This window comes from Fulvivirga sp. AWR4_260, from assembly GCF_056158185.1.
The window spans coordinates 2,883,574-3,114,259 of sequence record NZ_JBSWSU010000015.1; the positions used below are offsets into that span (position 1 = coordinate 2,883,574).

The 230,686-nt window shown below is 36.1% G+C and carries 188 protein-coding genes and 4 tRNA genes (2 of these 192 running past the window's edge); 93 read left to right on the forward strand and 99 right to left on the reverse strand.

Annotated elements, in window-relative coordinates:
- From ACXACQ_RS18475 to ACXACQ_RS18515, 9 genes are all read left to right on the forward strand, one after another.
- On the forward strand, positions 1 to 409 hold the 3' portion of the coding sequence (locus tag ACXACQ_RS18475; protein ID WP_474977466.1) for an HD domain-containing protein. It extends 200 nt beyond the left edge of the window; 409 of the gene's 609 nt are visible here — the last part of the coding sequence; its start codon lies off the left edge, out of view; its stop codon occupies positions 407 to 409.
- 17 nt (positions 410 to 426) lie between these two features.
- Positions 427 to 930, forward strand: coding sequence for a hypothetical protein (locus ACXACQ_RS18480; RefSeq protein ID WP_474977467.1), 504 nt, complete (start codon positions 427 to 429; stop codon positions 928 to 930).
- A gap of 19 nt (positions 931 to 949) precedes the next feature.
- Positions 950 to 1,924 (forward strand): 1-aminocyclopropane-1-carboxylate deaminase/D-cysteine desulfhydrase, encoded by a 975-nt coding sequence (locus ACXACQ_RS18485; protein ID WP_474977468.1) that lies wholly within the window; start codon positions 950 to 952, stop codon positions 1,922 to 1,924.
- 536 nt (positions 1,925 to 2,460) lie between these two features.
- A complete protein-coding gene (locus ACXACQ_RS18490) occupies positions 2,461 to 3,699 on the forward strand; it encodes a carbohydrate-binding protein (protein ID WP_474977469.1) in 1,239 nt (412 codons plus the stop codon).
- A gap of 637 nt (positions 3,700 to 4,336) precedes the next feature.
- Complete coding sequence (locus tag ACXACQ_RS18495) at positions 4,337 to 4,759, forward strand: hypothetical protein (RefSeq protein ID WP_474977470.1); 423 nt, start codon at positions 4,337 to 4,339, stop codon at positions 4,757 to 4,759.
- Positions 4,760 to 4,778: 19 nt separating this feature from the next.
- Positions 4,779 to 5,480, forward strand: a complete 702-nt coding sequence (locus ACXACQ_RS18500; protein WP_474977471.1) for a hypothetical protein — start codon at positions 4,779 to 4,781, stop codon at positions 5,478 to 5,480.
- A gap of 601 nt (positions 5,481 to 6,081) precedes the next feature.
- Positions 6,082 to 6,849 (forward strand): sporulation delaying protein family toxin, encoded by a 768-nt coding sequence (locus tag ACXACQ_RS18505; protein WP_474977472.1) that lies wholly within the window; start codon positions 6,082 to 6,084, stop codon positions 6,847 to 6,849.
- 7 nt (positions 6,850 to 6,856) lie between these two features.
- Positions 6,857 to 7,402 carry an SdpA family antimicrobial peptide system protein gene (locus ACXACQ_RS18510; protein ID WP_474977473.1) on the forward strand — a complete coding sequence of 182 codons (546 nt, stop codon included), beginning with the start codon at positions 6,857 to 6,859 and terminating at the stop codon, positions 7,400 to 7,402.
- Positions 7,393 to 8,301, forward strand: coding sequence for a sporulation-delaying protein SdpB family protein (locus ACXACQ_RS18515; RefSeq protein ID WP_474977474.1), 909 nt, complete (start codon positions 7,393 to 7,395; stop codon positions 8,299 to 8,301). Before ACXACQ_RS18510 ends, ACXACQ_RS18515 begins: the two co-directional genes overlap by 10 nt.
- A 54-nt stretch (positions 8,302 to 8,355) precedes the next feature.
- On the opposite strand, the gene ACXACQ_RS18520 is transcribed toward ACXACQ_RS18515, so the two are convergent.
- The 3 genes from ACXACQ_RS18520 to ACXACQ_RS18530 all read right to left on the reverse strand — a co-directional run bounded on the left by ACXACQ_RS18520 (position 8,356) and on the right by ACXACQ_RS18530 (position 14,003).
- Positions 8,356 to 8,886, reverse strand: a complete 531-nt coding sequence (locus tag ACXACQ_RS18520) for a hypothetical protein (protein WP_474977475.1) — start codon at positions 8,884 to 8,886, stop codon at positions 8,356 to 8,358.
- A gap of 537 nt (positions 8,887 to 9,423) precedes the next feature.
- Positions 9,424 to 13,017, reverse strand: coding sequence for a CheR family methyltransferase (locus ACXACQ_RS18525; RefSeq protein WP_474977476.1), 3,594 nt, complete (start codon positions 13,015 to 13,017; stop codon positions 9,424 to 9,426).
- A complete protein-coding gene (locus ACXACQ_RS18530; RefSeq protein ID WP_474977477.1) occupies positions 13,014 to 14,003 on the reverse strand; it encodes a chemotaxis protein CheB in 990 nt (329 codons plus the stop codon). Before ACXACQ_RS18530 ends, ACXACQ_RS18525 begins: the two co-directional genes overlap by 4 nt.
- Before the next feature lie 89 nt (positions 14,004 to 14,092).
- Between ACXACQ_RS18530 and ACXACQ_RS18535 the strand changes: the two genes are divergently transcribed.
- Both ACXACQ_RS18535 and ACXACQ_RS18540 read left to right on the forward strand, forming a co-directional pair.
- Positions 14,093 to 14,464: a response regulator gene (locus tag ACXACQ_RS18535; protein ID WP_474977478.1), complete on the forward strand. Its 372-nt coding sequence runs from the start codon at positions 14,093 to 14,095 to the stop codon at positions 14,462 to 14,464.
- A gap of 137 nt (positions 14,465 to 14,601) precedes the next feature.
- Positions 14,602 to 15,102 carry a YciE/YciF ferroxidase family protein gene (locus ACXACQ_RS18540; RefSeq protein WP_474977479.1) on the forward strand — a complete coding sequence of 167 codons (501 nt, stop codon included), beginning with the start codon at positions 14,602 to 14,604 and terminating at the stop codon, positions 15,100 to 15,102.
- 95 nt (positions 15,103 to 15,197) lie between these two features.
- On the opposite strand, the gene ACXACQ_RS18545 is transcribed toward ACXACQ_RS18540, so the two are convergent.
- The 4 genes from ACXACQ_RS18545 to ACXACQ_RS18560 are packed head-to-tail and all read right to left on the reverse strand — an operon-like array spanning position 15,198 to position 18,342.
- A complete protein-coding gene (locus tag ACXACQ_RS18545) occupies positions 15,198 to 16,178 on the reverse strand; it encodes an MlaD family protein (RefSeq protein ID WP_474977480.1) in 981 nt (326 codons plus the stop codon).
- A gap of 14 nt (positions 16,179 to 16,192) precedes the next feature.
- Positions 16,193 to 16,939 carry an ABC transporter ATP-binding protein gene (locus ACXACQ_RS18550; RefSeq protein ID WP_474977481.1) on the reverse strand — a complete coding sequence of 249 codons (747 nt, stop codon included), beginning with the start codon at positions 16,937 to 16,939 and terminating at the stop codon, positions 16,193 to 16,195.
- Positions 16,939 to 17,715: an MlaE family ABC transporter permease gene (locus tag ACXACQ_RS18555; RefSeq protein ID WP_474977482.1), complete on the reverse strand. Its 777-nt coding sequence runs from the start codon at positions 17,713 to 17,715 to the stop codon at positions 16,939 to 16,941. Before ACXACQ_RS18555 ends, ACXACQ_RS18550 begins: the two co-directional genes overlap by 1 nt.
- Positions 17,716 to 17,730: 15 nt before the next feature.
- Positions 17,731 to 18,342 carry a superoxide dismutase family protein gene (locus ACXACQ_RS18560; RefSeq protein WP_474977483.1) on the reverse strand — a complete coding sequence of 204 codons (612 nt, stop codon included), beginning with the start codon at positions 18,340 to 18,342 and terminating at the stop codon, positions 17,731 to 17,733.
- Between the two features lie 351 nt (positions 18,343 to 18,693).
- Here ACXACQ_RS18560 and ACXACQ_RS18565 point away from each other — a divergent pair, with 351 nt between their 5' ends.
- Together ACXACQ_RS18565 and ACXACQ_RS18570 are read left to right on the forward strand one after the other, a co-directional pair.
- Complete coding sequence (locus ACXACQ_RS18565; protein ID WP_474977484.1) at positions 18,694 to 19,032, forward strand: hypothetical protein; 339 nt, start codon at positions 18,694 to 18,696, stop codon at positions 19,030 to 19,032.
- Entirely contained in the window at positions 18,992 to 19,756 is a 765-nt protein-coding gene (locus tag ACXACQ_RS18570) for a tetratricopeptide repeat protein (RefSeq protein WP_474977485.1), read from the forward strand. The genes ACXACQ_RS18565 and ACXACQ_RS18570 overlap by 41 nt, the downstream gene beginning before the upstream one ends.
- A gap of 28 nt (positions 19,757 to 19,784) precedes the next feature.
- Here ACXACQ_RS18570 and ACXACQ_RS18575 read toward each other — a convergent pair whose 3' ends face one another.
- Entirely contained in the window at positions 19,785 to 19,994 is a 210-nt protein-coding gene (locus tag ACXACQ_RS18575) for a YtxH domain-containing protein (protein WP_474977486.1), read from the reverse strand.
- A gap of 231 nt (positions 19,995 to 20,225) precedes the next feature.
- Here ACXACQ_RS18575 and ACXACQ_RS18580 point away from each other — a divergent pair, with 231 nt between their 5' ends.
- The gene (locus tag ACXACQ_RS18580; RefSeq protein WP_474977487.1) at positions 20,226 to 20,678 is read left to right on the forward strand and encodes a sll1863 family stress response protein; all 453 of its coding nucleotides are present in this window, start codon (positions 20,226 to 20,228) and stop codon (positions 20,676 to 20,678) included.
- A gap of 202 nt (positions 20,679 to 20,880) precedes the next feature.
- Here ACXACQ_RS18580 and ACXACQ_RS18585 read toward each other — a convergent pair whose 3' ends face one another.
- The 3 genes from ACXACQ_RS18585 to ACXACQ_RS18595 form a co-directional block, all read right to left on the reverse strand.
- Positions 20,881 to 21,327, reverse strand: a complete 447-nt coding sequence (locus ACXACQ_RS18585) for a hypothetical protein (RefSeq protein WP_474977488.1) — start codon at positions 21,325 to 21,327, stop codon at positions 20,881 to 20,883.
- A gap of 15 nt (positions 21,328 to 21,342) precedes the next feature.
- Positions 21,343 to 22,107: a peroxide stress protein YaaA gene (gene yaaA, locus ACXACQ_RS18590; protein WP_474977489.1), complete on the reverse strand. Its 765-nt coding sequence runs from the start codon at positions 22,105 to 22,107 to the stop codon at positions 21,343 to 21,345.
- Between the two features lie 74 nt (positions 22,108 to 22,181).
- Positions 22,182 to 23,387 (reverse strand): BaiN/RdsA family NAD(P)/FAD-dependent oxidoreductase, encoded by a 1,206-nt coding sequence (locus ACXACQ_RS18595; RefSeq protein WP_474977490.1) that lies wholly within the window; start codon positions 23,385 to 23,387, stop codon positions 22,182 to 22,184.
- 167 nt (positions 23,388 to 23,554) lie between these two features.
- Here ACXACQ_RS18595 and ACXACQ_RS18600 point away from each other — a divergent pair, with 167 nt between their 5' ends.
- Entirely contained in the window at positions 23,555 to 25,096 is a 1,542-nt protein-coding gene (locus ACXACQ_RS18600) for a GH3 family acyl-acid amido synthetase (RefSeq protein WP_474977491.1), read from the forward strand.
- 28 nt (positions 25,097 to 25,124) lie between these two features.
- Here ACXACQ_RS18600 and ACXACQ_RS18605 read toward each other — a convergent pair whose 3' ends face one another.
- The gene (locus ACXACQ_RS18605) at positions 25,125 to 26,717 is read right to left on the reverse strand and encodes a hypothetical protein (RefSeq protein ID WP_474977493.1); all 1,593 of its coding nucleotides are present in this window, start codon (positions 26,715 to 26,717) and stop codon (positions 25,125 to 25,127) included.
- A 408-nt stretch (positions 26,718 to 27,125) separates the two neighbouring features.
- Between ACXACQ_RS18605 and ACXACQ_RS18610 the strand changes: the two genes are divergently transcribed.
- A complete protein-coding gene (locus tag ACXACQ_RS18610) occupies positions 27,126 to 27,467 on the forward strand; it encodes a PH domain-containing protein (RefSeq protein WP_474977494.1) in 342 nt (113 codons plus the stop codon).
- Positions 27,468 to 28,130: 663 nt separating this feature from the next.
- A complete protein-coding gene (locus ACXACQ_RS18615; protein WP_474977495.1) occupies positions 28,131 to 29,378 on the forward strand; it encodes an alginate export family protein in 1,248 nt (415 codons plus the stop codon).
- Between the two features lie 36 nt (positions 29,379 to 29,414).
- On the opposite strand, the gene ACXACQ_RS18620 is transcribed toward ACXACQ_RS18615, so the two are convergent.
- Entirely contained in the window at positions 29,415 to 29,897 is a 483-nt protein-coding gene (locus tag ACXACQ_RS18620; RefSeq protein ID WP_474977496.1) for a hypothetical protein, read from the reverse strand.
- Between the two features lie 257 nt (positions 29,898 to 30,154).
- Between ACXACQ_RS18620 and ACXACQ_RS18625 the strand changes: the two genes are divergently transcribed.
- A tRNA-Asp gene (locus tag ACXACQ_RS18625) sits at positions 30,155 to 30,228 on the forward strand.
- Between the two features lie 600 nt (positions 30,229 to 30,828).
- A complete protein-coding gene (locus ACXACQ_RS18630; protein ID WP_474977497.1) occupies positions 30,829 to 34,539 on the forward strand; it encodes a family 16 glycosylhydrolase in 3,711 nt (1,236 codons plus the stop codon).
- A gap of 185 nt (positions 34,540 to 34,724) precedes the next feature.
- Here the strand turns inward: ACXACQ_RS18630 and ACXACQ_RS18635 are convergent, their stop codons facing one another.
- Together ACXACQ_RS18635 and ACXACQ_RS18640 are read right to left on the reverse strand one after the other, a co-directional pair.
- Positions 34,725 to 37,622: a T9SS type A sorting domain-containing protein gene (locus tag ACXACQ_RS18635; protein WP_474977498.1), complete on the reverse strand. Its 2,898-nt coding sequence runs from the start codon at positions 37,620 to 37,622 to the stop codon at positions 34,725 to 34,727.
- A 178-nt stretch (positions 37,623 to 37,800) separates the two neighbouring features.
- A complete protein-coding gene (locus ACXACQ_RS18640) occupies positions 37,801 to 41,091 on the reverse strand; it encodes a fibronectin type III domain-containing protein (protein WP_474977499.1) in 3,291 nt (1,096 codons plus the stop codon).
- A gap of 253 nt (positions 41,092 to 41,344) precedes the next feature.
- On the opposite strand from ACXACQ_RS18640, the gene ACXACQ_RS18645 reads away from it, so the two are divergent.
- Complete coding sequence (locus ACXACQ_RS18645; protein ID WP_474977500.1) at positions 41,345 to 41,926, forward strand: hypothetical protein; 582 nt, start codon at positions 41,345 to 41,347, stop codon at positions 41,924 to 41,926.
- Between the two features lie 35 nt (positions 41,927 to 41,961).
- On the opposite strand, the gene ACXACQ_RS18650 is transcribed toward ACXACQ_RS18645, so the two are convergent.
- Positions 41,962 to 42,303: a hypothetical protein gene (locus ACXACQ_RS18650; protein WP_474977501.1), complete on the reverse strand. Its 342-nt coding sequence runs from the start codon at positions 42,301 to 42,303 to the stop codon at positions 41,962 to 41,964.
- 283 nt (positions 42,304 to 42,586) lie between these two features.
- On the opposite strand from ACXACQ_RS18650, the gene ACXACQ_RS18655 reads away from it, so the two are divergent.
- Together ACXACQ_RS18655 and ACXACQ_RS18660 are read left to right on the forward strand one after the other, a co-directional pair.
- A complete protein-coding gene (locus ACXACQ_RS18655; RefSeq protein ID WP_474977502.1) occupies positions 42,587 to 43,348 on the forward strand; it encodes a hypothetical protein in 762 nt (253 codons plus the stop codon).
- A 717-nt stretch (positions 43,349 to 44,065) separates the two neighbouring features.
- Positions 44,066 to 46,069: a DUF3352 domain-containing protein gene (locus ACXACQ_RS18660; RefSeq protein ID WP_474977503.1), complete on the forward strand. Its 2,004-nt coding sequence runs from the start codon at positions 44,066 to 44,068 to the stop codon at positions 46,067 to 46,069.
- 32 nt (positions 46,070 to 46,101) lie between these two features.
- On the opposite strand, the gene ACXACQ_RS18665 is transcribed toward ACXACQ_RS18660, so the two are convergent.
- Both ACXACQ_RS18665 and ACXACQ_RS18670 read right to left on the reverse strand, forming a co-directional pair.
- Positions 46,102 to 47,187 carry an adenylate/guanylate cyclase domain-containing protein gene (locus ACXACQ_RS18665; protein WP_474977504.1) on the reverse strand — a complete coding sequence of 362 codons (1,086 nt, stop codon included), beginning with the start codon at positions 47,185 to 47,187 and terminating at the stop codon, positions 46,102 to 46,104.
- A 76-nt stretch (positions 47,188 to 47,263) separates the two neighbouring features.
- The gene (locus tag ACXACQ_RS18670; RefSeq protein WP_474977505.1) at positions 47,264 to 48,193 is read right to left on the reverse strand and encodes a cation diffusion facilitator family transporter; all 930 of its coding nucleotides are present in this window, start codon (positions 48,191 to 48,193) and stop codon (positions 47,264 to 47,266) included.
- A gap of 143 nt (positions 48,194 to 48,336) precedes the next feature.
- On the opposite strand from ACXACQ_RS18670, the gene ACXACQ_RS18675 reads away from it, so the two are divergent.
- Positions 48,337 to 48,591: a hypothetical protein gene (locus ACXACQ_RS18675; protein WP_474977506.1), complete on the forward strand. Its 255-nt coding sequence runs from the start codon at positions 48,337 to 48,339 to the stop codon at positions 48,589 to 48,591.
- A gap of 3 nt (positions 48,592 to 48,594) precedes the next feature.
- On the opposite strand, the gene ACXACQ_RS18680 is transcribed toward ACXACQ_RS18675, so the two are convergent.
- A complete protein-coding gene (locus ACXACQ_RS18680; RefSeq protein ID WP_474977507.1) occupies positions 48,595 to 49,236 on the reverse strand; it encodes a TetR/AcrR family transcriptional regulator in 642 nt (213 codons plus the stop codon).
- A gap of 118 nt (positions 49,237 to 49,354) precedes the next feature.
- On the opposite strand from ACXACQ_RS18680, the gene ggt reads away from it, so the two are divergent.
- Positions 49,355 to 51,064 (forward strand): gamma-glutamyltransferase, encoded by a 1,710-nt coding sequence (gene ggt, locus ACXACQ_RS18685; protein ID WP_474977508.1) that lies wholly within the window; start codon positions 49,355 to 49,357, stop codon positions 51,062 to 51,064.
- A 64-nt stretch (positions 51,065 to 51,128) separates the two neighbouring features.
- On the opposite strand, the gene ACXACQ_RS18690 is transcribed toward ggt, so the two are convergent.
- The 3 genes from ACXACQ_RS18690 to ACXACQ_RS18700 are packed head-to-tail and all read right to left on the reverse strand — an operon-like array spanning position 51,129 to position 54,226.
- Entirely contained in the window at positions 51,129 to 52,715 is a 1,587-nt protein-coding gene (locus ACXACQ_RS18690; RefSeq protein WP_474977509.1) for an OmpA family protein, read from the reverse strand.
- A 46-nt stretch (positions 52,716 to 52,761) separates the two neighbouring features.
- Positions 52,762 to 53,586: a universal stress protein gene (locus ACXACQ_RS18695; RefSeq protein WP_474977510.1), complete on the reverse strand. Its 825-nt coding sequence runs from the start codon at positions 53,584 to 53,586 to the stop codon at positions 52,762 to 52,764.
- Positions 53,587 to 53,617: 31 nt separating this feature from the next.
- Positions 53,618 to 54,226, reverse strand: coding sequence for a DNA-3-methyladenine glycosylase (locus tag ACXACQ_RS18700; protein ID WP_474977511.1), 609 nt, complete (start codon positions 54,224 to 54,226; stop codon positions 53,618 to 53,620).
- A gap of 65 nt (positions 54,227 to 54,291) precedes the next feature.
- On the opposite strand from ACXACQ_RS18700, the gene ACXACQ_RS18705 reads away from it, so the two are divergent.
- Positions 54,292 to 55,152 (forward strand): DUF2911 domain-containing protein, encoded by an 861-nt coding sequence (locus tag ACXACQ_RS18705; RefSeq protein ID WP_474977512.1) that lies wholly within the window; start codon positions 54,292 to 54,294, stop codon positions 55,150 to 55,152.
- 20 nt (positions 55,153 to 55,172) lie between these two features.
- Here ACXACQ_RS18705 and ACXACQ_RS18710 read toward each other — a convergent pair whose 3' ends face one another.
- The 8 genes from ACXACQ_RS18710 to ACXACQ_RS18745 all read right to left on the reverse strand — a co-directional run bounded on the left by ACXACQ_RS18710 (position 55,173) and on the right by ACXACQ_RS18745 (position 66,614).
- Positions 55,173 to 56,876, reverse strand: a complete 1,704-nt coding sequence (locus ACXACQ_RS18710; protein WP_474977513.1) for a sodium:solute symporter family protein — start codon at positions 56,874 to 56,876, stop codon at positions 55,173 to 55,175.
- 132 nt (positions 56,877 to 57,008) lie between these two features.
- Complete coding sequence (locus tag ACXACQ_RS18715) at positions 57,009 to 59,498, reverse strand: PIG-L family deacetylase (protein ID WP_474977514.1); 2,490 nt, start codon at positions 59,496 to 59,498, stop codon at positions 57,009 to 57,011.
- Between the two features lie 154 nt (positions 59,499 to 59,652).
- Positions 59,653 to 60,600 (reverse strand): thioredoxin-disulfide reductase, encoded by a 948-nt coding sequence (gene trxB / locus ACXACQ_RS18720; RefSeq protein WP_474977515.1) that lies wholly within the window; start codon positions 60,598 to 60,600, stop codon positions 59,653 to 59,655.
- 155 nt (positions 60,601 to 60,755) lie between these two features.
- On the reverse strand, positions 60,756 to 61,619 hold the full coding sequence (locus ACXACQ_RS18725; RefSeq protein WP_474977516.1) for a sigma-70 family RNA polymerase sigma factor: 864 nt from the start codon (positions 61,617 to 61,619) through the stop codon (positions 60,756 to 60,758).
- Between the two features lie 91 nt (positions 61,620 to 61,710).
- Positions 61,711 to 63,846, reverse strand: a complete 2,136-nt coding sequence (pnp, locus tag ACXACQ_RS18730) for a polyribonucleotide nucleotidyltransferase (RefSeq protein WP_474977517.1) — start codon at positions 63,844 to 63,846, stop codon at positions 61,711 to 61,713.
- A 108-nt stretch (positions 63,847 to 63,954) separates the two neighbouring features.
- Positions 63,955 to 64,230, reverse strand: a complete 276-nt coding sequence (gene rpsO / locus ACXACQ_RS18735; RefSeq protein ID WP_474977518.1) for a 30S ribosomal protein S15 — start codon at positions 64,228 to 64,230, stop codon at positions 63,955 to 63,957.
- 91 nt (positions 64,231 to 64,321) lie between these two features.
- A complete protein-coding gene (locus ACXACQ_RS18740; protein ID WP_474977519.1) occupies positions 64,322 to 66,166 on the reverse strand; it encodes an LptF/LptG family permease in 1,845 nt (614 codons plus the stop codon).
- 55 nt (positions 66,167 to 66,221) lie between these two features.
- Complete coding sequence (locus ACXACQ_RS18745) at positions 66,222 to 66,614, reverse strand: START-like domain-containing protein (protein ID WP_474977520.1); 393 nt, start codon at positions 66,612 to 66,614, stop codon at positions 66,222 to 66,224.
- Between the two features lie 168 nt (positions 66,615 to 66,782).
- Here ACXACQ_RS18745 and ACXACQ_RS18750 point away from each other — a divergent pair.
- Positions 66,783 to 66,856, forward strand: a tRNA-Met gene (locus ACXACQ_RS18750).
- 235 nt (positions 66,857 to 67,091) lie between these two features.
- Here the strand turns inward: ACXACQ_RS18750 and ACXACQ_RS18755 are convergent.
- The 4 genes from ACXACQ_RS18755 to ACXACQ_RS18770 form a co-directional block, all read right to left on the reverse strand.
- Positions 67,092 to 71,234, reverse strand: a complete 4,143-nt coding sequence (locus ACXACQ_RS18755) for a hybrid sensor histidine kinase/response regulator transcription factor (protein WP_474977521.1) — start codon at positions 71,232 to 71,234, stop codon at positions 67,092 to 67,094.
- Between the two features lie 207 nt (positions 71,235 to 71,441).
- Complete coding sequence (locus tag ACXACQ_RS18760; protein ID WP_474977522.1) at positions 71,442 to 74,561, reverse strand: PAS domain S-box protein; 3,120 nt, start codon at positions 74,559 to 74,561, stop codon at positions 71,442 to 71,444.
- 10 nt (positions 74,562 to 74,571) lie between these two features.
- A complete protein-coding gene (locus ACXACQ_RS18765) occupies positions 74,572 to 75,363 on the reverse strand; it encodes a transporter (RefSeq protein ID WP_474977523.1) in 792 nt (263 codons plus the stop codon).
- Between the two features lie 568 nt (positions 75,364 to 75,931).
- A complete protein-coding gene (locus tag ACXACQ_RS18770) occupies positions 75,932 to 77,269 on the reverse strand; it encodes a hypothetical protein (protein WP_474977524.1) in 1,338 nt (445 codons plus the stop codon).
- A 273-nt stretch (positions 77,270 to 77,542) separates the two neighbouring features.
- Between ACXACQ_RS18770 and pgi the strand changes: the two genes are divergently transcribed.
- The 3 genes from pgi (at position 77,543) to serA (ending at position 81,985) form a co-directional block, all read left to right on the forward strand.
- Positions 77,543 to 79,189: a glucose-6-phosphate isomerase gene (gene pgi / locus ACXACQ_RS18775; protein WP_474977525.1), complete on the forward strand. Its 1,647-nt coding sequence runs from the start codon at positions 77,543 to 77,545 to the stop codon at positions 79,187 to 79,189.
- Between the two features lie 189 nt (positions 79,190 to 79,378).
- On the forward strand, positions 79,379 to 79,897 hold the full coding sequence (locus tag ACXACQ_RS18780; RefSeq protein ID WP_474977526.1) for a pyridoxamine 5'-phosphate oxidase family protein: 519 nt from the start codon (positions 79,379 to 79,381) through the stop codon (positions 79,895 to 79,897).
- 192 nt (positions 79,898 to 80,089) lie between these two features.
- On the forward strand, positions 80,090 to 81,985 hold the full coding sequence (gene serA / locus ACXACQ_RS18785) for a phosphoglycerate dehydrogenase (RefSeq protein WP_474977527.1): 1,896 nt from the start codon (positions 80,090 to 80,092) through the stop codon (positions 81,983 to 81,985).
- 41 nt (positions 81,986 to 82,026) lie between these two features.
- Here serA and truA read toward each other — a convergent pair whose 3' ends face one another.
- Together truA and ACXACQ_RS18795 are read right to left on the reverse strand one after the other, a co-directional pair.
- Positions 82,027 to 82,818 (reverse strand): tRNA pseudouridine(38-40) synthase TruA, encoded by a 792-nt coding sequence (truA, locus tag ACXACQ_RS18790; RefSeq protein WP_474977528.1) that lies wholly within the window; start codon positions 82,816 to 82,818, stop codon positions 82,027 to 82,029.
- A gap of 40 nt (positions 82,819 to 82,858) precedes the next feature.
- The gene (locus ACXACQ_RS18795; RefSeq protein ID WP_474977529.1) at positions 82,859 to 84,412 is read right to left on the reverse strand and encodes an SDR family NAD(P)-dependent oxidoreductase; all 1,554 of its coding nucleotides are present in this window, start codon (positions 84,410 to 84,412) and stop codon (positions 82,859 to 82,861) included.
- Between the two features lie 177 nt (positions 84,413 to 84,589).
- Between ACXACQ_RS18795 and ACXACQ_RS18800 the strand changes: the two genes are divergently transcribed.
- From ACXACQ_RS18800 to ACXACQ_RS18810, 3 genes are all read left to right on the forward strand, one after another.
- Positions 84,590 to 85,108 carry a GNAT family N-acetyltransferase gene (locus tag ACXACQ_RS18800; RefSeq protein ID WP_474977530.1) on the forward strand — a complete coding sequence of 173 codons (519 nt, stop codon included), beginning with the start codon at positions 84,590 to 84,592 and terminating at the stop codon, positions 85,106 to 85,108.
- Between the two features lie 264 nt (positions 85,109 to 85,372).
- Positions 85,373 to 86,257 carry a DUF808 domain-containing protein gene (locus ACXACQ_RS18805; RefSeq protein WP_474977531.1) on the forward strand — a complete coding sequence of 295 codons (885 nt, stop codon included), beginning with the start codon at positions 85,373 to 85,375 and terminating at the stop codon, positions 86,255 to 86,257.
- A gap of 268 nt (positions 86,258 to 86,525) precedes the next feature.
- Positions 86,526 to 87,146: a deoxynucleoside kinase gene (locus ACXACQ_RS18810; RefSeq protein WP_474977532.1), complete on the forward strand. Its 621-nt coding sequence runs from the start codon at positions 86,526 to 86,528 to the stop codon at positions 87,144 to 87,146.
- A gap of 594 nt (positions 87,147 to 87,740) precedes the next feature.
- On the opposite strand, the gene ACXACQ_RS18815 is transcribed toward ACXACQ_RS18810, so the two are convergent.
- The 3 genes from ACXACQ_RS18815 to ACXACQ_RS18825 form a co-directional block, all read right to left on the reverse strand.
- Complete coding sequence (locus ACXACQ_RS18815; RefSeq protein ID WP_474977533.1) at positions 87,741 to 90,551, reverse strand: ELWxxDGT repeat protein; 2,811 nt, start codon at positions 90,549 to 90,551, stop codon at positions 87,741 to 87,743.
- A 129-nt stretch (positions 90,552 to 90,680) separates the two neighbouring features.
- Positions 90,681 to 90,860, reverse strand: coding sequence for a T9SS type A sorting domain-containing protein (locus ACXACQ_RS18820; RefSeq protein WP_474977534.1), 180 nt, complete (start codon positions 90,858 to 90,860; stop codon positions 90,681 to 90,683).
- A 120-nt stretch (positions 90,861 to 90,980) separates the two neighbouring features.
- Positions 90,981 to 91,184, reverse strand: coding sequence for a hypothetical protein (locus ACXACQ_RS18825; RefSeq protein ID WP_474977535.1), 204 nt, complete (start codon positions 91,182 to 91,184; stop codon positions 90,981 to 90,983).
- Between the two features lie 127 nt (positions 91,185 to 91,311).
- Between ACXACQ_RS18825 and dinB the strand changes: the two genes are divergently transcribed.
- Complete coding sequence (gene dinB, locus ACXACQ_RS18830; RefSeq protein WP_474977536.1) at positions 91,312 to 92,379, forward strand: DNA polymerase IV; 1,068 nt, start codon at positions 91,312 to 91,314, stop codon at positions 92,377 to 92,379.
- On the opposite strand, the gene ACXACQ_RS18835 is transcribed toward dinB, so the two are convergent.
- On the reverse strand, positions 92,376 to 92,804 hold the full coding sequence (locus ACXACQ_RS18835; RefSeq protein ID WP_474977537.1) for a DUF4442 domain-containing protein: 429 nt from the start codon (positions 92,802 to 92,804) through the stop codon (positions 92,376 to 92,378). The two genes, dinB and ACXACQ_RS18835, sit on opposite strands and share 4 nt — an antisense overlap.
- Positions 92,805 to 92,897: 93 nt before the next feature.
- Here ACXACQ_RS18835 and ACXACQ_RS18840 point away from each other — a divergent pair, with 93 nt between their 5' ends.
- The 5 genes from ACXACQ_RS18840 to ACXACQ_RS18860 all read left to right on the forward strand — a co-directional run bounded on the left by ACXACQ_RS18840 (position 92,898) and on the right by ACXACQ_RS18860 (position 97,138).
- Positions 92,898 to 93,335, forward strand: coding sequence for a peptidylprolyl isomerase (locus ACXACQ_RS18840; protein ID WP_474977538.1), 438 nt, complete (start codon positions 92,898 to 92,900; stop codon positions 93,333 to 93,335).
- Positions 93,325 to 93,816, forward strand: a complete 492-nt coding sequence (locus tag ACXACQ_RS18845) for a hypothetical protein (RefSeq protein ID WP_474977539.1) — start codon at positions 93,325 to 93,327, stop codon at positions 93,814 to 93,816. Before ACXACQ_RS18840 ends, ACXACQ_RS18845 begins: the two co-directional genes overlap by 11 nt.
- Positions 93,817 to 93,947: 131 nt before the next feature.
- Positions 93,948 to 96,080, forward strand: a complete 2,133-nt coding sequence (locus tag ACXACQ_RS18850; RefSeq protein ID WP_474977540.1) for a T9SS type A sorting domain-containing protein — start codon at positions 93,948 to 93,950, stop codon at positions 96,078 to 96,080.
- 133 nt (positions 96,081 to 96,213) lie between these two features.
- Complete coding sequence (locus ACXACQ_RS18855; protein ID WP_474977541.1) at positions 96,214 to 96,429, forward strand: hypothetical protein; 216 nt, start codon at positions 96,214 to 96,216, stop codon at positions 96,427 to 96,429.
- Between the two features lie 19 nt (positions 96,430 to 96,448).
- Positions 96,449 to 97,138 (forward strand): hypothetical protein, encoded by a 690-nt coding sequence (locus ACXACQ_RS18860; protein WP_474977542.1) that lies wholly within the window; start codon positions 96,449 to 96,451, stop codon positions 97,136 to 97,138.
- Positions 97,139 to 97,197: 59 nt separating this feature from the next.
- Here the strand turns inward: ACXACQ_RS18860 and ACXACQ_RS18865 are convergent.
- The 4 genes from ACXACQ_RS18865 to ACXACQ_RS18880 all read right to left on the reverse strand — a co-directional run bounded on the left by ACXACQ_RS18865 (position 97,198) and on the right by ACXACQ_RS18880 (position 100,246).
- Positions 97,198 to 97,271, reverse strand: a tRNA-Thr gene (locus ACXACQ_RS18865).
- Between the two features lie 160 nt (positions 97,272 to 97,431).
- Positions 97,432 to 97,505 (reverse strand) — tRNA-Thr (locus tag ACXACQ_RS18870).
- A gap of 115 nt (positions 97,506 to 97,620) precedes the next feature.
- Positions 97,621 to 99,648, reverse strand: coding sequence for a DUF349 domain-containing protein (locus ACXACQ_RS18875; protein ID WP_474977543.1), 2,028 nt, complete (start codon positions 99,646 to 99,648; stop codon positions 97,621 to 97,623).
- A 46-nt stretch (positions 99,649 to 99,694) separates the two neighbouring features.
- Positions 99,695 to 100,246 (reverse strand): YqgE/AlgH family protein, encoded by a 552-nt coding sequence (locus tag ACXACQ_RS18880; RefSeq protein WP_474977544.1) that lies wholly within the window; start codon positions 100,244 to 100,246, stop codon positions 99,695 to 99,697.
- 441 nt (positions 100,247 to 100,687) lie between these two features.
- Between ACXACQ_RS18880 and pdxH the strand changes: the two genes are divergently transcribed.
- Positions 100,688 to 101,332: a pyridoxamine 5'-phosphate oxidase gene (gene pdxH, locus ACXACQ_RS18885; RefSeq protein WP_474977545.1), complete on the forward strand. Its 645-nt coding sequence runs from the start codon at positions 100,688 to 100,690 to the stop codon at positions 101,330 to 101,332.
- 61 nt (positions 101,333 to 101,393) lie between these two features.
- Here the strand turns inward: pdxH and ACXACQ_RS18890 are convergent, their stop codons facing one another.
- From ACXACQ_RS18890 to ACXACQ_RS18900, 3 genes are read right to left on the reverse strand one after another with little or no spacing between them, the layout of a single operon-like run.
- Positions 101,394 to 102,083, reverse strand: a complete 690-nt coding sequence (locus ACXACQ_RS18890; protein WP_474977546.1) for a response regulator transcription factor — start codon at positions 102,081 to 102,083, stop codon at positions 101,394 to 101,396.
- Positions 102,084 to 102,086: 3 nt separating this feature from the next.
- Positions 102,087 to 103,073, reverse strand: coding sequence for a glycosyltransferase family protein (locus tag ACXACQ_RS18895; protein WP_474977547.1), 987 nt, complete (start codon positions 103,071 to 103,073; stop codon positions 102,087 to 102,089).
- Entirely contained in the window at positions 103,073 to 103,930 is an 858-nt protein-coding gene (locus ACXACQ_RS18900; protein ID WP_474977548.1) for a UDP-2,3-diacylglucosamine diphosphatase, read from the reverse strand. Before ACXACQ_RS18900 ends, ACXACQ_RS18895 begins: the two co-directional genes overlap by 1 nt.
- A 205-nt stretch (positions 103,931 to 104,135) precedes the next feature.
- Here ACXACQ_RS18900 and ACXACQ_RS18905 point away from each other — a divergent pair, with 205 nt between their 5' ends.
- From ACXACQ_RS18905 to dapA, 8 genes are all read left to right on the forward strand, one after another.
- Positions 104,136 to 105,215, forward strand: a complete 1,080-nt coding sequence (locus ACXACQ_RS18905; RefSeq protein ID WP_474977549.1) for an aminotransferase class V-fold PLP-dependent enzyme — start codon at positions 104,136 to 104,138, stop codon at positions 105,213 to 105,215.
- A 72-nt stretch (positions 105,216 to 105,287) separates the two neighbouring features.
- Positions 105,288 to 106,211, forward strand: coding sequence for a universal stress protein (locus ACXACQ_RS18910; protein ID WP_474977550.1), 924 nt, complete (start codon positions 105,288 to 105,290; stop codon positions 106,209 to 106,211).
- A 137-nt stretch (positions 106,212 to 106,348) separates the two neighbouring features.
- Positions 106,349 to 107,602, forward strand: a complete 1,254-nt coding sequence (gene xseA / locus ACXACQ_RS18915) for an exodeoxyribonuclease VII large subunit (protein ID WP_474977551.1) — start codon at positions 106,349 to 106,351, stop codon at positions 107,600 to 107,602.
- Positions 107,583 to 107,780 (forward strand): exodeoxyribonuclease VII small subunit, encoded by a 198-nt coding sequence (gene xseB, locus ACXACQ_RS18920; protein WP_474977552.1) that lies wholly within the window; start codon positions 107,583 to 107,585, stop codon positions 107,778 to 107,780. Before xseA ends, xseB begins: the two co-directional genes overlap by 20 nt.
- Before the next feature lie 83 nt (positions 107,781 to 107,863).
- Positions 107,864 to 109,744: a M1 family metallopeptidase gene (locus tag ACXACQ_RS18925; protein WP_474977553.1), complete on the forward strand. Its 1,881-nt coding sequence runs from the start codon at positions 107,864 to 107,866 to the stop codon at positions 109,742 to 109,744.
- Positions 109,745 to 109,851: 107 nt separating this feature from the next.
- Positions 109,852 to 111,861, forward strand: a complete 2,010-nt coding sequence (ligA, locus tag ACXACQ_RS18930; RefSeq protein ID WP_474977554.1) for an NAD-dependent DNA ligase LigA — start codon at positions 109,852 to 109,854, stop codon at positions 111,859 to 111,861.
- Between the two features lie 2 nt (positions 111,862 to 111,863).
- Positions 111,864 to 112,379 carry a DUF6913 domain-containing protein gene (locus ACXACQ_RS18935; protein ID WP_474977555.1) on the forward strand — a complete coding sequence of 172 codons (516 nt, stop codon included), beginning with the start codon at positions 111,864 to 111,866 and terminating at the stop codon, positions 112,377 to 112,379.
- 5 nt (positions 112,380 to 112,384) lie between these two features.
- A complete protein-coding gene (gene dapA / locus ACXACQ_RS18940; RefSeq protein WP_474977556.1) occupies positions 112,385 to 113,272 on the forward strand; it encodes a 4-hydroxy-tetrahydrodipicolinate synthase in 888 nt (295 codons plus the stop codon).
- 70 nt (positions 113,273 to 113,342) lie between these two features.
- On the opposite strand, the gene ACXACQ_RS18945 is transcribed toward dapA, so the two are convergent.
- On the reverse strand, positions 113,343 to 114,326 hold the full coding sequence (locus ACXACQ_RS18945) for a type I phosphomannose isomerase catalytic subunit (RefSeq protein ID WP_474977557.1): 984 nt from the start codon (positions 114,324 to 114,326) through the stop codon (positions 113,343 to 113,345).
- A gap of 10 nt (positions 114,327 to 114,336) precedes the next feature.
- On the reverse strand, positions 114,337 to 115,716 hold the full coding sequence (locus ACXACQ_RS18950) for a sugar MFS transporter (protein ID WP_474977558.1): 1,380 nt from the start codon (positions 115,714 to 115,716) through the stop codon (positions 114,337 to 114,339).
- Between the two features lie 350 nt (positions 115,717 to 116,066).
- Between ACXACQ_RS18950 and ACXACQ_RS18955 the strand changes: the two genes are divergently transcribed.
- The 11 genes from ACXACQ_RS18955 to ACXACQ_RS19005 all read left to right on the forward strand — a co-directional run bounded on the left by ACXACQ_RS18955 (position 116,067) and on the right by ACXACQ_RS19005 (position 127,409).
- The gene (locus ACXACQ_RS18955; RefSeq protein ID WP_474977559.1) at positions 116,067 to 117,212 is read left to right on the forward strand and encodes a pectin acetylesterase-family hydrolase; all 1,146 of its coding nucleotides are present in this window, start codon (positions 116,067 to 116,069) and stop codon (positions 117,210 to 117,212) included.
- Between the two features lie 218 nt (positions 117,213 to 117,430).
- On the forward strand, positions 117,431 to 117,826 hold the full coding sequence (locus ACXACQ_RS18960; RefSeq protein ID WP_474977560.1) for a YbjN domain-containing protein: 396 nt from the start codon (positions 117,431 to 117,433) through the stop codon (positions 117,824 to 117,826).
- A gap of 27 nt (positions 117,827 to 117,853) precedes the next feature.
- Positions 117,854 to 118,552: a PspA/IM30 family protein gene (locus ACXACQ_RS18965; protein WP_474977561.1), complete on the forward strand. Its 699-nt coding sequence runs from the start codon at positions 117,854 to 117,856 to the stop codon at positions 118,550 to 118,552.
- A gap of 22 nt (positions 118,553 to 118,574) precedes the next feature.
- Positions 118,575 to 119,135 (forward strand): DUF4178 domain-containing protein, encoded by a 561-nt coding sequence (locus ACXACQ_RS18970; RefSeq protein WP_474977562.1) that lies wholly within the window; start codon positions 118,575 to 118,577, stop codon positions 119,133 to 119,135.
- A gap of 42 nt (positions 119,136 to 119,177) precedes the next feature.
- On the forward strand, positions 119,178 to 120,020 hold the full coding sequence (locus ACXACQ_RS18975) for a hypothetical protein (protein ID WP_474977563.1): 843 nt from the start codon (positions 119,178 to 119,180) through the stop codon (positions 120,018 to 120,020).
- A gap of 30 nt (positions 120,021 to 120,050) precedes the next feature.
- On the forward strand, positions 120,051 to 120,923 hold the full coding sequence (locus ACXACQ_RS18980) for a DUF350 domain-containing protein (RefSeq protein ID WP_474977564.1): 873 nt from the start codon (positions 120,051 to 120,053) through the stop codon (positions 120,921 to 120,923).
- 110 nt (positions 120,924 to 121,033) lie between these two features.
- Complete coding sequence (locus ACXACQ_RS18985; RefSeq protein WP_474977565.1) at positions 121,034 to 122,578, forward strand: polyamine aminopropyltransferase; 1,545 nt, start codon at positions 121,034 to 121,036, stop codon at positions 122,576 to 122,578.
- 7 nt (positions 122,579 to 122,585) lie between these two features.
- Entirely contained in the window at positions 122,586 to 122,972 is a 387-nt protein-coding gene (locus tag ACXACQ_RS18990) for an S-adenosylmethionine decarboxylase family protein (RefSeq protein ID WP_474977566.1), read from the forward strand.
- The gene (locus ACXACQ_RS18995) at positions 122,969 to 123,991 is read left to right on the forward strand and encodes a potassium channel family protein (RefSeq protein ID WP_474977567.1); all 1,023 of its coding nucleotides are present in this window, start codon (positions 122,969 to 122,971) and stop codon (positions 123,989 to 123,991) included. Before ACXACQ_RS18990 ends, ACXACQ_RS18995 begins: the two co-directional genes overlap by 4 nt.
- 382 nt (positions 123,992 to 124,373) lie before the next feature.
- Positions 124,374 to 125,570, forward strand: coding sequence for an MFS transporter (locus tag ACXACQ_RS19000; RefSeq protein ID WP_474977568.1), 1,197 nt, complete (start codon positions 124,374 to 124,376; stop codon positions 125,568 to 125,570).
- A gap of 42 nt (positions 125,571 to 125,612) precedes the next feature.
- Entirely contained in the window at positions 125,613 to 127,409 is a 1,797-nt protein-coding gene (locus tag ACXACQ_RS19005; RefSeq protein ID WP_474977569.1) for a glycoside hydrolase family 13 protein, read from the forward strand.
- A 31-nt stretch (positions 127,410 to 127,440) separates the two neighbouring features.
- On the opposite strand, the gene ACXACQ_RS19010 is transcribed toward ACXACQ_RS19005, so the two are convergent.
- Both ACXACQ_RS19010 and ACXACQ_RS19015 read right to left on the reverse strand, forming a co-directional pair.
- The gene (locus tag ACXACQ_RS19010) at positions 127,441 to 127,938 is read right to left on the reverse strand and encodes a hypothetical protein (protein WP_474977570.1); all 498 of its coding nucleotides are present in this window, start codon (positions 127,936 to 127,938) and stop codon (positions 127,441 to 127,443) included.
- Positions 127,939 to 128,004: 66 nt separating this feature from the next.
- Positions 128,005 to 128,154 (reverse strand): hypothetical protein, encoded by a 150-nt coding sequence (locus tag ACXACQ_RS19015; protein ID WP_474977571.1) that lies wholly within the window; start codon positions 128,152 to 128,154, stop codon positions 128,005 to 128,007.
- Positions 128,155 to 128,275: 121 nt separating this feature from the next.
- Here ACXACQ_RS19015 and ACXACQ_RS19020 point away from each other — a divergent pair, with 121 nt between their 5' ends.
- The 5 genes from ACXACQ_RS19020 to ACXACQ_RS19040 are packed head-to-tail and all read left to right on the forward strand — an operon-like array spanning position 128,276 to position 133,564.
- Positions 128,276 to 128,515, forward strand: coding sequence for a hypothetical protein (locus tag ACXACQ_RS19020; RefSeq protein WP_474977572.1), 240 nt, complete (start codon positions 128,276 to 128,278; stop codon positions 128,513 to 128,515).
- Positions 128,512 to 129,237, forward strand: a complete 726-nt coding sequence (locus ACXACQ_RS19025) for a DUF3891 family protein (protein WP_474977573.1) — start codon at positions 128,512 to 128,514, stop codon at positions 129,235 to 129,237. Before ACXACQ_RS19020 ends, ACXACQ_RS19025 begins: the two co-directional genes overlap by 4 nt.
- A 5-nt stretch (positions 129,238 to 129,242) precedes the next feature.
- Entirely contained in the window at positions 129,243 to 130,232 is a 990-nt protein-coding gene (gene sbnA, locus ACXACQ_RS19030; protein WP_474977574.1) for a 2,3-diaminopropionate biosynthesis protein SbnA, read from the forward strand.
- A 7-nt stretch (positions 130,233 to 130,239) separates the two neighbouring features.
- Positions 130,240 to 132,141: an FAD/NAD(P)-binding protein gene (locus tag ACXACQ_RS19035; protein WP_474977575.1), complete on the forward strand. Its 1,902-nt coding sequence runs from the start codon at positions 130,240 to 130,242 to the stop codon at positions 132,139 to 132,141.
- A gap of 4 nt (positions 132,142 to 132,145) precedes the next feature.
- Complete coding sequence (locus ACXACQ_RS19040; RefSeq protein ID WP_474977576.1) at positions 132,146 to 133,564, forward strand: type III PLP-dependent enzyme domain-containing protein; 1,419 nt, start codon at positions 132,146 to 132,148, stop codon at positions 133,562 to 133,564.
- Here ACXACQ_RS19040 and ACXACQ_RS19045 read toward each other — a convergent pair.
- The 3 genes from ACXACQ_RS19045 to ACXACQ_RS19055 all read right to left on the reverse strand — a co-directional run bounded on the left by ACXACQ_RS19045 (position 133,561) and on the right by ACXACQ_RS19055 (position 135,798).
- Entirely contained in the window at positions 133,561 to 134,019 is a 459-nt protein-coding gene (locus ACXACQ_RS19045; protein WP_474977577.1) for a hypothetical protein, read from the reverse strand. The genes ACXACQ_RS19040 and ACXACQ_RS19045 overlap by 4 nt on opposite strands.
- A gap of 243 nt (positions 134,020 to 134,262) precedes the next feature.
- Entirely contained in the window at positions 134,263 to 134,439 is a 177-nt protein-coding gene (locus tag ACXACQ_RS19050; protein ID WP_474977578.1) for a histone H1, read from the reverse strand.
- A 111-nt stretch (positions 134,440 to 134,550) separates the two neighbouring features.
- Positions 134,551 to 135,798, reverse strand: a complete 1,248-nt coding sequence (locus tag ACXACQ_RS19055) for an aminotransferase class I/II-fold pyridoxal phosphate-dependent enzyme (protein ID WP_474977579.1) — start codon at positions 135,796 to 135,798, stop codon at positions 134,551 to 134,553.
- 163 nt (positions 135,799 to 135,961) lie between these two features.
- Between ACXACQ_RS19055 and accC the strand changes: the two genes are divergently transcribed.
- The 4 genes from accC to ACXACQ_RS19075 are packed head-to-tail and all read left to right on the forward strand — an operon-like array spanning position 135,962 to position 140,245.
- Entirely contained in the window at positions 135,962 to 137,458 is a 1,497-nt protein-coding gene (accC, locus tag ACXACQ_RS19060) for an acetyl-CoA carboxylase biotin carboxylase subunit (RefSeq protein ID WP_474977580.1), read from the forward strand.
- A 9-nt stretch (positions 137,459 to 137,467) separates the two neighbouring features.
- Positions 137,468 to 138,769, forward strand: coding sequence for a DUF1015 domain-containing protein (locus ACXACQ_RS19065; RefSeq protein WP_474977581.1), 1,302 nt, complete (start codon positions 137,468 to 137,470; stop codon positions 138,767 to 138,769).
- Positions 138,732 to 139,313: a Maf family nucleotide pyrophosphatase gene (locus ACXACQ_RS19070; protein WP_474977582.1), complete on the forward strand. Its 582-nt coding sequence runs from the start codon at positions 138,732 to 138,734 to the stop codon at positions 139,311 to 139,313. Before ACXACQ_RS19065 ends, ACXACQ_RS19070 begins: the two co-directional genes overlap by 38 nt.
- Positions 139,310 to 140,245, forward strand: coding sequence for a CPBP family intramembrane glutamic endopeptidase (locus tag ACXACQ_RS19075; RefSeq protein WP_474977583.1), 936 nt, complete (start codon positions 139,310 to 139,312; stop codon positions 140,243 to 140,245). The genes ACXACQ_RS19070 and ACXACQ_RS19075 overlap by 4 nt, the downstream gene beginning before the upstream one ends.
- 22 nt (positions 140,246 to 140,267) lie before the next feature.
- Here the strand turns inward: ACXACQ_RS19075 and ACXACQ_RS19080 are convergent, their stop codons facing one another.
- From ACXACQ_RS19080 to sdaAB, 5 genes are all read right to left on the reverse strand, one after another.
- Entirely contained in the window at positions 140,268 to 141,101 is an 834-nt protein-coding gene (locus ACXACQ_RS19080) for a glycosyltransferase family 2 protein (RefSeq protein ID WP_474977584.1), read from the reverse strand.
- Positions 141,098 to 141,877, reverse strand: a complete 780-nt coding sequence (locus ACXACQ_RS19085; protein ID WP_474977585.1) for a glycosyltransferase family 2 protein — start codon at positions 141,875 to 141,877, stop codon at positions 141,098 to 141,100. The genes ACXACQ_RS19080 and ACXACQ_RS19085 overlap by 4 nt, the downstream gene beginning before the upstream one ends.
- Before the next feature lie 153 nt (positions 141,878 to 142,030).
- A complete protein-coding gene (locus tag ACXACQ_RS19090) occupies positions 142,031 to 143,371 on the reverse strand; it encodes an efflux RND transporter periplasmic adaptor subunit (protein WP_474977586.1) in 1,341 nt (446 codons plus the stop codon).
- Positions 143,372 to 143,375: 4 nt separating this feature from the next.
- On the reverse strand, positions 143,376 to 144,743 hold the full coding sequence (locus tag ACXACQ_RS19095; RefSeq protein ID WP_474977587.1) for a TolC family protein: 1,368 nt from the start codon (positions 144,741 to 144,743) through the stop codon (positions 143,376 to 143,378).
- Positions 144,744 to 144,753: 10 nt separating this feature from the next.
- On the reverse strand, positions 144,754 to 145,431 hold the full coding sequence (gene sdaAB / locus ACXACQ_RS19100; RefSeq protein WP_474977588.1) for an L-serine ammonia-lyase, iron-sulfur-dependent subunit beta: 678 nt from the start codon (positions 145,429 to 145,431) through the stop codon (positions 144,754 to 144,756).
- Between the two features lie 165 nt (positions 145,432 to 145,596).
- On the opposite strand from sdaAB, the gene ACXACQ_RS19105 reads away from it, so the two are divergent.
- Positions 145,597 to 146,442: an aminotransferase class IV gene (locus tag ACXACQ_RS19105; protein WP_474977589.1), complete on the forward strand. Its 846-nt coding sequence runs from the start codon at positions 145,597 to 145,599 to the stop codon at positions 146,440 to 146,442.
- Here ACXACQ_RS19105 and thyA read toward each other — a convergent pair.
- Entirely contained in the window at positions 146,439 to 147,233 is a 795-nt protein-coding gene (gene thyA, locus ACXACQ_RS19110) for a thymidylate synthase (RefSeq protein WP_474977590.1), read from the reverse strand. The genes ACXACQ_RS19105 and thyA overlap by 4 nt on opposite strands.
- A 237-nt stretch (positions 147,234 to 147,470) precedes the next feature.
- Here thyA and ACXACQ_RS19115 point away from each other — a divergent pair, with 237 nt between their 5' ends.
- The 3 genes from ACXACQ_RS19115 to ACXACQ_RS19125 all read left to right on the forward strand — a co-directional run bounded on the left by ACXACQ_RS19115 (position 147,471) and on the right by ACXACQ_RS19125 (position 150,703).
- Positions 147,471 to 147,674, forward strand: coding sequence for a hypothetical protein (locus tag ACXACQ_RS19115; protein WP_474977591.1), 204 nt, complete (start codon positions 147,471 to 147,473; stop codon positions 147,672 to 147,674).
- Positions 147,675 to 147,735: 61 nt separating this feature from the next.
- Complete coding sequence (locus ACXACQ_RS19120) at positions 147,736 to 150,003, forward strand: efflux RND transporter permease subunit (RefSeq protein ID WP_474977592.1); 2,268 nt, start codon at positions 147,736 to 147,738, stop codon at positions 150,001 to 150,003.
- A gap of 10 nt (positions 150,004 to 150,013) precedes the next feature.
- Complete coding sequence (locus ACXACQ_RS19125) at positions 150,014 to 150,703, forward strand: peptidoglycan DD-metalloendopeptidase family protein (RefSeq protein WP_474977593.1); 690 nt, start codon at positions 150,014 to 150,016, stop codon at positions 150,701 to 150,703.
- 9 nt (positions 150,704 to 150,712) lie between these two features.
- Here ACXACQ_RS19125 and ACXACQ_RS19130 read toward each other — a convergent pair whose 3' ends face one another.
- Complete coding sequence (locus ACXACQ_RS19130; protein ID WP_474977594.1) at positions 150,713 to 151,570, reverse strand: universal stress protein; 858 nt, start codon at positions 151,568 to 151,570, stop codon at positions 150,713 to 150,715.
- A gap of 44 nt (positions 151,571 to 151,614) precedes the next feature.
- Positions 151,615 to 152,145 (reverse strand): Dps family protein, encoded by a 531-nt coding sequence (locus tag ACXACQ_RS19135; RefSeq protein WP_474977595.1) that lies wholly within the window; start codon positions 152,143 to 152,145, stop codon positions 151,615 to 151,617.
- Positions 152,146 to 152,390: 245 nt separating this feature from the next.
- On the opposite strand from ACXACQ_RS19135, the gene ACXACQ_RS19140 reads away from it, so the two are divergent.
- Positions 152,391 to 153,254, forward strand: a complete 864-nt coding sequence (locus ACXACQ_RS19140) for a formate/nitrite transporter family protein (RefSeq protein ID WP_474977596.1) — start codon at positions 152,391 to 152,393, stop codon at positions 153,252 to 153,254.
- On the opposite strand, the gene ACXACQ_RS19145 is transcribed toward ACXACQ_RS19140, so the two are convergent.
- The 6 genes from ACXACQ_RS19145 to ACXACQ_RS19170 all read right to left on the reverse strand — a co-directional run bounded on the left by ACXACQ_RS19145 (position 153,247) and on the right by ACXACQ_RS19170 (position 159,158).
- The gene (locus ACXACQ_RS19145) at positions 153,247 to 154,317 is read right to left on the reverse strand and encodes an alanine racemase (protein WP_474977597.1); all 1,071 of its coding nucleotides are present in this window, start codon (positions 154,315 to 154,317) and stop codon (positions 153,247 to 153,249) included. The two genes, ACXACQ_RS19140 and ACXACQ_RS19145, sit on opposite strands and share 8 nt — an antisense overlap.
- Positions 154,318 to 154,319: 2 nt before the next feature.
- Complete coding sequence (alr, locus tag ACXACQ_RS19150; protein ID WP_474977598.1) at positions 154,320 to 155,480, reverse strand: alanine racemase; 1,161 nt, start codon at positions 155,478 to 155,480, stop codon at positions 154,320 to 154,322.
- The gene (locus ACXACQ_RS19155; RefSeq protein WP_474977599.1) at positions 155,473 to 156,624 is read right to left on the reverse strand and encodes an amidohydrolase; all 1,152 of its coding nucleotides are present in this window, start codon (positions 156,622 to 156,624) and stop codon (positions 155,473 to 155,475) included. The genes alr and ACXACQ_RS19155 overlap by 8 nt, the downstream gene beginning before the upstream one ends.
- A 20-nt stretch (positions 156,625 to 156,644) precedes the next feature.
- The gene (locus ACXACQ_RS19160) at positions 156,645 to 157,088 is read right to left on the reverse strand and encodes a GNAT family N-acetyltransferase (protein ID WP_474978489.1); all 444 of its coding nucleotides are present in this window, start codon (positions 157,086 to 157,088) and stop codon (positions 156,645 to 156,647) included.
- Positions 157,089 to 157,129: 41 nt separating this feature from the next.
- A complete protein-coding gene (locus ACXACQ_RS19165) occupies positions 157,130 to 158,578 on the reverse strand; it encodes a sodium:solute symporter family protein (RefSeq protein WP_474977600.1) in 1,449 nt (482 codons plus the stop codon).
- 100 nt (positions 158,579 to 158,678) lie between these two features.
- Entirely contained in the window at positions 158,679 to 159,158 is a 480-nt protein-coding gene (locus tag ACXACQ_RS19170; RefSeq protein ID WP_474977601.1) for a MarR family winged helix-turn-helix transcriptional regulator, read from the reverse strand.
- Positions 159,159 to 159,235: 77 nt separating this feature from the next.
- Here ACXACQ_RS19170 and ACXACQ_RS19175 point away from each other — a divergent pair, with 77 nt between their 5' ends.
- Together ACXACQ_RS19175 and ACXACQ_RS19180 are read left to right on the forward strand one after the other, a co-directional pair.
- Entirely contained in the window at positions 159,236 to 159,892 is a 657-nt protein-coding gene (locus ACXACQ_RS19175) for a DUF4159 domain-containing protein (RefSeq protein WP_474977602.1), read from the forward strand.
- Between the two features lie 228 nt (positions 159,893 to 160,120).
- The gene (locus ACXACQ_RS19180) at positions 160,121 to 160,927 is read left to right on the forward strand and encodes a M57 family metalloprotease (RefSeq protein WP_474977603.1); all 807 of its coding nucleotides are present in this window, start codon (positions 160,121 to 160,123) and stop codon (positions 160,925 to 160,927) included.
- Between the two features lie 58 nt (positions 160,928 to 160,985).
- Here ACXACQ_RS19180 and ACXACQ_RS19185 read toward each other — a convergent pair whose 3' ends face one another.
- Positions 160,986 to 162,215, reverse strand: a complete 1,230-nt coding sequence (locus tag ACXACQ_RS19185) for a hypothetical protein (protein WP_474977604.1) — start codon at positions 162,213 to 162,215, stop codon at positions 160,986 to 160,988.
- 197 nt (positions 162,216 to 162,412) lie between these two features.
- Between ACXACQ_RS19185 and ACXACQ_RS19190 the strand changes: the two genes are divergently transcribed.
- Positions 162,413 to 163,564: a hypothetical protein gene (locus ACXACQ_RS19190; protein ID WP_474977605.1), complete on the forward strand. Its 1,152-nt coding sequence runs from the start codon at positions 162,413 to 162,415 to the stop codon at positions 163,562 to 163,564.
- Positions 163,565 to 163,569: 5 nt separating this feature from the next.
- On the opposite strand, the gene ACXACQ_RS19195 is transcribed toward ACXACQ_RS19190, so the two are convergent.
- Positions 163,570 to 164,775: a DEAD/DEAH box helicase gene (locus tag ACXACQ_RS19195; protein ID WP_474977606.1), complete on the reverse strand. Its 1,206-nt coding sequence runs from the start codon at positions 164,773 to 164,775 to the stop codon at positions 163,570 to 163,572.
- A 149-nt stretch (positions 164,776 to 164,924) separates the two neighbouring features.
- Here ACXACQ_RS19195 and ACXACQ_RS19200 point away from each other — a divergent pair, with 149 nt between their 5' ends.
- Entirely contained in the window at positions 164,925 to 165,578 is a 654-nt protein-coding gene (locus ACXACQ_RS19200; protein WP_474977607.1) for an HAD family hydrolase, read from the forward strand.
- A gap of 51 nt (positions 165,579 to 165,629) precedes the next feature.
- Here the strand turns inward: ACXACQ_RS19200 and ACXACQ_RS19205 are convergent, their stop codons facing one another.
- Both ACXACQ_RS19205 and ACXACQ_RS19210 read right to left on the reverse strand, forming a co-directional pair.
- Positions 165,630 to 167,555 carry a GAF domain-containing protein gene (locus ACXACQ_RS19205; protein WP_474977608.1) on the reverse strand — a complete coding sequence of 642 codons (1,926 nt, stop codon included), beginning with the start codon at positions 167,553 to 167,555 and terminating at the stop codon, positions 165,630 to 165,632.
- 44 nt (positions 167,556 to 167,599) lie between these two features.
- On the reverse strand, positions 167,600 to 168,097 hold the full coding sequence (locus ACXACQ_RS19210) for a YfiR family protein (RefSeq protein WP_474977609.1): 498 nt from the start codon (positions 168,095 to 168,097) through the stop codon (positions 167,600 to 167,602).
- A gap of 322 nt (positions 168,098 to 168,419) precedes the next feature.
- On the opposite strand from ACXACQ_RS19210, the gene msrB reads away from it, so the two are divergent.
- Positions 168,420 to 168,821, forward strand: coding sequence for a peptide-methionine (R)-S-oxide reductase MsrB (msrB, locus tag ACXACQ_RS19215; protein ID WP_474977610.1), 402 nt, complete (start codon positions 168,420 to 168,422; stop codon positions 168,819 to 168,821).
- Positions 168,822 to 168,842: 21 nt separating this feature from the next.
- Here the strand turns inward: msrB and ACXACQ_RS19220 are convergent, their stop codons facing one another.
- A complete protein-coding gene (locus ACXACQ_RS19220) occupies positions 168,843 to 169,916 on the reverse strand; it encodes a polysaccharide deacetylase family protein (protein ID WP_474977611.1) in 1,074 nt (357 codons plus the stop codon).
- Positions 169,913 to 170,779 (reverse strand): glucosaminidase domain-containing protein, encoded by an 867-nt coding sequence (locus tag ACXACQ_RS19225; protein ID WP_474977612.1) that lies wholly within the window; start codon positions 170,777 to 170,779, stop codon positions 169,913 to 169,915. Before ACXACQ_RS19225 ends, ACXACQ_RS19220 begins: the two co-directional genes overlap by 4 nt.
- An 86-nt stretch (positions 170,780 to 170,865) precedes the next feature.
- Here ACXACQ_RS19225 and lhgO point away from each other — a divergent pair, with 86 nt between their 5' ends.
- The 3 genes from lhgO to ACXACQ_RS19240 all read left to right on the forward strand — a co-directional run bounded on the left by lhgO (position 170,866) and on the right by ACXACQ_RS19240 (position 173,722).
- Complete coding sequence (gene lhgO, locus ACXACQ_RS19230; RefSeq protein WP_474977613.1) at positions 170,866 to 172,065, forward strand: L-2-hydroxyglutarate oxidase; 1,200 nt, start codon at positions 170,866 to 170,868, stop codon at positions 172,063 to 172,065.
- 67 nt (positions 172,066 to 172,132) lie between these two features.
- Positions 172,133 to 173,248 carry a molybdopterin-synthase adenylyltransferase MoeB gene (gene moeB, locus ACXACQ_RS19235; protein WP_474977614.1) on the forward strand — a complete coding sequence of 372 codons (1,116 nt, stop codon included), beginning with the start codon at positions 172,133 to 172,135 and terminating at the stop codon, positions 173,246 to 173,248.
- Positions 173,249 to 173,299: 51 nt separating this feature from the next.
- Positions 173,300 to 173,722, forward strand: a complete 423-nt coding sequence (locus ACXACQ_RS19240) for a PepSY-like domain-containing protein (protein WP_474977615.1) — start codon at positions 173,300 to 173,302, stop codon at positions 173,720 to 173,722.
- 29 nt (positions 173,723 to 173,751) lie between these two features.
- On the opposite strand, the gene ACXACQ_RS19245 is transcribed toward ACXACQ_RS19240, so the two are convergent.
- A complete protein-coding gene (locus ACXACQ_RS19245; protein WP_474977616.1) occupies positions 173,752 to 175,134 on the reverse strand; it encodes a serine hydrolase domain-containing protein in 1,383 nt (460 codons plus the stop codon).
- Positions 175,135 to 175,236: 102 nt separating this feature from the next.
- On the opposite strand from ACXACQ_RS19245, the gene ACXACQ_RS19250 reads away from it, so the two are divergent.
- Positions 175,237 to 175,434: a YwbE family protein gene (locus ACXACQ_RS19250; protein WP_474977617.1), complete on the forward strand. Its 198-nt coding sequence runs from the start codon at positions 175,237 to 175,239 to the stop codon at positions 175,432 to 175,434.
- Between the two features lie 3 nt (positions 175,435 to 175,437).
- Positions 175,438 to 175,830, forward strand: coding sequence for a hypothetical protein (locus ACXACQ_RS19255; protein WP_474977618.1), 393 nt, complete (start codon positions 175,438 to 175,440; stop codon positions 175,828 to 175,830).
- Here ACXACQ_RS19255 and ACXACQ_RS19260 read toward each other — a convergent pair.
- Positions 175,817 to 176,791, reverse strand: a complete 975-nt coding sequence (locus ACXACQ_RS19260; RefSeq protein ID WP_474977619.1) for a YheT family hydrolase — start codon at positions 176,789 to 176,791, stop codon at positions 175,817 to 175,819. The genes ACXACQ_RS19255 and ACXACQ_RS19260 overlap by 14 nt on opposite strands.
- 121 nt (positions 176,792 to 176,912) lie before the next feature.
- Here ACXACQ_RS19260 and ACXACQ_RS19265 point away from each other — a divergent pair, with 121 nt between their 5' ends.
- Complete coding sequence (locus ACXACQ_RS19265) at positions 176,913 to 179,339, forward strand: TonB-dependent receptor (RefSeq protein WP_474977620.1); 2,427 nt, start codon at positions 176,913 to 176,915, stop codon at positions 179,337 to 179,339.
- A gap of 52 nt (positions 179,340 to 179,391) precedes the next feature.
- On the opposite strand, the gene rplT is transcribed toward ACXACQ_RS19265, so the two are convergent.
- The 12 genes from rplT to ACXACQ_RS19325 all read right to left on the reverse strand — a co-directional run bounded on the left by rplT (position 179,392) and on the right by ACXACQ_RS19325 (position 193,391).
- Positions 179,392 to 179,736 (reverse strand): 50S ribosomal protein L20, encoded by a 345-nt coding sequence (rplT, locus tag ACXACQ_RS19270; RefSeq protein ID WP_474977621.1) that lies wholly within the window; start codon positions 179,734 to 179,736, stop codon positions 179,392 to 179,394.
- 88 nt (positions 179,737 to 179,824) lie between these two features.
- Positions 179,825 to 180,019, reverse strand: a complete 195-nt coding sequence (rpmI, locus tag ACXACQ_RS19275) for a 50S ribosomal protein L35 (RefSeq protein ID WP_474977622.1) — start codon at positions 180,017 to 180,019, stop codon at positions 179,825 to 179,827.
- Positions 180,020 to 180,048: 29 nt separating this feature from the next.
- Positions 180,049 to 180,609 (reverse strand): translation initiation factor IF-3, encoded by a 561-nt coding sequence (gene infC, locus ACXACQ_RS19280; protein ID WP_474978490.1) that lies wholly within the window; start codon positions 180,607 to 180,609, stop codon positions 180,049 to 180,051.
- A gap of 158 nt (positions 180,610 to 180,767) precedes the next feature.
- A complete protein-coding gene (gene thrS / locus ACXACQ_RS19285) occupies positions 180,768 to 182,699 on the reverse strand; it encodes a threonine--tRNA ligase (RefSeq protein ID WP_474977623.1) in 1,932 nt (643 codons plus the stop codon).
- A gap of 16 nt (positions 182,700 to 182,715) precedes the next feature.
- Positions 182,716 to 183,816 carry a tetratricopeptide repeat protein gene (locus ACXACQ_RS19290; protein WP_474977624.1) on the reverse strand — a complete coding sequence of 367 codons (1,101 nt, stop codon included), beginning with the start codon at positions 183,814 to 183,816 and terminating at the stop codon, positions 182,716 to 182,718.
- A 32-nt stretch (positions 183,817 to 183,848) separates the two neighbouring features.
- A complete protein-coding gene (locus ACXACQ_RS19295; RefSeq protein ID WP_474977625.1) occupies positions 183,849 to 186,356 on the reverse strand; it encodes a DUF5686 and carboxypeptidase-like regulatory domain-containing protein in 2,508 nt (835 codons plus the stop codon).
- A 30-nt stretch (positions 186,357 to 186,386) separates the two neighbouring features.
- Positions 186,387 to 187,031 (reverse strand): SanA/YdcF family protein, encoded by a 645-nt coding sequence (locus tag ACXACQ_RS19300; protein ID WP_474977626.1) that lies wholly within the window; start codon positions 187,029 to 187,031, stop codon positions 186,387 to 186,389.
- A 180-nt stretch (positions 187,032 to 187,211) separates the two neighbouring features.
- Positions 187,212 to 189,818: a DNA gyrase/topoisomerase IV subunit A gene (locus ACXACQ_RS19305; RefSeq protein WP_474977627.1), complete on the reverse strand. Its 2,607-nt coding sequence runs from the start codon at positions 189,816 to 189,818 to the stop codon at positions 187,212 to 187,214.
- Positions 189,819 to 189,868: 50 nt separating this feature from the next.
- Positions 189,869 to 190,201, reverse strand: coding sequence for a hypothetical protein (locus ACXACQ_RS19310; RefSeq protein ID WP_474977628.1), 333 nt, complete (start codon positions 190,199 to 190,201; stop codon positions 189,869 to 189,871).
- Positions 190,194 to 190,820 carry a SatD family protein gene (locus ACXACQ_RS19315; protein WP_474977629.1) on the reverse strand — a complete coding sequence of 209 codons (627 nt, stop codon included), beginning with the start codon at positions 190,818 to 190,820 and terminating at the stop codon, positions 190,194 to 190,196. The genes ACXACQ_RS19310 and ACXACQ_RS19315 overlap by 8 nt, the downstream gene beginning before the upstream one ends.
- Positions 190,821 to 190,905: 85 nt before the next feature.
- The gene (locus ACXACQ_RS19320) at positions 190,906 to 192,777 is read right to left on the reverse strand and encodes a DNA topoisomerase IV subunit B (RefSeq protein ID WP_474977630.1); all 1,872 of its coding nucleotides are present in this window, start codon (positions 192,775 to 192,777) and stop codon (positions 190,906 to 190,908) included.
- A 167-nt stretch (positions 192,778 to 192,944) separates the two neighbouring features.
- Positions 192,945 to 193,391, reverse strand: coding sequence for a hypothetical protein (locus ACXACQ_RS19325; protein ID WP_474977631.1), 447 nt, complete (start codon positions 193,389 to 193,391; stop codon positions 192,945 to 192,947).
- A 117-nt stretch (positions 193,392 to 193,508) separates the two neighbouring features.
- Here ACXACQ_RS19325 and ACXACQ_RS19330 point away from each other — a divergent pair, with 117 nt between their 5' ends.
- Positions 193,509 to 193,940: a hypothetical protein gene (locus ACXACQ_RS19330; RefSeq protein WP_474977632.1), complete on the forward strand. Its 432-nt coding sequence runs from the start codon at positions 193,509 to 193,511 to the stop codon at positions 193,938 to 193,940.
- A 116-nt stretch (positions 193,941 to 194,056) separates the two neighbouring features.
- A complete protein-coding gene (locus ACXACQ_RS19335) occupies positions 194,057 to 194,485 on the forward strand; it encodes an arsenate reductase family protein (protein WP_474977633.1) in 429 nt (142 codons plus the stop codon).
- A 95-nt stretch (positions 194,486 to 194,580) separates the two neighbouring features.
- On the opposite strand, the gene ACXACQ_RS19340 is transcribed toward ACXACQ_RS19335, so the two are convergent.
- Together ACXACQ_RS19340 and mscL are read right to left on the reverse strand one after the other, a co-directional pair.
- Positions 194,581 to 195,414, reverse strand: coding sequence for a CvfB family protein (locus ACXACQ_RS19340; RefSeq protein WP_474977634.1), 834 nt, complete (start codon positions 195,412 to 195,414; stop codon positions 194,581 to 194,583).
- Between the two features lie 48 nt (positions 195,415 to 195,462).
- The gene (mscL, locus tag ACXACQ_RS19345; RefSeq protein ID WP_474977635.1) at positions 195,463 to 195,885 is read right to left on the reverse strand and encodes a large-conductance mechanosensitive channel protein MscL; all 423 of its coding nucleotides are present in this window, start codon (positions 195,883 to 195,885) and stop codon (positions 195,463 to 195,465) included.
- A gap of 117 nt (positions 195,886 to 196,002) precedes the next feature.
- On the opposite strand from mscL, the gene ACXACQ_RS19350 reads away from it, so the two are divergent.
- Positions 196,003 to 196,893, forward strand: a complete 891-nt coding sequence (locus ACXACQ_RS19350) for a 3-hydroxybutyryl-CoA dehydrogenase (RefSeq protein WP_474977636.1) — start codon at positions 196,003 to 196,005, stop codon at positions 196,891 to 196,893.
- A gap of 25 nt (positions 196,894 to 196,918) precedes the next feature.
- Here the strand turns inward: ACXACQ_RS19350 and ACXACQ_RS19355 are convergent, their stop codons facing one another.
- The 5 genes from ACXACQ_RS19355 to ACXACQ_RS19375 form a co-directional block, all read right to left on the reverse strand.
- Complete coding sequence (locus tag ACXACQ_RS19355) at positions 196,919 to 203,671, reverse strand: S8 family serine peptidase (protein ID WP_474977637.1); 6,753 nt, start codon at positions 203,669 to 203,671, stop codon at positions 196,919 to 196,921.
- 449 nt (positions 203,672 to 204,120) lie between these two features.
- Positions 204,121 to 211,866 carry an Ig-like domain-containing protein gene (locus ACXACQ_RS19360; protein WP_474977638.1) on the reverse strand — a complete coding sequence of 2,582 codons (7,746 nt, stop codon included), beginning with the start codon at positions 211,864 to 211,866 and terminating at the stop codon, positions 204,121 to 204,123.
- Positions 211,867 to 212,393: 527 nt separating this feature from the next.
- A complete protein-coding gene (locus ACXACQ_RS19365; protein ID WP_474977639.1) occupies positions 212,394 to 212,990 on the reverse strand; it encodes a tetratricopeptide repeat protein in 597 nt (198 codons plus the stop codon).
- 185 nt (positions 212,991 to 213,175) lie between these two features.
- Positions 213,176 to 213,994 (reverse strand): DUF3108 domain-containing protein, encoded by an 819-nt coding sequence (locus ACXACQ_RS19370; RefSeq protein ID WP_474977640.1) that lies wholly within the window; start codon positions 213,992 to 213,994, stop codon positions 213,176 to 213,178.
- Between the two features lie 56 nt (positions 213,995 to 214,050).
- Positions 214,051 to 214,863: a 2,3,4,5-tetrahydropyridine-2,6-dicarboxylate N-succinyltransferase gene (locus ACXACQ_RS19375; RefSeq protein WP_474977641.1), complete on the reverse strand. Its 813-nt coding sequence runs from the start codon at positions 214,861 to 214,863 to the stop codon at positions 214,051 to 214,053.
- Positions 214,864 to 214,899: 36 nt separating this feature from the next.
- Here ACXACQ_RS19375 and ACXACQ_RS19380 point away from each other — a divergent pair, with 36 nt between their 5' ends.
- From ACXACQ_RS19380 to ACXACQ_RS19390, 3 genes are all read left to right on the forward strand, one after another.
- Positions 214,900 to 216,027 carry a glycosyltransferase gene (locus tag ACXACQ_RS19380; RefSeq protein WP_474977642.1) on the forward strand — a complete coding sequence of 376 codons (1,128 nt, stop codon included), beginning with the start codon at positions 214,900 to 214,902 and terminating at the stop codon, positions 216,025 to 216,027.
- Between the two features lie 378 nt (positions 216,028 to 216,405).
- A complete protein-coding gene (locus tag ACXACQ_RS19385; protein ID WP_474978491.1) occupies positions 216,406 to 217,062 on the forward strand; it encodes a metal-dependent transcriptional regulator in 657 nt (218 codons plus the stop codon).
- A 25-nt stretch (positions 217,063 to 217,087) separates the two neighbouring features.
- Positions 217,088 to 218,959 (forward strand): Nramp family divalent metal transporter, encoded by a 1,872-nt coding sequence (locus ACXACQ_RS19390; RefSeq protein ID WP_474977643.1) that lies wholly within the window; start codon positions 217,088 to 217,090, stop codon positions 218,957 to 218,959.
- A gap of 51 nt (positions 218,960 to 219,010) precedes the next feature.
- Here ACXACQ_RS19390 and ACXACQ_RS19395 read toward each other — a convergent pair whose 3' ends face one another.
- The 3 genes from ACXACQ_RS19395 to ACXACQ_RS19405 all read right to left on the reverse strand — a co-directional run bounded on the left by ACXACQ_RS19395 (position 219,011) and on the right by ACXACQ_RS19405 (position 225,305).
- Positions 219,011 to 220,102 carry a T9SS type A sorting domain-containing protein gene (locus ACXACQ_RS19395; protein ID WP_474977644.1) on the reverse strand — a complete coding sequence of 364 codons (1,092 nt, stop codon included), beginning with the start codon at positions 220,100 to 220,102 and terminating at the stop codon, positions 219,011 to 219,013.
- 97 nt (positions 220,103 to 220,199) lie between these two features.
- Positions 220,200 to 223,031: a T9SS type A sorting domain-containing protein gene (locus ACXACQ_RS19400; protein ID WP_474977645.1), complete on the reverse strand. Its 2,832-nt coding sequence runs from the start codon at positions 223,029 to 223,031 to the stop codon at positions 220,200 to 220,202.
- A gap of 504 nt (positions 223,032 to 223,535) precedes the next feature.
- On the reverse strand, positions 223,536 to 225,305 hold the full coding sequence (locus ACXACQ_RS19405; protein ID WP_474977646.1) for an OmpA family protein: 1,770 nt from the start codon (positions 225,303 to 225,305) through the stop codon (positions 223,536 to 223,538).
- Positions 225,306 to 225,792: 487 nt separating this feature from the next.
- Here ACXACQ_RS19405 and mnmE point away from each other — a divergent pair, with 487 nt between their 5' ends.
- The 4 genes from mnmE (at position 225,793) to ACXACQ_RS19425 (ending at position 230,272) form a co-directional block, all read left to right on the forward strand.
- The gene (gene mnmE, locus ACXACQ_RS19410; RefSeq protein WP_474977647.1) at positions 225,793 to 227,172 is read left to right on the forward strand and encodes a tRNA uridine-5-carboxymethylaminomethyl(34) synthesis GTPase MnmE; all 1,380 of its coding nucleotides are present in this window, start codon (positions 225,793 to 225,795) and stop codon (positions 227,170 to 227,172) included.
- Between the two features lie 36 nt (positions 227,173 to 227,208).
- A complete protein-coding gene (locus ACXACQ_RS19415; protein ID WP_474977648.1) occupies positions 227,209 to 228,006 on the forward strand; it encodes a helix-turn-helix domain-containing protein in 798 nt (265 codons plus the stop codon).
- A gap of 85 nt (positions 228,007 to 228,091) precedes the next feature.
- Positions 228,092 to 229,621 (forward strand): FAD-dependent monooxygenase, encoded by a 1,530-nt coding sequence (locus ACXACQ_RS19420; RefSeq protein WP_474977649.1) that lies wholly within the window; start codon positions 228,092 to 228,094, stop codon positions 229,619 to 229,621.
- Positions 229,622 to 229,693: 72 nt separating this feature from the next.
- A complete protein-coding gene (locus tag ACXACQ_RS19425; protein ID WP_474977650.1) occupies positions 229,694 to 230,272 on the forward strand; it encodes a YdeI/OmpD-associated family protein in 579 nt (192 codons plus the stop codon).
- A gap of 78 nt (positions 230,273 to 230,350) precedes the next feature.
- Here ACXACQ_RS19425 and ACXACQ_RS19430 read toward each other — a convergent pair whose 3' ends face one another.
- Positions 230,351 to 230,686 carry the 3' end of a xanthine dehydrogenase family protein molybdopterin-binding subunit gene (locus ACXACQ_RS19430; protein ID WP_474977651.1) on the reverse strand. Its footprint extends 1,914 nt past the window's final position, so the window shows 336 of its 2,250 coding nt (coding positions 1,915–2,250); the start codon falls outside the window, past its right edge — the gene reads right to left on this strand; its stop codon occupies positions 230,351 to 230,353.

A 230,686-nucleotide genomic window follows, 5' to 3' on the forward strand; every position in this document is an offset into this window, starting at 1 on the left:
TAGAGTTATTTCTATGCTGCTAGTGCACGACATTGGCGAAATAGACACTGGAGATACCATGTTTTTTGTAGAAGGCGGCTGGAAAGAACGGAAAGCAGATGAACTTAAAGCCGTAGAACGCATTTTTAGTTACTTGCCAAAAGAGACTGCAACCAAATTTGTGGCCCTGTGGGAGGAATTTGAAAATGGCGAAACGGAAGATTCAAAGTTTGCCAACGCCATTGATCGAGTAATGCCTGCACTACTCAATATTAATAACAATGGCCAAAGCTGGAATGAAAATGGCATTTCATACGCCACAGTAGTTCGTAAAATACAACCTCCTATAGAAAAAGGATTTCCTCAACTTTGGGAATATATGGAAGCTAAACTAGCAGAAGCAAAAGAAAAAGGATTATTTCCTGCATAATTTTATTCGTACATAATATGCTTAAAAATTCGTATTTAGCAGTTTTTATTATTGCCACAACGATCAGCAGTTGCACTATACTTATTAACAGATATAGCAAAGCCTATGATATAGTAATTGCCCGTGAGCTTCATTTTTATAAGTATTTAAAAACCAATACAAATACTACTAAAGAAGTGTGGCTAGATGAAGATGGCACACACAAAGAAATACTTAGAAATGGTAAGAACAAAATAGAATACCCTGATGGCAGTATTAAAATTATTCAGGTAAGTATGAGCAGTAATAACATCACCAAGCTTGAAACCTACGACACCCTAAAAGATGAGCGCCTGATACTACATAAAGAGTTTTCAATGTCAAAAAATGAATATACTATAACAGCAACAGATTTTGCCAATGAGCAACAAGCGCTTTATGTAGAGAGTTTTACTCCCGGAAAAATGCGCAGCAAGTATTATAACAAGCTAAAAGACAATGCAGGCAACGAGGTTGAAGAGTGGGGCGAACATAGTTATTAATTAAGAGGCCATAAAAATCATGATTAACAAAAAATTTCCTTTGGCTTTTTTGCCTACTCCTATCCACAAGCTACACAACCTTTCACTACTTTACCCTGAGTACAACATCTATATCAAACGAGATGATCAGACTGGGTTAGCAAGCGGAGGCAATAAGACCAGAAAACTAGAATATATTATTCAAAAGGCTATAGATAGCGGTGCTGATACTATAATTACTGGTGGCGCTCAGCAATCAAACCACTGCAGGCAAACTGCGGCTGCTTGTGCCGTGGCCAATTTAGATTGCCATCTTATGCTGGGGGGCTACGAACCAGAAGCTTATCAGGGCAATTTATTACTATCTAAAATGTGCGGAGCTACAATCCATTTTACAGGTGAACACCGCAAAGGAGAAGACATTCCAACTTTGTTCAATACTCTTAAAACTGATGGCAAAATCCCTTACATAGTACCTTATGGTGGCTCTGATGAAACAGGCGCATTAGGATACTTCAATGCCATATCTGAGTTAAAAGACCAATTAGAACAAATGAATATGGTACCCGACTATATCTTTTTTGCATCTTCATCAGGAGGAACACAGGCTGGCCTATTATTAGGGTTAAAACATTACAACCTCACATCAAAACTAATGCCTATAAGTATTGATAAGGAAGAATTAGATGGCAAAACTCTTGAAGACCACATTCTTCAACTGGTTCGTAACGCCTCTAAGGCTCTCCAGCTTCCTTACAAATTTGACAAGGAAGACATTGAGCTAATACATGATTTTGACCACGAAGGTTATGGCACTATTACTGATAATGAAAGAGAAGGTTTAAATGTGCTTGCTACAACTGAAGGAATTATGTTAGATCCAGTATATACAGGAAGAGCTTTCGGAGCAATGCTCAATTATGTGAAGAATAAAAAATTACCCCAAGGTAGCAATATATTGTTTTGGCACACGGGCGGCCTTCCTTCCAACTTCTACTATCATAAAAAATTATAATTTTAGAAAAAAATTCCTTTACCAACTCAGTAAAGGTTCAATCCTTTTAATCTACCTATTCCTACCCTTAATAATGTTCTATACCTAGATATTAACATCTAGCAGTGTAATCGAATGCACAACCGTTATTTTTACACTTAAATTTGTCAACATTTATTACTTGACAAGTACTTCATCATTATTTATTTTCATCCTTAATAAAACCTAAAACCCTTAAAAACCAACTTATTCCACTAAACCCAATTCCCAACAAATGAACTTCAGCTGCCCCAATTTTATGTCACTTCCTGTAGTATCATGTGTCATAATTTACGGATTATAGCCCTCACAGAAGCTAAGCACTACAATTGCAAGTAAACAAAATCTTTACTGAGCCAAAATGGCCAATATAATAGCTGGTGCTCTAGCCTCTTTATCATTATCGCCAGTGCCATTTAGTAGTACTTGGCATAAAACTGCATTGTAAAGTGCACATCAATACCAACAGAAAGAATCCAATAAACAACTATTATATATTAATTTTTAACCCAACTAAAATGAAAGTAAATTTAAAATCAATGAAGTACCTAAGCGGACCCCTTGCCGCATTAGGTATGTTATCAGCCCTATCTGGTTGCGAACCCGATAGTGTAATGCCAGAAGCAAATCTCGAAGGCTCTGGCACCACAAGTGCGAGGGCGCTCTACAACACTCACATTGTTAACTGGGACAATAGAGCTCATGACACCTACAGCTACAACGAAGCCTTGAGTGATTTTGGTAATTTGAGAGGTAACTGGGTAGAGAGCCGATGCTTTAACTCCAATGGCAGATGCAGAATTACCCTACTAAAAAATGCTTTATCGGGCGCAGGAGGTAACATTGTAAATATTGATGTACCTGATGGAGACGCCTACGAAATGGAATACGATGTGATGTTTCATAGTCAGTTTGACTGGAGCCGTGGTGGCAAAGTGGGCTTTGGCTTTCACATAGGAGATGGTAACACAGGTGGTGACCCTGCCTGGGATGGCAATGGAGGAACTCTTCGCATGATGTGGTATAACGATAATGGGTCTGTTTACCTCAAGCCTTATGTATACTTTAAAGACCAGACGTGGGAATATGGAGATGACTTTGGCAAGAAATTTTACATTCAAAAAGCTACGTGGTATCACGTTTACATGCATGTAGAAAGCAACACTGGATCCAATACTGATGGACTAGTAGAAATGAAAATAAACGGTCAAACGGTAGTAAGTATGCCCATAAGATGGACTACCAACGATGCCAAAAGGCTGGTGAGAGAAATAACCTTTCATACTTTTAGAGGTGGTAGCCAAGATTACTGGAAGTCGCCCGAAGATGGATATATCTATTTCGACAACCTGAGTTGGACTAAACTTGAAAAAGGTGGTAATGGCAACAATTCACTTCCGCACATTGAAGCTGAAAGTTATTTTGACATGGAAGGCATACAATCCGAAGACTGTAATGAAGGCGGTCAAAACATAGGCTATATAGAAAGCAATGATTGGATGGCTTACGATGTAAATGTGCCAAAGGATGGGAACTACACTATCAATTATAGAGTAGCGAGTACCTCCTCTGATGGCAGCCTGCAATTAGAAACTTATGGAGGAGGTACCGTGTACGGCACGGTAAACATACCTAACACTGGAGGCTGGCAAAACTGGACTACAATATCACAAACAGTTTGGTTACCCGCAGGACAACATAAGCTTGCTATTAAAGCTGTCAATGGCGGCTGGAATCTTAACTGGTGGGGAAACTAACCAACTACAAATTAACTCATAATAAAGCGGAGATACTCTAATTACTTTAACCATAACTAAAACGATACAGCTTTTAGTTATGGTTAATTTTAGTCTGTTTTCTTACATGAAAATAGCACAATATTCGATCTAAATAATTTAAAAGCTGAGAAATAAATTCTCTTTTTAATACAATTTACACACTAACCTTCATCTAGTTAAATACTGAACTAACACTCATTAGCAGTACTTATATAAGGAGAATTAAGTCTGATTTATTAAATAACCTATATCTTAAAAAAAGTAAATTTTCAGCTTACTAGAAATCAGAGAGTTGTACATAAGGAGGGTAATATATTACTTCAAACAGCAATTTTTCGACTCATTTCCGTGTAAGAAACGCTTAAAATTTACAAATTTTCACATCTTCCTGTAAATCAATTATTTACAAACATAAATAAGATTTGATATTACCTTTTGTCAAAAAAAATCAATTTTCTCATATTATTTCTTTAAAAAAAATTGTTCTCAATTGTTAGAAACCGTTATATTGGATATTATTTTTCTTATCATATCGCAAAGAATAAGATCAGTAATAATGCAATTGAGTTATGTCATCAATCACTATTTTTTAATATTTAATTTAATTTTTTTAGACATGAGTTTATTACAAGACATCGCGAAAAAACATCAAGTTTCTGATTCTCAATTAAAACACTTCACCATTCATGCTACGGATGGCAATCTTGATTATGTGCTAATGCACTATGATGGATTTGTGAGTAGCGATGAATTTATAAAAACATCTAAAGACAGCATGCCTCTATTAAATAGATGTAAGTCTAAGACTGTAATTGTAGATATTGAAACGCTAAAAGTAATGAATAAGGAATCACAAAATTTTGTGAAAGATCAGTGGTTCCCTACTGCTATGAAAAGTGGTATAAGACGCATCGGTTTTGTGAAGCCAAAAGATATTTTTGGTATGGCTTCAATGACCAGTGCTAACAACGGTGTAGAGCAAGTAGAAATGCAATATTTCGATACGCTTGATGAAGCCGTTGTATGGGCCAAGCAATAAACACAACTTAATTTTTTATATGGAAGCTAACGTTACAACTAAAAACATCCAGCAAACATTTAAGGACTGGGAAAAAACATTGAGTGCACATGCTCTATTTTCTTCTATCCAGGAAAAAGGCGCTTTTTTCTTTGTTCCTAAAATGGAATTTTTTGTTGGGTCTTTTAAAGACATCTTACTTTTACTTTCTGAGAAATTTAAAGGTTATGATGACTTAGGTGATGAGATAGCACATCACGCAGAAGAAGATGGCAATCACTGGCAATGGTATTTCAAAGATATTAGCACATTGGCTAATGCTTCTGAAATTAGTGGCACAATTGGCAGAGATGCATTGTGGGGTAATGCAGGAGAAGTAACTCGTATGACTTCTCATAAATTTATTCACATGGCGCAAACTGCTAAGAACCCTTTAGAGGCCATGCTTATTATTGAAGTGCTAGAGTTCGCTTACAAAATCTTCATTGAAGGCTATCAAAAACAGTTAGAAGCAACTTCCATATTCGATAATTTGATCTATTTTGGCCAGCACCACATAGAGGAAGAGTTAAGCCATAGCCATGAAATGTGGGCTGAACTTACTGAAGAGAAATTTGCTGATGTAATTAAAGAATATACAGAAAAGTATAATGTTACTGACGCTCAATGGCAAGAATTGGACAAAAAAAATGATCTTGCTCTAAGCATGTTTAACGACATGTGGTCAGAATGGGCTAAATAAGATAATAAAAGCCTCTGGATTTCAGAGGCTTTTATTATATATACTTTTCTTTATAAGTTCATTTATACTTACATGATCATTACATCTCTCCCCTCCCCCTCAAGCGCCCCTCATTACTATTAGCTATTAGTCAATACTTTACCTCTATTTTATAGTTACATATTCCTTGTCAATTTTAAGACTTATAGTCAAATCGAAACTAAATAAATTATCACCATAGAAGTGAATAAATAAATTGAAATCAATTTATATTTATATTATTAATAATTTTTAAACAAATTAAAGCAATCCCAAGGTTTTAATTACATAAGTTTATCAGTAGCTTCCTACCATTTTGAGCAAACCTGATTTATCTATTTCATCCATTTACTCTTACAATCAGCTATTTATAAATCACTAGCCAAAATTAGTTGAACCTTTAATTATAAATCTTGCCCCAGATTTATACACAGGTGCAGATAGCACTTGCTTCTAATTCTCAATACAAACCGATATCACTAACTTATTTATAACATTCATCGGCCCACTACTTGGTTTAATGAATGTTGTAGCTACTCTTCATGTAGTGCTCATTTCTAATCACACATTTAAAAACACGATTATGAAAGAACTATTAAAAAAAACATTAACCTACTTCTCTCTCACTCTGCTATCTATATTGCTACTCACTTCTTGTAACAATACAGACGGTGATGTATCAACCTCAAAAAGCTATTCAGGACAAGAGATTTTTGAAGGCATTTTCTTTTGGCACGGCAACTTCGCTAACCACATAGAAGTATTAAAACCTGGCGTAGAGCAGCTCAACCTAGGCATGACACCTGAAGCCGAAGTTGAGTTAAGCAACTTCAGAAAAGCCATTATTAATCAGGTAAAAACTATAGATCCTAACTACTTCTCTACCTTAAAAAAGCAGTTGCAATCTGACAACCTATATGAAGTAGAACTTGCGCTAGTAAACGCTCAAAAGATGTTTGATGAAGCAGGTAGGCATACTATCTACTCAGAGCAGTTTAAGCTACTGAGCGAGATAAAGAAGAAAAATGTTAACACTAATGATGAAAGGTTTCAAAACCTAGACCTAACAAAGGCAGAAGATGCAGAAACCTTTGCTCAAATTTTTAAAGAAGACTATAATATAGATTTAGAAAGGGCATACACCCCTGCCGGAAGGGGTCAATGCTTTGCTGTTGCTGTCGTAGCCGTGATCGCTGGGAACATTGCTTTGGTGGTGAATGTAGCTGGTGCATGGAATGCGGCAGTAGCAGCAAATTTTACTTACACTTCTAATTATTCTATTCCTAGGTTTTCTACCACTGATGCGGTATCAAAAGCATTGGTTTCAGAGTTAGCAGAAGCCATTAATTAATCTCATTATGCCTATAAGAAGATTGTTAAGTGTAATATTAATCTGGGGCTTTTGGGTGTCTTTTATTATAGTAATATTAAGGTCTAATAACGCCCCAGACTATCACCTGTCATATGGCACGCGCAAAATAGTGTCTTCCATATTACCTCAGGGTTGGGGATTTTTCACAAGAGACCCCAAAGAAGGAATAACAGAGGCATACAGTTACAATAAGCACCATTTAAAATTGATAACTGTAAGAAATGCTTCAGCAGAAAATTTAGTTGGTTTTTCACGAAATGCCAGATTTGCAGGCATAGACTTAGCCCAGTTACTGAACCAGTCAACTAAAGATATTTGGCATAGTGGCAAAGGCAATTTTAGAGACTTTATCCCTCCAGAGAGCGACACATTATACTTAGAAGAGCCAAATAATACATTTCCTACTGGCGAATATGTACTGTATAGATATGAACCCATCCCTTTCGCTTGGGCCAGCCAGCATCAGGAAGGCTTCAGACCTTTTGCTGTAGCTCATATCATGGTTGTAAATAAAATTTCAATATGCCTCTAATTGAAACAAAAAATATTCACACTAATGTTTATGGCTTAGCCAGATCACTATTGGCTTTAAGCCTACTATTAACCCTGCTATTTACTGATCCCAACAGAAATTTCCCTCAAGAAGTCTATCAAAACAACTATTCTCCTCTTCCATGGAATTTCTTTTTACTAATCGGACACCAACACTTACAAGCGGCCATAGCTATAGCATCTACCCTACTGATACTGATTATAATTGGATATCTCCCACAAATTACTTGTTGGCTGCATGCTTGGCTGGCTATCAGCTACTTTGATATGGCGTTAGTAATTGAAGGTGGTGATCAAATCGCTCAAATTATAGCTATTTTCATAATTCCCATCGCTATCACCGATAAAAGGATAAACCATTGGCATTACACTGATAACTTTAAGGTTAACACTCCATTTTTTTTGCAATATTTTGGCCAAACATGCTATGCAATAATAAAACTACAAGTGGCTGTACTTTACTTTTTTGCCTGTGTAGATAAATTTGGAGTAGCAGAATGGAGGAATGGATCTGCATTTTATTATTGGTTCAATCACAATCCTTTTGGTGCTAATGACACAATCAATTACTTATTGCACTATCTGGTTGAAAATCAATATACCGGCTCCATCATTACGTGGAGTGTTTTAATATTAGAAGCTTCACTTTTTGCAGCTATTTTTATGCAGCAGAAAAACAAAAAAGTGTTATTGATAATTGCCTTGGCTTTTCATTTTTCAATTTTACTAATTCATGGATTAGGAGCATTCTTCTTCGCCATGTCTGCCGCATTAATACTGTATCTATACCCTTATAACAGAAGCATCAAACTCAAACCAAGCTTTATAAAACACTTGAACTTTAAAATAATGAAAAGTAAACTACAACTACTAAGGTAAAAATTTCACTTCCATAATTCCTGAAGGGGCTCTCAATTAGCTTTGAGAGTTCTTTCATTTTAAAATAAAACTTTTTAATGGGGTTAAGTAATCCTTTTGAATAAAGAATATGGACGATTCTGTTCTGTATTCTCCTACAAACTTCACTACACCAGAATTAAATGCTGTATCTAGCACCCTCAAACCAAATGATGAATCTATAAGTGTGTATTTTCTTAAAATAAGCTGTATCAGAGCAATGCCCTCTGTATGAGCGTAACTGTAAGCTGCCTCTGTAAAAGGGGTGGCGGAAAAGCACATAATCTTTTGAGAATACTGAGGAGGAGATTGACACCTGGCACCTTGAAGATAGTCCCTTGTAATAATATCACTGCTATCATTTAAACACAGAACTCTAACAGCCTTTGACTCATCTTCAATATCTAATTCAGAATCAATTGTAAGACAATATCCACTATCACCCTGATCCATTTTAACTTCAGTGTTAATTAAGCTCTCTGATATTTCATTCAAATACCCTAAAACCAATTTTTCAAACACCTCGGCTTTTATAATCGTATTGTTTTGCAAGTTTTCTAGCGCCATAGATTAATGAAAAAATATCCTCTATATAGTTTAGCAACAACTTTACTCCAGTAAAGTTTCGATACTACTAGCACATAGAGAATCAACAATAAGTTCCCATTTTATGCAGTATAATTTAAAGATTTAGTATAACTACTTAGTTGAGACCTCAGCATATACAGGGACATCGTTTCCGTATATTGGAACACTAACTACAAAATATGGAAAATATAGATGCGGCTCTAATTTATAGTGACACAGAAAAAAACAAATCAAATCACTGAAAATCAAACATTTAACATATGAAAGAGCAACCACTAGAATAGGTTTATGCGCTTATTAATTTATGGCAACAGATTTGGTTATAATAAAGCAAGAGTTTTGTTTGTAAGTTAGATAGTTTGGAAGAATGATTGGCGTGGTGGTGAAGTTGATATAGTGATGCAAAGGTGTAAAACTCATGAATAAGATTAAAAGTAGTAACAACTTTGCTTTTGGGTGTAAAATTGTTACTCTCTTAAAAAGGAGCTCAAACACCACGCCATTATTCTTTATTGTTTAAGAGTCCTCTCTTATCCTCAATTTAAATCCTATTGTTGTCCCTTTGTCTCTATCGCTGGTAATAAATACCTCCCCTTCGTGTCTCTCTATGATCTCTTTACTTATATATAAGCCTAAGCCTATACCCCCAGAGTGATTCTTTTCATCTACCTGATAAAAACGGTCGAAAACTTTGTGCATTCTACCCTTATCTATTCCTATTCCTTGATCAACTACTTTTAAAAACACCCAACCATCTTCTGAATAAGTTTGTACGGTAATTTCTTTATCAACCGGAGAAAATTTAACAGCATTAGTTAGAAAGTTAAGAATCACTTGCTCAAGACGCATTTCGTCAGCATAAACCAGCTCCCCTGTAGTACCTTCTAATTTTATAGAATGATCCGATACGGGCTGAAACCCTTCCAATGTATTTACCACAAGGTCATCAAAAGGTAATGGCTTCAGGTCTATTCTTATTTTTCCCGCCTCTAGCCTGCTCACATCCAAAAGATCAGCTATTAAATGATTTAATTTTCTCAAAGACTTAGACGCCTTGCCTATATAAAGCTCTATGCTACTTTTGGCTCCATCTTCTTTCAGCGCCTCTTCCACCAGCTGCACATAAGCATTAATAGAGGTAAGTGGTGTTTTCAGCTCATGGCTGGCCACATTTAAAAATTCGTCCTTTTTCTTTTCTACCAATTTTTGGTCATGAATATCAAGTGCGGCTCCAATCATTCCTAAGAAATTACCTTCTGCATCAAAACGAGGAACACCTTTATCTAACACCCAGCGATAAGCGCCTTCCGTCTCATTCCATAAGCAATATTCTACAGTAAAGCCTCTTTTGTTTTTAATAGCATGCCGCAGAGTACTAGTGTAATCACCTCTATGTTCTTCAAATATTAGATCGGTCCACTGCAAACCTTTAAGTTCATTCATGGTTTTGCCAGTAAACTCTCGCCACTCTTTATTAAAAAAGTTAAACTTATCATCTTTATCATAGATCCAAATAAGAGCCGGCACTAAGTCAGCCACTATCTTAAACCTTTCATTAGATTCCTGCAGCTTGTCGTTTAACTCCTTCAGCTCAGTAATATCCTGAGTCACATACATAATCTTATCTAAGCTACCTGAAAAACTTAAAGGAATGGTATGAATTAAAAAATCGTACCCCCTGAAGGAAAAAGTACCGTGCTGCTGCTTTTGGGTAGCAAATGTTTTGCGAAAGATATCGTTCATAATTTCCCCATTGGCTGCATCAGGGTTTAGTTCACTTAGCTTGGTTCCTAATAATGAATCTCTCACCAAGTTAAATTTATCTAAGCCTTTACCACTCAAAAACTCTACAGTGAGGTCTTTGTTTATAATCCCCATTGTACCATTCGGCAGGTTATCAGTTATGCTCTCATACAACAGTTTTTTCTCCTCTAACCTTTCTTTTGCATCTAGCAATTGCTTTTCCTTCACTACCAGTGCATCATTTACATCTCTAAGTTCATTATTAGCAGTATGCAACTCTTCGTTGGCCGATTGAAGCTCTTCATTAGAGGTCTCCAACTCTTCATTGGAGCTCTTCAACTCTTCATTGGCAGACTGTAGTTCTTCGTTTAATGATTGAAGCTCTTCATTAGAAGTCTCTAATTCCTCAGTAAAAGTCTGTAAATGCTCACGAGCAGCCGCTAATTCTTGCTCCAGCTCTTGTATTTTAATATTTGAATAACCGTCAGTAGATATCCTATCGTCTAAATACTTGTACACACCTTCTTGGTCTATACTCTCGAATATTACCATAAAATATTCCAGAATAGTGCCGCTATACATCATAGGAAGCACTCGTAAGCGCACATAATGCACCCTATCAAATAATGTAAACCTGATCACATTTCCCGATATTGGCTGGCCACTTTTTTTAGCCCTGGTAATTAGCGCTCTTAAATCAAGTACTATTTCCCTATTGGCCATTTTGTATAAGTTGGTACTCATAGCACCCTCACCTATCTCTAAGTATAACCTTACACTACCATGTATCTCTTTAATTTCAGCATTCTCATTAATGACTACCCATGGGTGTGGAAAATGCAAAAACAAAGTATACTTAGCAATGCTCGACAGTGTTGCATTATTAGGATCATTGATACTAGTTTTACTCCCAACTCTACCTTCATTTTTAGGTTTTGTGAATTTTAACGAGTACAATGGATTATCTACAGACCTTTTAAAAACTTTATGCTTAGCATCTACCTTATGAAATAAATCATGTGTTACGCTTACACTTTCTGATTTACCCAAAAACAGCAATCCTCCTGACTTTAGAGAATAATGAAATATATTTAGGGTTTCTTTTTGCAGGTCATTGTTAAAATAAATCAACAGGTTACGACATACTACCAAGTTAAGCTTTACAAAAGGTGGGTCTATGGTGATATCATGCCTTGAAAATAAAACATTCTTTCTGATAAATTTTTTCACTTCATAATTTCCATCAATCTGATCAAAGTATTTATCAATCATGGAATCTGGCAAATTATGGAGCCTATCTTCACTATACACCCCTCTACGGGCAAATTCTAACGCTTTTTCGTCCAGGTCTGTAGCGAATATTTGCAAATTCCTTTTATCTAAACTATCTCCCAATAGCTCATGAATAAGTATAGCTATAGAATAAGGCTCTTCGCCTGTGGCACATCCAACAGACCACACCCTTATAGACTCTCCATATGCCAATGAAGAGAAGTACGCTTTTAGATTAGCCGAGAGCGTATCAAAAGCCTCTGCGTCTCTAAAAAACTCTGTAACACCAATTAGTACTGTGGAAAAGAGAGTATCTATCTCACTTTCATTATGCTGAATATACTTTACATATTCTCCCAAATCTTTTAACTCCAAGGCTTCTATACGCTTATCTATTCTGCGCATAATTGTTGAAGATTTATATTGAGAAAAGTCGGTTCCGGTTTTTTTAGCTAATAGGTCAAAAATAAAGCCTATTTCCTGCATGTTCTCCAAATCTGAAGTAATGTGTTTATGATTATTTATATAATTATCAATTTCTTTTAATATCTCTCCAGGGTAAAGAATTTTATGATAATATCCATTATCAATTACTACCTCTGGGAGATGAGGATACTTAGCTGAGTCAGGATGTTGCACCACACAAAGTAGATCCTTATCATATAGCGCTTTAGCTCCTGCTACACCATCTTTCATCATTCCTGAAAGAATAACCCCTGCTATGTAATATGCTTTTGACTTAGAAAGAGATGTGAAGAAATCATCAATAGAAGGCACACTCAAATGTTCTTTGGGCAACCCTGCAAGCTTGATACTCTCCCCCACCAAGCTTATCAACTTATTGGGTGGTGTTACATAAACAACACCCGCCTTTGGCTCTTGCCCATTTTCAGCTTCTATAACCTGCCAGGCACATCTTTGATTCAAAATACTTACTAAATTACTAGGGTATTCAAGACTTAAATGCTGAGCAATTATAATACAAAAATACTTTTTATTTAAATTATCTATATATGATAAACATTCACTAATGGCATTTAGCCCACCAGCCGAGGCTCCAATGCCTACGACACACAGTTTCTCCTTCTTACTCATTCGCTAAGCTTAAGTATGCTTTTTAATTTTTGGATATGTTTTGCGGTATCATTTACCTTTTCAGAATAGTTCTCGAACATCTTCTCATGTCCTCTTGCTTTATAGTCATTACATATTTTAGATTGCAACAACAGTTTCTCCTCTAATGTACGAAGTGCCACCCACAATGCTTCCTCCATGGCCAAATCTTGTGACTCAGCCAACGCCTGATCTGTAAAACCATGCCCTACGTGACACCTATATCTACTCACCTTATCGCCTTGCATTTTCCATAAAGGGCCTCCACAATCGGGACAGCTTAATGTTGTGCCCTCGCCTATTTTATTGTCAATTAACTTGGCATGACTTCCGATGCGTTTTGTAATATTTAACTCGCGCATTACTGAAGGAGATAGTCTCTTTAGTGGAGGCAATGGATTTTTAACCAATTTAATGAGTTGTGCACTTATTTCGTTTAAAGCCAAGCAATAATCTGGTTTTACCAATTCTTTAGCCAAATTAGGCATATCAGGAAACTCAGCAGTTTCAGGGTCTTGCACAATAGTGTATGCTCCGCTATTTTTCAATGCAACCATACCAGAGGTACCATCATTGAGCCTGCCCGTAAGTAAAACACCAATAGTTTTATTGCCTTGATTTACGGCACTGCTTCTAAATAAAGGATCAATGGCTGGACGAAACCTGTTTTCCTTAGGCCCTTTATTCAGAAATAATGTATTTTCTTCAACCAATAGGTGGTAATCGGGCTGTGGCACATAAAGCACCCCCTGCTCTATTTCCATTCCATGTGCAGCTATCTCCACCCTTAAATTCAGCTGCTTGTTCAAATATTCAGAATACCACACCGTGGGCGCTTCTGGCGCAGTATGAAGCACAGCTATAAAAGCCGCATTGATATCAGCAGGAATATCTCTCAATATTTCAATCAATGCACTGTGTCCACCTGCTGAGGCACCTATAACTATCACTCTGGTTAATTCATCCATATATATGTTGTCATACTTAATAGATGATATTCAATTATCATTCCTAGCATTATTATTGAATTACATTGTTAAAAACTCGATAAACAACTATGAACAAAAAAATTCTTGTGTGCGATAATGATCCTGACATTTCAGAGCTAATAACGCTTATTCTAACTACCAGAGGCTATAATGTATTTACGTCTGAGAACTGTGATAACCTACCTGAAAAGATAGAGAAATACGACCCAGACTTAATTATTATGGATTTATGGATTCCTGAAATAGGAGGCGAAAAAGCTACACAATTGTTGAAAAAGTCCTCGGAGCATAATCACATTCCTGTATTAATAGTAAGTGCTAATAACGAAATAGCGGCCATTGCTAAAAGAAGTGGCGCTGAAGACTATCTACCTAAACCGTTTGCCATCAATACGCTTGTAGATAAAATAAACTCACAACTTCATAGCAATGTAGCTTAATATTTAAGTATAACAGCGCTCATCTACTATGGAAGATGAACGCATAACCTATTGGTGTTCTGAAAGATATTTTGTATATTCTAAAACTACACAAGGTTATACCTGATGATCATATATAATTATTAAACGCTACAACTATGATTAAAAATAATAAAATGCAATCGCTGGAAAATCTATTTGAATATCAACTAAGGGATTTATACAGCGCTGAAATACAATTAACTGAAGCACTGCCCGAAATGGCTGAAAAGGCTTCTAGCAGAACGCTCAGGAATGCCTTTTTAGAATTACTAGATGAAACTAAGAAGCACACCGTACGCTTACGTGAAATCTGCAAAGAGTTGAACATTAAGCCCACTGGCGAAACATGCCATACCGTAGAAGGATTAATTAATGATATTAAAACCATGATTCATAATGATGCTTCACCTGAAGTATTGGATGCAGCGCTGCTTTCTGATACCCATAGAATTACCCATTATGAAATAGCGTCTTATGGTACTGTTTATTCCTTTGCCGAAAAGTTAGGCTACTCGCATATAAAAGGTAAAGTAGCCGTGTCGCTAAAAGAAGAAAAAAAGAAAGACCAAGTATTATTAGAATTAGCCTACACCATTAACTCCAAAGTAAATGTTTAACACACCTAGTTATAAAAAATAGACTGCCCTTTTTACTTTCAAGCAGTCTATTTTTAATTTACTCGAGTTAATAATATTCGATTAAGTCTTTAAAATCAATTATTCTGTTTCTCGCCTTTCTTATTCTTATCTTTTTTTGTAAATAGATTTAACAGCCAACTATTATTAATAGTAGTCATAACTTCGTCTAAATCTTCCGTTCCCTCTCGCACATTTATTATCGTTTCTTCAATATTTTTTGCTACAGTGCTATCGTTCAATAGCTTATCAATAGCCCCTTTGCTTTCGTTTAATCTAGTCATAAATTGATCTAGTTCACGACTGGCTTTGGCCAAATTTCCTCCCGCATAACTTACAGAATCAAAAGCATTGTCCATCTGGTTACTCCAAGTAGAGTCATTGAGAGCTTTTGCTATTATTCCATTTCCTTTGTTGATTTTATAAGCAGCCTGCTGAATTTGGCTTGTAATACCTTCAGCATTAGCCGTACTCTGTTCTAAGGAAGCCACCATTAGCTCCACTTTACTGGCCAAGGTAGTATCAGTTACTACTTTACCCAGCAGACCTTCAGAATTTTTAATCTGATCACTTATAAACACCAGATTATCAGTGAGTTTTTTAGCATTATCAGAAGTTTCCTTGAAGGAAGATATTACATCATCCATACTTACGGGATTCTTTGATTTCAACATATCTCCTTTATCAATTGCATCTTCTGAAGGTGAGCCTGAAGAAATAGTCACGATCTTATTTCCCATCAACCCATCAGAAACGATACTAGCAATGGCATCTTTTTTAATGAACTGACTAGCATCTTTGTTAATAAGCAAAATAGCCTTAACAGTACTGTCACTTTCTATATCTATACTTTTAACCGTACCCACTTTTATACCTGAAAACTGCACATTATTTCCAGCTTGCAAGCCACTTACATTTTTAAATGTAGCAGCCACGGTTATTTTACGACCAAACAGCTGCTGCTGACTGCCGATGTAATATACTATTCCAATAAAAAACACTAAGCCCATTATTATAAATATGCCTAGCTTAATATCTTTATTTCTTTTGTCTTTCATATTTATAGGCTTTATTAATTGAAAAATGCTTTGAGCCAGTTGTCATCTGTACTTTCCAGCTCATCGAAAGTACCTTCATACTGAAAAGTCCCCTCTTTAATAACCTTCATTCTGTTAGCGGTAATTCTAGCGCAGGTCATATCATGAGTGATTATTATTGAAGACATCTCATACTTGTCCTGCATTTCTAATATTAAATGACTTATCTCTTTAGAAGTGGAAGGGTCAAGCCCCGTAGTTGGCTCATCATAAAGCATAATCTCAGGCCTAAGTATTAAAGTTCTGGCCAGTGCAATACGCTTTTTCATACCACCAGATAATTCTGCAGGCATTTTATACCGAGAATCTTCTAGCCCTACATTTTCCAATGATTCCACAATTCTGTCTTCAATCTCCTCAGACGATAGCTGTTCTGGTATACGCTCTAAGGGAAATCTTAAATTTTCATCAACCGTCATGGCATCATACAATGCACCTCCCTGAAATAAAAAGCCAACTTTACGCCTGTATTCATTCAATTCGTCATCACTGCTAAGCGCAAGCACGTCCTTACCAAGCACGTTAACCTCACCTTCATCGGGTGTTATGAGTTTAACTATACACTTAATCATTACTGATTTGCCAACGCCACTTTTTCCAAGTATTACAAGATTTTCTCCCTTTAAAACATCCAAGTCCACCCCTTTGAGTATTTCCTTTTCTCCAAAGGATTTCTTCACTCCTTTCAGTGTAATTACATTTTGTTGCTTATTCCCTACCATTATAAAAAGAGTTGTGTGATTTGGACCGCCACTAAATCGATAATGAAAATGAACATTGAAGAAACCACCACAGCACTATTGGCCGCATTACCCACACCAGTAGTTCCCTTAGAGGCATTAAAGCCCTCATGGCAACCAACTATGCCTATGGCAAAACCAAAAAAGAAAGTTTTAATGGTGGCAGGAGCAATATCACTAAAAACCAAAGCCCCCAAAGACTGATGAAAGAATAATGTTGGACTTACGTCTCCTTCAAGATTTACGCCAATATACGACCCTACTAACGATACTGCATCGGCATAATACACCAATATAGGTACCATAAAAGTAGCCGCAACAACTCTACTTACCACCAAGTAATTATAAGCATTAGCTCCAGACACTGTCATGGCATCTATTTGCTCTGTCACTTTCATAGAACCCAGTTCTGCCCCTATACCCGAGCCTACTTTACCTGCACAAATCAAAGCCGTTAAAACAGGACCAATTTCACGAATGATAGAAATAGAAACCATAGCCGGAAGCCAGCTTTCTGCACCAAACTGCTCTAAGGTTGGTTTAGTTTGCAAGGTCATGACCATGCCGATAATAAAGCCAGTAATACCAACTAAAAACAACGACTGATAGCCCAATTTATACGCCTGATTCAACATTTCTCGCCACTCAAATCGTCCTTTAAAAACTTGCCGAAAAAAGCGCGTTATAAAACGGCCTATTCCGGCAACATTGGTAAAGAAATGCTTGAACGAATCAGGTAAAGATTCTATCAATTTCATTGACAATATTTTAGCTTATGATTTAAGTTTTATCACACCACACCCCACTCTGTTGCCTGCGTTACCCGATGGCTGAGAGGTAAAATCATCTGCGCCATCATGAATAATGATAGCATGCCCTACTACATTAGAATCTTCATCTCCTCCTACTGACCAATCATCAGCAGTTACAGTATAGGTACCTGTACCGTCTTTATCCACTTCCATATTACCAATATCACCTTTATGGAAGGTGCCTGTACCTCTCTTTCCGTGCTCTACACCTGTAGGATTCCAATGCCCACCTGCTGACTTACCGTCTGCTGCGCTACAATCTCCCTTTTCATGAATGTGCACAGCATGCTTGCCTGGTGTAGCATTTTGCACCTTAATTTCAAACATTACTTTACCATCTTCTGTCTGTGTAAATGTACCCGACCCGGTAAGGCTACTGCCTGACTTAGCAGCAATATCGAATGTGGCCACCTTTTCCATTACCTCAGCATCTGCCATAGTTATCTGCTCTGAAGTATTGCTTTCCACATCTTCGCTCTGCATATCTTCTTTATTATCTTTATGACCAGAGTTACAAGCAAAAGTGGTCGTCATTACACCGGCTATTAATAAGTAGCTTCTTAATTTTCTCATAGTTATTTTGTTTGTGTTGATTACAATCAATAAACTACAAGGACAATGTCGTGCCAATTCTAACTAACGCTCCCATTGCATTAAATAAGCCTTATGATAAAAAAATGATTGATACAAATGCCCAAAACGTGGTAAATATTTCGATTTTGGGCAATAAAATTCACACTCACTGCTTGGGCAATAGAAATAGAAAGTAGCGTATTTTCTACGCATTCCAAACTGCCAATTTTAAAAGAGAGGAACAATATTATTGTAAGACACTCATAATATTAGTCGGGATTTTACAGTTAAGCTATAAAGCATTTCTTTTTTTGAGGAAAAACAGACTAATTTGCAATCAACAATATTTTATTGAGACGTATTTTCTACATATCATGGTTAATCATATGCCTGTTAATAAGTTGTAACAGTTCAAAGTACTATACTGTAAAACATATTAAACCGGTAAACCGACATAGCTTTTTTAACCGCAAAAAAGACAAAAAGAAAAAGCGAGTCAAATACGTAAAGGTTAAAATTTTAAAGGAATCCACTACAGTAAAACCTGCTAAGAATAAACCTCCCAAAAAGAAAAAGGAGAAAGAGAAAGATAAAGATAAAAGCAAGGAAGAAAACGTAGAAAATTTAAATAATAGCGAAAGCACTCCTTATGAGTCAGACAGCACAGCAACACAACAAGAAGGGTATTGAGTTATGTGAAGCTTCTAACTACACGGAAGCTGTTAATGAATTTAGCAAAGCGCTAGCTATAGACTCACAACATACCGAAGCTTTATACAATAGAGCTAAAGCATATTTCAGGTCTAAGCAATTTCCCAAAGCATTAGAAGATTTTGACACCTTAATAGATCGCTTCCCAACTCAAGCGTTTTATTATAGCGAAAGAGCAGTGGCTCTTCACCTATCTGGTGATAGTGAACTTGCCATGAAAGATTTAGACAAAGCAGTAGAACTAGAGCCCAATAAACCTTTTAGATATAGCAGCCGAGCCTTTATAAGAGATAAAATGGGCGATACTAAAGGTGCTATTGCTGATTATGAGAAAACCATAGAACTGGACCCCGATGATGCTATAGCCTACAATAACAAGGGCATTGCTGAAGAGAAATTAGGACATCTAGAAAAATCTAAAAAAAGCTTTGCTGAAGCAGACAAGAGAGATCCCGCAAAAGTAAACTCTTCAAAAGTAGCACAGACCACCTCTCCTAAAATTAAGGAAGAGAAAATACCTGAGCCACAGCCTCAAGTGGAAATTAAACAGGCAGTAAAAGAAAAAACGCAAGAGCCAGCCCCCACTCAACAAGAGAAGGTAACATTAAAAGGCTATTTTAAAACGTTAAAAGGACTACTCACTGACAAGAACGAAAGAAAAGAATTTACTCAGTTCTTAAAAAACATAAATAAGAAAAAATAAGAAAGGCCCTGATCAGGGCCTTTTTTTATTAAAGATTTTCTGCCACTTTTTCAACCTTCTGCTTCGCCTTCTCTTTGGCTTTTTCTGTAGCATTAAATATTTCATCCAATCTTTTATCTACCGAATCTTCTATTAATTTAATTGTGTCAGATCCCTTACGAGGTGCCAACAATAGCCCTGCGAGTACGCCTGCTCCTACTCCCAAAAGAGTACCTAATATTACTTTTCCATTTTCCATAATTAAAGAGTTTATTCTTACTTAAGATACAAAATTGTACCACAATTTCCTTGACATTAATCATGATAATTAGCTGATAAAAGTTCATATAAAGTAGATATTCAGTCTCAGTTGGTGGGTCAAATATTCCACAAATTAAATCTTACACCATCAAATAAATGCCAAATAGCCACATTTTGCTATGGCACATCTTTTTCATAATCATTTTTAAACAATGAAAAAGATCAAACTATGAAAACTTCGAATTTTCTTAAAATAATGACTGCTGGCGCAATATCATTTTCAGTAATGACAGCATGCACGCCTAGCAATAATAATGGTGAGCAAGGAGACAAAATGGAGATATCCAAAACGGAATTCCAAAAAGAAAGAGATGAGCTCAAAGCTGACATTCAAGATGAAATGAACCGATTAGATCAACGTATTGATAGATTCCAAGCTAGAAAGAAAGACCAAGCTGATGAATTGAGCGATGAAGCAGAGAAAAAATACGACCAGTTAGTCGACAACCTAAAGGAAAAGAAAAAAGAGCTTAAAAAAGAGATGGATGATATTGATGACTCCACTCAAGATAATTGGGACAACACTAAAGATGATATTGAAGATGGATTTGAAAATGTAAAAGCTTCAATCCAAAAAGCTGCCGATGATGTAGAAGATTTTTTTGAAGGCAACAACGGCTAATAGAAAAACTTAATTCATAACCACTAATTCATTAAGACATATGTTCAGATTATTTTTACCCGCCCCGTTTATTTTAGCCCTCACTTGGACTATACTACACATTGTGGTTGGTTTAGGTACCTGGACTTATGTCTTTCTTATTAGTAGCTTATGCATTTTATTGTATAAAATACATAAGTATAACAAAACTCCATATTATTAATTAACTGGCAGATTCAGCCATTTTCTTATCAAAATACCTTCTGTATTGCCATTTTCGAGGAGAAAACACTATAAATATGAGCGGATAAACGATCAAATCCAGAAACAAAGAATTGGTTTTATAAAATATATCCTCAATAATATAAGTCCCTTCAGGTTGAGTGCAAACAATATGCTTGTGCCTCCATTTTTTTAAGCCAAAAGGCAATTGCACACCTCTATCAACAAAATAGCTGTAATCTCCATTTTCATGATAATCAACTATTTTACTGATCCATTCTGTTTTAGGAAACTTAAATGAAAGGTGAACAATACTGCCCTTTTTGGAACCTCCGTATTTTTCTACTACAGCATTTTTGGGAAGTAAATATTCAAAAAGCTCCCGATCAAACGTTCGGAACACCTCAATAACGGCCCCTTGCACCTTAGTTTTTATTATAATTCTCATAGGCCGCAGTTAATATTATCCTCTTTTAAACGCTAATTTATTTGCTGTCGATTCTTTATCATCAAATTCATACCCATCATAATCAAAGGCTTTTAAAGTTTCTATATCCTTAATGCTATTTTTGATCATATAACGAGCCATCATACCTCTTGCTTTTTTAGCAAAGAAAGAGATCACTTTATATTTTCCAGACTTAAAGTCTTTAAATTCCACATCTACGATTGTACCTTTCAAAGCTTTTTTATCTACCGCCTTAAAATACTCTTGCGATGCCAAGTTCACAAGCACATCATCACCCTGAGCTTGCAAATCCTTATTCAAAGCATTTACAATATCTGTTTTCCAATACTCATAAAGATTTTTGCATCCATCTACAGGTAACGATGTGCCCATCTCTAACCTATAAGGCTGTATTAAGTCCATAGGTCTAAGCAGACCATACAATCCACTTAAGATCCTAAAGTGCTTTTGGCTAAATTCAAGATCCTCCTCTGAGAAATCTTCAATTTCCAAACCCTGATATACATCTCCTTTAAAGGCAAAAGCCGCAGGTTTAGCATGTGCAGGATCTTTCTTTTTAGTAAAGTTATGATACCTTTCTACGTTAAGCTCAGCCAAATTCTGACTTATACTCATCAAGTCTTGAATCTGCGCCTCGCTCTTTTTCTTTAATTCATCTATAATAACCAATGCTTCTTTTTGAAATCGAGGCAAAGTAGTATCTACTTTAACTTCTGTTTCAAAATCGAGGCTTTTGGCAGGAGAAACTATTGCTATCATTATATTAAATCCGTGTTAAAACGACAAAATTAAGGCACAACCATTAGTTATACAATCTTCAACAACATAAGCACTTACTGCAACTTACCAGCTATAAAACCTGTAGTCCAAGCTGCCTGAAAATTGAAACCTCCTGTTACTCCATCGATATCCAACACTTCACCTGCGAAATATAACCCGGGCACTTTTTTACTTGCCATAGTTTTTATATCCACATCTAAGAGGCTTACGCCACCACAAGTAACAAACTCATCTTTAAAAGTAGTCTTACCTTCTACTTGATAAACATCGTTAATAAGAAGGTTGCACAGTTTATTAATGCCTTTGTTACCCAATTCTCCCCAAGTGATATCTGTTCTTAATTCTATCTTGTTTATTAAAAATTCCCACAAACGGCTAGGTATATCAAAAACACCACCGTTCATTACTTTACGTTTGGAATGCAAATTCTGTTGCTTTTTTATCAGATTTAGAACTTCTTGCTCTTTATTGGCCACCCAATTAACCTGAATTTTAAAGTTATACCGATTAATGCTCAAGTCTCTGGCACCAAAAGCTGATAGTTTGAGCACTGCTGGCCCACTCATTCCCCAATGTGTGATCAGCAGTGGCCCTGAAGCACTTAACTTAGAACCTTGCACTTTTACTTCTACATTAGGCACTGATAAGCCCATATATTGTTTAGCCTTTTCATGTGGCATATTAAAGGTAAACAAAGAAGGAACAGGCGTACTTATTTCATGTCCAAGATCAGAAAGCCACTTAAATCCTGACATTTTAGGGCTGCCCCCTGTTGTCACTATGACTTTATCTACCACTAAATCGGGCTGTTTGGTAATGCACAACTTAAACTGCGCTCCATCCCTTTCTATAGCATTTACTTCCTTGTTCTTTTGGATGATTACATTCAGCACTTTACACTGTTGTAGAAAACAGTCAATAATGGTTTGAGAATCATCAGTAACTGGAAACACACGATTATCTGCTTCTGTTTTTAACTCCACTCCTCTTTGCTCAAACCACTCAAAAGTATCCTTAGGCTGAAATTGACCAAAAGCCTTTTTTAAGGCCTTCTCTCCTCTAGGATAAAACTTAGCTAGCTGCGATGCCACAAAACACGCATGCGTAACATTGCACCTTCCTCCACCCGACACTTTAACCTTAGCAAGCAGCTTAGAAGTCTTTTCTAAAATGATAACTTCGGCTTCAGGATAATTTTGCTTACACGCCATGGCTGCAAAAAAACCTGCGGCACCTCCTCCTATAATAGCTACTTTCATTAACATATATGTATTTACGTCAACTACAAAGTTGCGGAAAAGCCACAATTTGGGGAAAATATAACCTTACAAATGTTGATAGTAACCATATATTTCAGTTTTAGAGCCTTTATAGCCGAAGGCATAAATTTTGAACTGGTTTAATCAAAATCATCTTTTAAACACATATGGCTGTACTTGGTAATATCATAAAAACTGCAATAGAACTTAAAGATAAATTCACAGAGGACCACAAAGAATCATCAGTACAATTAAAAGTACTGAAACATTTATTAAAAAAGGCCAAGGACACAGCGTTTGGCCAACACTATAATTTTGAAGAAATACTAGAAAGTGACGACATAGCAAAAGCTTTTGCAGCAAAAATACCTCTACATAATTACGACAAAATGCACGATGATTGGTGGCATCGAATTATTGAAGGAGAAAGTGATATTTCATGGCCGGGAAAACCAGATTATTTCGCATTAAGTTCTGGAACTACCGGAAGTAAAAGCAAACGCATTCCGGTAACAGATGAAATGATTGAAGCCATTAGACAAACGGCAATTTTACAAATCACTAGCTTGGCTAACTATGACATGCCTCCAGAATTTTTTGAAAAAGAAATAATGATGCTAGGAAGTAGTACCAACCTGTCACAAAATGGAGAGTTTAGTGAAGGTGAAATCAGCGGAATAAGTGCCAGCAATATCCCCTTTTGGTTTAAAGGATACTACAAACCTGGAGACGACATAGCAAAAATAGAAGATTGGGATCAAAGGGTTAATAAAATCGCTGAAAATGCAAGAAATTGGGACATTGGAGCCATTTCTGGTATACCTTCCTGGATTGAATTAATGATCAAACGGGTAATAGATTACCACCAAGTTAATCATATACACGAGATATGGCCCAACTTGGCTGTATATACGTCAGGAGGAGTGGCTTTTGAACCCTACCGAAAAAACTTTGATTCCCTTATGGGAAAACCCATGATATACATAGATACTTACCTAGCATCTGAAGGCTTTTTGGCATTACAAACACGACCTAATGCTCAAAATATGTCTATGCAGTTGGCTGTCGAAAATGGCATTTACTTTGAATTTGTACCATTTGAGCCACAATACTTAGACGAAAATGGAGAAATAAAAACAGATGCTCCTACAGTAACATTAGAGGAAGTAGAAGAAGATACCGAATATGCTTTGGTAATATCCACAGTTACCGGAGCGTGGCGCTACCTTATTGGTGACACAATAAAATTCACTGATAAAGAAAGACAAGAAATTTTAATAACAGGAAGAACAAAGCACTTTCTTAACGTAGTAGGCTCACAATTATCCGTAGATAAAATGAATACCGCCATTCAAGCTATAGAGGAAGATAATGATATTATAATTCATGATTTTACAGTGGCTGCAATAAGAAAGGGAGATGATTATATTCATAGGTGGTACATTGGCACAGAAGATAATGTAAACACACAGGAGCTAGCATTGCAACTTGATAACACATTGAAAAACCTAAATAAAAACTACAGAGTAGCGAGAAGTAAAGCACTCAAAGGTGTTGAAGTGGTATCTACACTTCCAGATAGTTTTTATGAATGGAGTGAGTCCAAGAAAAAGAAAGGTGGCCAAGTAAAAATGCCCCGAGTAATGAAAGAAGAAGAATTTAAAGAGTGGGAAGCATTTGTAAGAGATAAAGATCTTGTAAGTGAATAAAGAAGGGGCTTAGGCCCCTTCTTTATTATTAATTTACGGTTAATACACCTATCTTATGCCATTTGGTTTTGCCTCTACCAAAAAACAAAAATCCTTTACTCAGTTTATCTGCATAAAAATATGCCTGATTTTCCGCAGCTTTATCCGTGAGGGCAGGCTTTAGTACAAACTTAGTTTTTGTGCCCTTACCAATCATTGGCTTTTTGGTCACATTCCCTTGTTTGTCTATAATCACCAAAACAGGAATAGCATTAAACACATTATTCATAGTTTTATCATAGCTATTTCTCTCTATATTTTTAACATGATCGTTGTACACGATATAGGTATTACCTTCATAATATAAAGCGTAAAAAGAAGCATATATAAAAGCCTCATTCTGTGTTATCTGCTTTTTAGGCACACTCTGGTATCCCTCTATAACTCCTCCTTTACTCACATCTATTTTAATAATACTATGATCTTCGTAATACGTAGTGCTGTAGGTAGCTCCTGTACTGGTGCGGTGAGTTACTATATAAGAAAAGCTATGCTCAAACATTAAAATAAGGCCACCATCTTCTCTTTTAAAGCTATATCGAAAATCAAGGTTGCCTCCTGCTCCTTTTCCTTTTTTAGCTTTCCTCCTACCCGCAATCTCAGCCACCAATATGGGGTCAAATTCCTTATAACTAATTTGTGACGGTTGAGTAGGATCAAAATAAAAAACCCCTTGCCCTGCGGTAGCCACTTTACCATTAGGTTTCAGGTTACCATAAAGACCAGAACACTTTATTTTACCATTTGCATCGGCTAATAGCTCAATTACATCAGCATAATGTTCTCTAAAAGGAATCTCTATTAAATCAGTACTCCCTGCAGCCATGTTTACATGCACTACCGAATATACATTTTCAGGCTCGCCATCTTCCCGCTCCTTTTTCTTTTTCTCCAGCCTTACCAGTAGGTATAGATCATCTTTACCTATAAGCTCATAATCCCAAAGTGCCAAATCCTCATCATGAAAAGGCAATGGCACCTTTACTTTATTAATTATTTTTTGATCAGCATCAAGCAAATTAATCTCAAACAACTCATTTTCATACTTTTCAAAATAAGGATTTATAATTACAGCCGAATGGATTGAATCAGTAGAATGAGTCAATAGAAAACTACCATCCTTCCTCCTTCTTTGCTTTTCTCTATTAGCCACCTCATACAACTCACCTATAGGTTCGCCTTCAAAATTTAAGTTCTGAGCAAATAACTTTTGTTGATCAAGCGGTTTATTATAATCTTCGAAGTAGAACGTAAAATGATCTTTAAACTGCCTAAAAGAATAGTAAGTTAAATTACGGTCAGAGCTATTATCTCTATTAAAGTCATTCCAGCTTATTTCTTTCTCCCACTTTTTATCCATGGTAACATTGTCGTATTGTGAAAGAAACATCTCACGCCTAACCTTCCTCAACGTATAGAAATAGTGATCGTTTTTACCGACAAAACCAAGCTGAATATTATGCTTTCCTCTACCCCTTTTTTCAGCATGCCCCCATTTCACCTGAAGCTTCTGAGCAAAAAGAGAATTAGCTTCAATTAACAGCAGGAAAACTCCAGCAATTAAGAATATCTTTTTTTTCATTTTAAATATATACTTTGGTGTACTTTACACATTTACTTACCATACTCGGTGGCTGTTATGCGCGAAATAAAATATTGATCCTTAAACAGTTGAGAATAAATAGTTTATCTAAATAATGCAAAAACAGTCAATTTATTAACATTCTAAACTCATTAAAAAACCATATTTACCCACAAAATCAAGTAATCTATATTAATAATACAAAAATATTCTATACCTTCGCAAAACATTAATTTTATCAAGAAATTATTATCCTAAACTTCAATGACGGTTTTCCCAGCCTCACTTGACAAGACAGCTAACATAATCACTATCTGCGTAATTAGCTTTTTGTTACTCATTATTTGTTTACAATATTGGGTAATAAAAGACTTTATGCACCCCATAATAATATTTACGGGGCTAGTAATGTCATTGACTTTACTTATAAGGTTTCTACACCGCCCATTACGCTACAAGGTAAATGAAGAATTTTTAATTATAGAGAGACCCATTTCCAATATTAAAATATTAAGGAAAAACATCCTACACCACGAAATATTAAAGCCTAAACAAATTGATGGTAGTATTAAAATATTTGGCGTAGGTGGCTTATTCGGTTATTATGGGAAATATACCAATTTCGAAGTTGGCAACATGAACTGGTTTGCCACTAGAAAAGACTCTCTCCTTCTCATAAAAACCAACTCTAAGCTCATTGTAATATCTCCTGATAGTGCAGAGACCCTAGCTAACACATTAAGTCAATAAAGTATTTCCATTTTATGGAATATACTTCATCAGAAGGAAATTTCACCTTCGTTTCTTTGTCGTTACAGCGCATATAAATTCATAAAATAAACGCATTTAACTGCAGCACAGGCCTAATAAAGCATATTTTAATAATATTAATTAGCATTAAAGGCATCATTGAAAATAGTGGCAAGACATTTGAAAACAATATAAGCATTAGGGTTTAGGTTGTTTAATAACTAATGTATTGTTGACGTAGTGAATTTTTATCAGCAAGCATAGTATAATTGTCGGAACTATACTTTTTAGGTTGAAAGTGCTAAGATTTCCTAATTTTTTTAAAATTCTTTATTGCTGTTCACTACGTCATAATACATTATACAGATCCCTCTAATTTATCATTTATACTCCCATTCACTTAGCATATAATTAAAGTACTTAGGAATTTACTCTTCTCCCAATTTGAGACACAACTGTATTTTTTTAGGAACGAATCACAGTTTTAAATCCAACAATGTTTCAATACACTAAAACATCAAAAATGGCCTTATCCTGATTAAAATCCGTTTAATCAGTCATTTTATCATTAAATATTCAGTATAAACCAGTTAAAAAAAGCAATGGCAACATGTTTGAATAACTAAGGTAATTGCACATTTTAAGAACATCAACCCATACAATATGGCAAAATTGTACTATACACTTAGTCTTTTTATTTTAGTAATTGTTTCCATTCCGTCTTATGGTCAATTAGAAATTGACGCTGAATTTAAACCTCGGTTCGAATTCAGACATGGCTATACACAGTTACCTAATAAAGCTGATGAATCAGCATTTATCACATCACAACGCACTAGATTAAATGCAAAGTACACTTTAAACGAAAACCTATCTGGCTATATTTCTATGCAAGATGTTAGAATATGGGGGCAATCAGCTCCACTGGAAAGTAATGCCGATTTAAATGTATATCAAGCTTGGTTTAGGTTTGCCCCATCAAAGAATTTCTTTATGAAAATCGGTCGTCAGGAAATAGAATACGACAACTGCAAACTACTCTCTATTTCTAACTGGAGGCAACAAGGCAGAACCCACGATGCAGCACAATTTGGATACTTGTCTAACGACAGCACCTTCACTATTGAGGTAAATGCAGCTATTAATCAAAATGCAGACGTAAAATTCAAAAGTTTGTATGAGGGCCCCAACTACAAAAGCCTACAAACAGCATGGCTTCACAAGGAAGCAGGAAACTCTAAATATTCTATATTATTTGTAAATAGAGGACTGCAGTTACAGGATACTACTACCAACTATAGCCAAACATTTGGCCTTTTCACAGCGCACAAATTTGGCCATTGGAATATTACAGCAAATTATTATTATCAAACCGGAAAATCTAGAAGTGACCTTAATATAGATGCTCACTGGGCTTCGATGGAAGCCGCTTATAAAATTAGCAAGAAATTAAAAGTAAGTGCCGGCTTTGATTACCTTACGGGTACTAGTTACTATGAGTCTGCCGAAAACACCTCTACGTTTGATCCATTATATACCAGAAGGCACAGGTACTTTGGGCACCAAGACCTTTTCTATGTAGGCGGGTTTAATATTCCTGCAGGTCTGAAAGATTTTTATTTTAGAATATACGATCAGTTGGGCGAGAAATGGAAAATAAGGTTAGACACCCATGCTTTTTCCACGGAAAAATACCACTTCAATGAAATGATGGAAAAAATGGATAAAAACTTAGGTATTGAATTTGACCTGTTGTGCTCTTACAAATACAGTAAAGACTTTACTATTGCAGGCGGCTACTCTCAGTTCTTTGCCACTGACACTATGGTAGATATTAAAGGCAGCGGTGATAAAAATGAGCTGGCTAACTTTGCATATCTCACCTTTGATTTTACTCCACATTTATATTAAAAAAAAAGGGTTCTTCGAATTGAAGAACCCTTAATGCTATTTTTCAGGCCATTGAAAAGTATCATCATCTAAAAACATAGGCGACCACTGCACCTCATCTAGCTTCCCTTCATCCAACCAAAAAGAAATAGACTTTTCATCTACTTCCATTAGTTTATGATCTGGATTTTCTGCCGATGACCAATCTTCAAACTTAATATCACCTATATTTTCGCTTTCTAAAAGCTTTTGTAATTCATCTTTACCAAGCCCTATTACTGGCTTACCGAATAAAGTATATGCATCAGAAACCACGGAAATCATTACAAGTTTCCAGTGTTCATCTTCATCAAAACTCAAAGAAAGTCCTAGTTCCATATAATCCCACGACTCAGTAAGCTCTTCATCAGAATCAGTATATGAAAAATTATCTTTTTCATCAGGCTCACCTAAAATGGCTTTAACCTCTTCTCTAGTCATTCCAAACTTAACGTCACCAAGTCCTTCTCCAGGTTTAATTTCTTTTACGTTCGCTTTCATTTTATATCAGGTTTAAAATTTCTGTAATGATACATGATAATATCCATAAATAGCATTCTGATCTATTCTTAAAGGTTTAAGAAAAAAATAAAAAAAATCGCTCGGTATAGTTTGCACTAATATTTTTTTCGCTATCATTGCAGCCCAAACGATCTAAAAGAGGTCAACAAAACATAAAAAAATAAATTTTTTAAAAATGTTTTGGAAGTTTAAAAAATAAAACTTAAAATTGCATCCTCTTAAAGAGAAAGACAAACGGTCTGGTAGTTCAGTTGGTTAGAATGCCTGCCTGTCACGCAGGAGGTCGCGGGTTCGAGTCCCGTCCAGACCGCTAAAAAAGTCCTTAATTTAACAATTAAGGACTTTTTTTTTACCCTCTTTTATATTAGCAAATAAAACAATTACTAATTCCAAATTAAACCGCACCTAATTCTCCTAACTACCCTATCTCAAAAATACACATTCACACCTTTTTACAATCCCCACGTATTCATCAATCAAATTTAAACATCCAAAACACCCCAAGAACACCGCACTGACCACCCTTGACCTAAAACTTAATTTTACGATTGAAAGCCACAGCGTATTAATACGATATTTAAAGTAAAAAATATTAATTCAATTTAAATTAAAAATAGTACCATTTTCAATGCTTTCACTCAGAAAAACCAACTGAAAGAAATGTCCCCCTTCAAGCAGAAAAATATGAAATGATTTTGACGTATAGAGTATGTATTCTAACAGCATTAAAATCAACACTATTGGACTATATTACCCTCAACTGTAATACCCCTGCTGAAAATAATTAAGGCCATGATGTATTAATGATGTATAGGTTTTCTTTGACCCAGCATACTTAATCACAAACTTTAAACTTGTGTTTTCTCAGACACAAATTATATTTTTTATTCAACACTAAACCTAAAATCTTATGAGAGAAACCTTTCACTTTAGTAAGTGGATTAGAGGCTTTATTTTATTATCATTCATCATGTATGGAAGTCACTCTTTAGTGAACGCACAATGCTCTAACCTTGTCTTTCAAGATGAGTTCAATGGCACTAGCGTTAACGAAACACTATGGGGTTATGAAATAGGAAATGGATGTCCCAGCCTTTGCGGCTTCGGAAATGCCGAGGAGCAATACTACCGCAAGGAAAATGCAACAGTAAAGGATGGGAAACTAGTTATTACAGCCAAGTACGAAAACTTTGGAGGCATGCCCTATACCTCCTCCAAGTTAACTACTTCCACCAAATTTAACGCTCGCTTCGGAAGATTTGAAGCAAGTATTAAATTACCATCAGCAGGTGGAGTTTGGCCGGCATTCTGGCTATTACCAGAGGCTAACAACTGGCCCTACACTGGTGAAATCGACATTATGGAAGCCATGCACAGAAATCCTGAAAGTATAGCAGGAACTGTTCACTACAACAATAATGGACATCAGTATAACACCAGAGAATACCAAGCAGGCCTAGACCTTTCTGAAGGATTTCACGAATACGCAGTAGAATGGGAACCTAATGAAATCAGATGGTATGTAGATGATCAACTTTATCATACAGTTACGCCTTCAACCACTGTAGATCCTTGGCCTTTTGATGAAGGCGAGTGGTACATTATGCTTAATGTGGCAGTAGGTGGACCTGGAACTCCTTTTACAGGATTCATACCTTCTACACCTGCAGATTACCCTACTAGCATGGAAGTTGATTACGTTCATGTATACGAGGGCACTTTTAACATACAATTAAGCGGAGACAACAGTGTATATAAAAATGACAACAATAAAAGATACAGCATCTCCCCTATTGAAGGCGCTACTTATAACTGGTCTGCACCTTCAGGAGCTTCAATTGTTGCCGGCCAGGGAACTAATGAAATAACCGTAAACTGGGGCACCAAAGGAGGCGATATTGAAGTAGATGTTAATGTGCCTAACTGCGGAGCAAACACATATAAAATGAGTGTAGCCGTGGAAGAGCCAAGATCTCTTGATGTTGTATTCGAAGACTTCGAAAACAATAGAAACTTCACATATGGCGCTACAGGTACTTTAGATGAAAGCACTGCAAACCCTAGCATCCAAAGCCCTAACACCTCCTCGTCAGTAGGTAAATATGTAAGAAATGCATCAGAGCAATATGATGTATTAGTAATGCAAAGCGATAAGATTGGCAACGCACTAAAATATACCTCAGGCGAAAAAGTAATCTGGATGGACGTTTACACCAATGCTCCAGCCGGAACAGAGTTTTTACTTCAACTAGAGAACAGTACAAATTCTACCAATGATTACCCTGCGGGTCGCCATAGTAGATATACAGCTAACACAACATCATCTAATTCATGGCAAACACTTGAGTTCCATTTATTAGATAGACCAGATGCAGCTGTAGGCGCTATGGATGTTGATCAGTTCACATTATTAATAGCATCTAACACTAATACTGACTACACCGTATACTTTGACAATGTAGTAAGTATGCTTGCTGCCCCTCCTGTATTATTAGATGAAGAAATCATAGAAAACTATGATGGCATCAGCAGAATGGACACAATCTTCTCTGATGGAGCATACACTGCTGACATCACCAACCCTTTCCCAGGAAATGGAAATACAAGCGCTCACGTAGCCAGATATATAAGAAATGGCAACTCACAGTATGATGTGATCAGCTTTGGCACAGACGCTATCAGCAACACAAAACCGTTTAAAAATGGAGAAAACTTCTTCTTTATGGATCTGTATACCTCTGCTCCAGCAGGAACAGAAATTACTTTGAGCTTAGAAGATGCCATCTTATCAGAGAATGATTTCCCTGCAGGAAGAAATAGTCAGTACAGTGGTTTTGTAGAAGTGCAAAACGGATGGCACACCGTAAAGTTCACTCACGCTTCTTCACCTGATGCCGGAACTTCCGACCTTCAGGTAAATGAAATATCTATGCTTTTCGCCCCTAATTCGTACAATAATGATACGTATTACTTTGACAACTTTAGATACGGAGTAACTGCTTTACCTCCAACATACAGCTTCTCGGAAATAATCCAGAACTATGACGGAGAGGATCACCTGTCTTTCAATAGCGATTTAACTAACGGTACATACACCGGAAGCGTAGCTAACCCATCAGCGAGTGACGTAAACAGTAGCACCACAAGTGGAAAATACACAAGAAACGCATCTGAATTATATGATGTCCTATTCTTCAATACAGATTTCATCAAAGACGCGAGTAAGTATGTAGCAGAAGAAAAAAGATTCTCTTTTGACGTTTATACAGATGCTCCTGCCGGAACAGTAATTAGCTGGCAATTAGAAGCAAGCTCTATTGCTAACCCTAACAACTATCCCAATGGTCGTCATAGCATCTACCAAGCGGTAGTAAAAGAATCTAACGCTTGGCAAACTTTGGAGTTTGCATTAACTGCCACGCCTGATATCTTAGTGGAAAACGAAAAAATCGATAGAGTAGGATTCTTATTTGGACCAGGTACATCTACAGGATATACTTTCTACATTGACAACTTACACTCATTAACAAAAGACGAAGTTACTGAACCTGAGGACCCAGAAACACCGGAAGATCCAGACACCCCAGAACCAAAAACAATTGTATTCCCTGGAATATTAGAAGCAGAAGATTACAATGACGGAGGTGAAGGAGTAGGATACCACGATACATCTGCAGGAAACACAGGTGGAGTATACAGAAATGACGATGTTGACATTGAAGCTACTACCGACTCTAACGGTGGATATAGCGTAGGATGGATTACTCCTGGTGAATGGTTAGCCTACGACATCACATCTGAAGGCACTTCAGAACTTTACACGTTTAATACCAGAGTAGCATCTACTGTAGGCGGAAGCTTCCATGTAGAAGTAGATGGCACTGACATCACAGGTTCAATAACTGTTCCTAATACAGGAGGATGGCAAACATTCACTACAGTAGAAGTGAAAAAAGTGGCTCTTACAAAAGGAAATCACACATTAAAAATTGTTTTTGATGCTGGCGAATTCAACATCAACTTCCTTGAAGCTGTTAGCGAAACAGAAACTTCAGGTTGCTCACAAGAAGCTACTAGCGGAGATTTCAAGGCTGTACTTGACACAAACGGCAGCAGCCATACATTAACATTTGTACCTGGGTATGAAGGAGTAGGAAATAGCTTAGTATTATTATTTTATAGCACTGACGCTAATGCTACTTTCCCAGGCTTTGCAGTACAAGCAAACGAAGCTGTAAACCTTAATGTGGCCGAAGGTGAGACGTTATACTATTACTACACTTACAGCGTGCCAGAAGGAGGAGAAAGAACCAGTGCCGGCAACAGGCAAAGCTTCACCATTGGTGAGTGTAACACCGTAAGTAGAGTTGCCTCCGATATGAAAAGCCTTAATTACGAAGTCTATCCTAACCCTATGCAAAACACCCTTAATGTAAGAGTAAATGAGATTAATGCATACCACACGGTTAGAGTTCTTAATCTAGCGGGTAAAGTATTAACAGAGAAAAGCATTAAAGGCAAAAACAAAATAGAGATTAGCACTGAACGCTTAGAATCTGGACTTTACATTATTCAATTACAAGGTAACAGTACACTTAAAACTGTAAAGGTTATAAAGTAATCAAAATATACTTCAACCTAGCCCCACCCATCCCTCTACCTCTCTCTTACTAATGGCAAAGGGGTGGACTTACTTACCCAAGAAAGCCCGGCACTAGTGCTGGGCTTTCATCTTTTAAATAAAAAAATCCCCTCTCTTCTAAAAGAAGAAAGAGGATATATTGAGTGAAATGGAAATACTAATTATTATTTTACTAAAAGCTTCTTCACTAAATCATCTCCTATTTTAACCATATATACACCAGGAGATAATCTATTACGGAAATCAATCCTAAATTTATTAACATTTAAATCAACCTCAGCTTCGTACATGATAATACCATTTAGCGATACGATCTGAACCTGCCCTACTTCCCCATTTAAGTCACCTGTTAAAAGCACATCAACATACTCTCCGTTATTAGGGTTTGGAAATAATGCAAAATCTGACAGTTGACTTTCATAATTAATAGGAACCAATTCAAATGATTTCTCTGTACCATCAAAATCAACTTGAGTCAACTTGTAATATGATTTACCTACTAATGGATCTTTATCAATCAAAGCATACTCCTGAGCATCATTAGAAGTTCCTGCACCTTGAACCACTCCTACTCTTTCGTAATTTTCAAAATCTTGAGTACGCTCTACTATGAAATAATCATTATTTATCTCCAGAGCAGTTTCCCATTTCAATTGCACTTGATCATTCTCAAGATGCCCAACAAAATAATTCAATTCAATAGGTAGAGGCTGATTAGTATCTGCAAGTGTCCACGGAGAAAAATTAGTAACACCTGGAACTACCACAGAATGCACCGTATTCATATTTTGGTTTGGCAATGGCGCATCCCATTTATTCTCTGCAGAATTCCACCTTTGAGCCCTTACTGAAGTCAATGACTCCATCTCGTCAGTAGCTACCGTAAATGTTACTGTAGCCACGGGGTTAGTAGTAAAACCATTTACATCGATTTGCCAAAATCTGTTCACCACTTTATCACTACTGTTAACACCTGATTGACTTTCTAAGCTACCTACATCATTAGGGTAAGGCAAATTGTTATTTGCCGTACCATAAGTAGCCACAGACACATTGCCACTACCAGAGGCTGCACTTGTTATGTCAAAAACAAAAGGTATATACTCGGAAGCAGACCTACCAAACGGATACACATAACTCCCAGTATTATTATTTACATTCCAAATAACCCTACCATAAGCCGATGAGGTCTCACTTTTAATGTAGCCACTACCACGCATCATACCAGTAGTATTTGGATTGCTTATCGTTAAGTTTCTTCCAACCAAATTCATTTCACCCGCCTGTAGATTCAATTGATTAGCAACAGTAAGATCCGAATTATTAAGAATTAATGAACCTCCACTTTTATTCACAACCACATTATAAAAAGATTCACGTCCAGAAGCCACGTTAAAACTCTGATCCCCCGATCCATTGAAAGTAACAGTTGATGCTCTTTCAACAAAATAGTCGTTATTATACCATACCTCCCAGTTTCCACCTACAGATAAAGCGTAATTATTGACCGACATATCTAGCGAAGCTCCCGCAATATATAATGTGCCCTCTACATCAATATTATTGGTGGCCACTTTAGTACCTCCAGCATATATATATAAGTTTTGGTAAGAACCATTAGAAGGAGTAGAAATTAACTGATTACCATTAACATAATACACAAAGGAATTATTATCCGCTGCTGTGTTAAATAGGTTAGTAGTATTATACCCATTGTAATACCAAAAAGCATCCTCAAGGTTATTAAGCTGGGTACTAGCCGTGTTATTGATGATATTGGCAAATTGAGCAAATGCACCCCTGTTATTTACAATGAAGTTATCTCCCCTCACATCCAACCCATTGATCCAGAAAGTAGCTTCAACTTCATTATTAATCTCCACATTAGTTCCGGAAGAATAAAGCGTACCAACATTAAACACACGGAAATATTTACTATTGTTAAAGGTTACACCATTATTCTCCATCCTCAGCACATTTCCTACCATCCAATTCCCACTGTTATTAATGGTAATATTAGAAGAAGAGGATTCGAATCTCAATTCATTAATTATATAAAAATCACCTTGAATATCATTAGATATCGTCTGCCCTGTTAAGTTAGAAAACGAAGCATTGTTATAAACAACAAATATACCACTACCAGAAAAAGAAACTGCCGCCCCCGATACTTGAAGGTTAGAAATTCGAAAATCTCCATCTACATTGATATTATAATTATAGGTGCTCATACTTAAATTAGCAGTATGCCCCTCATAAAAACCAATCACCCCTCCATAATTCACATCTACAACCCCACCTCGTACAATATTAAGCGTAAGATCATTATCATAGGCTAATGTACCTGTGTTAGCTACAGACACCCCCGCACTAGTAGCATTACCATACATAGTCACGGTTCTATAATTACCAATGAATACGTGCGAATTTTCATCTGGCGTACAATTACAAGAATTACCATTATAGCCATTTAATGACCAAGTATTATTCGAATTCCAGTCACCATTTCTTCTTGAATAGAGGTAATTAATCCTAGAGATTCTCACGTTATCAAATCCTACCATTCTAGGATAACCATAGTAAGATCCTGTATTTGTATCTCTAGCTCTGATAATAATTTGCAATGAATTACCTGACACAATAGCACTAGCAGCAACAGTAGTCTGATAGGCAGGCTCCCCTCTTTTCTCAGCAAACAGCACCTCCACTCCCCCATCAACCCTGTAATATGCTCGAATATAATCTGTAGTATTAGCCCAATAAACTCCTAACATCGCCTCAATGGCTACTTCTGAATATCCACTAATGTTGACTACCTGAGAACGCCACACCCCCTCATTGCCCGTATCATTAACAATAAAAACACGGCCTACCCCAGGGTAAGTCTGCGTTTGAAACATTTTATTACCCGAGTTACCTGCGGGCTGAATAGTACTCCACGCTGTAGCACCATTATCATAAGTAGCGTTATTGGGTAAGTCATCAAATGTTTCTGACCAAACCACCTGTGAAAAGACCTTAAAAGGTAACGCTAATAGTAAAATTAAAGCCAGTTTTTTCATCCTATTTCATTTCCATTTCTCAAATCTTTATACATCAAAAAGCACATATGTAACCTTTTAATCAAAAAAGAATATATTTAAATGAAAAACCGGTTAATTTCGTTTATAAGCAATAAAACAAAAAAGGCCAAATGAAACATTTGGCCTTTTTTGTTTATAATAATAATTTTTTCTTACATCAATAAATCACAAAACGTTGTAAAGATCGATTACCTCCTTGCCTCACTTCTAGTAGATACAAGCCCTGTTTCCATGAAATTAAAGGAACTGAATAGGGTTGAGAAAATTCTGAAGGGTTAATTTTTTGATCGAAACATGTGTGTCCCGAAGAATCCATAATACGTAAACTAACATTTGTTTCTTTATCATCCAGATATAGCTCAACCATAAATTCCTGCCCCTTAAGCAAAGGAATAGGGTAAACTAAGGTATTGAAAGCATCAGTACTTGGGTGCAATGAATCATAATAAACACTATCTACACCAGAATACGAATAATTGCCAGCGTCATCAATCTGCCGTAAGCGATAATAATTATCTCCATCTAAAGGCGAATCATCTAAGTAAGTATAAGCACTGCCATCTAAATTATAACCCGCCCCAGCAATAGTATCTAGCACTATATATTCAATATTATCGGACGAACGCCCTATTTCGAAGTAAGCATTATTTACTTCCCTAGCAGTACTCCAGTCTAACTCCACTCCCTCAGATTTAACCGCGGCTTCAAATGACGTCCATACTAAAGAGCTAAATGTTCCTGCACTATCTTTCACAAAAGCAGACGAACCATTATTACTTATGGATTTAACCTGATAATAATATTGAGTATTGGGCTCCAAACCTTTATCCTCAAAATATACTACATCAGACTCTGTAGTTTTAATTTTGCTGTAAGGCCCCTCTACTGATGTAGATCTATATAATTCAAAACCTGTTTCATCCGTAGAATTATCCGTCCAAGAAAGATTTATTTGAGTAAAGTCCCAATTATCTGCCACCAAAGAACTTGGAGCTTCTGGTAAAGGAGGCTGAACAAAATCACCACTTTTAAACACTTCATCAGGAATGGACACCATCTGCCCATCAGTATCAGCACCAGAATAAGCCACTTTTAAAACTTCTGTAGCTACGTTATCAAAAAACTGCACCTTTATAGCATGCTCACCTGATGTTAAGTGTACTGTCCCTGATTTAGTAATTTCATCATGCTTACCATCATTATCTATAAGCTTTGCTCCATCTATAAAAAGTAAGCTTCCATCAGACGATGTTAGGTTAAACTCATAATCGTCTTCAGCATCAATATAAATATAACCTTCAAAATCAAATGCAAAATAATTGATTTCGTCATCGGGCCTTACACCACCATCTCCAATAAAATCTATATTAAAATTACTTATGTTCCCTTTTTTACTTGGGGTCCATGCAGCATAATCTGCGACATAATCCCAGAAATCTCCAAAGTAATAGGTATAATTCAAGCCTGAATATCTTGTAATAACTGTGAGCTGATTACTAGGCTCAGAAACATTCCCGTTATAATCTTTAGCTTTAACAACAAAGTTATACAGCTTATTGGACTGCAAACCTGTAACAGTAAATGATGTTCCTGTAACAGAAGTAACTAATTGACCATCTTGAAAGATATCATATCCGGCTACACCCACTTTGTCTACTGCAGGATCCCACGATAATGCCGCACTGGTGGTGTTTACTAACTCGTAAGACAATCTATATGGATTACTAGGTGCTACCAAATCCTCTAGCGTAGTTCCTTTCACCTCTGCACTTGGGTTAGACGCTCCAGATTCGTTATATGCAAAAACAATATAATAGTAATCGCTCAAGGGATTAAGCCCCTTATCAATAAAAGTGTTTTTAGAGGCATCTACCTCTCCAGCAAACACATAGTTGTTACCAGAGGTTGTAGTTCTAAACACATTATATCCAGTGGCTCCACTTACCGTATTGTCCCATGCTATCTGCATTTCTGTTTCGCTATATCCTTTCGCACTCACACCTGTAGGCACACTGAGTTGCCCATCTTCACCACTTACAATTACACTTACCGCCTTAGACACCTTTGTTTTACAGTTACCCAAAACCTGGGCTACTACGGTAAAATTCCCCGTTTCAGATACATTAATAACATTAGCCTGATAAGCATCTCCGTCTAGCAAAATGCCATTTTTGTACCATTTGTATACATCGTATCCTTCGGCTACAGATAAGTTAACACTATTTTTTCCATCAGGAGAAGGCAAAACTGTACTTCCATCTGCAGCAATCACTGGGGCATCAGGCCTTACTGTTTTTTGCAAACTAAATGGCCTAGACCACGAAGTCCATTTTCCAGAACGACTTAATTTGACATAATAGGTACCTATTTCTGTTGCCACCAACTCATTATTAGTAGTAGGTGCAAATACCGATTCCTTTCCATCAACCACCTTCTTCCATTGATAAGATGTAAAACCAGGCGTAACACCAAGAGTAACGTTTACTTCATCATCCGGACAAACACTGCTTTGACCAAACTTTGCATGAATATCAGTTTTTCTATACCCCAACAACCAACTAAAATAATTAGATTCAGCATATGCCCTATCCCAAATACCATGACCCGCGTTCTCATATTCTGTATATAATGATGTTGCACCTGCCTCTTTCAATTTTCTTTGATATGACTGCGATGAAGTAGCTTTAGGAGCGCCATCTAACTCTCCTTGAAAGTGCCAAATAGGCATATATATAAATGGATCAACAGAAAGACTATTATCCACCCAGCTTATAGGCGTAAAAGCAGCAAATAAATCAGGACGCTCATGAGCAATAGACCACGCGCCTTTGCCTCCGTTAGACAGTCCATTGAGATAAACCCTGTCCTCATCTATATTTAAGTCTTTAATCAATAACTCTATAACCTCAATGGCATTTTGCCTAAACTCTACATTCCACGACTTTTCATTCTGAGGAATAAAAACAAACCCAGGAAATGAACGAGGATCCGCAGGCGCAGTATTAACAGCATTTAAATGAGCTTTACCTCCATTATAAAGATTATAATCGTTATTAAGATATCTCGGATCAGTAGCATCATATGCAGGGAATTTCGGATCTCCTCCACGTGTACCAGCCTCTCCCAATCCATGCAAAAGAATAATTAACGGGTATCCTTCTGCTCTATTTTCATCATAACCATTAGGGTATAACAACCTGAAGTTCATACCAAAATTGGACTGATTAGGCGCATCACTACCTTTATGGTAATGATACTCTTTATAAGGACTGGAATCCCAAGGCACCATCCTGTAATATGATGACTGCCCCATCACTAACGGGTCAGACACTGCCCCATCCGGACCAGTGCGATAACTCCATGTGCCTTCTACCATCTGCTGAGCTGACAGCGAGGTAACTAAAAAAATACTAAGCAAGGCACTTAAAAAAGTAAAATGTAATTTCATAGGCTTTTTACCTTAATTATATCGTGTATAACCTCAAAAGGCTAAAACTGTTTAATCCAAAACTATTAAACAAAGTCTATGAGATGCTAATTATTTCTGATAACATGAAATATTATTCGACAAGTAACATATTGATAATTAACTCATTAATTTTACAAAATTTATTACATAGTTTAAGGTTACAAATTTTTTATATATTGCATATACTCAAAAAAAGAGGCATGCAATAAAACAACCAATAAATACATAATTTATGAGGCTATTTTACATACTAAACACGAGTGCTTTTATCATCCTGGCTTCAACCATTTTTTATTCTTCTGGATTCGCTCAACACATTAACCAAAACTGGAAAAGTGACTTAACGGACATGATGACTCAGTTTAAACAATGCGAAAGCACCAGCACTACACAGAATTCTTGCCATGAATACATGGGCAAAAGTGTAAAAGCGGTGTACATGATCAACGATTTCTATTCGAAAGATAAAAAACGCTACATGGCAGTAAGTGAGATGCAAGAGTTTCTTGACAATACCAAATCATGGACTAAGCTAGGCTTTGCTTATGATCAAGAAGTGCTAAACAAAGCACAAGATATTGCCAATAGAAACAAAGCTTGTATCGCTATTTATCTTAACGATACCGAGATAGGACATATGGTAACTATTCTTCCTGGAGAGCTACAACCATCTGGCTCATGGGGAGTAAAAGTCCCTAATAGCGCCAGTTTCTTTTCACCAACTCCAGAACAATCTTATATTAACAAAGGATTATCTTACGCATTTACCAAACGTCACTTAAAAGACGTAGTCATTTACGCTAAAAACTATTAATATCAAACAGAGGGTGGAGAAACACCTCCCTCTGCTCATTTATATTTTTGGATTATTGCATCAGCCTCTTCAGCAGTAAAACCAAGTTTTTTCCCCACCCTAAGAATAAGATAATATTCGGCCGTTGCAAAGTGACCGTCCACCACAGCAAATTTGGTCATATCTTCGAGCTGCTGCTCTCTATCATCGTTATTTTGAGGAATAAAATAAGTAAACTCCCTTGCCTTACTTAGCATTTCATTCATAGTTTCCATTGGAATCCCTTTTTCAAAAGCAATTTTGGAAAGGGTAATGCGCTCAATTTCTTCAATTTTACCATCAACGGCTGCTAGTGTAACTAAATTCCTGAAATGCTCAAGTTCTTTGGACTCTGTCATAATAAAACTGGTATGATGATTAGTTAATAACTCTAATGTTAATTTAAATAAGAATTGACCAACAAATAGCAAGAAATCAAATTATTTATATAATTCACTGATTATCTTACTTATAGACTCAAATTGTAACGAAATTACAGCAAAAATCGTGTATATTGTTGATATTTTTCTTACATAACAATTTTGAGAGATAATCTTCTTCAATTTTTTAAGAAAATCATTTATTCACTAGTAAGACACCTGCTATAGCAGGTAATATTTTGCACTAAAAAAACAGGTTAATATGAGGCTGATGCAATTAGCCCGCAAACTCGGGGTTAAACAAACGGACATCATTTCTAGCTTATCGTCAAATGGATACGAAATCAGCGATGATATAAACACTAAATTAACAGAGGATCAAATTGAAATAATTTATAGTATTTATCTTCCTAAAAGCAGCTCTTCAAGTAGCAATACGATAGAATCATCGCTTTTACCTGAAACAAAGGAAGCGGAGGCAACCGAGGAATCAACTTTAGCAATAAATGATGAGACACCATCAACTATAGAAGCTGAGACTCCCAACCCGACCATAGATAATGATGATACCGAAGGCGATAATGTCATTAGAGCTAAAAAAATTAAACTTGAAGGAATAAAGGTGCTAGGTAAAATAGAGCTCCCGATCACCCCAGATAAAAAAGCAAAACCAGAGAAAGACAACGAAGAACTAAGTAAAAGAAGTAAATACGATCGTTCTAAACAAAAATATAATTCCAATCAGAAAAACAGAAAATACAATAAGAAAAAGCCACTTTCTCTAGAACAAAGGCAGCGCATTAAAGAACGGCAAGAGAAAAAGAAAAAAGCACTACAGGCTAAGCTGATAAAGGAGAAAAAGACAAAACACTATTTGGACACTGTACAAAACCAAACTCAGCAACGAACTTCAAAAAAGAAGAAAAAATCAAATTCTGGTTTAACTAATACAAGAAAAAGCATCAAGAAAAACAACAACTTCATTGTCAGGTTTTGGGAATGGCTCAATGGCAAGTACGATTAATTGTATTTAATAGTACACCATCATGGATGAATTAACAACACACATCTAAACAAATGTAGCTTTTGCTTCAAGAATAGTCATTGTCATTCTATATGCTCTTCATAATTAAGTAAACCAAACAAATTGATTATGTAATTTATAAATAGATTATACGCATTTATCTTAATTTCTGTAGTTAGTGTACCGCTTTGCTAAGATCAACAACATGAGCACCCCAAAAGACAAAACAAGACCTAGCTTACAACTGCAGAGCAAAATGAAAAATACGCTCAACACCCAATACTCGGACTCAACTATAGTGGCATAAATTGGAATTCTAATTATCAGGGTTATAGTGGTAAATTCAACTATCAAGAAAAAAGTTAAGCACTCAGTTTGATCAGTCTGGTAACTGGCTATCTACTTCACAAAATATTGAGGCTACAAAAATGCTTGCTAGTGTAAAAACACCCTGAATTCGAATTATAAAATGAATGATATAGAAGCCATTAATATGATCCAGGACAATCAAAGCAACACGTATTATGATGTAACTATTCATGATAAAGAGCCAATGAGATTTGACAAATCTGGCACTCCAGTAAATTAGAATCAAATAAATTAAGTCCTAATTTTAAATCCTTTATTTATAAATAAAGGATTTTTATTTTTATGCTCCCCAATATGTAATAAATTGCAGCGTTAGTGATTCATATTTTTTAAGAAACAAAACTCTGCATGAAAAAAGTTATAGTGGCCTTAATAATTGCCATCGTAGGATTCTGTTTATTCTATTTTTTATACTGGTCTCCCGTTTACCGACTAAAGCCAATGAATGTCATCCCTTCTGGTGCTGCATTCGTCTTGGCAAGTGACACACCGCTACAAAGCTGGAAAGAAATAAGCTCTAGCGACATTTGGAAACATTTAAAAACCAACCCTGAGTTCAGTCTAATCACAGAATATGCCGATTATATGGATTCTCTTGTTCATAGCAATGACTGGCTAGACTATGTTGGCAACAAAGAGTTTCTCATAGCTGCCCTCCCAGTACAAAACACCTACGACTATGCTTATGTAATGGACTTATCACGAGTATCTCGTTTAAAAGATATTCAATTTTATCTACAGCAAATATTAGATGATCAGTACAAAGTCACATACCGCGAATATCATGGCAAAGACATTACTGAGATTTATGACCCTGAATATAAGCATACTATACATATCACATTTATTGAAAATCTCCTGCTTATAAGTCTGAACGCATCACCGCAAGAGCAGATGATAGATCAGTATGTAAACCCTAAGTCAGAAGACATATATTTAAGTGAGGTGACTAATGAACTTGGCTACGGAGGCACACTGCGCACCTATGTTAATTACAACAGCTTCATGAGCTACCTCGGACAATTTGCACTTGACAATGCTGGAATGGATATGCTACAGCAATCGTTGAGATATAGCGGTTTCAAAACGAACCTAATAAACGATGGTATTATGCTTAAAGGCTATACCAACATTAATGATACGGTTAATTCTTACTTAAAAGCCCTATACACGTCTGGAAATGGGCCTCATGATTTTCTTAAAATTATACCTAAGGAGTCTCCCTACTTCTTATCATTGGGTTTTAAAACCTTCAGTGGCTTTGTAGAAAACCTTGAAGGAGCCTTGAGTAGTAATCCGGATCAAAAAGATTCATACCTAAAAAATAAGGACCTCACCGAAAAGTTTTTAAAGCTAGATTTAAATGAAACCTTTATCAATTGGGTAGACAATGAAGTGATCATGCTTCAGACCAAACCCAAAAGCAATTCAGGTTTTCAGGAATACGCTCTACTGTTAAAGGCTAAAGATGGCAATGACGCTGCCAATGGCCTGAATAAAATAAGAGAACAAATTAGAAAAAGGACCCCAGTCAAAATCAGAAGTATCGACTACAAAGGGTATCAGATACATTATATGGCCATGAAGGGTTTCTTCAAAGTATTTTTAGGCAAGCTATTTGACAAATTTGACAAGCCATATTATAGCATAGTCAACAATTGGGTTATTTTCAGCAACCACCCACAAACGCTTAAAAACATAATAGATGCACAGCAAAATGGAGAAACTTTAGCGAATGATATCAACTTCAGTACCCACTACGCGTCACTTGAGAAAAAATCTTCGGTATATGCCTATGTCAATACTCCACTAATTTTTGAGGACCTAAAACCTTTAATGGAAATACAAGAATGGAAAAGCATGGAGAAAAACAAAGAGTACATCACATGTTTCTCCAGACTTAGCTTTCAGTTATCTCCCGAAGAAGCAGGTATATTTAAAACTTCATTTAGCGCACAATACAAAGACCCAAAAGCTCAGGAAACCACCGAAAAACGCAATGGCCCTCAACCTCTAAAAACTGTAACCGCTCAAATGGAAGAGCTCCCAGATGAAGTACTGGCATGGAGTGATGTTTACATGACTGAATTAGAAGCTGTAGACAAAATAATTATTCCTAATTTAACTGAAGATGAATATATAGTAAAATACGATAATGATGAGGTACATTATTCATTTACGATTAAAAACGGGTGGAAACACGGTAGGTTCGAAAGCTACTTTGAAAATGGAACCCTGCAGATGAAAGGTAAATACAAAGACGATAAGAAGGATGGAGCCTGGCGAATATATGATGAACAAGGCGACCTCATAAAAAAGATAAAATACGAAGAAGGCAAAATGGAAGAGTAAAAGAAAAGGGAGGTTATAACCTCCCTTTTCTTTTACTTCGCTACTACAACTTCATAAATCTTTACTTTATAACTCTTTCCTCGTAAATCTACCTCATCAAGAAAGTGATAGTTATAGGCACTTACATTTTTTAGCTGGTTAACAATAGCATCTGTTAAAAGTAATTGCCGACTGTAGGCGTTGCACAATTCCTGTACTCTAGCTGCTGTATTGAGAACATCACCATGATAGGCTATTTCACTTTTAATATCCCCTACTTGGGCTACTGTAACTTTACCCGAGTTCAAAGAAGCCTTAAAAACAGGCAAAAAGCCGTATTTGTTAAAATAGTATTGCTTTCGAGCTTTCAATTTTTCATCAAAAATAAAGAACGCATTTATACAGTTATCACGCCTTATCCCTTTCTCTACAGGCCAAGTTAAAACGGCTTCATCTCCTACAAATTGATATACCGAAGCCTCACATTCCAACAATACATCAGAAAGATCCTGAAAACAGTCTTGTAAAAAATAACTAAAGTTAATGTGCCCCAATGCCTCGGCTATCTTTGATGAAGATTGTAAATCAAGAAACATAAATACTCTATCTTCCTCACTAGGATGATAATACTTACCCTTCATTAGGTTATAAATAATTCCCGGTCCTATCTTTTTATTCACTTGAAGCACAAATGACATAATGAAATTAAAAACCAATGAATAAGCCCAGAAAACTACAAATGAAAAAGAAGTAAAAAACTGTAATGACTTATGATAAGTCTCTTTGAGATCATAAGATTTAAACAGATTGAAATAAACTATCACCACCACCCAAATGGCAATGTTTATAATTAGGAAAAAATTAATTAATCTATAGACAAGGCTAAAAACAAAAGATTTGGTTTTTAACAACCTGGGGTAAATAAATATTTCTAAGACACCAATAATAGCCCCCATAAAGAAACCCCCATCAGCAGCTAAAAATATGATCCTATCCGGAGAGGGATTTTCCTCTACAAAAATGACATTACCGTCCATCCCCAGATACCTCACTACCACGTACAATATAGAGACAAACATCCAATACAAAACAATAAAGCTTACTTCTTGCAACTGATATTTCAGTCTCGATGCCATCATAATGGATAAAATTATGGTATAAAAAAAGCGGCTAGTTATCAGCTGCCGCTCTGTAAATATACGCCTTTAGGTTGTTCTACTCTCCTGAATTCTTACGAACTATAGATTCTGCTTCTATAAATATCCTTTTAATTTCAGGGTGTGCTGCTTTTGTACTTTTCTCTAATTCGTCAATAGCTTGCTCTACCTGCTGTGCGGTGAGCTCTGGCTTAAACTGCACATTGACGGCCAACAACACCTCACTGGGGCCAAAATGCATGGTTAGTGGTTTTTCAATATTCACTACCTTACTATTGGCAGTAAAGATATTTCGTATGCTTTGAACTACCGCTTGGCTTGCTCCTTCTCCTAGTAGCAAACCTTTACTCTCATAAATTAAGAAAATCGCCACCGCAGTCAATATTACTCCAATGATAACCGAAGCTATGCCATCAAAAATGGGGGTATCATAAATATTACCCAGCATCACACCTAAAAATGCTACGGCTATCCCTAATAAGGCTGCAGAGTCCTCCATAATAATTACAAATACTGAAGGGTCTTTGCTACTTGTTAGCCTTCCTATAAAACTCTTCTTAGATTTCTTTTTAAGGAAATTTTTCATGGCTATCACCCACGATGTTCCTTCAAACAAAAAAGCCATTCCTAATACAGCATAATTCCATTTGGGATCTGAAACGCTCGTACCTGGGTTATGGATATGATGAATACCTTCATACACAGACATGCCCCCTCCTATAGCGAATAATAAAATAGCCACTATTAATGACCAGAAATATAACTCTTTTCCATAACCAAACGGGTGCTTCTCATCTGCCGGCTTAGTACTCCTTTTTAAGCCAAGTAAAATCAATAATTGATTTCCTGTATCAACCACAGAATGAATCCCTTCTGACAGCATAGCAGAGCTACCAGTAAAGCCTGCTGCAATAAATTTAGTTATGGCAATAAGTAAGTTAGCTATTAATGCACCGTATATCGGCAACTTAGAAGAACCTGCATCCATTTATGTTACTATTTTTAATACTCCTAACTGTACAATAGGAATATTAGTTATAAAAAAACACTACTAAAATTATGGTTTTAATTCTTATAATTTGATAAGAACGAATTTTTCTTCTGTTTTGCACTACAAATAAAGCAGGTGTCATGAATTGCGTAACTAAGAAAAGATGCTATTACACTAAAGAGCAGGCTGAAGATGCACTTTTAAATTCACACATGAGGTACAAATACAACTCTGGCACTGGCCCTGTAAACGTGTATAAGTGTGACTACTGCGGCACTTACCACTTCACCTCTAAAGGAGACAAAAGCAGCGAATTACGATCTGGAGAAAACAAATCTAAGATGAAAATAGGGCAAGAAGCAGCATATTGGGAAGATAAATGGCGCAAAAAGTAGCACTTAGTTAAGCCCACGCAACAAACTATCTATGTGGTTTCTAAAAAATAATTGGTTAGAATCCACCTGCCTCAAATGTGCAGTAACAGCCGCCCCATAAAAAACTGTTAAAAACAGGTTAGACAAAGCTCCCGGATCACTGCGCGTAGTTACCTCTCTATTAAAAATAGCTTCTAACAAAAATTTCTCTAGCATTTGCTGTATACTATAAATCTCTATGTCCCCAATATTGTCAACCTGAGGAAACAATAATTTTTTCTCTACCAGTTTTAATGGAAATGGTGACGGTGGACGCTTAAGACCTGTATAATAACTTATTAAATTGAGGAAAAATCCAGGGCTCCTATCCAAAGTTTCAGCTAATTTATCAAATAAATAGTAGATGCCAGACACCCCTTCTTTCGGCTGCTGATGCAATTCAATAGCACGTTCTAGGCACCATATTCGCATATAATAAAGAAGTACATCATCCTTTTGAGGAAAATACTTAAAAAATGTAACCTTAGAGATTCTCGCCTCTTCACAAATTTCATCTACATATAATTCGTTGAAAGAATTCTTCCCTAAAAGTTCTTTACAGGCTGCTAATATGGCTAATTTTATCTTTGCGGACTTCTTTTCACGGAGACTGCTGGTTTGCTGCATTGATACAAAACATTAGAATTATTATTTGATCAATATAGTATTAATTCTTGAGAATTTAATATCCTTAAAAAGTAAATGTTATATTCAATCTTACATTTCTAAATCAACCTAATTATTTATGTTAAATCGCTTAATATTTTTCTCCCTTCTAATACTACCTCTGGCAAGTTGTGGCCCGAACAATGAAGCTACAGAGCACTCAGAAGCATCATTACCCAAAGGCCTGATCACGGACAGTGCCATGGTGGTTAGTGCCCACCCCCTAGCTTCAAAAGTAGGTAAGGAAATTTTACAAAAAGGCGGAAATGCTGTTGATGCAGCCGTAGCTGTACAATTTGCACTGGCCGTAGTTTATCCAGAAGCTGGTAATATTGGTGGAGGTGGCTTTATGATATATCGTGGTGCCGATGGTAAAACTTCAGCACTTGACTACCGAGAAGCAGCTCCTATTGCAGCCACCAAAGATATGTACCTTGATGAAAACAAAAACATTATACCTGACAAAAGTACGCTGGGACATGCCGCAGTGGGTGTGCCTGGCAGTGTAGATGGAATGGTAAGCGCTTATGAAAAATATGGATCACTGCCGTGGCACGAATTAGTGCAACCCGCTATAGATTTGGCTAAAAATGGATTTGAGCTAACTGAAAAGGAAGCCAATGGGTTAAATATGCACTATGATCATTTTATCAGCCAAAATGAGCATATTAAAAACAGGTTCTCTAACAAAAATAAAGCTGGCGATACTGTTAAATACCCAGAATTAGCTCGCACATTAGAACTCATTAGAGACAACAAAAGAGCTGGTTTTTACCAAGGAGCTACCGCAGACCTAATAGTAAAAGAAATGGAACGCGGCAACGGAATAATCACATTAGAAGATTTGGAAAATTACCATTCTATTTGGAGAACTCCTGTTACAGGTAAGTACAATGGCTACAAAATTATATCTATGCCACCACCTTCAAGCGGTGGAATAGCGCTAATGCAAATGCTGACTATGCTGAACTCATGCCCTCTTGATGAGCTAGGATTTCATACCGCAAAAAGCATTCATTATATCACTGAAGTAGAAAGAAGAGTATATGCCGACAGAGCCACTCATTTGGGTGATCCTGATTTTTATTTAGTACCACAAGATAGCTTATTAGATTCTACATATCTGGCTAAAAGGTTTTCAAGTATCAGCGCTGAGAAAGCCACTTCAAGTGACTCCATAAACGCAGGCACTTTTAAATTACCAGAAAGTGAGCAAACTACACACTTCTCTATAGTAGATAAGTATGGAAATGCTGTTTCCATTACCACCACGTTAAATGGTGCTTATGGCTCTAAAGTGGTAGTAGACGGTGCCGGATTCTTCCTCAATAACGAAATGGATGACTTCAGCAGCAAACCAGGCACCCCAAACATGTTTGGACTGATTGGCGGAGAAGCTAATGCCATAGCTCCTCTCAAAAGAATGTTAAGCTCTATGACTCCTACCATCATAGAAAAAGACAATCAGTTATATATGGTGGTAGGCACGCCTGGCGGTAGCACTATTATTACGAGTGTACTTCAAACCATATTAAACGTTACGGAATATAATATGACTATGCAGCAGGCTGTAGATGCCTCGCGCTTCCACCATCAATGGTACCCTGATAGCATCATTATTGAACCGAATGCCTTATCAGCCGAAGTGATGAAAGAATTAGAAGATATGGGACATCACTTTAAATTAAGAGAATCAACAATTGGGCGAGTAGATGCCATTTTAGTGAAAGACAACCAGCTAGAAGGTGGTGCCGATCACAGAGGAGATGACACTGCAGATGGTTTTTAAAACCTTTATAAACAAAAAGAGACGGCAAGCCGTCTCTTTTTGTTTATCTCTAATCCTATTTCTTCTACTTCTTAGTAATGGTAAACTCCACCCTCCTATTCAGCTTGCGCAGTTCTGGATCATCATTATCTGCAATAGGCTTTGAACCGCCATAACCTTTACCAGAAATTCTTTTTGAAGATATCCCATGCTTCACCAAATACGCCTCTACTGACTGTACTCTCATCTTAGAAAGCTTCAGGTTATGCTTAGGTATACCTCTATTATCAGTATGCCCCTCCAGCCTTATTTTCATTGATGGATTATGTTTTAATAAATCTACCACCAAATTAAGTTCATCATACGAGCTGGACTTGATATTAGGCGTTGATTGTTCAAACAATACATTTTTAAGGTGTACTGTAGTTCCTACAGAAATGGGCTGAAGCACAAAATTTTCTTCTTTCGCTTCAGACGTTTGGAATGCAACTTTTTCCTTAACACTGATATAACCTGGTGCATCAATTCTTATATTGTACTCACCCGGCTTAGCATCATTTAAAGCATATGTTCCTTCATCAGCATTAGTGGTTACCTCCTTACTGTAATCATCAGTAATGCTTTCTATTTTTAGAATAGCATTCACAGGCTCTCCAGTCTCCTTATCCGTAACCTTACCATACCAATTAGATTCTTTTCTAATATCTGGCCCTGCCACTACACGCTCTTCCTCATTCTCAAATTCAGGCCCCATAGGCACTTCCTTCTTCACCATAATAGAATCTATCGGTTTTTCGGCATACATTCTAATATCACTATAACCATCGCTATTAATGGTAGACGCATATAAAGCAAAACCATCATAAATTCGATATCCGGTTTCTCTTCCTTTAGAGTTAATTACTGACAATAATTGAGGCTCTGACCATTGCGTCCAACTGTCTCCAGATCTAGTAGCAACTAAAACTTCACTACTCCCTTGGCCATTATGTCCATTAGAAGAAAAATATAACGTTTTTTTATCATCAGAAAGGTACGGAGTAAACTCTTGATATTTCGTATTTATACTTCTTCCCAAATTAATGGCATCACTCCATTTGCCATTATCTTTCTTAAGACATACGTAAATATCTTCTCCTCCTTTGGTGTTAAATGATTCAATTGATAGCACTAACACTTTTTCATCAGAAGTAATATATCCACCTACCATTTCAGATAAATTTCTAAAATAAGGGATCATTATGTCAGTGGGGTGAGTCCAACCACTTTTTGTTTTGGTTGCGAAAGAAATACCCTGAGTTTTGACTATTCCATCTTCCTCCTTATAGTGATTTTGAAGGTAAATTACAGATCCATCAGCTGAGAAGCCAATGACAGCATTATAGCCTTTATTGTTAAGTTTCTTTAAGTTTTCAGGCTTTGACCAACGATGATCGGCCATCAATGTACTCACCCATATATCACCTTTATCTCTTACTCCTGCTACATTGTTAGGATCATTACTTCTGGTGAAGTATAATATCTGTCCATCGGGAGATAAGACAGGATTTTGTTCGTCATATTCTGAATTCACATTCGACAGAACAAGATTATCTAAAGATTGCGCAAAAATGTTATTTATTAATAAAAAAACTAGCCCACAAGAGACAACTACCCCTCTAACTTTATTCATGTGATTTAAAATCGGTAATAACTTTTTAGTGATAAATATTTAAATTTTAAGATTTGTATTTGAATACGAGCAACGGCTTGTCTGTTGAGTAAGACAATGTCTTGGTAAGACTTTTATGAAAAATGCTACTCACAAAATTTCTTTCTCTTTTATAAACGGTAAGTAAATCAATATCGTGTCCAGACATATAACTTTCAATCCCCTGCCCTACATCATCATATGTTTTATAAGTAAAATTGATCTTTTGATATTGTATAAAACTTTTTAGTTCATCTACAAACTTACTATACTCTTCATGTGCTTCGTGGGTATTAATGTGTAAAACATGAATACGAGCATCAAAAATAGTAGCAAAAGAAATTACTTTTTGAATAATGACACGATCTTCTTTCAAGAAATCTGAAGCGTAAACAATTTTATCAAACCCGTTATATGAAGCTTCTTCTGGCACGCATAAGACAGGAATGCCTGATTTATCTAGAATCTCTTCTGTATTACTACCAAAAAACACACCGTTTGTTTTGCTAATACCGGTGGTTCCCATTACTATAAGATCATTTTCAGCTTGATGAAGAAGAATTCCATCAATTAAATCTCCCATTTCGAGGCTATATTCACATTGGATATTATCCTGAGCATAATCAGCATTAACCTCATCTGTTAAGCTTTTTAAGCGCTCACTGGCTAATTCTATCCTCTCTTTTAAAGATTTATTCAGGTTCTGAGTATCCAAAACTTTATTAAAGTCACTTTCGGTAAAAACATTCAGTAAAGTAATGGTAGAATGAAACTTTTTACCAATTTCCACGGCATACTCAATAGCGTTTAATGAGGCATTTGAAAAGTCGATTGGACACAGTATCTTATTCATTTTTACAAATATAGTACATCAATAATTCAATTTAAAAATTATAATTGTTATTACCTGAACTGACCCAAATATTATTTTTAACAGAAAATCGCCACGGCAGTAAAGCATCTTCCTTGGCATAACTTACACCTATTCTACAGCTAGCCTCTATTTCTTCCTTAGCGTACTGCTCTCCACTCTCTACCCAAATCAACCCTGACAGCAAATCTGTCTTATCATGCACCATATCTATACCCAAGGCCTGAGTTAGCTTACCTGGCCCAGAAGTGAGATTTTTATTGATGCCACTCATCCCTCTTCGCTCTAACATGATATCAATTCCATCAACAGGCTCTACAGCTCTGATTAACACCGCTTCAGCTTCTTCCTCATTATTGGTCACCACATTAAAGAGCTTGTGTATGCCATAGCAAAGGTATACATAGGCAGTCCCTCCTTCCATAAAAAGTGTTTCGGTTCGTTTTGTCCTTTTCTTGTTAAATGCATGACAAGCCTTCTCCAAGTGAGAATACGCTTCGGTTTCCACTATAACACCCGCGGTAAAATCATTATTAATGTAAGTACACAAACGCTTTCCTATAAGTTCTTGTGCCACCTGCACTACATCATCATTCAGAAAAAAGGATTTACTAAGTTTCATTTCTTGCTAACAAAAATATTCTATTTTCGTTGTTGAAAATACCAATTAACATATTTATTAAAAACATGAAAAAAACAATCTTATCAGCTTTACTTCTCCTGTCTGGAGCCGTTGCTTTTGGGCAAATTCAGACACCTAAACCTAGCCCTACCGCTACTATTAAACAAACTGTGGGTTTAACTGATGTTACCATTGAATATTCTCAACCTGGCGCTAAGGGAAGAACGATATTTGGAGATTTAGTGAGTTATGGAGAGGTATGGAGAACAGGTGCTAATGCTTCAACAAAAATCACATTTAGCGATGCTGTAAAGCTAGACGGAAAAGATGTTCCTGCAGGAACTTACGCACTTTATACCATTCCTGAAAAGGACAAATGGACGGTTATAATCCACAAAAACACCACACTTTGGGGAGCCGGAGATTATAATAAAAATGAAGATCTAATACGTTTCACTGCACCAGTGATCAAATTAAGTGAAAAAGAAGAAACGTTTAACATCACTTTTAGTGATTTCACTAACAACACGGCCAACATTAACTTAATTTGGGAAAACACCAAAGTTGCTATACCAGTAGAAGCTGAAATTGACAGCAAAATGATGGCGCAAATAAAAGCTACAATTACTGATGCTAAAGGAGAAATCAAGCCACAAGATTATGCTGGCGCTGCAGTATACTATTTAGATGCAGAAAAAGATTTATCTCAGGCAGAAGCTTGGATCAACAAAGCTATTGAAGGTTCTCCTAAAGCATTTTGGTGGGTTCATACAAAGGCCAAAATCTTAGCTAAAGAAGGCAAAAACAAAGAAGCTATAAAAACAGCTAAAGAATCTATGAAAATGGCTCAGGAAAACCCGCAGGGAGACTTCGGTTATGTTAAAAATAACGAAGTATTAATAGAGTCTATCAAAGGCAAGAAATAATTCATAAAATCAAGCCAGTATTAACTGGCTTGATTGCTTTTTGTATCTTTTGTGAAAAGCTGAATTAAGTAAGAGAGCACAACTACCAGCAAACAACCAATTAAATTGTACCACAAATAAGTAATAGAGAAAATCTGAAAGCACAAAATCACGATCAGCTGTGATAATATACCTCCGATAAAAACAGCATTTCCTTTAATGGATTTAATGAAAAATGCGACTAGGAATATACCCAAAATCACTCCATAAAATATAGAACCTAGTATATTTACTGCCTCTATAAGATTTTCTACCAACCGTGCATACAAAGCGAAAACTATAGCTATCACACCCCAAAGTCCTGTAAGTACTTTAGAAGCTATTAAATAGTGTCTTTCTGAAGCTTCTGGTTTTATTACCCGTTTATAAAAATCAATGGATGTTGTAGACCCCAGTGCATTCAACTCTCCTGACGTGGAAGACATAGCAGCCGAAAATATAACTGCTAAAAGCAGACCAATAACACCTTCGGGCAAGTATGTAATAATGAAAGTTAAAAAAACGTAATCAGAATCTTTGGTTTCAATGCTTTCATCATATTTTTTAAGGAGAGATTTTACCTCTCCTCTAATCTGTTTAGACTCCTTGTCCTTTTCTTGAACCTCTTCAGTTAATGATGATACTCTTTCAGCATCATCAGCATCTATGGCGGTTACTAGTTGTTCTATATTTGCCTTCTTCTCGACAAAGTTCTTGTCATACCTAGCCTCGAGCTGTTGAATATCTTCTCTGTATTCACTCTGATGCAATTGTTCCATTTCTGCACTTTTAAAGAAAACAGGGGGCTGCACAAATTGATAGAACACAAATACCATCACTCCTACTAGCAATATAAAAAACTGCATAGGCACTTTTAATATGGCGTTAAAAATAAGCCCCAACCTACTTTCTGTAACAGACTTACCTCCTAAGTATCGCTGCACTTGAGATTGATCTGTACCAAAGTAAGATAATGCTAAGAATAGTCCTCCAGTAAGGCCACTCCAGATAGTGTATCTTTTCTCGAAGTCAAAAGAAAAATCTACCGCATCGAGCTTACCCATTTTACCAGCAATATTCAGCGCATTACCAAACCCAACACTCTCGGGCAAATAATGAATGATGATAAAAAAGGCTGTAAACATGCCTCCCATAATAATGGCCATCTGATATTTTTGAGTTAAGCTTACCGCTTTAGTGCCTCCTGTTACGGTGTATATCACTACCAGTATTCCGGTAAGTAAAATGGTAAAACTCAAGTCCCAATGGAGCATGGTAGATAAAATGATTGCCGGGGCATATATAGTAATACCAGCGGCTAAGCCCCTTTGTACAAGAAATAATGCTGCTCCTAACATGCGAGTTTTCAGGTCAAATCTCTTCTCCAAAAACTCATAAGCAGTATATACATTTAACTTGTAGTAGATGGGTATAAATACTGCCGAAACAATAATTATTGCTAACGGTAAACCAAAATAATTCTGAACAAAGGCCATTCCTGATTCATAGGCCTGCCCCGGTGTGGAGAGAAAGGTAATTGCACTCGCCTGAGTGGCCATTACCGACAATCCAATAGTCCCCCATTTAAGAGAGTTATCCCCCTTTAAATATTCATTTATATTTTTACTCCCTCTACTTTTCCAAACACCGTACGCAACTATAGCCAACAAAGTACCGAGTAATACAATCCAGTCTAGCGTGCTCATGAAAAATAAATAGAAAAACAATAAAACAATACGATCATTGCGATGAGGTTAATAATTACCGCTATATACCAGCTTGACCATTTGCTGAATATTGGAATGTTACCGCCCTCACCTTTTGCGTGTTTATCCATACTATTTTTCATCCTGAGCGCCCACAGATACTAAATTAACGAATAACCTATATGCACCTGCTACACCTGCTGGCAATTCTCTAAACCATGAATAACCTGTATATATGTAGTACCCTTTTCCATACTTAGCCACCAATAGGCCTCCATTTTTGGGGCTATCCTTCTCGTTTTTATCATTACTAGAAAGCACTGCTGTATAATGACTATCCCATTGATTAGGAAAATACAAACCTCTTTCTTGCACCCAACCCTCAAAATCATCACTAGTTATTTTATTAGGATAGTTCAATACAGGGTTTTTCTTATCCAAGACCCTAACCTCGGCATCTTCTTCCGTGACCCTATCCCGAGAAAGAGTTAGGTCATACGGAGCAAAATGATCCGTCTTTAACCTGTAATTAGTATTGTATTGAACAATCAATGTACCGCCATTTTTAGCATACTCTAATAGCTCTGGCATGTAAAAAGAAATACGCTCATTAGTATTTAGCGCCCTTACGCCAAGGATTACTGCATCAAAAGATTCAAAGTTAATATGATTCACCTGCTCATCGGTAAATTCAGTAACCTGATAACCAATTTCTCTCAACGCATTGGGAATATCGTCTCCAGCTCCTTGTATGTACGCTATTTTTTCACCAGCTTTTTTAATATCCAATTTCACTACTTTAGCAACACTCGGCATCATAAGCATTTGAGTAGGTATATGCTCATAATCTATCTCGTTTAGGCTGTAACTATACTTTTTACCTCCCACTTCCACTGCTGCCTTTACTTCACCTGAACTTTGTTTCTTAGTTGGATATACAGCGAATGTAAAGCTTTTCTCTTCTCCTTTTTTAACTAAATCGTAATCAAAAGCACTAGGAACAGATGTCCATCCTTCAGGTAATTCCAAAGTAACATGCCCTGAAATATCACTTTTAACACCTTTCAAATTAACTGTAACATCTCTCTTATTTTCATCAGGAAAAATATATACACCTTTGTCTATATTCACAAAAACGGGAGGAGTAATAGCCACAGGTCTATAAGACTCACCCTTTACTGGGTCGTTTTTCTTAAATACTACTGGCCTCTTGTATATAATTTCCTCTCCGTTAATCTCCAACTTGAATGTTGCATCTAAAGCTGGATCATTCTCAGGCTTACCAATCAATGTTCTGTCATCTACTCGATACATTCCTAGCGTTCCCTTGTCTCTTAGCCAATAAGGCTGAGAGTAAGACTTATTGTTAGGTATAACCATAGTAGTTGCGAGATGCTGATCTATATTATTAGCAAGACTCACATTCACTACTGTATCTTTAACTCCTGCAAAATCAATTGAAACCAATTTAACATCGGCACCTGATCTATTAATAGCTTCTACCGACAAAGATGCAGATGACCTAGGGGTGTATTCAAAATCGCTGGCTACAACTTCTAAATATAGCCCACAGACATCTCTTATAACCTCATCAATTTCGACACGCTTTTGTTCTTTCCAGAAAGGATCATTTAATGCGGTAATCTTTTGTCTTGCTTCAATAAGCAATGGAAGAACTGCGGATGGATTAGAGGCATTAAACTTAGCAATAGCCTGAGCCACAAGCTCACCAATAGGTTCGCCCCCCTTCACTCTTTTCCATGATGTATCAATACCTTCTAAAATATCAACCTCTGCTTTGTCTCCCATCACATACTCTAGAAACTCTTTTTCCTCTCCACGCGTGCCTGTAGTTCCAAAACCTTGACTTTTATGCTGACTTCTACTATTAGCAGCAATCTCCGTATATGACTTTCCTAATAAAGGGTTGTAAGTCCCTGCGTCTACAGTGAGCACACCCTCTTCCTGCCCTGTCATATCTGGATTCCACCACCTGCCTGTATTCGTATATAACCTTTTGGGTTGCCACGTTTCAACATATTTTAGTTGATCTTTATACTGTGAAGGATCATTGGCTATTTTAAAGGCTTCCTGAGCCATTATTGCTGAAGTTGTATGATGCCCATGGCCTGCCCTGGCGTCAGGAGGAAAACGAGTAATGATTACATCTGGTCTAAATTTTCTATACACCCAAACCACATCGGAAAGCACCTGATCTTTATCCCAAATTTCTAATGTTTCATCAGCTGTTTTTGAATAACCAAAGTCATTAGCTCTAGAGAAATACTGATGTCCACCATCAATTCTACGAGCTGCTAACAACTCTTGTGTTCTTATTACCCCTAATGCCTCTCTTATATCAGCACCTATTAAATTTTGACCTCCATCTCCACGTGTTAAAGCCATATAAGCAGTATTGGCTAATTTTTCATTAGCATAATAAGCTATGAGCTTTGTATTTTCATCATCGGGATGCGCAGCAAGGTACAGCACGTTACCTAAAAAATTAAGCTTTTTCAATTTCAACAAAATTTGAGCACCATCAGGCTCTGTTGGTTTTTGAGCTGAAGCACCATAACCGAATGCCAGTATAATAAGTAAGCTAAAGAGCAATTTTTGCATAACAAGATTAAAGTTCAGTAATACATCAAGGATAAAAGATTAGACCTCTTTTACCAAGGAGTTAATAACAATTTACATAATTGGTATGTACGCAAATAAAAAGGCCTGGTTCTAAAACCAGGCCTTTAATTATATTTAAGAAGGTTTCTATTAATTAAACCACATTCATTTCTTTCGCCAACAAGAATTTCTCAGCATCTAATGCACCCATACAACCTGTTCCTGCAGCAGTAATAGCTTGTCTATAAACTTTATCAGCGGCATCTCCTGTAGCAAAAACTCCTTCTATATTAGTTTTAGCTGTGCCTGGCTGTACTATTAAATATCCAGTTTCATCCATTTCCAAGTAGTCTTTAAAAATACCTGTATTAGGTTGGTGACCTATTGCCACAAAGAAACCTTGAACATCGAGTTCTCTTTTCTCTCCTGTTTTTCTGTTTACCACACGTGCACCTGTAACCTCGTCATCATTACCCAAAATTTCTTCTGTCTCTGTTTCCCACAGCACTTCAATGTTAGGAGTAGAAGTAACTCTATTTTGCATGATTTGAGAAGCCCTCATCTCATCTCTTCTTACTATCAAGTACACTTTAGGACATAAGTTGGCCAAATAAGTAGCCTCTTCAGCAGCAGTATCTCCACCACCTACAACAGCTACATTTTTTCCTCTATAGAAAAACCCATCACATACAGCACATGCAGAAACACCTTTGTTGTAGTATTTCTCTTCAGAAGGTAAACCCAAATATTTAGCACTAGCACCTGTAGCAATAATTACAGACTCTGCTATAATTTCATATTTCTCATCAACTATAGCTTTGTGAGGATACCCAGAAAAGTCTACAGAAGTAACCATTCCATAACGGATATCAGTACCAAATCTTTCTGCCTGCTTTTGAAAGTCCATCATCATCTGCGGACCATTAATTCCTTCCGGATAACCAGGGTAGTTTTCTACATCATTGGTAGTAGTCAACTGACCTCCAGGCTGTCCTCCTGTTACCATAATTGGACTTAAACCTGCTCTTGAAGCGTAAATTGCGGCTGTGTAACCCGAAGGTCCAGACCCTATAATTAATACTCTTGTTTTTTCTTGTGTCATCCTTACGTATCTATATAATTTCTAGAAAACCAACAAAAAATTAATCAAAGAAGTTTGTACTCCCGATCAATTGGTTATGCAAATATAAAAAAAAAGGCCCCACCCTCTTTAAATGGGTGAAGCCTTTTTAATTGATTTTTATTATGCCTTAATAGTTATCCTAAATAAGGCTTTAAAGCTTTGCTTCTTGAAGTGTGTCTTAATCGTCTTATTGCCTTTTCTTTTATTTGCCTTACTCTTTCTCTGGTCAGATTGAATTTTTCACCTATTTCCTCTAAGGTCATAGAATGTTCTCCATTCAAACCAAAATAAAGTGTAATTACATCAGCTTCTCTTTGTGTAAGAGTTGATAAAGCTCTTTGAACTTCTCTTCTTAGAGAGTCATTCATCAATTCTGAATCTGGAGTTTCTTCGAGATCATTCTCCAGTACATCTAGTAAGCTATTTTCTTCTCCTTGCACAAATGGAGCATCCATAGACACGTGTCTCCCAGATATTTTCATAGTATCAACTACCTCCGAAGTAGTTACTTCTAACACTTCGGCCAATTCATCTGGTGATGGTTCACGCTCATATTTCTGCTCTAACTCCGAAAAGGTCTTTGAGATTTTATTCAAAGAGCCTACTCGATTTAGCGGCAACCTAACAATTCTGGATTGCTCTGCTAATGCCTGCAAAATAGACTGACGAATCCACCAAACAGCATAAGAAATGAATTTGAACCCTCGAGTTTCATCAAATCTTTGTGCCGCTTTGATAAGTCCTAAGTTACCTTCGTTAATCAAATCACCAAGAGACAAACCCTGATTCTGGTACTGCTTTGCTACAGATACCACAAATCTAAGATTAGCTTTAGTCAGTTTTTCCAATGCCAGTTGATCACCCTCGCGTATTCTCTGAGCCAACTCCACTTCCTCATCAGGAGTAAGTAAGTCAACTTTACCAATTTCTTGTAAATACTTGTCGAGAGATTGACTTTCCCGGTTTGTTATCTGCTTGCTAATCTTAAGCTGTCTCATGCAAATGTTGATTTTTTATAACGATTGACCACTTAGGCAAACACCAATTTTATGAAAATTAGTTCCAAATGACAAACACTTCTCTTCGAAATTAGCTGTCCTTGGCTTCTTTTTTCTCAGGTTTTGGTAGTAATACCTTTCTTGATAGTCTAAATTTACCCGTTTTCTTGTCAATGTCAACTAATTTGACCTTTACTTCTTCACCAACTTCCATAACGCCTTCCATATTTTCTACTCTTTCCCACTTAATTTCTGAGATATGTAGTAAACCATCTTTACCAGGCATAAATTCTATAAAGGCACCAAAAGGCATGATTGACTTCACCTTACCGTCATAAACTTCACCAATTTCAGGAACAGCCACAATATTTTTGATTCTTCTCATGGCATCATTCATAGATTCACCATTTACAGCAAAAATACTTACCTGTCCTTTATTTGCTACTTCTTCTATAACAATAGTAGCACCTGTTTCTTTCTGAATTTCTTGAATTACTTTTCCTCCAGGTCCTATAACTGCACCAATCATATCTTTATCGATAGTGAGCACTTCTGAACGTGGTGCATTAGGTTTAAGATCAGCATTAGGAGCAGATATAGTTTTCTTCATCTCATTTAAGATGTGTAATCTACCTTCTCTTGCTTGGTTAAGAGCTTCTTTCAATACCTCGAAAGAAAGTCCATCAATCTTAATATCCATTTGAGTAGCTGTAATACCTTTTTCGGTTCCAGTTACTTTAAAATCCATGTCTCCTAAATGATCTTCATCTCCTAAAATATCAGATAAGATGGCATATTTCCCTGTTTTTGAATCGGAAATCATCCCCATAGCTATACCAGAAACCGGAGCTTTGATTTGGATACCTGCATCCATTAATGCTAAAGATCCAGCACATACAGTAGCCATAGAAGATGACCCATTAGATTCTAATATATCAGAAACTACTCTGATAGTATAAGGGTTTTCTGCAGGCAATACTTCTTTTAAAGCTCTCCAAGCCAAGTTACCATGACCAACCTCTCTTCTACCTGGTCCTCTGTTTGGTCTTACTTCACCTGTACTAAACCCAGGGAAATTATAATGTAACATAAACTTGTTACTACCTTGGAAAATGGCTCCGTCTATTAATTGCTCGTCCATTTTAGTTCCTAAAGTAACCGTACTTAAAGATTGAGTTTCTCCTCTTGTAAATACAGCTGAACCATGAGTAGAAGGCAAGTAATTAACTTCTGTCCAGATAGGTCTTACTTCGTTAGTTGCTCTACCATCTAATCTGATAGTATCATTCAATACTAGATTACGGCAAGCTTCTTTTTTAATTCCTTTGAAATAACGACTTATCATTGTTGAATCCACTTCTTCCTCCTCAGGAATAGTTTCTAAAAACGCATCTAAAGCCGCAGAAAAAGCTTCTGATCTTTCGCTTTTAGGCTTTGGAGTCTTCGCTATTTCATATATTTTTTCATAAAGCTCATTATGCATACGAGTTTTTAACTCCTCATCATTCACTTCATGACAGTATTCTCTCTTTACAGTTTTCCCTACAGCCTCTTGTAATTCTAACTGTACTTCACACTGCACTTTTATGGCATCATGCGCTATTTGGATGGCCTCAAGCATTTCATCTTCACTAGCCTCTTTCATTTCACCTTCTACCATCAAAATATTCTCCATGGTAGCGGCTACAATAAGGTCTATATCCGACTTTTGGTTTTGCTCCATAGTAGGGTTTACTATGAATTCGCCTTCCACTCTTGCCACTCTAACTTCTGATATGGGCCCATTAAATGGAATATCAGAAACCATAAGAGCAGATGATGCAGCCAAAGCAGCTAATGCATCAGGTAATGCATTTTCATCAGCAGAAATCAATGAAATCATTATTTGAGTATCTGCATGATAGTCTTCATTAAACATAGGTCTGATTGCCCTATCAACCAACCTACTAATTAGTACTTCATAATCTGAAAGTTTACCTTCTCTTTTCAAGAATCCGCCAGGTATTTTACCTGAAGAAGCGAATTTCTCTTGATAGTCTACTGACAAAGGTAAAAAGTCAACGCCCTCTCCTGCTTCAGTTTTAGAAACAACAGTAGCTAGCAACATAGTGTCGCCCATTCTTACAACTACTGAACCGTCAGCTTGCTTAGCTAGCTTCCCTGTTTCTATTGATATGGATCTCCCATCGGGTAAATTAATTGTCTTGTTTATTACGTTCAATTGCATATTTCTTTTTGTATAATTTAAATATTGAGTGGATGTTTAGGGGGGCCGCTCAAGTGGAAAGATAAGCCAATTAAGGCAAAAAAGGGAATCCTAGGATTCCCTTTTTATTTATTTTCTTAAGTTAAGTTCAGCAAGAATTGCTCTGTATCGCTCAATGTCTGACTTCGCAAGGAAGTTTAACAATTTTCTTCTCTTACCTACTAATCTTAAAAGACCCTGCTGTGTTGAGTAGTCTTTTTTGTTTTTCTTCATGTGTTCAGTAAGGTGCTTAATGCGGTAGGTAAAAAGAGCAATTTGAGACTCTGGAGAACCAGTGTCTTTCTTTGTCTTTAACCGACCATGATTTTCAAACAATTCTTCTTTCTTCTCGCTTGGTAAATACATGCTTAGTTAAATTTAGATTATTATAAATATGTTTTAAAATGAAAGCGCAAATGTATCAAGTCTACTAATAATAAACAACTACTGCTACCTTCTAATTTCTTACTTTTTTAAATTTAGAAATCCATTTCTTAAAGCGGTCAATCATTACACTATAAAAATCGGCTTCAAATAAACGAACATCATTTCTTGCCTGTCTTAAGAAAAACAAACCAATAGGCAACAAAATTACGTTAGCAGCCCACAAACCTACACCCGGGTCTATCATCCCTTGTTTTGCCCATTTTTCACCGGTCATACTCATTACGTAGAATACAATAAAGAATACTATAGAAATTAAGACAGGTATACCCAAGCCTCCTCTTTTTATAATAGCGCCCAATGGAGCTCCTATTAAAAACATGATAATACATGCAACGGAATTAGATAAGATTTTATGCCATTGTATTGCAAATACGTCCTGATCGTAATGCATTCTTTCAAGCCTTGTATTATTAGCCTGAAGCTTACTTCTCATTTGCCTTACCTGACTAACTGCTGTTTCCACAGATCTCTCTTTATCAGTTTCGCTAAACAACGTGGAGTCTTCTGCCATTAATCTTGCCACAAGCTTTTTATTAGCCTTTACTGCTGCAAGGTTTATTTTTTCTTCTGGCTTTGCGCTCGGCTTTTTGGCTGCATTCTTCTTACTTGCCTTCGCTTTTTCAAGGTTGTCTTTTATTATTTCCTTTTTATCTGTAGTTAATAAAGGCGCCTCCCTACCTGCTTTTTTTAGCGTTTTCACTGAAGCCACCTTAGTATTTTTATCTGTAGATGCAGTAGAATCATTATCCTCTGCCCCCACCAAAGTATCGTTAGATGCAACTACTGGTATTTCTTCAATGGCACTTTTCTTCTCTTGCTCGGCTTTGTGAATGCTGTCTTGCTTATTGGCTTTATTTATGGCCAACCTTTGCTTCACCATATTCACAGAATCATTATACACCTTAAACTCCTTGAGATATTTAGGCATTTGCACGCTATCTTTTCTTAAATGATAATAAAAAGCATAAGGTGCATCGGCATAAACCTGTAATTTCTTATCTAATATTTGGTTAGACATAGAGTCAACATCCACTGAAAGTTCAGAGAGATTACGCATAATTCTATTTCCCCTAAACAGCTCTTTATCTGTTCTGTCCAGAGCAAAAGAAGATAAATCTAATACAAACTCACTATGAGAAAACTTAGCCTGCCGAAAAGTTTCTTTTTTTGATGACTGCTTTACGCCCGCCTCATCGGTACCTCCTTCTGAATACTGGTGACCATTGAATAGCTCAAGTTTCAAATACCTATCGTTATGAATGGTATACATTTTACCTGAGTCAGCTAAAATCACGTCTTTATTACCTGTTTTACCTCTATGATCATAAATAATGACATCTTCAATAGTTTGGCCATCATCATGTTTCTTATTCACTTTAATACTTATCTCAGGAATACCAGTATAAAAAGCTCCCTGTTTTAAGTCTAGTGCTGGCTTTTTCTGTTTAATATCATACAGCAAGCTATAAGCCTCTAATGCGGCTTTAGGCACAAAATAGTTATTAGAATAGAAAGCAAAAACAGTGAGCCCTAATACAAATATAAAAATGGGCCAAAGCGCTCTTAGTAAAGAAATACCCGCACTCTTAATTGCTGTTAATTCAAAATGCTCTCCAAGATTACCAAACGTCATCAAAGACGATAACAGTACCGCCAACGGAATGGCAATAGGTGTCATAAAGACAGCAAAGTAGAAAAATAGCTGCGCTAATACCCCTGCACCCAAATCTTTACCCACTATATCATCGAAATATTTGAGCATGTGCTGAGTGAGAAGTATAAATACTACCACTAAAAATGTAAGGAAAAATGGTCCTAAGAACGAACCTATAATCAGTTTATCAATCTTCTTCATTGCCGTGTTTTGCATCAAAAAGAAGGCCAAAAATAACTAATCTATTTTACAATCGTCAACCCCCAACAATTTCTTTTAAAGAAAGCACCAAACTCTCCCACAATTCATATTGTTCTTCTTGGTCATCGATATCAGAATAATCAGAAATTTTAAGAAACAGACTGCCTGTTAAATCATTGGTTTCTAATTTCAATTCTATGTATAAAGGATCGTTTTCATCCTCCTCGTCTTCCGGAAAAAATTCAAATTTAACATACTGGCTGGCACGCTCTGCCACTATTTTAGCCGTATGATCTTCTTCATCCCAAATGAAATTAAAAATACCGTCTCTAACGGTTACATCATCTGCCATCCACTGCGCCAAGCCACTTGCTGTATTTAAATAAGGAAATAACATTTTGGCTGATGCATTTATTTCAAAATCTGCAGTAAAAAGTTTCTTACTCATAATCAAAAAGTTAAAGACTAAAATTACGACTTTTAAGTCTCAATAAAATATTTTTTAAAATTTTTTCTCAAAACCACTTGCGTAATACACATCCCGTATTTAAGTTTGCACTCCATTTACGAAACAACAAGACGTAAATCATTAAAAACAAAAGTAGTTTTTATAAATGGCGGGGTAGCTCAGATGGTTAGAGCGCAGGATTCATAACCCTGAGGTCGGCAGTTCGATTCTGCTCCCCGCTACTACTAAAAGGTTGAGAATTATTATTCTCAACCTTTTTTATTTTATAAGTATAACGCAACTGATCAATCATACCAGCGATTTATATTTTGTAATTTTCATAGACACCCCATTATAGGAAATAATCTTTAATTTATACTTATACTAACACCTGATTTGTATCAGTAAATTCTGCAAAGTCCACTTTATATTCAAAACTGGCTCTTACAAATACTTTTAAAGTTCTATATATTAACACTATACTTGTTTAAAATCCCTTGGAGATACTTTAAATTTTTTCTTGAAACAAGTGCTGAAGTATGCAGGATCTTTGAACCCTACTTCATAAGCAAGTTCTTTAATTGTAATGTCAGTTCTTTTTTTAAGTATATCACAAGAACGGTGCAGTCGATGATTTCTTATTAAAATACTGACCGATTCTCCTGTGACCTCATCTATCTTCCTATAAAGCGCAGACCTACTTTGCCCTAAGTTCTTAGCCAAAATTGCCGGAGTAAACTCGGTATTTGAAAGGTTTTTATCCAGTTCGTTAAAAACCTCATCCATAAAAGAGGGAGTCTTTACCTTGTCATCAGGCATTTGCCCCTTCTCTACTGAACTTGTATTAAATTTTATAGTATTATCTATTTTAGTCTTCAGAACATCTACATTAAATGGTTTTATCAAATAATCTACGGCACCTTCTTTAAGCCCTTCTAACTGAGTAGACACTCCTGAATTAGCAGAAAGTAAAATTACAGGTATGTTTTGTGTACGAGTATTATGCTTTAAAATTTTACAAACTTCTATTCCATCTTTTCCCGGCATCATTACATCAGTAATTATGATATCGGGCTTTATAATACTAGCAAGCTCTACAGCTTCATCACCATTCTCCGCTTTAGTTACTTGATAATCATCATTTAATTTTGAAAATAGGTAATCCCTTACCCCTTCATTATCTTCTACCAATAGCAAGTTAGGTCTATTAAACGCTATAGATGTCTTCGCTCCAACTACCTCAAGGCTCATTTCCCTACCCCCACACTCTTTAGGCACATCCACTTTGCCATAAGCATCAGCGTTTAGAGGTAATAATATTTTAAATTCACTTCCCTGATACTCCTTACTATGTAATTCCATAATTCCAAGATGAAGCTCAACCAGCTGATGCACTAGGGATAAACCAATGCCAGCACCGCTAGAATTACTCTTATTGGAACTAACTTTATAAAATCTATTGAATACATTTCTTTGATCCTCCTCATTGATCCCAACCCCAGTATCTAATACTCTTACTTCTAGATACTCAGTAATTCTATCTCTTTTATTTTTAGCATCAATCTCAGCAGTTTTAACTCTGGCCAAAAACTGAACTTCGCCATGTACATTAGTAAATTTAAAAGCATTACTCAACAAATTGCTCAGTATTTTATGAAGCTTATCTTCATCCAAATACCCTCGTTCATCCTTTGCAATATCTATATCAACCTTAAACTTGATACTTTTCTTATATGCTTCAGCCTCGAAAAGTTCTGTTACGGCATACAATTGATCTGAAATCACCACTTTAGCTACAGACAGCAGCTCTACCCCTGCTTCTAACCTATGGAGATCAAGCAACTGATTGACCAAGCTTAAAATTTTATTAGAATTCTTGTATACCATTGTCACTAATGCCGATTTTCTTTCATCGCACTTCACCTCATCCCTAAGCTCCTCTAACGGTCCTACTATGAGGGATAATGGCGTTCTTAATTCGTGCGAAATATTCTCAAAAAACAGCAGTTTAGACCTACTAAAAACCAATTCATGTTTAAACCTGAGCCTTTTAATCATTAAAGACCTTATAAAGAAAATGATTACAGAAATGAGTATTAAATATAGCCCATACGCCCATGTTGTAAGGTAAAGTGGAGGAGCTATCTGTATTTTTACACTAGCATATTGAGATGACCAACCACCATAACCATCGCCCACCTTCACCTTAAATATATACTCTCCAGGAGGAACATTTGTAAATTGAGCCGTACGCTCAGCATCACTAAAAACCCATTCAGAATTAAAGCCCTCCATCTTATATTTGTAGACCAACTGCTCGGACTTAATATAGTCTAAGGCCAAAAATGAAATCTTAAAAAAATCTTGATCTGCATCCAATTGAATAGACTCACTTCGCCTATCTAACACCACCTCTTCCCCACTTAGCTGAATACCTGTTATATAAATGGGTATATCTATATTTTCACCTATTAGCTCTCCTGGATTTAAAATTGAAACCCCTTTTTTTCCTCCAAAATAAACAGCATCGTTTTTTTCATCATAAATTACAGCATTATTAAAAAATTCATTCGCATCTATATCATCTCCTAAAAGGTGACTTTCAAATCGATTTTCCTCTGGAATATAACAAGAAACACCTCCTGCTGTACTGATCCATATATAGCCACGCTTATCCTCTACAATACCCTTTATACTGGTATTTATTAATCCATCTTTCCTTGTAAAATATCTAATACTATCATTTGCTATCACATTTAGCCCACCTTCAGTCCCTACCCAGATATTTGATTTGGAGTCTTCATACAATGAAGTAACATTCAGATGACTCAAACCATCGTGTATATCATAACTAATAAAGTCTTCACTGCCCACCTTTAACACACTTAGACCAGACACAGTCCCAACCCAAATCTGCTGATGATGATCTACCATAATAGTATTTACCCAGTCACTAGCCAGAGAACGACTAACATCTGGATAATGAACTCTATAATGCTCAAACTTCTTACTCTCCAGATTAAATTTATCCACTCCTCCTCCATGCAAGCCTACCCAAATATTCCCGTGGGCATCTTGTGCTATACCACGAACATCATCAGCCGCAATTGAGGTTGAATCTTTCTCATCATGCCTGTAAACCCTAAAAATATTAGCGCTCGGATCATAATACTGCAACCCACTCTGGTATGTACAAACCCATATATTTTTTTTCTTAGATTCAAAAATTTTAAAGACCGTACCATTACCTAAATGAGCAGGAGCAGCCCCCGACTGCATAAATTTTTTCGCCCCGCTTTTCCACACATCGATACCCGAAGTATAATACCCCACCCACAACTCCCCATTAGACCGCTTCAATAATGCCGATACCTTGCTACTGGTTAAGCTAGCAGCATCATGCTCATTTGCGACATAGGTTTGAAAAAAATGATTAAAAGAAAATAGATTCACACCACCTTGATAAGAGGCAAACCAGATAGAGTTCTGGCTATCGTGGTAGATGTCTGTAATGATTTCGGACAAAAGCCCATCCCCATCAAAATTAAATTTCCTGAATGCATTACGTTCAGCCTCAACAATACCTACACCATAATCCCCTCCTATCCATACCTTTTGATCTGCATCAATACATAACGTTTTAATATGTTTACCTGCCCAAGCTGCCTTGGCGTGCTTAAATTCTTGTTTACCAATGTCAAATTGAAGAACGCCACCTGTTCTCGTAGCTACCCACAAATGATCCCTCACCAGTAAAAGGTCTGTAATTTCGTTAGAACTAATACCACTATTTTCAATATTATATTTATGCTCAACTCCTTTCTCTGGGTCAAAATACCAAAGCCCTTCCCCCTCCATTCCGAGCCATAATTTCCCATAAGCATCGGGACGCATCACCCGCACTTGGTGCCCTATATTTTCCACTTTAGCTTTAGCCAAAATGGTATTTACAACATCAGAAGGCAGATTAGGTACTTGACTCAAAAAATCCGATAAAAGAAAATGCGGTTTTTTGAGGTTATTTAAATGCTCCGCATAGCTCTTATTGACGCCTTGACTAATAAGCTCATCAATTGCTGAATCACTTAAATGCACAGTTCTTTTGAATAAAAAATGCTCAAAATCTTGTGTACTCTCTCGCCATAAGTTCAACCCCATTAATGTGGATACCCATAAATTTTGATGAGCATCTTCTACAATGGAAGTCACATAACTAAAATTCAATGAATGTGCCGCATTTACTTTAAACTCGAAATTTTCAAATGAATTGGAGGTATAATCATAACGGCTTAGCCCATTATTTTTGGTACCAATCCAAAGTCTACCCTTCGAATCAGTATATAAAGCTGTGATATTATTATCTGCCAGCGAAGTTGAGTCTTTTAAATCGTGCCGAAAAGTTTCAACTTCATACCCATCATATCGATTGAGCCCATCTTCAGTACCAATCCATATAAAACCAAGCTTATCTTGTGTTATACAAGTTACATTGCTACTGCTAAGGGCATCATCTCGTGTGAGGTAAGTTAGGCCTGCACCAAACCGCTGAGCATTAGAATAAGATAAAGGTATAAAAAGTGCCAACCAGATCGACAAAAGAAAATGCGTTCTCTCTTTCAATGCTAATCTGTATTTAAAATCTCTTTTACGTCAAGGTGGGGTTCTTGACAATATAAAGATTGAAATATCCTCACAGATAACAAAACGCACCGACCATACAACAACTATGTTTGATGTAATTGTTACACTTTATTTGCATCTATCTTCAATAAACAAAAAAAGGCATTCTTGTTACCAAGAATGCCTTTATATGATTTAAAGCAATTATCAGTTTTTCAACCTCATCTTTTCAATCACATTTAATTGCTCATTTATCGCATCTTGTTGCATTTTTTCTGTAGTAATATCATAGGCAAATTTAACCACTTTTATAGGCTTGTCATTTTCATCTTTTACTGCACTATACATTCCTTTTATCCATACTGCATCTCCCTTCTGATTCACGCGCTTAAACTCACCGTTAAAAGATTTACCATCTTTTAACTTACGCCAAAATTGTCTATACTCTTCCGAAATTGCTTCTTCATTAGTCACAAACACCCTATGATGTTTTCCTATTAGATCGCTCTCTTTGTAACCCATCATATTTAGGAAGTTATCATTAGCCTTAATCACATTTCCATTAAGGTCAAATTCAACAGTAGCAATAGTCATATCTATTAACTTAAGCTGCTCTTCCATAGCTTTAGATAATGCCTTCATCTGTCCATTAGAAAACTCCAACTCATTATTCTTCTCTACTATTCTATTGGCCTGTAATTTCTCATTGGTAATGTCATAAGCAAATTTAACCACCTTTATCACCTTACCATCTACATTCAACACAGGACTATACATACCCCTAATCCACACTAAGCTCTTATCCTTTTTCACTCTATTGAATTCACCATCAAAAGAACGTCCTTTGGCCAAGTTCCTCCAGAAGTTAGCATATTCCTCTGAGTCAGCTTCCTGCTCTTTAACGAAAATAGAATGGTGTTGTCCAATAACATCCTCCTCCTTATAGCCCATTAGCTCCAAGAAATTCGAATTTGCTGACTTCACATAACCTCTGAGATCAAATTCTACAGTGGCCATGGTATTATTAATCACCTTTATCTGCTCTGATATCAACTTTTCATTCTCCTTAACTTCCTGAATGCTCTTTCGCAAAACTTGAGCTTGCTTCTTTTCATTGGTAATATCATAAGCGAACTTCACCACCTTAAGTACTTTACCCGCTTCATCTAGCACGGGGCTATACATACCTTTAATCCAAACCTCTTCTCCTTTTTTATTGTATCTTTTAAATTCGCCATTAAATAAGTTACCGTTACCGAGTTTCCTCCAGAATTCCTTATACACGTCAGAGTTTTTGTGCTTTTCTCCTACGAAAATACGATGATGACTACCGACTATTTCAGACTCTTTATACCCCATTAAACGAGTAAAATTATCATTAGCAGCTAGTATATTACCTCTTGAATCAAACTCAATGGTTGCAATGGTTCCATTAATTATCTTCAGCTGATCAGCCATTTCCTTACTCTTATCCACCACTTCAGATTCCTTCTGCCTTAATTCGGCCAAGCCTTTTCTCAATTCTTCAGCCTGAACCTTTTCCTGAGTAATATCATAGGCCATTTTCACTACTTTGATTGGGTTCCCCATGTGATCAAGCATAGGACTATACATACCCTTAATCCAAACAGCATTCCCTTTTTTATTAATTCTTTTGAATTCACCCTCAAACGATTGACCTTCAGCCAGCTTCCTCCAGAACGAAGCATACTGATCTGTTTCAACCTCCTCTGCATCTACAAACATGCGGTGATGCCTACCCATGATTTCAAATTTTTCATAACACATAAGCTCCAAGAAGTTGTCATTGGCTTCTGTAACATGCCCAGTTAAATCAAACTCTATGGTAGCTATAGTATTATTGATTACTCTAAGTTGCTCAGACATTTCTGATGACACACGCTGCATTTCTTCCTGTGTGGCCTGCAGTTCTTCCATATTCTGCCTCATTTCCTCTTCCTGAGACTTCATCTCCTCAGCCTGCTGCTGAGTTTCCTCAAGCAAAATACGTGTGGTCTCGTTTATTTTCACTGTAGATACAGAAGCAGCAATACTTTCTGCCAACTTCTCAACAAACTCTATCTCGAAATCTTTAAAATCACCAAAAGTTGCTAACTCGATTACGCCATAAATCTCATCATTCAACTTTAACGGCTCCAATAATATGCAATTAGGAGCCGCATCTCCTAGTCCTGAAGTAATCTTGATATAAGATGCAGGTATTTCTTTTAAATATATTTTCTCCCCCTCTTGCCAGCATTGGCCTACCAGCCCTTCTCCTTTTAATACTGTTTCTTTTACAAATTTTTTACGGTTATAGGCATAAGCAGAAGTAAGTTCCATATAGGGATCTGTTTCATCCCCTCCTAAAATATATAGCGCTCCTTGGTTAGCGTTTAGGTATTTCACCAAGGTACTCAAAATTCTATCTGACAATGACTTCAAATCATTATCACTTCTTAAGATGTCTCCAAAATTAGCCAAGCCAGTATTAATCCAGTTCCTGCGTTCACTTTCTTCAGAAGACTCCTCTAGAATAGTTTTCATTTTTATCAGTGTAGTTGCCAATTCATCATGCTCTACATCTTCTAAATCTAGGTTTTTACTAAAATCTCCATTAGCGACAGAATCAACAAACTGAGTCATTCTCAATACTTTATACTCCTCCTTCTCTAACTTCTCTTCGTCTTGCTTCTTTATGGCCTCACTTTTTGATTGAATGCTATAAATTCCATAGCCCAACAGAATAAATATGAACAGAATACCCGCCACACTGATCCATACATAACGTTCCATCTCAGAAACTTTATTATCATGAAGTGTTTCAATATGAAATACTAAGTCATCAAGGGTGGTTTGTAAATTATCGTACTGTGCATCAAACCTTTCATCAAGTTCGCTGCCAGCCTGAATACTTACTCCTAAATTATTTTCAGCCGAAGTAACTCTTTGCTTAGATAGGCCCATCATTTCTTTTAAGCCTACAGCACCTTTCAACAAATTTTGATTTGTTATTTGATCATTTAAAAACTGAAAATCGGCCTCTCTACCATTGTAGATATTTTCAAGTTTATCTTTAGACTCTTGCAGTAGGGATGATACATCTTTCTCATAATCTACAGATTTATCGCCTGCTATAAGCTCTTCAAGTCTTAAATGCGCTTTGCTGGCGTTATTTTTTATATTGTCGCCTAGTGTTATATAGGGCAAATACGTACGATAAGTATTAAGCGTATATTGCTGAAGAACTAGAACGGCAGAGGCTATAACTACACCTAATGCAATTACCCCTGATGTTATTAAAACTGAAAGTTTGATTCTTTTCATAATTAAAAAATTAATGAGGAGCCCTTACAGATACTCCAGCGCTTAAAAAATGATCCGGTGCTGCACTAGATAGCCCAAAACCTCCTGCAAAATCAATTTGCACCTGACTATTAAGCATATACGTAAATCCAGTATCAAATAGATGTTGATTATCAGAACTTTGTTCAGGTAAAAAACCATAAAGTTCTGCGAACAGACTTAGTCGATCAACAGGACTATACCCTAATGAACAGGTGTATAAGCCCGTAGCTCTTTCATCGTCTTGCCATTGTGCTCCCAAATTAAATCCTAAAGAAAAATTTTGACCCAAGCCGTATTCAAATAAAAATCTAAAATCAGGGTTAATGCTGTTTGGCATATACTCTGACGCCCCCGTTCTTAAGGTTATATGTCCTAAAAACGCTATAGTAGGAACTAAACCTTTAGCCTCAGCTACTTTTATCTTAGTTCCTAATTTTAAAGGTCCGAAACCATTCATTTTGGTCTCACCTGACGCATCCTCCTCCACTTTTGTTCCTAAATAATCTGTGACTAAACGTAGTTCAAAATTGGAGTTTACTCCATATCTAAATAGAGCTGTATTATAAGTTATATTTTTTATAGAGTGATTTTCTTCTAGGAGAAAACCAGTTTCTAACTGCACAGTTCTTTTCGGCACTAATGTAGCCGCTTCGGTTTGGTTTGGTCTATCGGTAGTTATATTCTTAACTGACTCATTATTATTATCTTGAGCAAAAAGATTATAACTGAAAAAACACAAAACCAATGCAAATGTTACATTATAATTTATATTTTTTTTCATTATTTTTTTGTAGAAAGTAATAGCAAAAACTACATGTGTATAGGCACAGGTGTACCAGCACATAATATTACTACCCTGTAACAGAATAGTATACATGAAAAACCTATGCCAAATGCTATACAGCGCATTGTAGGCTATATTATGTAGTTGAAGTTTCCGCTATATGGAAATAAATATTTTCCCTGAACGCTTATTTTCAGGAATTAGTACCTTCCTTGCTAATTAATGGGTTATAATTTTTGCAATTAGTACACAGCCGGAGAGTATGGCTCGCTGGAGTAAAAGAGTTAATCATTTTTCAAGTTGGTTTAAATTTGATTTCTTGTATTTCAAAAGCAATTCAGTAGCGGAATAAAGTGTTGGTTAAGCACCCTATGTAATATTTCCGCTAAATAATATTACTTGGTTGAATTTACAAATACAAGCACCAAGGTAGGAATTTACTGTTGAATAATAATTCTAAATAAACAAATTCTTAATAATTTAACATTAGTTAACCCTCTATCAATCAACAAAAAAGGAGACTCACTTTAATGAATCTCCTCCTTATTTTTGCTATCAAAAATAATTATATAGAAATCTGAAATTGCATTACAGCCATTCCTTTTCTTTCCTTCACCTCCATCTCTCGAAAGCTATAAACGGGTCTGCTTTGATAATTTAAAGAGAGTTTTGCTCCATGCCCATTAATTAACCAATTTACCCCTGTTTCATACATCAACATTTTGTCATTAAGCAAATCAAAATCAGAATATTGCATAGAAGCATATGGCTGCAATGTACCGCTATTGCCAAATAGGTCTCTCTTAAAAAGGTACCCCACCTGAGTAAACAAAGTCGTGCCTGTCCCCATCATTGGAAAACCGTTTCCCGGACCATTAAAATCATCCGAGTTGTCTCCAATTAGATTTGGATTCATAACACCAACATTCCTCACATAATTTTTGCCGTAATCATTAGAATTGAATGCTGCGTAAGCTGTGATAGCCGTACCCTTTTCAATATTTATAGGAGCATCATAAAATACATCTATTGCAAACAAATTTAGGTTTTCATATTTAACGTTATCAACCCCTTCTGTTCTCCACATGGCGTCCTGTTGATTAATAAATCCAACCCCAATATTAAATACTCGCTTTTTGCCCAAATAAGTACCAGCATTATACGGTGTAAGGTTGGACTCCTGATCTAAAAACTGATACATAAAGTATCCTTGAAATTGAAGGTTGCCCGGAGTATTGGCAAATGAGGAATTCTGGGTAGGCCCCCAATGACCACTAGGAGACAAACTCACCTCCATGGGATCAGACACTGCTAAGCGATAATCTAACTTCCCTAATTTACCTTTGGCGTAAATGCTGTACTTTCTCACAAATTGGTCACTAATATCTAAAGTAGCTAATTGGTATAGCGGAGCATCGGTTCCTAACAAGCTACCAACAGAAGGTGAAGCGTAGCGAGAAAGTCCACTCCAACCCGTTAAACCCGCACCTATTTCCAAATGCTTGCCAGCTACTTTGTATTCACCAAGGGCATCCATGATGTAAACACCTTGTTTGCGAGGAGAATTTGTTGCCAAGTTATTTTGACCTAACTGCGTATAAAAGAAAACTTTATCCGTCACCTGACCAAATAATTGTATTCGGGTTCTTCGTAAGCCTATATCAAATAAGTCATCCTTATCTTCATCATCCTCAATCAATGTACCCGAATTAAGCTCGGTATACCTCAACCAAACTTGATTGAGAAATGTTAGCTTAACGTATCGCTTTCCATCCTTATCAAAGTTATAGCGTAACTCTTGTTTTTTAGAAGGAATGCTATCACTAGCAGTCGACTGTGCGTTTGATACTCCTCCTGATATTATAATGCTTAAAAATAAAAGCACCCACCATTTTCTAATCATCGTAATAATATTAACAATTCCACTCTAGGTTAAAATAAAATCACGAAATAAGCACATTTCATTTATGATTAAAAGATTATTCATTGAAATTATCCGAAAGCCGATTTAAAACTATCTCAAGTGACGGCTCCGCAGATAAACATAAATCACTGAATATCAAACCATTTAAAATGAATCAACTAAATATTTTAACACATAAATAATCATTTATATTTCATTGTTTTTCACGGTTTCATAACTTCGCATTTTTATTAAGAAATAAACGACAAGCGCATGTTTCCAAATATAAACCCTACCACTACTGCAGCCTGGAAAAAGCTGGAAGAGCATTATTCAAGTATTGAGAATAAGCAAATGAAAAGTCTTTTTCAGGAGGACGGTAAAAGATTTGAGAAGTTTAGCATTATGTTTAATGACATACTGATAGACTACTCTAAAAACAGGATTACAGAAGAAACACTAGCTCTATTAATAGAATTAGCAAAGGAAACAAAGTTAACTGAGGCCATTAAAGCCATGTTTGATGGTGAGAAAATTAATGCTACAGAAGGCAGAGCTGTGCTTCATACTGCATTAAGAAACACTTCTAATCAAGCTATTGAAGTAGATGGAGAAAATGTAATGCCAGAAGTTAACAAAGTATTAGCTCAGGTTAAAAAATTCTCTGAATCTATTATTAGTGGTGAATGGAAAGGTTACACAGGAAAAAGCATCACTACTATTATTAACATAGGAATTGGAGGCTCTGATCTAGGTCCGGTAATGGTAACGGAAGCACTAAAGCCTTATAAGAAGGAAAATATCGAGACCTACTTTGTGTCTAACGTTGATGGTACGCATATAGCTGAAGTATTGAAAAAGGCTGATCCTGAAACTACATTGTTCATGATAGCCTCTAAAACCTTTACTACCCAAGAAACTATGACCAATGCTCATAGTGCAAGAAATTGGTTTTTAGAGCATGCTAAAGATGCAGAACATGTTAAAAAACATTTCGTAGCTATATCTACCAACGCTGAGGCTGTGGCAGAATTTGGAATAGACACCCAAAACATGTTTGAGTTTTGGGACTGGGTTGGCGGTAGATACTCTCTATGGTCAGCTATTGGTCTTTCCATTGCCTGTACTATCGGATACGAAAACTTCGAGCAACTATTGCAAGGCGCTCATGATATGGACAACCATTTCAAAACTGAAGATTTAGAAAATAATATACCTGTGATATTAGCTCTTTTAGGTATTTGGTATAATAATTTCTTCGGTGCTGACTCTCACGCTTTGTTACCATATGACCAGTATATGCACAGGTTTGCTGCATATTTTCAGCAAGGTGATATGGAAAGCAATGGTAAATACGTAGATAGAAATGGTGAAGCGGTAAATTACCAAACAGGCCCGATCATCTGGGGAGAACCAGGAACCAATGGTCAGCATGCTTTTTATCAATTAATTCATCAAGGCACAAAACTTATACCTTGTGATTTCCTTGCTCCTGCTATTACACATAATCCTATTAGCGATCATCATGAAAAGTTACTCGCTAACTTCTTTGCTCAAACTGAGGCATTGATGAACGGAAAGGATGCTGAAACAGTAGAATCAGAACTAAGTAAATTACCTTCAGAAGAAAAAGCTTTCCTAAAGCCTTTCAAAGTTTTTGAAGGAAACAGACCTACTAACTCTATATTATTCAAGCAATTAGACCCTAAAACTCTAGGTGCGCTTATTGCAATGTATGAGCACAAGATTTTTGTTCAAGGTGTAATATGGAACATTTTCAGCTTTGACCAATGGGGCGTTGAACTTGGAAAACAACTAGCTAAGCAAATTTTACCAGAATTAATGGGCAATGAAGAAGTAACTTCTCACGATGCTTCCACTAATGGCCTGATTAATCAATTTAAAAAGTTTAAAAGCTAAGTAAAGCATAGCATCATAAAAGGAAAGCAGTCATATCTATGACTGCTTTTTTTGTTTGTAGATATGCACATTTGTAGAATTAAAACAACAGTACTCGAGTTCAGATTCTTTGTTTAATCGTAAAACAGACACGTTTACACACTGGCACATTATTTCTACTTATTATGCCAAACAAAAGATAAAGACACTATGGATTTCGATAAAAACAATATAGAAAATTTACATCATGAAGAAGCAATTGCCAAAATCAAAACTATTGTAGATGATACCAGCATTTGCCTATTCACCACTAACTTAGATAAGGCACCACTGCAAAGCAGACCGATGAGCACTCACAAAATTGATGATGATGGCACCCTGTGGTTTTTCAGCCCTATGACAAGTGAAAAAAATCAAGATATTCAAATGGATAACAGAGTACAATTGTTTTACAGCAACAACAGTAAGTCTGAGTATCTATCTCTATATGGGCATGCTAGTGTAGTAACGGATAGAGATAAAATTGATGAATTATGGTCGCCAGTGGTTAAAGCTTGGTTTAAAGAAGGCAAAGATGATCCTATGGTAAGCCTAATTAAAGTAACTCCAGAGGAGGGATCATATTGGAACACTAAACACAATAAAGCTATCACCTTATTAAAAATAGCCTCTGCTGCCATTACGGGTAATGAAGTAAATGCCGGAGTTAGAGGTGAATTAATTGTATAAATAATTGAAATATAAGGGCAGTTTGAACTGTCCTTATTATTTACCCTCCTGCATCTCCGCATAATTATGAAAATTGCAAATCCTTAAATTGCAATCGATTGCTTTTTAAAGTGTAATATTTTTCAGCAAAACACTTTTAAAAGGCTAACATATCCTGTTAATTCGTTTACGAATTACAGCCATACCCTAATTATGCAAAACGGAAAAAAATATTTCGTAATTGACTTTGATAGTACTTTCACCCAAGTAGAAGCTTTAGATGTTCTGGCAGAAATTGCCTTGGAGTCTAACCCTGAGAAAGACGAAAGAGTAAGGAAAATCAAAGAGATTACCGATGAAGGAATGAGCGGACAGCTAACGCTTCGTGAATCTTTAGAAAAGCGTGTGCAACTTCTTGGTGCCAATAAAAAGCACTTAACACCTTTAGTGAGTTCCTTAAAAAAATTAGTCTCCAAGAGTTTTAAAAGAAACAAAGAGTTTTTTGAAAGCAACTCCGATAATATCTTCATCATTTCCAATGGCTTTAAAGATTTTATCGTTCCTATCGTTTCTGAATATCACGTAAAACCAGAAAATGTATACGCTAATTCTTTTGAATTCAATGAAAACGATGATATCGTTGGCTACGACAAAAATAATGCACTATCAGCAAATAATGGAAAAGTAGAGCAGCTCAAACAACTTAACCTACATGGTGACGTTTATGTGATTGGTGATGGATACACTGATTATGAAATAAAAGCAGCAGGTCTTGCCAACAAGTTTTATGCATTTACTGAAAATGTAGAAAGACAGAATGTTTTAGAAAAGGCAGATCACATCACGCCAAGTTTAGACGAATTTTTATACCTGAATAAATTGAACACAGCTATATCATACCCCAAAAATAGAATTAATGTACTGCTGCTGGAAAACATACATCCACAGGCTATAGCATTATTAAAAGAAGAAGGATACAACGTAGAGGTTTACCCTGGTGGCCTAGACGAAGATGAACTTTGTGAAAAAATAAAGAATGTATCTATTCTTGGAATAAGATCAAAAACTCAGGTTACGGCTAAGGTTTTAGAGCATGCCAATCGCCTTATAGCAGTAGGTGCTTTTTGTATAGGCACTAACCAAATAGATCTGATTGCATGCCAAAAGAAAGGTGTTGCTGTTTTCAATGCTCCTTTTAGCAACACCAGATCTGTAGTAGAATTAGCTATAGCTGAAATTATAGCTTTGAAACGTCAGTTATTCGAAAGGTCTCAAAAAATGCACAGTGGCCAATGGGATAAATCAGCCAAAGGTAGCTTTGAAATAAGAGGTAAGCATTTAGGCATTATAGGTTATGGTAACATTGGAGCACAGCTTTCGGTATTGGCTGAGTCTTTAGGCCTAATTGTTTCTTACTATGATGTAACAGAAAAATTAGCCTTAGGAAATGCAAAAAAAGCTGAATCTTTAGAAGAGCTATTAAGAGAATCGGACATAGTGACCCTGCATGTGGATGGCCGACCTGAAAACAAAAATATCTTTGGCGAAGAGCAGTTTGGTTGGATGAAAGAAGGTGCTATCTTCTTGAATTTATCTCGTGGTCATGTAGTAGATATTGATGCTTTAAAAGCGAACCTAGAAAGTGGTAAAATTAAAGGTGCAGCAGTAGACGTTTTCCCTGAAGAGCCAAAAACTAACCAAGAAGAATTCATTTCGAAGCTTCGTGGTATACCTAATGTAATTTTGACTCCTCACGTAGGTGGAAGCACCATGGAAGCTCAGGAAAACATTGCCAACTTTGTGCCAGGCAAAATTATGGATTACATTAACACTGGCAGTACTTCTAACAGTGTTAACTTCCCTAACTTGCAATTACCAACTTTGGAAAATGCACACAGATTGATCCATATTCACCTTAACATGTCAGGGGTATTAGCAAAGATCAATAAGGTTTTAGCAGACCATGACATCAACATCGTTGGTCAGCATTTGAAAACCAATGAAACTATAGGCTATGTAATCACTGATATAGATAAGGCTTATAACCCTGATGTTATAAAAGCATTAAAAGAGATTGAGCATACTATCAAATTCAGAGTATTATATTAATAATCCGCTCTGATTGCAGCATAAAAAAAGGCCTGATTTAATCAGGCCTTTTGCATATCTTTAAAATCCAGTTTATTGAGCATCAACCCCGATGCTGGGGCGATATAGCTAAAAGATTCTTTCTTTTCCGGATTGTGTATTGAAGAATGTAAGTCTTCTAAGGTGATTTCATCTTTCCCCAACAAAAATAACGCCCCCATCATTAACCGCACCTGATGGCGCATAAACCCCTCTCCTTTTACCTTAAGCAAATAACTTTCTTCAGGAAAAAAATTAGCCTGAAGAATATCGTTACGCTCAATAGTACACTCCAGCACCTCTCTTTCTAATTGAGTATTTTCGTTTGGCTTATAACAATAGTTTTTAAGATTATGCTTACCCACAAAGTAATTAGCTCCTTCTTTCATCTTATCTACATTGAGCTTTTGAATGAATGAGGTCATAAAAGGAGCACAAAACGGGTGATTTTTCTCACCCGAAGAAAACAAATAAATGTATTCTTTAACCTTGGGGTGCTGAATAATATTAAACTTGGCATCTACCTCTTCCACCGACAAAGCCTTTATATCTGAAGGAAGGTTTTCATTTAATCCCATAAATAATCTATCAGTATCTAATGGCTCTCTGGTAAAAAGTTCAAACGCACCTTCATTAACAGAAACCATGGCATCAGTACGAGATGAACCCAAAACCCTAAAATTATCATGACGAAGGATAAAAGTTAGGGTCTTCTCTAGCATCTCCTGCACAGTTTTTACATTTCTCTGCCTTTGCCAGCCGTGGTATCTAAAGCCTAAATATTGAAAGTGAATGAGGTAATAAAACTTTTTCATTCTTCAAACATACCAGTTTTCTAGATACTGATAGAACTACTTACCAATCAATAGGAAAATAGTCTTTCAAAAATTTACCACACCAATGCTTACCTGTATTAATGCCATCAATAAACGGATCACATATGCGGGCAGCACCATCAACAATATCTAATGGAGGCTGAAAATCATGCAGTTCTTGTTTTTTGGCAGAAAGCTCAGCAGGATCTTCGTCAGTAACCCAACCTGTATCCACTGCATTCATAAAAATACCTTCATCGGCCAATTCACCTGCTGAAGTATGAGTTAACATATTTAGTGCTGCTTTAGCCATGTTGGTATGCGGGTGCCTTGCTTCCTTCTTAAACCTATAAAACTTACCTTCCATGGCCGTAACGTTCACCACGTGCTTCTGACCAGTATAGTCTTTCTTCATCAAGTCAATCAGCTTATTGCACAGTACAAATGGTGCTATTGCATTCACCAGCTGCACCTCTAACAATTCAGGGGTGGCCACCTCTCCTAGCTTCAACCTCCAGCTATTAGTTTTGCGTAAATCTACTTGCTGTAAGTCTGCATCCAATTTCCCATCAGGAAAGACTTCCTTTACATTTACAGCTGCATCTATACTGTAAGGCACCTGCGATAATGCCGCTGAAGACTTTATACCCAGTCCTATTTCCTGTGTATGCCAGCTTACAGGTATAGCTTTATTCTCATGCTTAATACTTTGACTGTCATATCCGAGCAGCTGAGTTACGCATTCATTGTACTCACTGACCAAACGCCTCACCTCTGGTTGTAAATCGTTATAAGCAATTTTCTCATTTTCCATTAAATGCGAATAAAAAGCTGGTGGCCTTCTCACTGTCTGCGCAGCATTGTTGATCAAAATATCTAACCTTTCATATTTTGATTCTATAAAACCAGCAAACAATTCTACACTAGGGATATGCCGTAAATCCAGTCCGTATATCTGAAGCCTGTGCCCCCATTCATTATAATCACTTTCCTTAGCATACCTTATGGCTGCATCCACTGGAAAACGCGTAGTCGCTATTACTGTGGCTCCTGCTCTAAGCATAATTAAAACCGCCTGATAGCCTATTTTTAGTCTAGAACCTGTTATCAACGCTACCTGTCCGGTTAAATCTGCAGTTTGAAAGCGCTTCATATAATTAAGGTCTCCACACTCTTCGCACATGCTATCATAGAAATGATGTAGCTTGGTGTATTCCTTCTTACATACATAGCAGTTTCGTGCAGAGCTAAGTTCTTCTGCTTCTTCTGTAGATGCTGCCGATAATAATTTTTCAGGAGCTGTAAAAATAGCCTCTTCTCGGGCCCTCCTTATTCCAGTAGTTGCTCTAGCCTGCTTATCTGCTCGCACTATTAAGGCTCTTTTAACCGCCTTTTTAACTTTGTGCCGCTTTCTTATCTCGTCCCTGTCAGGTCGAGACAGCTGTCCCGATAACTTCAAAAGCTTTATTTTTTCCTCTTCTGGCAGCAAAGCTAACTGCTCAGGTTCATCAATTAATTCTTCTAAAAAAGACAAACATTCATTCAACTTGGCAAGACGATTCTCATCCCACTCAAGCATCTCATTCTGAATCATATTTAGTATTAAAAAGCCCTCGAATATAAAGAATATTCATCCCTTATTGATTTGATTAAACTTATATTTTTTTCCTCAAAAAAAGTGATAATATTGCAGAGAACGGTGTTATATTAATAGAACAAGTCATAAACCGTAATATTCACAACCTATTAACCATCATTTACTAAAAAATTTATGAAAGTTATCTTCAAAAAATGCACTATTGAAGATCTCGATTTGCTACTAGAAATAGCAAAAGCCACCTATTTTGAAGGTTTTGCAGAAGCTGAAGCCACAGAAAACCTTCTTAGTTATGTAAAAAATGCTTTCAACTTGGATAAACTTCAAAATGAAGTAAACAATCCGTTTTCAGAGTTTTATTTAGCAATGGTAGATTCCAAAGTTTGCGGCTATATTAAACTTAATATTAGTACAGCTCAGCATGCTTTTATTTATGAAAATAGTGTGGAGCTAGAAAGAATTTATGCTCTAAAAGACCAGCATGGTAATGGTTTGGGGCAAGAATTGTTGAATGAAGCCATAAAAATAACTAGAAAAAAACACGCCAGCTTTATTTGGCTTGGAGTATGGGAAAAAAACCCTAGAGCCATTCACTTCTATCAAAAGAATGGATTCGTTAAATGTGGTCAGCAAGTATTTATGATGGGCCAAGAAAAACAAATTGATAGGCTGATGAAACTGGAGCTAGATTAATTCCAGAAAAACATTCCTCTACCTATTGAGGTCATTAATATGAAAATCAATACCTATGAAACTGATTCATAGGTTTGTTCCTTCCTTTCTTCCAGTAAAGTAATATCACTCATCCAAGTTACCTTTGAAAGGGCTTATTCATTTCGTACACTTTTACATATACTAAATAGAATCGGGAAAACTGTTATTATTAAGGTAGTTATCTCTTGGTTTAGCGTTGAGTTTATAATTTATCCTTATTTTAGCACACAAATAAGAAAGACTATGGCTTCAGGAATTTTTGCGCTATTAGATGATATAGGTGCCCTTATGGATGATGTAGCAACTATGGGAAAAGTTGCGAGTAAAAAAACAGCAGGAATTCTTGGCGATGACTTAGCTGTTAACGCAGAAAAAGCCTCCGGCTTTGTATCGTCACGCGAGCTGCCAGTATTATGGGCTATATCAAAAGGCTCAATGCTGAATAAAATAATAATACTACCTTTTGCTTTCTTACTAAGTGCTTTTTTCCCTTCTGGCATAACCATTATTCTTGTAATAGGCGGATTATACTTAGCTTACGAAGGTGCCGAAAAAGTATATGAAATATTTGTTCCGCATGCTCACGATAAGGAAGTAAACTCAATAGCTACAGAGTTATCGAAAGAAGAGCTACTGAAATTGGAAAAGGAAAAGGTGAAATCTGCAATTATTACCGACTTCATTCTTTCAGTTGAAATCATAATTATTGCCCTAGGGAGTGTCCCTAATGAATCATTAAAAATTCAGATTCCCGTAGTTACACTAATATCACTGCTTGCGACCGTAGGTGTTTATGGAATAGTAGCACTTATTGTGCGTATGGATGATTTTGGGCTTAAACTCATTCAGTTGAATAAAGAAGATGACACATTCTCCGATAAAGTAGGTATTCTCTTAGTTAATGCACTGCCTAAGGTTATCAAAGGCTTATCTTTTATAGGTACAGTAGCGTTGTTCATGGTTTCAGGTGGCCTTTTTGTTCATAATTTATCTTTCATCCATCACTTAGAAGAATTGATTCACATGCCGGCTATTTTGTTTGAGGCATTGACTGGTTTAATTATGGGTTTTGTTGTTCTCCTACTCATCCAGACCGGTAAGAAAATATGGAAGCTTGTACGTAAGTAAACTCTTAGTTTAAACCAATATTATTACAAGCTTAACTGAAGATTAATTAAAGCATCAACTAATTAATAGAAGCTTAACTGGATAAGTAAGATGTATATTTAACAATTATCTACTTTTGAAGTGTAGTAAATATATTCTTCATACGGTTAATACAAGGTTATCGGAGGGCTGGTTTTTACCAGCCTTTTTTCATTATTTCTTTTATAGTAATGTGGTAAGTAATAATTTTGCACTCCCCAATTAAATTTTAAGAGTAGAATTATTCCCTATGCATATTGCGATCTGCGGAAACATTGGTTCCGGAAAAACTACATTAGCATCAATGCTATCGAAACATTATAGCTGGCAAGCCGAAATGGAGTCTGTTGATGACAACCCGTACCTTCAGGATTTTTATGAAGATATGAAAAGATGGGCTTTTCACTTACAAATATACTTTCTTAATAGCCGTTTCAATCAAATTAAACGCATAAGAAAGAGTGAAACATCCACAATACAGGATCGTACCATTTATGAAGATGCATATATTTTCGCAGCCAACCTGCATAAATCTGAGTATTTAAATGATAGGGATTATAATAGCTATCTCACACTGTTTGAGTCGATGATTGAGCACGTGCAAGCTCCAGATTTATTAATATACCTCAAAGCTGATATTCCAAAATTGGTGAGCCAAATAGAAAAGCGTGGAAGAAGTTATGAAAACGCAATTAGGCTTGATTACCTTAAAAACCTGAACCAGCACTATACTGAGTGGATTGGTTCTTACGATGCAGGAAAATTATTAATTATAGATGTTAATGATTTGGATTACGTTAAAAATACCGAAGATTTCTCACTAATAGTCAGTAAAATAGATAGAGAATTACATGGTCTTTTTAGCCATTAACAAAAAAGCCTGAATTAATAAATTCAGGCTTTTTTGTTTTAATTACTCAGAGTTTCATTGTCAACACAAAATTCGCTCAGCATTTCCTCTGTCATATGCATAGAATATTCCCCTAAGATTTTTTAAAACCTCGCTGCACGCCCCAGTTTCTTATGAAGGGTAATTAGGTACTTTCAGTTTATTAACTAATAAATTAAAGAAGCAACTAATTGTGGCGAGTTTAGAACATTGGAAATGTAATAAAACAAAACATCCTCTCAGGCCTTGCCCGAGAGGATGTTTCATTGTCTATAGTTGGCTTTAACTTGATACTAAGATAATACATGTATTTGCAAAATTAAATTGAATATGAGCCATTCTCTTACAAGTGTATACAAAAAAACACTACTTTAATTTTATGCAATCGTTTTAAAATCAACAATTTAAAACAAAAATCCCTTTGAAGAACCTAGCTCCAAAGGGATTTCTTGTTGTCTATAGTTGGCTTTAATTGAATCTAAGGTAGTAGATCAAATTCCTAATTTCAATATCGCATCGATCAATTGCTTTTATAAGCCATCAACTCTATATTTTGAACGACAGATAGAATCACTACTACTGCTTCACCACTCTTATTACGCTGTTTTCATCTTTACTTCCAACACTAATTAAGTAGAGGCCAGTAGGCAACTTGGATAAATCAAGTTGATTACCTCGAACATTTTTAAAACGGTGCATCAATTTACCTGTGGCGGAGTAAACTTCAGCATAATCAACTGACTCCATTGATTTAATGGTAAATATATTACTTACAGGATTGGGGTAGCCCACAATGGATTCTTTAACTAATTGAGGGGTTATGCCCGTGATTCTATTATCGCTTAAAGATAATTTCCAAACTTGATTTTCTTTGTCTTCAGTGGTAGCTACAAAATATAAATCATTATCTATTAATACGAGCTCAACTGGATAAGAGCCCTCCGCCCCCGGAAGCAAATCCTTGATCATAAAAGTTCCTTCTTCCGTACCATCTGAACGCCACAGTTCCTCTCCATGTTCTTCATCATAAGCACGAAAATATAAAACATTATCATGCATCAGGTATGGTTGAGGATAAGAACCTTCTGAACCTTTATTAACATCATTAACCAAACTTAATACATGAGAACTTCCGTCAATTTTCCTTAACTCCTCACCATGAATTTTATCGTATCCTCCAAAATACAAATCATTATCAATTACCTTTAAATCCACATCATAGTTAACGGTAATAAATTCATCCGAATCAGGCACCTGTACAGGGTAGGCCTCCGCTTTATCAATATCAAAACACCACAATTCAAATTTTACTATTTTAGGATTAGATACCACAAAATATAATTTCCTGCCTAAAGAGACACCTTTAACGAAATAATTTTCATCAAATGAATAAAGTAATTCTGTTCCAGCATCGGTTCCATTACATTTCCACAAACCAAATCTGATTTCATCAGTCCAACCACTAAACATAAAATTATCCTCATCTAAAGTATTATATATTTCATTCAGATGAATTTGCTTATTAATAAGCTTCAAATTAGTATCAGCACCATCGGTTATAAACAACCCTTTATAACTGTTAATTCCATAAATGTAATTTCCGTCAGTTTCTAAAGTATAGTTGCCAGAAATTTCATTAACAAGCTTACAACCTGTTCCATCATACTTAAATAAACTACCCTCATCTCCATCACTGACCATAAAATAGACATTGTCTTTAGCACTTACTATGTTATTATATTCTGGCATGAAGTTTAAAGGCCAATCACTAAATACTATTTGAGGTATAAGTTTATTATCTAATTTAAAAAGGTCAACACTCATCATATCAGTTGAATTCACGTAAAACAACTCATCTTTTTTATTAACCCTTATCTTGCGAGGATGACCTACTGATACGTAACTTTTTTGAGAAGAAGTTAATTGATTACTACCATCCAAATAAGAGTACCAATTAATCTTATTGGTATTTTTCTTTAAATACAAGAGCTGGCCATTGTAATTATAATTATAGATTAAATCATCATCTGGCCCTGCATTTTCCTCGCTCAAAACTGATTCTAATCTTGTTCCACCCAATGTTCCATCGGTACTCCATATTCCCCATACTTGTTGGTCATCCAATATTGGGAAATATATTTTCCCGTTTAGTACAGTCTCATAACGAATATTTTTAAAGAGGGAATCCTTGAACAAAGTACCTTCCCTTAAATTGATAAATACCGCCTGATTTTGATACTCACCTCCCGTCAAATACCTACAATACAATTTATCTTCATTAAATTGTATAAATTTAAGATCACGCTCCATAAAAGACAATCTATAAAAGGGAGCTCCTAATTGAACTATTTTTGATGTATCACCTGTACCCACAGTATATCGAATCAAGTTAGCTTCTTCCGTCAGGTTATCTCTATTGAAAAAAACAAAAATCAAATCTCCATCGTACTTTAACAATTGCCCAGGCCCTATATGCCCATAATTATCCGGCACAGCCCAAATCCTTTTTGTCCCCTCTTTGGTCCCATCTGATTCGACAATCTCGATATTTCCATCATTAGTTTGATTATTTTTAAAATAAACCTTACCATTCAACTCCACCACTGATCCATCTTCAACAAAAAATGACTCATTATAAATGGATTCGTAAGAATTCTTATTTAAATCGATAACATAAATATTTTCTACTCCAAACAACAATGCACGCTTATCATCTAGAACTTTATATACGTGATTTTCAAATGACCCCAAACTCGCTCCTTCTATCAATTGAGTTCCTTCAACAGTTCCATCACTACTCCATAATTCAACTATATCATCATTATTAACCTCAAAAATCAGCTTCTCGTCCAAACCCCCAATAATGTCTAATGCTGGAAATTTCTTTAACAGATGAGTAGTTCCCCAATCTCCTTGACTCACCCATAACTCAGCGTTAAATAAAAAGAATAATTTATCTGCTATAGATGTCATCCCTGAAATGTGCCCATAATCATCAAAGTGAGTCAGCTGCATTGTACCTGAAGGGGTACCATCGGACTTATAAATTTGAGACCTAATTAAGCTAGTGCTAGCTATAAAAAATAAATTATTTTGCATTTCACAATGTATTCCGGCTTCTGCATCACCACCAACATATCCAGAATACCGTCCTGGACCAACATCCTTAAGCATTTCTACTTTGCCATTAGAAGGATTCAAATAATGTAATTCAAGTCCATAATTACCATTTTTTGATTGAAAAAAAACAGTATCATTAAACTCAAACAACCCCCTAGCCCAAATAACATAATCAGATGACGTAAAAGGAATATTACTTACTTGAACTTGTGCATTTAACTTAAATGCTGTGCATGCAACTATTAATAATATAAATATCCTTTTCATTAAAAGCTCATTTAAATAAAACACAAATATAATTTTATTTAAAAGAAATATACATTATTCCATATAAAATAAAAAACCCCTTCGATTACTTTAATACGAAGGGGCTTTTCATTATAAAAAATTATAATTCTACTGCTTCACCACTCTTGTTACGCTGTTTTCATCTTTACTTCCAACACTAATCAAGTAGAGGCCAGTAGGCAAATTGGATAAATCAAGTTGATTTCCATGAACATTTTTAAAACGCTGCATCAATTTGCTCTCAGAAGTATTATAAAACAAAAATCCCTTTGAAGAACCTAGCTCCAAAGGGATTTCTTGTTGTCTATAGTTGGCTTTAATTGAATCTAAGGTAGTAGATCAAATTCCTAATTTCAATATCGCATCGATTACCTGCTATTATTAGAGTCTAATGACACTATTCAACTTTTAACGGACAGTATCTTTATTGATTAAGATCGAATCAGTTTTCAACTCGGGTTCATCCTCATTATTCATCTGCATTATTCGCTCTTTCAACTGAGGTTTAGAGCCAGGAAAAGTAGTACGACTAGAGATATCATACCCTATGTAAATCATTAAGGCAAAAAAGAGAACAGCTATTATTAAGAATATTTTTTTTGATTTGCTCATACCGCATTAAAATTGGAAGAACAAATATCGAGCAAATAGAACAATTAAGCCATTTTGAACACAACGATTTGCATCATTTATCAGTTAACTTAAATGGTATTTAACTTTATATTTGCGAACCCTTTAAATGCGTAAAATTATACATATTGACATGGATGCGTTTTACGCATCGGTAGAGCAGCGTGATAACCCCGAGTTAAAAGGGAAGGCGATTGCTGTAGGTGGAAGCACTGAAAGAGGTGTGGTTGCCACTGCCAGCTATGAAGCTCGTAAATATGGTGTTAAAAGTGCAATGCCCTCCAAAATAGCCGCCAGAAAATGTCCACATTTAATTTTCATCAAACCGCGCTTTGATGCTTATAAAGAGGCCTCAAACATCATAAGGAGCATATTTTTTGAATATACTGATTTGGTAGAGCCATTATCATTAGATGAGGCTTATCTTGATGTAACGAGCAACAAAAAGAACATGCCATCTGCCACACTAATTGCTAAAGAAATAAAAAAACGCATATTTGAAGAAACACAACTTACAGCCTCTGCAGGCATTTCTATCAATAAATTTTTGGCCAAAACGGCATCGGATGTTAACAAACCCAATGGGCTCTTTTTAATAGCCCCAGATGACGCGGAAGAGTTTATTGAAAAATTACCTATAGAAAGGTTTTTCGGCATAGGCAAAGTTACTGCTCAAAAAATGCATAAAATAGGCATTAACACCGGCAAGGATCTCAAACGTTTTTCAGAAGTAGAATTGGTTAGCCGATTTGGAAAAACGGGAAGATACTATTACAAGATAGCACGAGCCATTGATCACCGTGAAGTCTCTCCGCATAGAATACGAAAATCTCTAGGTGCAGAAAATACCTTCATTAAAGATTTAACCACTTTAGAAGAAGTGAATGAAGAGTTGGTGAAAATTAAATCTACATTAACCTCCAGAATGGAACGGTCTGGCACCAAAGGCAAAACGCTAACTTTAAAAATCAAGTTTCATGATTTTCAGCAAATAACACGGAGTAAGACTATTTTACAATGGATCGAAACTGACAAACAAATTAAGGAATTGTATTCCGAGCTATTAAAAGAATTCAAAGAGCAAGAGTTTAAAATAAGACTCCTGGGCTTGGCAATATCTAATTTAAACCATGAAATTGCAGATACCCCTGCCCTTCAATTAACCATTGATTTTTAGTTCATTTTCTTTTTAACGTAAATAACTTTGTCTACTTCTGCTACTAATTCACCCTTAGCATCTTTTATTTCACATTTAAATATATAATCATTCTTTCCAATGGTTTCTAATTCCTTTTTTATAGTCTGTACCTGAGTTTCGGTAACATGAAAAATGCATTTGACCGTTCCCCTACCCGGCCTAAGGTATTTAATTGAGGCCGCCTTGTCCATCACTTTATATTCACACCCTAGCGCATTCATCAGAATAAACATGTACCATGGGTCGCACATCGAATACAAAGATCCACCGTAATGAATGCCAACAATATTTTTATTGTACCATCGCATCTTCATATGCACTTCAAAAGTCCGGAAATCATCAGATACTTTTTTTAAACTAATACCAGTGCCAAGCAGCGGAGGCCACCAGTTTATTAATTTCATCTTTTGTCTATCACTCAACATACATTTAAAATAAGAGATTATAAGTTTATTTTATAGTTTTGCAGAAGATATAAACTCATTAATAATAGATACATGAAGACAGCAGAAATAGTAACTGAAAAAGGAACAATGAAAGTAGAATTCTACGAAAAAGATGCTCCTAATACTGTTAAGAATTTTATTGATTTATCTGAAAAAGGCTTTTACGATGGCCTTACTTTTCACAGAGTGATCCCTAACTTCGTAATCCAAGGCGGTTGCCCTGATGGCACTGGCGCTGGTGGACCTGGTTACAAAATTGACTGTGAACTTGATGGAGACAATCAGTACCATGACAGAGGTGTTCTTTCTATGGCTCACGCAGGCAGAAACACTGGTGGAAGTCAGTTTTTTATCTGCCACAGCAGAGACAACACTTCTCATTTAGATAGAAACCATACTTGCTTTGGCAAGGTAGTTGAAGGTCTTGATGTGATTGACGACATTCGTCAAGGAGACAAAATCAACAAAATCACTATCCATGAAAATTAATTTCTTAAAAGGAATTTTAACACTACTATTACCAGCAATGTTTCATATTGCTGGTAATACTCAATCTTTCACTCCAGAAGAGTCTAACGACATACAAATTAGCATCAATAGCTGCTTCCAAGTGACTCAAAACCACCTCAGCATGGAGGCGGGAGACAAAACCGTTTTCAACCTTAAATTATCTAACCACGGCAACAAAGCTGTAGACACCTACCAAAGCAAAAACCTCATTTTTCAAATCCCTGGCACTGTTGATCAATTTGAAATAACCGAATGGGATAATGAAAGCGCGTACATAGAAATTGCCAACTGTAGATGCTTAAATCGTGGTTATAACAAAATTTATGAGGGCACAATCAAAGGAAAAAAAGACAACAGCGGACAATGGCATGTCTCAATTGATGTGATAGCAAAAGGCAAGGACAATCAAAATGATATTACCCTAAATTATGAAGGGGAATTTGACACACCACGTAATTAACTCCTTATCAATCCATTACAAATAAAACTTAAAATACAGTAAAAGTAGCCTATACAGACTTTACATAAGCAAAACATATGGTTTGAATTCAGGTAAACCTCTCCCCTTATCTTCACCTGAAAACTAAACCAATGAAAAACTTACAACTACTGGCACTGCTTTTTTTCATAACCAGTGCCCACATTTCTTTTTCTCAAAACACAAAACAACTCCGAATAGCAAGGACCGAAGAGGCTACAGATCTCAGCAACTATTTCAACCCCACGCTTGCTCCATTCTACCATGGAGTTTCTTCGGGCGACCCTTTGCAAGACCGAGTAATTATCTGGACTAGAATTACCCCCACAGAAGAGACTACCGTAAATGTGAAATGGAAAGTGAGTACTTCTCCAAGCATGTCACCCATAGTTATGCAAGGAGAAGTACAAACAGACCTCTCAAAAGACTACACAGTAAAGGTTGATGTCAGCAATTTATCAGCCGCCACTACCTATTACTACAGCTTTGAGGCCTTAGGGCAAACCTCAATGATTGGGAGAACCAGAACTGCACCAGAAGGAGACATAAATCAACTACGTTTTGCGGTTGTCTCTTGCTCCAACTATCAAGATGGGTATTTCAATGTATATGAAAAGCTCTCTGAAAGAAATGATATAGATGCTGTCATTCACCTTGGCGATTATATTTATGAATATGAATCTGGAGGGTACGGTTACTCTGATGAAATTGGCAGAGGTCATTTACCAGAAAACGAAATAGTGTCATTAACGGACTATCGCATTCGATACTCGTATTACAAGCTAGACCCTCAGCTACAAAAGGCGCATCAGCAACTGCCATTTATCACCATTTGGGATGATCATGAATTTGCTAATAATGCATGGATGCATGGAGCCGAAAATCACCAACCTGATACGGAAGGCGACTGGGAAGCAAGAAAGCAAAACGCTTATAAAGCATATTTCGAATGGATGCCCGTACGTGAATCTTCAGAAGAAAATAGAATTTATCGCTCTATTAATTATGGAAATTTATTAGACCTTATTCTATTAGACACCCGTATGGCTGGGCGTGAAGAACAGGAAGGTGGAATATTTGGCAGAAAAAGCAACCATGAAGTTACTCATGAGCTCAACTCCAAAAAAGATTATGAGCAATATCTCTCTCGAGCTATACCTCTAGATATAAAACGCCAACTTAAAACCGAAGAATTTAACTTCCTAATTGATCGGCTATCTACTTGGGCATCTCAAGATTTATCTATAGAGCAAATGAACGCCTTAAAAACGAACAGCGATTTTAATAAAGTAAAAAGCATAGTAGACAAAGCCTTGCACAATGCAGCTATGACTAAAGCCAAAACAGCCAAGTCTCCAGAATTATTAGGAAATGATCAGTTTGAATGGTTAGAAAATGAGCTTAAAAAAGATAGTCAATGGAAGGTTATTGCCAATCAAGTATTATTAATGCCATTAAACGGCATACCACTTACAGACACTTGGGATGGCTACCCGTCCGAAAGGGAGCGCCTATTATCTTTTATAGAAAACAACAGCATTAAGAATGTTGTGGTATTAACAGGAGACATACACTTTACTTTAGCCTCAGACCTCCCCTCTTCTTTACTCTCATACACCTTTAACAAAGCCAATTCTAAAGCTGTTGAATTTGTAACTCCTAGCATTACATCTGCTAACTTAGATGAGTTTGATGGTATTTCAGAAAGTTTTTTAGCTTGGCTGGTAGAGCTATTTAACCCACACATAAAAAATACAGATTTAAAACAACATGGTTATTTTATTTTAACCGTAACCAAAAATCAAGCGCAAGCAGATTGGCTATATGTCAATACCATTGTAACCCAGAATGCAACAGAGCACAACGGAGCAAGCTTGGCAGTACATAAAAACGAAACCAATTTATTCGAAACTTCTCCAGTTACAACTGGCAATAACTTATATGGCGCCCCAGCTCCTTTAGCTAAAGTTTCACCTTCTTCTAAAAACATGCTTCTAGTTATAGGCAACTACCCCAACCCTGCCAGCACTTATACCAACATTCACTATGTATTGGAAAGTAATAGCTCAGTTAGCATAAGCATAAAAAACAGTCAAGGCAAAGAAATTCAGTCATACCAATTCAGCAATCAACCTGCTGGCGTATACTCATCATTAATAAATACAGCTACATTATTTCCTGGCATTTACTTTTACGAAGTAGCTACAGGAAATCAATCATTTACTAGAAAGCTTATCATTAAATAAAATAAAAGCCCCGTATGGGGCTTTTATTTTATTCTACAAGAATTTTTATACGTACCTTTTTGTTAAGATTTTACCAGATATTAAACTATTTACTAAAAATATTGCTTATTTTGTAAAATCAATTGATATGAAAATGGCAGAACCTTTATCACTGACTGTCGCCAAAACATTAACCGATTTGTTAGACGACAGTATCTCAAGCATCAGTATTGATGTATTGTCTTACAAAATAAATGCTCCTACTGAAGACGTTAGAAAAATAATTGAACGCTTTTCAGCCAAAGGGCTTGTAAAATTATTTAACAATCAGATATATTTAACTGAGGAAGGCCAATCTAAAGTGGCCTAGTCTATAATCCTCCCATTTCATGAACCCAACTCCACCTGAACCTTACCTAAACTTTCTTATTACATTTCTTGTCGCCTACCCCATTTCCATGCTTGAATATGGCCACAGAAAGTTTAAAAAAAATTATTTACTATTATTTAAGATCTCCATACCCTTCCATTTTTACGGACTAGCACATGGACTTCTTGCTGTATTCATCTACTGGATACTTCTGAAAGAAAATCTATTACCAACTGGAGAGGTTGCCGCTATCTTAAACCCATTATCTATAGGGCTAGGAATAAAAGGCATCACCAACCTTAATTTCTACAACATAGCTTCTTCTAAAAGCAAAACGAGCGCTGACGATAAGGTGCAATTAACACCAGTAGGCCCAAAGTTAATTATGGACTCCATAGAAAAATATTGTGAGACCTTAATTGAAGACAACCATGATCATTACTTAGACGCTTATATCCATAAATCTATTGAATTGACGTTGAAGGGTGTTAACTCAGATGTGGTATCTCATGAAATATTGAAATTTCTACCGCACAGCTCTCCAAAGATTATACGAGAAGCCTTTATGGAAGAAATTATTCAAAGCATCAAAGACAATGAGGGCGATGTATATTTTGCCATGAGGTTATTTGTGAACCAATATGGCCTTAACCGATACAGAAAGTTTGTTAATAATATCGCTCGACACAAGAAAGTAAAAACAAGCTAACACTATTACAAAAAAGACATAAAAAAAGGCTTCTAAATAATTTAGAAGCCTTTTTTGTGAGCCCCCAGTCGGATTCGAACCAACGACCTACTGATTACAAGTCAGTTGCTCTGGCCAGCTGAGCTATGGGGGCCTATTGATATTTTCAACGAAGAAATTCTCATTTGAATCTCTTTTTCCTTAATGGAGTGCAATGATAAGCATCTCATTTTAAATGTCAAAATTTTAAAAGATTTTATTTTTTAAAATTTTCATCAAGGACATAAAAAAACCTTCTACATGAAGAAGGTTAGAGCCCCCAGTCGGATTCGAACCAACGACCTACTGATTACAAGTCAGTTGCTCTGGCCAGCTGAGCTATGGGGGCCTCAATATTTCAGCATTTTGTTCTCTTTAGAACCCTTTTCGCTGTAATGGAGTGCAAATATAATGATCAGTATTTTAAATGCAAATACTGATCAAAATTATTTACATTTTTTTTCTTAACTAACCGTTCTGATTATTCTGAGCTGCTTTTTAAGGCTCTTGAGCTCTTCGTTAGCTGCTTTTATTTTATCATTAAATTCATCTTTAAGCTTATCTGCTGTTTTTGATGAAGCAAAGAACTCAAGGTTATTCTTCCATAGTGCAATATCATTTTCCACCTTACCTATTTGCTTTCTTAAAGCTTGTTCTTTTCTGTAAATTTTCTGATCAGCATTTGGACCACTAAGAATTTTATTAACTTGATTTTCAAGCTTAATCTCCTTCTTGTCTTCTTTACTGATACCTTCCATATTATTGATAAACTTATCAACCACTTCAGAGTATCTATTTTTTATCTGACCAATGCTTTTTCTAGGTACAAAGCCAATTTGCTCAAATCTATCCTGAAGCTCTCTTAATTTATCAAGGTCATCAGACTTATCTTGCGCCATCTGCTCAATAGCATTACAAATCTCTTCCTTTTCTTTAAGGTTATCTTCGTACTCTTTTTCTATTTCACTATTGCTAGATCTTTTCTTATCAAAGAAATAATCAGCAGCCGCCTTAAACTCACTGTAGATAGACTCTCTAAACTTCTCTGGCACCGGCCCGATAGCTTTCCAGTCTTTTTGCAATTGCTTAAACTGATCGGCCGTTTTTTGCCAGTCAGTATTATCCTTTAAAGCCTCAGCCTTTTCTACTAGCGCTTTTTTCTTTTCAAGGTTCCCTTCTCGTTCCGCATCTAACCTTTTAAAGAAAGCACTTTTGTTATTGAAGAATGTTTTAAACGTGCCCCAGAATTTCTTATTTACCTCCTTAGCTTTTGCTCTTGGTAAACCTCCGGTAGCCTCCCACTTCTTCTGCACTTCCATTATGTCCTTGGTCTTCGCATTCCATTCTTTAATTCTATCAGAATCAAAGCCAGCAAATTCCTGAACTTCTTCTGCAAGCTGATATTTAACTTTATAGTTTGCTTCTAATTCTTCCTTCAGCTTATCTACATATTCTTTTCTACGCAAATAAACAGAATCAGAAGCCCCTTTAAATCTTTGCCATAAAGCTTCCTGATCATCTTTTGGCACTGGACCAATATGCTTGAATTCATGATGCAACTCATTTAATTCCTTTATCGCATCTTTTAGATTTTCATAGCTTACAAGCGCCTCTGCCCTTTCACAAAGCTCTATCTTTGACTCAAGGTTTCTCTTTCTATCAAGCTCCTTCAGTTCAAAGTAGATACTTCTATTATCGTAAAAACGATCGATAAGTGCATTGTAATTAGCCCAGAGCGTCTTTGCATGAGCACCTGGTACAGCACCTATTTCTTTCCATTGTATTTGAAGCTCTTTAAAAGCATCAAAACTGATATTAGTCTCTTCAGAATCAACAAACTCTCTTAACTTTTCAAGGATATCTTGCTTTTTCTTAAGATTATTTTCCTTTTGTTGTTCCTTATTTTTCGCTTCTTGATGCTTGCGATCTCTAATCAATTTAAAGTTCGCATCAAACCTATTATCTAGTTCAGAGTATTTGTAGTCAAAGTCATTTTCTTCACCACCATCAGCAATGAATTTCTTTAAGGCTTCGTCTTTTTCTTTGTCTCTTAAACCCTCGAAAAGAGGTTTTATAGTTTTAGCAATACGATCAGATTTCTGCACATTATCATCTTTAGCCAATGATTTAATGAGCTCCACCAGTTCTTCCTTGGAGAATTCCGAATAATCTACTTCCTCCTCGTGCTCATCATCATCGTCATGATCGTCATCTCCCTTCTCAGCAAGATCTTCTTCAGAATTCAGCTCGCGGCTAGCCTTCTCTTTCGAATCAGCATCTGGTGCCATTTCGCCTGAAGACTCAGCTTCTGTCTGAGTGTTTAAATTAGTTTCTTCTGTAGCTACGCTTTCATCGTGGTTAGCTACATTTTTGTCTTCATTTAGCTCATCTTGAGCTTGCTTATCCTGATCCATGTGTACCTCCTGCTTTTCTAGTTCCTGCTGATCGGTATTGTTAACGTCTACTTCTTTAATGTCCTTTTCTTTGTCCATTATGTGCAGTTTTCTACCTGTATAACCGTAAAAATAAGAAATTCATTTAATTTAAACGTGGGTCTGTAGGATAATTTGAATATACATCAAATCGTCCACCCATTTGCTTTAACACTATCTTCCATAATTCATCTTCTTTAGTGTCAAAAACAAGTTCTGGAGTAGCATAATTAGCTACTATCCATGAGTCTGATTCCAACTCTTTTTCTAGCTGGCCTTCTGACCAACCCGAGTATCCAATAAAAAACCTGATGTCTTCACTCTTTACCTCCTGCTTTTCTATCAAAGCTAGTAGCTCCTCAAAATCACCTCCCCAAAAAACACCTTGCGACACTTCTATGCCTCCCCTCAACCAATCACCGCCTCTATATATAAAGTGTAGCGTATTTTGCTCTACCGGCCCTCCTATATAGATACTTTCTCTAAAACTCTCTACATCTTCTAGAATTTCGTCTAACGTAACTTGCGACATTTTGTTGAGTACAAATCCGAAAGAGCCCTCTTCACTGTGCTCGCAAAGCAGTACTACCGTCCTTTCAAAATTAGGATCGGGCAGAAAAGGCTCAGAAATAAGCAAACTGCCTTTTTCTGGAAGCATACTATTTTTAAAGTTAAAATAATCCATTTAATGTAAAGCGTGTTTTAAAGGTAAACAATGTTACACTTTGGCTTCAATTTCATTCAACTCTCCTAATCTCGTATATGTATATCCTTTGTCAAAATAAAAAAGCCCATTTTAACAAAAAATTATCACATTTTGATTTTGGCACTTACTATTCATACTTCACTGGGCAATGCACACAAATAAATAGAAAACTTTCGTTTTAGTGGCACTATGTACTAGAAACTAATAAGAATCAACTTAAAAACCTACTACATCTATTAATTAGCTTCAGCACACCACAGTTTCACTAATACCATTAGCCGTGTATTAGCGGCCTCATACTTTAGGCTCAAATAAAGAGAATTGTGTAATTATTAAAAATTCTTACCTCATAAACACACAAAGATTTTAAATTTGAGCATAAATCATGAGGTTATGAATAAAAATATTGCCGATTTACGAAAAGATTATACACTTCAGGCCTTAAATGAGGCTGATGTTAATAAAAACCCTGTAGTTCAATTCGAGAAATGGCTTACAGAAGCCATTACTGCTAAGGTAAATGAACCTACAGCCATGAATGTATGCACTGTTACCCCTCAGGGGTTCCCCAATAGCCGTATTCTACTGTTAAAGGATGTAACTAAAGATGGGTTTAGCTTTTTTACCAACTACCAAAGTAGCAAGGGTAAAGAAATGGAAAATAATCCTGCTGTAGCGCTCACCTTCTTTTGGCCTGAGCTAGAAAGGCAGGTTAGAATACAAGGGATGGCTTCGAAGCTTGAAAAGGAAAAGTCAGAACAGTACTTTCAGAGTAGGCCAAAAGCTAGTCAAATTGGAGCGTGGTCTTCTCCACAAAGCTCTGTAATTGAAAGCCGAGAAATCTTAGAAGAAAGACAAGCCAAACTTACGGAAAAGTATAAAGACGCAGAGGTTTTGCCTAAGCCTGAGCAATGGGGAGGTTATTTGGTAAAGCCATTTTTAATTGAATTTTGGCAAGGTAGACCTAGCCGTTTGCACGACCGCTTAGTGTACACCTTCTCTCAAGAGAAATGGCAAATCAACAGGTTAGCTCCTTAAGTATTTCGATAAAAAAATGAAGAAGGCTTCAATAAGCCTTCTTCATTTTATGAATAACACTTTAATTATGAAGCTCAAAACGATATTGATTATCGTTAATCTTCGCTATAATTTTATTACCTAGCTTCTTTATTATATTGCTCACGTAGTTATCTACCGATTTGGAAATCAGGTACACATCTGATCCCCATATATTATTGAGCAAACTTTCGCTCGTAATTTCTTTCTGAGGGTTCTGCGCAAAAAAGTATAGCAGTTCAAACTCATGATCTGGCAACACCACCGTTTTATTGTTGTAAATTACTGAATGCGTAAACCTATCGATAGCAAAATCACCATATGTGATTTTATTAATACTCTTCCTTATTACCAGGTTATTTTTCAGCACTGTACTAATTTTATGTGTAAGTGCTCTTAAGCCAGTAATTTTCTCTATATAATCATCTCCGCCAATACACAGCGCTTCAGATTGCAGTTCCTTTTCTGACTTAGCCGTTAAGAAAAAAATATAGGTATTCTGAAACTCTGGCTGCTGCCTCAGCTGACGACAAACCTCTATCCCGTTCAACTTGGGCATCATAATATCAAGTACAATAAGGTCTGGATTAAACTTAGAGGCCGTTTCTAGTGAGCGGGTACTTTTCCTCTCCACCTCTACCTGATACCCTTCTTTTATCAAATTATATTTTAAAAGGTCTAAGATGTCTTTATCATCATCTACCAATAATATTTTATGCTGTTGATTATTCATTACTCAAGATTCCTTTTCAATTATCTTCTTCACCACTTCTTCTGTCTCATCCGGATAGTCCACTCCTACTTCCATTTCTGTTTCTATCCAATCTTTTATTTTATCTATCTTTTTCTTCTTCAATTTCTTAATTACGGGCACACCCATGGTTTTCAATGCTGCAGCATTACAATGCTGTTCGTATTGGCCTTTCATAGGAATTACCATTAGCTTTTTTCCTAAAAACAGTGCCTCGGCCGGTGTCTCAAAGCCTGCTCCGCACAATACTCCTGTGGCACTGGCCATGCTGGTTATAAACTTGTCATTATTAATGACCGAAATGCTTACATTATCTACCTCATAAGCTGAACTAGCATGCTTAGAAAACACTTGCCACCTCACCCCTTTGATTTGAGTTAGTACTTTAATAATCTTTTCATCAGCATATGCAGGCAAATACACGGTGTAATGTCCTTTATCAGCCACTTGTAGGTTTCTAATGGCCTGCCTCACTACTGGAGTATAAATGTTATCATCAAAAGCACTAAAGTGAAAACCATAATTAACCGATGCTGGCGCATATTTTTTAAGTATTAGCGAGCTTATCACATCTTCGCTGTCCGGCTTTGGGCATTTATTACTTAGCAGCGCTCCTTGGTGGCTCAGGCCGATACACTTTAGCCCCTTGCGCTTCGCTGCCCATGCGGTAATTGGTTCAAAATCATTAAAAATGAGATCGTATTGTTCTAAAGGGAATGCCTTAATTTCATTGTACAACTTTAGAGAAGCATTTTTGTGCAATGTTTTAGTATAGTTAATGCCACCACTCTTGCCAAAATAAAAGCTAAGCCCCTGAGACCTGTACTTTATTTCTTTATTAAAATTCACTTCAACCTGAGCCCCACTAAGCAAGTAATCTACCTCACCAAATTTTTCTAGCGCTGGCCCCACATCCATAGCACGGCTGATGTGGCCATTGCCAGTGCCTTGTATTGCATATAAAATCTTCATTATGAATTGACTGTTAAAAACTCAGAAACCATAGCCTTGAAGATATTATCATTATCAAGTTCTGGTTGGTTATCACTCTGATCTGCCTCTTCCTGAACTAGCATCAGTGGGTCATCTTGATAAGTATAAACCTGCCATTCTCCATTATTGTATTCTAAAGCCGTCAAATTCTCCACCCAATCACCCGAATTTAAATAAGTTACACTTCCTTTTTCACTATGAATTACTCTATGCTGAGGCTGGTGAATGTGTCCGCACAATACGTAATCATAATTATTACTGATGGCAATTTCGGCTGCAGTAGTTTCAAAGTCATCAATAAATTTGACAGCCGATTTAACACTATTCTTGATTCTTTTTGACAGTGATATTTTACCTCTGCCCAAGCTTTTAGAAATGAAGTTGATAAATGTGTTTATTAGGATCAAAGAATCGTAACCTACCGCCCCTAGCTTAGCTAACCATTTGGAATGCTGCATAGTAACATCAAACACATCTCCATGAAAAATCCATGTTTGCTCCCCCTCCATTTCTAAAAGTAACTTATTCTCTATCCTAAATTTACCCAGTTTAAACCCTACAAATTTTCTAAGCATTTCATCGTGATTACCCGTAATGTAAACCACTTCAGTGCCCTTACTTAGCAGGCCAGTAATATGCTTAACCACCTTCATGTGCGAAGAAGGCCAGTAGCGCTTGCTAAATTGCCATATATCTATAATATCACCATTTAGAATAAGCTTCTTTGGCTCTATACTTTTTAGGTATTTGAGCAAGCACTCTGCGTTGCATCCATATGTACCAAGATGTACATCTGAAATCACTGCTATATCAACCGGACGTTTGTTTTTTGCCATAATGAATAAAAGAATGCCCCGAAGCCTTCAACCCAAACTTGCAGGGCATTCACTAATTAGTCCCTTACATTACAAATGTATTTCCCTACCATTACTCCATCATAAATGAGCGGTTATTATACCATTACGAATAATCTGTTTTATATTATTTTAATATGAACTCTGTTAACTAATTTTGAGACTTCCTAAATAATCAAAACCACAAATGAAAAACATGTATTTCACGCCCGGCCCTTCTCAGCTATATTTTACTGTTGAAGATCATATCAAATCTGCTTTAAGAGAAGATGTGGCATCTATATCTCATAGAAGCAAGAAATATGAGGAAATCCATAAAACGGCTGTAAATAATATTAGAGCATTACTAAACATACCAGAAGATTATCATGTGGTATTTACAGGATCAGCCACAGAGGTATGGGAAAGAATTGTACAAAATTTAATAATGCATGAATCTTTTCATTTTGTAAATGGTGCATTTTCTAAAAGGTTTCACGAAATAGCGACTAACTATCAAATAAATGCCTTGAGCCAAGTTGCCGAAGAAGGTAAAATAGTATCTCCTGCCGATGTACTTATACCCGAATCAGTAGAGCTAATCGGCTTAACCCATAATGAAACCAGCACAGGTGCCACGCAACCTATAGAGCACATAGAACAACTACGTTCAGCGTTTCCGAATCAGTTGATATCACTAGACGTGGTGTCTTCAGCACCTTATGCTAAAGTAGATTATAGCTTAGTAGACACGGCCTATTTCAGTGTGCAAAAGTGCTTCGGTTTACCTGCCGGTTTAGGCGTATGGATTTTCAATAATAGATGTGTAGCTAAGGCTGAAGAAAAGCTTAACTCAGGTAAGAATATAGGATCTTATCACAGTATTCCATCTATTTTAGAGAAAGCAGCTAAAAACCAAACATCAGAGACCCCTAACGTTTTGGGCATCTATTTACTAGGTAAAGTAACCGGAGACATGCTTAATAAAGGGGTAGAACAAATTAGAAGAGAGACAGAATATAAAGCTGCGGTTTTATATAATGCTTTTCAAGATGCCAAAAGCTTAACTCCTTTTGTGAAAGAAGAGGCGCACCGCTCAAAAACTACTTTGGTAGCAGAATGTGAAATGGGAAGCGAAGCAGTAATTTCTAAACTAAAAGAAAAGAATATTGTTCTAGGCAGTGGATATGGAAAATTTAAGGCTAACCACATCAGGATTGCCAATTTCCCTACGCATTCAAAAGAAAGCGTAGAAACCATAGCGGACGAATTGATTAAAAATTTTTAATATTTGATTAGATTGTGACCTAAAATATCACCAAATAAATAGCTTTGCAACCTAGTCTCAAAACCATGATTAATGGAACCATTTAAAAATATATTTGTAGGCCTTGACACCTCTGCAATGGACGAAACTCTCGTCAAGTTTGCGACTTATCTTGTAGACAATACATCAGCAGAAAAAGTAAGTTTTGTAAACATTGTTAGAAACCTTAATGTGCCCACACAGGTGCGTAAAGAATTTCCTGAAATTGAAGAAACTGCATTAAGAGAGCGCAAAAACAAGCTTAAAGAGGTTGTTAATAATCATTTTCACCCCAAGAAAAAGGTAAAAGTGGTTTATTTGGTAAGAAAAGGGCAAGCTCCCACATTTCTTAACTTAGCCAATAAAGAACAAGCAGACCTTATTATAGTAGGTCAAAAGAAAGGTGATGATGCTACGGGCGTTACAACCATGAGATTGGCAAGAAGGGCTAGTTGCAACCTACTTATTGTTCCTGAAAATGCTGAAGAGCCAAACGTAAGAAAGCTTTTGGTACCTATTGACTTCTCTAACTATGCAAAGTTAGCCGTAGATCAAACTATAGACTTTGCGGTAAGAACGGGCGAAGAAAGTGAAATTATTTGCCAAAACGTTTACAATGTACCAGCTGGCTATCATTACACTGGTAAAACGTTTGATGAGTTTGGAGAAATAATGAAATCTAATGCCAAAGAAAGTTTCGATAAATTCTTCAAAAAAATAGAACCAAGAGGCATGAAAATCAGAGATGTTTATTCTCTTGATACCAACGACAACCTTGCTAGTGACATTTATGATTTGGCAGACTCAGAAAAGGTAGGCTTTGTGGTTATTGGCGCCAAAGGAAGGACTGCTGCTGCTGCACTTTTCTTAGGTAGCTTGGCAGAAAAAATGGTAAATGAGAAAATGAACCAACCACTATTAGTAGTAAGGTTTAAAGGTAAAAATGCAGGACTTATAGAAACCCTTAGAGAAATATAAATTATATATTTTACAATATTCAAAAGCCACTTTTTACTCAAAAAGTGGCTTTTGTTTTTTAGACACTAATCTCTCTTCTTACTCTCATTATATTACACATTAGTGCTTACAATTAGATAATTTTGTGTTCCTGAATTATGGAACACCTATCATTATACAAACTCAACCAATTAGTAAAGCAAACACTAGACGCAAACCTCGCCCCTTCTTACTGGGTAGTGGCCGAAATTGGTGAAATGCGCAGCAATCAAAGTGGGCACTGCTACTTAGAGCTAATTGAAAAAGTAGATGACAAAGTAATAGCCAAAACCAGAGGCACCATTTGGTCTTACACTTATAGAAATCTAAGCACTTGGTTTGAAGGCATGACAGGCGAAAGTCTCAGGCCTGGCATTCAAATTTTATGCAACCTTACCATTCAGTATCACGAGTTGTATGGCTTAAGTGTTAACATAAAAGATATAGATGCTAATTTCACCTTAGGAGAGAGAGCACGTAGAAGAAAGGAGATTATTGATAAATTAATCGCTGAAGGAGTCTATGACATGAATAAAATGCATCCGCTCCCTGTTGTGCCTCAAAAAATTGCGGTTATTAGCTCTCCTTCTGCTGCAGGTTATGGTGATTTTATGGATCAAATAGAACAAAACTCTTTTGGCTATAACATCAGCACAAAACTTTTTAAAGCCGTAATGCAAGGTGATAAGGCTGCTGAATCCATTATAACTGCTATGATGCAAGTATATGATCAAATTGATGACTTTGACGTTTTGGTAATTATCAGAGGTGGAGGCAGCCAGATTGATCTCGATTGTTTTGATGAGTACGAGCTTGCCAACCATATTGCTCAATTTCCGCTACCTATTATTACAGGTATTGGTCATGAAAGAGATGAAACCATTGCTGATTTAGTAGCCCACACACAAATGAAAACCCCTACTGCTGTAGCGGAGTTTCTAATTGCGGGTATACGAGCTTTTGAAACTAAAATGGATGAATATTTTGCTCGCATATATAATACTGCTGTTCAAACCATCAATTTAGAAACTCAAAAGCTCAACACATTTGGCTATCAAATTAAATCTGGGATAAAAGGAAAGTTATCTGATTCTAAATATAAACTGGAAAGCATGTCGCATCAGTTAAAAACGAATGCCAAGCATTTCTTCCAGTCGCAACAAAGGCAATTAGAATTAGCAGATAAAGCCCTGCAGCTACTCAACCCAGAAACCATATTAAAACGTGGCTATTCTATTACTACAGTAAACGGCAAGCTTTTAAGCAAAACCACAGCCAAGCCGGGTGATAAAATAGTTACTGAAACTTCAAAACAAATTATTACAAGTACAATAGATTCATTCAATAAAAAAGATGGCAAAGAAAAAAGTTAATTACCAAGACGCTGTAGAAGAAATTGAGTCAATCATAGCTCAAATAGAGAGTGGTGAACCTGATGTGGATGAATTATCTGCCTTAGTAAAACGGGCAGCCATTCTAATTAAAGACTGCAAAAAGAAATTAAAAACTACTGAAGAAAGTTTAGCTGAGACGCTTGAAGAACTAGACTGATACCGTCCAGCACATACTAGTTTGATTATAAGCCACATTTTAATAGCTTGGTGGAAATAAATAATTTTTTAACAACAGATTATATGCACATTTATAAAAAACTGACATTAATCTTAACGCTAATCCCACTTTTAGGTATTAGCCAATCCAAAAACTCTACGCACTACTGGCAACAGCGTGCTGAGTACTCCATGGATGTAAATATGGATGTACAGAAACATCAGTATACCGGTAAACAAAAACTTGTTTATTATAACAACTCATATGATACGTTAAACAAGGTATACTACCACTTGTATTTTAATGCATTTCAGCCTGGTAGCATGATGGATATCAGATCTTTAAACATTGAAGATCCTGATAAGCGTGTGGGCGATCGAATTTCAAAGCTATCTGCAGATGAAATTGGTTATGAGCACGTTACTTCATTAAAGCAAAATGGCAAAAGCGTAACTTACAAAACTGAAGGAACTATTTTAGAAGTAGTTTTGGCTAAGCCAATTTTACCTGGAGACAAAGCTACCTTCACCATGGAATTTGATGGCCAAGTACCTAAACAGATCAGAAGGTCGGGAAGAGATAATGCCGAAGGGGTATCGTATTCTATGTCACAATGGTATCCTAAAATGTGCGAATATGACGAATTAGGATGGCACACCGACCCTTATGTAGGAAGAGAATTTTACGGTATTTGGGGAGATTTCGATGTAAAAATCACTATTGACCCTACCTATACACTAGGCGGAACAGGATATTTACAAAACCCAGAAAAAGTGGGCCATGGTTATGAGCCTGCAGGTACAGAAGTTAAACCTTCTGACAAGCCTATAACTTGGCACTTTAAAGCTCCCAACGTACATGACTTTATGTGGGCTGCTGACCCTGATTACAAACATGTAACGGCTCAGGTTCCTAATGGACCTACGTTACATTTCATATATCAGGAAACTGAAGAAACAAAAGATGCATGGCAACAACTACCAGAATACATGGTAAAGGCAATGCAATACGTGAGCGAGAACTTTGGAAAATATCCTTACGAGCAATTTTCATTTGTACAAGGTGGAGATGGAGGAATGGAATATCCAATGTCTACCCTTATTACGGGAGGAAGAAACTTCAACAGCTTATTAGGAGTTTCTGTTCATGAAATGCTTCATAGCTGGTATCAAGGCGTTTTAGCTACTAACGAAAGCTTATACCCTTGGATGGACGAAGGTTTTACAACTTTTGCTTCTAACCTTACTATGCAGCACCTTTTAAACCCTGAAAGTACTGACAACCCTCACGCAGGATCATATAGAGGTTATTTTTACCAAGCATCTGGCGGAAAAGAAGAGCCTTTAACAACACATGCTGATCATTACCACACTAATCGTTCTTATAGCATCAATTCATACTCAAAAGGTGCAGTGTTTTTAAGTCAGCTTAGTTATATAGTAGGTGAAGAGACTTTCAAAAAAGGGATGTTAAGGTATTTCAATACTTGGAAATTTAAACACCCTACATCAGCCGATTTTATCAGAATAATGGAAAAAACTTCTGGCCTACAGTTAGATTGGTACCTTGAGAAGTTCGTTTACACTACAGATCAAATAGATTATGCCATTAATAATGTGGTTAGTGATGGAAATGCCACATACGTTACCTTACAACGCAAAGGTGATGTTATGATGCCTATTGACCTTTATGTTGAATATGAAGATGGATCTAAAGAAATTTACTATATGCCACTACGCGTTATGCTTGGCGGTAAAGATGTAGAAGATAAAACAGCTACCAGAATTACTGAAGCAGCATGGCCATGGACCTACCCTACTTATACAGTAAAAATTAACAGTAAATTATCTTCAATCAAAAGTATTGAAATAGACCCTACTCACAGAATGGCAGACATTGACAAAGGAAATAATAGCTTTGATGTAAAAAGCAGTACTAAAGCCTTTGAAGACCCTACCAAATAAAAGGGAATATAAATATTACCAGTATAGAAAGATGAATTCGGCAACGGGTTCATCTTTCTTTTTTTTATATACTTTAAGTACTTTTACAGATCACTGATTAACTAATAATGACAAAAGAAGAAGCACAAAAAAAGATAGCAGAGCTCACAGAAAAAATCAATCATTATAATGAGCAATATTATCAAAATGACACATCAGAAATATCTGATTATGAGTTTGATCAGCTTCTTAACACATTAATAGATTTAGAAAAACAATTCCCAGAGTTTAACTACCCTGACTCACCCTCGCACCGCGTAGGCGGAACAGTAACTAAAGCGTTTGATACGGTATATCATAAAACGCCCATGCTGTCTTTGGGCAATACATATTCAAAAGAAGACTTAGAAGACTTTGACAAAAGAATAGAAAAAGGATTAGGTACTGATGCGTATGAATATATATGTGAGTTAAAATTTGATGGAGTAGCATTAAGCGTAACTTACGAAAACGGCATACTAACCCGCGGTGTTACACGAGGTGATGGAGTTAGAGGTGATGATATCACCTTCAACGTAAAAACTATAAAAAGCCTTCCATTACGTTTAAAAGGAGATTTTCCTGCAGAATTTGAAGCTAGAGGCGAAGCATTTATGCCTAAAAAGGTTTTTAGTGCTATAAACGAACAACGAAAGCAGATAGGTGAAGAGGAATATGCTAATGCCCGAAACACCACTTCAGGAAGTTTAAAAATGCAAGATTCAGCGGCAGTAGCCAAGCGTAAACTAGACTGTTATTTATACGCTGTAAATGGAGAGAACTTAAATGTAGATACGCACGAAGAAGCCATTAAAATGCTTGAGCGTTTGCAGTTCAATGTCTCTCCTACATATAAAAAGTGTAAAAATATTCAAGATGTGCTTGCCTATATAAGTGAGTGGGAAACCAAACGACATGACTTGCCACTGGAAACAGATGGTATTGTAATAAAAGTAAATAGCATAGCACAGCAGCAAGAACTAGGCTTTACAGCCAAAAGTCCGCGCTGGGCCATTGCATATAAATATAAAGCAGAGAATGCGGCTACCAGACTTAATCAAATTACCTATCAGGTAGGAAGAACTGGAGCCATCACCCCTGTTGCAGAATTAGATCCTGTGCAGCTAGCGGGCACTACGGTAAAAAGAGCTTCATTACATAATGCTAATGAAATTGCACGCCTTGACCTACGCGTAGGCGACATGGTTTTTGTTGAAAAAGGAGGTGAAATTATACCTAAAGTAACAGGTGTAGATTTAACCGCTCGTACACCTGAGCTACAACCGGTAGATTATATCACTCACTGCCCAGAGTGCAACACAGAATTAATAAGATATGAAGGCGAAGCGGTACATTACTGCCCTAACTCAAAAAACTGTCCTCCGCAGATAAAGGGCAGAATAGAGCATTTCATTCAGCGCAAAGCCATGAACATTGACAGCCTGGGTGAACGAACCATCAACCTGCTATATGAAAAAGAATTAATAAAAAGCCCCGCAGACTTATATAAGTTGACCTACGATGATATATTCCAATTAGAAGGCTTTAAAGATTTAAGTACTAAAAACGCCCTGAAAGGAATTGAGGCATCAAAAGAAATAGAATTTGCCAATGTATTGTTTGGCTTAGGCATAAGGTATGTGGGCAAAACGGTAGCCGAAAAGCTAGCCAACCATTTCAAAAATATTGATAACATAATAAATGCAAGCCAAGAGGAGCTCATTGCAGTGCCTGAAATAGGCGAAAGAATAGCGAGCAGTCTGGTTAACCATTTCAGCCAAGAAGAAAATAAAGCTGAAATAGAAAGATTAAAAGCCGCAGGTTTACAAATGGAAGTTGTCGAAAATGAAAGTAATAATCTTTCAGATAATCTTACGGGACAAACTTTCGTTATTTCAGGAATGTTTGAGAAATATGGAAGAGACGAATTAAAAGAATTAATTCAACAACACGGTGGCAAAGTTGTATCTTCAATCTCTGGCAAGCTCAATTACTTAATAGCAGGAGACAAAATGGGACCTGCAAAAAAAGAAAAGGCAGAGAAATTAGGCGTGAATATTATTTCTGAGCATGATTTTGAGGCCATGATAAGCGAGTAACTATGATCAACAAAAAATTACTCTTACATAAAACACGTAATCTGTTAAAACACGATAACGTATTACGACACAGCACGGATTATCAACAAGCCGAAAATATAGGTGTTATTTTTAGTATCTCGGATAAATCGAAACATGTGCATGTAAAGGAGTTTGTAAAAAAATTAGAAAGAGATAGCAAAAAAGTTCAAGTTTTAGCTTTTCGTCCTAAAGGTGCAGAAAACTTTGAGTTCCTTTTTGATTTTTTCACTGCTGATGATATCACTTTTTGGGGTAACTTTACGGCCGATCAGGTTTTGAAGTTTGTGAATAAGCAGTTCGATTTCCTTTTTTACCTTGATACTGAGCCCACTCCAATAATGCAAAATATTTTGGCGATGAGTAAAGCGAAGTGTAGAGTAGGTAAATTCAGTGAAGAGAACAATGAGTTCTGCGACTTACTAATAAGCGTAGAAAGCAATGATAACATTGAACCTCTTACCGATCAAATGTATAAATATACAAGAATTTTGAATTGATAAATATGTCTAAATTGCATGGTACGGGGGTCGCCTTAGTTACCCCTTTTGACAAAGAAAACAACATTGATTTTGCTGCATACTCTAACTTATTAGATTACACAGCAAAACAGGGAGTGGATTATTATGTAGTACTCGGCACTACTGGTGAGGGGTCTACCATTTCTTTAGATGATAAAAACAAAATTCTTCAGCACACTAAAGATAACAATAAGCATAACTTGCCTATTGTGTACGGTATTGGAGTTAATGATACTGCCGCTACGGTAAAAATTACTAAAGAGACTAATTTAGATAGTGTAGATGCTATTCTATCTGTTAGCCCGTACTACAACAAGCCATCGCAGCAAGGTATTATTCAGCACTATATTCACATTGCTGATAATAGCCCAGTACCTGTTATACTTTATAATGTGCCTGGAAGAACAGCCTCTAACATGTCTGCTGAAACTATATTAAAGTTAGCAGAACATGAAAATATAATAGGTGTTAAAGATGCCTCTGGCAACATGGAACAAGCACTGGCTATAAGTAAACATAAACCAGAAGACTTTATGCTTATTTCTGGTGATGACATGCTTACTGTGCCGCTGTATTCTATAGGAGCCAAAGGGGTGATATCAGTAATGGCAAATGCTTTTGGTAATATCTTCAAAAACATGAAAGATGCTGCCTTTGCTGGCAACTACCAAAAAGCATCTGAAGAAGCCTTTAAACTATTAGATATTAACCCATTAATGTACAGTGAAAGTAATCCTGTAGGTGTAAAACAAGCACTAGCAGCATTAGGTGTTTGTGAGCATTATGTAAGATTACCATTACTTCCTGCATCCAAAGAACTACAAGAAGCAATAGCAAAAAAAGTAAATGAATTAGCGGCTGTAGCTGTCTAATTGATACTAATAATACAAAAAAAGGGCATTCTGTTGAATGCCCTTTTTCATTTTAAATAACTGAAGTTATTTAAGGAATATATGTTTCTAATATTTTACTCTCGCCTGCAGGTATAATTTCTACTGAACTCAACACAGCCGGTATCAAAACTACCTCCCCCATTGTACAATCTATCTCAAAGCCCTCGCCTTTTATTTTGCTAGAACCTTCTAAGCAAACATAAATAACGAAAGAATCTAAGTGAGCATAATCACGTGTAGTAGGCTTATCAAATATCAACCTATTGGTCTCAAAAAATGGACATTCTACAATAGCTGTAGCTTTATTCACTTCTAGAGGTTTGTTAGATTTATATTCATCGTAGTATTTATAATCAATTGCATCCACAGCCTCTTCAACATGAAGCTCTCTTTTATTGCCTTTATCATCAGTACGATCAAAGTCATAAATACGATAAGTAACATCAGAGCTTTGCTGAATTTCAGCGAGCATAATTCCTTTGCCTATAGTATGAACACGGCCTGCAGGAATAAAGAACACATCATCTTTATCTACTTTCTCCTTATTAAGGATTTCCGTAAGCTTACCATTTTCAAAATACTCTAAATACTTCTCTTTATTCACTTCTTGATTAAAGCCTGTGATTAAAGTAGCATCTTTATCTGCCTGAATGATGTACCACATTTCAGTTTTACCAAACGAATTGTGCCTCTTCTGTGCTAACTCATCATCAGGGTGCACCTGTATAGATAAATCATCGTTGGCATCTATAAACTTAATAAGTAATGGAAATTTGCCACCATAAGTCTTATAGACCTTCTCCCCTAGCAACTGTTCTTTGTATTGAGCTATTAGGGTAGTTAAAGGCTCACCTTCTAATTCTCCATTAGCAACAAAAGAAACGTTACCTTCTACGCCACTTAGCTCCCAAGTTTCGCCACAATTTGGTAGCGGAGAAAAATCCTTACCTAAAAAATCTTTTATTTTACTCCCACCCCAGATCTTATCTTTATAGATGGTTTTAAACTTTAAGGGATATAATTGAGATGTCATTTGCAAATGTTTATTTAGATTCTACAGCTTCAGTTTTAATCTTATTGTACCTAGCTCCGTAATAGAACAGATACAAGAAGCAAAGTACCGGTAAAATAAATGAATATTCTAATGAAATGTAATCTGCAAGCAAACCTTGTAAAGCTGGCACAATAGCACCACCCAAAATAGCCATCACTAATAAAGATGAACCCTGACTAGTATAAGTATTTAGATCTTTAATGGCCATAGAGAATATATTTGACCACATAATAGAGTTAAATAAACCTATCGATAAGATCGGCCAAACCATCATACCTGGCACTTTAAATATTGCCGTAGCTAAGAAAGCAATATTAACTATAGCAAAAACGGATAACATCAAACGTGCATTTTTGCCAATAACCATAAATAAAACAAAGTTTACACCTAAGAAAATGAAGTAAGGCCACATTTCACTAATCTGTAACCCTGATAAATATATAATTAATGCTACTGAAGCAGCCATTAACAACAACGAATACAGTGCTTTCTCTCCTTTTGATTTTTCACTGATGTTGACAGCTCCCATAAACCTACCAATCATGGCGCCTCCCCAATAAAAAGATAAGTACTTACTAGCCTCTAAGTGGTCAAGCCCCAATACATCAGCCTGCCCCATGTAAGTAATGAGTAAACTACCAATAGCCACTTCTCCACCTACGTAACAGAAAATAGCAGGTATACCCCACTTCAGTTGTCCAAACTTTAATACTTCAAAAGGATTTCCTTTTTTAAGGTCATCTTCATCATTACTAAATGAAGGTATTTTACTAATAGCAATAATACCTACCACCACTAAGAATAGTCCACTTAAAATCATGTAAGGCACCCTTACGTTATCAGCTTCTAGAGTTCCATTTTCGGCAAAAAATTCAAATATCAAATATCCGCCTAAAGCAGGCGCTATTGTTGTACCAAATGAATTAAAAGCCTGAGTGAGGTTTAATCTTCCCGAAGCAGTTTCAGGTTTACCTAATAGCGTAACTATAGGGTTACAAGCAATCTGCAAAATGGTAAGTCCTAAGCCCAATAAAAATAATGCCCCTAAAAACAGTGCATATACCTTAGCATAAGATGCCGGCACAAACATTAAACAACCAGCGGCCGATACAATGAGCCCGGCTATTATGGCTTTCTTATATCCTATTTTATTGATAGGGTCTCCCCAGATCATCGATGAAATGAAATAACCTAAAGAACCAAAAAAGTAAGCCAGGAAAAAGGCAGTCTGTACCAAAGTAGACTGAAAAGTAGATAACTGAAATACCTCTTTTAAATAAGGGATGAGTATATCATTAAGGCAGGTTATAAAACCCCACATGAAAAACAGTAAGGTTAAAACCGCTAATGACCTTGCATTTTTATTCATAAAATAAACCTTTAGATAACTTAAGACAAAATCTATAACGATTCCAAAGGTAACATAATATATGGATTTAACATCTTAATAAAGCTAAATCGTTTTAATCGTTATACGAACGGTTAAATGGGTAATTTGGAGAAGGAATAAATCTGACGATTCTCAATGTTTTTTTGAGCTGAACAATGGTGCTGAAGTGCAAATATCCTTACTTATTACAAAATGCATTTACAATACTTTTTATTTTATTGTTACGGATAGCAAAGTTTAAGTCACTGAACACCTTTTAGATATAAAAAACAGCTCAAAAAAGGCCAAAAATCAATTTTTTCAAATAGATTTTTAGGTATTTTAATAGAATGAAACTTCTATTGATCCCCGCTTTGTGTCTATTACTATGGGCATGTAAAATTCACCGGCTTCCTAAAGTAAAATCAATACAGCAAGCAGATAGTTACTCGTGGAATAAAGTACTACTAGACAGCACTACTTCTACATGTAAGGGTGATGACTATTTCATTCTGTCACAAAAAGCCAGTTCCAATAACCTGATCATATATTTTTCTGGAGGTGGAGCCGCTTGGGATGCACAAAGTGCATTCAACCCCATGGGGATAAAAGCCATGCTCAAAGGACACAAATTCGGATATTATACTGATAATATCCCTGCCTACATCATGTCTATGATGCATGGTATACTTGACAAAAAAAACGAGGCCAACCCTTTTAGAGACTGGAATGTGGTGTACATAACTTATGCCACTGGCGATATGCACGCAGGTAATACGCTTACAACATTTACAAAAGGGGAAAAACAAAAAACCTTGCAGTTTAACGGCCAGCAAAATACGAAAAGAGCACTAGACTGGACTTTGAATAACTTCCCTCAGCCTGATAAACTATTCATTTGTGGCGAAAGTGCTGGTGCTTTCGGTGCAGCATTTTGGACTCCGCACATTGCCAACCTTTACCCCAATAGCAAAATTTATGAGCTTTCTGATGGCGCATTTCTTAAATCTGATCAGTGGCCCAAAATAGCTGAGCAAGTTTGGAAAAGTAACTGGAGCCGTAACTTTGGCTATGACATTACAGAAAACCCAATAAAGGCAGCCTTTCTCAACGATTATAAAGCATTGGGCAACAAAGTTACTTTTTTACACACCAACACCCTGTATGATGAAATGCTTACATGGTTTAATTCAGAAATGAATGACCTACCCAAAAACAGTAATAGCTACATTACAAAATGGTCAAACGAAATGCTCAACACAACCAAAGAAATTAGAGAAGAAGTACCTAATTACCATTTTTATATAACCGACTATGGCATTAATAAAAGCAAGGCAACCACACCCCACACTATAACCAGATATAAACTTTTTTATGAGGTAAAAGAAAATGATATAAGATTTTCACAATGGCTTTCAGATATTATTATCCATAATAAACCAGGCTATTCTGTAGGTGAAAATTTCATCAGTAAAATGGAACAGAAGGAGCAATAACGAAGAATTTGATAACTAGAGATAACAATATTCCTTATTAATTATCAATCACTTATCAATTTTCTCAAAAAACGTGCGTTTTCAAAATATTATCATTACTATTGTTATGTAACGTTGTTATTACAAAATCGTATCTTTAATTAATGATAAAAATACCGTGTAAATCTTTATCGAAAGATCATTTGCACAGATTCTTGTAATATAAAAAATACCAACAGATGAGCGAACATTTTGAAAAAGTAAAATCTTATTTACTAGACCTTGAGTTTAACATACTCCAAGAAGATGCCCAAGAAGAACTTTTAGTTGTAGAAAAAGATGATTCAGGCATTACTAACTTAATCTTAGACTGCGAAGACTCTATTTTAATAATTGAAGGTCTCATATTTGAAGTTAAAAATAAAAGCGCTGAGCTTTTTGAAAAACTTTTGATCCAAAATAGACAAATTATCCACGGAGCATTTGTATTGGACGAACCGGGTACTAAGGTATTATTTAGAGATACATTACAATTAGAAAATCTAGACTTAAACGAGTTAGAAGCCACGCTAAATTCATTAGAATTACTTTTAAGCGAATACGCTAACGAGATTTTAGAATTTTCAGAAATTTAATTTTTAAAGCTTAATATCATCACCATTATGGGAATATTTAATAGACTTTTTACAATAGGTAAAGCAGAAACTAACGCGGCCATCGATAAACTAGAAGATCCTATAAAAATGACCGAGCAAGGCATTAGAGATCTTAAAAAAGATTTGGATAAGAGCTTGCAGGCATTAGCTGAGGTAAAAGCTATGGCCATACGTAGTAAACGTGATTTAAACGACCACCAATCTACAGCTAAATCTTATGAGCAAAAAGCGATCTTATTGATTCAAAAAGCTGAAAAAGGCGAAATAGCTCCTGAAGAAGCAGACAGACTGGCTACCGAAGCTTTAACAAGAAAAGCCGAAGCTGAAGAATCTGCTACAAGAGCACAAGAAGAAGTTAATAGATTTGACACTAACATAGGTCAGCTCGATGCTAACATCAAAAAATTAAAGTCTACTATCACTCGTTATGAAAATGAGTTAAGAACTTTAAAAGCAAGATCAAGGGTGAGCCAAGCTACTGCCAAAATTAATAAGCAGATGTCTGGTATTGACAGCTCAGGAACTGTAAGCATGCTAGAGAAAATGAAAGAAAAAGTGGCTCAGCAAGAAGCTATGGCCGAAGCTTACGGTGAAATCTCTATGGAAAATAAGAGTCTTGATGATGAAATAGATTCTGCTTTAAACGCCAACCAGGTAAAAGCTTCTAACTCATTAGAAGAACTAAAAGCAAGACTTAAAAAATAAGTATTTATAAAAAAACGACATTATGGGCTTATTTGATAAATTCTTTAAAAAAGAAGAAGAAACTCCCCATTATGACAGCACCAACATCAGGGTACATGACCTTGATGTTGGTTTTGTATTTGATTATGACCTATCTACATGGGAAGTTAAAGCATTATATGAGTATGACTGGGGAGATAATTACTTCACCCGAGAATATAAAATAGATAATGGTGTAGATACATTATTTCTCAGCCTAGAAGAAGATGATGAAGTAAGCCTGTCTGTTTGCAAAAAAATAAAAGTTAGGACACTTGGAGATTCTATGACTCAAGAGTTAATGAACAACCAAAAGCCTCCTAGCGAATTCACTTACGAAGGAAGAAAATACTTCTTGGAGCAGGAGTCTCCAGGGTATTTTCATGACATCAGCAAAGGTGATGACGCCTGGGAAGAGTTTATTAGCTGGGACTTTGAAGATGATAAAGGCGAATACCTGATATCAGTAGAACAGTGGGGAGAAAAAGAATTTGAAGCCGCTGCAGGTAAATATATTAAAGAGTTTGAAATCTCTAATATACTGCCCGCTGAAAACCACCAGTGACTACCTAACCAAAACACAAAAGCCAAAACCAAAAAAAGTATCATGAAGAACGGACTTGCAAAGGTTATCATTGCAATAGTAATCGGATTCATAGTTGTTAAAACCTGTAGTAGCAGACGTAGCTCTACAGCTCTAAGAAGAACTAACACCACCTCTCAGACCACCAACTGGCAAAAATCGCCAATTGACGATCTTATAAAGAAATATAGTGATGAGCCTAATTTCTCCATCATATTGTACGATATGGATGCTGAAGAGCCAACCTTTGGTTCTAACACTTATAAACACAAATACCGTGTACTGCTAGAGAAACCAGATACAGTAGAAGTTAATGAAACGGAATGGTTTGAGGTAGAAGAAAAACTATTCAAGGCCCACATCAACGACATGGGCATGGAGGTAGCTTCTAAAAAAGATGGTAAAGTAAGTAAACAAGCAGTGCCTGCTGGTTATAATAACTACATAGGAAACCCTAAATACGGTCACTGGACTCAAAGAAATGGTAATTCTTTCTGGGAGTTTTATGGAAAATACGCTTTCATGTCTTCCATTTTCAACCTGATGACTTACCCTGCCAGAAGAAGTTATTGGAATGATTACAGACAATCATACTACGGTAGAGGAAAGTCTTATTACGGCCCATCTGGCTCTACAATTTATGGTACCAAAACATATACCAGTACCAATACCGGACGCTCTTCTACTTGGGGAAGCAAACCTTCTAGCTTTAAAAGTAAAGTAAGAAATAGCGTAAGCAGATCTTCATCATCTTCTAGTTCTAGAAGTTATTCTTCTTCTAGCAGCTATGGCAGAACTTCAAGAAGTTCTTCAAGGTCTTCAAGTGGCTCTTCTTTCAGATCAAGAAGCGGTGGCTTTGGTAAATAATTTTCCCATAAATTGAAACTATAACTGAACATGACACTTTCTGAATTTTCATTTATTGTATACGATGCCGTTGTGTATATGGCATTAGCTTTCGTTTTTTTCTTTTTAGGGAAAATAGCTTATCAACTTCTGCATGGCTCTATTAACATCAAAGAAGAGCTTGTAAAAAAAGATAACCTGGCATTTAGCTTAGCCCACGTAGGCTATTTCATTGGACTTCTGCTCGCTATCGGCAGCGCCATTGTTGGTCCATCAAATGGATTAGTTCAAGACATCATTGATATTTCTATTTACGGTGCATTAGCTATTATACTGCTCAACTTATCTGTTTATATCACTGATAAAATACTATTATCGAAGTTTTCTGTAATAAAAGAAATCATAACAGATCAAAACGCAGGTACTGGTGTAGTTGAAGGAGCTGTATCTATTGGCTCAGGATTAATAATTTTTGGAGCCGTAACAGGAGAAGGACATGACACCATGATAGCGGGCATCATCTCTGCCATTGTTTTTTGGGCAGTGGGGCAAGTAGCTCTTATCATTACAGGTTTTATCTATAACCTCATTACGCCTTATGATATCCATGAGCATATTGAAAAAGATAACGTAGCAGTAGGTATTGGTTTTGCAGGAGCTATTATAGCCATGGCTAATTTAATAAGATTTGGTATTGCAGGAGACTTTGAAGATTGGACCTCTACCCTATCTGAAGCAGGACTGGAAGTATTAGTGGGTATAATTTTATTACCCGTTATGCGATATTTAACTGATAAAATTTTATTGCCAGGAGAAAACCTGACAGATGAAATCATCAACCAGAAAAAGCCCAACATTGGAGCGGCCATTATTGAAGCCTTTGCCTACATTGGCGGTTCAGTATTGATAACCTGGTGTTTATAATATTAACTCAAAACTCCTGATTCATAAAATCAGGAGTTTTTATTTTTCCCTTCTCTTACCTTATTTTGTGCACTCCTTAGCATTTTTTACAGAGATTTTTAAAAGCTTATATGTTTAAGAACCGTTCAACTTTGTTGAAAGCCGCCATTTTTGCTACTGGTTTTTCTGGTGTAGTGGCCGAATACATTCTTTCTACACTTGCTACCTACTTTTTGGGTGATAGTATTTTCCAGTGGATCATGATCATCTCCCTTATGTTGTTTTCCATGGGGGTTGGTAGTAGAATTAGTAAAGCGTTTCATACACAACTTTTAAAAAAGTTTTTACTAGTAGAATTCATTCTGTCACTACTGGTATCATTTGCGCCACTTCTTGTATATACTTTAGCGGCATATAGCTCTAATTACGAGTTACTCATTTATATATTATCTATAGCTATTGGAATGCTTATAGGCATGGAAGTGCCTTTGGTTATTAGAATCAACAATGAATTTGAAGAATTGAGATACAACATCTCTAATATTCTTGAAAATGATTATTACGGAAGCCTTTTAGGTGGTGTTTTCTTCGCCTTCATTGGCCTACCCATGCTTGGGCTAATGTATACTCCATTTGTTTTAGGCTTAGTTAACCTTTCTGTAGCCATGATCTTAGTTTTAGTACTATGGAAATTTCTTGAAGCGCAAGAAAGGAAAGTACTGTTACCGACAGGGTCATTTATCTTCGTATTATTGATAGCGGGTCTTTTTGTTACTAAGCCTATAATATTGTACGGAGAACAAGCCAAGTATAAAGACAAAGTTGTTTACACCAAACAAACCCCTTATCAGAGAATAGTCATTACACAATGGAAAAATGATTATTGGCTTTACTTAAACGGTAATCAGCAACTATGCACTAAAGACGAAATCATGTACCATGAACCACTGGTACACCCAGCAATGACCTTAAACCCACACCCTACTAACATTTTAGTAATGGGTGGTGGCGATGGTTGTGCTGTGAGAGAAATATTAAAATACCCATCTGTTAAACATGTTACACTTGTAGATTTAGATCCTAACATGACATCGCTGGGACAGACCTTCCCAGTGTTAACAGACTTAAATAAAAACTCTTTAAATGACTCAAAAGTAGAAATCATTAATACTGATGGTTTCCAATTCATTCAGAAAAATGAAGACTACTTTGATGTTATTATCATTGACTTGCCTGATCCACGAACAGTAGAATTAGGCAGATTATACAGTTATGAGTTTTATGAAAGCTGCTACAAAAGGTTAAGACCTCAAGGGGTTATTATCACGCAAGCCGGCAGCCCTTACTTTGCTACCAGAGCCTTTTTGTGCATAGAGAAAACCATGAAAGAAGCAGGCTTCAACACTGTACCTTTACATAACCAGGTAATTACTATGGGAGAATGGGGCTGGAGTCTTGGTCAGAAGCAATCGCCATACCCTAACTTAAAGCAGACTTTAAAAAAACTCAGCTTTGAAAACACTCCTACACGGTGGATTAACCATGAAGCTATGAATTTGATTACTTCATTCGGCAAAGACACTTATATTTGGAATAAGGACACCGTAGAGGTAAATAGAATTCACGATCCTGTGCTTTATAAATATTACTTAAAAGGAAATTGGGATTTATATTGATATAATCATGAACAAACCTTTACAACATAAAGCTTTAAAGGCTCAAATTTTCAACCTTAGATTTTGGGTTAACAATATTGATCCTGAAACTTTGCAAAAAACCTTTGAGCAAGTGTTGAAAAAAAACGAATTCAGTATTCTCAATTTTTCAGAGCATTTCTTCCCCGTTCAGGGCTATACGGCCATTTGGTTACTAGCAGAATCACATTTAGCTATTCATACCTTTCCTCAAGACGGTTGGAGCTATGTAGAACTTAGCGGTTGTAATGCATTAAAAACCAATCAATTTAAAAACGATATAGAAACACTGAACTTTGCAATACAATGGGACACCAGAGACATCAGCGTAAGCTCGCCCAATAACAAAGACCCAAAAGCACCATCTATAGCATGAAAAAATGGAAAGTAATAGCATTGGCTTTTTTGGCCTATGTTTTAATTATATCATTGGTAGGATACATAGAAAGTCAGTCACCAGATGCTAATATTAAAAGCATCAGCGATGCTTTTTGGTATGCTATTGTAACGTTAACCACGGTAGGCTATGGTGATTTCTACCCTGTTACGCCTGCAGGAAAAGTAATAGGATTAGTTATTATTATCGGCAGTATTGGTGTGCTCGGATATATTATAGGTGAAATCACCACAAAATTTAATCAGTATATGGAAAAGAAAAAATATGGATTCTGGGGAACCGACTTTGAAAATCATTACATCATTATAGGTTGGAGTGAATTCGGAAGGTCAGTAGCTCAGCAAATATTTAATACAGGTCATAAAGTAGCTTTTGTAGTTGATTCTAAAAATGACTTAGATTTAATAAAAGATGTGTTCCCTCAAGATAACTGCTTCTGCATGTTTGCTGATTTTAACAACCTAGATGCTTATAAAAAGGTGAACATCGATACATCCAAAGGCGTATTTGTAAACTTTGATAATGACACTGAAACACTGGTATTTGTACTAAACCTTAAAAAATCATATCCTGAAACAGATGTGGTGGTTACTTGTAAAAATGCCTCATTAAAAGACACCTTCATTAATGCTGGCATACGTCATGTAGTAGCGCAGTCAGAAGTAGCATCGCGTTTAGTTGCTAGTTATATTTTTGAGCCACAGGTGGCCTCATATACCGAAGACCTTATTTCTAGCAGCGCCATTGATACTGACTTTGATATACAGCAATACCTTATTCAAGAATCTAACCCCTTTGTCACTTATAAATACATAGACCTTTTCTGGGAGATGAAAGAAAAATTTGATGCTGTTACTATCGGACTTGTGGTGGATCAGAAAATTATAAAAAAGCCTAGCTCAGGTTACATCATTAAGCCAGGTGATTATGTAATTGTAATATCCGATGGCATTGGCAAAAAAAATCTTGAAAAAGTATTTGGTCAAGAGGGAGAATAATATTTAGTATAAAAGCATTTATTTATTCAAAGCGTATTTAATGGTCAATCTTACCTAAAGTGCAATCATGTAAGGTAAATCTAACTAATCAATGCATGTTAAAAACTAATAAAACTCGCTTCACACATCAAAAAGTAATAAATGAATTAATATAAGCTTAAAAACCACTATCTTAAGCCAGCCATATTATTTTTGCGTTATAGCGCAGTAATGCTATTTTTTTATAATTCTTGTTTTTTTTGACTACGTAATTAGTAAAGGGTAATTGCCTCCTATGGGTATACTTTGTATTCTATTCTGCTTAAAATGGAGTAAAACCTTCAAGAGACAACAAAAAAGAAATATTGTAGGTAATCTTACATTTTAAATTAATTCAATGCCCATGAATAAAAGTGACAATAAAATTATACTTGTCATTATAGTTGTTTCTCAATTTTTATGCACTTCACTTTGGTTTGCAGGCAATAGTATCATGCCCGATTTAGTTAAAGCGTATGACTTGGACAACGGCTTCCTTGGCTTTATGGTGTCAGCCGTTCAACTGGGTTTTATTACGGGCACATTAATCTTTGGGCTATTGGCCTTTGCTGATAAATTTTCTCCTTCAAGGTTTTTCTTTGTTTGCGCTGCTGTAGGTGCTATTTTTAATTTAGGTATTATCATTAAAGGCAATAATGCCTTCACTATTTTATTATTTAGGTATTTAACAGGCGTTAGCTTGGCGGGCATTTACCCTATAGGTATGAAAATAGCCTCTGACTACTTCAAAAAAGGCTTAGGAAAATCATTAGGTTTCATGGTTGGGGCATTAGTACTGGGTACGGCATCACCACACCTAATAAAATATATGAGTGCTTCCCTCCCATGGAATTATGTAATTTATACCACTTCCCTACTATCGCTGTTGGGAGGCTCCTTAATGCTGGTCTTAGTACCTAAAGGCCCACATCATACGCCATTTAAAAAGCTCTCATTTTCTGAAATTATCAAAGTTTTTAATAATAGCAATTTCAAATCAGCTGCATTCGGCTACTTTGGACACATGTGGGAATTATATACCTTCTGGGCTTTTGTGCCGGTAATGCTAAGGTATTACTCCTCTATGCACCCTAACTCACATATTAACATTTCTTTTACATCTTTCAGCATCATCGGCATGGGGGCCATTACATGTGTTTTGGGCGGTTTCTTAGCCGATGGTTGGGGTACAAAAAGAACTGCCAGCTACATTTTGGCCATCTCATGTGCTTGCTGTCTTCTTTCTCCCATTAGCTTCTTTTTGCAAAACGAAATCATATTCATTTCATTCTTAGTCATTTGGGGATTAATGGTAATTGCAGATTCCCCTTTATTTTCTACTTTGGTAGCTCAGAGCGCTCCTGATTCACTTCGAGGGTCGGCACTAACCCTCGTGAACTGTATAGGCTTTTTTATAACCATAGTTAGTATTCAAATTACAGATCTATTTTATAACGCGCTAGCAAGCCCATACATATACATCATATTAGCCTTCGGCCCTATTTTAGGGCTGATCAACTTATTAAATTCCAGAATTTCTGTAGATTCAGAGAATAACTAATAATACCCTTCCTTTCATAGAAAATCATTAAATTAATAGAGTGTGCATAAGAATACTTTACGCTACAATGAAAACCCTATGAAAAAAAACTTACTGTTACTATTAATGTTGCCGCTGCTATTAAGCATGTGCAACAAGCCCAAGCCTAAAGAACATAAAACTATGGCCTCTGAGAATAAGCCCGACAGTTCCATACACAAAGCCTGGTGGAAAGAAGGCATTGTCTATCAAATATACCCCCGCAGCTTTAAAGATACTGACGGAGATGGCGTGGGTGATTTAAAAGGAATTATAGAAGAGCTCGACTACATCAAAAGCCTTGGTGTTAATATAGTTTGGCTTAACCCTATCTACAGCTCTCCTAATGATGATAATGGCTACGATATTAGCGATTATAGAAATATAATGTCAGAATTCGGCTCTATGCAAGACTTTGATACCCTACTAGCAGGCATGCATGAACGTGGCATAAAACTGGTGATGGATTTAGTGGTTAACCATAGCAGCGATGAACATGAGTGGTTTAAACAATCTCAAAGCTCCAGAGACAATCCCTATCGCAACTATTATCATTGGTGGAATGCAGAAAAAGGCAAACCCAACCCTAGATGGAGCTTCTTTGATGTGAATAGCGATGCTTGGATGTACGATTCTCTAACAAATGCTTATTACCTTCATTATTTCTCACGAAAACAACCGGACCTCAATTGGGAAAACCCAAAGGTAAGAGAAGAAGTGTATGATATTATGAAGTTTTGGTTAGACAAAGGTATCGATGGCTTTAGGTTAGATGCTTTTCAATTTGTATCCAAAGACATTTCGTTTCCCAAACTGCCCGAAGGATATGAAAGTGATATTATTAAATATTACGGCATGGGTCCTTACTTACATGATTACCTAAAAGAGATGAACGAAAAGGTAATTAGTCAATACGACATCATGACTGTAGCAGAAGGCGCTGGTAGCACTTACCAAGATGCCTTAGATTTAGTAAGTCCTGATAGAAAAGAATTGAATATGGTTTATCATTTTGAAGGCATGGAAATAGGCAACAGCCTAGAAGGCTACGAACTCCTCGATTTCAAAAAAGTATACACACAATGGGACAGCGCCATGGCAGACAAAGGTTGGCTATCCATTTTCCTCGCCAACCACGATGTACCACGTATGGTCAGTAAGTTTGGCAATGACAAGCCTGAATTCAGAGCAGCATCATCAAAAATGCTTAACACCTTTATTTTAAGTATGAAAGGCACACCATATTGCTATAATGGAGATGAACTAGGCATGACCAACATTTATTTAAAGGATATAAAAGATTATAAAGACATTGCCGCTGTTAATGGCTACAAATATGCTGAAGCACACAATGAAGACCTAGATCATTATATGAAAAGGCTACAGCATTTCTCAAGAGACAATGCACGTACCCCCATGCAATGGGATAATACTAAAAATGCAGGCTTTAGCGAAGGAGATCCGTGGTTAACAGTTAACCCAAACTATGAAAATATTAATGTAAAAATAGAGAATGATGACCCTAACAGCTGCCTGAATTATTTCAGAAAAATGACTGCTTTTAGAAAAGCCAATCCCGTATTGGTGTATGGAGATTACTCGCTTATACTGGCCGACAATCCAAAGGTATATGCATATACACGATCATTAGATAATGCTCAAATGTTGATTCTACTCTCTTTTACCGAAAAGGAAACAGCTGTGCAATTGCCAGAAAATATCAACCCGAAAAAGGTGCTTATCAATAATTACAGCCAAGCAGAATGGGAAGAAAAGGATATTAAACTAAAGCCTTATCAAGCTTTAATTTTTGAATTATAAAAAAATAAAGGAGTCTTCATTGACTCCTTTACTATTGTAACTGTATCGCTTTCTTTAAGTATAGAAATACTATCATTAATAAAGCAGAAATAAAGATCATTACAGAGTGGCTATTAAAGCCATTGCCAATTAAATTATTAGCAATTATGCTGTAGCTAAAATAACAGAAGAAATAAACTATTATCACTGTTACACTTCTAAGCATTCTCAAAGCCATTCTATATTGCTGATAGGCATTTTTTAAAGTTATTTGAACAGGATAATTAAAAATTGAAGGATATCTGCCCAATATTTTTAATCCTAAATAAATCAACAATTCTATGCTTACTATAAACCACACAATATTTTTACTCACATATGGAGAAATATTGTTAGCTAATCTCACTTTGCCAGGCAATACATCTGGCAAATATTGAAAATAAAAAAGAGGAATAAGTATTAACACAGCCACTCCCATGTAGCCAGCTAATTCTAAAAAATGATCTATCCTCTCCCTTCTTATTTGAAATTTGGGTAATCGGTTAGGCATGTAGTAGGTTACGTTTATTCCAGAAAATACCAAGTTGACTCACTTGGCCTTTATTAAATTACGTAATTAATAAGAAATAGATATATCTTTTGCCATTTTTCTTATTTCACCATACTTTCTACGCTTTCTGAGGAAATAAATCCCCACTTCAGCACCACACAAAATTTCAAAAACCATAAACCATTGATTATGAGCGAATAATAACTCATCAATCATTCCTTTTCTATTGGCAAACTCTTTGAATTATCGTTTTTGAAGACAACCTGAAAAACCGATGAAATTCAATTTTGAAAACTTATACAATTTGATAATTACCAACCAAAGCATGGTAATTACAATGGCCGCAATCTCTATTGGTGTTTTTATTCTAGGTTTAATCACTAGTAGAATTACTGAAATAAAAACTCCATTTAATAAGGCAGGAATTAAATATAGCCTCACTCCTATTAAAGATCAATATACATCCCAAAATAAACCGGCTAGCAAACTTATGGAATCAATCCGTGAACAAATAAAAAGTAATGGTTTCTCAAAAATCAACCAAGAAAATTATTCAATGTTAAATATTGAGTTATGATAGTAAACGCTAAAAATCAAACTTGGGAAATTATTTTTCAGAGAAACCATGCACTGCTTGCAGCACAAATTGCCAGCCATATAAAAGAAGAGTTTCGTCCACCCCACTGGATAGAAACACTAAGCGCTATTGCTGAACATGATGATAGCCAAACTGACTGGGGGGCAGATAGCAGAATTACTGAGAACGGAAAACCATTAGATTTTACAGCATTAGGTTGTGACATAAACCAAGCAGAACAAGTTGTTAAAAATGCTCACTACAAATCTCAATGGGTGAAACTTTTGGTTTCTATGCACACCACATCATTATATGAAGACATTGAAAATAAAAGTGATGAACTGAATGCATTTCTCCAACGCCAGAAAGGCATCCAGCAAAGCCTGATTCATAGATTTAACATATCGGATGAAGAAAGCACTTATTACTATAATTTTTTACGCTGGTGCGATGAATGCTCACTTATCCTTTGTCAGGATAGACTAAGCAATAGCCCCTTAACTATTGGAAGGCTAAGAGACCAAAAAGAAAACACTATAGAGCTTACCAGCAATTATAATGAAGTGATAGTAAAGCCGTGGTGTTTTGATCAAAAGGAATTTACGGTTTCATCAGAAGTCTACTCTACTACCCAATTGACATTCGATTCGGATCAGGAACTAAAAACTGCATTACAAAATTCAACCCCTGAAATACGAAGTTGGAAGTTTAAAAAATCATAACCCTTATGCAAAATATACCTCAAAATATACTTTCTACTATTGGTAATACGCCACTGGTTCAGTTGGCCAACCTTTTTCCAGAATACCAAGCCAATATTTATGCAAAATTAGAAGCGTTTAACCCAGGAGGAAGCATTAAAGACCGCACAGCCAATAGTATTCTTTCTGATGCCATAGAAAGAGGAAAAATAAATAAAGAAACCACTGTAATAGAATCTAGCTCAGGCAATATGGCCATTGGACTAGCCCAATGTTGCCTCAGGTATGGACTTAAATTAAAGGTTATTGTTGACCCTTTAATAAATATACAAACCGTAAAAATACTTAATGCTTATGGTGCTGAAGTTGTAAAAGTTTATGAACAAGAAAACGGTAGTTTTTTAAATGCTAGACTAGCAAAGGTAAAGCAACTACTAGAAACCACACCCAATGCATTTTGGCCCAATCAATATGCGAACCCTTCAAACCCCAACGCTCATTTTCGCACTATGCAAGAAATTTATGAGCAACTAGAAGGCAAAGTAGATTACATATTTGCCGCCACTAGCACCTGCGGTACTTTAATGGGATGCGCCAATTTTTTAAAAGCCAACAGTCCTCATACTAAAATCATAGCAGTAGACGCCAAAGGCAGTATGATTTTTAAAGACAAACCTTCTAAAAGATTAATCCCTGGTCATGGGGCAGGAAGGCCATCTCAACTTTTAGATGAAACATTGGTAGACCATGTGGTGCACATCAGTGATAAAGAATGTGTACAGGGATGCCACCAGCTACTTAATAGAGAAGCGATATTGGCAGGAGGATCTTCTGGCGCTGTGGTGGCTGCACTCCACAAAATGTTACCGAATATTCCTGCCAAATATAACTGCGCCATTATTTTATGCGATAGAGGCGAACGTTATTTGGAAACGATATATTCCGAAGCCTGGGTTAAAGATAAAATTGGAATAACAGAAGAATTCAGCAAACAATCTCCAGTACTTTTCCATTAATACCATTATGCTAACGGTCGAAAAATCAACTAATGAATCTAATAATATCAGTGAAGATGACCAGTTTATCGCCACTGAACCTACATCTTATATTGCCATAATTGGTGGAGGACCAAAAGGAATGTTTGGCTTAGAGAGGCTCGTTTCTGAATTACAAGTTCAAAAAACACACCACAGAATTGAAATTCATATATTTAACAGAACCTCGTTCTTTGGTAGCGGTGATGTGTACAGAACAGATCAGCCTGAATTCCTCAAAATGAATGTCCAAAATAAAGACATTGACATTTGGGGCAACGAAAGTTCGCTTTCTGTCATGGGAAATACCCCTTCGTATACAAAATGGCTTACTCAACAAAACATAGTAGATGATAACCTTAAGCCTACCGACTATTCTTCCAGAACTACCGTAGGTCAATATTTAGAAGATAGCTTTGCGTATATCTGCAACCATTTGCCAGACAAGGTGCACATTGCTACCTTTATTGGAGAAGCATTGGACCTAAAGAAAAACAATAGCGACAAGTATTACATACAGTTTCAAGGCGCAGAAAATGAACAAGAAGAGTGGCTTCCCTACCCTTATGAACAGATTTTATTAGCCACAGGACATCCCAAAAAGACTTTAACTCCACAAGAAAACGAATGGTATATTTACAACTGTAAACACACTCATATGGGTTTTGTGCCATTTGTCTATCCTGTAGAATCTACACTTGGTAGCATAATGCCCAAAACTACGGTAGGCATCAAAGGCATGGGTTTAACTTTTATAGATGCTACACTTGCCTTAACGGAAGGTCGCGGAGGAAAATTTCAATTACTCCACAATCGATTAAAATATATTCCTTCTGGACATGAGCCTTCAAAAATATATCCATTCTCTAGGTCTGGTCTACCAATGGTGGCACGTGGTGAGGAGCAACAATTAAAAGATAACGAACTTCATTTTTTTACTAAAGCAAAATTAGAAGCCTTAAAAGACAACAAGCCTCTAAATTTTGAAAATGATATTCTTCCGCTCCTAAAACAAGAAATGATATATGTATACTACAAAACATTGATGCACAATGTGGGATATACACATAAGCAAAAAAATAACAGTTTTGACTCATTTAAAGAAATAGTAAATGATTTCTTAGAAAAAAATAAGAGCATTCCACCTTTAGATATAGATGCTTATTTTAACCCGCTAAAAGACATTCAGTTTAACTCCTCAGAAGAATTAAATGAGTACATCATTCATTACATTCACCAAGCTAATAATGAAGCCCAATTAGGAGCTAAAAAAAGCCCCTTTGCAGCGCTTAGTCAAGTATGGAGGCTAGCTACCCCCATATTTGGTGAAGTCTTTAAATTCGGAGGATTAAGTCCGCTTTCTCACAAAAAGTTTATTAAAGAATATGCCGGCATGTTAAACAGATTGACCTATGGCCCACCGGTAGAAAACATGCAAAAAATACTGGCATTAGCCGAGGCAGGCATCGTAGATTTCAAAATAGGAGCCTGTAAAGAGATAAAGCTTAACAAAGAAAAAGCTCAGTTCTTAATTTCATCCCAATATAATGATCAACCATTCAATATAAATTATCTCATTGATGCCCGCATACCTAAAGTAGCTATAGATGATAGCAACAGGGGAATTTATCACAATTTACTCCAGCGAGGAGAAATTACAATGTTCACCAATGCATGTGAAGAATTACAAGAAGTTTATCAGCCTGGTTGTATGAATATTGATAAATACGGTTATATACTAGACAGTGATGGACAGGTTAACAAAGCCATTGCTGCCACAGGCACCCCTACTGAAGGCATAACTTTTGATAACGATGCCTTATCTCCCCATCGGAATAATTTTGTCACACAGTGGGCAAAAAATATTGCCAAAATATACTCTGAAGCATAACTCAATGAAAAACAACAATCCGCTTAAAGGTCAAGTCCCTAAATTAACTCCAATAAAACACCCATGGATAGATAAGTTTTTAAAAACACAAAACCTTGATTTATTATTCGAACAGTATGGCTCTCCAATAAATATACTTTGCAATACTCCATTTTTAGAGAATCATAAAGAATTTAATGAGGTTTTCTCTTCGCATGGCATAAAGGGAGAAGTGTTCTTTGCCAGAAAAGCGAACAAGTCGCAGTATTTCGTAAAAAGTGCACTAGAAAATGGTTTTGGTGTAGACACAGCCAGCTACCGCGAGCTACAGCAAAGTTTAAAATTCCCCCATAACACTGAAAAATTAGTGTTAACGGCCGCTATAAAGGATACACAACTTTTAAACCTAGCAATAGAAAATAATGTATTGATTATCATCGATAACTTGGATGAGCTTAATGCAACAAAAGCCATTGCACAAGAAAAAAATAAGGAAGCACAAATAGGGCTTAGAATTGGCGGTTTTACATACAAAAATCAAAAGCTATATACTCGTTTCGGTTTTGATATATCCGATGTGCAGGAAGTGATCAATCAAGAGATTATTAATCACAACAACTTAAAGCTACAAGGCTTTCACTTTCATCTAAATGGCTATAGCATTTCGCAAAGGGCTGCAGCATTAAAACAAACCCTCGACATCTGTAAAATTGTACAGCAACAGCAAATTAACATACAATTTATAGATATTGGTGGTGGCATTACCATCAATTACCTTGAAAGTGAAGCTGAGTGGAACAAATTTAAGAGTACGCTAAAAGAGTCACTTCAACAAGATACACCTGCCATTACACATCAAAAAAATGGATTAGGTTACTTCATTGAAAACGGTCAATTGAAAGGCCAGTTGCAAACCTACCCTTACTTCAATAAACAGCCCAGAAAAGTATTTATGGATGAATTATTGAAAAGTGAATTTGATGGTATAAGTCTCTCAGAAGCTCTCATAAAACAAAATATAAGCTTGCGTATTGAACCTGGAAGATCATTGTTAGACCAAGCAGGGATAACTTTAGCTCAAGTTATTTTCAGAAAATATGATAGCAATGGAGACTTGCTAATAGGTTTAAATATGAATGGAACACAATTATTTAGTGCTAGTGCCGATTTTTTACTTGACCCCATTGTTATATCAAGCTCAGGTCATGAAACAAAAAAAGCAACCACAGGCTATTTTGTTGGAGCCAGATGCCTTGAGTCTGATGTTATTTTAAAGAGAAAAATAAATTTAGATCAGATTCCTGAAATTGGAGATACTGTATGTTTCATAAATACTGCGGGGTACATGATGCATTTTTATGAAACGGAAGCTCATCTATTCGAGCTTTCGAAAAATCTGATTTACGAAGAAAATTCGAATAATATAAGTAATAGTGAAGCTTAATCAGCCACACTAATACTTTTCATTTCAGCATATTCAGATAAAGTTTTCTTTATCTGCTCGCATTTACGTGGGTTAGTTTTGTAAGTAATTACTTCTACCCCACTTTTCTTTTTGAAAACTATTCGGTAAGACCTAAAGGTAACTTCTTTGATATCCTTCCACTTAATACAAGTAGCAGGCTCTAGGGGTTTATCTTTAAATAAAATGGCTTCATCATCTACTACAACTTTAGGAGCATATTTAGACCTGCACGAAAGAAAAAGATAGCAATAGACCAGCAAACCAACTCCCAAAAAAATATCGAGCATTATTTGCAACCAATCATTGTTAGTAAACGTATATAAATGACGTAGGCCAAGGATTACAAATATAGAACCTACTAAAATAAAAGCACCTCTGTTCATATTATCTGAGAAGCCATAATTGCCCCTCAGCAGTATAACTCTATCCTTCATAAAAGATATCCCAATCTAATTTGGATGCAAAACTAATTGATATTTTATAATTAGCAATCTATTTCTGCTCATATATAAAAAATCAACAACTGGTGGAAACCTTACTTTTCTAAATTTGACCAAATCAACATGAATAGTTCTACTTTAAAGAGAATAATACAAAGCTAGATACATCAAACCCTTTAAAATGAAAAAGCCCCTGTAAATATTTACAGGGGCTTTTTTATATGATTTTAAGAATAATTAATCGTTATTCTTTTTTTCTTGTACCTCTACTCTGATATCTTGAGCTAAGTTTTTCAACTCTTGCATTCCTTTTCTCACTCTAGTACCAGCAGCGTTGTTTCCTTTATTATAGAATTTGTCAAAGTCTCCTTCTAAAGACAATACTAATTCCTTAAGCTCCTGAAATTTTTCCATACTTGATAAGTTTTTTAAGGTTATTTAAAATTTTCTACTATAAATTTTGAGCTGGCAATATACTCAAAATGTTTCTAATTCAATCAATAACAGCGTTTTTTTTACCTTTTTTTACTTAGTAATTGCTATTATTTCTTCTCTTTTATACACGCCATTGTCTAATTTATCCTTTACAGAAGCAAAAGCATTAATGGTTTCTTTCACATCTTCCATTGTATGCACCGCTGTAGGGATAAGTCTAATCATAATAATGTCTTTTGGTACAACAGGATAAATTACCATAGAACAGAAAATATTGTAATTTTCCCTTAAATCCATAGCCATATTTGCTCCTTCTCCTAATCCACCTTTAAACAAAACAGGTGTTACTGGCGATGAAGTAGTACCTATATCAAAACCATGCTCTTTTAATCCTGACTGCAATGCATTAACTACATTCCAAAGATTATTTTTAAGCTCAGGCTTTGTTCTTAATAATTCTAATCTTTTCAATGCTCCTATTACCAATGGCATTGGTAAAGACTTAGCAAAGATTTGAGATCTCAACGTGTATCTCAAATAAGTGATGATAGCAGCATCTCCACCTACAAATGCTCCAATACTAGCCATTGATTTAGCAAATGTAGAGAAGTATAAATCTATACCATCCTGACATCCTTGAGCTTCACCTGTTCCGGCACCTGTTTCACCCATAGTACCAAACCCGTGAGCATCGTCAACAAAAAGCCTAAAATCGAACTTCTTCTTCAGTTCAATTACCTCTTTTAATTTACCTTGGTTTCCAGACATACCGAAAACACCTTCAGTAATAACTAAGATACCACCACCGGTTTCATCAGTTATTTTCTTTGCTCTTTGTAATTGCTTCTCAAGGTTTTCAATATTGTTATGAGGGTAAACAAAACGTTTTCCCATATGAAGTCTTACACCATCAATAATACAAGCGTGAGACTCAGCATCATATACGATTACATCCTTACGGTCAACAACGGCATCAATAATTGATAACACACCTTGATAACCAAAATTTAAAAGCATTACGGACTCTTTCTTTATGAAATCAGCCAACTCTTCTTCCAACTTAATGTGGTTAACAGAGTTACCCGACATCATTCTTGCACCCATAGGGTAACCTAACCCCCATTCTTTAGCTGCATCGCCATCTACCTTTCTTACCTCAGGGTGGTTAGCTAATCCAAGATAGTTGTTTAAGCTCCAAGTTAAAACCTCTTTGCCATTAAACTTCATTCTTGGGGCTATTTCTCCCTCTAACTTAGGAAACATGAAATAATCCTTGGGAAGATGTGAGTGCTGACCCAGTGCTCCGTCTTCTACTTTTAATTTATCAAATAGATCCACTACTCTTATGTTTTAGTTCTAAAACGTTAATACTGTCAAAAAAACACACAAATCTAATACTATTACGCTTCTTAGCAAAAATGTACGTTTATTTTAATCTACTATGCCCTTAGAAAATATTAAATATTTAAGTAGCATTGTAATAGAACAATATCGCCTTCACATGTCAGAAATATCAAAAATACTAATTGCCAACAGAGGAGAGATTGCTCTCAGAATTATTCGCTCAGCCAAAGAGATGGGCATTAAAACGGTAGCCGTATATAGTGAGGCCGACAGGAACTCACTGCACGTTCGCTATGCAGATGAAGCCGTTTTAATAGGTCCACCAGCCTCAGCAAAATCATACCTTAATATAGAAAAAATAATTGAGGTATGTAAGGAATTAAACGTAGATGCACTACATCCGGGTTACGGATTCTTATCTGAAAATGCAGCATTTGCCAAAAGAGTAACTGATGAAGGTATAATATTCATAGGCCCTTCGCCCGAAGCTATTGATATTATGGGTAGTAAATTAGCAGCAAAAGCAGCTGTGGCAAAATTTGATGTACCTTTAGTACCTGGTACGGAAGAAGCCATATCCGATGTAGCTAAGGCCAAAGAAATCGCCAAAGAAATAGGTTATCCTATTTTAATAAAGGCGAGTGCTGGTGGTGGAGGAAAAGGTATGCGACTGGTAGAAAAAGACGAAGATTTTGAAGAGCAAATGGACCGTGCTGTTAGTGAAGCAAAATCTGCATTTGGTGATGGTGCTGTTTTTATTGAAAAATTTGTGAATTCACCCCGACATATTGAATTTCAAATATTAGGAGATCAACATGGCAATGTGGTTCACCTTTTTGAAAGAGAATGTTCTATTCAAAGAAGACATCAGAAGGTGATTGAAGAAGCTCCCTCATCATTACTAACACCTGAAGTGAGACAAGCGATGGGAGAAGCTGCTATTGCAGTAGCTAAATCTTGTAATTATTATGGTGCCGGCACGGTAGAATTTATTGTAGATGATCAATTGAATTTCTATTTCTTAGAAATGAATACTCGTTTGCAAGTGGAGCACCCAGTAACTGAAGAAATTACTGCCTTAGATTTAGTGAAAGAGCAAATTAATATCGCCTCTGGAAATAAACTACCATTTACTCAGGATGATTTGACGTATAAAGGTCATGCCATAGAGGTGCGCGTATATGCTGAGGACCCCAAGAATAATTTCTTACCAGATATAGGAACTTTAAACACTTACATCAGACCGCAGGGCCCGGGAATTAGGCTAGATGACGGCTTTGAAGAAGGTATGAGCATACCGGTATACTACGATCCGATGATTGCTAAGCTCACCGTTTATGCCTCTAACAGAGAAGAAGCCATAAAACGAATGCTCCGCGCCATAGATGAATATCAAATAACTGGCATAGAAACAACACTCGGCTTCTGTGGCTATGTTTTAAAACATGAGGCCTTCACCTCGGGTAACTTTGACACTAAATTTGTAGAAAAGCATTTTTCTCCTGAGGTATTGGATAGCAAAGCGAACGATGAGGAAGAAATAATAGCATCGGTTTTAGCCACTACAATAATTGCTAATCATAAAACAACAACACAGCCCGCAACCATTGCTACACAAAAAGTTAGCAAATGGAAAAAAAGAGCAAGAAATTAAACCAACTATATGGCAGAAATAAAACCATTAAGAGCTTGGAGGTATAGTACAGATCAGACCAGTAAAATAGAGAGCCTAACCTCGCCTCTTTTTGATGTTGTTTCACAAAAACAGCGTGATAAACTTTATCAAAATCCTTTAAACAGTATTCATTTATCTGTACCTGAGGGCAACAATCCTTCTGTAGATGCGGCCGCATTATTAGATAAATGGAAAAAGGAAAACACCATAAAACAAGATCCTGTTTATGGCATTTATGTTTATTACCAGCATTTCTCATTACCTGGCAGTAATCGTGCTTTCTGCAGAAAGGGATTCATTTGTAATATAAAAGCTTATGACTGGCCCGAAAAGGTAATCCTGAGGCACGAAAACACTATTCCTAAAGCGGTAAATGATAGAATTGATTTACTAGAAAAAACTCAGCTAAATGTAAGCCCTACGCATGGTCTGTACACAGACCCTACTTTTGAGCTAGAGAAGTACATGGATGAAAGTATGCAAAATCCGCTTTACGAAACCGAAGATTACCAAGGTGTAAGGGATGTACTTAGCGTTATTCAAGATGCAGAAATCATTCAACGCTTTTTAAGTGTTATCAAAGACAAGCAAATCATTTTAGCTGATGGTCATCATAGGTATGAAGGATCATTGGTATACCGTAAGCGAATGATGAAAAATAACCCGAATCATACCGGTGATGAAGGTTATAATTTTCATATGATGTACCTTACTAATACTGAAGCTGATGATTTGAAAGTACTTCCTACTCATCGTTTAATTAAAAGCTTAGATCAATTCGATGAAGACGAAATTTTGACTAAGCTGGAAGAAGACTTTATTATAAAGCCAATAGATGAACCTCACAATTTACACGAAATCATATCAGGTAAAACATGGGCCTTTGGTATAATAATGAAACACCATGCTTATAAGGTCATTTTAAAGGCAGAAAAAATTAACGATATCCCTTGGGATTTCCCTATGGAAATAAAAAGGCTTGATCTCACCATTATGCATTATTTTATCATTGAAAAAATTCTTGGTATTGTAGGCAAGGATCAACGCAGGTCAGAAAACATAGATTTTGACCGCAGTTCGGGAGAATGTTTGGCAAAAATCATTAGAAATGAAGCTCAAATGGCCATATTAACTAATGATATAAGTATGGACAATATTAAAAAGGTTTGTTACAGTGGTTTTACCATGCCCCAGAAATCGACCTATTTTTACCCAAAAGTAATTTGTGGATTTTTATTTAGCTCTATTAAAAATGAAGAATTTCAATCGCCCACTCATTCTTGCTTCTAACTCGCCCAGAAGAAAGCAATTATTAAAAGATTTAGGTTTTGAATACACCTCAAAAGTAAAACCTGTAGAAGAAGATTACCCTGAAAGCTTGCCTGTAATGGAAGTGGCAGAATATCTAGCCAATAAAAAAGCTCAGGCATATATAGATGACCTTGATGGCAAAGAAGTGCTTATTACCTCTGATACTGTTGTAATCTGCGATGGTTTTATATTAGGAAAACCTGTAGACAGACCGCATGCTATTGAAATGCTGCAACAGCTTTCTGGTAAAGACCATATTGTCACTTCTGGGCTGTGCGTTACTGATGGAAAATTAACACACTCATTAACAGATGTTACCACCCTTACATTTAAACAACTTACCGAAGGTGAAATAGAGTACTATATTGACAATTATAAGCCCTTTGACAAAGCTGGAGCTTATGGAATTCAGGAGTGGCTTGGTATGGTGGCTGTAACTAACATGGAAGGTTCATTTTATAATGTGGCGGGTTTCCCTGTCCACAAAGTATATGAAACATTGATGAATAACTTTGTGGATTGAAAAAAATAATTAAATATCTAAAGCTTCATTTGAGCGAAAATTACTCTTTCGCTTTTTACGGAAGTATTGCTCTCTTTTTATCTATATGCATCTCAATCAATTATTATCTTGACTTCGAAGATTCTATAATTGACAGTTACCATGGCAAGAGTATTAGAATATTATATTATTTCCTTTTCTTCGGTTTTGCTTATTATTCTGCTTGTTTTATAGTTGCCTATTTTAAAAACCTGTGGTCAATATTTAGCAATAAGGCATTCTGGATAAAATCATTGCTGGCCATAACCACATTGGCTTTAGACTCTGCATTTCATTATCACGAAACGATTATTAACTTGGTGCTTAACTACGAAAGTCAGTACTGGGCAAAAAAAGTAGCTAAAAATTTAATCAATGTATTTACCACTTTAATACCGCTTTGGCTATTTTATACATATTTTGATGACTATAAGAAATCATTCTACGGGGTTACCCTTAGAAAATTCGATTATAGAACTTATCTGGTAATGCTACTGATCATGATGCCGTTGATATTTACAGCATCATTTATAGATAATTTCATTAATTTCTACCCTATTTATAAACCCAACACGGCCTATATTGACTTAAACACTCCAAAATGGGTTCCTGCCATTATTTATGAATTTGCTTACGGCTGGAATTTCTTCACCATAGAATTAGTTTTCAGAGGTTTTTTAATCTTATCACTAGCTTCAATACTAGGTAGGAATGTGGTTATCCCCATGATAACGGTATACTGCTTTTATCATTTCGGAAAACCAGCAGGAGAAGCCATCAGTTCAATTTTTGGAGGTTTTATACTGGGAGTAATCGCTTATGAAACTGAAAGTATTTTTGGAGGAGTAATGATACATATAGGCGTAGCCTGGCTAATGGAGTTTTTCGCCTGGCTACAGAAATATGTTTATTGAGATGTTTTACATTCAGCGAAAATTAACTTTCCGCTGAATCTTTCTTTATTCCAAAAGGAGTTTGAACCACCTTGTTTGTGCGAGTATTCTTCCTTATCTGAAGATTAGCCTCTAATGACTCCTTCGTTTTATAACCTCTTGCGTGATCCAAATGTAAACAAATAGCTCTGTGTCTAATTTGCTTACCCTTAACTCCAAAGTTTTCTAACCTCTCTCCTATCTCTCTATCCGGTCCACCGTAACGCATTCTCTCATCATAACCATTAACGCTTAATAGATCCTCTTTCCATGCAGAACTATTACAATTGTTAAATGAAGCATTAGCAGGGGTTACAAAATCTAAAAACTTTGCCCAATTACCTTGAGCACCTAATTTTCTAAATTGAGATGTACCGGAAAAACCTTTTTCCTTTAACCAATCTATTTTAAAACAATCTTGAGAGTAGATATCCTCTTTAGTAATGGCCTTGCTTACATCCATGGACAGTTTACAATACCCCCCTGATAGAAACCTTCCTTTCTCTACATGCATTACATGAGTCTCTATAAAATCAGCCCTTGGTATACAATCACCGTCAGTGAATAAAATATATTCATTCTTGGCCTTTTGTATTGCCAAATTTAGAATAGTCTGCCTTCTATATCCTTGGTCTTCATGCCACAAGTGTACAATATCAAGAGAAGATTCAGTTTTGAACCTATCTATAATTGCTTTAGTATCTTCACCACTACCATCATCAGCAATAATAAGCTCAAAATCATTATAAGTTTGATTTTCATAGCCCCATAATACTTTTTCAAGCCATTCAGGCATATTATAAGTAGCCATTATCACTGACACCTTTACATTATTCATATTTTTCTTCTTCTATCTTGTCTATTTAACTCCCAAAGTCTTAAGTACTTCATAAAATTCAAGAACGCAGTCAAACTACTAAAAATAAACCCATAATACCCATCCAGAATCCCTAAACGGAAAAAATACTTCCGTACAAACTTATACCACGGATTCAAAATAACATGGACAACAAAATTTACCTTCTTGCCTTTTTTATATTTGGAATTGGCTGCAATAATAGCAAACTTTTTTACTTGCTCGTAATGCTCCTCCAAATTAGCGTATGCATAATGAAGTATATCCATTTTCATCAACTTCACAGCCGCTCCGTTTTCCATTATCACTTTGTCGTGAGGATTTGTTCCTCCCCATCGGCCTTTGGTTCTGTCCCAAAGCCTCAACTTCTTATCAGGATACCAACTTCTTTTCAGCCAAGTACCACAATAATTATTCAATCTTTTAAATATATAACCATCGTGATTCCAATCTAATTTCACTTGCTGAATAAACTGCCTCATTTCATCAGACAACCTTTCATCTGCATCTAATGCCAAAACATTATCGTGACTAGCCTGATCCAGAGCATAATTTTTTTGTTCTATATGCCCTGCAAATGGATGCTGAAGAAATCGTACGTTTAGGCTCTCACATATATGCTGAGTTTTATCATTACTAAAAGAGTCTACCACCACAATTTCATCCACCACATCAATCATCGACTCGATACACTGCTGTATATTTTTTTCTTCATTATAAGTGATGATAACACCTGATATTTTAACTTCCTTAGACAAATTATTTAGAGTTAGTAGTTTGCTTATAGGCAAAATTACAAAAGGATTCTATTTTTTCAGAATTGATACCTTTAATTCAGATATACACATAAAAAAAGCCAACTCGTTAGTTGGCTTTTTTTATGTGTATAAAGTAAAGTTAACACCTCGACCCTACTCCTCTTTTTCTTTTTCGGCAGTCTTAATTACATCTCCGTCATTTAAACGCTTAGATACAGCCATAAACGGACCTCGCACCACTTCTTCACCTTCTTTCACCCCTTCTAGTATTTCTATATTTTCATAATCGCTAATGCCTGTTTTCACTTCTCGAAGTACAGCTTTTCCTCCTTCACTAATAAAAATGACCTCTTTCATTTCTGCTTGAGAAGCTTCTTCTATTTCTTTTTCCTCGGCTTCATCCCATTCGTTATTAACTTTTAGATTTGGATTACGAGTGGTTACAGAAGAAAGCGGCACTGACAAAATATTAGTCTTTTTATTGGTGATAATTTCAACACTTGCGGTCATTCCTGGTCTAAAAGGAAAACGATTTCCTTCATTTACCAAATCTGCATATGAAGAATTCAAAATTCTAATCTTCACTTCAAACTCGGTAACAGCATCTGCCGAGGCCTTTTCATTGGCTGTATTAGCTATAGAAGTTACTATTCCTTTGAAATCTTTGTCTAAATGAGAATATGCATCTACATCTATTATTGCAGTATCTCCTAATGCCACTCTAATAATATCATTTTCATTAACATCAACACGAACTTCCATTTTATTAAGGTCAGCAATTCTCATAATCTCAGTACCCTGAAATTGTTGTGTCCCTAATACAGTCTCACCTTGTTCAACATCTAGTTTAGAGATAGTCCCACTCATAGGGGCAGTAACTGTAGTTCTGCTTAAGTTTTCTTGAGCCTGCGTCAAAGAAGCTTTGCTACTTTTCACAATATACCTTGCTGCGTCTAAAGATTTCTGAGCAGATTTCAGATCATTTTGTGCCACGGCATAATTTTGTTCTGCAAGCTGCCAATCAGACTCAGAAATTACTTTCTCTTCGTATAATTTTTTCTGTCTTTCATAGTCAAGTTTTTCTCTTTGAAAAGTGGCTTCGGCTCTGGCCAATGCAGCTTCACTTGATGCCAAGTTAGCACGCTGCTGATTTAATGATGCCTCAGACTGATCTACAGATGCCTTAAAATTATCTGGTCGAATTTTAGCCAATATTTGCCCCATAGCCACAGAATCACCTTCTTCTACATTCAGCTCTATTAACTCACCTGAAACTTCAGGGCTTAACTTAACTTCTACCACTGGCTGCACCATACCGGAGGCACTTACCTTTTCAGTAATGGAAACCTTTTTGGCTTTGGCTAGTTCTACTTCTATTTCATTGGGTTGACCAATCCATCCGGCAGATTTACCTACCACTAAAAACAATATCAACACCACAAAGCATCCTATTACCCAATACAACCATTTACTTGATTTTTTCTTCTTTGCCATTGGTTTAAAATTCGATTTGATTTCCTTGATAAAACTCTAATACTTGTTGCTTAAAAACATAGTCATACTTAGCCCTTAACAAATCTGACTTCGCACGGAAAAGATCATTTTCGCCTATTTGATAATCAGTAATATTAACAGCTCCTATATCGTAGCGTTGTTTTAATACTCTAAAAGACTCTTCTCTTGCTTCTACCTGTTTCTCTGCTGCCAAGTACGACTTAGCTGCAGCTACCACATCATTATAAGATTGTTCTATATTTTGCCAAAGTGTATACTCCGCTTCTGAATAAGTCACTTCAGCTCTACTTAAAGTGACTTTTGCTCGCTGCACCCCTAACCTGGCAGATAAGCCATTAAATATTGGAATATTTAATGTTGCGCCTACATACTTATTAAGGTTGTCATCTAGTTGATCAGAAAAAGGATAATCTTCACCTAGCTGAGTTAATGCCACATCAGAATACCGGGTAGTAAGGCCAGCGCCCAAAGTTAGCGTAGGATAATAATTACCTACACTTGATTTAACTGCATATTTGGAACTTTCTACATTAAAACCTGCCGCTCTAATAGAGGGCCAATTTTGCAATGCCACATTATATACCTCCATTACATTCATATCCATAACTGGCTGAATGGCCGCAGTATCTATTTCAGGAATAATAATATCTATTGAATTTGCAGGAGGCAATTGCAATACTTGCTTTAACTGAATAATGGCATTGTTATAGTCATTTTCAGCATTTACTACATTAGATTCGTTCGATGCTTTTTGAGCAAGGAGGTCTAATAAACTAGATTGTGCCAAGGCACCTACTTCTACTTGTTTTCTGGTATTAAGCACTTGTTGATCTGTGCTATTAAGTTGCTTCTTTGCATTTTCTAGCAACTCACGGGTAAACAACACATTAATGTAGTAACTGGCTACAGATAATGAGATATCTCTTTTTGTAGATTCTAATGTTTGCTCTGCCGACCTTACCCCGTACTTATTTTGAGTAATGGCGTACTGTAGCCTAAAACCATTAAATAAAGTATAAGAGGCACTTAATGATGCATTACCTGATTCTACTTTTTGGTTATCAACGAAAAAGTTAGTGGTAGGGTCAATAGACCTACCCCAGTTAAAGTTATAAGAAGCACTTGCATTTACCGTAGGAAGAATATTCATTTTAGCTTGTGTATAACTCAATTCTTGATTTTGAAGATCCAATAAAGTTCTCCTTATATTCAAGTTATGCTGCATAGCATAGTCAATACACTCAGAAAGTGACCATTCCTCTTCAGATGGCTCCGTGGCCATTGTAGATTCCTGAGCACGAGCTGTGTAGCTAAATAATATTAAAAATATTAGCAATTTTAGTGCTTTCATATTATTGATTTTACAAGTCTATATCAGGTATATAAATAACTTCTTTTATCCATTTTAAACTTTCAAGATATGCCAATGTCACATCTTTAAGCCCGCTATCCATCTCTATTACCAAGCACGCCAAATCATTACGTCCTTTACGTGAAACTGACATAGTAGCAATGTTGCAATCATCATGAGAGAGAATATTAGCGATATAAGCTATACTACCTTTCATATCATCAGCTTTAATAATCAGCGTATGTAGGTTAGCCGAAAAATCAGCATTAAAACCATCTACTTCAGCGATATTAATTACACCGCCACCTTTGCTCTCTCCTATAATCTCTACCTTTCGCCCATCCTTTTCCAAGTTTAATTTTATGGTATTAGGATGATATACAGATGCATTGCCTACCGACTTAAAAGTGTAATTAAACTTCTCTTCTTCTGCAATCTTTAATGACTCCCTTATTCTAGGGTCATCAGTTTTATAATCCAATAAACCCGCTACTATGGCTCTATCGCTGCCATGCCCTTCGTATGTACGAGCAAATGAATTATAAAAAGTAATAATAGCTTTATCAGGCCTTCCTCCTAATACTCTAATTGCTGCACGTGCAATTCTGACAACCCCCGCAGTATGCGAACTGGAAGGACCAATCATCACAGGACCGATCATATCAAAAATGCTACTCTTTTCTGCCATAAATCATTATTATTAGTATCAATATTAATCATAATTTTACTGCCATGGGATTTAAAATTATGAATGGTTTAAAAATCGTATGAAAACACCATTACACTGATAAACCTATTCTACCATGGATAAAATAAGCTCAAAGATGAGCGCTATTTGAAAAAAGGCAAGTTTATGAAAGGAATTTTTAACGGAGAACTTATAAAAGATACTCTTCCAGTAGCTTTAAATGATAGGGCACTGCAATTTGGCGATGGTATTTTTGAAACTATAGCTTTACACAATAAAAAACATGCACTTCTCCCCTTTCACCATGCCCGCTTGCTCAAAGGGGCTAAAGCATTGCATCTGAACCTACCGCATGAGCTGTCCTCTATTAACGACTTATCCAAAATGCTCATAAAATTTGCGGTGAAAAATTTTAGAGAAAGCCATGTAAGGCTAAAAATTATGGTCTGGCGAAAAAACGAACTACAAAAAGGATATACATCTCATGATCAAGGTTGCAATTATTTAATAACCGGAGCGGAAATTTCAAAACCTGACATTGGCCTTATTACATGTGGTATCAGTAAAAACGTACAGAACCATAAATGGCTGCTTAGCCCATATAAAAAAATGAATGCTTTGCCTTATATCACGGCCTCTCATGAACGCGATAACTCTAAATTTGAAGACTTAATTATTCTCGATAATGCGGGTCACGTCAGTGAATGTATATACTCTAACATATTTTGGAAAGTGGGCAACCAGTTATATACCCCACATTTAGATACAGGATGTGTGGCAGGAGTTATGCGAGAATACATAATTAATTTGTATCAAAAAAGCTCGCACCCAGTGCTGAAGGTAAAATATAAGCCCGAACAGGTAATAGAGGAAAGTGAAATGATATTTACTACTAACGCACTTGGAGCCAACGTGATCAACAGTGTAAACGGACAGCACATTAGAGGCATGGATCTTAATAAAATAAAAAAAGAGGTAACACAGTTGCTACCTCCATCCTTTAAAGCTTAGACAGCTATAGGCGCCTTTATAGTAGGGTGACTATTATAGTCTACTATTTCAAAATCTTCATATTTATAATCAAATATGCTATTAGGCTTATTTTTAATAACTAACCGCGGTTGAGCCATTGGTTCTCGACTCAATTGCAATTTAGCTTGCTCCAAGTGATTTGAGTATAAGTGTACATCACCTCCTGTCCATACAAACTCACCTACTTTTAAATTACACTGCTCCGCAAAAAGATGAATTAAAAGCGCATAAGAAGCAATATTAAATGGCACTCCTAAAAAGTAATCGGCACTTCTCTGGTACAATTGACAAGAAAGCTTACCATCTGCCACATAAAACTGAAACAAAGCATGGCAAGGAGGCAGTGCCATATTATCTACTTCAGCAGGATTCCAAGCCGTTACAATATGTCTCCTAGAATTAGGGTTATTCTTTATCTGATCAAGTACTTGGCTAATTTGATCTATATGACCACCAGAAGGTGTAGGCCACGATCTCCACTGATGACCGTATACAGGTCCCAAATCGCCATTTTCATCTGCCCATTCATCCCAAATGGAAACTCCATTTTCTTTTAAGTATTTAATGTTAGTATCTCCACTCAAAAACCAGAGCAGCTCATGAAAAATAGACCTAACGTGTAATTTTTTAGTTGTTAATAAAGGAAAACCATCTTCTAAATTAAAGCGAAGTTGTCTACCAAACACGCTTTTAGTTCCCGTTCCCGTTCTATCTCCCTTTTCATTCCCATTTTCGAGAATATCCTTCATTAGGTCTAAATATTGTCTCATAATTATCTATATAATAAGTACTTAAACATCAATTTCTAATACTAAAAGGGCAAAGATAATCATTAGTTAAAGATTCAATGCCTATAAATTAATTATACTCTAATAGTTATTTTTTCTTAAATGAAGACCACTCATCAAAATAACAACAACAAAAACCAAAAAAAATATTGTAAAATAAATTAAAATTCATAAAATGCATTAACAATTTTTTGTTCTGACAACTTATAAAACTTTTTTATGTTCAGACATTTTTTCAATCCTAAGCGACAAAGAGTTATTGAGGCCGTAATAAATTATTACGAAGGCAACTCTAATGAAATTCCTTATAATAGCTCCGAAATTAAAGAAGCCATGGAATGGCTTAATAATAATGAAATGCCCAATAAAGAAATGCTACTGGCCAGGTTAAACATGGCACTGTTGATTACCCAATCGAAATAATCGTTATTATTAGTCAACAGAGCCTATGCCAATTTGTTAAACTGGCATAACTTTGTTTTTGATGTCTAAAAAAAATGCTTACAGACTTATAGTCTTATTGTTTATCATCACGATAATACTGGGTTTTAATCTCAAAAATCTAAAGTTTAATTACGTATTTGAGAGTTTTTTCCCAGAAAAAGACCCTGCACTAGAGTATTATCATGAGTTTGAAAAAGAGTTTGGGAATGATAATAATTTCTTGCTGATAGGGATTGAAAATACCCCTTCTATTTTTGATAGCACGTTTTTAAAGCAGCTCAATCACTTTTCAGAAAATTTAGATTCAATTGCTCATATCGAAAGAGTAATTTCATTAACATCCATTCAATTACCTGTTATTAGTAAAGCCGGATTTTTTAATGTACCGCTTGTACACCTAAAACAACCAGCCTTACTAAGTAAAGACAGTGCTCGAATATTTGAGAGCGAACAATTTACAGAAAAATTAATATCAAAGAATAGTCAAGCTACAGCGCTAATAATTCAACATGCTGAATTACAAAGCAAGCCAGCAACAGACTCACTAGTAAATAACATTGAGCAATTAATCAATAGCTACGCCTTTGAGAAAACACATTTTGCTGGGCGTGTATATGCTCAAGGTGTTTTTATTGAAAAAATGCAGACCGAGTTAATGGTATTTCTCTCTGCTTCGGTAGTATTGGTAATCGTTTTCCTGTTCTTGTGTTTTAGGTCCTTTTCGGGTGTTATAATTCCTCTGATAGTTGTAATGCTTTCCACTGTATGGATACTTGGTATTATGGGGCTAACAGGAAAACGCTTAGACATTCTGATGGTACTACTCCCCACCATTATGTTTGTGGTAGGCATGTCTGATGTAGTGCACTTATACACCAAGTATATTGAATTATTAAGATCAGGCTTATCTAAAATAGATGCTATAAAAATTACAGTAAAAGAAGTTGGCCTTGCCACATTTCTAACCTCGCTTACTACAGCTATAGGCTTCTTCACATTAATAACAGCCACCATTTCGCCTATTCAGGAATTTGGTTTATATACGGGCATAGGAGTTTTTGTAGCTTTTATAGTAACGTTTACACTAATGCCAGCCTTGCTCCTTATCTTAAAAAAGCCAAAAATAACGAAAGTAAACCGTCACAATATATGGCAGCCACTAGTTGAAAAAATGTTCATTTTCACCTTAAAAAGGAGAAAAAAGGTATTTGCCATCAATTTATTAATCATTGTTTTATCTTTATTCGGCCTCTATCAAGTAAAAATTAACAGTTATCTCATAGATGACTTACCGGACAATGCGCCCTTAAAAGTAGACTTTAGGTTCTTCGACAAATATTTTGGAGGTTCTAGGCCATTTGAAATCACGGCCACTGTTACCTCCGACTCTTTAAATGTATTTTCTCCCGACATTATAAAGAAAATAGCACTCGTAGAAAATTATTTAAAATCAGATTTTGGCGCAGGCAATATTATATCCCCAACAATTATTATAAAAGGAGTAAACCAAGCATTGCATGGAGGAAACCCTAAATATTTTATATTACCTGCATCGCAGCGTGAATGGAAGCAGGTTAATAAATACTTAAGAAGGATTACGAAGAGAAAGCAAGATCAAAAGCTTTTCTCCGAAGATCTTAAAACTGCACGCATAAGCATGCGCACAGGAGATGTTGGCAGCGCCATTACACTAGAGAACACTAAAAACTTTTATCAGTATACGGAAAACATGTTTTCGGCTAATAATGTGTCTTTTAGAGTAACTGGCACCTCAAACCTTATAGACCGTAACAATGAGTACTTGGCCCAAAACATGTTTAAAGGACTGGGCATTGCGTTTCTTGTAGTTGCAACTATAGCGGGGTTGTTATTTAAATCAATCCGTATGGTACTGATTACTTTAATACCCAATATTATACCTTTAATGATCGTAGGGGCTATTATGGGCATAGCCGATATTAACCTTAAGATGTCAACCTCCATTATCTTCACCATTGCATTTGGAATAGCAGTAGACGATACCATACATTTTACAAGTAAATTTAAAATAGAGCTAGCGAAAGGAAAAAACCTTCTCTACGCACTAAAAAGAACATATCTTTCTACAGGAAAAGCCATTATAATTACTAGTTTAATATTGTCTGGAGGTTTTTTAATACTCCTCCTATCTACTTTTGGAGGCACATTTTATACAGGACTTCTTATCAGTTTAACCTTAGTTTTTGCCTTGGTGATAGATTTAACTTTGTTACCAGTTTTGATTTTATATTTTTACAAAAAAGCTAAAGCAAACAACCAACACAAGTAATATATTATTTATGTCTTTAGAAGAAACCTTAAGAAATCTCAGCTTTGAACCAATAACTAAGTACGATTTAAATGATAGTACCAAAGTTCATATTATGGATTTTTCAATCGATAACCCAGACCTCGATTTTCTTAAAGGTAACAAAGATCCTCTCGCTCTTACTAATTTTGTAAATCAACAGTTAAGCATACATAATTGTACTATTGGTATTGGAGGCTATGGAGAAGATAGGGTGATTTATAAATTTAGTGATGTTTTCAACAAAGCAAATGATGAACCCAGATCAATCCACTTAGGAATTGACATTTGGGCTGAAGCCGGAACAAAAATTTATTGCCCGCTCGATGGTGAGATTTATAGTTTAAAAGACAATGATAGCATTGGTGATTATGGACCAACTATTATAGTTAAGCATACTATAAAAGAAATGAGCTTTTATACCCTTTACGGACATTTAAGCAAAGCCTCATTAGTAGGAAAAAACGAAGGGGACCTTATTAAAGCCGGAGATCAACTGGCTACTTTGGGGGTATTTCATGAAAATGTCAATTGGCCGCCTCACTTGCACTTTCAAATCATTAAGCATATAGCCGAAAAAACAGGTGACTATCCGGGTGTTGCAAAACCCTCTGAAAAAGATTATTACTTAGACAATTGCCCTAACCCTAATTTAATATTAGGAGTTAAAGCTTTGCCCTAAAGTTATGGGTTAATATATAAACACAGGAAACTGACTTCGAGAAACCACCTGCTCCACATGGCAGTCTTTAAAATTTGATAATTTGCCATGCCTATTAACGGCTATACAGCCCGCATTCAGCTCATTAGCATAAGAGATTATGGCTTCTTCTTTATTAGCACTGTCTATAACTTTTACTGAATCTACAGGCATATTGTGCTGTAGCAAAAACTTCTTTAAACCATTTTCTGTCCATCGTTTTTTGTCCCCCTCATAATTGATGTGTACAAAATGCCAATTATCAAATAATTCGCTAGACACATTAATGAATTTGTCAAAATTTTCACTGAGGTATGAGTCTTCGTCCATGCTTACCAAAATACTTTTGTTGTCTGATATGGCATCTACATATTTATTACAGACCATAACTGGGCATCCGGAACGGATAATTTCGTTGGCCTTTTTATTTTGACACAATGTATCTCCAATACTAATGTGACCATTTAGCCCCATTACTATTAGGCCTATATTTTTATTTTTTATTTGCTTTTTAATGCCTGGATAAAGCCGCTCAAATTTAATTTCGGAGTATATCTTTGGCGAACCAGAAATGCTTATGCCTTGAAGTAGCTCTACTAGTTTTTCTTGATTTTCTTTTAGTTGATTAATTGAAGAAGAAAGCTCATCGCCAATATTAATTAAAGTAGCATTTTTTTTCTTAGAAGAAGGAGGAGGAATAAAATTAACGAGGTGAATATCAGTATTAAGTCGATTAGCAAGTTTCACGGCATTGTCCATTCCGTATTTAGCAGCCATCGTAAAATCTATCGGAACTAAAATATCTTTTCCTTGGGTTTCCATGCTGTCTGTAGTTAGAATAAGGGCCATATACTGGCCCTTATTGGGTGAGATATAGTCTAAATCTAAACTATTTATTCTTTTGTTGCAAATGCAGTGAACATCCAATGAGTTTTCTCCATCTTCTCTACAAATGCGTTAATCATATTTTCTGTACCTACATCACCAATATCTATAGCAGCATCGGCTACATTAACCATGTACCCTAGTAGCACCTCAAAATCATTAAGAATTTCATTTACCATAGACATACCGTCTAGGTCAGTGCCTGTTTCTTTTATTTCTGAGTTTTCGAGATATTCTTTGAGCGTGCTCATGGGAGTATATCCGAAAACTCTAATCCTTTCGGCAATAGCGTCAATATTTACTTTTGCTTCGTTATACTGTTCTTCAAATTTTTCATGGATATCGAAAAAATCAGGCCCTTTTACGTTCCAATGGTAATTTCTTAATTTCTGATAGTGCACATGATAATTGGCCAAAAGTTGGTTTAAGGTATTAACAATTTCCGCAGTTTCTGGCTTAGAAAATCCAAGTTTCTTGTATGCCCATAAACGTCCTTTTTTGTTATTGTTATTATCTACTTCTTTAGTTTCAATACTCATAATTCTAATCTTTTGTAATTATGCTAGTAATAAAACAATAACTGTACTAAAGCCTACCTAGCTTAACAAAACCTCCTACAACCCACATTAAACATCATTTAGAGCTTATAAAGCTTGTTTTCCTCTGATTTAAATGAACATAATGAGCAATGCTATATACTGATGCGTAGAATAACTTCCCCATCAGGTTATATAACATTTCTATACCTTTTTTCATTTATATATAACTTAATAAATAAGCTTGAATGAATATAAAAGAGTTTTTTAACCCGAAACCGCAAAAGGTAGAGGACATTAGCAACGAACCAAAAAGTATATATCACATTTTTGAAGAGCAAATTAATGCGGGTTTAGCCGAGCATGACAGATCTCCTCTAGGTCTATTTGTTTCTTCTTTTGCTGCTGGTTTAGAAGTAGGATTTACACTATTTCTATCAGGTGTCATATACACTTTACTACATGGGAGTGTATCAGATAATGTAATGCATATCATTATGGCACTTTGCTACCCTATAGGTTTCATATTTGTTATTATAGGTAGATCCGAACTATTTACTGAACACACCACATTGGCAGTTATTCCTGTTCTGCAAGGAAGCACCACCTTTAAAAGCCTAATGAAATTATGGGGAATTGTATTTGGGGGTAACCTTATTGGCGGCTATATAGTGGGGCTGCTCATCTCCTACCTAGGCATTAATATGGACATTATTACAGTAGATACATTTTACCATATAGCACATAAGCTGACCAAATACGATTGGATTGTCACGTTTAGCAGTGCTGTAATAGCAGGTTGGCTTATGGGCCAATTATCTTGGTTAGTCACTTCATCTCAAGAAACCGTGAGTAGAATTCTAATGGTAATACTTATCACTGCACTTATTGGTGTGGGAGGCCTACACCACAGCGTAGTTGGTTCTATTGAAGTATTTGCTGGTATGGTTACTTCTGATATAAGCTTCGGAGATTACCTTCACTTTCAATTTTGGACTACGCTAGGTAATGTGGTTGGTGGTGTGGTATTTGTTTCTGTAATAAAATTCAGTGCCATCAAGTTTAGTCAGCAAAAAGGAGGTGAAAACAAACATAAAGATCATTTTAAATGATCTTTTTATCTATATAATCAGAATTAAGAATACTTAAAGCTCCCATATAGCGGAGCTTAAATGATATTAAGTCTCCTACTTTATAATCGTTTTTAGCATCACCCATGTCAATAACCAGCATATCACTACTGGCTCCTTTCACTTCTATCCTATCATCATCAGGGATTAGATATTCAGGAGAGATGTCTAATAGACCAATATCAATAATAGCTCTATATGATGTTTTTCCATAATCATCTTCGTTAATCTCCGTAATTTCTCCAGATGGATTTTCTGCTAGCTCTCCCATAGGTACTCTGGGCTTTTCATACAATTCTATGATCTCAGTATACAGTTTAAAGACATCGTCTTTCATACCTGCTACCGTTTTCATGGTAAATAAATTGAGTCCAAAATATAGAATTTCTCCTACTCTAAAATGGTTGACGCCCATAGGCCTCATCTTTTTCAACAAAAGAGGTATAGTTACTGATGTACCGCCAGATACCCATGGAATAGTTCTGTTAAACTTAGCTTCTATCAACTGCTTGTACAAACTCAATTGAATAAGCTTGTCTTGCGATGGCATTACACCATGAAGGCAATTGAGGTTGGTACCAATGCCTACAATATTAATATTTGGCAGTTCAAATATTTTACTATAAAAGTCAATTACATTTTCGCCCAGCACACCTTCTCTCAAGTCTCCCATCTCTATCATTATAATCACCTTATGCACTTTCTCTTGCTTTTGAGCCTCTTGAGAAAGCATTTTAATAGTAGCAAAACTAGAGTTGAAGCTAACATCTGCATATTTTACTATATGCGATATACTGCGTTTTGCAGGCGGCTTAATGTAAACAGTTTGAACCGTGGGGTCAATCTCTTTAACCACCTCCAAATTACTGATGCGAGAATCGTGAATTTCTCTGGCACCTAAAGCTATTACCTCTTTAATATAATCTTTATTGCCACAAAGCAACTTAGTAACCACACCCCACTGAATACCGCGGGCTTCAAAAAGCTTAGTTAAATATTGATAATTATGCTTTAATCTATCTTTATATAATTCTAAGAATGCCATTTTTATTTTGTTATACGTGGAATATCTTGAGGCAACCGAGTCAGTAACTCATAATTTAATTGATTACTCAATTCGCTAAATGAAGCCACAGATACTTCTACATTTTTTAATTCACCAATTAAAATCACCGGAGTCCCTCTTTTTACATCAGGGATATCTGAGATGTCCACCATCATCATATTCATATTAACTGTACCAATGACCCCTACCCTAACTCCATTAATAACCACACGACCTTGGTTACTAAGCGCACGAGTATAACCATGGCCATACCCTACAGGCACAACTGCAAGTGTCATATCCTGATGTGCTAAAAAGCTAGTGCCGTAACCTACGAAATCACCCGTTTTAATTTCTTTAATGGTCATTACGTGACTTGTCCAAGTAATAACACGTTTTAAAGGATCTCGTTTATTTTCAGGCGTAGATTTGGCTAAAAAATCAATAAGAATTTCTTTACTCGGCCAGAAGCCATATTGTAATATACCTATTCTTACCATATCCATCTGCGTTTGCGGATAAGCCATTGCAGCGGCAGAACATGCAGTATGCTGAATACCGTAATCTATTCCTTGGCTTTTTAAATACTTACATATCTTATTGTATTGATTGATCTGTTTTTTAACCCGAACATAATTAGCTATACTTTCTGCACCAGCATAATGCGTGCATATACCTTTAATTTCAATCAATTCTTTGTTGCCGCTAATCAGGTCCACAAAATATTGTAATTGCTCTTGGGTAAAGCCAGTACGATGCATTCCTGTTTCTACCTCTAGGTGTATCAGCGCCTTCTTCCCTACCTCTTCGGCAACAGCCATCGCTTTCCTAGCGCGCTCTATATCAAAAACAAAAAACTCAATGTCATTATCTATTACCCATGCTAAATCCTCATCATGAATTTCCCCCATGATCATAATGGTAGCATTGTGCCCTTTTTCCAGTGCATTATAAACTTCATGTGCTTCATTGGCACTAAATGCAGAAAAATGGTCAACACCACACTTACGCAACATAGGTACAATAGCACTTATACCATGCCCGTAAGCATTTCCTTTCACCACTGAAGAAATCCTAACTCCTTCATTTAAAAAATCACGAATAAAATTGATATTAGAAGACAATGCTTCTTGATTGAGAGTAATGATTGAGGTATTATTCATTCTCTTTTTTATATAATATTTGTTTAATTATTTCATTATACATAGCTACACCAGTGGATATAACAGTATCCGGAAAATCATAATCGGCATTATGTAAGTCTGGTGTATCTTCTCCTGCACCCAGACCAAACATGGCTCCTTTACATTCTTGAGTAAATAAGCCAAAATCTTCACTCCACCTAAATGGTTGATCTATCCAATGAATGTCAGCCTCTATGCTCGTGGCTGCTTTGTTTAAAAAGCTTACGCACTCGTCAGTATTATAAGTAGCACTGAAACCTTCGGTTTCAGTCACTGTTAACTCTAAATTGTACCTACTATTCACCTGTTTGGCCTCTGCAATGGCTGTTTCTTCCAAGCGTTGCAGATCTTCGTTGGTATGAGCTCTAATAGTACACATAACCACCCCATAGCCCGGAGTAGTACCGAAAGCCTTATCACCCATACGGCAGTGCACTACCGTTGACAGGCCAAATCCATCCAAATTACTGGTATGGTCAGGAAGATGATGTAAATATTGAAGTAGATGAGATAGAGCAATTAATGGACTGTTACCATTTTCAGGTTCAGCAGCATGTGATGTACTTCCTGTTAACTCAAAAATTAACCCTTTGGAAGCAGAGGCAAAAATGCCTTTTTTTAGTATAATTTGGTTTTTCGGGTAGCCGGGTAAATTATGTAAAGCAAAAATGTAATCTGGCTTTATGTTTTTAAATTTATTATCAGCTAGCATGCGCTCAGCTCCTTCACCTGTTTCCTCGGCTGGCTGAAACATCAATACTACTTCTCCAATATGAGGACGAGTATTGGCCAAATTATGAGCTATACCAGCTACCATCACCATGTGTCCATCGTGCCCACATTTATGCCCCTTCCCTTCATTTAATGACAAGTAAGGCAAGCCTATATTTACTTCCTCAATAGGAAGAGCATCTAGCTCTGCTCTAAACATAACCCTAGGCCCAGTTGCTTCACCACTAAAAATAAAAGCAATACCATCTCCCCCAATATTACTAACCACATCATCAGGTTTAAAAACATCGATAAACTGTTTTATTCTTAAAGCTGTTGAGGTTTCTTCTCCTGCTATTTCAGGGTGTTGGTGCAATTCGTGCCTTAAGGCTATTAATTTGTCTAAATCCATGTATGCCCTATAAGTCCAACTTATTTTTTAAGCCTCATTTCAAGATATTTGTTGGTAAAACCTAGCTTTTCGTATAGGTGCTTTGCAGGATTATTGGGTTCCACATGCAGTGCTATATCTCCCTCTGCATGGTCAATAGCCTTTTGCATGAGAAATTTACCAATACCATTACCTCTATAATCTTTATTTATAGCTATATATACAAGAATGTTTTCTGGAATATAACCTTTCATCCCTGTTCTATTCACTACCACTGCACCTATAATTTTTCCATTATCACTAGCAGTAACTACAAAACCTCCGGGTGTAACCCCACTATTAAGAGCATAGTCAATGGCTTTTGAAATATCGGGTTTTTCATCTCCATATTCATCCAAGTGCTTAAACAAAAAGTTAGCTATTTCGTCTCTTTGTATGAGCCCTACTGTCTGAGCCGGTCTAAGTATATTATAATCGATTGTCATTTCTTGTATATTTCCTTTTTTATTAAGCTCTACTGTATTCATTAAGATAATGTCTCTGCTTTTATATTTTTTCTAATCATATTTACCACCACAAAAACTACCAAAGAAGATAGTATACCAAAAATATTAGCATCTAAACCAAAAGGTAGTGCCAGATCAGACAAAATGAGCGTTAGTGTAACCAAACCTCCGGTTAGCATAGATAAAAATGCCGCTAATGAACTAGTGTTTTTCATAAATAAAGCTCCCAGAATAGGTATAAATAATCCAGAAACCATAAATGCATATGAGTAAAGCATTAATTCTAGCACATTTTCCATAAAAGTGGCCAAAATCAAGGCTGCAACACCTACTATTAGCGTAAGAACCTGAGAAGTTCTGAGTACACTTTCATCACTTTTATTTTTATGTAGCCATTTACCAAAAACGTCAGTGAGCAAATTACCCGAAGCCGCCATTAAACAACTATCAGCGGTTGACATAATTGCTGAAAAATATGCTGACATCATTAGCCCCATAAGGCCTACGGGTAAAATAGACCTTAGCAATAGTGGCAATCCCATTTCATCATCTAAGTCATTAACATTTGCAAAGCCAAGTTGTTCAAACATTCCTTGCTCTGCTGCCACTCTGGCAAACAGCCCTAGCAAAACACCCATAAGCGCCATAATTGGCCACTCGAAAAGTCCTGCTATAAACCAAGCCTTTCTGGCTTCTTTCTCATTTCTACAACTATATATACGTTGATATAACGTCATGCCTACAAACCAGATGGGAATTATGGTTATCCCCCAATTCACAAACTGCTGCCACTCTATATTTCCAAAGGACAAAAAATCTTTGCTTAGCGTCTGCTCAATGGCATCATAACCTCCAATAGCAGTATACCCTAAAGGAAGGCCTATGAATATTAAACCTGACATCAGTATGATCCACTGTATGGTATCAGTATAAATTACTGCTTTCATTCCTCCCATTACGGTATAAACAATGGCAATCACCCCCATAATGATAAGGGCCGTATTTTTGTCTAACTCTATAAAGGAGGCAGATGCTAATTTGGCTCCTGCCAATATTTGAGAACTGGTAAAACCAAGATAACCAATGGCAGAAATTACACCCGCGAGCAATGCTACCTTACCATTATAAAAATGACCGAAAATTTGAGGGAAAGTCAATAAATTTAAATCTCTACTGAGTTTGCTAACCTTAGGAATGAGCACCACAGCCGCTAGCCATGCTCCAATTAACCCCGTAAACAACATCCAAGAACCCGCTATACCCATAGTAAAACCTAGGCCTCCAAGACCTATGGAAAAACCTCCTCCTACATCGGTAGCCACTACAGAAAGCCCCACGTGCCATGGCCCCATGCTTCTTCCACCAACATAATAATCATCTGTGCTTTTGTTTTTTTTCAGGAAGAAAAAGCCCACACCAAGCATCACGAGCATATATAAGGCAAAAATCACAATATCAATTGCGTGCATGAAATATTATTTTCTATAGAAACTAATTTCAAACAAAACTACTGATATGATATGTAAAAAGCCATTTTCCGAAGTATTTATACTATTTTACCATCACCCCTTACAGTAAATTTTGATCAGACTCTCCACTAATAGTATCGTACGCGGCCAACTCTTCTATACCCAATGCTTTAATGATCAAGCGAAAAGAATCTTCTATTTGCACTATCTTTTCTTTTGGAAGCTTGGAGAGCTTAGCGCTCAATTCATCTTGCCACAGCTGAGGCGTATTGTTTAACAGCGTATGAGAAGCTTCTGTCAAACTAACATTTACAATTCTTCTATCCTTCTCGTCTTGCTTTTTCTCTAGATATGCTTTCTTACAGAGCCGGTTAACTATTCCGGTTACCGTACTATGGTTGAGGTTGAGGTATTTAGAAATCTCACCATGAGACGCCACCTCCCCTTTTTTATTATTTAAATATTGTAGTACCAATAATTGAGGAATACTAATACCATACTCCTTTTGTATCCGTTTAGATTCAAGGTTAACTGATCTTACAATTTTTCGTATGTTGATTAATATATTTGCTGAGTTCACAATTATTTTTTTGAGCAAATTTAAAAGAATTATATTTTGGTGAGTCGGCCAAGTATATCATATTTTTACACATAGTTATGAAGTATGCATTCACATTAATCATCAGTTTATTCGTTGCTCTCAATGTTATGGCTCAAAGCCAGTTAAAAATTGCCAAATTACACTATGATGGCGGTGGTGACTGGTATGGAAATAAAACTGCACTACCCAACTTGGCAGAATTTTGCAATAAAACACTCAACACCAACATATCTGCTGACGATGACGATGTTGAGGTCAGTAGTCCCGACTTGTTTTTATACCCCTATGTTTACATGACCGGGCACGGCAACGTGGTTTTCTCTGATAGCGATGCTAACAACCTACGCAAATACCTTTTGGCTGGAGGTTTTTTACATATTGATGATAATTATGGGTTAGATCAATTTGTAAGATTGGAAATGAAAAAAGTTTTTCCTGAATTAGAGTTTGTAGAAATCCCCTATAGTCACCCTATATATCATCAAGAATTTAATTTCCCAAATGGCTTACCTAAAATACATGAACATGATGGCAAACCTTCTCAAGGTTTTGGGTTAATTTATAAAGGCAGACTTGTATGTTTTTATACTTATGAAAGTGACTTAGGCAATGGCTGGGAAGATCAAAGTACGTACAATGACCCTGAGGCAAAAAGACAAGAAGCCCTTAAAATGGGTGCTAATATCATCAGCTATTGCTTCACTCAAAACTAACCTTTCATATAAGAGTATTTACCTCAGGAAAAAATCTAACATCAAAAAAATACCTTTCTTTCTATTTATTTGCATCTAAACCACCTTTTAAGCTTAAAATTTAATCCACAAAGTCCAATATCACCATTAATCTTACAAATGATGGTATAATAGCAAGCTTCACAAATAATTATTGGCTAGGTTGTCTATATTCAACCATTAATCATTAAATAACCTTAACCAATTATTATGACAAACCTTAAATTATGGGCTTGCGCCCTCTCTCTCACTTTTTTAGGGGTATCGTGTCAGGAAGAAGAGCAAAGCTCTATGCCAGAAAAACAATCCATTCCTGCTGAAACGTTAGCCAAAATTGAAAATCTTGGTTTTAAAACCACCGATGCATTTCAATACGATGGCAAGTTTATAGTAGAGAATGACATTGTTTTAACCGCGGCAGATCTCGAATCAATGGAAACTAGGAAGTTTTTAAAAGATGAGCAATACTGCACAGATAATTTAGTTACCGGTCTCCCACGAACAATCACAGTATTTTTAAGTTCAAGCTTCTCTTCGAAGTATTTTACTGCACTTGATGCAGCATTAGATAGGTACAACGATGAAGGACTAAGCTTAACCTTTACAAGAGTAACAAGTTCATCTAGTGCCGACATTTCTATTTCACCTTCACCATTCTGGTACTACTGGTTTGGCATCTTAGGTTCTAGTGGTTTCCCTACAGCTACAGGAGAGCCATATGACGAAATTCTTCTGACCAAAGAATATTACGATGATGTAAGCGATTTAGGAGCACTTACTACAACTATAGCACATGAATTAGGCCATCTAATCGGCTTTAGACATACTGACTATATGGACAGAAGTTATAGCTGTGGAGGCTCTACCAGCGATGAAGGTGACGGTGGCGTTGGCGACAATCACATTCCTGGCACTCCTACTACACCAGAAGCGGCCTCATGGATGCTTGCCTGCTCTGATGGGTCAGACAGACCTTTTAGTTCTGCTGATAAAACGGCTTTAGATTACCTCTATTAATCACAAACCAATAATCAATCCGCACTCTACTCTAAAAAGCCCCGTTTCTGGGGCTTTTTTATTTATTCAGCCTGAAGCCTGTTTTAAATACTATTGGAGAGTCATAAGGGCTCGTCTCATTATCATGCAAGACATTATACAAAACTAGCGCCTGCATTTCTAACCATTTTGTTACATGAAATTTTCGCCCTACTCCCAACATGGCTGTTTCCACCCACTTTCGCGCATCTTTTTCTTTAAAGCCACCATTCGTTCTTATTTTCTCACCTTCCACCTGCACGAAAAAATTATTAAATACGGTGTAATTAGCAAAAAGACCAAATCCATAAGTCTTATCACTATTAGCAAACCGACTATTATCTACACCTAGTTTTGATCTATATGTGGCTGTCATCCCTACCTCTGACAATTTATTAATTTTATAGCCCAAAACCGGAGCCAAATCAATACTAACAGGGTTTGTTTTACCAATACTAAAGTTTCCTCCAAGCACGATCCTTTCCCACAAACTTTTTCCTTCTAGAGAACTTCTCTTTTTGGCTGTTGATAAATCATTACTATTAGGAACATAACTGTACTTCTTTTTAAGCGTACTCATCTTGTTCTGTACCTCTTGAATCTTATCAGCATTTTCAGTGATGTACTTTTTCGCCTCGCTGGTCATTTTTTCTTTTAAAGCTTTCTTTGCCGCAGCTTGTTCTATTGCCTCCTTCTGCTTCTCAATATCTTTGGTAACATCCTCCATCTCATCAAAAGCGGACTTCTCCTTTAAGCCTTCAAATTCATTATATTTAGTCTCATCACTCAAAGCTTTTTTCGCTCGTTCTTCTACTTTTTCTTTGACCTTCGCAGTTGTTGAGCTATCCGCTTTTATATCTGTTACAGTAATTCCCAAATTTTCTTGAGCAACCCCATCTACATAGCTTTTAGCCTTACCCCTCACTTCAGCAGAATCCATAGGAACCTCAATATTTCCTATATGATTAGATAACGAATCATTTAATACTTGTTTTGATTTCTCCACCACCGCAGCCGAATCAATCTTGCTATCTGGAATATCTACATAGTTATTAATACTATCACGAAGCACTTGCTCACTTTTGTTTTTTATTTGCTTCTCGCGATCCTTCGCATCTTTCTTTATGTATTTTTTAAAAAGTTTCTCCTTCTTTTTACCTTCTGGCAGCTTATCTAAAATTTCCTGATGTTCATCACTAAGAACCTGAGCCTTCACATTGAGGCATAGTAATGAAAAAGCGCTCAGAAAAGCATAAAAAACAAATTTCACTATTGGTATAGATTTTGGTAAGATTGAATTCGTACAAGAAATCAATAAATAATATTTAACAAAGCTATAATTTTTATCTTCACAATATAAAACTTTAAAAATAAATTATTAAAATAAGAATAATTAAAAAATCAACCCTATAATTGAAAGGTTACCATAAATCTCTCAGTGGTACTAATTGAATAGAAATTGAACGCATGACAAACAAAAAACTCTATACACTTATTTTTAGCAGCCTTTTACTGCTTTTAATTTTTTCATGTTCATCCGGTAAAAAGGCATTTGAAAATGGCAATTACTACACCGCTGTTATTAAGTCCGTCAATAGATTACGCCAAAATCCTAATCACAAAAAGTCAAAAGAAACACTAAAGAAAAGCTACCCTTTAGCGCTAAAAACGTTTCAACAGAACGCTCAAAATGCTTTAAATGAAAACCATAGATTCAAATACAAAACAGTATTAAGAAACTATCAATCCGTTAACTCCATGTACGAGGAAATATCACGCTCTCCAGGGGCAATGAAAATAATTCCTAGACCATTAAATTATTACAACAAACTACCCCTACTTAGAGAGCAGGCTGCTGAAGAAAGCTATGCTGCTGCCACAGAAACCATGAAGTTAAATACTCGCGAAGCGGCTAAAGAAGCTTATTATTTATATGTAGATGCTTTAGAGTTTGTCCCCAACTATAAAGATGCTTTTTTCAAAAGAGATGAAGCAAAATTTGAAGCCACATTGAAAATTGTAGTAGAACAAATACCTGTACCTAGAAAGTACAACCTGAGTGGAAATTTCTTTCAAGATAAAATAGAAGAGTACTTACATAATTATAACAAGAATGAATTCATCAGGTTTTACACCCCGCGAGAAGCTAAAATAGATGAACTACCCTATGTAGATCAATATTTACATTTAGAATTTGATGAGTTTGTTATAGGTAGAACCAATTATAGCAAAAACACTGAGACCATCACTAAAGATAGCGTTAAAGTGGGTACAGTTAAATTAGATGATGGCACCGAGAAAGCTGTATACAACACCGTAAAAGCCAAATTAACATTTTATAAAAAAGAAGTAATATCCAATGGCACACTCAGCATGAGAATATTCGATGGCAATAATGACGGAGTGCTTTTACATAAAAAATTATCAGGTGAATTTGTGTGGGTAAATGAATGGGCCAATTTCAACGGAGATGAAAGGGCGTTATCAGAAGAGGATTTAAATATTTGTGAAGGATCTGAGTTATCCCCTCCTGATTCCCAAAATTTGTTCATTGAATTTACAAAACCAATTTATGATCAGTTAATTCAATCGATTAATGAATATTATAAAAACCTCTAAATCGATTATTTTTTAGATCTTTTAAAAAATTTCTTCTTTCGGGGTCTTCTATTATTCCTAGGATTGTATGAAGGCCCCTCACCCAACGCAGCAGGGAGTTTACCTTTCAAAACTGGCGCTCCTAATAACTCTTCAATGGCACCGAACTTACTTTGCTCTTCTTCATTTACAAAAGTAAATGCCGCTCCCTTGGAGGCTGCTCTAGCAGTACGCCCTATCCTATGAATATAATCTTCACCATCGTTGGGCACATCATAATTTATAACAAGTTCAATATCTTCAATATCGATACCTCTACTAATTATATCAGTCGCTACTAAAATATTGATTTTTCTATTCTTAAAGCTTCTCAAAACTTGCTCTCTCTCACTTTGGTCAAGATCCGAATGAATATCTTCTACAGAAAACTCTAACCTCTTCAACTCTTTAGCCAATTGTTTCGCACTAGACTTTGTAGAACAAAAAACAATTACACTTTGTAGTTTTTTGGCTTGCAACAAATAACTAGCCAATGGTATCTTCTGCTTATCATATAATATAAATGCAGCTTGCACCACTCTTTCGGCAGGCTTAGAAATAGCAATATTAATCTCACTAGGTTCAACTAATATTTTCTTAGCCAAATCCCTAATTTTATTCGGCATGGTAGCTGAAAACAACAAATTCTGCCTTTTTTTAGGTAAAAATGAAAGGATCTTCATAAGATCATCATGAAAACCCATGTCCAACATTCTGTCGGCTTCATCCAAAACTAAACACTGCAGATTCTCTACCTTAACATAGCCCAGATTAAGATGAGCAATCAACCTTCCGGGAGTACCTATTACCACATCCGCTCCCTGAGAAAGTGCTGCTTTTTCACGAGAGAAAGACTGTCCATCACCACCACCATATACCGCAATAGAACTCACTGAGGTAAAGTATGACAATCCCTCCATCTGTTGATCTATCTGCACGGCCAACTCTCTGGTAGGTACTATTATTAGAGCTTTTATTTGTTCATCATGACTCCCAGCCGTTAGCACATGATGAATAACAGGCAGCAAAAATGCTGCTGTTTTACCTGTACCTGTTTGTGCTGAAGCAATAATATCTTTACCCGCAATAATCTCAGGGATAGCCTGCTCCTGAACCGGAGTAGCATCTGTAAATCCTATAGCCTCAATCCCTTCCAACAGGCGTTCATGGAGGCCCAATTCCTTAAACTTCAATATGTTACTTTTTTATAAAAATTGTTACCAGAATCTTTTATCCGGCCTATACCCTTTTTCTTTAAAAAATGCAAGATAATGAAAATAATTGCATTATCGTTAAGTACAATGTATTATCATTGCGTACTGATTATAAAATAACAATATAAATGTTTAAGGAATTAATTTTTGACTGTGACGGGGTATTGGTAGATACTGAAATAGTAGCCGCAGAAGTAGTAATGGAGATATTGGATAAGCATGGCAATCATGTTTCGAAAGATGAATACCTAAAAGATTATACAGGTAAAATTATCTCTGAAATATTATTAACCATACCGGAAGAAAACAGAAAAGATTTGAATCTGAAAGAAATAATGGAAAATGCAGAGCATACCATTTATGACAGACTTAGACCTGTACCCGGAATGCCTGAACTAATTCCATCTCTGCCATTGAGAAAGTCAGTAGTAAGCAATAGTGCACTGTGGCAGGTAAAAAAAGCCATTAAACATATTAATGTAGAAGAAACTTTTGAGCAAAGATATTTCTCGGCTCAGATGGTAGAAAAACCCAAGCCGCACCCTGATGTATATTTATTAGCCGCAAAAACTTTAAGTGCTACACCTAGTGATTGCTTGGTAGTGGAGGATAGCAAGGCGGGGGTAACTGCGGCCGTGGCTGCTGGCATGACAGTGATAGGCTTCACTGCTGCAAGTCACATCTTAGACGGTCATGGTGAGGCACTGAAAAACATAGGTGCTAAATATATAGCATCATCAGCAGATGAATTAAATCAAATCATCAACCAACTAGTTAAATAAAAAAAGCGGTTTTAAAACCGCTTTTTTTATTTATTGAATTTGAGAGTTTCATTATTTAACCTCAGTTAAATCCGTAGCAAACAAAATAATCTTAGCTACCGAACCATCTCTATTTTTTGTTGAAGCATAACTTTCTCTGATATGCTTTATATCACCACTTCTCGTTAATCTCTTAAACACTCCTTCTTTAGGCATTCCTACAGATAAATCTCTCCAGAATTGCTTATAAGCATCTGTTGTTTTTTCATCTTTAGTAACAAATACTCTATGATGTTCTCCTACCACTTCGTCTTTAGTATAGCCCATCATCTCCAAGTAATTGCGGTTAGCGTTTAATATCTTACCCTCACCATCAAATTCAACGGTAGAGATAGCCATATTAATAGCTTCCATAGTATTTTCTGCCTCAGCTTGACCACGCTGCATTTCCTCTTGAGTAGCCTGCAACTCTTCCATGTTCTGGCGCATTTCCTCTTCTTGGGATCTCATTTGCTCTGTCATTTCTTGCGACTCAGACAGTAACTTTTGAGTTTTCGCGTTGATTTTCACTGAAGAAACTGTAGAGGCTATACTCTCGGCAATTTTTTCAACAAACTCTACTTCATAGTCTTCAAATATTTTAAATGAAGCTATTTCCACCACACCATATATCTCTTCGTTAACCTTTAAAGGAACTATTAAAATACTTCTTGGATTAGCATCACCTAAACCACTTGTAATTTTAACATAGTTATCAGGCACCTCAGTTAAGTAGATAGTATCCATCTCTTGCCAAACCTGACCTGCCAATCCTTCTCCTCTATATACCTTTTGATCTATATATTTCTTCTTATCCCAAGCATAACAAGCTGTCAATGTCATATATGGCTCATCACTGACATCTTCTTCAATAATGTAGATACCTCCTTGATTAGCCCCCATATACTTTACTAGGTTGCTTACAATGTCATCACAAAGGTTAGATATATTATCGTTATTCTTTCTAAGAATATCTCCAAACTTAGCCAAACCTTCAGTAGACCAATTACGCTTCTTATCCTCTTCGGCTACTCGTGAAAGGTTATCTCTCATATCAATTAGGGCATTACCTAAAGTATCATGAGAACTTAATGGCTTAAATTCACTATCATAATGTCCCTTACCAATATTCTCTGCAAATAACGTTGTTGACCCCAGCCCTTTCACTAGGTTGTCCATGGCCCGAGCCATTTCTCCTATTTCATCATTGCTGAATTTTCTATTTCTTTCATTCACCAACTCACCTTTACCCAACTTGATGATAATATCTTTAATGTAGTTGATAGGCCTCGTAATGTTCCGTGTCATTAAAAATGAGGTAACTAAACTCAAACTGACTATTATTATACCCAGCAGGATAGTCGTGTTCCTTAATTCATTAGCCGCATTTTTCAAGTCAGCACTAGACTCTTCCGAAACGAATTGCTGCATCTGCGCCACTTTATCCAAACTTTTAATGATAGAGTTTGTCAAAGGAATAACTTGGCTATCGATAGCATCCTCTGCTAACAATTTTGTAAGAGGATCTTCATAATTCTCAAATGTTACCAACTGAGACATGATATCCTTCTCTACACCGATTAACTTATCAAACTCAGCAAAAGCAGAATCCATCAATATTCTTTGACTATCCACTTCCCATGAAACCATCAAATTATTAATATCATCCTTTAACTGAGGATATTCAAACTCATGTAAATTCTTTAAGGCTTCTTTATCTTCAGTGTTACTTTGGAGATAAACCCAGTTGGTGATCAACATTTTTGATCTGGTCACTAACAAAATAAAGTTATTGATCCCATCTTCAGAAGGGCTTATTATCTCAGATGATCTGTTAACAACTGTATCTATTCTATTTCCATTAATAAAAATGACAGAAGCGTTGATTATAAATAGGATGATAAGTATCAGAAAGCCTCCGAATATCTTATTACCTATTTTAAACTTTATGTTTCTCATAAGCCTGAGTAAGTAAATATATTATGTTGTTGCGTTAAAAAATACTAAATAATAATAGCCAGTTTTGTCAGTTCGGTAGACACCTGCAAATTGGCGCGCTGCATAGCTGCTCTATTTAGCTCAAAGGCTAACCGGCCATCTCTTACAATAAAGTTAATATTACTTCCTCTTTTTCCCTGCCCTTCTTTCTCTGTAATTATTAAAGTATTGTTATTACCCACCTTTTCTAGTGCCGCGTTAAAATCTTCATAGCTTTCAGAAACGAATAAAATATCAGTTTTCTTTACCGTAGTGGCATCAGAAAACTTCTTAATAACAATTTTTCGATCTCCAGCCTTTTTGACTTCTGCCATTTTTCGAAGATGCTGCTCCAGAGGGGTATCTCCTAATACTCCAATTACAAAATCTCCCTGCTGGGTAGACTCCGGCCATTGAATGTACCTGATAAAACTATAAATATAAACAGCATGTAACTGATAATTCTGCGCTACTCCTGCATACCCTACAAATAGTAGTAAAAAAATAAGACTTAGCTTTTTCATGAAATGATCTTATAAAAGCTCAACTATCACAGTTGTAAATTAAACTTCAATTATTTTAATTTCAAAAATTAACTACAAAATAGCAATTTATTATCTAATTCGGTCTGCGCACCTAAAGTAACCATTATATTTTAGTCTTTCGCACGACAATCGAATTATAATATGAATAAAATCCGAACTTAAACATTTTAATTCAGTTTCTAAAGGTGAATATAAAATGATAAAGATGAAAATTTATAGCAAAATAGCAGTTCTGATTTTTTCATTGATATTTAGTAGTTGCCTTAAAGGTCAACAATCTAATAATAAAACGGGGAAAGATATGAGTTTTGAAGTAGAAAAATCTGAGACAGATTGGAAAAACGAACTTACCGCTGAGGAATTCAGGGTTTTACGAAAAAAAGGAACTGAAAGAGCCTTTAGTGGAGACCTTTGGGACAACCACGATGAAGGCACTTATGTGTGTGCAGCATGCCATCAAAAATTATTTAGCTCTAACTCTAAATTTGAATCCGGAACTGGGTGGCCAAGCTTTTTTAAACCTATTACTGAAAATAATATTGTAATAGGAACCGATAGTACCTTAGGTATGCAAAGAGATGAGGTATTGTGCTCTAGATGTGGAGGCCATCTTGGGCACGTATTTCCTGATGGTCCAGAGCCTACAGGCCTGCGTTACTGCATTAACTCTGTTTCTATGGATTTTCAAAAAATAAATGAATAGGTAGGCACCCCCTACCTTTAATTACTCCTTAGTATTGGACTTTATAAATAATTGACTATACCAATACCACTGTCCTTCCTTATCAGTGTATGTTAAGGTATATAAAGTTCTTCTCTTCTTTAATGGCGATTTGCCGATAAACTTTAACCTTAAAGGTGATTCATTTACGATTAAAACTTCACAGTCACCCGCCTGATTAAAGCACTGCATAGAATTCTTATTAATATTATTTCCCTTTAAAGCTATTTCAAAAGATTGGGAAGTATTTGAATGCACTACATGATGCGCTTCAGGATTTCCCTCCACCACTGGCGCTGTCATATTTATTTTCTCCTTAAACCTATTTAAAGTGGCAAAATTACTAGCCATAGGAAATCTGGGCATAGAAAAATAATTGCCGTTTGAATGCATCGCTCCTGAATTTTGAGCCACTGCCCCTTTAAAACTTAAAGAACGCACCACATCTTCCATCTCTGTGTCTAACTCTCCGTAAGGATAAGCAAAAACGGATGTATTAATTTTCAAATGTTCTTTTATAAGTGATTGCGCTAACTGAATATCTTCCTTAAAAACCTTATAGCGGTTCTCTTTAGGTAAATCAACAAAATAAGCATGGCTATGTGTATGATTACCTATTTCAATGTCGGCAGAAGCAATGCTTTTTAACTCTGCCCAAGTAAGATAACTAGTGGCTCCTACTGTTTCTGTATTAATATATAAAGTAGCAGTAAAACCATACTTTTTTAAAAGAGGCATAGCACCAGTTTGAAAACTTTTATATCCATCATCTACAGTAATCACAGCTACTTTTTTATTAGCCGGTACATCATCATTTTGCATATAATCTATAGCATCAGATAATGTCATTACAATATAATGCTCTGATTGAAGATATTTTAAATGCTCTTCAAATACGGGCAGTGATATATTGGTTGAAGGATACCTATCATCACCAAATCTATGGTAGACAAATATACTCACGGACTTAAACGGATGCTCCTTGTTATCAATAACAGATGTTTTATCTTCGGCCTGTGACGTGCAGCCTGCTATCAGAGGCAATACTACCAATATTGATAAAAATAATTTAATCATTGCTCAAGCTCTATTTTTTCGCCCTGCACATAGTAATTAGGGTCTAGCTTAACCGAATCGTAACGGGCTAACTTATTTTTTCTGATTACTAAATTCAAACGAGAAACATAGGTGTAATTGAGTTCAGAATAGTTTTTCAAGAAATAGGTTAACTTGTAAGGGTCTGTCTCTTCCGTTCTCTTTTGTCTAAAAGATTTATATGCCGAAGCACTGGCCAACATTCTAAAATAATCTGCAATGGAGCTAGATATATCACTATAGCGTCTTACATATATAGCTCTTCCTGCTCGTGTTTGACTGGCTTTAATTCTCTTTTCCTTTTTATTATAAGACCAAATACCAAATAAATTGTTAGCCTTTCTAAAAAACCTAGAACTCCCCCAACCACTTTCTACAGCAGCTTGAGCTAAAACTATACTTGTAGGATGAGTCGCTAACCTATAATATAAGTCTTCTGGATCTTTAGCTTTAAATTTCTCGAGATACTCAGTCATAAAAATACTGTCTTGCTCATCAATACTACCTTCAGTATCCATCTTTGAAATTATATCAGCAACCTTCTTTCTATCAATCTCAATATTGTGCTTGGCTATTAATATAGAAGGCACTAGCATATCTATAAACTTCTGCTTCTTCTTTTTAACGGCTAATTGGTCAAAATTAAACTCGTTAAAATAAATCACAGGTTTAATCAAATCACCTTCTATAGGTAATATATCTGCTGCTTTCTTAATAATTATAAATGGAGGCTTCACCACTGTCTCCACCTGAGTACATGTGGTTAATAGTAATAACAAAAAAAGATAAGGCATCAGCCTCATCTTTTTTCTCCATATCTGATTATATATCTTTTTTATTTTCATGAATTAATTAAGAGATCACCGTTAAATATTTACCTCTTTTTTACTAACATATGCTATATTCGTGATCTCAAACAACATTTTAACACTTGAAATACGATATTGTTATCATCGGTGCAGGAATTGTGGGGCTAGCCACTGCTTTGCAAATTAAAAAGCAAAAACCTGCTTTAAAACTTTTAGTCTTAGATAAAGAAACCTCTTTAGCCAAGCATCAGACCGGGCATAATAGTGGAGTTATACACTCTGGTTTATATTATAAACCCGGAAGTTTAAAGGCTACCAATTGTATTAAAGGCTATAACTCCCTGATACAATTCTGCGATGAACATGACATTGAATACGACTTATGTGGAAAAATAGTTGTGGCAACTTCACAAGAAGAAATTCCTTTAATGAATACACTTCATGAAAGAGGAACGCAGAATGGACTTACCGGACTTAAAATTTTAGGAAAAGAAGAACTTAGTGAGCATGAACCTCATGTAAATGGTGTGGCTGGTATTTTTGTACCACAAACCGGAATAATAGATTACACACAAGTAGCCGAAAAGTATGCTGAAGTCATTAAACAAAAAGATGGAGATATTAGACTAGGCGAAAAAGTGATAGATATAAAAACTTCGGAAAAGGAAGGGTCTACCATAATTACCAACAAAGGCTCCTACTCTACCAAACTGGTGGTTAACTGCTCAGGTTTATATTCTGATAAAGTAGCAAAATTCACAGAACAACAGTTAAATGTGAAGATAATACCCTTCAGAGGTGAGTACTATAAACTTAGTCAAGAAAAGGAATACTTAGTTAAAAACCTTATTTACCCAGTGCCTGACCCTAACTTCCCATTCTTAGGAGTTCATTTTACAAGAATGATGAAGGGTGGCATTGAAGCTGGACCAAACGCTGTGCTTGCCTTTAGAAGAGAGGGATACTCTAAGAGTGACATTAACTTGAAAGAACTAGGAGAAACATTAATGTGGCCAGGTTTTCAAAAGGTGGCTAAAAAATATTGGAAAACAGGAATGGGTGAAATGTACAGATCATTCTCCAAGGCTGCTTTTACCAAGGCACTACAGAAACTGATGCCTGAAATTACAGAAAAAGACTTGGTACCAGGAGGCGCAGGCGTACGTGCGCAGGCATGTGATAAGAATGGTGGATTAATTGACGACTTTTTAATAAAAGAAAATCAATTTGCCGTTAACGTGTGTAATGCTCCTTCACCTGCAGCAACCTCGTCTCTGGCCATTGGTGAAACGGTTTCTGAACTTATATTGAAACGTTTTTAACCTTACTTCGTAAACAATACCTGACTTTATGAGTTAGGCTATCGTTACTAAGGCTTAACAATTAGTTATGCAAGAACTAAAAAACGAAGAATTAAAGCGATACAGCAGGCATTTTGTACTTCCAAACTTTGGGCTTGAAGGTCAAGTAAAGTTAAAAAATGCCTCCATCTTAATGATTGGTTCTGGAGGCTTGGGTAGCCCTGCATTGCTTTACCTAGCAGCAGCAGGAATAGGACGAATAGGGATTATTGATTTTGATAAAATAGAAGTCTCCAACCTACAAAGGCAAGTGCTTTTTAGCGAGAAAAATGTAGGCGATAAAAAAGCCCTTGCAGCAAAAAAAAGAATCAATGAACTCAACCCTCATATCGAAGTTGAAGTTTATTTGGAAAAGTTGACTTCAGCCAATGCGCTTGATATTCTTAGTAAATACGATGTCATTATCGATGGCACAGATAATTTCCCCACGAGATATCTCGTAAATGATGCCTGTGTGTTATTAGACAAGCCTTTCATTTATGGTTCCATTTTCAGATTTGAAGGGCAAGTGTCTGTGTTCAATTATAATGATGGCCCTACATATCGCGATATTTTTCCTTCACCCCCAGAACCTGACTCAGTGCCTAATTGTGAAATGGGTGGTGTTTTAGGAGTACTTCCAGGTATTATTGGCAGCATGCAAGCCAACGAAGCCATCAAAATTATTGCTGAAATTGGAGAGCCTTTACGAGGTAAATTATTAATTTATAATGCGCTAAACTGTGAAACGCGTATTATAAGATTCAACAAAAATAAAAATTTAACTAAAATTGAAAAACTCATAGACTATGATGAGTTTTGTCAAGGAAATATAAAATCTAACGAAATGAAAGAGATTACAGTACAGGAATTAAAGGAAATGATAGATTCTAATGAAGATTTCCAACTGATTGATGTTCGTGAAACTCATGAGTATGAGATCGCTAACCTCAAAGGAGATTTAATTCCTAGAAATGACCAACCTGATGCAGGTGACAAAATTGCTCGTGACAAAAAGGTGGTGGTTCACTGTAGAAGTGGAGCAAGAAGTGCACAGGCTATTCGTTACTGGGAGCATAAGTATGACTTAGATAATTTATACAACCTTAAAGGTGGTATTTTAGCTTGGTCTGACGAAATTGATTCTTCTGTAGCAAAATATTAATTTAACAATTCTTTCATGAATGGCGTTAGGTAACAAACAAAACGCTAAACCATGAAAAAATTAATATATATTGGATTATTTGCTTTTAATGCTATCTCGCTAAATCTTTTTGCGCAAGATATCCCAAAAGAAGTGACTGCTGCATTTCAAAAAAAATATCCCTCACACGGTGATGTAGATTGGAATGTAGATGACCATGGTTATTATGAAGCCGACTTTAAAATGAATGGCGAAAAATACCGTGCAGATTTCGAAAAATCAGGTCAATGGGTGGAAACTGAAAACAGTATTAAATTTGATGATCTCCCTAGCAAGGTTCAAAAAATCATAGAGAAAAACTATGATAAAGACGAGATTACTGAAATAGAAGCTGTGGACAATGCTAAAAAAGGAAAATTCTATGATGTAGAATTTAAGAGAAAAGGCAAAAATAAAGATATTGAGTTCACTAAGAACGGTAAGATTTTAAACTAAAAAAGGAAAGCAAAAATGCTTTCCTTTTTTTATGATATTGATGCTAGGATCTCTTTAACAAACAGGTTAAAATCGAAAGCTTGCCGCTTAGAAAGCCCCATCCTTACAATAATTACATTTTTAGATGGGATGATGAATACCCTTTGACCATTAAACCCATTTAAGCTATACATATCCGCAGGAGCATCAGGATAATAACGATCTTTAGGGTCTGATGCCGTGCCCGCATTCAGCCAAAAATGAGCGCCATAATTACCTTGAGCAGCCTTAGCTGTAGGTGTGCTTGAGTATTTAACCCAGCCTTCAGGCAAAATTCTTTCTCCATTCCACACGCCATCATTTAAAAACAAATATCCAAATTTCGCCAAATCTCTTGGAGTTGCATACATATATGAACTTCCTACATATGTACCAGACGGATCTGGTTCAATGACAGCACTCGACATTCCAATTTTGTATAACAAATTGTTGTAAACGAACGGAACATACTGCTTCTCTCCCACTGTCTCCCTTATAACTTTGGATAAAATATTGGATGTCCCACTTGAATAATACCACACCGAATCAGGAGGGTAAGCTACAGGTTGGCTTGCTGCATATCCCCCCATATCTGCTTTTTGAAAAAGCATTTTAGTGGCAGTACTTGGGCCAGCATATTCCTCTTCCCAATACAATCCACTACTCATTCTAAGCAAATTGTCAATGGTGATTGGATGCCTCGGATCATTTAAATCAGACCATTGCTTAACTGGAGCCGGTTTATAGATATCTATTTTCCCTTCCTTCACTAATATACCAATAAGAGCATTGGTAAAGCTTTTAGTCATTGACCATGCTATTTGAGGTGTAGATTCAGTAAAGCCATCAGCGTATTTTTCAGCAATTAGATTTCCATTATGAACAACCAAAACCGCTCTAGTATTCTTCTTTAGTTTTTCTTTATCTTCCAAGAAAGCATTATCTATTGCTTTTTGAAGCGAAGAATAATTAACTAATGAATCTTGGTATAAATCTTCACCACTACCATACGGCCAAGGCAAAGTATCGGAAAGCAATGGCTTATTGGGCACACTAAATTTTTGTTGACGCAGTTCCTCTTCATCAATTTTAGACACTAAAGTACAACCTACTCCATTTCTGAAAATGGCTTTACGTACAGCAATACCAAATACACTTCCTGTGGCTGAAGAATCAGAGCTATTTATACTATAAGTACCTAGTGATAAGGGAAACATACCCAAATCTTCTCTGATGCCATCGTCTGCTGACCTGCCTGAAACATATACACAGCTACACAAATTTTTAGCTCCGTAGCCAGAAATGATTGGTAGAGCATCGAAAGCATACTTGCCACCATAAATAAGACTACAAAACACTAATATTAGTATCGTCCATTTTATAAATTTCTTCATAATTCGAATAACCAAATTGAGTATATTAACAATATTATGAAATATGGGACAAGTAATGCTCAAAAAACGAACTTATAATAGTACGCTCTCGTAAATTTGAGTATGGAAGGAACTTTACGAAAAAATATCACCCCTGGACTAAAAGTGGCCATCGTTTTAAAGCAAGATCAGAGAACAGGAAAATTAACCGAAGGCGTGGTACAAAGCTTATTGACCAATTCACCGAAACATCCTCACGGAATAAAAGTGAGACTTGATAACGGCTTAGTAGGCAGGGTGAAGAAAATAATTAAAGATTAGCGCATGTTAAGACGAGATTATATTTTAAGTGAGATTCAAAAATTCCATCAAGTTTTGGCTAAAATTTTAATGCTTAAACAAGATGGTCTTGAAGATGACGCAAAGCAAATGATTGAAGCTGAAGTAACTAGCTTAACAGGCGAAACGCTAACTAATTTAATAGATTCAGATATCATTAATATTGTTAAAAACAAGGGGCTAAGCATACATAAAATAAGTGCTATGGCCGAATTATTATTTCAATCAGCAGAACTGACTACTGACAATATATATGCAAAATCTGCTTATGAAAGGTCTCTCAAACTTTACAATTACATTACCGAACAAGAAAAGACTTTCTCTTTTGAAAGAGAAAATAAAATTAGCCTAATTCACCTAAAACTTAAGAATTATTAATATTAACATGCTGATTGATAAACTCTAAAGTTCTTTTCTCCATATAATTAGCTTCTCCATTTAAAGCAAATCCCACGTGTCCTCCATATTTAGGGGTTTCCAAATATACCATTTCACTATTTTTACAATCTTCATAAGGGTAACATTCATCACCCAAAAATGGATCGTTTACAGCATTCACAATAAGTAAAGGTACTTTTGTGTTATACATATACTGAGATGGACTAGCCATTTCATAAAAATGGTCTGCATTTAAAAAGCCGTGTAACGGTGCGGTGTATTTATTATCAAAATCAGGAAATTGTTTTATGTCGTTGAAATTAGAATACACAATTTGATCTGGAAATTTGGTAGACTTCTCTCGTATTTTAGCTTCCAACTTGCGAAGAAATCTCTTTCTATAAAAGTCATTTTTCCTCAACCCTAATTCTCTAACACTGGAAGCTAAAGACACTGGCACGCTAAAAGCTATTCCACTTTTCACTTGCTCTTGCAAGTTTCCTTCTCTTTCTCCAATATATTTTAGCGTTAGACCTCCGCCCATACTAAAGCCTACCAAAACAATAGTTTTATAACCATAAGTTTTAATGGCATAATTCACTACAGTCTCTAAATCTTCCGTTGCTCCATGGTGATAAAAACGTGCTTGCGTATTCATTTCACCACTGCAACTCCTACAATTCCAGCCCAAAGCATCCCACCCATTCTTAAAAAAGAATTTTGACATACCTTTTACATAAGGCCTGTTGGCGCTCCCTTCCAACCCGTGAGAAATTATAATCAATTTATCCCTCCCTTTCTTCAGCCAGTCTAAATCCAGAAAATCATTATCATTAGTATAAATGCGCTCCCTTTGATAAGCTATACCAGTAATTTTCCTGAAAACACTAGGAATAACAGTGGCAACGTGCCCATTTCTCATTAAAAACGGAGGTGAATAAGTTGAATCTACTAACGGCATTATGTAAATAAGTTTTAAAAATTAAAGTTAATTAAGTCTATAATCTAACTACCAACTTAACACTGATTTTTCATTTTTACTTTGGATTTATTTAATAATTCAGATAAATTGATTTTTTTATATGCGTAAAATGCTGCCCAAAAAACACCTTATACTCACTTTTTTCGCCTTTTTCATCTCTTTATCAACCGTTTACTGTCAAGCCCTTGAGATAAGAAATAGCGACAATCAACTTCCCATTGAAAATGTATTGGTATACACAGAAGGGTTAAAGGAACATACCTATACCAACAGCTTGGGAATAGCACAACTTTCCTTGGATACAACTCAATCGGTAATACTGCAAAAGTCAGGATACAAAACTGTCACTTTCACTGCGGATGAATTAAAAAGTAAACATTTTAAGGTAACACTCAACACATCTGACATTACTTTAAATGAAGTAGTGGTTTCTTCCACTGGCTGGTCAGAATCTGAAGAGTACCTACCAAGGAAAGTCAACCATATTTCTAAATCAGAAGTGATTTTTCAAGGTTATCAAACTTCAGCTGACTTACTTAATTCATCAGGTCACGTATTTCTACAAAAAAGCCAACTTGGAGGTGGTAGCCCTATGATTCGTGGTTTCTCAGCCAATAGAGTACTAATCTCGGTTGATGGAATCAGAATGAATAATGCTATTTTTAGAAGTGGTAACCTACAAAATGTTATTTCCATTGATCCCTTTAGTCTAGAATCAACGGAAATACTGTATGGACCGGGCACCGCCATATATGGCAGTGATGCCATAGGTGGCGTAATGAGTTTTCGTACTCTAACACCAATATTTTCTAATTCAAATGCCCCTAAAATTAATGGTAACGCTATATCCAGATGGTCTTCTGCAAATGGCGAGTTCACCAACCACCTAGACATAGGCGTAGGTATAAAAAAATGGGCATTTTTATCTAGTATTACTTATTCAGATTTTAATGACCTCAACATGGGCCAACATGGCCCTGCCTCCTACCTCAGAAATGAATACGTCGCTCGCATTAACGGTAAGGATTCTGTAATTCAAAATGATGATCCCAAAAAGCAAATTTATAGCGGATATAATCAACTAAGCGTTATGCAAAAAGTTAGATTCAGGCCTGCTTCTGAGTTAATATTAGATTATACATTTAACCACAGCAAAACATCCAACTATGCGAGATATGACCGATTGATACGATATAAAAATGATCTTCCTAGCTCTGCCGAATGGTATTATGGCCCACAAAAATGGACCTTTCACCACATAGAGTTAAATAGTTATCATCACACTAAATTATACGATATTGCCAAGTTTAACATATCTTATCAGCAATTTGAAGAGAGTCGTCACGATAGAGACTATATGAGCGATGAGAAAACTAACAACGAAGAAAAAGTAGACGCTGCAACCTACAGCCTAGATTTAAAAAAATCAATATCAAATAAGACAAACGCTTATTACGGAATTGAATTTATTCACAATAAGATACATTCCCATGGCAACACATCTAACCTTGTAAGTAAAGTAAAATCTCCGGCTCCTAGCCGTTACCCTAACGATTCTGAGTGGAACTCTTCTGCAGCATATGCAAATCTGACCCACCAAGTGAGTGCCAATAAAAATATCTCCGCCAGTGTGAGATATAACAGCATAAAACTCTTTGCTAATTTTGACACCACTTTCTACCCTCTTCCTGTAACCCGAGCTACCGAACATTTTTCCGCATTAACAGGAAGTATAGGGTACTGTTGGAATAAAGAAAACCTGAAAAAATTCACATCTACTATAAGCACTGGATTTAGAGCCCCTAATATAGATGACATAGGTAAAGTGTTTGATTCGGAACCCTCTTCAGTGGTAATACCCAACCCCAGTCTAAAACCAGAATATGCTTACAATATAGAAAACACATATACTGAAAAAATTTCAAAGATATTATCATTAAGCATTTCGGGTTATTTCACCTATCTAAAAAATGCTATGGTAAGACGAAATTTCCAATTTAACGGAGAAGATAGCATCTATTATTCTGGAGAACTGAGCCAAGTTCAAGCTATTCAAAATGCAGGATATGCATACGTTTATGGATTTGAAAGCGAAATAAATATAAATTTATTCTCAGCTATAACCTGGAAAACGGCTATTAATTATCAAAAAGGAAAAGAAGAGTTAGATAATGGAAGTGTCTCCCCACTACGCCACGTTGCGCCTTTTTTTGGAAGCAGTCACATCATTTACAGAAAAAACACATTTTACATTGACCTATACGGCATCTATAATGGTCAAATCAGCAATGCACAATTATCGGAAAGCGAAAAAAGCAAAGACTACATGTATGCTATTGATGCCAGTGGTCAGCCGTACTCTCCTAAATGGTACACCATAAATGTGAAAGTACAAAAGCAAATAAATGAATACTTAGAAGTGGGAGCTGGTATAGAGAATATAACGGATCAGAGATACAGGCCATATTCATCAGGCATATGTGCACCTGGCAGAAATTTCATGGTTTCACTTCACGGTAGGATATAAAAAAAACCTGACTTTTCAGTCAGGTTTCTAAATACAGACCTTTCGGTTAAACTTATTTTACTTTTTTAACGATAGCTTCAAAAGCTTCAGGGTGATTCATTGCTAAATCTGCTAATACTTTTCTGTTTAAGTCAATATTAGCTTTTTTAACAGCACCCATGAATTGAGAATAAGACATTCCGTGAAGTCTAGCACCAGCGTTAATTCTGGTGATCCATAATTTTCTGAAATCTCTTTTCTTAGCTTTTCTATCTCTGTAAGAATAGCCCCAACCTTTTTCGACAGCGTTTTTAGCTACTGTCCAAACATTTTTTCTTCTACCAAAGTAACCTTTGGCAGCCTTAAGTATTTTTTTTCTTCTCGCCTTAGAGGCAACGTGATTTACTGATCTTGGCATTTTTTAATTGTTTTTGGTCATTGGCGTTTCGATTACTCAAACACTTTAAAGCCACTAACCGGGTGAAAATTTAAAACCTAGTTATTTATTAGATGCTAAGCATCGTTTTAACATTGTTCTCATCTGACTTATGAACTAATCCCATTTTAGTCAGACCTCTCTTCTGCTTGGTTTCTTTTTTAGTCAGAATGTGGCTTTTAAAAGCATGTTTTCTTTTAATCTTACCACTTCCTGTCAATTTAAACCTCTTCTTCGCTCCTGATTTAACTTTAAATTTAGGCATTTTATATATATTATATAGATCTGTATTTTCTACTTTTTACCACCAGCCTTAGGTGCTATGAACATTGTCATTCTCTTACCTTCTAGTTTTGGTAATTGTTCTACTTTACCATAATCCTCTAAGGCTTGAGCAAACTTCAATAACAATATTTCACCACGCTCTTTAAATACGATAGTTCTACCTACGAAATGCACGTATGCTTTCACTTTAGAACCTTCTTTAAGGAACTTCATAGCATGATTCAACTTAAAGTTAAAATCATGATCTTCGGTATTAGGACCGAATCTAATTTCCTTAATTACCGTCTTCTGAGCTTTGGCCTTTATTTCCTTCTGTTTTTTCTTCTGCTCATACTTAAACTTAGAATAGTCTATAATTTTACATACGGGCGGATCTGCCTTAGGAGAAATTTCTACTAAATCCAAGTTTTGTTCTCGGGCCATCTTCAGGGCTTGGTCGGTAGAATAAATATCTACTTCTACGTTTTCACCTACTAACCTTACCTCACGGGCAGTAATTTTTGAATTTACTTTGTAGGGCTCTTCTACTCTCCCTCGATAGCCCCTTCGTTGAAATTTTTGTTTACTAATGTTAACCTCCTTATTTAATTAGAAAAAACAGATTGCAAATATCAAAATATTATTTGATATATCAAAAGTTTTATTATAGGTTAAGTTATTTATAACCTATCTAACCTTGACACACTCAATATTTAGACATTCTAAATATATACTCTAAACTTTAATTATTAAAATTTCAGTTCACTTTCCTTTTTAAAATGTGATATAAACTCAGAAAGTAGCATACTTCCCAAATCTCCTTCACCATGTCTGCGTACTGAAACTTTACTTTCTTCCATCTCCTTCTCCCCTACTATAAGCATGAAAGGTACTTTCTTAACTTCTGCGTCTCTGATTTTTCTTCCAATTTTTTCATCTCGGTTATCTACATAACCTCTTATATCGCTTTCTCCGAATTCTGCATAAACGCTTTCTGCATACTCCTGATATTTTTCAGAAATAGGCAACACAGCTATTTGGTCTGGCGCTAACCACAATGGGAAATTACCACCGCAGTGCTCTATTAGCACAGCCACGAATCTTTCCAATGAACCAAATGGTGCTCTGTGTAACATCACAGGCCTGTGTTTTTGATTATCGGCACCGGTATATTCTAACTCAAACCTTTCAGGTAAATTATAGTCTACCTGTATAGTTCCTAATTGCCAGCTTCTACCCAATGCGTCTTTCACCATAAAATCTAACTTAGGGCCATAAAATGCCGCTTCGCCAAATTCTCTGATAGTTTTCAATCCCTTTTCATCGGCAGCTTCTTGTATTTGCCTTTCAGCAACTTCCCAAAGCTCATCTTTACCAATGTATTTACTCTTATTTTCTGGGTCTCTTAAAGAAACCTGAGCTGTATAATCTTCAAAGCCTAAAGACCTAAATACAAAAAGTACAAGATCTATTACTTTTATAAACTCTTCTTTAACCTGGTCTGGTCTACAGAAAACGTGAGCATCATCCTGAGTAAAGCCTCTTACTCTAGTTAAACCATGTAACTCCCCACTTTGTTCATATCTATATACTGTACCAAATTCTGCCAACCTTACTGGCAAGTCTCTATAAGACCTTGGTTTAGATTTATAAATCTCACAATGATGCGGACAGTTCATTGGTTTCAACAAAAACTCTTCATCTTCATTAGGAGTTTTTATTGGCTGAAAAGAATCTTCTCCGTACTTCTCGTAATGACCTGAAGTTACATATAACTGTTTAGATCCGATATGCGGAGTAACCACTGGATCATAACCAGCTTTTACTTGCGCTTTACGCAAAAAATTCTCTAATCTTTCTCTTAAAATAGTTCCTTTGGGCAACCATAAAGGTAATCCCATTCCTACTTTTTCAGAGAACGTAAAGAGTTCTAATTCTTTACCTAGTTTTCTATGATCTCTCTTTTTTGCTTCTTCAAGGCGCTCTAAGTGCTCTTTTAATTCTTTCTGTTTAGGGAAAGAAACACCATATATACGCGTTAATTGCTTTCTCTTTTCATCACCTCGCCAATAGGCTCCAGCAATACTCATCAACTTAAGTGCTTTTATAACACCGGTATGAGGAATATGTGGCCCACGACATAAATCAACAAAATTACCTTGCTGATAAAAAGTAATGCTTCCATCTTCAAGACCTTCTATAAGCTCTAACTTATACTCATCGCCCTTACCTTCAAAGTACTTTATAGCATCAGCTTTACTTACGTCAGTTCTAACAAACTCACTTTTTTTCTTAGCAAGTTCTAGCATTTTCTTTTCTATGGCCGCAAGATCATCCTCTCCTAACACCTTATCGCCCAAATCTACATCGTAGTAAAATCCATTATCGATAGGTGGACCTATACCAAACTTAATGCCTGGGTATAATTCTTCCAGAGCTTCAGCAAGCAAGTGAGCAGACGAATGCCAGAAGGTGGATTTACCTTCATCATCATTCCAGGTTAACAATTGCACCGTGGCATCTGTCGTTATTGGACGGTTAGAATCCCAAACTTCACCATTTACCTTTGCAGAAAGGACATTTCTTGCCAATCCTTCGCTGATACTCATGGCTATTTCGTGGCTTGTTACACCTTGCTCATACTCCCTGACAGAACCATCAGGTAATGTAATCTTGATCATACTCAAAATTTACTTACTAATTATCTGTAATTTCTTTTTTCCTTATTAATGGAGGGGCACTACTCTGAATTGAATCATTTATTTTGCGTGCCTGCTCCATGCGCCACAAATATGCAACTTTTCTTTTCAAAATGTCCAATTCTGTGGAAGCTAAATTATAAGTGGAATCTTGCTTTAAAATAGATTCATAAGTATCTATTGCATCTTGGTAATGTTTTCGCTTGTCTTGAGCTCGCGCAATTACCATTTTTGCATCTATCAACTCAGCATCTTTACGTAAAGCTTCCGCAGCCATCATCTCGGCCGAATCATACTGATTAAGTTCGTAATAGCTCTTTGCCAAATAGTACCAATCCTGTTTATTGTCTCTTTGTTTGGTGAGAAACTGATAGATTGATTTGGCACTATCGTATTGATTCACTTTAACTTTCAGTTCTCCTTTAAATGCAATGAAATCAATATTTAAAGAATCTGAAGCCAATAACTTATTTATGTAAGTGGTAGCTTGGCCTATATTATCTTTATTCAAATAGATAGCGGTTAACCTTCTGTAAGGTAACTCAAACTTGCTATTAATTTCTGTAGCCTTTTCATAATTATCAACGGCATTGATGGTATCGTGCTGAGCTAAATAAATGTCTCCTTTCAAAGTAAGTGCATCTGCGGTTTTCTCTCTCGACAAAAATCTATCAACAGCTTGTAACGCCAAGGCCTCCTGCCCCACCATTTGATACTCTGAGGCCAACATTCTATAAAGTTCTCTATGCTTTACTCCCATAGCTTCTGCCATGGTCAGTACTTTTATGCCATCTTCAGCTTCTTTTAACTCGTAAAGTACTTTCCCTTTTAAATAAAAAAAGTCTGCATTGTCTTCTTCTAATTTAATGGCCACATCTATTTTTTCAGATGCAGCGGTATAATTACCTTTCGCCACATAGGCCTTTGCTAGCTGATAGTAAACGTTTGGATCCTTATTACTTTCAGCTTCTATCTCCTGTAAGTATTTAAGGGCATTATCTTCGTTTACATTCATTTCAATGGGCAGCATCTTATCTTTCGAATGCTTAACGCATGACGAAATCGTAAGAGCTAAAGAAATGAATAAAATAAATCGCATATGAGATGAATAACTTACTATAAGCTGTAAAGTTATAAAATAAACTGGAAGCTCAGCTTAACTGCGAATTTGTTTACATCAGGATTATCCAAATAGTTTAAACGGTGTAAAAAGTCTATCCTCAATATTTTAAAAATATTTTCTACTCCGTACCCTACTTCAACGTAAGGTGTATTTTTTCTAAACGAATGAATCACATCAGAAGACTCTCCTCCTTCAACTACTGGCAATAAAGCTTTATTGCCACTATCTAATTGACCATAGATAACATTGGCAGTGGCTAATGTACGCCACTTCAACTTACGCATAAGTGGTATTCTGTTGAGGATAAAACCTTGGAAATAATGGTTGTACCTGATGGCTGCATAAGTATCACTCACAAATTCAGAATAATTCATAAGGTTAAACGCAGCCGTAGTATAGAATGGAGATTCATTACCAATATGTGCCTTTAATAACGGGTAAGGTAAATTTTCAAAAATATGTTCTCCTTCTAATGTTACGTTACTGGTACCGAAGAATCCCATTTTAAAATCTTTGGTAATGTTAATTCCTAATTTGTTATAATTAAAATCACTACCTAAAACACCTTTAACACCACGCGTAAATCTCATGGTCACTATTGGCCACTTATCAGTTCCCAAGCTCACCCTATCATTATCATTTTGCACATATAGCTCGTCTTTAGCAAACCTAGCTTCTACTACCACTTCAGCGGTTTCAAAACTGCTGTGTATTGGTGAATCTGGATTACCCGGGGTTTCCTGATATGTAAAATCAAATAATGGATCGAAGGTTCTATAATTAAAAGCTACTTTCTGAGTAAACCCTTTGACCAACTCCCTTTGGAACATAAAACGAGCCTGTCTGTATTTGTAAGGTTTTATCAACTTTCCAAACCTAGTGGCAGCCAAAAATATATAGTTACCCATCAGATCATTTGCTGATAGCCCTACTTGATCAATATCTTTAGTATATTCGGCTCGTATGGTGGTCCATCTTTCTCTGCTCAAAATATTTTCAACAAAGCCCTGATATTTAAAGGCATCATCTTTAGTTCCGTATGCCAATCTTCCTCCAAAAACCCATTTATCACTAAAGTCAATATTGGTACGCGCACCAAGCTGAAACCTATGCCCTTCTACAGTATTATTAGCATAAACTGACAAATAAGGTCCCAAATCTATCTTCCCTACTTTTTTGTAACCTCCTATGGCCACTTTTAAAATTTCGGCATAAGTTTTAACCACAGGAATATTCCTAATGGTATCTATCATTTTATATACACTTTGCTCTGTAGCCGACAAGGGCTCATGTCTATGCTGATCCCAGAAAACATCTCCGTTATTTAGGTTAACATCTTCCTCTATTTCAATGGGTTTAGCATAAAACTTCAAATCATTAGGCTCATTAACTTTTATATTCTTATTAGAGGTATAAAACTTAGCCAATACACCGGCCATATTTTCCGTTACTTCACCTATATCTAATAGCACCCTATTTTTCACAGGAACCCAAGGCCCTGCAGTAGTTGGTGCTAATTCTTGTTGAATCTTTATCTTTTCAATGTAGTTAAGGTTGGCAGTTTGACTTACTGTTGCATCAATTTGTTTTAAAGCATATTCTTTTCTGGTAATCCACATAGTACCCTGAAAAGCTAAGTCTTGCTCACTTCTTGGAAAGAAATCTAACCTATAGCAGTAATCATCACCAATGTACGTACTATCAGTAAGGTCATAATCATAATAAAGCTTCCAGCCATCAGCAATAGGTGATACAAACTCTTTACTAACAATATTTAGCCAGTTTTGATAAAAATTATATTCTTGAAAGGATGAGCCTATAAATTGAGAAACTAGGGTTCCATCTTCAATACCTACGCCTGTAATTTTTGTTTTTAGAATATTTTCATGTTGAAGCTTTGGGTTGTTCCTATAGTAGTATTTGGACAAAGATTCCGAAATAAATACCGGCAAAACAGGTTTACCATCTTCTCCAGCTATTAGTTCTATGCTATCAATTACGCTTGTAATCTTCTGCATAAATTTTCTTTGCCTAAATTTATCTGATATATTATCTACATCTACCTCTATTTTAGTATAAGTTTCATACTCGTAGGCTTCTAATGATTTTTTGTTATTTTGATCTTTGTGCTTAATTACGCTACGCATAATTTCATAAGCAGGGTTCTCCCCTGCTACAAAAACCACCTCTTGGAGACTCATTACATCTTCTGCCAGCTGATAATCTATAGTGGTAATACCCGGTTTAATAGCCTTGGTTTTTGATATATAACCAATATATGAAGCAGTGATGGAATCTACATTTTGTGTTGTTTCCAACTTGTAAAAACCTTCAAAATTAGTGGTAGTACCTATATTGGTTCCTTTAAAAACAATATTGGCAAAAGGAATAGGGTCTCCAGAATTGGCATCCGTAACTTTTCCACTCACAGTAATTTTCTGAGCATGGATAACCGATGGCATTAGCACAGCACAGCCCAATAGGATCGCAAATAAAAAATAAAAAGTACGTTTCAAGGTTGATTTTAAATGTTGTATCAAATAATACTATATATCCAATGTTTCTTTTTTGCCCAAAAATTTAGGTCCCTTATGAATAAAATACAGATCCCAAACTGCTAATGTTCGGGCAAGGCACTCTCTTACCACAATCTGAAAAGCCATATCCTCAACCTTATCTGTTGCCATTAATACGGCACTCATATCATAAAAGTTGCTAATAAATAAAGCACGGTGTCCATGATATCGCTGAGTAATAATAATTACGTTATCCTGACCAAATATTTTTTTACACCTAACTATAGAGTCTAAAGTTCTTAAACCGGCATAATCAAGGGTAATATCTTCAGCAGGAACTCCTAGTTTTATTAGCGCTTTGCGCATTTTTATAGGCTCATTATAATAAATGGTTTCGTTATCACCACTTACTAATATATGTTTTATTTTACCTGCCTTATAAAGCTCGGCTGCCGTCTGCATCCGCTCTTTAAAATATGGGTTAGGCGAACCATTCATTAACAAATGGCTTGTACCTAAAACTAATCCAACTTTTGCTTCTGGTACCTTTTCAATATCACTATAGATCTGATCATTGGTATCAAAATAGATCCAAATATTTGATATTAAAACACAAAAAACAATAGTTGATATAACAAAAACTACAAATTTAAGTATTACCTTAAATATTTTCATCCAATTTTTTTATCATTTCTAACTGACAGAGAGCCAGTTAATCGTTAATCCAATTAATGGGATTAATACTAAAATGTTTTACTATTAATTAATGAGACCTATATAAACACAGAAAGTACCCTTTTAATAAGGGTACTTAATAATATACTTTCTATTCCGTTATTTAGTATAAAAAATTCTTTAAAATAACTTAATAGTCGATCCTGCTTCTAATCCATCATCGTCTTCATCATCATCACCTTCGTCTTCTGTCACTTCCTTCTCGTAATTGGAGCCTCCCACATATTTCACTTTTTTCACATCATACTGCGATATTTTGTTTCCAATGGCCTTCCACCCTTTCACATCAATAGCTTCATCGAGCGCAATTTCCTCTACTTCTACTTCCTTTCCTTTGCCCTTGGTAAATTGTAATTCAACTATGGCTTTATCATAAGTAGAGGCCACTATCAATTTAGACCCCGAGGCTTCACTGATGAATGCAAACTTTTTGTTTATGCTGGTAGTCTCAATCTGGAAACGTTTAATATAGTATGTTTTACTATCTCCATCATAGTGCACCACTGAAATCACTTTTTTAGGATTAAAGCGCTCTATGAGCATAATTTTATCTGGCTCATAACGATTAGTAAGCTCATAGGAAGTTAACTCATAATGACCATCTTTATAAATTACAAGAATGTTATCATCACCATTGAAAGTGCCAATGTGAATACCACGTTCGTCCTTATTTAAACGCCCTACGGACTCATCGTACCAAATATCTAAACCACTAAGCGTTGATACCCCTTCAGATTTTAATTCTATTTTACGAACGGGGTAACGAGTCAATATATTTCCTCCTGCACCTCTTCCTTTGATATCAATCTCTGCAAAATCGAAATCAAACACTTTTTTTCGAGCAGTACAACCAGATGTTAATTTTACATTAATCACTTCAGCCTCTCCATTAAGATTAGCCGTTAAATAAAGAATTTTAGAGCCTTTATTTTTCTTAGTGAGGTCGTACTCTTTATCTCTGGTAACAGCAGTTACATGAAATCTCTTGGCCATAGACCTACCCGTTTTTCCATCCAGATAAATCAGGTTGTAAGTCATCCTTTCGTCTCCCTTCTTCCAAACGCCAACATGCAGAATGTCTTTACCCATAAACACCTTGTCTGCAATACGAGAAACTACGCACTTACCATCTCTTCTGATAACTATGATGTCATCAAGGTCAGAACATTCACAAACAAACTCATCTTTTTTAAGGCTATAACCAACAAAACCATCTTGTCTATTAACGTATAGTTTTTGATTATTAGCAGCTACTATGGTAGTATCAATAGCATCAAACGACTTAATTTCAGTTTTACGCTCTTTACCTTTACCATATTTCTCTAATAATCTTGAGAAATAATCTACAGCAAAATCGATGATATGCGCTAAGTGATATTCTGTTTCTTTAAGCTCTTCTTCTAGTTTACGAAGTAATTCATCTGCTTTAAAGCTATCAAACTTAGAAATACGTTTGATTCTAATTTCTGTAAGCCTGATGATGTCCTCTTCGGTAATTTCTCTATAAAACTGAGGCTTGTACGGATCTAATCCTTTATCAATAGTTGCAATTACTGCTTCCCAAGTCTCACACTCCTCTATGTCTCTGTATATTCTATTTTCTATGAATATCTTTTCTAATGAAGAAAATAGAATCTTCTCCATCAATTCATGCTTTTTAATCTCTAATTCTCTTCTCAATAATTCAACCGTTTGGTTGGTATTGATCTTAAGAATTTCATTAACCGGCATAAAATGCGGTTTTTCATCTATGATTATACATGCATTAGGAGAAATTGATAGCTCACAATCGGTAAATGCATATAAAGCATCTATAGTAATATCTGGAGACTGCCCAGCGGCTAAAGACACCAAAATTTCTACATCGGCAGCAGTGTTATCAACTACCTGCTTAATTTTAATCTTTCCTTTATCATTAGCCTTAATGATGGAGTCAATTAAGCCTGTAGTAGTAGTACCAAAAGGAATATCTTTAATAACAAGAGTTTTCTTGTCATACTCTTCTATTTTGGCCCTTACTTTAACCTTTCCGCCTCTAAGGCCCTGGTTATATTCTGAAAAATCAGCGTAACCTCCGGTGGCGAAATCAGGGTATATATTAGGATTTTTGCCCTTCAATATATCTATAGAAGCCTTGATAAGCTCTATAAAATTATGAGGCAAAATTTTAGTACTTAAACCAACGGCAATCCCCTCTACTCCTTGGGCTAGCAACAATGGAAATTTTACCGGTAAGGTTACCGGCTCTTTCTTTCTACCATCATAAGAAAGCTGCCAGTCTGTAGTTTGTGGATTATACGTTACCTCCAGAGCAAATTTGGAAAGTCTTGCTTCAATATAACGAGGTGCAGCAGCTCCATCTCCAGTTCTAATATCACCCCAGTTACCCTGAGTATCAATCAATAAGTCTTTTTGGCCAAGATTTACTATAGCATCTCCAATGGAAGCATCTCCATGGGGGTGATACTGCATGGTACTACCAATGATATTGGCCACTTTGTTGTACCTGCCATCATCTAGTTCTTTCATGGCATGCATAATACGCCTCTGCACTGGCTTAAAACCATCTTCAATAGCCGGAACGGCCCGCTCTAATATTACGTACGATGCATACTCCAAAAACCAGTTTTCATACATGCCCGATACCGGCACCACATCATGTATTACGTCCTTTTCCGAATTATTCTCCTCTTCGTTTAAGTTATTTTCCTCGTTTTCTTCAGCCATTAGATTTTAAAAAATTAATAAACCTCTTTAAAAAAACAGTACGTTAACTGCTATGCCAGTATTTTATCAAACAATTGACTATAAATAAGGGCAAGTGTTATTGAAAACAAATTTCCCAGTAAGTAATAATCATTTGATATAGGATCTTCATCCTTAATTCTTGTTGCTATTTTTAATGCAGAAAAAAGAGTTAAAGACTGCGTAATTCCATTTACCATAGAAAATGTAATGAACGCACGTTCCAAAATTCCTTTAATTACGCTGCTACCACTTATTTTATTAGCAGTGTTCTTCTTATTCATGCGGGCCAAAAACCAAAATATAAAAATGGCCAACCCTTCGCTCAGAATAATTATAACCGCATAAATGAGTATGTTACGCATACGCTAAATTTTGAATGAGTCTTTTAGATATTAAAAATTCGTTTATTTTTAAACTCTTCTCCCTCCTCCACATGCTAGAAATGTCTTTATCAAACGCTGCTGCCACTTTTTTATAGTCACCTTCTTTTAAAAAGCCAGCAGCAAAAGGCTTATCCTTTTTTGACCAACTGTTATAGAGCGACCTGTATAAAATAAAAGCCATGTTCAGGTTTTCATTTTGATGCTCGGCCAGCCCAGCAACATGCACCTCTTTATCTTCGCCTTTTAATCCATTTAATGTATAACGGGCTTTGGTAAGCCCATCTCCTAGCATTTCATAAGCTATATCATGAGATATGGGCGTATCTATTTCTCCGTAATTAATAACATAACGAAGTTTATAGTCTACCGGTGAGCTTAATAATAGCTCATCCATCTCAAATATTATCTCAATTGCTACTTTTAGTGTTTTCACAATTCCTTGAAACTCATCTCCCAGTGTAATAGTTAAGGGAGAATCTATCTCACTCTTATATTTTGTATTCACAGCCTTTACCATAGACTTAAAATGAGTCATCAATTCAGCCCCTGATTTTGAGGAACTGCCAATGATATCTGCCATGATAATATAGTGCTGCATAATTTTATTGTAAAATAATTACAATAGTATGAATTTTGCATAAATATTGCAAAAAGTATTTTTTTGCAATATTTATGCAAAGAAATTAAGCTACTTCTTTTTCTTCCTGTACAATATCTTTTTCTACTCTCAGGTTCTCTACAATAAAATCCTGACGTTTAGGCGTGTTTTTACCCATGTAGAAAGTTAAAAGATTATTTACCGTAGTTTCTTTATTAAGAATAACCGGGTTTAATCGAATATCTTCACCTATAAAGTTTTTAAACTCATCTGGAGATATTTCACCAAGCCCTTTAAATCGGGTAATCTCTGGTTTAGCACCTAATTTTGCGATGGCCGCCCTTCTCTCCTCATCAGAATAACAATAAATGGTCTCTTTCTTATTTCTTACCCTAAAAAGCGGTGTATCAAGTATATAGACATGCCCTTGCTTTATCAATTCTGGGAAGAATTGTAAAAAGAAAGTGAGCAACAATAATCGAATGTGCATACCATCTACATCGGCATCCGTAGCGATTATAATTTTTCTGTACCTTAATCCTTCTATACCATCTTCTATATTTAAGGCATGCTGAAGCAGGTTGAATTCTTCATTTTCATACACTACCTTTTTAGTAAGGTTAAAGCAGTTAAGCGGTTTACCTCTTAAACTGAATACAGCCTGAGTTTGCACATCGCGCGATTTAGTGATAGATCCACTTGCAGAGTCTCCCTCAGTAATGAAAATCATGGTTTCATCAGCTCTATCACCCTTTTTGTCATTGTAGTGCTTTCTACAATCGCGCAGTTTCTTATTATGAAGATTGGCCTTTTTAGCTCTGTCATTAGCCAGCTTTTTAATACCAGCTATTTCTTTACGCTCCCTTTCCGACTGCATAATACGTTTTAACAACGCATCTGCCACCTCTTGGTTTCTGTGTAAGAAATTGTCTAACTCAGTTTTTACAAAGTCATTAACAAAAGTTCTCATGGTAGGTCCATCAGGTCCTACGTTTTGCGAACCAAGCTTTGTTTTAGTCTGAGATTCAAAAACCGGCTCTTGAACTCTTACTGCTATAGCTCCTACAATAGAAGCTCTAACGTCAGTGGCATCAAAATCTTTTTTATAGAAGTCTCGTATCGTTTTTACCACTGCCTCGCGCATTGCTGCCAAGTGTGTACCTCCTTGAGTGGTGTACTGACCATTAACGAAGCTGTAGTACTCCTCTCCATATTGGTTACAGTGAGTCAAAGCCATTTCTATATCATTACCTTTAAGGTGAATGATAGGATATCTTAAATTTTCTTCGTCAGTTTTTCTATTTAACAGATCTTTTAATCCATTTTCAGAAAAATACTTGTTACCATTAAAATTAATGGTAAGCCCGGCATTAAGGAATACGTAATTCCAAAATAGGTCATTTAAATAATCGGGAATAAAATGGAAGTTTTTAAAAACTGTTCCATCTGGTTCAAAAGCAATGGCAGTACCGTTTCTTCCGCTACTACTTTTTACTTCGTGGTCATTCACCAACTCCCCTCTATGGAACTCCGCCACCTTAGTTTGACCGTCTCTGTAAGACTGTACTTTAAAATAGTTAGACAAAGCATTAACAGCTTTGGTACCGACTCCATTCAGACCTACAGATTTTTGAAATGCTCCAGAGTCATATTTACCTCCGGTATTGATTTTTGAAACACAGTCTACCACTTTACCCAGTGGAATACCCCTACCATAATCTCTCACCTCTACCCTATACTCTGTAATCTTCACTTCGATGGTTTTTCCATGCCCCATCATATGTTCATCGATACTATTATCGATCACTTCTTTTACAAGTACGTATATACCATCGTCCTGAGCAGAACCATCTCCTAACTTACCTATATACATACCAGGTCTTAACCTTATATGTTCTTTCCAGTCTAGCGACTTAATACTGTCTTCAGTATACTCTATCTTATTCTCTTCAGCCATTTAAAAAAATTTAAGGGAAAAACGGACTAGCGAATAAACACCAATTTTAACATTTATTCAAGCCTATGAAAGTAAACACCATCAAAAATATCTACAGGAAAAATTTAGAGAACCATTCATAACAACTTAAAAATCAATACATTATGAATGGACAATAAAATTTTGAATTAAGAAGAAATTCTATTCTTAATAAGAAGAGCAGGCAGCCCTATTACCCAAATAAAAATAAGACCCAGCGACACATATACTAAGTACCCAATGGTATCGTAGTTAAAGTGCTCGTTGCTATTTAAAACAGAAAGAAAAGCTAATGACACGATAAAAAAGAAGTTTAAAACTATAGCAAAACTTAACTGCCAATTTACAAGCATTATATTAGTGCCACTGTTTTTGTATCGCATAGACCTTGATACAGTATAAAGAGAAAAATTAGCTATCACTAAAATAGCAAGTGCTACATAAAAAAATTGCTCTCTTCCGATTGAGCTTAGTGGATTACCAAATTGATCGATGCTATACACAACATCTTCTGCTAACCCCGCATAAACATATAATAAAACACCTAGCCCTACTACAAGAGACACAAACCAAAATACTTTAATCAAACGCGTCATAAAATCATCTATTTAATGGCTGCTAAGTTATAGCATAATTTTTAAACCATGTACGCTTTATATAGACAATCGGTTTAATTAACGCTGTTAATTTTTTAAATTATAACTTTCTGGTTTATGAACTTACCAATCTTTTACTTTGTCACTTCTTTCATTAAATACAATGCATTTCTCATGAAGTATTTAGGCATATTTATACTATTAGTAGCTTTTACCTCTTGCAACAAAACTATAGACTTACCCAACTTTGACGAAAGCCTTTGGCAGGAAGATGTAAATGGATGTAATGGTCAAAGGGCTTTAATGCAACCTCAATTAGAAGAAGTAAAGAACATGCTAAAAGGCCTCAATCAGGACGAAATTGTAAATGTGCTAGGGAAGCCAGATAAAAACAACCTATATAAACGTAGTCAGAAATTTTTCTTCTATGAAATAAAAAATTCGCCTAATTGCAAAGAAAAAAGCGATTCGCAAGGCACTCATACTTACCTTAGCATAAGATTTAATGCCACTGGTTTAGCGAAAGAGGTACTAGTTTACAAGGATTAGAATTATTACAATTTAACTTTCTTTCTCAATAAAACAACACACAACAAGCTCATTTACAACAATTTACATTGATGTATTTTTTTATTATATTATGATACTTACCAAATCATACTATAATGAAAAGCCTACAATTACACCCTAATGAACTTTTACTAATATTTAATGATGCTTCTTTAAATTCAGGTAAACAAACTAGAGCCTACGCCAGATCCATCTCCCACAACGTTAATGAGCTTAACCTCGCTAATATGAAGCTCACCACCACACTATGGAAAGAAATTGTAAACTTACTGGAGCTTAAACCTAAAGACTTACTTAACAAATCTCACTCGGACTACCAAGCGAAAGTACGTGGCAATGCCTTTACCATGAATGGCTGGTTAGATGTACTCAATAACAATCCGCATTTATTAAAGGCACCTATTGCGGTTTATCATGATAGAGCTGTTTTATGCTTAAAACCTACTGATATATTAAGACTAGAAGTAAACAGCCGGAGTTCTGCGAAAATACCCCCTCATTTAAGAAGTAGGGTTATTGCATAGTATGGCATTGAATTATTTTCCGGCCTCAGGCTTTATGTCCATGTACGCATAATTGTATGTTAGCTCATTGTTTAAGGGCAAAAAAAAGGCAGTAATTAATTACTGCCTATAACTCTTATTCCTTCGTCTTCTATATTTATCAATTTACTTTTATAAAGACTACCTATGGCCTTTTTAAAAGCCTTTTTACTCATGTTAAAATTTTCAATAATATCTTCTGGTGAAGATTTATCGTGGTAAGGCAAAAAGCCTCCGTGTATCTTAAGTATGTTAAGAACGGTTTCACTATTCTCATCTATGGCTACTTTTCCTACTTTATTGATAGATAGGTCAATTTTACCATCTTCTCTCACTTTTTTCACCACCCCTTCTTTCTCATCGCCTATACGCAAATCTTCAAATACTTCATTTCTATAGATGAGGCCTTTATACTTATTATTTATGACCGCCATGAAACCTTTATCGGTAATACTGTAAATCATTAAGGCTACTTCATCACCCTCTTTTATTTCTTCATCAGCCTCTTGCAAGAAGGTATTGATCTTCCCTACTCCTATTAATCTATCTGATTTATAGTCAAGGCAAATTCTTACTACATACCTAGCTCCTTCTCTAAAGGGCACATGTTGTTCTCTTTTTGGCACGAAAAGATCCTTTTCAAGTCCCCAATCCATAAATGCCCCGTGATCATTTACATGTGAAACTTTTAGCACCAATATATCATCGAGCTGGCCTTTAGGCTTTAAAGTAGTAGCCAAAATACGGTCTTCAGAATCTCTATGTACAAATACATTGATAGTATCTCCTACCTGAAGATTTTCAGGAACATATTTTATTGGCAGCAATATTTCACCCCACTCAGAATTTAAATAAACTCCAAAGTCTACCTCTTTAGCTACCTCCAGATCGTAGTATTTACCTATTTCCATTCTGCAAAGCTAATAAAAGTAAATATGTAATGTGTTATGCAATTGATATTACACGTTGCTCGTATTTTGTTTTCGCAGTTCGTCTCTTATTTCTATAAGCAACTGTTCTTGGCTAGTAGGTGCTGTTTCGGCCGCTGCTGGCTCTTCTTTCTTCTTTTTCAAAAAGTTATTGTAAAGTTTAGTAAGTGCAAATACAGCCAATGCCACCACAAAAAAAGTAACTACTGTGTTTATAAAAGCACCATAGTTAATAGTAATTTGCTCCAAAGTGCCATCGGGCAATGTTCGTTCTCCTATCTTGTATTTTAGTTTTGAAAAGTCAATTCCTGCAACCATCTGCCCCACAGGAGGCATTATGATGTCATCAACAAACGATTTTACAATAGCCCCAAAGTAAGTGGCCAAAATAAGGCCTACTGCCAACTCTACTACATTACCTCTGGATATGAACTTCTTAAATTCTTTTAACATACAATCTTATATTTAAACAATAACACCATACTGACTATAACGGTTATACTTATGCAGTCACCTTCAAACTTTATATATTTGGGTAACGCTAATAATTGAATATAAACTTATCATCTCATGAAAAAAATAGCTGTACTAGGTTCAGGAACTATGGGTAATGGAATAGCCCACGTTTTTGCACAAACGGGCTTTTCTGTATCACTTATAGACCTTTCTCAATCATCTTTAGATAAAGCATTGGCCACCATAGAGAAAAACTTGGATAGGCAAATTAAAAAAGAACTTATCAGCGAAGCGGATAAAAGCAGCACGCTGAGCAATATTACAACCTACACCAACACTCAGCAAGGTGTAGCAGACGTAGATTTAGTAGTAGAAGCTGCAACGGAAAACACTGAACTTAAACTTAATATTTTCAAAGATTTAGACAGCTACTGCGCTGAGCACACTATTTTAGCTACCAATACATCGTCTATCAGTATTACTAAAATAGCTGCAGTAACTAAAAGGTCTGATAAAGTAATAGGCATGCATTTTATGAACCCAGTGCCGGTAATGAAACTGGTAGAGGTAATAAGAGGTTACAACACTTCTGACGAAGTAACTCAGCAGATTATGTCTCTCTCCGAAAAATTGGGTAAAGTACCTGTAGAAGTTAATGACTACCCTGGCTTTATTGCTAATAGAATTCTTATGCCTATGATTAATGAGGCTATCTATTCATTATATGAAGGAGTAGCAGGCGTACAAGAAATTGACACAGTAATGAAATTAGGAATGGCTCACCCTATGGGACCTTTGCAGCTTGCAGATTTCATTGGGTTAGACGTTTGCTTATCTATTCTTAAAGTATTGCACGATGGATTTGGCAACCCTAAATATGCGCCATGTCCTTTACTAGTGAACATGGTTGAAGCTGGACATAAAGGAGTAAAATCTGGCAGTGGCTTTTATAACTGGGGGCATGGCACCAAAGACTTGATTGTAGCTGATAGATTTAAAAAATAAAAAAGGGCCTTTCGGCCCTTTTTACTTATTCTTTAACTAACCTTTCGGTCACTATTTTGCCTCCCATCTGCACCTTTATCATGTATACACCAGGGTTTAACTGAGCAATACTTAAAATAGATGTATGATAACCACTTCCACTTTCTTTTATGGCTTGTAGCACCTGACCTTTACTGCTTACTACTTCAATTAATATATCTGATGCTGAGTCGTTTTGATAACTCAATGCTACAAACTGCTGAGCTGGATTTGGATACATTTTTAGAGAAAACTCGTTATTCAACACACTTTCACTGTCCGTATCCACTTGTACTTTTCTCGCCACCACATTATTATCTTGAATGGTAACCTCAAAATAAACACTAGCAGCAGCCCCATTGCCGTCTACAGCCACAATACTCACATAAGCCTTACCGGCATCTAAAGTCGAAAGATATAGGTATGTACCTACCACATTGGCTCCCAGAATATTAGCATTAGATGAAAACACAGAGTAGTTTAGCTCTTCTCTATCAGGATCATTAAAAAACTGTGACAATTCTATAGGGAAAATAGACTCTCCAAGCTGTACGGTTTGGTCTTCTGGCCACAATATCACTTCTGGCTCCCTATTTACATTCTTAACTTCAATAACAAAATCAAGATATCCAACATCACCAGCATCATCTACAGCCCCCACTCTAACTGGGTAATGACCTGACTGATAAAAGTTAGGTGTAAATTGAAGTTTAGTTTGACCGTTATCAGTATACAAATACATATTGGGCATTTGTGTACCTAAAATATACGAATCAATCGTACCATCATCATCTTTAGAGTTGATATCAATTTGAACCAGCTCTCCTTCATTCACAGTTACGGTATCAGCCACAGGCGGATCAAAGTAAGGAATACTGTTAACAGTAACGTCAAAAGGTTGCATTAATAACTCCTGTTCCGGAATATTGGTTTTTATAAGAAATTGACCTTTGTGTACCCCGTGTGATATATTCTTGGTGCTCAATTGAAGTTCATAATTGTTAGTTTCACCAGCTTTTATTTCACTTACTGGATGAGAGAAGTAAGCATATTTACTTTCTCTAGAATAAACTCCAATATTAAATACAGCATTAATTTGAGTTCCTAATTTAGAAATTGGCTTCCATACACCCGAGCCGATTTTCCACATATTAACTTCATCACTATCTACGTCCACTTCAGCATAACTATAACCTTGTGGATACAACATGTTTTTCGGAAACTCAAATTCAACCCAGAAAACTTCTCCTGCAGAAAAATGAATACTTTTATTCAGTGTTAAATAAAGGTACCCTCCCTGCTCTGCTCTTTCTTTAAAAGGCTGACTGTATAACAAATTACCTTCAGCGGGTGACGCACCTCCCGAATATATATTGATTTTAAAATCGGAGAGATTATCATCTGTTTTAATCCAATTACTGACATAAGAAAGTAAAAATCCATCCTTACCAGACACAAATTTAGCAGCGCTATAAAAAAAGTTGCCATTCAAGCCACTTCCCACATAGCTCAGTGGGCTCGAAGTAGTATAGTATAGAGAATCTGAACATGGAAGATTTCCTTGGTTATCAAAAGTAGTGTGAATATTCATATCCAATTTACTTCCACCGTCATTTAACACCGGGAAAACCTCAGTTTTAGTTTCGCTATTTTTTAGTTTATAATTATAATCATTATTTAATGAGAAGTGAGGAGCCTCTGCCACCCTAGCCAATAATGGCAGCTGAAAAACTTCACCAGTAGTACTCACCATAGTCATGAACCCAGAATAATCACCCATTTCTTCGGACTCAAAATTAATTTTGCATTCCATTTGATTAAATCCATCAATGCTGAAGCCATCTGTGTCAAACGAAAATGCATTGTTATCAAATGATATTTGATCTATCATCACCTCGTTAGCTGTTTCATTAGTAATTAACAGCGTCATTTCTTTAGATGCATTTCCATTATCTATATATATGGTTTCAAAATTCAACGTATCCTCAGAGTAGGTTAACTCATCTTTTAGGTCAAGAGTCACTTTTATAGGTATGTTGAAAGACTTAGCTAAAGGGTCATTAGACTGAATCCTTAAACTCCCATAGTTTACCCCGTTTTCTAATATTTTAGGATCCATACTAAGTTTAACCTTTTGTGATTTAGAGGCTGAGAGTTCAGATGAAGACGGTGGAGTAATTATTATACTCGTTTGATCTCCATTAGGTATATCAATTGAATGCCCTACTATTTGCTGAATATTAAATCCGTCCGATCCATCTTCATTGGAAATACCTATATCACAAGCATAATAAAGAGAGAAAGAAACTACATTTTTGTAATTAAAAACAATCTTTCCTGACGGATATAAAACCACCTGAAACGTTACCCTGCCCGATGAATAAATTCCTCCTTCTACTTGATTAAACTGAAATACAGTATATTCCTCATTAGAGTAATAATAAGCTTTACCATAATAAGGAGTAATTAAGTAATCCCAGCTCAACGCTTTTATATGGTTTTGGGCATATACACGCGGCTCATCCGCTCCAAAGTAAATATCACTATAGCTGGACACCCATAAAGAATCATAGGTTTTGCCATAAAAAGGAAAATCAAAGGCCATAGGTAACTTATATAGTTTTCTTCCTGCCACTTTACCTGAAAATATTAAGTCATCAGTAATATTTTCACCTATGGCAGAAATTTCTATCCAATTGTATTCTTGAAAATTATTTAACGAATTATGACTCCATTTATACCCAAAGCTATCTTTTCCCTCAAAAAAATCTTCTTTTTGGCGAGCTACTTCATTAGTTTCTTCTTCTATAACCTTAGCATTAAGCCAATAATTACCCGACATTTTGTAGCTCAACGGTGATCCTCCAAGGTTCTTAAAAGTTATAGTATCATATTTTACTCCTTTGGTTGTTATGGTATACTCTAGTGTATCAGTATTTACAGATATTTGCGGTGCTTCTATTGTGTTTGCTTTTAGGTCAAAGCTTGCTGAATGCATATTTTGCAATAAAACATTAAGGTAAGAACTCTCTTCTCCTATTTCTTCTGCTAAATACCCCACAATAAGGTTAATTGACCTCTGCTTTTTAATGATTTTTCCTGTATAATTTCCTTTTACTATAAAGTGACTATTCCCCACCTCTATAGTATCAATAATAGCATCCTTATTACCTCTATTAGTTACTAATAAGTCGTGCCATACAGTATCTTTCTCTAAAGCATTTTGCCAGTCCAGTCCATTTTTTATTTCTAAGTCGGCACTTCCATTCATTGTTAACCTTACTGGAATTGTCATGGTTTTCTTTTGTGGATCACTACTAGTTAAGCGAAGGTAATTGGTATGATCTCCATTATTTACGCCTTCAGAATTAACAGTAAAATTCACTGTAGCTGATTGCTGAGGAAGAATAACGCCTTCACTTGGTGATACTGTCTCTATAAAATTAAACCTATTAGGTGAAATGGCTATTGACATATGATCTTTCAACAATTTTCCCCTCTGCCTGTGCACTATAGTAAACCCATCAGTTCCATCAGCATTTTCAATACCCACTAAAGTTTCATAAACTTCATGTGCATTCTCTATTTCCAAATAATTAAAAACAATGTCACCTGATTTATATAAAATAACCTCAAAATTCGCTGGTATTAAACCTCCTCTTTCTCGTAGGTCCTGATACTGTACTATTAAAGAAGAATCTGTTTCGTAGTAGTAAATTTTAGTTGGAAACTCACCGTAACTATAATCAGGAGTTCTCATATCACCTCCATAAGGAGCTATAAAATTATCAGCATTGTCATTAGGGGTTGGTATAGGGTTACTCCAATCAGAATATGCTAATTCACCTGTATAATCGAACGCCAACACTCCATTATCTAGAATTGATACACGTGAGTAATTCTGACCATAGAATGGAAACTGAAAACCAAAATCGAGGAGATGACTATCTTGCGATTCAGAATAAAGTATCCGCGTACCAACTTGCGAGATATCTATCCAATTAAATTCCGGGCCTCCCTCTGATTGGCTATCTCGCCATCTATAACCAAAATCAAAATCAGTCCCACTATGTCCATCATTACCTAGAAGCTGATCTTTCAAAGTGGTGCTTTCAAACGAATAGCTTAAAGGATATGCTCCTTGATTTTTTAAAATTAGTGCCTCTTCAGTCGTTTCTTCATAGTTTAAATCTAGCGCATAAGTAGATTTATCAAGACCGAGCTTCGGTGGAGACATACCTACTCCTGCACCTGTTATTACATAATTATCCTGATCAGGTAACTTATTCCATAACTGGATTTCTTCCTGAATATAGGCTACTGATTTAGGGTGAAAATTAATAGGAAAGCTAGCTGTAGTTTTGGGAGCAACAAATATTTTGTCTTCACCCTTTAAGCTATACTGATTATTATCAGAAGTTACCTTTTTAATAGCTAAAGCCCCCATTCCATTGTTAGTAATTGTTAACATTTTAGACAGAGTGTCACCTACAAATACACTCCCAAACTGCAAAACGCTTTGCTCTATACTTACTTCAGGATTATGCCCCCTTACAGTCAAGTTGCCCGTAAGCTGCACAAACTCGTTATTAGGATCATTCGTTTCTAACATAAAACCTATTGTATACTTCCCATCTGGTAGGTCAACTGCTTCAAAAGTAAAATCGATATCTTCATAACTATTACTATGTATGTATACGCTAGTATTTACGTACCTCACCCAATGCATATCCAGTACATTGGGCGGAAGCTCATAACTTATATCTGAAAAGTTATCATAGTCCAATAACTTAACTTCCTTTAACTCTGCAGACAAGGGACTTCCGCTGGCGCCTTTATTACCAATAAGAAAGTCAATATTTATAGAAGGAGAGCGCGTAACGTTAACTGTGGCATTAAAATCATCATCATTACAATTAAATACAGGTGATTGAGACGATGGAGGTGTATATATAAAAAACACATTTGAAATGTCAGAAGCATTGCCATAAACATCTATACTTTTAATAGCAAAGTATAAGTGTCCCGCAGATAAAGCGGGGTTATCAACTAAAACCTGTACCTTTTCATCATTGGCATCAAAATCAAATACTCTTAAAATAGAAGCATTATTATAGTTCTCCGCAGTTATCTTATTTCTAGAATATCTTATTTCAAAATAATCAGGAATAGTATTTTCTGTGCTCGGTGCTGTCCAGCTCAACCTCAGCTTGCTGTATAAGAATTTATCCATTTTAAAATTTGTAATAGCCTCTGGCTTTCCTGAGATTTGACTATCCATAAGAGCACGGTAAGCATTCAACCTTCCTGAACCAGTGCCCTCCCCCAGTGATGAAACCCTATCTGCTGACCTCAACAGTTTTTCACGCACTTGATCCGGAGTAATGTTCCCAGCATACTTAGAAACAATAAGCGCTGCTACACTTGTAACCTGTGGACATGCCATAGAGGTACCCGAGAGTATTTCATAGTAATCCTCAAAATCTTCGTAATACGTGGAGGTACTCAAGATATCTACACCAGGAGCAGTTATATCAACATAATCTCCATAATTAGAAAAATCTGCTAGCTGATCATTTCTATCAGATGCCGCTACTGCTATGGTTCTATCATAAAAAGCCGGATAGTGAGCTGAAGATTCCCCATCGTTACCAGCGGCAAAGATGAGAATGCCACCCTGCATTGGTCCGTAAGGATCTCCGTTTTCATCATAACCGGCTTCAGCTATAAAATAATCTATTGCATCTAGCACCGATTGTTCATACGCTCCCGCTCTGGTATAACCCCAGCTATTTTGACTAATAACAGCCCCATTGTCAGCGGCATAAACATACGAATCTTCAATACCTCCTGAAGTGAATAGATCAAATATACCACAGGTCATTAATTGCACGCCAGTAGTTGCATCGCTACCGCCTGCAGCACTCATCACACCCAAGCCATTTAAATTTTTGGCTGCTACGGTGCCTGCCACATGTGTACCGTGCTCTCCCCCATTTATAAAGCTATGGTCTGTATTAGTAGAAAAGTTAAAGCCGTAAATATCATCGATATAACCATTATTATCATCATCGATACCGTTATCAGGTATTTCCCCCTTATTAATCCACATATTATCTTTTAAATCTTCATGATCTGTATAAATTCCAGTATCATGTACAGACACAATTACATCCTTGCTTCCCTCAATTAATTTTAGGGCCTTTAATAAATCGATGTCTGCATCGGGCAGTCCCCCATCTTGACCGTAATTATCTATAGCCCATTGATATGGCAGAAAAGGGTCAGTATCATTAGAGGAGTTGACAGTACCATTTGGTTCGGTTTTAATGACAGGTACCATTTGTTTGTCTTTAAAATTGTCAACCATTTGTACCTCAGGAAGAGATTCAAAGAGAGCCTTTAAATCTACATTAGGCGAAATTTCCGCTACTGATACTTCGTACCATAAATGGAGGCCATACTTTCTGTGCTTTGCCTCATATTTACCTGCTGGTCTAAAAACTCGTTCGAATTTGGTAATATCTACCTGCTCCGCTACCCGATTAATATTACTAAGGCCTGTTTGAAGAAATCCTTGTTTAGAATAAGTGAAAGCCGACTGCGTGAGTTTCTGTGCGGCATTTTCGGTGAGTTTAATTTTAATTATGGCACCATGCTCAACTCCCTGAGCAATGGCCATTTGGGCACAAAACAGTAGATATAACAAACCTACAGTTCCCACCCTGGTCAATGGTTTTAAGAAACTAATCTTTTTCAATCCGTTAATTGGTTAAGGTTAACAAATAAAATATGATAAAGCTCAATTACAGATCACCTCACTAATAAAGTATCCTTTATACTCAGTGATAAAATCTTTAGTTCCTTATTTAGAAGTACGATCATTGTAATTAAAGCCAGTTTTTTTAAGATTTATAGACAATAAACCTCAAAATATAGAGAGAATATAACATTAGCTACATTCTAAAGACAACACTATAAAAATATACAATGCATTCATAAAATCATATGAAAAAGCCAATAAACCACATATTCAAAGGCTCAAGAAATGATACTTTAAAAAATAAATTAAATAGAATAAAATAATACTCTAATGGAACTGATGTATTTGAAGAGCGAAATTAGATAGGAATAAGACGATACAAAAAAAGCTACCTGGAATTCCAGGCAGCTTGTATTTTAAAGTATATGAAATACCTTATTTACTGGTTATTTTACAGATAAACGTGTAAAGAATACTTTACCGTCTATGTTAACTCTGTAGATATAAATACCTGTATTAAGGTTTTCTCTTCCATGAGTAATAGCTTGCTCACCTGCAAATTGCTTACCATCTTGTAAAACAGTTACTACCTGTCCTTTAGCATTTAGTAAGTCAACTCTTACATAAGCAGACTTTTCTAGGTTATACTTCAATGTTGTAGTTGTAACCATAGGGTTAGGGTAATTCATTAAGCCTAATTTACCAGCGCTTAACTCTTCTTCTACACCTGTTACTTTACCTACTTTAGCCGTAAATGAATATGAAGCTTCTCCTCCATTACCGTCTGTAGCTACCACAGTGATCAATGATTCACCTGCACCTACCTCAGTCAATACAATTAGGCCATTTACAATTGAAGCTCTAACTACAGCCTCGTCACTAGAAGAAATAGCGTAAGTAAGTACATCGCCATCAGCATCTGTAAACATATCAGCTAAACGAGCAGCTGTGTTATTGTTTTCAGCGCCTTCTTGCTCAACAACTACTGTAGGTGCACTGTTAGCTTTCTTCACTTTAACTGCAAATGAAGTACCAATAGCTCCACCATTTCCATCATCAGCGATGATGCTAATGAAAGTATTACCTTTTGCTACAGGAGTAATGAACAATAATTTATCAGTTACAGAAACTGTTACTATTTCCTTGTTCAATGAGCTTACGATGAATCTCAATGTATTGAAGTCCGGATCTTTGATGTATTTAGTTAAATCAAGAACACTTACAGGATCTCCAGCAAAGTATTTTTGCGTTGGAATTTGTGTTACTATGTTCGGGAATCTGTTAACATCATTAACCTTAACAACAAAGCTAGTAGCAGCAGACTCTGTAGTATTATCAAGGGCATTTACAGTAAATGTATAATAACCTGCTTGAGAATAATCTGGAGTAAATACTATTGTAGCTTCGTCAGCCGACTCGAAAGATACATTTTCGTACATTTCATCTAAAGTGTAGATAAGTACACTTCCATCATTATCAACAGCCTTAAGGCTCACTGATAAAGTACCGTTTTCATCTACCTCTAAAGTATCAGCAGGAGCATCAACAAATACAGGTAACTCATTAATGTGAACATGAACTGGTATTTCAATAGAAGGCTTGAATGGATCATTGCTATTGATTTTAACTTTAGCAAAATGATCTCCACCTTCTGTTAAAGAAGCATCCATTACTACTTGCATCTCTTCAGACTCCCCTGCTTCTACCTCACCGGCAGATGGGCTAAGAGAAATCCAGTCAGACACAGACATTAGAGCTCTTACTTTCAATGCAGTACCAGGTAATGCACTTTCTACTGAAGACCAGCTAGCACCGTTATCAGGACTGTAGAAGTACAATCCGTCTATTCCACTGATGTTATTATTAACACCTTGTGCAAAAGAAATATTTAATGGATAATGGAATACCACCCAGAATACTTCACCTGCAGCGAAAGACTGAGAGCTAGCTAGTTCTACTAATTCAAACGAACCTTCAGCATCAGCGCCAGTTACTTCTTGAGTAGCTACTAATTCACCTGTAGATGGAGTAGCACCTCCTTTATATACTTCAAGAACAACAGGGTCTGTGCTTCCTTCAGTACGGTAGAAGTTACGAACGTGAGTTAAAACAAATCCACTAGCCGGAGCTGTAAATTTAGTAGCTGAAGAGAAAGGAATATCAGTAGATTCTATACCTACGAAATCATCAGCCGTGTTACCCGCTTCATAAGCTAAAGAATCTGTGAAGTTAGTATCATCATCTAACTGAGATACAATGGCAGCTTTAGAAACGCCTGCATTATTAACAGTATAACCTTTTATAGCACGAGCAGCTGGAGTTACCAAACGAGTAACCTCTGCATCAACACCTGAGTAAAGAACAGAAGCGCTATACTCTAAAGTACTTCCTCCATCAAAATTACCTATAGTAATAGGCTGAGATGCTACTTCTGTACTTTTCAATACAGCGTAAATAGAATCTCCAGGAGTTGTAGCTGTAAATACTGGAGGTGTAACACCGTTTCCTAATAAAGAAACGTATACACTATCAAAATCAGTAGCCACTAATAAATTAGCTGCAGTTACACCTACTTCTGCAGGAGCAAAAGTAACTTCTACTTCCATTTCTTCGCCAGGGGCTAAGTCAAAGTTCACTGCACTAACTCTAAATGCATCATTATCAACACCTATAGTGTCTACAGATAACGCTTTAGAACCAGTATTTTTCACTAAAACACTTAAAGTGTTGCTAAATACTGAATCTTCACTTACATAAACTTCTCCGAAGCTCAATGAATCAGGAGCTACTGTTAACTCAGGAGTACCATGAACAACTAGTGATACAGGCACCGTAACTGTAGGGGTTTCAGGATCATTACTTCTGATAACGATGTTATCTTCGTAAGTACCATCTACTAGCTCGCTTGCATCTAAAGTTACTACTACTACACCTTCTTCACCAGGAGCAACAACACCCGATACCGGAGGTGAGAATAATACAGCCAATTGATCTTCAATGTATTCATTATTGAATACAACCTGAATTCCATCATTTCCAGTTAAATCTTCTATACCAATAGTACCAGAAGCAGCAAAGCTAGCTGTTTCTACATCTTCGTACTGAAGCTTAATTTCACCAGATTTGTAAAGAATCATTTGATATGTAACAGCTCCTGTATTAGCAGATCCATAGGCACCTACATTAGTAAACTGTACAATAAACTGATTTCCGATAGTTTGATAAACTACTGTACCAGAAACCGTTCCTGGCTCTAAATCATCCCAGAATCCTGCAATAATATTGTTGTTATTATCAGAAACAGGTATTTGAGCATTAGTAATAGTAGAGCTTAAAGAAGAAAATGATAATAATCCGTTAGCAGAAATATTAACAGTGTTATAAGTTTCACCATAATAAGTGAAATCAAAACCTACTGGTACTTCTACTGAACCATCAGCAAATAAACCATTACTTATTTCAGCAGTAACATCTGTACCTGAAGACTCAATGTCATTCCATGCATAGCTTACACTACCACCATTTTTATTATCAGCCCAAGAATATCCGAAGCCATTGTCTACTCCACCACCCATTAATGCACGGTGACCAACTCTTGTATCTTCAGCTCCTTTAGTTAATAATTCTTTACCAAAATCAATAATTGGTGAATTAGCAGATCTTTGAACCACTTCACTTGAGAACCAATAAGTTCCTGATAAAGAGTATATTAAATCATAACCACCTGTATTACTAATATAAACGGTGTCATATAATACATCACCAGCATTAGCTTCAGCAGAAATAGATTCTGGTGTAACACCAATTACTGGAGGATCAATACCTACACCAGCTACAGGCACTAGTACTTCTCCTGCAGAACTTGTGATAATGATATCATCATACTCATAACCAGGCTGAGTAGGCGCAAATGTAACTGGTATTATTATACCAGATGCAGGAGCAACCGTTACAGGTCCAGCAAAATCAACATCTAACTCTCTGGTAGTAGTTACTACACTTGTAATTTCAAGAGCTTTAGTTCCTGAATTTAATATCTCTATATTTCTGGTTTCAGTTAAACCTATATATAAAGAGTCAAATAAAATACTATCAGGATTTACCTCAATAGCAGGCTCGCCAATAACTGTTAACTCAAAAGGAACAGCTAATGATGAATTAATAGGATCATTACTAGCCAACACTAAATCAGTAGTATATACACCATCATTCAAATTAGCAGCCGATAAGCTCACATCTACGCTTAAAGAACCTTTAGCAGGAATTACTCCTGACATTGGGCTTGCATCAGTAATGAAATAAGGAGATGGAGGCATTATTGCTACTGCTAAGTTATCTTTAACATAAGCACTGTTAAATACTACCTGTACTCCATCAGTACCATCAACATTTTCAATACCTACCGTAGCAGAGTTACTTACAGTTAAACCTTCTACATCGTAATAATAGAAGTTAATAACTCCATTAGCGTTAAGCACCACTTGGAAAGTAGCCACACCTGAACCCGCGTAGTTTCCTACATGGTCATACTGAACTATGAATTTATTACTTACTTCTGCATAGTAAATATTACCCACTGCAGCAGAAGGTCTTAAATCATCCCAGAAAGGAGCAATAATATTATTTGGAGTAGCAGAAGCTGGAATTTGATCATTAGTATAATCTCCACCAATACTACCAAAAGTTAAATATCCATTAGATCCAATTGTTACTTCATCCATAGACTCTCCGTAGAACTCAAAAGAGAAAGGTAAGTCTACTACTGTAGAACCATCATCACTACCCACATTTACTTCAGTACCTATGGCAGCAATGTCATTCCACGCAAAAGAAGGTCCGCCAGCTTCATCACTGTCGATCCACTTATACCCAAACTCAGTGTCAGATCCAGCACCTAATTGTACAGGGTGTCCTACCCTAGTATCAACAGCACCTTTTTCTTCATTTACTGAGAACTCTATGATTTTAGTATTGTTTCTTTCTACTGTACTGTCAGCCAAAAGCTTATTAGCTGCTAATTCAGGGAAAGAATATGTTAACGGATAGTTTCCACTATTTAATACTGTAATAGTTTCAACTGTAGAATCTCCAGCATTTAGAGAAGTATATACAGCTTCAGGGTCAACTCCTACTACAGGAGGTGAAGTACCTACACCCACCATATATAACTTAGCTTGCGGAGTATCGGCATCATTACTATTGATATAAAGCGTACCTTTAACATTACCTGCATACTTAGGAGTTAATGTTATTATTACTTCTTTAGACTCACCTGAAGCCAGTGTAAATGAAGTTGGCTCCATTGTATAAGAAGAACTTGATGAAGTAATGCTAGTTACTACTAACTCACCTAATCCATTATTAGATACCGTTAGTGGTAATTCTTTAGCTCCACCAATAAATACACTTCCAAATTCTAATAGCTCGCTGTCTACTGCTAAATCTGCAACCTGACCACTAACTGTAACTGAAGCAGGTACTTCCACGCTAGAGTTAAGAGGATCGTTACTATCAATAATAATGTTAGCAGTATACTCACCATTACCTACTTCTGAAGCATCAAAAGTTACTTCTACATTTTCAGTATCTCCAGGAGCAATACTACCTGCGCTAGGATTGAACGTTACCCATTCTACACCACCACCAGCAGCACTTAAAGCTCTTACTTTAAATACAAACGATGAAGGATCGAAAGTAGCACCGCCATCAGCACTATAGAAGAAGGTACCAGCACGCTGAGTAAAATCAACATCTGTTCCCTGAGGGTAGCTTATTCCTGTTTGGTATTTATTTACAATCCAGAAAACATCTCCTTCAGCAAAAGTTTGAGACACTTCTAAAGGAATAGTGAAAAACTCACCTTCTTCACTGCTCAAAGTCACTTCTTGTGATAATAATAATTCAGCACTTTCGAAAGTACTACCTTTATATATCTCAAGTAATGTTACGGGGCTAGCCGCAGTCTCTGTTCTAAAAAAGTTTCTTACGTGGGTTAATGTAAATGAAGGCTGATCTACGTCAAATCTAACTGCGCATGCATAAGCAGCTCCACTAGTTAAACCTCCAAAATCTTCTGCAACATTGTCAGGCTCATCATACATGATAGAGTCCATAACACTTACTGAAGCAGCCATAGCATTGGCTCTTGCAGCTCTATTTTTTGCAGAAGCTTTCTTCTCAGCTACATGAGCAGCATTACCTTGGCCATACTTACTCATATCAACAGCAGAAAAATCTTTACCTGGGTAAAGAATATTTGTGAATGACTGGCTTTGGCTCAATACTACTGCTGAAATAGCATAATCTAAGTCAGCGCCATTTCCATTATTTGTTAAGGTAATAGTGCGAGTTACTACCGGATTTTCCTGTACATTGATACCCACCTGAAGAGATTCTGGTGTTACATTTATAACAGGAGCATTCTCAGTAGTACCACTTGCTACGTTAGAAATATCAGATACATTTCCGAAGAAATCTTCTGACTTTATGGCAAAGTAGAATGTAGTAGAAGCAGCTAAACCATCTACTGTAAATGACTGCTCCGTACCAGCAGTAGCAGGGTTAATCATATCAGCTACAACAGTAGCATTATCAAAGTTAGCTTCAGTTATAGGTGAAGTTGAATACCTTAACTCATAAACACTAGCCGAACCATTACCTTCATCAGCGGGTGCTGTCCAGCTTAGTTCAATAGAATTTTGGAAAATATCCGCTACAGCCAAATCAGCAATTGCTTCCGGAGCTATACCATCATTTTCTTGTAAAGCATTAAACGCGTTTAATCTTCCTGTTCCGAATAGGTTCGTTGGTAGACTGGCCTTTACATCTGTAGTTTGAATTAAACGGTCTTTAACCTGTTGAGGCGTGATATTACCTTGAAATTTAGATACAATAAGTGCTGCAACACCACTAGTATGAGGACAAGCCATAGAAGTACCACTAATAGATGCATATTGATCATTAGGGAAAGTACTTAAAATGTTAGATCCAGGTGCTGTAAGTTCAACCCATTGTCCGCGGTTAGTAAAATATGAAGGCTCATCGTTATGATCAGAAGAAGCAACTGCCACGATAGGGTCATAAATAGCAGGATACCAATCGGCATCTACCCCATCATTTCCAGCAGCAAAGATCACAACTCCACCTTGCATTGGACCAGAAGGATTACCATTAGCATCATAACCTGCCTCAGCAATGAAATAATCAATAGCATCCAATACTACTTGCTCATAATCTCCGGCATTAGTGTACCCCCAACTGTTTTGAGAGATCACCGCACCATTATCAGCAGCATATACATAGGTGTTTTCAAATCCACCAGTTGAGGTAGCTCCAAACGCAGCACATGACATTAAACGAACGCCATCGCCAGATCCTGAACCTCCAGCTACACCAGATACTCCTACTCCGTTGTTATTTACCGCAGCAATAGTACCACCTACGTGACTTCCATGATCATCAGCAGGAATTTCACCAGTGTTATCTCCAAATCCATAACCATGAATATCATCTACATATCCATTGTTATCATCATCAATACCATTTCCTGGGATTTCATCTTCATTTACCCACATGTTTGCAGCCAAATCAACATGGTCAACATCAATACCACCATCAGTTACAGCTACAATTACATTTGAAGTACCAGTTTCTAATCCCCAAGCAGACACTAAACTAATATCAGCACCAGGAGTACCACCTGTTTGTCCTGTATTTTGATAATGCCATTGGTTAGAAAATTGAGGGTCATTAGGCTCACCATCTAATTCATTTTGGTTATAAACCTTTACACTCTCTTTATCGTAATTTCTGGTTTTAGCATAAATATTCTCTGCTAATTGAACATCTGCTAATTGTGAGTATGCAGCTTTAACGGTGCTAACATCTGCTCTTGCAGCATCGAAACTTACTGTATACCATAAATCTAAACCATACTTATGGTGTTTAGCTTCATACTTACCCGCATTTTTGAAAACACGCGTCATAGAAGTTGCACCTGATCGTTGGTTTACTGCATCTAAAGACGAAATACCTGTAACGGTATAGCCAGCTGTAGACTTTGTCATAGTGGCATTAGCCAGACGCGCAGCTGCTTTTTCTGTTAATTTAATGCGTATAGCACTTGAATTAACAGCTTCCTTTTGCTGCGCAAAGGTTATTAAAGGAAGGGTGAACACAATTAATAACAACATAAAATGCCGAATTAATCGCATTCCATTAAAATAAATATATTGCATATTAAAATGGTTTTAGGTTGATATTAATAGAATATATAGACCACCACATAAGATGATTACAATTTCTACTAAAATCAAGGTTATTCTAATAAGTAAGATTAATAGATTTGAACTTGAAGTCAATCAATACAACAGCCTATAAATGAGAAGATTAAAGAATGACGAATGAATATTCGTACCGATGTGATTTGAAAAAATGGCTATGTAAGAATCAACTGTTCCGATCGAGTTTTCACTCTAAGTAAATCCATGAGCATGAAGTAATACCCCCATTCTCTGGCAATAAAACCAATAGACAAACATATTCATTAATCTAAATATAAAACCTATATGTGAGTATTACTATTTATGTGCAAAAATTTATTGCAAATATTTAATTAAATACCTTTAACAATAAGGTATTGAAATACTTATGTAAAACCAAGGCATGAGGATTCCTTTAGTCAAACACTAGTAGCAGAGAATATATATTTTTATTAAACTTATTTACAGTAAGTAGAAAGCGCTTGGTCAGCACTGCTGGCGCCCAGGTTTTTTGCCACCTTAAAATCTTTACAAGCTCTCGAGGCTTGCTTCTTATACACATAGAAAAAACCACGAGATAAATATGCATCAGCATATTCTTTATCTACACTAATGGCATTATTATAAGCGCTAAGCGCTTCATCCAAATTACCCAATTTTTGCGAAGCTTTACCTTTTAAAGTATATGCCAAAGCACTATTTTCTTCTAAGCCAAGTGCTTTATCTGCATAAAACACTGTATTTTCATAATCTTTTTGGCGGTAGTAAAAATCTGAAGTCAAGCTAAGGTAAGCGCCAACATTACGCGGATCTTCTTCTAGCACTTTATTAAAATCTTTAATAGCCAGTTCGTGCTTGCCTAGTTCCTCATAAGCCCTACCCCTATTATAAATGGTCTTCACATGCGCAGGCTCTAATTTAAGATATTCATTATAAGCCTTTATTGCCTTATCGTACTCTCTGTTCTTAAAGTAAGTATCACCTAATTGAGAGTTTTCATCCTTGCAAGATAAAATTGCTAGACCAACTATAAAAGCTAAAAAAATATTTCGCATGTTGTTAATTAAGGAAAATTTAATTTGTGAAATTTGATTTATAACAAGGTAAGCAAAGGTAATATTTTTTTATTCAAATTATACCATAATGCTATAAGGAATATAAAAATCTGTAATAATCTGAAGATTTACCTATTATCATTACCTACCTATAGTAATAGTTTAACTATAATTAGCCACTAAGGTTATTTAATCTTACTTACTTCATTGCGCAGATTTTCATATCCAGTTAACTCGAGTCCGGTACTGCCAATAAACATTTTTGCTTCTATCTTAAGTGGAATTTTGTTTTCGTCATCAGAAACCCATAAAAGAATGGAGTCTTCACCGTCAAACAGCTCATTATCAGGCATAATTGGTTCAAGCTTTATAGCTTTAAATTTACCTGCCTTAGTTTTGATCTTATCTTTACCTTTATACTTGATATCCAGTTCATAAAAAGTATCCTCGAAAAAACCCTTAATAGTAAATACATCACCTTTTTTCATACTATTAAAGTCGATGGTGCGCATGTAAAGATAACCAGCCAGCATATCGCGAATGTTTTCAGGAGCTGCGTAATAATTAGGCTCTTTATACTCTCCTGTTTTCTTGTCTTTTACTTTCGCCTCTATCTGATTACTTCTATGATCGAATCTTACAATTTCATTTTTACGGTATTTGCCTTCCTTAATGTTTCTGTAAGAAATGTGTGGTACTAATGCGGCAGAATCTACATAGGCACCCCAGTGATCATCCACCTTAGCTACCCAGTCTACCATACCAGTTGTTTTACCATAGACATCTATTTTGTAGCAATCTCTATGGTTTATTTTATAAAACTGATTTTGAATATGCATTTCAGCTTCTCCAATGGAGAAAATGCCAAACCTTACGTTAAAAGTTAGCTTTTCGCCTTTAGAGAAGCTGGCATTAGGAATATCAGTATAAATTTTATCTCCTTTATTTGCTGTAAAAGCAGACAATGCTATTAACAAGCAAAGTAACGATACAAGTCTTTTCATAACTTTATTAGGTTACAGTTAATCTACTAAGTAACAAACAAAGGAAGTGCCAAAATCTACACCACTACGTTATTCTCTCTTAAAGCATCATTTAAAGATGTCTTTTTATCCGTGCTTTCTTTTCTTTTACCTATAATTAAAGCACAAGGCACTTGGTACTCTCCTGCAGGAAATTTCTTCGTATAAGAACCAGGTATAACTACAGAGCGCTCAGGCACGTAACCTTTCATCTCTACTGGCTCACCTCCGGTCACATCTATAATTTTAGAACTTCCAGTCAATACCACATTAGCACCTAAAACAGCCTCTTTTCCTACCCTCACTCCTTCTACAACTATACATCTAGACCCAATAAAAGCATCATCTTCAATAATTACCGGAGCTGCTTGCACAGGCTCTAATACACCACCTATACCTACACCACCACTTAAATGAACATTTTTGCCAATTTGAGCGCAACTACCCACCGTAGCCCATGTGTCTACCATAGTTCCTTCACCAACCCAAGCTCCTATATTTACATAAGAAGGCATCATAACCACACCTTTACTTAAAAATGAACCATATCGGGCTACAGCATGAGGTACCACCCTCACTCCTAATTTCTCGTAATTGTTTTTTAACTTTATTTTATCATGAAATTCAAACGGGCCTACCTCTATCGTCTGCATTTTCATTAAAGGAAAATAGAGAATTACTGCCTTTTTTACCCATTCGTTTACTTTCCATCCATCCCCATCGGGTTCGGCAACTCTCCTAACGCCCTCATCGAGTTCCCCTACTATGGTTTTAACTGCAATTTGAACATCTTTTTCTTTTAATAAGGATCTGTTATCCCATGCATTTTCTACAATTTCTTTTAAATCCATCCGCAATTTTTAATTATTCTATTATCATTACTGTTAATGATGAAAAAGCAACGAATCGTTATCGCATCCGTCCTCAAACCTGTAGATGATACGAGGTCTTACGAGAAGATTGGCCTTTCATTGGGCCAAACAACTAAATATGCTATTAATATCATAGGGTTTTACTCAAAAAAACTTCCTGATAATGAAAATATATCATTTCACCCACTGCCAAAATTCAAACGATTATCACTCAAACGACTATTAGCACCTTGGAAATGTCTAATTAATTATATTCAATTAAAGCCTCAACTTATAATAGCTAACTCCCATGAATTACTGATAGTTACGGTAATTTACAAAATTTTATTTGGCGCAAAAGTCATATATGATATCCAAGAAAATTACTATCGAAATATTATTTGGACTAACCACTACCCTCAAGTAATAAAACAGCTTTTGGCAAGCATAATAAGAGGTGTCGAAATAGGAACTAGTCCCTTTATTGATCACTTTTTACTAGCCGAAAAGAGTTATGAAAAGGAATTGAGGTTTATCCAAAAAAGATACACCGTTATTGAGAATAAATTTGTTTCTAATTTAGATTCAACAAATATCAATTCCAATAAAGATACTTTAAGGTATCCTGATTTTATATTTTCAGGCACAATAGCAAAGTCTACCGGTATTTTTGAAGCAATAAATTTGATAAATGCCCTCAACAGAGCAAATTATCCATGTAAACTCAGAATTATAGGATATTGTGCACATGAGCCTACCAGGAAAGAGATTAAACAGGCATGTGACAGCAATCCAAACATAGTCGTAGATGATATTAGCCAGCTGGTACCCCATCAGCAAATACTCAACTCTATACAGGAAGCCGATTACGCCATTGTGAGCTATCCTGCTAATAAAAGTACATATAGCTCCACTCCTACTAAGTTATTTGAATATATGGCCATTAAAACACCCATAATACTGATATCAGACAACGCTGAGTGGGTTAAACTGTGCAATAAATACAATTCCGCAATCGTTTGCAGTAACTTTTCGGATAAAATAACTGATATAATTAGGCTTTTAGAAACAAAAACCTTCTACGATAAGGGAAATATCAATGAGCTCTATTGGCATTCAGAGGAAATAAAGCTTTTAGAGCTAATAAACTCGTTAAAAGGCTAATAGCGATTAATTATGCTATAATTTATGGTGTAAGAACCTCTTAATAACACATAAACTGCCAGACATTCAAAGTATAAATTTCTTTATTTTAAGACTAATAGAAAGATGAGTCTTAAATGGATACACCTTTATTTTAATAGCATTCCTTTAGTATCTTAATTAGACCTACTCGCTATATCTTTTTCGGATTCATTTCTCAATTGAATTTATTTTACTAATTTATTTAGCATTTTATTTTTAGACTAACCTAAACTTTATTTTAGTTAAACTGTTATGCTTGAGTAAACCATTGAAATTGGCGTATTTTGGATGTTTTAATTATTACTAAATATTTTTTTAGATTAAACTAAATTGCATATTTTTGCTTCAATGGAATTGATGTTAAGTTTCGCAGAAGAGAATTATCTTAAAACGATCTATTTTCTCACAGAGGAAAATAATTCGACCGTGAATACAAATGCGATCGCAGAGACGATGAAGACCAAGGCTGCTTCCGTCACAGATATGATCAAAAAATTATCACAGAAAGAGGTGGTACATTATCAAAAATATCGTGGAGTACGCATTACCCCTACCGGAGAAAAATTAGCACTGCAAGTGATAAGGAAACATAGACTTTGGGAAACCTTCTTGGTTGAAAAGTTAAAGTTTAATTGGGATGAGGTGCATGAAGTAGCCGAACAATTAGAACACATAAGATCTCCCCTGCTCATTCATCGACTTAATAACTTTTTAGGAAATCCGAAATTTGATCCACATGGAGATCCCATCCCAGATGAACACGGAATAATTCAGGCGAAACCTCAAGTCGCACTTTGTGATTGCCAAATCGGACATAGTGGAGTGGTACAATCAGTAAGCGATAGCAGTGCAGCCTTCCTTCAATACGTAGATAAGATAGGCGTCTATATTGGCGCAAAAATAAAATTACAGGACAAGGTACAGTATGATGGCTCCCTGGAGCTTTTGATTGACAACAAAAAATCTGTATTTGTCTCAAAAGAAGTTTCACAAAATATTTGGATAACTGAATAATATGTTGAGTGATAAAAACGACCTTATGAAATCATTAGGTGATGCCAACGCCTCCATCAATGCATCTAATAAAAAAGGGTGGAGAAAACTTTTTGCTTTTATGGGGCCAGCTTACTTAGTAAGTGTTGGATATATGGATCCCGGAAACTGGGCAACAGATATTGCCGGAGGTAGCCAATTTGGTTACCAGTTAATTTGGGTTTTGTTGATGTCTAACATTATGGCCCTTCTACTACAAAGCTTAAGTGCCAGACTTGGCTTAGTCAGAAGAATGGATTTGGCCCAAGCCTCGAGAGCAACATATCCCAAAACTGTAAACTTCTTTTTGTATATACTCGCTGAAATTGCGATTGCCGCTACAGATTTGGCAGAAGTTTTAGGAATGGCAATAGGTTTAGAATTGCTTTTCGATTTACCATTATTATATGGAGTTAGTTTAACCGTGGCCGACACTTTGTTATTTCTCATTCTTCAAAATTATGGAATGAGAAAAATGGAAGCTTTCATTGTATGCCTAGTTGGAATTATTGGAGGAGCATTTTTATTAGAAATGTTTATGGCTAAACCCGATGTAGCCGATTTAGCTACAGGTTTTATCCCTTCAATTCCAAATAGTAAGGCTTTATACATTGCCATTGGTATAATTGGAGCCACGGTAATGCCTCACAATTTATATTTACACTCGGCATTGGTCCAAACTCGAAAGATAAAATCTAATAAAAAAAGCCTTTGGGCTGCTATCAAATTCAATGTTATAGATAGCACAATTGCTCTGAATATGGCATTTTTTGTAAATGCAGCCATTCTCATTTTAGCTGCTGCCACTTTCCATACTAACGGAATGTTTAACATTGAAGAAATTCAAGATGCACATAAATTATTAACACCCATTTTAGGGTCAAAATGGGCATCTATTTTATTTGCTGTAGCACTAATTGCGGCAGGCCAAAGCTCCACTATAACGGGAACTTTAGCCGGACAAATTGTAATGGAGGGTTATCTACATCTCAGGATTCAACCTTGGTTAAGGCGATTATTAACCAGACTTATCGCTATAGTTCCTGCGCTTTTAGTCATATATATATATGGTGAAAAAGAGACTGGTAAAATGTTGATATTTAGCCAAGTAGTGTTAAGTCTCCAATTAGGATTTGCCATTATTCCTTTGATTCATTTTGTATCTAGCAAAACTCAAATGGGTGAATACGCCATTAAATTATGGATGCAAATTGCTTCATGGATTATTGCTTCTATAATCGTGGTTTTGAATGCAAAATTAGTCTGGGACGAGCTTACAGGTTGGCTTGCTGAGGCCGGAGAATACAAAATTTACGTGTGGGTGTTCGCTGTGCCCATTATATTGGCTGTATTTTGCCTTCTTTTATACATTACCTTCCAACCCATTTTCCAAGATCGGACGGCCAATGCCACCAAATCTCCACATGGAGTTTATACTCCCTTGGACTTTAACCACGGGCCAGAATATAAGAAAATTGCAATTGCAATGGACTTCTCAGATGTTACCAACAAGGCCATTTACAGTGGTTTAGCTCAAGGAGGGAAATCGGCAAGTTATGTTTTGATCCACATTGTTGAATCAGTTGGAGCTTGGGTTCATGGTAGCGATATTGCAGATCATGAATCTGGAGAAGATGCAAAAAACCTTAATAAATACGCAGAAGAGCTCAGAAATGCAGGTTATGAAGTGGAAACTAAACTAGGATTTGGAAGCCCTAAGAAGAATATCCCAAAATTAGCCAAAGAATTTAATGCTGAATTGTTGATTATGGGATCACACGGCCATAAATGGTTTCAAGATTTGCTCTTTGGAACTACAGTAGATGCCGTCAGGCACCGTATTGACATTCCATTATTCATTGTCAGAAAAGAAAATTAACATAAAAAAGCCTGCAATGCAGGCTTTTTTTTATCATATATTTTACTCGAATTATTTCACAATATGTCTTTGAATACAATTCTCTCCTTCGGCAGTTTTCACATGAATAATATAAATACCTGAAGGTAAATCTGAAATTCTTACATCACTCATTACGCGAGTTAATTCCTTTTTCAACTGACCGTAAGCATCGTATATATGAATGTCAGCATCAGAACCATTAGATAATTTTATATCAAAATAATCATAAGAAGGGTTTGGTGATACAATTATTTCTTTCACTGAATTGGTCTTAGCCTCGCGCTTTCTTGCAAAAGAATAAAGATCAATATGTTTGAGAACTGACTCTCCCCAATCATCCTCTACTTCCACTACAAAATAATTATTACCCTCAACTGGTACTTCAAAACTATAAGGCATATCATTATCAATATAGGTATCATTTCCTATTGTAAGTTTAACCGACACTACCTGTGGTAGATCTTCCTCCAACATCACCACCTGGCTAGTCAGGTTGCTATTACTCACTGCTGCTCCATCATTAGCATTATCAAATTTATCAGGCCCCAACCATTGAAATTCCCCTAAGATATCACTGAAAATTATAGATTTTATGGCCAATTCGAAGTTTCCGGCATCAGCACTATATGGAAATGCTATATATTGTAATTGGTTAAACTCCTCTCTTTCATCACCCCAATCGGCTAGAGGAATAGTAAAGGTAATAAACCCGGAATCATCAACTGAAGCAGTAGATAAATAGCTACCTAAATTAATTTTAGCGCCTCGCTTTTCATTTGGCCGAAATTGAATTTTACCCCAATCGATATTATTACTCAATGGCTTAACTTTCACCTTCACCACATTATAATTAACGTAATGAGAAGCCCCATAAATATTAGTTTTACTGTAGCCTATTTTAAGCTTTTTGTATCCTGACCCCGATGAAACCACCTTTAAATAATTATATTTTTTATAATTATAAAATTCGGTAATGTGAGCATTCAAAAGTCCATTATAAGTATAGTGGTACACATCTGCACCTGCTGATGGTATAACTGGATCACCAGGATTTGGTGGCTGTGCTATTATTTCCAGACTAGAAATGACAAGAAAAGTTAAGAGTAAAGGTTTTAGTTTCATAATCAATATTTTATAATAAAAAAAGGCAGGTGAACATAATTTTACAATCTAAAATTTACATTCACCTACCTAATATAAAATATTATATAATCTTTACCTATTCAAGTATAATTTTACTAACTGAATTATTACCCTGATTGTCATAAATATTCACTAAATATAGTCCCGCTGGGATATTTTCCCTACTTACAGTATGCTCAGCTGAGATACTGGAATATCGTCTCACTAACCGACCGTTTAAATCTCTTAAGTCCATATTAAACACAACGTCATTGGAAGCATTGGTTTTTACTGTAAAATTGCCCATTGAAGGGTTAGGATAAACTTCTAACTCTAATTTTTCACTATCTAAATCTCCTATTTTAGCCAATTGATTCATACAAGCAGTAGATTGGTAATCGGCCAATGCATATTGTGCAATACAAAGATTTCTATCAGAAACAGATAATACTTGAGCATTTTGAGGCACTTCAATTCGTCCTTTATTTACTGACCCATAACGTTTTATCACTAAATATTCTTCCCAATTTTCTCTATCACTACCTGCAAACGTCACCTCATTGCCATTCACTGCTAAAGGCATCTGTCCATCAAAATTATAGTCCATACCATCAATTCCATCTATATATTCCGCTGTACCTGTGGGAGTAAACTTTAATAAGAATGCATCATCATAATAATAATCAGATTCGCCACCTACGGTAATTCGCTCAAAAGTGTAACCTGTAACATAAATGTTGTTATCGCTATCTACTACTAAATCACTTAGGCCACTCCAAACTACATTAGAAGTATAATTAACAAAAGGGGTGGCCCATTCAAAAATGCCAGTGTTGGCATCTAGAGTCATTACGGCCAAATTACGTCCTGTTAAAGTAATGTCATCTAATTTAATAATAGGCGAATCGTTTATTGATGTAATCACCACTTTTCCCTCATTATTCAGTACTATTTCAGCAGGATAGTCACTGCCCTCTCCTCCATATTGCTTTACCCAAACAGTATTTCCTGCGGGGTCAAACTTAGCAACGAAACTATCATAGTATCCATTAGTTTCAAAACGAAAACCATCAAAACGTGCTGATTTAGTAAAGCCTCCTAATGCATATATATCACCATTCGCGGACACTGTTAAATCAGTAAAATAACTATGGTTATTATCCCCAAAATCTTTATGGTGAACTAAAGCACCATTTTCATTAATCATATCTAAAATCACAAAATTTTGATTAGCATTATTTGAGCCTATGTAATAAATATTATTAGCATCTACACCAATACCTACAGGTTTTCCTTCTAATGGCACCCCCCAAATCAGGTTTCCTTCCTTGGTAAATTTTATGAAATACCCAGGTTCTACACCTAAAGTTAAATTCTTACCATCTGGAGTTTTTATAGTAACATTTCCTTCTCTTGCCAACAACAAATTACCATCGTTATCCATTGTTAATGACTTAACTTCATAAAAATAATTATAATGAGGCTCGACCTTACTGACCGCAACAGATGGGGTGCTTGAATTAAATTCTATCACCCATTCCACCTCGTTATTACGATTAAATTTCAGTAAGTAGGTGCCAAATAACGAGGTTCCATGATATATTATCTCTTGTTCTGCAGAACCATATATATATGAATTACCTTCTTCATCATTAACCATTTCCCAAAAACCAGTTCTACTATCATCAAAATCATCATCTTTAGCATGGAGCACCGCTACTTCATTTAGAGAATTACTCCCCATGAGCACTTCAGCTCCATTATCGAATTGATAAGAGTAATTTCCAACTCCCCCTCTTATTTCCAAATCTAAACTATCAGCACAAGCCTCATAATTACTTATTTGAGCTTCTATCTGTGACGGTTCCTTTACTCTAACCCTTTTATGATATGATTTACCGTTAGCATCTGTAACTGTAACCGTATAATTACCTGCTGGCACACCTAGTAAATCTTTATCGGTAGAACCATTATCCCACAAGAATGTAAATGGTGCAGCACCTCCATCCATATCACAAATAACATTAGCGGTATAACTACCATAACAGGTAGCATCTTCAACTAATGTTTGAATACCACTACCTACATGTATTCTCAGAGGGGCGCTTAAATAAGTATTACCTTCCAAATCAATAACTCGAGCTTTAATATCATGTGCCCCGTACATTAAGCTAGCTGTTAGATTATAAGGCATTTGCGTGTTCTCTGTAAGCACTTTACCATTTTCATCTATAATTTGTACCTGATCAATAGATACACCATTTATAAACGATTTACTAGCCAATAACCTGGCCTCTTCTCCATCTCCATCATGTGCATTATCAAATTTGGCAGCACCTAAGTACTCAAAAACCTCTGTTTCGTTTACAAATTGGATACTTTTAACGCCAATATTAAAATCACCGGCTCCGGCACTATAGGGAAAAGCAATATATTTCAATTTTGAAAATTCTGAAGAAAACTCAGCCCAATCTGCAGTTGGAATAGTTATTTTGAACCAACCTTCTTCCAACATCACTGCATTATCCATATAGTTACTCAGTACTACTTTAGATCCGCCCTTTTCATTAGGTCTAAATTGAATTTTATTCCAATTGGCATTCTGATCAAAATCTTTAAGTACAATTTCTATTGCTGAAAAATCACTTAAATCTACCAGCTCTCCATATACTGAAAACCGATCATATCCTATTTTCAGTTTACTATAGGCAGAATTAGAGGAGTTTACATTTAAATAATCAAATTGCTGAAACCCCTCCAGTTCTAAATCAACATCGAAGTTGGCATATGAAACATATGAAGTTTCTTCAACATGAATGGATACCGAGGGTACATCATTAGTGGCTGCATTAGCAGCTCCAATTAACATGAAATCAATGCCTACCAAAAACAGTAGACAGAGAAAGGTTTTAGGTAATAAAGCGTTCATTACTATAGATTTAGATGATTTATAAAAACGTATAAATAAGTGCATATTAGCGAGGTTTGAGATTACACATGAGTTTTCAAATCTCACGCCACCTTTAAAACTCACTTTAAATGACCTAGACAAATTATATATCACACACCAAAAACTCTCCAAAAAGTGTTTAAAGCACGAAATATCAATTATTTAGAAGACTAAGCTTTATTTACAGTAGATTATTGCAACCGTTGGGTTGAGGAAGCTTTACCACCTGTTTGAGGAAAAATTGAGAAAACACATAACTAATGTTTTGCCCAGTATTTTATGCAAATAATTAAATAATAGAAATCGAAATGCATATAACCTCTATTAACTTAGTATCACTTATATAAATATAAGACTACAATTAGTGATTTTATTTGATAAATATCATTTAATCACCAAATAAACCACTAATTCCTAAGTTAATGAAATTATATTATGATTGTAGGTTTTTATATAAAAATTTAATAATTCGAATTTTAAATTTTACTTTTCAGCAACTATTCGTACGTCTGCTCGTCTAAATTGCTCGGGAGGGCCAGTTTCATCTTTCACAGAGCCATAACCTTGAGCTACTATGCGCCTCTCGTCTACTCCATGTGTCACAAAATAATCAAGTACTATAAGAGCTCTTTTCTGAGATAAGCTTAAATTATAACGCGGATTACCATCTGCACTAGCATAACCTGCTATATCAATATTAAGTACTTCATATTTATCAAGCATAGCAATAATGCTATCCAACTCTTGCTGATGTGTCTCTAAAATGGCACTTTGGGCGTTATTAAAGAAAATTCTATGTGCCTTAGCCATTAATTGGGTTTCATGAGGCTCAAAGCCATTTGCCTTAGCTACTTCAGACTCTATTTCATTCATAGCCTCATCATTACTGCCAGTATTGTTAGCAGCCATTAAAGGTAAAATTTGATTATCTGGCGCCTTGCCATCACCATAATATTTTACCTGAAAAATATCAGTATAGCCTAGTCCTCCCTCTCTAACCGAAGAAAAATAACCACTTCTACCATCTTTAGAGGCCCTGAAATATATTTCATCGTCAGGCGTATTAATAGGGTATCCTAAATTTTCAGGCTCTGACCAACTTTCAGTAAGGCTATCGTAAACTGACTTAAATATATCATAACCTCCGTAGCCTTTATGCCCACTACTACTAAAATACAGTGTCTTTCCATCAGGAGCCAGAAAAGGACTATCTTCATCATACCTTGTATTAATAACCGGCCCAAGGCTTTTAGACTTATACCATTCTCCTTTATTTTTAATGCACATGTAAATGTCAATACCTCCTTCACCCCCTGGCCTGTCGCTTGTATAAAAAAGTACATCTGTAGATGAAGTTTCTGCCACCGAATTTTCTGAGTAAATAGAGGAGTTAATCTTATTGGTTAAATATTCAGGCTCTGTCCATTCACCATTTTCAAAGTCGCTATAATAAATGTCTCCTGCATTAATTCCTTTATATAAGTAGAGTCTGTTACCATCGGGAGAAATAGCTACATTAGCATCATGAAATTCTGTATTTATAGGACTACCTATATTTTGAGCTTCACCCCACTGGCCTCCGCTTTTTTTAGAAATGAATACATCTTCAAAATAGAAATTATCTCTGTCCACATCTTCACTTGTATTACCTTCCCTTCTTCTTGAAGTAAAAATCATAACGGTTTCATCGGCATTTAACACCGGAGCATAGTCTGGCCAAACGGAATTTACCCCTGGGTTTAATGGCAGAACGGCATACCTAGCAGGTTGTAGGAGAATTTCTTTACCATTATTACATTCTAAAATGCGTCTTTCTACATCTTCTGGAAGCACTCGATCTTTACCACGATAGTGAACATCACCAAGCACTTTCTTCTGATATTTTTGATAATACTCCAAGGCCATATCAAAGTCTAATCCATAATGATAAGCTCTACCTATCTGATACAGTATATCAAACCTGTAAGATGGTTTTAATTCATTAACCCTCACCAAATAAGGAAGTGCAGCATCTTTATTTATAGTTTCTAAGTAGAGCTTACCGGCCATCCAATTAGCCTTTACGTTATCAGGATCTAAATCTGCGGCTTTTATATACAACTCTTTAGCCTCTTCTATGGCTTCTTTTTGCTGTGAATATATGCCATCAGCCAGTTGTAAATACTCTTCCGCTTGTCGGGTATTATCTTCCTGAGCATAAGTAAAAGATGTTGCCGTTAATATGCAGCCTGCAAAAAATAGTAAAGTTTTCACGGATTTGATTAAGCCAGTTGAACAAAAAAATGGTCGTTACTATTTACAATAACGACCATCCAAAATACAGGCTTAATGCCTATGTTTCAATACATATAAGACGAAGTGCATTTCTAGTTGATGGAGAATACTATTTTTCCGGTAGTATGTCCGCTAGTAATTTGATCACATACACCTTGCCTTGCGCTAACTCGTAGACTTGCTGAATTTTAACTTTTAAATTATCGGATTCAATTGTCTCCTAGAGTGATGACACTATCTACAGGATTGATACCAGTAGACCACACTTTTATGAGCGCCTCACCCTCGCCTACTTCCGTTTTTTGTTCATTATTAAAAACCTTCAAATATCGAGACAGTCATACTGTCCCTTTTTAAATTCTAAATGACTGCAGCTAGTGATATAGTCTTTACTATGAATAACAAGTGATATGTGCATCTATTCATCAATATCAGTACATTTGCAACTCATAAAAAGAAGAATATCGTGAGTCAGCATATAGGATCCACTGAAGATACCATAGTAGCCCTTTCTACCGCACCTGGCGTAGGTGCTATAGCCGTCATCAGGCTTTCTGGTGATGATGCCATAAAAATATGTAACAGCGTATTTAAAGGCAAAGACCTAGAGAAGCAGGCTACTCACACTTTACATTTTGGCACTATAAGAGAAGGAGAAAAAGTAATAGATGAGGTAGTAGTAGCCCTATTTGTTGGACCTAAATCATTTACAAAAGAAAACGTGGTGGAGATAAGCTGCCATGGCTCTCCATTTATTGTAAAGCAGGTTATTAAAGTACTTCTAGGCGCTGGTGCCAGGCTAGCATTACCAGGCGAATTTACCAAGAGAGCTTTCTTAAACGGCCAGTTTGACCTTGCTCAGGCCGAAGCTGTGGCCGACCTGATCAATTCAGATTCGGCCGCGTCTCACGAAGCTGCACTTAACCAAATGCGAGGTGGCTTCTCTGAGCAAATACGCCAGCTGAGAGAGGAGTTGATCCACTTTGCTTCCATGATAGAACTAGAACTAGATTTTGGTGAGGAAGATGTTGAATTTGCCAATAGAGATGACTTAAAGCAACTCATCACTAACTTACTGAAGGTGATTAATGCCTTAATTGAAAGCTTTGACTTAGGTAATGTGATCAAAAATGGCGTTCCTACTGTTATTGCGGGCAAGCCAAACGCAGGTAAATCTACATTGCTCAATGCACTTTTAAATGAAGAAAAAGCCATTGTTTCTGATATAGCTGGTACTACCAGAGATGTAATTGAAGATGAGATTAACCTAGGGGGTATTACCTTTAGATTTATTGATACGGCCGGTATCCGAGAAACGGAAGATACCATTGAAAAGATTGGTGTAGAGCGCACACAAGCACAAATGAAAAAGGCCTCTCTTATCATCTATATGATTGACTTGGCCAATGACAATGTAGTGGATTTCAACCGCGACATTAACAAACTGGAGAACATGGGTATTCCTTTTATAGTGGTAGGAAACAAAATTGACAAAGCTCAACCAGAGTTAAAAGCTGCAGTTGAATCAGTAAAAGGCTCAATACTGATAGCTGCCAACACCAAAGAGAATCTTGATGCGCTAAAAGACAGAATTCTGGAAGAGGTGAACTTGGATAACTTCAAGTCTGGCAACACCATAGTGACTAACATACGCCACTACGACAATTTACTCAAAACCAGAAACGCCCTGCAAGACGTACTCAATGGACTTGGCAACAACATCACCGGTGATTTCCTAGCCATGGACATCAGGCAATCGCTACATTATTTAGGGGAGATTACTGGTGAAATTACAACCGATGACTTGTTGGCGAATATCTTTAGTAAGTTTTGTATCGGAAAGTAATCACAATTTAAAAAAGAAACAAGTGGCCCATACTACATGCTGTCCAACATCAAAAAATATATTGAACGTGAGGCCTCAGAACAGATAAAAGATACCATTGCTTGCTTTTGGTACACCTGTCTTGATTTTGGAGCCTCCCATTCTTCCTTCGAAATTATACCGGATGGTTATGCTGAAATTATTTTCCATTTTAATAAAACCTGCCGGATAAGTTATGAAGGAAAGGTTCAATTATGGGACTCTCCTTTCGTTATGGGATTGCTAAACACACCGGCCATTATTGAGGCTAAAGGTCATTTTGAAGTAATCGGAGTCAGGTGTCACCCATGGGCGGTTTTCAAATTACTAGAACTTCCTACTAATACACTAAACAGCTTCTCGATAGCATCGCACCCAATTAGTGATCTACAAGCTTCCATCCAGACATTTATCTCCGGAAATGAAATAGATAAGGCATTACTGCTACTGGAAGATTATTTCACTCGCATTGATGCCATTCATTCTACCAATAAATCCATAACACAAGCAGGTAAAACTATTAGAAACACCCATGGCACCTCTTCAGTCTCTGAAGTAGCCGACAATGCTAACATGAGCGTTAGGTCTTTAGAAAGGCACTTTAAACAGCACTCGGGACGTACCGTAAAAGATATTTCTGGCATAATGCGTTTCGAGCAGGTGCGCAACCATCTCTGGACATACCCAAATAGCAATTTAGCTGCTCTGGCACATGACTTTGGATACACAGATCAATCGCACCTCATCCGTGAATTTAAAAAATATAGCGGCACCACCCCTGCTTCATTCGCTAGAAAAGCGAATAAGAAAACATAACCGACCAATGAATATTGGCGGATTTATACAATCCTAGCTCATTAGCTAAAGTGAGCTTTGCATATCTAAAACAAAAAACTACTCAATGAATGATATGCAATCAAACCATCATTATGATGTAATTATAGCTGGTGCAGGTCCGGTAGGTCTATTTTTAGCTGGCGAACTGGCTTTAGCCAACTGCAAAGTAGCTATTCTTGAAAAAGAAACGACTTCTACATCTCCATTACTTAGACTTCCTTTCGGCATGAGAGGCCTTTCCGTGCCCTCTATCGAAAGTTTGTACTATCGCGGGCTCCTGGATAAACTACAACTATCAAAGCGCTTTAAAACCCCGCATATGAAGTCAAAAGATCAGGCAACGAATTCACTTACTCAAGCAGGCCATTTTGCTGGCATTCCTTTTCATTCAGAAAATATTGACACCTCAATATTGAGCGATCAAGTAAGCAGCCTTTTACCCACACACTTACTCAGTGAAATGCAAGAGTTAATAGATATTTTCACTGAGCATGCTTTAAATCTAGGTGTTACTATAATAAGAGGTTGCATTATAGAAAACCATTCACAGAATGAATCAGAAGTAAAAACAGAAACAAATAAAGGCATATACACTTCCAAATGGTTAGTAGGGTGCGATGGAGGCAAAAGTACTGTTCGCAAAAGCGGCAATTTCAACTTCATAGGCACACCTCCGGAGTTTACAGGCTATTCTGCAAAACTAACCTTACACGGTGCGGAAAAGCTTAAAACAGGTAGAATAAAGACTTCGCAAGGCATGTATCTGAAATCTCAACCTGAGTTTATCATTCTTCAGGATTTTGACAAAGGTGCTTTCCATAAGTCTAAACAAACAATCACAAAAGACTATTTTCAAGCACTACTCAGGCGTATTTCGGAGACTGATGTAACAGTAACCAATCTAGAGACCGCCTCCTGCTGGACTGACCGCGCTAAGCAAGTAGACAGATACCGAGATGGCCGTGTTTTCTTAGCTGGAGATGCTGCTCACATACATTCGCCATTAGGTGGACAAGGTCTTAACCTAGGCTTAGGTGACGCCATGAATTTAGGATGGAAGCTGGCCGCCTGCATCCATAAGCGAGCTCCAGAAAGCCTATTAGGCACATATCACACAGAACGTCATCCACTAGGCAAAGAAGTCTTAGATTGGTCCAGAGCTCAGGTGGCATTAATGAAATCAACTCCGGAAGCAGAAGCTTTAAACAGTGTAATGAAGGATTTATTGTTGACGAAAGATGGTGCCACCTACATGGCCAACCGTGTCAGAGCCACCTCCACGACCTACAACCTTAATGCTAAACACCCGTTAGTTGGACGCAGAGCCAGTTTTCTACTTAAGGAAGAAGACAATTTCACCGAATATATGACATCAGGACAATGGCTTTTAATAGATTTCACTAAAGACAAGTTACTATCTGAATGGCAAGAAAGTAACTCTAATTCATTTAACTATTACCATTACACCAGCCTAGATTCTGAATTAAAAGGGGGGTTAATTCGCCCTGATGGTTTTATTGCTTGGGCCTCTGACATCATTGACTTACAAGACTTCAACAACAACGTAAAAAAGTATGGAATCTTAACCAAGTGATATCAACTAGCACTATTAGCACTTGCTATACAAAACCCTGTTTGATATGCAATTAATGATTAAATTTATCACATGATCAAAGACATAGAAGTATTCTTTAAAGAGCCCGGAAAATGGCAAAAATCATTTCTACAGCTCCGTAGTATCATTTTAGAATGCGGACTAAATGAGGAGCTGAAATGGGGTAAACCATGCTTTACCTATGATGGACACAACATTGTACTCATACATGGATTTAAAGATTACTGTGCTTTATTATTTCATAAAGGATCATTACTCAAAGACCCTGATAATATACTGATTCAACAAACTGAAAATGTGCAGGCAGGTAGGCAAATTCGATTTGCAAATGAAGAGGAAATAACGGAAATGAAAACGTCCATCACAGCTTATATATACGAGGCTATGGAGGTAGAAAAGGCCGGTTTACAGGTAAAGCTGAAGAAAACTTCTGAATATGAAATACCTGAAGAGTTTCAGTCAGCTATCGATAATGACAAAAACCTGAAAGATGCATTTTACGCATTAACCCCCGGAAGACAAAGAGGGTATTTACTGCATTTTTCCAATGCTAAACAAAGTAAAACTCGCACTGACAGAGTTAATAAATATATCCCTAAAATAATGCAAGGCAAAGGCCTTCAAGACTAAAACAAAAGGCATTGAGAATTATCCTCAATGCCTTTTACAATTTATCCAGAGATTTAAATTACCTCATACCAGAAGCACTTAAATCATTTCCTGATCAGCTTCCAAAAATGGCTGATTGTAATACCTGCGCCCAGTGGCTTTATATAATGCATTTGCTAATGCTCCTATTGCAGGCGGAAAGGGAGGTTCTCCCAAACCAGTAGGATCAATATTATTCTCAATAAAATTTACTTCTACTTCCTTTGGTGCATTATAGTTCCTAATAAGTTTATACTTATCAAAATTAGTCTTCTCAGGAGCTCCATCCTTGAAAGTCATAGCACTGAACATGGCATGCCCAAGTCCATCTATTGTACCTCCTTCCATCATATTAGAAGCTGCAATTGGGTTAACCACAATACCACAGTCTACTGA

What these genes read in the sequence shown, in the direction of transcription:
- pdxH (WP_474977545.1), top strand. Translation starts at nt 100,688, where the DNA reads ATGAATAAAAATATTGCCGATTTACGAAAAGATTATACACTTCAGGCC.
- ACXACQ_RS18710 (WP_474977513.1), bottom strand. Translation starts at nt 56,876, where the DNA reads ATGAGCACGCTAGACTGGATTGTATTACTCGGTACTTTGTTGGCTATA.
- ACXACQ_RS18800 (WP_474977530.1), top strand. Translation starts at nt 84,590, where the DNA reads ATGAAAGTTATCTTCAAAAAATGCACTATTGAAGATCTCGATTTGCTA.
- ACXACQ_RS19375 (WP_474977641.1), bottom strand. Translation starts at nt 214,863, where the DNA reads ATGGATTTAAAAGAAATTGTAGAAAATGCATGGGATAACAGATCCTTA.
- ACXACQ_RS18570 (WP_474977485.1), top strand. Translation starts at nt 18,992, where the DNA reads ATGAGTCAGACAGCACAGCAACACAACAAGAAGGGTATTGAGTTATGT.
- ACXACQ_RS18995 (WP_474977567.1), top strand. Translation starts at nt 122,969, where the DNA reads ATGAAAAAATGGAAAGTAATAGCATTGGCTTTTTTGGCCTATGTTTTA.
- ACXACQ_RS19205 (WP_474977608.1), bottom strand. Translation starts at nt 167,555, where the DNA reads ATGAGAAACATAAAGTTTAAAATAGGTAATAAGATATTCGGAGGCTTT.
- ggt (WP_474977508.1), top strand. Translation starts at nt 49,355, where the DNA reads ATGTTAAATCGCTTAATATTTTTCTCCCTTCTAATACTACCTCTGGCA.
- ACXACQ_RS18700 (WP_474977511.1), bottom strand. Translation starts at nt 54,226, where the DNA reads ATGAAACTTAGTAAATCCTTTTTTCTGAATGATGATGTAGTGCAGGTG.
- ACXACQ_RS19135 (WP_474977595.1), bottom strand. Translation starts at nt 152,145, where the DNA reads ATGAGTATTGAAACTAAAGAAGTAGATAATAACAATAACAAAAAAGGA.
- ACXACQ_RS18840 (WP_474977538.1), top strand. Translation starts at nt 92,898, where the DNA reads ATGAAGACAGCAGAAATAGTAACTGAAAAAGGAACAATGAAAGTAGAA.
- ACXACQ_RS18510 (WP_474977473.1), top strand. Translation starts at nt 6,857, where the DNA reads ATGCCTATAAGAAGATTGTTAAGTGTAATATTAATCTGGGGCTTTTGG.
- ACXACQ_RS19250 (WP_474977617.1), top strand. Translation starts at nt 175,237, where the DNA reads ATGGAAGGAACTTTACGAAAAAATATCACCCCTGGACTAAAAGTGGCC.
- ACXACQ_RS19335 (WP_474977633.1), top strand. Translation starts at nt 194,057, where the DNA reads ATGAAAAGCCTACAATTACACCCTAATGAACTTTTACTAATATTTAAT.
- ACXACQ_RS19265 (WP_474977620.1), top strand. Translation starts at nt 176,913, where the DNA reads ATGCGTAAAATGCTGCCCAAAAAACACCTTATACTCACTTTTTTCGCC.
- ACXACQ_RS19385 (WP_474978491.1), top strand. Translation starts at nt 216,406, where the DNA reads ATGTTAAGTTTCGCAGAAGAGAATTATCTTAAAACGATCTATTTTCTC.
- ACXACQ_RS19105 (WP_474977589.1), top strand. Translation starts at nt 145,597, where the DNA reads ATGAAAGGAATTTTTAACGGAGAACTTATAAAAGATACTCTTCCAGTA.
- ACXACQ_RS19145 (WP_474977597.1), bottom strand. Translation starts at nt 154,317, where the DNA reads ATGGCATTCTTAGAATTATATAAAGATAGATTAAAGCATAATTATCAA.
- ACXACQ_RS18815 (WP_474977533.1), bottom strand. Translation starts at nt 90,551, where the DNA reads ATGAAAAGGATATTTATATTATTAATAGTTGCATGCACAGCATTTAAG.
- truA (WP_474977528.1), bottom strand. Translation starts at nt 82,818, where the DNA reads ATGAAAAAGTTTTATTACCTCATTCACTTTCAATATTTAGGCTTTAGA.
- ACXACQ_RS19225 (WP_474977612.1), bottom strand. Translation starts at nt 170,779, where the DNA reads ATGAAAATAAAAAAGATATATAATCAGATATGGAGAAAAAAGATGAGG.
- ACXACQ_RS19090 (WP_474977586.1), bottom strand. Translation starts at nt 143,371, where the DNA reads ATGGCAAAGAAGAAAAAATCAAGTAAATGGTTGTATTGGGTAATAGGA.
- ACXACQ_RS19310 (WP_474977628.1), bottom strand. Translation starts at nt 190,201, where the DNA reads ATGCGTAACATACTCATTTATGCGGTTATAATTATTCTGAGCGAAGGG.
- trxB (WP_474977515.1), bottom strand. Translation starts at nt 60,600, where the DNA reads ATGACACAAGAAAAAACAAGAGTATTAATTATAGGGTCTGGACCTTCG.
- ACXACQ_RS18970 (WP_474977562.1), top strand. Translation starts at nt 118,575, where the DNA reads ATGGGCTTATTTGATAAATTCTTTAAAAAAGAAGAAGAAACTCCCCAT.
- thrS (WP_474977623.1), bottom strand. Translation starts at nt 182,699, where the DNA reads ATGATCAAGATTACATTACCTGATGGTTCTGTCAGGGAGTATGAGCAA.
- serA (WP_474977527.1), top strand. Translation starts at nt 80,090, where the DNA reads ATGCAAAACGGAAAAAAATATTTCGTAATTGACTTTGATAGTACTTTC.
- ACXACQ_RS19290 (WP_474977624.1), bottom strand. Translation starts at nt 183,816, where the DNA reads ATGCGATTTATTTTATTCATTTCTTTAGCTCTTACGATTTCGTCATGC.
- ACXACQ_RS19025 (WP_474977573.1), top strand. Translation starts at nt 128,512, where the DNA reads ATGATAGTAAACGCTAAAAATCAAACTTGGGAAATTATTTTTCAGAGA.
- ACXACQ_RS19320 (WP_474977630.1), bottom strand. Translation starts at nt 192,777, where the DNA reads ATGGCTGAAGAGAATAAGATAGAGTATACTGAAGACAGTATTAAGTCG.
- ACXACQ_RS18855 (WP_474977541.1), top strand. Translation starts at nt 96,214, where the DNA reads ATGGCAGAACCTTTATCACTGACTGTCGCCAAAACATTAACCGATTTG.
- ACXACQ_RS18845 (WP_474977539.1), top strand. Translation starts at nt 93,325, where the DNA reads ATGAAAATTAATTTCTTAAAAGGAATTTTAACACTACTATTACCAGCA.
- ACXACQ_RS18695 (WP_474977510.1), bottom strand. Translation starts at nt 53,586, where the DNA reads ATGAATAAGATACTGTGTCCAATCGACTTTTCAAATGCCTCATTAAAC.
- alr (WP_474977598.1), bottom strand. Translation starts at nt 155,480, where the DNA reads ATGAATAATACCTCAATCATTACTCTCAATCAAGAAGCATTGTCTTCT.
- ACXACQ_RS18645 (WP_474977500.1), top strand. Translation starts at nt 41,345, where the DNA reads ATGAGGCTATTTTACATACTAAACACGAGTGCTTTTATCATCCTGGCT.
- ACXACQ_RS18540 (WP_474977479.1), top strand. Translation starts at nt 14,602, where the DNA reads ATGATTAAAAATAATAAAATGCAATCGCTGGAAAATCTATTTGAATAT.
- mscL (WP_474977635.1), bottom strand. Translation starts at nt 195,885, where the DNA reads ATGTTAAAAGAATTTAAGAAGTTCATATCCAGAGGTAATGTAGTAGAG.
- ACXACQ_RS18780 (WP_474977526.1), top strand. Translation starts at nt 79,379, where the DNA reads ATGGATTTCGATAAAAACAATATAGAAAATTTACATCATGAAGAAGCA.
- thyA (WP_474977590.1), bottom strand. Translation starts at nt 147,233, where the DNA reads ATGAGACAATATTTAGACCTAATGAAGGATATTCTCGAAAATGGGAAT.
- ACXACQ_RS18610 (WP_474977494.1), top strand. Translation starts at nt 27,126, where the DNA reads ATGTCATTGACTTTACTTATAAGGTTTCTACACCGCCCATTACGCTAC.
- moeB (WP_474977614.1), top strand. Translation starts at nt 172,133, where the DNA reads ATGCAAGAACTAAAAAACGAAGAATTAAAGCGATACAGCAGGCATTTT.
- ACXACQ_RS18670 (WP_474977505.1), bottom strand. Translation starts at nt 48,193, where the DNA reads ATGGATGCAGGTTCTTCTAAGTTGCCGATATACGGTGCATTAATAGCT.
- ACXACQ_RS18525 (WP_474977476.1), bottom strand. Translation starts at nt 13,017, where the DNA reads ATGAGTAAGAAGGAGAAACTGTGTGTCGTAGGCATTGGAGCCTCGGCT.
- ACXACQ_RS18620 (WP_474977496.1), bottom strand. Translation starts at nt 29,897, where the DNA reads ATGAAAGCGAACGTAAAAGAAATTAAACCTGGAGAAGGACTTGGTGAC.
- ACXACQ_RS19360 (WP_474977638.1), bottom strand. Translation starts at nt 211,866, where the DNA reads ATGTTGTTATTAATTGTGTTCACCCTTCCTTTAATAACCTTTGCGCAG.
- ACXACQ_RS19255 (WP_474977618.1), top strand. Translation starts at nt 175,438, where the DNA reads ATGTTAAGACGAGATTATATTTTAAGTGAGATTCAAAAATTCCATCAA.
- ACXACQ_RS18530 (WP_474977477.1), bottom strand. Translation starts at nt 14,003, where the DNA reads ATGGATGAATTAACCAGAGTGATAGTTATAGGTGCCTCAGCAGGTGGA.
- ACXACQ_RS18985 (WP_474977565.1), top strand. Translation starts at nt 121,034, where the DNA reads ATGTTTAAGAACCGTTCAACTTTGTTGAAAGCCGCCATTTTTGCTACT.
- ACXACQ_RS18850 (WP_474977540.1), top strand. Translation starts at nt 93,948, where the DNA reads ATGAAAAACTTACAACTACTGGCACTGCTTTTTTTCATAACCAGTGCC.
- ACXACQ_RS18825 (WP_474977535.1), bottom strand. Translation starts at nt 91,184, where the DNA reads ATGAGCAAATCAAAAAAAATATTCTTAATAATAGCTGTTCTCTTTTTT.
- ACXACQ_RS19420 (WP_474977649.1), top strand. Translation starts at nt 228,092, where the DNA reads ATGAATGATATGCAATCAAACCATCATTATGATGTAATTATAGCTGGT.
- ACXACQ_RS18955 (WP_474977559.1), top strand. Translation starts at nt 116,067, where the DNA reads ATGAAACTTCTATTGATCCCCGCTTTGTGTCTATTACTATGGGCATGT.
- ACXACQ_RS18935 (WP_474977555.1), top strand. Translation starts at nt 111,864, where the DNA reads ATGATCAACAAAAAATTACTCTTACATAAAACACGTAATCTGTTAAAA.
- ACXACQ_RS18725 (WP_474977516.1), bottom strand. Translation starts at nt 61,619, where the DNA reads ATGAGACAGCTTAAGATTAGCAAGCAGATAACAAACCGGGAAAGTCAA.
- ACXACQ_RS18535 (WP_474977478.1), top strand. Translation starts at nt 14,093, where the DNA reads ATGAACAAAAAAATTCTTGTGTGCGATAATGATCCTGACATTTCAGAG.
- yaaA (WP_474977489.1), bottom strand. Translation starts at nt 22,107, where the DNA reads ATGATAGCAATAGTTTCTCCTGCCAAAAGCCTCGATTTTGAAACAGAA.
- ACXACQ_RS18655 (WP_474977502.1), top strand. Translation starts at nt 42,587, where the DNA reads ATGAGGCTGATGCAATTAGCCCGCAAACTCGGGGTTAAACAAACGGAC.
- ACXACQ_RS19000 (WP_474977568.1), top strand. Translation starts at nt 124,374, where the DNA reads ATGAATAAAAGTGACAATAAAATTATACTTGTCATTATAGTTGTTTCT.
- pgi (WP_474977525.1), top strand. Translation starts at nt 77,543, where the DNA reads ATGTTTCCAAATATAAACCCTACCACTACTGCAGCCTGGAAAAAGCTG.
- ACXACQ_RS19325 (WP_474977631.1), bottom strand. Translation starts at nt 193,391, where the DNA reads ATGACGCGTTTGATTAAAGTATTTTGGTTTGTGTCTCTTGTAGTAGGG.
- ACXACQ_RS19315 (WP_474977629.1), bottom strand. Translation starts at nt 190,820, where the DNA reads ATGCAGCACTATATTATCATGGCAGATATCATTGGCAGTTCCTCAAAA.
- ACXACQ_RS18890 (WP_474977546.1), bottom strand. Translation starts at nt 102,083, where the DNA reads ATGAATAATCAACAGCATAAAATATTATTGGTAGATGATGATAAAGAC.
- ACXACQ_RS18925 (WP_474977553.1), top strand. Translation starts at nt 107,864, where the DNA reads ATGCACATTTATAAAAAACTGACATTAATCTTAACGCTAATCCCACTT.
- ACXACQ_RS19065 (WP_474977581.1), top strand. Translation starts at nt 137,468, where the DNA reads ATGGCAGAAATAAAACCATTAAGAGCTTGGAGGTATAGTACAGATCAG.
- ACXACQ_RS18580 (WP_474977487.1), top strand. Translation starts at nt 20,226, where the DNA reads ATGAAAACTTCGAATTTTCTTAAAATAATGACTGCTGGCGCAATATCA.
- ACXACQ_RS19040 (WP_474977576.1), top strand. Translation starts at nt 132,146, where the DNA reads ATGAAAAACAACAATCCGCTTAAAGGTCAAGTCCCTAAATTAACTCCA.
- ACXACQ_RS19010 (WP_474977570.1), bottom strand. Translation starts at nt 127,938, where the DNA reads ATGCCTAACCGATTACCCAAATTTCAAATAAGAAGGGAGAGGATAGAT.
- ACXACQ_RS18745 (WP_474977520.1), bottom strand. Translation starts at nt 66,614, where the DNA reads ATGAGTAAGAAACTTTTTACTGCAGATTTTGAAATAAATGCATCAGCC.
- ACXACQ_RS18505 (WP_474977472.1), top strand. Translation starts at nt 6,082, where the DNA reads ATGAAAGAACTATTAAAAAAAACATTAACCTACTTCTCTCTCACTCTG.
- ACXACQ_RS19330 (WP_474977632.1), top strand. Translation starts at nt 193,509, where the DNA reads ATGAACTTACCAATCTTTTACTTTGTCACTTCTTTCATTAAATACAAT.
- ACXACQ_RS18990 (WP_474977566.1), top strand. Translation starts at nt 122,586, where the DNA reads ATGAACAAACCTTTACAACATAAAGCTTTAAAGGCTCAAATTTTCAAC.
- ACXACQ_RS18630 (WP_474977497.1), top strand. Translation starts at nt 30,829, where the DNA reads ATGAGAGAAACCTTTCACTTTAGTAAGTGGATTAGAGGCTTTATTTTA.
- ACXACQ_RS18980 (WP_474977564.1), top strand. Translation starts at nt 120,051, where the DNA reads ATGACACTTTCTGAATTTTCATTTATTGTATACGATGCCGTTGTGTAT.
- ACXACQ_RS19425 (WP_474977650.1), top strand. Translation starts at nt 229,694, where the DNA reads ATGATCAAAGACATAGAAGTATTCTTTAAAGAGCCCGGAAAATGGCAA.
- ACXACQ_RS19365 (WP_474977639.1), bottom strand. Translation starts at nt 212,990, where the DNA reads ATGCGAAATATTTTTTTAGCTTTTATAGTTGGTCTAGCAATTTTATCT.
- ACXACQ_RS19370 (WP_474977640.1), bottom strand. Translation starts at nt 213,994, where the DNA reads ATGAAAAGACTTGTATCGTTACTTTGCTTGTTAATAGCATTGTCTGCT.
- ACXACQ_RS19130 (WP_474977594.1), bottom strand. Translation starts at nt 151,570, where the DNA reads ATGGCCCTTATTCTAACTACAGACAGCATGGAAACCCAAGGAAAAGAT.
- ACXACQ_RS19190 (WP_474977605.1), top strand. Translation starts at nt 162,413, where the DNA reads ATGACAAACAAAAAACTCTATACACTTATTTTTAGCAGCCTTTTACTG.
- ACXACQ_RS18555 (WP_474977482.1), bottom strand. Translation starts at nt 17,715, where the DNA reads ATGAAATTGATAGAATCTTTACCTGATTCGTTCAAGCATTTCTTTACC.
- ACXACQ_RS18660 (WP_474977503.1), top strand. Translation starts at nt 44,066, where the DNA reads ATGAAAAAAGTTATAGTGGCCTTAATAATTGCCATCGTAGGATTCTGT.
- ACXACQ_RS18515 (WP_474977474.1), top strand. Translation starts at nt 7,393, where the DNA reads ATGCCTCTAATTGAAACAAAAAATATTCACACTAATGTTTATGGCTTA.
- ACXACQ_RS19080 (WP_474977584.1), bottom strand. Translation starts at nt 141,101, where the DNA reads ATGAATAATGTAAAGGTGTCAGTGATAATGGCTACTTATAATATGCCT.
- ACXACQ_RS18875 (WP_474977543.1), bottom strand. Translation starts at nt 99,648, where the DNA reads ATGGACAAAGAAAAGGACATTAAAGAAGTAGACGTTAACAATACCGAT.
- ACXACQ_RS18605 (WP_474977493.1), bottom strand. Translation starts at nt 26,717, where the DNA reads ATGAAAAAAAAGATATTCTTAATTGCTGGAGTTTTCCTGCTGTTAATT.
- ACXACQ_RS19155 (WP_474977599.1), bottom strand. Translation starts at nt 156,624, where the DNA reads ATGGATTTAGACAAATTAATAGCCTTAAGGCACGAATTGCACCAACAC.
- rpmI (WP_474977622.1), bottom strand. Translation starts at nt 180,019, where the DNA reads ATGCCTAAATTTAAAGTTAAATCAGGAGCGAAGAAGAGGTTTAAATTG.
- ACXACQ_RS18860 (WP_474977542.1), top strand. Translation starts at nt 96,449, where the DNA reads ATGAACCCAACTCCACCTGAACCTTACCTAAACTTTCTTATTACATTT.
- ACXACQ_RS18615 (WP_474977495.1), top strand. Translation starts at nt 28,131, where the DNA reads ATGGCAAAATTGTACTATACACTTAGTCTTTTTATTTTAGTAATTGTT.
- rpsO (WP_474977518.1), bottom strand. Translation starts at nt 64,230, where the DNA reads ATGTATTTACCAAGCGAGAAGAAAGAAGAATTGTTTGAAAATCATGGT.
- ACXACQ_RS18900 (WP_474977548.1), bottom strand. Translation starts at nt 103,930, where the DNA reads ATGGCAAAAAACAAACGTCCGGTTGATATAGCAGTGATTTCAGATGTA.
- ACXACQ_RS18910 (WP_474977550.1), top strand. Translation starts at nt 105,288, where the DNA reads ATGGAACCATTTAAAAATATATTTGTAGGCCTTGACACCTCTGCAATG.
- ACXACQ_RS19015 (WP_474977571.1), bottom strand. Translation starts at nt 128,154, where the DNA reads ATGATTGATGAGTTATTATTCGCTCATAATCAATGGTTTATGGTTTTT.
- ACXACQ_RS19390 (WP_474977643.1), top strand. Translation starts at nt 217,088, where the DNA reads ATGAAATCATTAGGTGATGCCAACGCCTCCATCAATGCATCTAATAAA.
- ACXACQ_RS19210 (WP_474977609.1), bottom strand. Translation starts at nt 168,097, where the DNA reads ATGAAAAAGCTAAGTCTTATTTTTTTACTACTATTTGTAGGGTATGCA.
- ACXACQ_RS18880 (WP_474977544.1), bottom strand. Translation starts at nt 100,246, where the DNA reads ATGCTTCCAGAAAAAGGCAGTTTGCTTATTTCTGAGCCTTTTCTGCCC.
- pnp (WP_474977517.1), bottom strand. Translation starts at nt 63,846, where the DNA reads ATGCAATTGAACGTAATAAACAAGACAATTAATTTACCCGATGGGAGA.
- ACXACQ_RS18960 (WP_474977560.1), top strand. Translation starts at nt 117,431, where the DNA reads ATGAGCGAACATTTTGAAAAAGTAAAATCTTATTTACTAGACCTTGAG.
- ACXACQ_RS18680 (WP_474977507.1), bottom strand. Translation starts at nt 49,236, where the DNA reads ATGCAGCAAACCAGCAGTCTCCGTGAAAAGAAGTCCGCAAAGATAAAA.
- ACXACQ_RS19340 (WP_474977634.1), bottom strand. Translation starts at nt 195,414, where the DNA reads ATGGAAATAGGTAAATACTACGATCTGGAGGTAGCTAAAGAGGTAGAC.
- ACXACQ_RS19160 (WP_474978489.1), bottom strand. Translation starts at nt 157,088, where the DNA reads ATGACAATCGATTATAATATACTTAGACCGGCTCAGACAGTAGGGCTC.
- ACXACQ_RS18795 (WP_474977529.1), bottom strand. Translation starts at nt 84,412, where the DNA reads ATGATTCAGAATGAGATGCTTGAGTGGGATGAGAATCGTCTTGCCAAG.
- xseA (WP_474977551.1), top strand. Translation starts at nt 106,349, where the DNA reads ATGGAACACCTATCATTATACAAACTCAACCAATTAGTAAAGCAAACA.
- ACXACQ_RS19020 (WP_474977572.1), top strand. Translation starts at nt 128,276, where the DNA reads ATGGCCGCAATCTCTATTGGTGTTTTTATTCTAGGTTTAATCACTAGT.
- ACXACQ_RS19180 (WP_474977603.1), top strand. Translation starts at nt 160,121, where the DNA reads ATGACAAACCTTAAATTATGGGCTTGCGCCCTCTCTCTCACTTTTTTA.
- ACXACQ_RS18805 (WP_474977531.1), top strand. Translation starts at nt 85,373, where the DNA reads ATGGCTTCAGGAATTTTTGCGCTATTAGATGATATAGGTGCCCTTATG.
- ACXACQ_RS18490 (WP_474977469.1), top strand. Translation starts at nt 2,461, where the DNA reads ATGAAAGTAAATTTAAAATCAATGAAGTACCTAAGCGGACCCCTTGCC.
- ACXACQ_RS18635 (WP_474977498.1), bottom strand. Translation starts at nt 37,622, where the DNA reads ATGAAAAAACTGGCTTTAATTTTACTATTAGCGTTACCTTTTAAGGTC.
- ACXACQ_RS19400 (WP_474977645.1), bottom strand. Translation starts at nt 223,031, where the DNA reads ATGAACGCTTTATTACCTAAAACCTTTCTCTGTCTACTGTTTTTGGTA.
- rplT (WP_474977621.1), bottom strand. Translation starts at nt 179,736, where the DNA reads ATGCCAAGATCAGTAAATCACGTTGCCTCTAAGGCGAGAAGAAAAAAA.
- ACXACQ_RS19395 (WP_474977644.1), bottom strand. Translation starts at nt 220,102, where the DNA reads ATGAAACTAAAACCTTTACTCTTAACTTTTCTTGTCATTTCTAGTCTG.
- ACXACQ_RS18640 (WP_474977499.1), bottom strand. Translation starts at nt 41,091, where the DNA reads ATGAAATTACATTTTACTTTTTTAAGTGCCTTGCTTAGTATTTTTTTA.
- ACXACQ_RS18480 (WP_474977467.1), top strand. Translation starts at nt 427, where the DNA reads ATGCTTAAAAATTCGTATTTAGCAGTTTTTATTATTGCCACAACGATC.
- ACXACQ_RS19300 (WP_474977626.1), bottom strand. Translation starts at nt 187,031, where the DNA reads ATGAAAATATTTAAGGTAATACTTAAATTTGTAGTTTTTGTTATATCA.
- xseB (WP_474977552.1), top strand. Translation starts at nt 107,583, where the DNA reads ATGGCAAAGAAAAAAGTTAATTACCAAGACGCTGTAGAAGAAATTGAG.
- ACXACQ_RS19240 (WP_474977615.1), top strand. Translation starts at nt 173,300, where the DNA reads ATGAAAAAATTAATATATATTGGATTATTTGCTTTTAATGCTATCTCG.
- ACXACQ_RS18520 (WP_474977475.1), bottom strand. Translation starts at nt 8,886, where the DNA reads ATGGCGCTAGAAAACTTGCAAAACAATACGATTATAAAAGCCGAGGTG.
- ACXACQ_RS19050 (WP_474977578.1), bottom strand. Translation starts at nt 134,439, where the DNA reads ATGGAAAAATTTCAGGAGCTTAAGGAATTAGTATTGTCTTTAGAAGGA.
- accC (WP_474977580.1), top strand. Translation starts at nt 135,962, where the DNA reads ATGTCAGAAATATCAAAAATACTAATTGCCAACAGAGGAGAGATTGCT.
- ACXACQ_RS19175 (WP_474977602.1), top strand. Translation starts at nt 159,236, where the DNA reads ATGAAGTATGCATTCACATTAATCATCAGTTTATTCGTTGCTCTCAAT.
- ACXACQ_RS18595 (WP_474977490.1), bottom strand. Translation starts at nt 23,387, where the DNA reads ATGAAAGTAGCTATTATAGGAGGAGGTGCCGCAGGTTTTTTTGCAGCC.
- ACXACQ_RS18650 (WP_474977501.1), bottom strand. Translation starts at nt 42,303, where the DNA reads ATGACAGAGTCCAAAGAACTTGAGCATTTCAGGAATTTAGTTACACTA.
- ACXACQ_RS18950 (WP_474977558.1), bottom strand. Translation starts at nt 115,716, where the DNA reads ATGAATAAAAATGCAAGGTCATTAGCGGTTTTAACCTTACTGTTTTTC.
- ligA (WP_474977554.1), top strand. Translation starts at nt 109,852, where the DNA reads ATGACAAAAGAAGAAGCACAAAAAAAGATAGCAGAGCTCACAGAAAAA.
- ACXACQ_RS18705 (WP_474977512.1), top strand. Translation starts at nt 54,292, where the DNA reads ATGAAAAAAACAATCTTATCAGCTTTACTTCTCCTGTCTGGAGCCGTT.
- ACXACQ_RS18585 (WP_474977488.1), bottom strand. Translation starts at nt 21,327, where the DNA reads ATGAGAATTATAATAAAAACTAAGGTGCAAGGGGCCGTTATTGAGGTG.
- ACXACQ_RS18485 (WP_474977468.1), top strand. Translation starts at nt 950, where the DNA reads ATGATTAACAAAAAATTTCCTTTGGCTTTTTTGCCTACTCCTATCCAC.
- ACXACQ_RS19035 (WP_474977575.1), top strand. Translation starts at nt 130,240, where the DNA reads ATGCTAACGGTCGAAAAATCAACTAATGAATCTAATAATATCAGTGAA.
- ACXACQ_RS18690 (WP_474977509.1), bottom strand. Translation starts at nt 52,715, where the DNA reads ATGAATAAAGTTAGAGGGGTAGTTGTCTCTTGTGGGCTAGTTTTTTTA.
- dapA (WP_474977556.1), top strand. Translation starts at nt 112,385, where the DNA reads ATGTCTAAATTGCATGGTACGGGGGTCGCCTTAGTTACCCCTTTTGAC.
- ACXACQ_RS18550 (WP_474977481.1), bottom strand. Translation starts at nt 16,939, where the DNA reads ATGGTAGGGAATAAGCAACAAAATGTAATTACACTGAAAGGAGTGAAG.
- ACXACQ_RS19415 (WP_474977648.1), top strand. Translation starts at nt 227,209, where the DNA reads ATGCTGTCCAACATCAAAAAATATATTGAACGTGAGGCCTCAGAACAG.
- ACXACQ_RS18495 (WP_474977470.1), top strand. Translation starts at nt 4,337, where the DNA reads ATGAGTTTATTACAAGACATCGCGAAAAAACATCAAGTTTCTGATTCT.
- ACXACQ_RS18835 (WP_474977537.1), bottom strand. Translation starts at nt 92,804, where the DNA reads ATGAAATTAATAAACTGGTGGCCTCCGCTGCTTGGCACTGGTATTAGT.
- ACXACQ_RS18545 (WP_474977480.1), bottom strand. Translation starts at nt 16,178, where the DNA reads ATGAAAGACAAAAGAAATAAAGATATTAAGCTAGGCATATTTATAATA.
- ACXACQ_RS19220 (WP_474977611.1), bottom strand. Translation starts at nt 169,916, where the DNA reads ATGATTAAATTATTTTTATCAATATTGGTAGTATTGCCTCTGATAGCA.
- ACXACQ_RS19165 (WP_474977600.1), bottom strand. Translation starts at nt 158,578, where the DNA reads ATGCACGCAATTGATATTGTGATTTTTGCCTTATATATGCTCGTGATG.
- ACXACQ_RS19350 (WP_474977636.1), top strand. Translation starts at nt 196,003, where the DNA reads ATGAAAAAAATAGCTGTACTAGGTTCAGGAACTATGGGTAATGGAATA.
- ACXACQ_RS19260 (WP_474977619.1), bottom strand. Translation starts at nt 176,791, where the DNA reads ATGCCGTTAGTAGATTCAACTTATTCACCTCCGTTTTTAATGAGAAAT.
- ACXACQ_RS18765 (WP_474977523.1), bottom strand. Translation starts at nt 75,363, where the DNA reads ATGAAAAAAAATATAAATTATAATGTAACATTTGCATTGGTTTTGTGT.
- sbnA (WP_474977574.1), top strand. Translation starts at nt 129,243, where the DNA reads ATGCAAAATATACCTCAAAATATACTTTCTACTATTGGTAATACGCCA.
- ACXACQ_RS19200 (WP_474977607.1), top strand. Translation starts at nt 164,925, where the DNA reads ATGTTTAAGGAATTAATTTTTGACTGTGACGGGGTATTGGTAGATACT.
- msrB (WP_474977610.1), top strand. Translation starts at nt 168,420, where the DNA reads ATGAGTTTTGAAGTAGAAAAATCTGAGACAGATTGGAAAAACGAACTT.
- ACXACQ_RS19125 (WP_474977593.1), top strand. Translation starts at nt 150,014, where the DNA reads ATGTCTTTAGAAGAAACCTTAAGAAATCTCAGCTTTGAACCAATAACT.
- ACXACQ_RS18675 (WP_474977506.1), top strand. Translation starts at nt 48,337, where the DNA reads ATGAATTGCGTAACTAAGAAAAGATGCTATTACACTAAAGAGCAGGCT.
- ACXACQ_RS19380 (WP_474977642.1), top strand. Translation starts at nt 214,900, where the DNA reads ATGATGAAAAAGCAACGAATCGTTATCGCATCCGTCCTCAAACCTGTA.
- ACXACQ_RS19140 (WP_474977596.1), top strand. Translation starts at nt 152,391, where the DNA reads ATGAATATAAAAGAGTTTTTTAACCCGAAACCGCAAAAGGTAGAGGAC.
- ACXACQ_RS19115 (WP_474977591.1), top strand. Translation starts at nt 147,471, where the DNA reads ATGTTCAGACATTTTTTCAATCCTAAGCGACAAAGAGTTATTGAGGCC.
- ACXACQ_RS19045 (WP_474977577.1), bottom strand. Translation starts at nt 134,019, where the DNA reads ATGAAGGATAGAGTTATACTGCTGAGGGGCAATTATGGCTTCTCAGAT.
- ACXACQ_RS18665 (WP_474977504.1), bottom strand. Translation starts at nt 47,187, where the DNA reads ATGATGGCATCGAGACTGAAATATCAGTTGCAAGAAGTAAGCTTTATT.
- ACXACQ_RS19120 (WP_474977592.1), top strand. Translation starts at nt 147,736, where the DNA reads ATGTCTAAAAAAAATGCTTACAGACTTATAGTCTTATTGTTTATCATC.
- ACXACQ_RS18770 (WP_474977524.1), bottom strand. Translation starts at nt 77,269, where the DNA reads ATGATTAGAAAATGGTGGGTGCTTTTATTTTTAAGCATTATAATATCA.
- sdaAB (WP_474977588.1), bottom strand. Translation starts at nt 145,431, where the DNA reads ATGGCAGAAAAGAGTAGCATTTTTGATATGATCGGTCCTGTGATGATT.
- dinB (WP_474977536.1), top strand. Translation starts at nt 91,312, where the DNA reads ATGCGTAAAATTATACATATTGACATGGATGCGTTTTACGCATCGGTA.
- ACXACQ_RS19245 (WP_474977616.1), bottom strand. Translation starts at nt 175,134, where the DNA reads ATGAAGAAATTTATAAAATGGACGATACTAATATTAGTGTTTTGTAGT.
- ACXACQ_RS19095 (WP_474977587.1), bottom strand. Translation starts at nt 144,743, where the DNA reads ATGAAAGCACTAAAATTGCTAATATTTTTAATATTATTTAGCTACACA.
- ACXACQ_RS18500 (WP_474977471.1), top strand. Translation starts at nt 4,779, where the DNA reads ATGGAAGCTAACGTTACAACTAAAAACATCCAGCAAACATTTAAGGAC.
- ACXACQ_RS18740 (WP_474977519.1), bottom strand. Translation starts at nt 66,166, where the DNA reads ATGAAGAAGATTGATAAACTGATTATAGGTTCGTTCTTAGGACCATTT.
- ACXACQ_RS19305 (WP_474977627.1), bottom strand. Translation starts at nt 189,818, where the DNA reads ATGGCTGAAGAAAACGAGGAAAATAACTTAAACGAAGAGGAGAATAAT.
- ACXACQ_RS19070 (WP_474977582.1), top strand. Translation starts at nt 138,732, where the DNA reads ATGAAGAATTTCAATCGCCCACTCATTCTTGCTTCTAACTCGCCCAGA.
- ACXACQ_RS18895 (WP_474977547.1), bottom strand. Translation starts at nt 103,073, where the DNA reads ATGAAGATTTTATATGCAATACAAGGCACTGGCAATGGCCACATCAGC.
- ACXACQ_RS18810 (WP_474977532.1), top strand. Translation starts at nt 86,526, where the DNA reads ATGCATATTGCGATCTGCGGAAACATTGGTTCCGGAAAAACTACATTA.
- ACXACQ_RS18760 (WP_474977522.1), bottom strand. Translation starts at nt 74,561, where the DNA reads ATGAAAAGAATCAAACTTTCAGTTTTAATAACATCAGGGGTAATTGCA.
- ACXACQ_RS18715 (WP_474977514.1), bottom strand. Translation starts at nt 59,498, where the DNA reads ATGCAAAAATTGCTCTTTAGCTTACTTATTATACTGGCATTCGGTTAT.
- ACXACQ_RS18575 (WP_474977486.1), bottom strand. Translation starts at nt 19,994, where the DNA reads ATGGAAAATGGAAAAGTAATATTAGGTACTCTTTTGGGAGTAGGAGCA.
- ACXACQ_RS18965 (WP_474977561.1), top strand. Translation starts at nt 117,854, where the DNA reads ATGGGAATATTTAATAGACTTTTTACAATAGGTAAAGCAGAAACTAAC.
- ACXACQ_RS18975 (WP_474977563.1), top strand. Translation starts at nt 119,178, where the DNA reads ATGAAGAACGGACTTGCAAAGGTTATCATTGCAATAGTAATCGGATTC.
- ACXACQ_RS18600 (WP_474977491.1), top strand. Translation starts at nt 23,555, where the DNA reads ATGGCTGTACTTGGTAATATCATAAAAACTGCAATAGAACTTAAAGAT.
- ACXACQ_RS18560 (WP_474977483.1), bottom strand. Translation starts at nt 18,342, where the DNA reads ATGAGAAAATTAAGAAGCTACTTATTAATAGCCGGTGTAATGACGACC.
- ACXACQ_RS18905 (WP_474977549.1), top strand. Translation starts at nt 104,136, where the DNA reads ATGAAAAACATGTATTTCACGCCCGGCCCTTCTCAGCTATATTTTACT.
- ACXACQ_RS18945 (WP_474977557.1), bottom strand. Translation starts at nt 114,326, where the DNA reads ATGACATCTCAATTATATCCCTTAAAGTTTAAAACCATCTATAAAGAT.